Below are 230,686 nucleotides of genomic sequence, written 5' to 3'. Positions count from 1 at the left end.
GATAAAGCACATTTAGAGCAGGAAGCGGCGCATTGTAGCTGACCTGCTCATGTGTGCCTTTCAGGTTGTTGTTCTGGTAAGACTCGATGTGCTCGAAGCGCATACCCGGCGTAATCGTCCAGTTGCCGATATCAATACGATCATCAATATACCAGGCGTGGGCCTCGGTGCCGGAACGGGTATCGCGATCGTACGGGCTGGCGGTGTCGGGCAGCACGCCGCTGGCGGTCGCGGTGTAATAACGCATCTCGTGGGTCGATTCGTTCACATAGCGGTAGCCAACGCCGATTTCATGAGCGGAGGGGCCGATCATAAAGCTCTGGCTATAGCGCGGTTCGATGCCGCGGACCCAATATTCGCGCGGCGAAAGGGTAATGTGCGAACCCTGTTGCAGGTAACCGCTACGCAGGGTATGGGTATAGAACCCCTGGATGTTAAATTTATGCTGGGCATCGGGCTGATATTGATAGCCGAGACTGGCAAGCTGGCGGCGCCCCCAGAAGCGATCGTAAGGCCGCGTGGACTGCCAGCGATCGGCATTGTAGTCGGCGCGGGAGAGACCGCCTGGCATATCGGCTTCGCCATCGTAGTATTGCAGCAGGCTGTTAAAGGTATGCACCTGATTGGGCGCATATTTGCTTTTCAGCATCACATCGTCAATACGCGTCGCGCTGTGTTCGCGCCAGTCGCTGCCACGGGTGCCTGAGTAGAGCAGGGCGGAGCCGAAGCCGTTATCCGCCGTGCCGCCAATCAGCAGGTTATGGGTTTCTTTCGGATTGTTTTGCGACGAGGTGGGGCTGAGTTGCCCCTCGACGCCGCCCGCAATACCAAAATCCTGCGGAATGGCGCGGGTAACGAAGTTCACCACGCCGCCGACGCTTTGCGGCCCGTAGCGCACCGCGCCGCCGCCGCGAACCACATCAATGGCATCCATATTGCCGAGGGACACCGGCGCCAGCGAAAGCTGCGGCTGGCCGTAGGGAGCAAAGGGAACCGGGATGCCGTCCATTAGCACCGTGGAGCGGCTGGCAAGGCGCGGGTTGAGTCCGCGAATACCGAAGTTCATGGCCAGATCGTGACTGCCGGTACCGTTATTTTCCGGGGCGTTAACGCCGGGAATACGGTTCAGGACCTCACGCATGGTTGTCGCGCCGGTTTTGGCGAAATCATCCCGACGAATAACATCGCGGGCGCCGGCGTGTTCAAAAACATCATTTTCACGCGCGTCGCCGAGCCAGTCACCCACCACGGTTAAGGTGGATTCTGCGCTGACAGGCGCGGGCTCAAGGGTCCAGACATTATTGCCCAAAGACTTGAGCTGCAGTCCGCTGCCGTTGAGCAGCGTGCGTAAGCCCTCTTCGGTTTCATAGCTGCCATGCAGGCCAGCGCTATGTTTGCCGCGTGTCAGACCGGCGTCGGCAGAGAGGGTAATACCGCTGCGGGCGGCATATTGGTTGAGTACGTTGTCTAAATCTCCGGCTGCAATATCAAACTGCGTGGCGGCAAAGGCCGACGCGGCAGTCAGCCCCACTAACGGCAGCAGGCTTAAACGGATTGCCATCACCAGAGGCATCGGTTTGCGTAAAACGCGTAAAGGTGTCATGACTTCTCCATGATCGTTTTTGGTTGTCTTCAATGAATAAGTCGAACGAGTGAGGGAAAAAGGACAACAGCGAATGAGAATTTTTTGTGTTTTTTTTCTCAGGCAGGCGTAAGCGTGACCCAGTAGCGGGTGATAAAGTGCAATTTTATCGGCATTGTTTGCGCGATAACCTTAAGAATTGCGTCGGGATCACTCAACGGGAAGGTACCGCTCAGGCGCAATCCGGCTACGGCGGGATCGCAACGCAGTACGCCGGAGCGGTAGCGGGAGACGGTGGCGATAACGTCGCTCAGCGGCGTATCACGAAAGGTCAGAATGCCCTGGATCCAGCTCCCTTCACCGTCCTTAAGCTTTGTCAGGGGGGCAAAGCGATCGCGGGTAAACCACAGGCTTTCACCGGCATTGACGCGTTGGGTGCGGCCAGAAGGTAACATCGCTTCAACGGCATGTTGCAGCACCATCAGTTGGGTTGCGTCGACAAACTGGCGCACCGTAAATTCGGTGCCGAGCGCCGTCAGTATCCCTTCACGTGTCTGTACCCGAAATGGCCGTCGCTGGCTATCGCTGGCGGTTTTGATAGCGATTTCGCCATAGCGCAGGTGGACCAGACGCTGGTGAGCGTCAAACCGGACATCCGCCGCGCTTTCGCTATTCAGCGTAAGCAGCGTTCCGTCGGCGAGCCGCTGCTGGTGAGGCAGACCTTTCGCCGTACGGTAATCGGCGCGTAGCCCTTCCGCCAGTTCAGAATCCCATAGCCGCCATCCGCCACCGGCAGCCAGTAACAGTAGCAACCCTTTCAGCACATGGCGGCGGGCGAGGCGGCTATCGTGAAGCGCCCGGCTGGCCAGGCCACCCGGCAATTGTCCCATTTGCTGACGCAGGTTTTCCACCTGTTGCCAGGCCCACTGATGATCGTTGTTTTGCTCATACCACTGCTGCCAGCGCGCTTCCTGCTGCGGACTCACGCAACCATCGCTCAGGACGGCGTACCAGTGAGAAGCGGAGCGCAATGCCTGGCGGCGGGAATCGGTCAGCGTCCGGTTCACAGGCCATTCTCCAGACGAAACAGCAGACAGTGTTCGGTGGCTTTAGCCATATATTTTTTAACCGAACTGACGGAGACCGACAGGCGTCTGGCTATTTCAGCGTAAGTCAGCCCTTCAAGCTGCGAGAGCAAAAAGGCTTCCCGCGCTTTGGCGTTCAGCCCGTCCAGCATGGCGTCAATCTGCTGTAAAAGCTCAAGCTGGCTTTGCCGCAGTTCAGGCGACGGGGCCAGCGCCTCCGGTAACTCAGAGAGCATCTCCAGCCATGTGCGCTCCAGCGCATGGCGGCGGTACAGGTCGATCATCACCCGTTTTGCGATGGTGCAAAGGAAGGACTTTGGATCGCGAATCGTGGTCAGCGAGTCGCTCCCCATGATCCGCACAAAGGTATCCTGCGCCACATCATCGGCGTCAAACGCGGATTGTAGCTTATGGGTAAGCCAGTTTTTCAGCCAACTGTGATTGTCGCTATACAGCGAAGCAAGCGTTAGCGGTGACGTCGTGGCGGAAGGCTGGGACATGGCCGGGTTCAGAACAATTCATCAATAGGTGTATGTTAATATGAGAATGTTTCTCATTTCAATTAAAACAGGCGCGCACTTAACACGATGTAGCGCGCTCTGTATGCTAAGTAATTGTTAAATATTGAATAGATTTTTGGTCAATACGCGACATTATATGCCTGTGTGGCGCCATACCAATAAAATTTATTCACGGCATTCCCCCGGCAATCATAATGTTGTATTTATAATGCATCTTATAAAGTCAGAAAGGGGATGCTGATGAACACAAGCGAACAAGCTGGACATACGTTTTTGGCCAGACTGGGGAAAACCCGTTTACGCCCTGGGGGAATAGAGGCAACAGAGTGGTTGTTTCAGCAGGCGGGCTTTACCGCGGAGAGTAAAGTCCTGGAGGTGGCCTGTAATATGGGCACCACCGCGATTGAGCTGGCGCAACGTTTTCGTTGCAGCGTCTACGCGATTGATATGGATAAAGAGGCGCTGGCGAAAGCCCGACAAAATATCGTCCGTGAGGGCGTGGATAATCGGGTTGTGGTGCTGGAGGCCAATGCTAATCGTTTGCCCTTTCCCGACGGTACGTTTGATGTGGTGATTAATGAGGCGATGCTTACCATGTACGCCGATAAAGCGAAGGAGAAGCTGGCGGCGGAATATTTCCGCGTGCTGAAACCCGGCGGTCGTTTATTGACTCATGATATTATGTATTCTCAGGATGCGCTCGATGACGAAACGCGTCTTCAGCTTCAGGGGGTCGTGAAATCTCACGTCAGCCCGTTAAGCGCCGCGGGCTGGCAGGCGATTTTCCAGCGGGCAGGCTTTGCTTCCGTGCGTTTTCATCATGGACCGATGTCGCTGATGTCGCCGCTGGGGTTAATTAAAGATGAAGGATATAAACAGGCGCTCAGGATTGCCTGCAATGGTTTGTTGAAACGAGAGAATCGTCCGAGATTTTTGTCTATGATGCGTTTTTTCCGGCGCCAGAAAAAACGCCTGAACTTTATTTCCTGCTGTTCGGTTAAAGGGCCGTAGATAAAAATCTGCAATAATGGTTGCGCTATGAATCGCTGCGCTGAAAATTAACTATCAGCAGCGATAAAATAAGTGGATTCTTATTTCAGACGTTATCTCGATAATTACATTGTTTAATGTGGCTGACGGCAGGGCGCGATAAATGAATAGCGTATTCAGGCCTACTGCGGATCCGCGCCTCGTTGCGTTTTATTTCGCGGCGCTAAGGTTTTGGTTAATGCGAACCGCCGCGGGGCAGGCGATCGCAGCGCCTGCCGTGGCGTCAGCCACCGGGGGTTTACGGCGACGGCGCATCGAAATTGAGGGCGTTACAGTAGAATGAATCATTAGCGTGATAATCATTTTTGAGGCTATTTTTTATTACTTATTTATTTGTATTTTACATTTTGTTACAACTGTGCGGGTATTGTGTTTTTTTATGCTGTCGCGGTTTTTTACTTGCCGGAATGAATTTATCAGGATTATTATTGTCTCAACTGTTACACGTACCGCCTAATGACAGATGAAGGGACTCGTTTTTTCCTTAAGCGTTACCTCATGTTCAGATGTTTACAGGAAAAAACATGTCTTGCGCTTTTAACAAAAGTTTACTCCACCCGCGTAACTGGGGGACCTGGTTTGGCCTGTCCATACTCTGGCTTATCGTTCAGTTACCTTATCCCATTTTGCACATTATCGGCAGCAGCGCCGGTCGGGCGTCACGACGTTTTCTCCGACGCCGGGAGCATATCGCCAGACGAAATCTCGAACTCTGCTTTCCGGATATGTCGTCGGCCGCCCGTGAGAAACTCATTGAACAGAACTTTATGTCGCTGGGAATGGGGCTTATTGAAACGGGAATGGCCTGGTTCTGGAGCGATGAGCGGGTCAGGAAATGGTTTGATGTTGAAGGCATGGCTAACCTTAATAATGCCCTGAACGCCGGAAAAGGCGTGATGGTGGTTGGCATACACTTTATGTCTCTTGAACTCGGTGGGCGTACGATGGGAATTTGTCGCCCTATGATGGCAACTTACCGTCCGCATAATAGCCCGCTGATGGAGTGGGTGCAGACGCGTGGTCGTTTACGTTCCAATAAAGCGATGATTGATCGCCGCAATTTGTCCGGCCTGGTACATGCGTTGAAATCTGGCGAAGCGGTGTGGTTCGCACCTGACCAGGACTACGGTCCGAAGGGAAGCGTTTTTGCGCCGTTCTTTTCGGTACAACAGGCGGCAACCACTAACGGCACCTATGTGCTGTCCCGCTTATCCGGCGCGAAAATGCTTACCATCAGTATGGTGCGCAAGGCGGATCGTAAAGGTTACAGTCTGCATATCAGCGACGTGATGAGTGATTATCCTGGCGAAGATAAGCAGGATGCGGCCAGCTATATCAATAAGGTTATTGAGAAAGAGATTCTGCGCGCGCCAGAGCAGTATTTGTGGGTTCACCGCCGCTTTAAGACCCGTCCGCTGGGGGAAGCTTCGCTCTATTAAGCGATCCGCACTTACAGCGCTTTCAAAATGATCCCTGTTGCGTTAACGTGCGCGGGATCATTTGTTGTTGTAAGCGAAGGAGTGCGTTGTGTTCGCTGAGTTTGGTGTGTTGAATTACCTGACCTATCTGGTTGGGGCTATCTTTATCATTCTTGTCCCCGGCCCAAATACCCTTTTTGTTCTGAAGACCGGCATCGCTCACGGCGTTAAAAAGGGCTATCTGGCCGCGGCAGGTGTGTTCTTTGGTGATGCGGTGCTGATGTTTCTGGCTTTTGCCGGTGTCGCGACGCTTATCAAAACCACTCCGGTGCTGTTCAATATTGTTCGTTATCTGGGGGCGATTTATCTGCTGTGGATGGGCGGTAAAATGCTCTATGCGGTGCTAACCCAGCGCGAGGGTCATTCGGCTTCTGGGTCGGAACCGGGGAGCGCTATCCTGAAACGTTCTCTGACGCTCAGCCTGACGAATCCGAAAGCCATTCTGTTTTATGTTTCATTTTTCGTTCAGTTTATTGACGTTAATGCCAGAACGCCTGGCCTGGCGTTCTTTATTCTGGCGCTGACGCTGGAAGTTATTAGCTTCTTCTATATGAGTTTTCTGATTCTTTCCGGCTCTTTTGTCACCCGCTACGTGAAAACGAAAAAGAAACTGGCGAAAATTGGCAACAGCCTGATTGGCCTTATTTTTGTTGGTTTCGCCGCCCGTCTGGCGACGCTCCAGTCGTAATCATCGTGCCGGTATGCGCGTGGCCGACCGTTCTTTGTTTGTAACAAACGCCTTCAGTTTTGATTGCATTGGTGTTACATATACAGCTGATTATCGCGCATAAAAGAAGGGAACCGGATGATTCTGCAGAAACTGACTCACAATAAAAACAGCAAGAAGTTCTTCTTGTCGATCGCCACGGTGTTTATTATCGCGCTGTTTGTCGTTGGTCGTGCGACCTTTGGTGGGGTGGTAAGTGAGTATAATATGCCGTACTCAGAGTGGACGACGTCAATGTTCTTCCTGCAGGGGGCGATGGTTATGGTCTACAGCCTCGTGTTCACGCTTTTATTCTCTATTCCGCTGGGATTTCTGTTTTTAGGTTCAGATCGTCAGGATTAAGCTCAGGCAACAAGGCGAACAGACGTTCGCCTTGTTATGTTTTCGCGTTATCTCCATCCTCTGTCATCACAATGATAGTGGGGCGGCGGCGGCCCGCGATGATAGCCTGGGTCGATAATACATCCCGATAACAGCGTGCAAAGCGCGAGAATCAGCGGCAACACAATCGGTTTTTTCATTCCTCACTTCTCCCGTTAAATCCGTCCGCCGGGGCCAGCCGGCGGAGTCGGCTGATGAAGTGACTATATTCTTTTAACCTATTGAGTAGATAAGATAATTCTGCAATATCCCGCCGATGAGGAAGCGATTATTCCTGGATTTACCACCAGCCAAATTGCGTGCCCGCGACGGCCACAATGGCGACGATGAGCATTATAAGGGTGCTTTTTTTCATTATGCTCCGCCCGGCGCTGCATAACCTCCAATAAAGAACCAGCCCAGAAAAATAACCGCGACGATAAAAATCACGACCGGAAATAGAATACCCAGTTTCATTATGGTGTCCCTGTAGATGCAAGTGAGGCGTCATATCATAGCGGATTTCGCGTTCAATTAGTCCAGGCAAGATGAAAAATTCGCTGACGATAAGACCGTTATTGTGCTAAAGCGTGCGGCGGGCGTGATGCGATTCGGGAATACGCCACAACCTTAAAGGGGAAGATCACGCCGTTAATGAAGCCGCTGGCAAGTCAGCGCAGCTTACTGACGGGACAATTTTTAAATCAATTATCTTATTTGGTGGGTTTAACCCTAAAAAAACCCCGCCGGGGGAGGCGGGGAAAAAACTCATTGATTATGGAATGATCTGTTCTCTGGTCAGTTCGAGAACAGGAGCTACTCTACGAGGTAAAAGTGTGGCTAAAATGGAGAAATCGTGAAGATTCAGGGCGAAAGGCCGTATCGAACAATGACAATGAAGGAGCCGAAATGAAGTGGATGATAGTGATGTTTCCTCTGGTACTTGCGGGATGTGCGCAACCTCAACCGACTCAGCCCGCTCATCCGCCAGGGATGGCTAATCCGGCTTCGGTGTATTGCGGGCAACAGGGGGGCGTTCTGGTCCCGGTTCAAAGCCCGCAGGGCGTACGTAGTGACTGCAAACTTCCCGGCGGCGAAACCATAGACGAATGGGCGCTCTGGCGTCGCGATCACCCGAAGAAGTCATAATTTTTATTTAAGCGCGGTCAGCCAGTCTGCCAGCACCCGGGCATGGTTTTGCCGGGTATTTTTCGCTGCATAGAGCAGCGTCAGCGGCTGCTGGCGGGCCAGTGCGACGAGGCGCAGGCCTTCATCGCGCTGGTCATCAAGCTCCTTGCGGTAGCATTGACTAAAGTGGGCGAAATCAATCGTCTCGCTGTGAAATGCCTTACGTAAGTCAGCGGACGGTGCGAGGGCTTTGCACCATTCATCATAATGCAGCGCCGCCTTTTTTATCCCGCGCGGCCACAGGCGGTCGACCAGAACGCGATAGCCGTCGCGCTCTTCCGCGGGATCATAAACGCGTTTACATTGAATCATTGTGATCCTCCCTTCGTACCCGTCAGACACGTCATTGTGTATTCGTGAAGCCGGGAAGCGGCGCCTGAATCTGTTCGCTAACGCTGTCATTGTAGAGCAGATAGTGTCTGTACGTCATACCATAACGCCTGTGAGATGACATTGTACGTCTTCAGCCGTTTTAGGAAATAAGGATTGTGTTCGGCCGCCGGGATCGTTAATCTGAGGTTCCTTGTGTTGTCTGATAATCGCTGTAACATAAGGAACCTGCTATGAACTCTCTCTTGCGTATCGCCCTGGTTGGTGATTACAACCCCGATGCCCTCGCTCACAAAGCGATTCCCCTGGCAATTGACGATGCCGCCGCCGTGCTGGATCTACCGTTGCGCTATGACTGGCTGGCAACCCGTGAGATAAACTCCGCCGATATGCTTGCCCACTATGATGCTATCTGGGCGGTTCCCGGCAGTCCTTATAAAAATACCGAAGGCGCGTTTATCGCCATTCGTCACGCGCGTGAAAACGGTGTGCCGTTCCTCGGTACCTGTGGCGGATTTCAGCATGCGATTATTGAATACGCGCGCAATGTCCTGGGCTGGCGGGATGCCGCGCATGCGGAGACCGATACCGAAGGACGAATGGTGATTGCACCGCTAAGTTGCTCACTGGTGGAAAAGTCGGACACAATTGAACTGCGCGCCAGTACGCTTATCGCCAGAGCCTATGGTCGTGACAGTATTGAAGAGGGATATCACTGTAGTTACGGGATTGCCGATGCGTTTGCCCGGGAGCTGGAGCAGGGCGATCTGCGGGTGACCGGCTGGGATGATGAAGGCGAGATCCGGGCGGTGGAACTGGTGACACATCCGTTCTTCGTCGCCACGCTATTCCAGCATGAACGCAATGCACTGGAAGGGCGGCCCGCACCATTGGTACAGGCGTTCTTACGCGCGGCAAATCAATGAGCACGCGCCCGGCAGTGAAGATAGCCGGGCGTGGGCAGTGTCAGCCGTGAATTTCTCGATTGCGTCCGGCCAGGGCGCCAGACACGGCCATCACGACGGACATCATCGCCACGGCGATCAGCGGAATATGCCAGTCGCCGTTGGCATCATGTATTTTCCCCATTATCGGCGGACCACAAGCGGCCAGCAGATAACCAACGGTTTGCGCCATTCCTGACAGCGCCGCCGCCTGGTGTGCTGAGCTGGCGCGCAGGCCGATAAAGGTCAGCCCCAGAATCATGGTCGCACCGGAACCAAAGCCGAAGATAATCGCCCACACGGCCGCCTGGGCGGGGAAAAACCACAGAGCAAGCGAGCTGGCTGTGCACATCAGGGCCGTCAGAACGGCAATGCCGCGCTGATCTTGCAAACGATGAAGCAGTAACGGGATGACCAGTCCTGGTGCGGCGGTGGCCAACTGGAGCAATCCGTGTAGCGAACCCGCCTGCGTTTCACTGTAGCCGATGCTTTGCAGAATGGCGGGGAGCCAGCCGATGATGATGTAATAGACCAGCGAATTAATCCCGAGAAAAAGCGTTACCTGCCAGGCCAGCGCCGAGCGCCAGATACCGCGACTGTGCATCGCGCCTGACCCCGTCAGAGTCGCGGGAACCTGGCGACGTGATTGCGGCAGCCAGACAAACAGCGCCAGTAAGGGGAAAACCATTAACATCAACAACGCGCCATGCCAGCCCATTCCGGTAAGCGCCAGTGGCACCACCATTGCCGACCCCAGCGCCGCCGCAGCGCCCATGGTCAGGGAGTATGCGCCGGTCATTCTGGCAATGTGCCGGGCGAAGTCTCGTTTGATCAGTCCCGGAAGCAGGACGTTGCCAAGGGCAATGCCGCACCCGATTATCGCGGTGCCGAAAAACAGTAGCGCAACGGAGGGCAGGGAGCGCAATCCGATCCCGAGGCAAATCAGAATCATTGCCAACAACAGGCTGCGCTCCATACCGAAACGGCGTGCAATGCCCGCAGCCAACGGGGAAACCAGACCAAAGGCCAGCAACGGCAGGGTGGTCAGTAAACCGGTTTGCGCCGTAGTCAGGCCATATTCACCGCGAATGGCATCCAGTAATGGCGCGGCGCCGGTAAATGCCACGCGTAAAGTCGTCGCAATAAGCAGTATGCCGACAATGAATAAAAAAGGGGGGCGTTCGGCAGCAGGTGAAACAAAATTCATGGCTATCTCAGACAAGGAAACGGGGCTTAACAATAGCGTGTTTGCCACCTGTTTGAATCAAGCTAAAATGACAGATTATCGCTAAAATCGGACAATTTTATGATCGGACTCGGTCTTGATGGCTACGATCCGGATAGCGATCGTGATGCGGCGCTGGCTTTTCGCATCCAGGTCGTTGCCGACGAGCAGTACATTCCACGCCATCATCATCGCAAAGGGCAACTGATTCTTGCGCTACGCGGGGCGCTAACCTGCGAGGTGGAGAATGCGATGTGGATGGTTCCGCCGCAGTATGCGGTATGGGTGCCGGGTCAGGTGCCACACAGTAACCGCGCGACACCGCAGGCGCAGATCTGTTTTTTGTTTATTGAACCTGATGCCGCGCCGATGCCGCGGCGCTGCTGCACGTTAAAGATTTCACCGCTGGTTCGTGAGCTTATCCTCGCGATGGCCCAACGTGGCAGGGCCGGGGCGGATAAGCCGGAGACAGCGAGGCTGGTGCAGGTACTGTTCGACGAACTACCGCAGCAGCCGCAGGAGCATCTTCAGCTACCGGTATCCGGGCACCCTAAAATTCATCAAATGGCGGAAATGATAGCCGCCGAGCCGGCACGCTGGAAAACGCTGACGCAATGGGCGGAGGCATTCGCCATGAGTGAGCGTAATCTGGCGCGGCTGGTGGTGCGTGAGACGGGGCTGAATTTTCGCCGCTGGCGGCATCAGCTACAGTTAATCCTCTCTTTGCAGATGCTGATCCGCGGTCTGTCGGTGCAACAGACGGCCCAGAACCTGGGCTATGACTCCACGACCGCTTTTATCACGATGTTTAAAAAGGGGCTGGGACAGACGCCAGGACGCTATCTTGCCAGTCTGACTACGCCTTACCAATAAACAGGGAGACGATCCCCGCGGCGATTAGCGGCCCGACCGGGACCCCGCGGAAGAGGGCGACGCCGAGCACGGTGCCGATCAGCAATCCGGCAACCAACTGCGGCTGTGAGCCCATCAGGGCGACGCCTCGACCGCCCAGCCAGGATACAAATACGCCCACGGCAATCGCCAGTAGCGATTTCCAGTTAACGAATGAATGGAGCAGCGTTGAGGGCAGCAGCGTCCCGCTGGCGATAGGGGCCATCACGCCAATGGTGAGGATAATAATACCGATGGTCAGCCCCTGCTTTTCTATCCATGGAAAGAACGCGTTCAGCGGTGTAACGCGAATGATAATTAAAACCAGGATTGAAATAGCGACGGTGGTGTTATGGCTAATAAAGCCGAGCGCTGCGAGGCCCAGCAGAATGAGCAGGGTAGTATCGAACATGTGCAGAGGTCCTTGCCAAAATATCAAAAGAGAAGCCTGTTTACTTTACGCATAATCGCGTGAGTAAACAGGCTTTTTTACCGTATGTTCGCTATTTCTGGGCCCGTGCCTTGTGTTTCCCCGAGGCGGAGCTTGCGGGTATTAACGTCGGGAGAGTCACCTTGACCTCAGGCCACTGTTTCCGGGCCGAAAAGGTTTCAGTCCTGGCGGCGAAATACGGCCAGTTCCGGACGCGCAATCCGTAAATAGTCGTCAGTATCAAGAATAATCGACGTATCGAGTCTGCCCGCGTTAAAGGCGATTTCTGGGAAACGCTCAAACAGCAGCGGGTCGGCAACCAGCCGCAACGCCGGGTGGAAACTAAAGGGGGGGATCGCGCCAAATTCACAGGCGGTCAGCGTTTCCACCTCTGCCGGGCTGGCCAGCGAGGCTTTGCTGCCGCCAATATATTCGGCCAGACGGGCTAAATCCGCCTGCCGATCGGCGGCGAGGATAGCCAGTACGTGCTGGTTCACACCGTGACCTTTAACTTTGCATACCAGCGCTTTCGCCCCCTGGCCCAGAGCGGTACCGCGGATCGCCGACACGGCCTCGCATTTGCCGACAGCATCATGCTTCATGAGCCGGTAGCGCGCATGGTGTACGTCAAGCAGATTGAGCAACTGCTGGTGGGGGTTCTGTCTTACCGATCCGTTCATATCGACCTTTATCTTGTACATAAAGCTGTGAGTGTAATCCTCTCCGCAACGGATGAAAACCGGCGATGGCGTGTCGCATCCGGAAGCTGATTCATTAATTCTGGTGGTGCGTGGAGAATCAGGATTGAGAACGGAAATAATGCATATTGCGGAACAAAATGGTTAAACGTTTATAACCGCGTTGGTAAGGGCAAGTGATGGGCCAACGCACATGAACGCGATATATGCAATCAAGAAGTATATATTCCAGGCATATTTTCCCCCTGTGCAGAAGGGGGATTGCCTTTATATCTTCCACATTAACTCCACATTTAATGCGTTTTTTCTTCAATAAGATATGCTGGAATAAAAAAACATATTACTATCCTGCCAGTATCAAACGCTCAACGATTTTACTTATCGCGAGAACTTTTTTTGTTTTTATTAGTCATTAGGATGGCTAATATCGATGCTATTGATGTGGTTACGAGGTTATGATGACGGAGAAGGTAGCGGTGCAGGTATCCCCCAGAAAGTTCCAAAAAATAAGGGAGTTGAACAGACGCCGTAACTATTTTACCAAGAGAGTCCGTAGCGCGGTTCGGATTCATCTCGCGAAGGCGTTCTGGGATAGCCGCACGCGGCATGAGGTTGATTTATCGTCAGCGAAAACCGTGTTGCTGATGCGTAATGAAGGCGCTTTAGGCGATGTGGTCGTCGATTCCGCGCTGGTTAAATGCCTGCATGAAGCGGGAATGACCGTTGACTTTCTGTTGACGAAGTCGAACAGTCAGGTGATGCGGCATAACCCGCGAATTCGCCATATTTACGAAGCTGACAATGTCAGCTCAGCGGATTTTTTGCGTAAATTCACCCATAACGTGCCTAAGTCCATTATTAATGAGCTTGCGAATAATAAGTACGATATAGTTATTGACCCGTCATTGTTTGATATCCCGGTACACAGGATGTTGCTGTTACGGCAGATAAATGCTAAATCGGTACTGGGGTTTAATAAATGGCCATCAATTAATCACTATTCAAAGTCTTTTGATTTTGATTGCGAAAAATTGCACGTCAGTAAGACATTTGATCTTATCGCCGACTATCTGAAGCTGGATAAAAAACATCTCGCGTCTTATGATCTGCATATTCCACAGGATGTGTATCAGGAAGTGGGCGACTACATGGCGGGCCGGGAAGGGCGCAAGGTGGTGATTAATATTTTTGCCGGCAATCAGGATCGCAGTATGTCGCAGGAGCAACTGGCAACGCTTATCGCCAGACTGCGTACAGACTATCCTGATGTCAATATTATCTTGCTCGATCACCGTAATGAAATTCGCATTCCCTTAGCGGAAAAAGTGAGCGTTAATCCGTTTAAAACGCTACACCATTGCATGGCGTTAATTGCGCAAGCGGATTTGGTTATTTCGCCGGATACGTCGGTGGTACATATGGCGGCGGCATGGAAAAAACCGTTAGTCGCAGTCTATAAAGATGTGCTTTTAAATAATCGGCTGTGGGCGCCAGGATACGATAACGCGCGACAAATTATTGTTAAATGCGGCAAAGTGCATCAGATGGACAACCTGCCGGATCTCATTATGTCAGCGATTGATCCTGATCTGCTGCAATAGGCGCGGCTGGATAAAGTCAGCGTAAAAAACAGCCAGCGAAGCAGGATGCTGGCTGTTTTGCGAAGGTTAACTGTCTGCTTTCGATGCCTGCCTGTGAAACAGTTCGCGGAACACCGGGTAGATATCTTCCGGGTCGCGAATATGCTGCATGGCAAAATTATCAAATGTTGCCTGCAGGTGTTCGTACTCGCGCCACAGCGTCTGATGCGCCCGACGGGTGATCTCGATATAGCTGTAGTAACGCACGATTGGCAGGATTTTCTTCGCCAGCAGTTCGTGGCACAACGGCGAGTCGTCCGCCCAGTTATCACCATCCGATGCCTGTGCGGCGTAGATATTCCACTGCGCAGGGTCGTAGCGCTCTTTGACCACTTCATCCATTAATTTCAGGGCGCTGGAGACAATCGTGCCGCCGGTTTCCTGGGAATAAAAGAATTCGTGCTCATCAACCTCCTTGGCCTGGGTATGGTGGCGAATATAGACCACTTCAACGTTTTTATAAGTCCGGCTGAGGAACAGATAGAGCAGGATGTAAAACCGTTTGGCCATATCCTTCGTTGCCTGGTCCATAGAGCCGGAAACGTCCATCAGGCAAAACATCACCGCCTGGCTTGAGGGTTCTGGCCGCTTTTCATAGTTCCGGTAACGCAGATCGAACGTATCAATAAACGGTACGCGCTCGATTTTTGCCCGTAACTCTGCGATTTCTCTACGTAGCCGTTCCTCTTCCAGCAGTTGTGCGGGTTCGCTTTTGCTGATGATATCCAGTTCGTTTTCCAGCGTATGCAGTTCACGACGTTTACTGGCCGTCATGGCGGTACGTCGCGCCAGCGAGTTTTGCAGCGAGCGAACGATGCTGATATTGGCCGGCACGCCATTGGCGGTGTAGCCTGCGCGATGGGTTTTAAACTCCGTCAACTGCCGCTGCTGGTTTTTCTTCAGATTTGGCAGCGCAAGATCTTCAAACAGCAGATCAAGGTATTCGTCTTTCGAAATCTGAAAGACAAATTCATCTTGCCCTTCGCCATCGGCGCTGGCTTGTCCCTGGCCGCCGCCACCTCCGCCACCGCCACCCTGTGGCCGTTCAATTCGGTCATTCTGGACAAAGTGATCGTTGCCGGGGTGTACGCGGTTGCGAAGTCCGCCGCGACCCTGATGAAACATCGGTTCGTTAATATCGTCCGTTGGAATGGAGACGGACTCTCCGCTCTGAATATCGGTCACCGAGCGTTTATTGATGGCCTCGGAGATCGACTGTTTTATCTGCGCTTTGTAACGGCGCAAAAAACGCTGCCGGTTGACGGCGCTTTTGTTTTTCCCGTTCAGGCGTCGGTCTATGAACCAGGTCATATGCCCTCCTGTACTGCATTTGCCAACGATACCCGTCCTGTTTTATTGAGGGGTTATACCGTCATACTTCACGTTGCCTGCGCGTTGGCCTTCACTCGGCCCCTTCCTGAGCCTTGCCCCGCGGGGCCAGCGTAAGCGCCGTTCAACACGGTTAGCCGTGTTGTCCTGTAACGTGAAAGAGTCAGGGTATATGCCCTTACATGTCCGGGCTTCAGCGCACTTTATCCCACAACCCGAGTTAACGAGTTCTTCGCCGCTGTTATTAACCCGACAGAGATTGCCTGCCGGGCTTATTATCAGGATGATTTACGTACCCGCAGATACCATTCGCATAGCAGACGAACCTGCTTACGCGTATAGCCTTTCTCCATCATGCGATCGACAAAGTCATCGTGTTTCTTCTGTTCATCGGTTGACGTTTTGGTGTTGAAGGAAATCACCGGCAACAGTTCTTCGGTATTGGAGAACATTTTTTTCTCAATCACCGTGCGCAGTTTTTCGTAGCTGGTCCAGTTTGGATTGCGCCCGCTGTTGTGCGCCCGGGCACGCAAAACGAAGTTGACGATTTCGTTACGGAAGTCTTTCGGGTTACTGATCCCGGCGGGCTTCTCGACTTTCTCCAGCTCCGCGTTCAGCGATTCGCGGTCAAACAACTGACCGGTATCCGGATCGCGGTACTCCTGATCCTGAATCCAGAAGTCGGCGTAGGTGACATAGCGATCGAAAATGTTTTGTCCATATTCCGAGTAGGATTCGAGGTAAGCGGTCTGGATCTCTTTACCGATAAACTCGGCATATTTCGGGATCAGATAGCCTTTCAGGAATTCCAGATAGCGCTCTGCCTGCTCCTGGGGGAACTGCTCGCGCTCAATTTGCTGTTCCAGAACGTAGAACAGATGTACCGGGTTAGCGGCGACTTCCGTGTGGTCAAAGTTGAATACCCGCGAGAGAATTTTAAACGCGAAGCGCGTAGACAGGCCGTTCATGCCTTCATCGACGCCGGCATAATCACGATACTCCTGATAGGATTTCGCTTTCGGGTCGGTATCTTTCAGGCTTTCGCCGTCATAAACGCGCATTTTCGAGTAAATGCTTGAGTTTTCCGGCTCTTTCAGGCGCGACAGAATGGAGAAGCGCGCCAGCGTTTCCAGCGTCCCCGGCGCGCAGGGCGCATGGCTCAGCTCGCTGCTATTGAGCAGTTTTTCATAGATGCGGATCTCTTCCGAAATGCGCAGGCAATAAGGAACTTTGACAATATAAACGCGGTCGAGGAAAGCCTCATTGTTTTTGTTGTTACGGAAAGTCACCCACTCTGATTCGTTGGAGTGGGCAAGGATGATGCCGTTAAACGGCAGGGCGGATATCCCTTCGGTACCGTTATAGTTACCCTCCTGAGTCGCGGTCAGCAGGGGGTGCAGCACCTTGATGGGCGCCTTAAACATCTCCACAAACTCCATCAGCCCCTGGTTGGCGCGGCACAGGGCGCCGGAATAGCCGTAAGCATCCGGGTCATTCTGCGCGTAATGCTCCAGTTTACGGATATCCACTTTACCCACCAGCGCGGAGATGTCCTGGTTGTTCTCGTCCCCGGGTTCGGTTTTAGCGATGGCTATCTGCGCCAGAATCGATGGCCACACTTTTACCACGCGGAACTTTGTAATGTCGCCGCCGAACTCATGCAGGCGCTTGGCGGCCCAGGGCGACATAATGGTCCCCAGATAGCGGTTTGGAATGCCGTACTCTTTCTCAAGGATCTGCGCATCTTCGCGCGGGTTAAACAGGCATAACGGATGATCGTTGACCGGACTGCGTTCTCCGTTAGCGCTAAGCACGTAAATCGGAACACACTGCATCAGGGACTTCAGGCGTTCGGCCAGCGATGATTTACCGCCGCCCACAGGCCCCAGCAAATACAGAATCTGTTTCTTCTCTTCTAACCCTTGAGCGGCGTGTTTTAAGTAGGAAACAATCTGCTCAATGGCATCTTCCATACCGTAAAACTCTTCAAACGCCGGATAGCGTGCAACGACCCGGTTTGAAAAGAGACGGGATAGCCTGGGTTCCAGGGCCGTATCGACCATGACCGGCTCACCGATAGCCATCAGCAATCTTTCTGCTGCGTTAGCATAAGCACTGCGATCTTGCCGACAAATGGTAAGAAACTCCTGCAGTGTGAACTCTTCGTCCTTGGCAGCTTCATAGCGCTGGCGATAGTGATCGAATATATTCATGGCATGCCGTCCTTTCGTTTTTAGCACAGGTTGAGAGCCGTTCATATGAATAGTGGGAGCCCCCGGAAGAGGTAAGCCGCACAACGCTCACTGATTCTCCAGCAACCCTTATGCCAGGTTGGCGAAGTCGGTGAATAACGTGCCCCGGATTTACTTCTTCTAAATTAAAGCTTAGATGCATTTGGAAAACTTGCATGGCATGGCGAATCAATTTCAATGACATATCAATAACTCATCCGGAATAACGTCCTGTTGTCGCCCGGGTCAGACTCGGGGCGTCATTGCACTGTCATTGGATTGTCAGCCAGCGGTCATCTGGTGGTGAGAAATTGGTGAGTTCAATGTAATGACAGGTAAAGAATTTGAGACATGTTGTTTACAACGTTAAACTGCGTGCGCAGATAAGTTGACAACAGGAATATGGATCGTGACTAAAATCAAACTTCTGGCATTGGGTGCATTGATGGCAACGTCAGCATCTGCTGTTCACGCCGAGGGAAAGCTCAGTCTGGGAGCGGGTGTGGGGATCGTTGAACGCCCTTATAAACAGTATGATACTGATGTCTACCCGGTGCCGGTTATTAATTATGAGAGTGATAATGTTTGGTTTCGGGGTTTAGGTGGTGGTTACTACCTGTGGAATGATACTAACGATAAGCTTTCGGTGACCGCGTACTGGTCGCCAATGTACTTTAAGCCGGGTGACAGCGACAGTCAGCAAATGCGTCGTCTGGATAAGCGAAAATCCACGATGATGGCCGGGCTTGCCTATATTCACAATACGCAGTACGGTTTCTTGCGTACCTCGTTGGCTGGCGATACGCTGGATAACAGCAACGGCATTGTGTGGGATCTGGCCTGGCTGTATCGCTATAGCAACGGGAATCTGACGCTTACGCCGGGCGTTGGCGTTCAATGGAATAGCGATAACCAGAATGAGTACTACTACGGTGTTTCGCGCCATGAGTCCACTCGTAGCGGTATGCGCAGCTACGATCCTGACAGCAGCTGGAATCCGTATCTGGAGCTGTCGGCAAACTATCGTTTCCTCGGCGACTGGAGCGTATACGGCGTCGCGCGTTATACCCGCCTGTCTGACGAAATCACCGATAGTCCGATGGTGGATAAATCCTGGAGCGGCCTGATTTCTACCGGAATCACTTACTCTTTCTGATTGTGCTTTATAACAGGGCAATTCATGCATCAAAACAGGGCGAAACGCCCTGTTTTGCATTATGGTTGTGCAATGAAATTGCGGGAGGTATGTATGGCAGAAAGGGCAATACGTTTTGGCGAGCATCCGACAGTTCCCGTCATTGGACAGGGAACCTGGTATATGGGGGAAAACCGGGCGCGGCGTGCGCAGGAGGTGGCTGCACTACGCGCGGGCATCGACCTCGGGTTAACGGTTATCGATACCGCCGAAATGTACGCAGATGGTGGCGCGGAAGAGGTGGTTGGAGAGGCGATTCACGGGCAGCGCGATCGCGTGGTGCTGGTGTCAAAGGTTTATCCGTGGAATGCCGGGGGGCGCAAGCTGGTCAGCGCCTGTGAAGCCAGTCTGCGTCGCCTGAATACCGACTACCTTGATCTCTATTTACTGCACTGGCGCGGTGATTATTCTCTGCAGGAAACGGTGGAGGGAATGGAGGCCCTGGTTGCTCAGGGGAAAATTCGCCGTTGGGGCGTGTCGAATCTTGATTACGATGATATGCAGCAGTTGTGGCAGGTGGCTGGCGGTGAGCAGTGCGCGACGAATCAGGTGCTCTACCACCTGGCCTCTCGCGGTATCGAGTATGACCTGCTGCCGTGGTGCCAGCAGCAACGGTTGCCGGTGATGGCGTATTGTCCGCTGGCCCAGGCCGGTCGGCTGCGCAATGGGCTTTTAAATCATACTGTTGTGAAAAGTATTGCGCAGCAGAGAGGGCTGACGGCGGCGCAGGTGCTGCTGGCGTGGGTGATTAGCCATCGGGGCGTGCTGGCGATTCCAAAGGCGGCAAGTATTGAGCATGTAACGGAAAATGCCGCTGCGCTGGAGATCGTGTTGTCCGCTGAGGAACGGGCGAGCCTGGATCGCGCTTATCCGGCGCCAGGAAGAAAAACGCCGCTGGATATTGTGTAAAGACGGTGCCGGACGGGCGTAATGTCGTTCAGTTGAGTCAATCCCAGGGCGGGCTTTGCCCGGAAATCAGAGGGAATTGTGTTTTTTGGGGATTTGGGTCAGAAGCCGTTCCGATCCCCCTGAGTCGTGCGGGGATTGATTATACCCGCCGTGTGAACCGGCCTGCGGACGCACACCTTTGAAGCCAGCGCAAGCGCTGTTCAGAACGGTGACGCGTTTTGAACAGCAACTCGAATTATTCAGAACACAGACAACGGTTATCAGCCCGCAGAGTTCGCCGTATTTAGTATTTCACCACGCGAATAGTTTGCGCCAGCCGCGATGGATTCTCCTCGCTGGCCTTCTGCGGCACGGTCACGCAGCTGGTTTCGACGCAAACGAAGGTCTTGTAACCCTCGTCCGGCATATCGCCCATGCTTTGTGAAAGCGCAGGCCCCGGGTTCCATCCCACCACGTTGCTGTAATGATGATGAATAACGTTGATATTGCGACGTAGCGCATCGTCATGGATCACGCTGCAGGATTCAGCATTCAGATAAATCCGGTCAGTACGGTCAGGATAGGTTTGTACGCCGTCGCTTAATACCCCTTCTTCTGAGTTGTTAACTTTGTCAATGTAACGGTCGCCCAGACCGCTCACTTTCACTGCCGCAATATCGCCGACGTTGAAATAAGAGTGCAGGGCGGAAGTGGTTTCAAATTCGCCGTGCGCTTCCAGCTCAATCTCGCAGCTCTGGCCCAGTTTAAAACGCGCATACAGCGTGAAATCATGGGGCCAGTATTTCCGGGTTTCATCGCTGCTGTGCAGAGCAAACGTCAGCATCACGCCGTGTTCATCTTCATCGTGGCCTTTAAGCGTCCACGGCAGGATACGCGCAAAGCCATGGGACGGCTGCCGGGCAGGGCCAAACCATGGCCAGCAAACAGGAATACCGCCGCGCAGGGCAACGCCATGTTTAAACGGCGTGTTGTCGCTGAGCCACAGCACGTCTTCTTCTCCGGCAGGTTTCCACGAGAGCAGATGAGCCCCCTGATAAGCAACAGATGCCTTGACCTGCGGATGGTCAATAACGATCAGCTCCAGGTCGTCAAGCTGGCGACGAGAGAGAACGGGGGTAAGCTGTTCGATAACCGGGAGAGCAAAAATTTTATTAATCATTACACAATCCTTTTTATCTTAAATCATGCGGGAACTGGACAAAACGCGTAACCGTTTTGCGCAGCGCTTAGCTGGCCCTGAGGGCAAAGTCACAGGTGAATCCTGCGGCGAGTGAAGGGCAAATTTCGTCAGTACCCGATTTGTCCAACCGTGGATTGCCTGCGATCAGGAAGCTGGATGTCCCTGATTACGCCCGATGAGCTTACATTAGTCAGTGATCCGGATGAGTGAACGCAGGCGATATTATACCTGCTACCTGAAGCATGACGGATAGCTCTTCAGATCAAAAAAAAGAGCGACCGAAGTCGCTCTTACAGATTACTTTCTCATCTCAGCTTATTTGGAGATGTGGGCAATCAGATCCAGAACCTTGTTGGAGTAACCGGTTTCGTTATCGTACCAGGAAACCAGCTTAACGAAGTTGTCGTTCAGCGCGATGCCTGCTTTAGCATCGAACACGGAAGTGCAAACTTCACCGTTGAAATCGGTGGAAACAACGTCGTCTTCAGTGTAGCCCAGAACGCCTTTCATCGGGCCTTCGGAGGCAGCTTTGATCGCTTTCTTGATGTCTTCGTAAGAAGCCGCTTTTTCCAGGCGAACGGTCAGGTCAACAACGGATACGTTCGGAGTCGGAACGCGGAACGCCATACCGGTCAGTTTGCCGTTCAGTTCCGGCAGGACTTTACCTACCGCTTTAGCTGCGCCGGTAGAGGACGGGATGATGTTCTGAGCCGCGCCACGGCCGCCACGCCAGTCTTTGTGAGACGGGCCGTCAACGGTTTTCTGAGTTGCGGTGGTCGCGTGAACGGTTGTCATCAGGCCTTCGATGATGCCGAAGTTGTCGTTGATGACTTTTGCCAGCGGCGCCAGGCAGTTGGTGGTGCAGGAGGCGTTGGAAACGATGTCCTGGCCTGCGTATTTGTCGAAGTTAGCACCGCGAACAAACATCGGCGTATTGTCTTTGGACGGGCCAGTCAGAACGACTTTTTTCGCGCCAGCAGTGATGTGCTTACGCGCGGTTTCGTCAGTCAGGAAGATACCGGTTGCTTCAGCAACGACGTCAACACCAACTTCGTCCCACTTCAGGTTAGCCGGATCACGTTCAGCGGTAACACGGATTTTTTTACCGTTAACGATCAGATGACCGTCTTTCACTTCAACGGTACCGTCGAAACGGCCGTGAGTGGAGTCATACTTCAGCATGTAAGCCATGTAGTCAGCGTCTAACAGATCGTTGATTGCAACGATCTCAATGTCAGAACGTTTCTGAGCAGCACGGAAAACAATGCGACCGATACGGCCAAAACCGTTGATACCTACTTTGATAGTCATATATTCCACCAGCTATTTGTTAGTGAATAAAAGGTTGCCTGTAAAATTACAAAAACCTTACGCAGCGTCAAGCGGAATCGTGTCAATCATTGCGACAAATCAATACTAAGCCGGCCTCTGCGCGATTGATTTGCCTCACTTTCCCTTTGAGCTCGATTCCATATGGGGGCAGCGCGCGGAATTTTAAAGGGCGATTAAGATAAAGTTGTGATGTGCGTCACAATTATCTGCCTGCCTTATGGCATTGCCTAAGTTTAGAACAAAAGTCTACATTTCATTGTTAATATTTTGTTAGAATCGGCGTAAAGAAGGTGTTCTTACATAGCGAAAAGCAAGAGCGAGAAGCAAGCCAATGTCGAATAAACCCACCGCGGATGCGCTTAAAAAAAACCTGACCGAGATGCAGTTTTACGTGACGCAGAATCACGGTACTGAACCGCCGTTCACCGGGCGGCTCCTCCACAACAAACGAGATGGCGTCTACCATTGTCTGGTGTGCGATGCCGCGCTGTTTCACTCCCAGAGTAAGTATGATTCGGGCTGTGGCTGGCCGAGCTTTTATGAGCCGGTAAGTGAGGATGCGATCCGCTACCTGAATGATGACTCTCACGGTATGCAACGCACGGAAATTCGCTGCGGAAACTGCGATGCGCATCTTGGTCATGTTTTCCCGGATGGCCCACAGCCCACCGGTGAACGTTTTTGTGTTAATTCCGCTTCCCTGAGCTTCACTAACGATGAAAATGGTGAGCAAATCAAGGGTTGAAAAAACGATTCAGCTAATTATTCCAATCTTAAGGCGCGACAAATGGATATCGAACAAATTATCAGCAGTATGACGCCGGAAGTTTATCAGCGCCTGGCGACGGCGGTGGAACTGGGAAAATGGCCCGATGGGGTGGCGTTAACCCCGGAGCAGAAAGAAAACAGCCTGCAACTGGTGATGTTGTGGCAGGCCCGGCATAACGTTGATGCGCAACATATGACCATTGATACGAACGGGCAGATGGTGATGAAAAGCAAACAGCAATTAAAAGTTGAGTTTGGCATCACGCCGGAGCCTATTGCGCGGTTTAAATCCTGAATCTCGACGGATCCGGTAGTGGCCTGGCTAAAGCGTCATTTGCCCGCGCTGTGTTGTTGTGAAAGTCGTCAGAAGGAAATCCGACCTGACCGCGCAGCGGCAGGTTTTCAGCGCAATGCCGGGCATGGGGGCGAACGAAAAGGGCGCCACTTTCGTCAAAACCACGTTAAAAAAGTGATTCACGCTGGCGAAAAAACCGATGGCTCGCTTAACTGACCCGCACTATGCGGTCGCCAGCCATCGGCGTTTATAAGCAGGGCGATTACTCCCGCGAGACTACCCCGGCTTTTTCCAGCATCGCGTGTAACAGTACGTTTGCGCCAGCCGCAACCTGTTCCGGTGATGAGTACTCCGTCTCATTGTGGCTGATGCCATCTTTGCAGGGAATGAAAATCATACCGGTCGGCGCGAGCATGCTCATATACACGGCATCATGTCCTGCACCGGAGACGATATCCATCGCAGAGTAACCTAATTTTTGCGCAGCCCGCCGTACGGCTTCTTTGCAATCCGGGTGAAAAGGGGCGGCAGGATAGTGTGAGACCTGTTTAAGTTCCACATTCAGTCCGCTCTTCTGGGCGATTTCGGCAATGTACGCTTTTAACGCCGCGTCCATGTTATCAACGTCGGCATCGGTCATGTTGCGAAAATCAATGGAGAATTTCACGCTGCCGGGCACCACGTTGCGGCTGTTTGGATGCACCTGCACCATACCGACGGTTCCCCGTCCATGCGGAGAAAATTGCCCGGCAATATTGATGACTTCCTGCATAATATGGGTGGCGACCTGCAAAGCATCTTTACGCAGCGCCATCGGCGTGGGGCCCGCATGGGACTCCATCCCGGTGACGATGCAGTCATACCAGCGAATACCCAGTACGGCCTGTACCACGCCAATGGCGATATCCTGATCTTCAAGAATAGGGCCTTGTTCAATATGCGCTTCAAAGTAGGCGCCTATCGGGTGGGTGCCGGGGACCACCTCGCCCGCATAGCCAATATTGGACAGTTCATCTTTTACCGATTTACCTTCGGTGTCGGTTGCCGCATAGGCCATCTCCAGCGGAAAGATGCCGGCGAAAACCCCGGACCCCATCATAACCGGCACAAAACGCGATCCTTCTTCGTTGGTCCAGAAGACCATCTCAATCGGCGCTTCCGTTTCAATATTGCGATCGTTAAGGGTACGGATAACTTCCAGCGCCGAGAGTACGCCGAAATTGCCATCGAATTTTCCTCCGGTTGGCTGGGTGTCGATATGGCTACCCGCGACAATCGGCGGCAGGGTGTTGTTCTGGCCAGGTCGGCGCATAAAGACGTTGCCGATTTGATCTATTTCGACCGACAGCCCGGCCGCTTTACCCCAGCCGACGACTAAATCACGCCCCTGGCGATCAAGGTCAGTCAGCGTTAAACGGCAGACCCCGCCTTTGGGCGTGGCGCCAATGTGTGCGAGATCCATTAATGACTGCCACAAACGTTCGCCATCAATCCTCAGGTCACTGATATCAATGCGGTTCGTGTCTGGTGAAATGACTTCACTGTTCATGATTGTTTCCTCAATGTCAGGTGATTAACGGGCGACGGCCTGCGGGGCGTGCTGGCGCTCCCATGCCGCTGCGGCGCTGAAATCCGGGCCGAATGCCGGACGTTTGATATAGCGACCCGCCCCTTCACGGGCGCGCAGTTCGCCATCGGCCCATACCAGATGGCCCTGGCTAATGGTAAAAACAGGGATGCCGGTGACCGTCCGGCCTTCGAAAATATTGAAGTCATTGCGCGAATGATGTGTGCTGGCGGAAAGCGTTTTGCTGCCAGCCGGGTCCCAGAGGACCAGATCGGCATCCGCGCCTTGTGCAACACAGCCTTTGCGCGGGTAGATATTGAAGAGACGGGCGGTATTCGTTGAGGTAATTGCCACGAATTCGCCTGGCGTCAGGCGTCCGCTATTAACCCCGGCATCCCAGATGACGGCCATGCGCTCTTCCACACCGCCGCATCCGTTCGGAATTTTGCCGAAATTATCCCTGCCCGCCGCTTTCTGGCTGGCGCAGAAGGTGCAGTGGTCGGTCGCCGTCGTGTGAAGCTGACCGGATTGCAGGCCGTGCCACAGCGCCGCCTGATGGGATTTTTCGCGAAACGGCGGGCTCATAACGTGGGCGGCGGCGAAGCCAAAGTCCGGATGGCGATAGACGCTATCGTCAATCACCAGATGTCCCGCCAGCACTTCGCCATAGACGCGCTGCCCGTTGGCGCGGGCGCGGGCAATGGCTGCGGCAGATTCGCGACATGAGACGTGTACCACATAAATCGGCACTCCCATAATACTGGCCACCGTGATGGCGCGGTTAGCGGCTTCCCCTTCGACTTCCGGCGGACGAGAGAGCGGGTGAGCTTCCGGGCCAGTGATACCCTGCTTAAGCATCTCTTGTTGCAGGAGGTATACCATCTCGCCATTTTCCGCGTGTACCGTCGGCATGGCGCCTAGTTCGAGGCAACGACGAAAGCTGTTCATCAGCGTTTCATCATCGCACATAATGGCGTTTTTGTAGGCCATAAAGTGCTTGAAACTATTGACGCCTTCCTGTTGTACCAGCGTTCCCATATCCTGGCGCACGCTTTCGTCCCACCAGGTGATGGCGACGTGGAAGCTGTAATCCGTTGCCGCTTTTTCCGCCCAGCCCCGCCACTGCTGATAGGCCTCCATAAGCGGCTGCTGTGGGTTAGGGATGACGAAATCGAGGAGGGTGGTTGTACCGCCCGCCAGCGCGGCCGCAGTGCCGCTGTAGAAGTCATCGACGGTGGTGGTACCCATAAACGGGAAGTTCATGTGGGTATGCGGGTCGATGCCGCCAGGCATCACGTACAATCCGCCAGCGTCGAGGGTTTCGGTGTCAACGGGAATATCCCACTGAGATGCATCGCCGACGGCCGCGATGATGCCATCGACACAGAGCACGTCGGCGCGGCGCTGATGGTCCGCGTTGATGACAGTACCGCCTTTAATCAACAGGTTACGCATTCGTTTTCTCCTGTAGTGCTTTGTTTGATGGGTTATGGTCTTTTCCCCTCAGCCTGACTCGCTCCCCGGCGAGGCGGCGCTTACCAGCGCGGTTCTGTTTTTCACCCTCTCCCTTGAGGGCGCCGGGGCAGGGTGAGGGGGAACCGACCGCGCCGCCGCCCATTACGCCGGGGTGGTCAGCGGGTTATTGGGGTGCGTGGTCCAGTTGGCGTAAACATCGGTCACCACTTTTCCAGTCCGTTTATCTTTTTCGCCAGGCTGCAGGCTGCGCAGTGAAATGCAGTTCTCAACCGGGCAAATTGAGGCGCAAAGGTTGCAGCCGACGCAATCCTCCTCACGCACTTCAAAATGCCGGGTTTCCCCGGTGATGGCGGTAATCGCCTGATGCGACGTGTCCTCACAAACCAGGTGGCAGCGCCCGCACTTGATACACGACGCCTGGTCGATGACCGCTTTATTCACATGATTGAGATTGAGATAGCGCCAGTCAGTGACGCTCGGCAGCGCCATGCCGCGGAAGTCCTCAAGGGTCCGGAACCCTTTTTGATCCATATAGTTTTCCAGGCCGCTTATCATGTCGCGCACGATCTGGAAACCATGCACCATCGCCGCGGTACACACCTGCACCGTCCCGCACCCCAGAGCGATGAATTCCGCCGCATCGCGCCAGGTCGCAATACCGCCAATGCCGGAAATCGGTAAACCGCGGGTTTGCGGATCGCGGCCAATTTCCGAGACCATATTCAGCGCTATGGGCTTCACTGCCGGACCGCAGTAGCCGCCATGCGAGCCCTGATTACCGGTGTGCGGTAACATCAACATCTGCTCAAGATCGACGGCGATGATCGAATTAATGGTGTTGATCAGCGAAACAGCGTCAGCGCCACCCGCCTTCGCGGCCCGGGCCGGATAGCGAATATCGGTGATGTTCGGCGTCAGTTTGACGATCGTCGGCAGGCGGCAATATTGCTTGCACCAGCGGGTGACCATCTCGATATATTCCGGCACCTGGCCCACTGCGGCGCCCATTCCTCGCTCACTCATGCCGTGTGGGCAGCCAAAGTTAAGTTCGATACCGTCTGCGCCCGTGGCTTCAACCTGCGGTAAAATGGTTTTCCACGCTTCCTCTTCGCAGGGCACCATGATCGATACCACGACAGCCCGGTCCGGCCATCGCTGTTTGATACGGGTAATTTCCTCAAGATTGATGGCCAGAGAACGGTCGGTGATCAATTCAATGTTATTCAGACCAATAACGCGGCGGTCGCCGCCAGCAAGAGTGACGTAGCGCGGCCCGCTAACGTTAACCACATGGGGATCTAAGCCGAGCGTTTTCCATACCACGCCGCCCCATCCGGCCTGAAAAGCGCGTTCCACGTTGTACTCTTTATCGGTAGGCGGCGCAGACGCCAGCCAGAATGGATTGGGGCTTTGAATGCCGAGAAAATCACTGTGCAGACTAGCCATGGGCATGCTCCTGAAAAGAGATGGCGTTAGCGGCGTCGTTGATGGCGAGGGCCAGAGAGATAGAGCGGGCAGCGAGTTTGCCCTGGCGCACGGCGTCGACCGTCAGGTCAAGACCGCCGGCACAGCAGTCGCCGCCGGCCCAGACGCCGGCCAGCGAGGTGCGGCCATTCTCATCGGTGGCGATGCGTCCCTGTTTTAACTGCACGGCTTGCCCGACCGGGGAACATTCGAAAGTCTGACCGATGGCTTTAAGCACCATGTCGGCTTCCAGCGTGAAGGTCTCGCCGCTGGTCGCGGTCCCCTGAACATCCTCGCGCGTTACGCTGAACGTCACGCCCGTAAGCTGATGGTTGCGCTGTTCGAACCGCAACGGGGTGGCCCACAGACGCACCGTTACGCCGTTCAGTTGCGCCCACTGCCGCTCTTTTTCCGATGCTTTCATTTGCGCTTCGCCGCGGCGGTAAACAAGGGTAACGTCCTGCGCGCCGAGTTTTTTTGCCTGTACGGCGGCGTCAACGGCGGTCATACCGCCGCCAATGACCACCACTTTACGGCCGACAGGGATTTGCCTCAGATCTGTGCACTGGCGTAAATCGGCGATAAAATCCACCGCTTCAAAAATACCGTCAGGTTCTGTGCCAGTGTTTTCCAGTTGATTCACGCTCGCCAGCCCAAGGCCGAGGAATACCGCGTCATGGCTGGCCTGCAGTTGGGCGAGGCTGATCTCTTTCCCCAGGGTTTTTCCGGCGTGCAGCGTAATTCCGCCCACGGAGAGCAACCAGGCCACTTCCCGCGCGGCGAAACCATCGGTGACTTTATAGCGGGCCAGACCATATTCGTTGAGACCGCCGGCTTTACTGCGGGCATCGAAGAGATCCACGCTGTGACCCGCAACCGCCAGCTGGTGAGCGACGGTCAGCCCCGCCGGACCCGCGCCAACCACGGCAATCCGTTTCCCTGTTTCAGGCCCACGGATGAATAGCGGCTGACCGGGATGTGCAAAGAAATCATCCGTGGCATAGCGCTGGAGCAGTCCGATATTGAGCGGGCGACCGTCTCGCGCGTGACGCACGCAGGCGTGTTCGCATAATGTTTCTGTCGGACAGACGCGGCTACAGATCCCGCCTAACACATTGGCTCGCAGAATGACCTCCGCCGCGCCGCGATTGTTGTTCTGGGCGATACGTTGAATAAAGCTCGGTACATCGATATCGGCCGGGCAGGCCCGGGAGCAGGGGGCATCAAAGCAGTAGTAACAGCGTTCCGCTTCAATCACCGCCTGCGAGGCGGTTAACGGGGGCGCGCAGTCCGCAAACTCACGCGCATACGCGTCGGGCGCCAGCCGGGCGGCCTGGCGTCCGGGGGCATCGATACCTGAACAGTCGCTCATCATGCTTCTCCTGAATGATTAGCAGGGTTATCTCTCCCTGCGTTTAAAATCTTGACCAGATGGTTAAGTTTTCACGTAATAACCATGCTAATTACGTGCCATTTCCAGCAGGTTCGCCGCAGAGCGTGTAAATTAAGGAAGGTAGGGCGTTGTGAATAATGCAGCATGCCTTTTTGTGGTATTTTTTGGTGCAATTTGCACCATATTTGCCGCTGTTTGCTGCATATTGCGGCAGAAGTCGTCAATCATTCCAGGCCGCAGATGCGGCAAACGCAGCGCAATACATGTTCTGTTGTTCGCGACTGCGCTGCCGCACTGCGCGAATCTTCCCCCAGTACGGCGGCAATCTGAATATCAAAATCCGCGTAGGTTTGGGTTATCGCCCAGACGGTAAAAAAGAAATGGGTGGTATCCAGTTGCCGCAGCTTACCCTGTGAAATCCAGCCATCAAGAATGCGCGCCTTCTCCTCCACCAGTCGCCTGAGCTGCGTCTTTAATAGCGGATGAACAGCCTGCGCGCCCTGAAGGATTTCGTTGGCAAACAGGCGGGAGGCTTCAGGGCGAGAAAAACTAAAGCCAATCTTTTTACGGACATACTCTTCCAGCGCCGTTTTGGGATCCGCATGCGCCGAGATCGCTTCCAGCGGCGCCAGCCAGTCGTGCAGAATGCACTCCAGTACGCGCAGATAGAGGTTTTTTTTGTGACCAAAATAGTAATGAAGATTGGCCTTTGGCAGGTCGGCTGCGTCGGCGATCTGTTGCATGGTGGCGCCGCGAAATCCGTAACAGGCAAAGACGCGTTCGGCGGCAGCCATTATGATGGCTTCGTTATCCTGGCGAATACGCCCTTTTTCCAGCGATACCTCAATGCCGCCCAGCAGACTTTCATTCATCATTGGCTCCGGTGAAATCCGCCGTCCCTGGCGGGAGGACTATTTCAGCTTTGCCGCGGCATCCCAGACGATATGGGTCATCGCACTGTCACCCGGGTCTTTTTTAATCACCGGGGTATCGCCGCCGCTATGTAGCAGGACATCAATCGTATGGCGATAAGCCGCCGGATCGAGATAGCCAATTTGCGGCGTGTTGGCATTAGTGATCAGTTTTGCCACGTTTTCCATCTGGCGAGTTTGCACCGCTTCGGTAGACGCGCCGGAAGCATCTTCCGCTACCACGATTTTCGCTGCCTCTTGCGGATGCTTCACCGCATAATCCCAGCCTTTAAACGATGCCTTGAGGAACTTCGCCATTCTGGCGACGAACGCCGGGTCTTTCAGGCTCGGAGCCAGCACGTACAGCCCGTCTTCCAGCGTGGATACGCCCTGATCCTCGTACGGGAAGGTGATCAAATCCGATTCTTTCAGGCCCGCATCGATCAACTGCCAGTATTCGTTATAGTTCATGGTGGAGATACAGGCTGCCTGATCCTGTAACAGTGGGTCAACGTTAAAGCCTTGTTTGAGAATAGTAATATCGGTGCCGGGTTTCAGTCCCAGCTTGTTCATCCAGTTGAAGAAGGGGTACTCGTTGCCGCCGTACCAGACACCCAGGGTTTTGCCTTTGAAATCGGCGGGGGTTTTAATCCCGCTCGATTTTTTACAGGTCAGCATCATGCCGGAACGATTGAAGATCTGGGCAATATTGACCAGCGGAACGCCCGCTTCACGTGAGGCCAGCGCATCAGGCAGCCAGTTAACGATCACATCTGCGGATTTCCCGGCAATCACCTGGACCGGAGAAATATCCGTTCCGCCGGGTTTGATCGTAACATCCAGCCCTTCGTCTTTATAAAACCCTTTTTCCTGCGCCACGTAGTAGCCAGCAAATTGTGCCTGTGGCACCCATTTCAACTGCAGCGTCACTTTCTCTGCTGCGTATGCTGAAAAAGTCAATGCCGCAGACATTGCCGCCAGCAACAACCCCCGGCGAAAAGCGGAACGTTTCATCATGGGATAACTCCTCGGGTTAGTGTGTGCATCATCATGTTTTTATGTTGTTTTACTTTTCCGCCGCCATCCCGCGAATCGAGGGATGCCAGAAATTTATGCGTCTGTCGAGGCGCACCAGCACGGTGTAAATCAGCGAACCGGCCAGTGACGACACCACAATCGCCGACCACACCACCGGCATATGCATTCGCGCCGATTCTGTGGAGATGCGAAAGCCCAGCCCGGCGGTGGGGGAGCCAAAATATTCGGCGACAATGGCGGTGATCAGCGCCAGGGTGGCGTTCACTTTCAGGGCGTTAAAAATAAACGGCATTGCGGCGGGAAGGCGCAGCATGCGCAACTGCTGATGAGGCGTGGCAGCGTAACAGTACATCAATTCCTGCTCCAGCTTGTCGCTCGCTTTCAGTCCGGCCAGCGTGCTGACCAGCGCCGGGAAAAAGGTCACCAGAATCACCACCGCGGCTTTTGACGGCCAGTCGAAACCAAACCACATCACGGCGATAGGGGCGACGCCCACCAGCGGCACCGTGCTGGTCAGACTGGCGACCGGGAGCAGCCCGCGCTGCAGGAAGGGAAGCCTGTCGATAAGCAGCGCCACGCCAATGCCTGCGCCGCAGCCCAGCAGATAACCCGCCAGCACCGATTTGAGAACGGTCTGCACCAGATCGCCCGCCAGCAGCGAAGCGCTGTCGATTAACGCGGTGAGGATATCAAGCGGGGCGGGCAGGATAACCTGGGGAACGGCAAATCCGCTGACCAGAATCTGCCAGAACCACAGCAACCAGACGCCGAGTAACGCGGCGACGGCTGCAGGTGGAACCGGCGCGCTGGCCAGACGTTGTACGCTCACCGCGGCGAGCAGCGCCAGGGCCAGAGTGAGCATGCCATTAAACGGTAATACCGCCAGCCAGAGCGCGCTGACAACGAGCGCGACCGCAAAGAGCAGGTTGCGCAAACTTTTTGTTGAGCAGGCCAACAGCGCACAGGCAATGAGCAGCAGCGCATTGAGGCGGAGTGCAGAAAACGTATGGTCAGCGGCGCTTAACTGAATAAGCGCCAGGATAGCGACGATAAACGCGCTTACTAACAGTAGCGAGCCAGGAATCGCGTGCTTTTTCATTACGCCCCCTTACGCTGGCGCATCACCAGCCGTTCAGTCAGCGTGACCATCCCGGTCAATGTCAGGCCCAGCAGTGACGCCATCACCAGCGCAGACCAAATCTGAATGGTATTGCCGTAATAGGAGCCGGTCAGCAGTCTCGCCCCCAGCCCGGCCTGTGCGCCAGTCGGTAACTCCGCCACCATTGTGCCGACCAGACCGCTGGCGATGGCGACGCGAAACGCAGGGAAAAGATAGGGTAGCGAGGAGGGAAGACGAACCACCCAGAAAATATCGGCGCGTCGTGCGGCGTAGGTATGCACCAGTTCCATTTCCATTTTCTGCGGCGAACGCAGTCCCTGCACCATGGAGATGGTGACCGGAAAAAAGCACAGGTACATGGCGATGGTCGCTTTTGGCAACATGCCGGTGATCCCCAGACTGCCGAGGATAATCAATACGATGGGGGCGATAGCCAGGACCGGAATGGTTTGCGACGCGACGATCCACGGCATCAGCGCCTTATCCAGTGTGGGCGAGTGCACTATACCGATGGCCAGCAGAACACCCAATACCACCCCCATTGCGAAACCGGTCAGCGCCGCGCTGGCGGTGACCCATGTGTGCAGTAACAAATTTCTCGGCGAGTCGATCGGCCACTGCGTCAGGCTGTTCCAGATATCGACAAGCAACTGATGCGGCGCTGGCAGCAGCGGGCGGGTGGCGTTCAGGGCGGCGACGATCAAATCACGGCTGGTCCATGCGCCGCGCGGGGTCAATACCCGGTCGATCACGCCCGGTGCGTTCAGCGCGAAGGCCAGTACATACCAGAGGAACAGTGCCACCAGGAGTACGCTGCCGACGGGCAGAGCATAGAGATGCAGGCGTTGGCTAATGCTCATGATGTCCCTCCACCAGCGCCTTGCGAACATCGGCGGCAAGCTGCAAAAATGCCGGCGTATCACGAATGGCAAGGGAACGTTCTGCAGGCAGCGGCGACTCAATTACCTTCACAATTCGCCCTGGACGTGGCGACATCACCACGATTTTGGTAGAGAGGTATACCGCCTCGGAAATGGAGTGCGTCACGAAGACCATTGTGCGTTGTTCGTTAAACCACAACTGCTGTAATTGCTGGTTGAGGTTGTCGCGGGTCAGTTCATCCAGCGCACCAAAGGGCTCGTCCATCATCAGGATTTTAGGTTCAAAACCCAGCGCTCTGGCGATGGAGACACGCTGCTGCATGCCGCCGGAAAGCTGCCACGGGTATTTTTTCTCAAACCCTTTCAGCCCGACACGCGCCAGTTGTTCACGGGCGATGTCGTCGCAGCGCTCCGGCGGCATACCCTGGATTTGTAGCGGCAGTTTGACGTTTGCCAGTACGGTACGCCATGGCAACAGCACCGGAGCCTGAAAAACATACCCGTATGCGCCCCCCTGCCGGGCTTCTGAAGGCGACATATCATTAACCAGCACTTCACCGGAGGTGATGGGTTCCAGGTCGGCAATGGCGCGCAATAAGGTTGTTTTACCGCAACCGGAAGGGCCGATAAACGAAACAAACTCCCCCTGGCGAATGGTCAGATTAATATCTTTCAGCGCATGCACTGGCTGATCGGCCGCCGGGTAAATCACGTTGGCCTGGTTTACCCTGATGGCAGGGCGTGCGGTGGCGGTTATCGGTTTCAACGGCACGACCGCAGATTCCTCTGCGTAGATCAACTGGCTCATTCCCGGTCTCCCCCTTTTTTTGACTAACTGGTTAAGTTTGTATCCCCATGCCATTTTTGTGCCAGTCATGAAATGGCGCTATTTGTGGCGCATTCGCCGCATAATAAGGTTTTTTGATGACCAGTTTGGTGCAAATGTCGACGCGTTTGCGTGTTTGTGGGGCAATGAAGGAAAGGGGGGATGGTGCCGGGCAAAAAAACATGGCAGTGCAGAGGTTATACTCCCGCTGTACAAAGGCGGAAGGACAGTCTGAACCGGTTGACGTGGCAGATGGGCGCATCCCCTACGTATGGACATAATATGCTCAGTGAGGCGATCCGGGCAGGTTAAAGGGCGCGGGATTGTTATCTGCAAGAGGAAGCGTTATCCGGCCCGCGAAACGCCAGTCAGGACGTAACATGTGCGTAATGGAGAGGCCGGATAAGCTGCTGGCGTTAAGGCTCAGCGTTGTGTTTCTTGCCAGTCTGCCAGGGTATACAGCGTTGCGCCAGCCGCAGCCATTGCCATAAACGCCTGGGCGCTGTCCTGCGGATGAATATTTACGCCGCGGCAACCGTCGGTAATGACGTTGACGCGATAGCCCAGCGACAGCGCATCCAGCACGCTAAACTTGACACAATAGTCGGTGGCGAGGCCCAGCACCGTCAGCTCGGTTATTCCGCGTTCACGTAACCACGCATCAAGCTCTGTTTTTTGCCGCCGACCGTTATCGAAAAACGCGCTGTAGCTATCGATGGCCGGATTTTCGCCCTTACGGAACACCGCGGTAATATCCTGCTGTTTAAGCAGCGGATGCAGCGCCGCGCCTGCGCTATTTTGCACACAGTGATCTGGCCAGAAGGTTTGCGCCAGACCGTCAAGCTCGCCCTGGGTATAGGGCTCCGCCTGATGCTGGCTGGCGAAGCTACCGTGATTTGCCGGATGCCAGTCCTGGCTGGCGACGACGATCTCGCCGCGCGCCAGACTCCAGTCGATAAGCTGATTGGCGATCTCCACCGTACTGTCGCCCTGCGGAACGGCCAGCGCGCCACCGGCGCAAAAATCGTTTTGTAAGTCAATCAATAACAGTGCACGCTGTGTCATCTATTCCTCCTTAGAGTCTATCCCACCAGGCGTTATTGGCGCAGCCAGTTTGAACACGGCCAGCGCGGAAGAACCGGAGCGTACACGTAGTACGTGAGGATTCTGAGCACTGCCCAGATTCAAAATGACAAGCAAAATAGCCCTAATGGGATAGGCTCTTACTCATCGGGTGTCAGTTCGCCACGCAGGTTTTCCTGCATCGCGTGGCGGATTGCCGCAACGTCCAGATCCTGGCTCAGCAAATAGTGTAGCTTGGTTAGCGTCGCTTCGACGGTCATATCGAAACCGCTAATCACTCCGGCCTGAGCCAGCGCGTTTCCGGTGGCGTAGCCGCCCATATTGACCTTTCCGGACATGCACTGGGTTAAATTAATCACCACAATACCCCGCTGGCTGGCTTCGGTCAGCACCTGAATAAAATCGCCATTCTGCGGCGCGTTGCCGACGCCATAAGAGCGCAGGATCAGCGCTTTAACTGGCTGGAGCAGGAAGTTACGCACCACATCGGCTGAGATACCGGGGTAAATCGTCACCACGCCGATCGGCTGCGGTATGATAGGGTGAACCACCAGCTCGCCATTACCATGGGGCGCGGGAGGCGTGGAGAGGCGGCGAATATGAATTCCGGCTTCCAGCAGCGGCGTCAGGTTCGGTGAGGCAAAGGCGTTAAACCCGTCGGCGTGGGCTTTCGTGGTGCGGTTGCCGCGATAAAGGCGATTGTTGAAGAAGAGCGAGACTTCGTTAATCGGATAGTTGGCTGCGATGTACAGCGCGTTGAGCAGGTTGATTTGCCCGTCGGAGCGCAGTTCGGCCAGCGGTATTTGTGACCCTGTCACAATGACCGGTTTCCCCAGATTCTCCAGCATAAAGGAGAGCGCCGAGGCGGTAAACGCCATGGTATCCGTACCGTGCAGGATCACGAAACCGTCATACTGGTCGTAATGGTCGCGAATATCGTCGGCAATATGCTGCCAGTCCTGCGGCGTCATGTCGGAAGAGTCCATCAATGGCGCGTATTCATGGATGGTGAAGTCAGGCATCTCCGGGCGGTGGAATTCGGGCATTAAAGCCAACTGGCGTTGTAAATGGCCGGAAACAGGGATGTAACCGTGTTCAGAACGCTGCATACCAATGGTGCCGCCGGTATAGGCAACGTAAATAGATTTCTTCTGCATAGCATCACTTAGATTATATATGGACCGGCGAAGTATATACCGGCGACGCGGCAAGTGGCATAGGCGCTGGCGGGTTTCCGTCATTTCAGTCTGTCAGAAGACAGGCCGCCCCGTGGACAGGGGCGGCGGAAGGATTAATGAATATTGGCGCAGGTTAAGCAGAAAGCGTAGCGGTTCTGCGGATCGTTGAACGCCGCCAGCTTGTCGCTCTCGGTTTTCACCGCGTTAGCCGCAGCGGCGACCGGGGCGGGTAAATAGGCCTGAATCGCCGCCGGCAGCGCTGCACGGACTGAACCGGTCAGACTATCCACTACCATTGAGAACAAGCTGGGCTCTTCCTGGTAAAAATCGAGATGCCACTGTTTCAGCTTCGCCAGCTCCGCGGCTTTTGCTACCGCGTCGTCAAAGTCGCCGAGGCTGTCGACCAGGCCGTTAGCTTTCGCGTCTTCTCCGGTCCAGACATGACCCTGGGCGATTTGGTCGATTTTCTCCGGCGTGCTCTTGCGCGAGGTCGCCACCAGGGTAATAAAGCGCTTATAGCCGTTTTCGATACTCAACTGCATCAGTTGCTGCACTTCCGGCGGCAGCGCTTTGGTGGTAGAGACATCAGCCAGCGGCGAGGTTGAGACGCCGTCGGTATGCACGCCAATTGCGCCCAGCGTATTTTCAACGGTATTGATTACCCCAAAAATGCCGATGGAGCCGGTGAGGGTGCTCGGGTTTGCCACGATATAGTTCGCCGGGGTTGAGATCCAGTAGCCGCCGGAGGCCGCCATGCCACCCATTGATACGACGACCGGTTTACCCGCTGCTTTCGCCGCCGCCAGCTCTTCGCGAATCACTTCAGAGGCGCTGACGCTACCGCCCGGACTGTTGACTCGCAGCACGATGGCTTTCACTTTCGGATCCAGACGCGCATCGCGGATCTGCGCCGCAGTGGTATCGCCGCCGACATTGCCCGGCGTTTCTTCCCCGTCCATAATCGCGCCGTTGGCAAAGATAACCGCAATCGTCGCGCCCTGATCGGCAGGGGTTTTCAGCGCATAGTCGTAATAGCTGATTGCGCTATAGTCGTTGTCCGCCTTGCTCCAGCCAAACTGCTTCGTCAGCGCTTTGTCCACCTCAGCGGCGGTGCCAAGCTCATCAACCAGCTTGTTATCCAGCGCGTATTTCGCCGTGTCGCCATCGACTTTACGCAGGCCGTCAATCACGCCCTGTGCGCCAGGAAACAGCTGTTGGGCGGTAATCTGCCGGTTAGCGGCGATGGTGTTGAGGTAATTCTGCCACAGCTCGCCAATCCAGCGGCTATCCGCCTCACGGGCGGCGGGCGACATATCGTCGCGGATAAACGGCTCAACCGCCGACTTATAGGTGCCGACGCGGAAGACATGGGTTGAGACTTCGAGTTTATCCAGCAGCGATTTGTAGTACAGGCCGTTGGTGGCGAAACCATGCAGGTCCACTTCACCCTGCGGCGAGAGCCAGATCTTATTGGCGAAGCTGGCCAGATAGTACTGCGCCTGGCTGTAGCTGTTACCGATAGCGTACACCGGCTTACCGCTATCGCGGAATTCGCGCAGCGCCTTACCGATATACTGCATTGATGGCTGATCGCCACCGGCAAAATTTTTCAGATCCAGCACGATACCGGTGATATTCCGGTCATCTTTTGCCTGGCGTATCGTTTGCACGATATCGAACAGCGAATTTTCCTGCAGACGATCGGAACTGGCGCCAAAAAGCTGGCGGCCAATCACGCCAAGCTTGCTGCTGGCGGAGGGCTTATCGACGACGACGCCGGTGATATCCATCAGCAGCGCGCCGCGGGTGGTGTGCTCTGTCGTGGTACCGCTGAACTGAGACCAGATACCGATGCAAACCAGTACCAGCAGCAGGAAAACCACGTTCAGTGCGAGCTGGCGAATGAAATTGAGTACCCGCCATGTCCATTTAATCATTCCGGCGAGTAGTCGCCAAAGAGTGCGCATGTATTCTCCCTTACCATTATTAAAAATGAGCGAGCCGCCGGGGCAGCCGCGTCTGGCTATCCTAAAGAGAGTGCCGACGGTTGTCAGCAGGAATCACCTGTTGGGCTGTAACAAAATCCTTGCGCATGTTAATTTTATGAAAAATGACATGACAGGAGTTATACAGGTGGATGCTCTCGAACTATTGCTTAATCGCCGCAGCGCGTCACGTCTGACTGAGCCCGCCCCGGCAGGCGAACAGCTGGAAAATATTCTACGCGCAGGCCTGCGTGCGCCGGACCACGGGACGTTGCAGCCGTGGCGTTTCTTTATTATTGCCGATGAAGGTCGCGAACGCTTCAGCCAGTTGCTGGAAAAGGGCGCCATCGCGGCGGGGGCAGATGAAAAAGCGATTGAAAAGGCCCGTAGCGCGCCGTTTCGCGCACCGTTGATTATTACCGTGGTGGCCCGCTGCGAAGATCATCCGAAGGTGCCGAAATGGGAACAGGAGATGTCGGCAGGCTGCGCGGTGATGGCCATGCAAATGGCGGCAGTGGCGCAGGGTTTTAATGGGATCTGGCGTAGCGGGGCGTTGACCGAGAGCCCGGTGGTGCGCGAAGGGTTTGCCTGCCGGGAGCAGGATAAAATTGTCGGATTTCTCTATCTGGGGACGCCGATGTTGAAAGCCTCAACCAAAATAGCGTTGCCGGATACCGCGCCGTTCGTCACGCGCTTCTGACGGCGCTTGCCTTTTGTCGGGAAACGGTTGACGCCAGGCCCGGCCACGTGCTGCGTGCGCCGCGAGGGGCGCACGGACAGGTGCGCAGCGCCGCCTCATGGATCCCGCGACGACGAAACCCTGTTCACCAGGTACTTCTGCCGTTTTGCAAAGTCGTTTTTTGTCTGCTTAATGAGCAACCATACGCGATTTAGGACAGTGATACTTATCACCCCGACGTTTGAGCGCTACCATAGCGGGATTGCAATGACAGGAGATGTCCATGAGCGAGCAAACCATTCGTTTAACGCAATACAGCCACGGAGCCGGTTGCGGGTGTAAAATTTCGCCAAAAGTGCTGGAAACGATCCTCAAAAGCGACCAGACGAAGTTTATCGATCCGAATTTACTGGTGGGTAATGAGACCAGCGACGATGCGGCCGTTTATGATCTCGGCAACGGTACGTCCATTATCAGCACCACCGACTTTTTTATGCCGATCGTTGATAATCCGTTCGACTTTGGACGCATAGCCGCCACCAACGCCATCAGCGATATTTTCGCCATGGGCGGTAAACCGATTATGGCGATTGCTATCCTCGGCTGGCCGATCAATACCCTGTCGCCGGAGATCGCCCGCGAGGTGGTTGACGGCGGGCGTTTTGCCTGTCAGCAGGCGGGAATTGCCCTGGCTGGCGGCCACTCAATTGACGCCCCCGAACCGATCTTCGGTCTCGCGGTGACCGGCGTCGTGTCAACCGATCGCATCAAGAAAAACAGTACCGCTCAGGCGGGGTGTAAACTCTATCTCACTAAACCGCTGGGTATTGGCGTGCTGACCACTGCGGAGAAGAAGTCGCTGCTCAAGCCTGAGCATCAGGGGCTGGCGACGGCAACCATGTGCCAGATGAATCTTGTCGGTTCGGCGTTTGCCAGCATCGATGGCGTAAAAGCGATGACCGACGTGACCGGTTTCGGGTTACTCGGCCACCTGAGCGAAGTGTGCCGTGGCGCAGGCGTTCAGGCGCAACTCTCCTATGCGGATATCCCGAAGCTGCCCGGTGTGGAAGCGTACATTGCAGCGGGCGCGGTACCGGGAGGGACCGGACGTAACTTTGCCAGCTACGGTCATCTTATGGGCGAGATGCCGCCAGCGTGGCGCGATCTGCTGTGCGATCCGCAAACCTCTGGCGGTCTGCTGCTGGCAGTGACGCCGGAGGCGGAGGCGGAGGTGCAAGCGGCGGCGGCCGAGTTTGGTATCACGCTTGCCGCCATTGGCGAACTGCTCACCGCGCGCGGTGGACGCCCCATGATTGAGATCCGTTGATTTCATGCGGCTGTTTATTGCAGAAAAGCCAAGTCTTGCGCGCGCCATTGCCGATGTGCTGCCAAAACCGCACCGCAAAGGCGACGGCTACATTGAGTGCGGCAACGGACAGGTGGTCACCTGGTGTATCGGCCACCTGCTGGAGCAGGCACAGCCTGATGTCTATGACGGGCGCTATGCGCGCTGGAACCTGCTCGACTTGCCCATTGTGCCGGACAAGTGGCAGCTTCAGCCCCGGCCGTCGGTAACCAAACAGCTTAACGTGATTAAGCGCCTTCTTGGCGAGGCTGAGGAGGTGATCCACGCGGGCGACCCGGACCGGGAAGGTCAGTTACTGGTGGATGAAGTGCTGGATTATCTGCAATTATCGCCGGAAAAGCGCCAGCAGGTGCAGCGCTGCCTGATTAATGACCTTAACCCGCAGGCGGTGGAGCGCGCGATTAACCGCCTGCGCGCCAACAGTGAATTTATTCCGTTATGCGTCTCGGCGCTGGCCCGCGCCCGCGCCGACTGGTTGTACGGGATCAATATGACCCGCGCCTATACCATCCTCGGACGTAACGCCGGTTATCAGGGCGTGTTATCGGTCGGACGCGTGCAGACGCCGGTGCTTGGCCTGGTGGTTCGTCGGGACGAAGAGATTGAAAACTTCGTCGCGAAAGATTTCTTCGATGTGAAGGCGCATATCGTTACCCCGAAGGATGAGCGTTTTGTGGCGACCTGGGTGCCCAGTGAGGCCTGCGAACCGTATCAGGATGAAGAAGGGCGACTGCTTCATCGTGCACTTGCTGAACATGTCGTTAAGCGGATTGAGGGCCAACCGGCGACGGTGACCGCCTATAACGACAAGCGCGACTCGGAGCCCGCGCCGCTGCCGTTCTCCCTTTCAGCGCTGCAGATTGAAGCGGCGAAGCGCTTTGGTTTTAGCGCGCAGAGCGTGCTGGATATCTGTCAGAAGCTGTATGAAACCCACAAGCTGATTACCTATCCGCGTTCGGATAGCCGCTATCTGCCGGAGGAGCATTTTGCCGGGCGTCATGCGGTGCTGAACGCCATTGGCGTCCACGCGGCGGATTTGCTGCCGCAGCCGGTGGTGGATCCGGAGATCCGCAACCGTTGCTGGGACGATAAAAAGGTTGATGCGCACCACGCGATAATTCCTACTGCGCGTAGCACGCAGGTGAAACTCAATGACAATGAGGAAAAAGTCTACGGCCTGATTGCCCGTCAGTATCTGATGCAGTTCTGTCCGGATGCGGTATTCCGCAAATGTCAGATCGATCTCGATATCGCCAACGGCAAGTTTGTCGCCAAAGCCCGTTTTCTGGCGGAAGCTGGCTGGCGAACGCTGCTGGGCAATAAAGAGCGTGATGAGGAAAACGACGGTATGCCGCTGCCGGTGGTGGCAAAAGATGACGAACTGTTGTGCGAAAAGGGCGAAGTGGTGGAGCGCCAGACTCAGCCGCCGCGTCATTTTACCGATGCAACCCTGCTGTCGGCGATGACCGGTATTGCCCGCTTCGTGCAGGATAAAGATCTGAAGAAGATCCTGCGCGCGACGGATGGCCTCGGAACGGAGGCAACCCGCGCCGGGATTATCGAGCTGCTGTTTAAACGTGGTTTCCTGACCAAGAAAGGGCGCTATATCCACTCTACCGACGCGGGGAAAGCGCTGTTCCATTCGCTGCCTGAAATGGCGACCCGCCCGGATATGACCGCCCACTGGGAATCGGTTCTGACGCAAATTAGCGAAAAGCAGTGTCGCTATCAGGATTTTATGCAGCCGCTGGTGGGCACGTTGTTCCAGCTTATCGATCAGGCGCGTAGCACGCCGGTACGCCGCTTCCGTGGTATTGTCGCGCCGGGAGAGGGTAAGAAAGGTTTTAGTAAGCGTAAAGGTCGATCTGCAGCGAAAGGTGAGAAACCGGCATCTGACGCTGTGGCAGAAGGCCCGCAATAAAAACCCCCGGGGAAACCGGGCAATGCCGTTCACTTAAGCAAATCATCGGTGTTGTCTTTTGTTTTATTTGCCAGCGGCAATCGCATTATCGGTGGTTATGGCGAACATGGCGCGTTTTTCGTTTTCGCCCATTCAGATTCCGTGGTCTGTTCCGTTCACGATAAATTCACGGATATTCGTTATATCCACAGCGTGTGAACGGGCAGGGGGACGTTTCGCCCGTCCCCCTGCACCCCCGGCATTGCGCTGAAAACCTGCCGCTGCGCGGTCCGCTCCACTCCGGCTTCATCTGGCGGACCGGGCGGGACTCGACGTCCTGTCTCGACCCGCCCTCTGGCCGCCGTCCTGGCGGCCTGTCCTGGATGCGCGCCTGCGTTCTCGCCAGGTTTCCTTGATGCGCCCAACCCCCATGCGGTGAGTCCGTTATTCGTCAGTGGCTTTTCAGTGGCTGAAAATCATAAAAAAAGTTATATCCTTTATATTTCAGCCCGTATCAGCTCAGTAAGCGAATCAGCAGAATTAGATTTTCGTTTAAACCACCGATTGACAGAACCGCTCAACCAGTTATAAACACAACTGACGGCCCTTAACGGACCAGCATTATGGGATACCGGGCATCGCGCTGATCACCCGCAGCCGAAGCCATCCGCTTCTGACGACTCTCAGCGTTAAATCACACCCTGCGCCAGCATCGCGTCCGCGACTTTGACGAAACCGGCGATATTTGCCCCGCGCACGTAGTTGGTCTGCTTCGCGTCGCCGCCGTACTCCACGCAGGCATGGTGGATATCCAGCATGATGTGATGCAGACGGGCATCCACTTTCTCCGCTTTCCAGCCCATGCGCGCGGCGTTCTGCGCCATTTCCAGACCAGAGGTCGCCACGCCGCCGGCGTTAGCCGCTTTACCCGGCGCAAATAGCACGCCTGCGTCGAGGAACAGGTCAGTGGCGGCAATGGTGGTCGGCATATTGGCGCCTTCGGCCACCGCTTTCACGCCGTTAGCGATTAACTGACGCGCGGCGTCAACATCCAGTTCGTTCTGTGTGGCGCAGGGCAAGGCAATATCCGCCGGTACGGACCACGGCTGCTTGCCTTCAAGATAGGTCAGGCCAAACTCGCGGGCATAGTCGGACACGCGACCATCGCGGCTGGCTTTGATTTCACACAGGCGAGCCAGTTTTTCAGTGGTAAAGCCCGCTTCATCCACCACGGTGCCGCTGGAGTCAGAAGCGGTGATCACGCGCGCGCCCAACGCCATCGCTTTTTCAATCGCATACTGAGCAACGTTACCGGAACCGGAAACCGATACACGCATTCCCTCAAAGCCCATGCCGTGGCGCTTGAGCATCGCTTCGGTGAAGTATACCAGGCCGTAACCGGTTGCTTCCGGGCGAATCAGACTGCCGCCGAAGGAGAGACCTTTCCCGGTGAACACGCAGGCGCTGTTGTTGGAGAGTTTACGCATCATTCCGGCCATAAAGCCGACTTCACGCCCGCCCACGCCGATATCGCCGGCAGGTACGTCAGTATCCGGGCCGAGGTGACGATAGAGTTCGGTCATCAGCGCCTGGCAGAAGCGCATCACTTCGCCGTCGCTCTTACCTTTAGGATCGAAGTCGCTACCGCCTTTACCGCCGCCCATCGGCAGGGTGGTCAGGGCGTTTTTGAAGGTTTGTTCAAAACCAAGGAATTTGAGTATCGACAAATTGACTGAAGGGTGGAAACGCATGCCGCCTTTATACGGGCCGATAGCGGAGTTGAACTGTACGCGCCATGCGCGGTTAACCTGAACCTGGTTACGGTCATCAACCCAAACGACGCGAAACTGGATAGCCCGCTCCGGCTCAACCAGACGCTCCAGCAAATTCAGCTGACGATAGCGTGGGTTTTCCTCAATGAAAGGCCACAGGGTGGTCATCACCTCGCGAACGGCCTGAGCAAATTCAGTTTGATGGGGATCGCGCTGTTGAACGCGGGCGAGAAAGTTTTCCAGAGTGCACATCTGATCCATTGATATAAGTTCCTCTTATGGTTGTGATCGCATCTATACCCGTCATACTTCAAGTTGCATGTGCGTTGGCTTTCCTCGTTCACCCCAGTCACGTACTGGAGTACGCTCCCGGGGATTCACTGCGTCGCCGCCTTCCTGCAACTCGAATAATTTAGGGTATATACATGTCATCCCTGTGCCCGCTTTATGATTAACGGCAAAGATGCGCGGCCTGTGTGTGAGCCTCGCCCTTGCCGCTATCGTGCAGGCAGAATGATTAGCTGTATATACTCGTCATACTTCGAGTTGCATGTGTGTTGGCTGCGATCGTTCACCCCAGTCACATAGCTATCTATGCTCCTGGGGATTTACTCTCTTGCCGCCTTCATGCAACTCGAATTATTTAGAGTATATTTATTATTATTCGGCCCTTGAAAAGGCCGATTTTTCGACTATACCACTGGAAATCGTTAGTTGAGCAAGGAAAAATTGTTCAGAAAGGAATTTTTATGATTGCGTATTGGTCATAATTAAAAACGATGACTGGCCCGGCATAAATCATCGGGTAACAATGCAGGACGCCGGGCGATAAAGGCTTCCAGCAGGGGAATGTCCGCTGGGGCGAGATTGAAGGTTAACGCGTCCTGCGGCGAGCACCAGCATAGCTGGCTGTGGTAGCGAGCAGTGGGGGCCGGGCTAAAATGCGGAACCCACCAGGCATGAAGGTGAATCAGGCGCGCGGACACTTCACGCTGATGGCTGGCGATATAACGCGCTGGATGAGCGTGGATCCCCAGCTCCTCCTGAAGCTCGCGGGTCAGCGCCTGCGCCTGGGTCTCGCCGGGTTCAACTTTTCCACCGGCAAATTCCCACATTCCCGGTTGATCGGCGTGCGGGGGCCGCTGCGCCAGCAAAATTTGCCCGTTATGTTCGATAATGGCGGCTACAACATCAATGGTTTTGAGCATGTGAGTCATCGTACTGTACGTAATAGGGGCTTATTATCGCCATCCTTATATCTTCCCTTCCAGACAATCTTAAATCCGCCCGAAAACCATTGATCAATGCCGCCGCCTTACTGACAGCAATAATTTACGCTTTGAAGGTCGCCCATACCGGCGCATGGTCGGAGGGTTTTTCCATCCCGCGGATTTCGTAGTCGATACCGGTTTCGATACAGCGCTGCGCCAGCGGGGTGCTGGCCAGCAACAGGTCGATACGCAGACCGCGGTTGTCGTCAAATCCTTTCGAACGATAGTCAAACCACGAAAAATGCGCGTTGTCTTGCGGGTTGGCGTGGCGGTATGTATCCACCAGACCCCAGCCCAGCAGACGATCCATCCATTCACGCTCTTCCGGCAGGAATGAACACTTACCGGTGCGCAGCCAGCGTTTACGGTTCTCTTCACCGATGCCGATATCGAGATCGGTTGGGCTGATGTTCATATCGCCCATGATCAGCACCGGATTGTCTTTATTCAGTTCGTTATCGAGATAGTGTTGCAAATTCTGATAAAACGCCGCCTTAGCCGGGAATTTGGTTGCGTGATCGCGGCTCTCTCCCTGGGGGAAGTAGCCGTTAATCACCGTAACATTGCCAAACGGGGAAGGGACTTCCGCCATGATAATCCGGCGCTGGGCGTCTTCACCATCGTTCGGGAAGCCGCGACGCACGGAGACGGGCGTTTCTTTGGTCAGCAGCGCGACGCCGTAATGGCCTTTTTGCCCGTGATAAAAAACGTTGTAACCAAGTTTCGCCACTTCTTCGAGCGGAAACATATCGTCGTGAACTTTGGTTTCCTGCAGGCCGATGACGGCGGGCTGGTGTTTATCGATGATGGCGGCCAGCTGATGAGGGCGGGCACGCAGGCCGTTGATATTAAAAGAGACAAATTTCATAGTCGCTGCCACTGTGCAAGGTGAATAGTGCAGGGATGGTAGCAGAAATTCGCCGCCCTGGCTTCGTTAAGGCAGTTTATTCTGCCAATTGCAGCCATTGGCGAGCTGGCCAACTGCGCACCATTATGCAGCGCGATGCGCCAAAAAAGGGCGAATATTGCCGGTAAATTTCGTCTCTGATCACAATTGCAGAATTATATCTTACATATGAATAATCTTTCTTTTTTTTCCACTATTAAATGTGTATTTTGTGTTTTTATTCACTTTTTATGCATTTCAGGTGAATAAGAGGTGCTTGTAAGTTATTGATATTTCGTTGTCGACTTCACTTTATGCATTTTCTCCTCTGGCTGGCATGAACCGTGCAATCTACATTTACAGCGTAATAAACATAAAATTTAACATTATTTAAACTTTTTATTTACCGGAGAGGTCGATATGTGTCAGTCAATTACGCGTAGCCATTTTGATGAATGGATGATGCCCGTTTACGCGCCAGCGGCTTTTATTCCGGTACGCGGCGAAGGGTCACGCCTGTGGGATCAGCAGGGGAAAGAGTATATCGATTTTGCCGGCGGTATTGCGGTTAACGCCCTCGGTCATGCGCATCCGCAGTTGATTAACGCATTGAGCGAACAGGCGGGGAAATTCTGGCACACCGGCAACGGTTATACTAATGAGCCGGTACTGCGTCTGGCGAAACGGCTGATTGATGCCACCTTTGCCGACCGGGTTTTCTTCTGTAATTCCGGGGCAGAAGCCAATGAAGCGGCGCTAAAACTGGCGCGCAAATACGCCCACGACCATTTTGGCAGCCAGAAAAGCGGTATCGTGGCATTCAAAAATGCTTTTCACGGGCGCACGCTGTTCACCGTTTCCGCTGGCGGCCAGCCTGCCTATTCGCAGGATTTTGCGCCGCTGCCGCCGCAAATCCAGCATGCCATCTACAACGACCTCGATTCGGCAAAGGCGCTGATTAACGACGATACCTGCGCGGTAATCGTTGAGCCGATGCAGGGTGAAGGCGGAGTAGTGCCCGCGGATGCGGATTTTCTGCGTGGTTTACGCGAACTGTGCGATGCGCACAATGCGCTGTTGATATTCGATGAGGTGCAGACCGGTGTCGGGCGCACCGGCGAGCTGTACGCCTATATGCACTACGGCGTCACGCCTGACGTGCTCTCTACGGCTAAAGCGCTGGGCGGCGGCTTCCCGATTGGCGCGTTGCTGGCAACGGCGCGCTGCGCCAGCGTAATGACCGTCGGCACTCACGGTACCACTTATGGCGGTAACCCGTTGGCCTGCGCGGTGGCGGGGGAAGTGCTCTCCATCGTTAATACTCCGGCGGTGCTCAACGGCGTTAAGCTGCGTCATCAGTGGTTCAGCGAACGGCTGAATGCCATTAACGCCCGCTACGGCTTGTTTAAAGCGATCCGTGGACTCGGGTTGTTGATTGGCTGCGAGCTGAAAGACGAATATGCCGGAAAGGCGAAAGCCATCAGTCATCAGGCGGCGGAAGAGGGGCTGATGATCCTGATTGCCGGTGCCAGCGTGGTGCGCTTTGCGCCAGCGTTGATCGTCAGTGAAGAAGAGATTAATCGCGGGCTGGATCGCTTTGATCGGGCCTGTGAGCACTTTCTCGCGAGGGTCTTATCATGATGGTGATCCGTCCTGTAGAAAAAGAGGATCTGCCGGGGTTGATGGCCCTGGCTGGCGAGACTGGCGGTGGCCTGACGTCACTGCCCGCTGATGAAGCCGCGTTGGCGGCGCGGATTGAGCGCGCGCAGCTAACCTGGCGCGATGCACTGCCGAAAAGCGAGCAGGGCTATGTGTTCGTCCTTGAAGATTGCGCCAGCGGCGAGATCGCGGGGATCTGCGCTATTGAGGTGGCAGTGGGCCTCAATGACCCCTGGTACAACTATCGTGTCGGCACCCAGGTTCATGCCTCGAAAGCGCTGAATGTGTACAACGCCATGCCGACGCTGTTTCTCAGTAACGATCATACCGGCAGCAGCGAACTGTGTACCTTATTCCTCGCCCCGAAATGGCGTAAGGCGGGTAACGGCTACCTGCTGTCGAAATCGCGTTTTCTGTTTATGGCCGCTTTTCGCCAACGCTTTAATGAAAAAGTGGTGGCGGAGATGCGTGGGGTGATCGATGAGCATGGCTATTCGCCATTCTGGGAAAGCCTCGGTAAGCGCTTTTTTGCGATGGAGTTCACCCGCGCCGACTATCTGTGCGGTACCGGACAAAAAGCGTTTATTGCCGCGCTGATGCCGAAACATCCGCTGTATATCGATTTTTTATCCGCCGAGGCGCAGGCGGCGATCGGCGAGGTGCATCCGCAAACGGCCCCGGCGCGCGCGGTGCTGGAGAAAGAGGGATTCCGCTATCTGAATTACGTCGATATCTTCGACGGCGGGCCGACGCTGGAGTGCGAGATTGACCGGGTGCGGGCTATCCGTGAAAGTCGGCTGGTTACCGTTGCACAAGGACAACCTGCCCCCGGCGAGTGGCCGCTTTGCCTGGCCGCTAATGAACAGTACCAGCAGTTCCGCGCCATTCTGGTTCATGCTGACCCCGACAGCCATCGTGTCGCGCTGAACCCGCGTGAACAGGACGCCCTGAAATGCCGCGCTGGTGACCAAATCCGTCTGGTTCGCCTGTGCGCTGAGGAGAAAACATCATGAGTTTATGGATTAACGGTCAATGGCAACGCGGTCACGGCCCGGTGCGCAGTAAAAGTAACCCGGTGAGCCAGGCATTACTTTGGCAGGGTAATGACGCCGATGCTGAGCAGGTTGCGCTGGCGGTCAACGCCGCACGTCAGGCGTTTCCTGCGTGGGCGCGCCAGCCATTTGTCGCCCGTAAGGCTATCGCGGAAAAGTTTGCCGCGCTGCTGGAGGCGAACAAAACGCAATTGACGGCGATTATCGCTCAGGAAACGGCTAAGCCGCGCTGGGAGGCGGAAACGGAAATTACCGCGATGATTAACAAAATCGCGATTTCGGTGAATGCTTATCATCGCCGCACGGGGGAAGCGCAGACCGCAATGGCAGAGGGGGCGGCGACGCTGCGCCATCGGCCGCACGGCGTGCTGGCGGTATTCGGCCCCTATAATTTCCCCGGACATCTGCCTAACGGGCATATCGTACCGGCGCTGCTGGCGGGGAATACCGTGGTGTTTAAACCCAGCGAACTGACCCCGCAGAGCGGCGAGGCGGTGGTGAAACTATGGACTGAAGCGGGTTTGCCGCCAGGTGTGCTTAATTTGCTCCAGGGAGGGCGGGAAACGGGCGAAGCCCTGAGCAGCCAGGCGGATATCGACGGGCTACTGTTTACTGGTAGTTCCGCCACCGGCTTTCAACTGCACCGGCAACTGGCCGGACAGCCGGAAAAAATTCTCGCCCTTGAGATGGGCGGCAATAATCCGTTGATTGTTGATGAGCCGCAGGACATTGATGCCGCTGTGTACCTGACGATTCAGTCGGCGTTTATTACCGCCGGGCAGCGCTGCACCTGTGCGCGCCGGCTGCTGGTGAAACGCGGTGAAGCGGGGGACGCCTTTTTACAGCGGTTGGTGACGGTGTCACAAAAAATAATCCCCGGCACGTGGGATGCGGAACCTCAGCCTTTTATGGGGGGATTAATTTCGCCGCAGGCGGCGCAAAAGGTGCATCAGGCGTGGCTGGATCATGTGGCAAACGGCGGCAGGACGCTGCTGGAACCGCGTCTGTTGCAGGCCGGAACCTCGCTACTGACGCCGGGTATTATCGAGATGAGCGAGGCGACGCTGACGGCGGATGAAGAGGTTTTCGGTCCACTGCTCTGCGTCTGGCGCTATGACTCATTCGATGACGCTATTGCCCTGGCCAACGACACCCGATTCGGGCTTTCCTGCGGGCTGATCTCTGCCGACCGCGCCAGATTTGACCGTCTGCTGCTGGAGGCGCGGGCCGGTATCGTTAACTGGAATAAACCGCTGACCGGCGCCGCCAGCACCGCGCCGTTTGGCGGCACCGGGGCGTCTGGTAACCATCGTCCGGGAGCGTGGTATGCCGCCGATTATTGCGCCTGGCCGATGGCCAGCCTGGAGTCGCCAACGCTGTCGTTACCGACAACGCTGAGTCCGGGGCTGGATTTCCGGCAGGAGGTATCGCGATGAAAGCCTGGGAAGTGAATTTTGACGGGCTGCCGGGCCCGACTCACCACTATGCGGGATTATCCTTTGGCAACGAAGCTTCGACTAAGCATCGCTATCGGATGTCGAATCCCCAACTGGCGGCAAAGCAGGGGCTGAAGAAGATGAAAGCCCTGGCGGATGCGGGCTATCCGCAGGCGCTGATCCCACCGCAGGAGCGGCCAAATATCCCGTTATTACGCCAGATTGGCTTTCGCGGCAGCGATGCGCAGGTGCTGGAAAAAGCGGCGCGTCAGGCGCCGGATCTGCTTTCGGCGGCGAGCTCAGCATCATCAATGTGGGTGGCAAACGCCGCTACGGTTTCGCCCTCTGCCGATACGCTGGATGGCCGGGTGCATCTGACCGTCGCCAGTCTGCATGATAAATTCCATCGCGCCAGCGAAGCGCCGACCACGGAAGCGCTGCTGCGGGCGATTTTTCCCGATGAGCAGCAGTTCGCCGTACACGGGGCGTTGCCTCAGGTGGCGCTGTTCGGCGATGAAGGGGCGGCAAATCATAACCGTCTCGGCGGCGAGTATGGTGCGCCGGGCGTGCAGCTATTTGTTTATGGTCGCCAGCAGGGAGGCGAGGACAACCCGCGGCGTTATCCGGCGCGGCAAACGCTGGAAGCCAGCCAGGCTGTCGCCCGTCTGAACCAGGTTAATCCCCGGCAACTGATTTTCGCCCGACAAAACCCGGCGGTGATCGATAAAGGCGTCTTTCATAACGACGTGATCGCGGTAAGCAATCAGCAGGTGTTGTTCTGCCATGAACAGGCGTTTGTTGACCAACCGCAACTTCTGCAACAGCTGGCCCGGCAGGTTGACGGATTTACGCCGATCGTCGTGCCCGCAAGCCAGGTCTCCGTTGAAGACGCGGTGGCGACCTATCTGTTTAACAGCCAGTTGTTAAGTAAGCCGCAGGGCGGGATGCGGCTTATTCTGCCGCTGGAGGCACAAGAGCACCCCGGCGTCTGGCGTTATCTGAATCGGCTGGTTGATGGCGATAATCCAGTTGATGAGTTACAGGTGTTCGATCTGCGTGAAAGCATGGCTAATGGCGGCGGACCAGCGTGTTTGCGCTTGCGGGTCGTCTTGAATGAAAGGGAGCTACGGGCGGTGAATCCGGCGGTTATGATCAACGATGCGCTGTTTGCGACGCTTAATGCCTGGGTGGAGCGCTATTATCGCGATCGCCTGACTCAGGCCGATCTGGCCGATCCCCAACTGCTGAGCGAAGGACGCGAAGCGCTCGACCGCTTAACGCAAATTTTGCGTCTGGGGTCAGTCTATCCGTTCCAGCAATAAGGAGGCGTTGTGGAAGACTTTCTGGCATTAACTCTGGCGGGGCGTCTGCCTCACCATTTTCATGGTCAAACCGCGCGCTTTCGCTGGCAGTGGATTGACTGGGGTATTTTACAGCTCATCCCCCATGAACCGTGTGAAGGTTCGCTGGTTTTGTCATCCGGGCTTCATGGTAATGAAACCGCACCGGTTGAAATCACTGATTTACTGCTGCGCCAGCTGTGCGGCGGGGAGTCGCCGCTGCGCTGGCGGCTGTTGGTGGTGCTGGGTAATCCGCCTGCGCTGAGAGCCAACCAGCGCTATATGCATAGCGATATCAACCGCATGTTCGGCGAGCGCTGGCGGTCATTTAGCCCCAGCGATGAAACCGCCCGTGCCCGGCAACTGGAGCATGTGCTGACCCGCTTTTATCAGGCAGGTTCCGGTGAACGCTGGCACCTTGATTTACATACTGCGATTCGTGGTTCTCTGCATACCCGCTTTGGCGTCCTTCCGGCGCGGGAAAAACCATGGGATGAGTTTTTTTTGCGCTGGCTGGGGGACGCGGGGCTGGAAGCGCTGGTATTTCACCAGCGACCGGGGGGAACGTTTACGCATTTCAGCAGTGAACGTTTCGGCGCGTACTCCTGTACCCTGGAACTGGGAAAGGCGCTACCGTTTGGCGACAACGAACTGAGTCAGTTTAGCGCCACGCAGCATGCGCTACTACGTCTGCTGGCTGGCGATAGGGGGGCGGGAGAGGGGAATATGCCACTGCGCTACCGGGTGGTGCAGCAGATCACCCGCAGCAGCGACAAGTTTAAGTTATATATGTCGGCGCAAACCCTGAATTTCACGCCATTCAGAGCAGGGACGTTGCTTGCTGAAGATGGCGATACACGTTACGTGGCGGCAAAAGCGCAGGAGTATGTACTGTTTCCCAACCCCGGCGTCGCCTGCGGACAGCGCGCTGGGCTGATGCTGGAACGCTGCTGAATATGCTGTCGTCCGGGCGGGCGACAGCATTTATTTTGTGGTTTGTTTTTATCTCGTAATGTTATTTTTTGTTCTTCTGTTGATTGATTACAGATTATTCCTGGTTTAATTCTTTTTTTTCAATCCTTGCTGTTTTATAATTCACTTGATTTATATATAAAACAGGCTGTTAGTTATTTTTCTTGCGTTTATCTCCTTGTTTTCCATATTTCCTCCACAATTGATGAGAAAATGTTTTTTACACTTTCATTGTTTTACGCTTGTTCTGACTAATTGACGATAAATACCGTAAAGTTTATCTCGTCAACACGGCAACGCGCCGTAAGAATAACGCAAAGTAAGGATTTAACGATGAAGAAGATTACTGCACTGTTTGTTGCCTCTACTCTGGCTCTGGGCGCGGCTAACCTGGCGCATGCGGCAGATGCCTCCGCCGCACCAGCAGACGGCAAGCCGATGCTGCATCATAAACGCGGACCTGGCGCCCCACACGAAATGATGTTCAAAGGTCTGAACCTGACCGATGCGCAGAAAGCGCAAATCCGCGATATTATGAAGAGCCAGCGTGAGCAGATGAAGCGTCCTTTGCTGGATGAACGCCGCGCAATGCACGATCTCATCGCCAGCGATACCTTCGACAAGGCAAAGGCGGAAGCGCAGATTGAGAAGATGGAAGCCCAGCACAAAGAGATGGCGCTGGCCCGTCTGGAAACCCAGAACAAGATTTACAACATTCTGACGCCGGAACAGAAAAAACAGTTCAATGCCAATTTTGAGAAGCATCTGACAGAACGTAAAGCGCCGGAAGGTAAAATGCCTGCACCAGCTGAATAATTCAGCGCGCTGATTTAAGACCGCCGGTCTTGCCCAATTATGCCAACAGGCGTTGGGCAGGATCGGCGGTTTTTCTTTATCTGAGAACGGGGCCTGAACTGAGGGCGTTTCGCTTGCCCGGCAGGTTTTAACAGCCACGCCGGGACGTTTAGCCTTCACGACGCGAAAGGAGACGACTAACAATCCGCTATTTCTCACAGCGAATGGAGCGGATACTGGCCGCTTAACAGCGGCTTACACAGTATTTTATAACCGTCATGATCAAATTTTGCCGACAGGCGCGTCAGCGCCGGCGCGTGCGAAAGAGAATCTACGGCGCCCAGCCACAGCCAGTTATGAATAATGTGGTATTGGGTCATATCGTCACTCTTCTCTTCCAGCGCGATCGCCCCGGCCCACGGCCAGCATACCAGCCGCATCTTTTCCATATTTGCCAGCAGCCGCTGATGATGATCCTCGGGACGCTCTTTACCGCAACAGGCGCCGGCACAGCGGCCCAGCGCCGAGCGAAAACAGGCGCGACCGCGGCTTAGCGGCTCCAGCCCCATTAACCCATAGCAAAGGCGATGCTCGTCAGCGATTTTTTGCAATGCCTGCAGCGCCGCGCGTCGGTTGGCAAAGAGACCATAGAGATTACTTTCATGCGAGAAATCAAGCTCGCGGGCATAAACGACCTGCGGGCGTGCGTCAGTAAGGCGTAATGCGCACAATTGTCTGTTTTGCCGTAAACGTTTATTGAAAAGCGGCTGCTGCGTTTTAATCAACTGCGCTTCTAATAATAGCGCGCCGAGTTCACCCGCTGTACGTTGCCAGGTAATTCGCCGGGCCTGGCGCAGCATCGCCGCTTCGTCGGGGGTTCGCAGGTGCGACAGTACCCGGCTACGGATATTGACGCTTTTGCCGATATAGAGAGGCAGGCTATTGCTTTCGCCGTGGAACAGATAAACGCCGGGCTGCTTTGGCAATGCGTCGAGCCACGGACGCAGGTGTTCAGGGTATGTATAAATTGCCGCCGCTTCAAACTCAAGACGCGGCGCGGATTGCCTTCTTGCCACTCTTACTCCTGATGCTGTTTATCTGTACAGTATAGCAGGCGAGTAAAGAGGCGGGAAGTTCAAAACTCACCCCGATCAAAATCGGGGTGAAAAGAGGGGGAATTATTTTTTCCAGAAATCGTCGAAAACGGTAATCGGTGGCCGACGTTTATGTTCGGTTTTCAGATACCAGCTTTCGATGGTCTTAGCGATTTTTTCATCCAGCGTTTTGCCTTCCAGATAGTCGTCAATATTTTCATAGGTTACCCCCAGCGCGACTTCGTCCGGCAGGGAGGGGCGGTCATCTTCAAGATCGGCGGTCGGCAATTTTTTATACAGATGCTCCGGGCAACCGAAATGAGCCAGCAGCTGTTTGCCCTGACGTTTGTTGAGGCGGAAGATGGGGTTAATATCCGTACCGCCATCGCCGTATTTGGTGAAGAATCCGGTCACCGCTTCCGCTGCGTGGTCAGTTCCCACGACGACGCCCTGGGTCATGCCGGCAATGCTGTATTGCGCCTTCATGCGTTCGCGGGCTTTCTCGTTGCCGCGAACAAAGTCGCTAAGCTCGATTCCCGCCTCGCGCAGCGCCTGTTCGCTGGCGAGCACGGCCCCTTTAATATTGACCGTTAAAACGCGATCCGGCTGAATAAACGCGATGGCATCCTGGCAGTCCTGCTCATCCGCCTGTACGCCGTATGGCAGACGAACGGCGATAAACTGCAGGCTGCTGTCGCCGCTTTCCGCGCGCAGTTCGCTGATGGCCTGTTGACACAATTTACCGGTTAGCGTTGAGTCCTGGCCGCCGCTGAGGCCGAGCACCAGTGATTTAATAAAAGGATACCGCTGTAGATAAGATTTGAGAAAGTCTACGCTGCGGCGTATCTCGCTTTCGACATCGATCTGGGGTTTTACGCCCAGCGCCTGAATAATCTCTTGTTGTAGCGTCATCGCGCCCTCCCGGAAGTGAATCAGTTTGGCAATCAGCAAAGGTTTAAGCTACCTCTTTGACGGTAAAACAACAAGGATCACCGTTTTGAGTGGTGTAAAAGCAGGCGATCTCAATGGCATAGATTATTTTATTGGAAAGCTCTTAATTTTTGCTCATTTCTACCTTCGGCTTGAAAAATAACGACATTTATTCCAGGCTTATTAACACGCCAAAAAAAGAGGATGGAATATGAACAAGCATTTCGCAGGATTTCTCGGCGCAGCAGCAGTATTAACCATGCTGGCAGGGTGTACGGCCTATGACCGCACCAAAGATCAGTTCACGCAGCCGGTCGTTAAAGATGTTAAAAAGGGGATGACCCGCGCGCAGGTGATGCAGATCGCCGGTAAACCTTCATCAGAAGTCACCATGATTCATGCGCGTGGGACCTGCCAGACCTACATTCTGGGTCAACGTGATGGTAAAATTGAAACCTACTTTGTTGCCCTGGATGATACCGGCCATGTAATGAATTCCGGCTACCAGACCTGTGCTGAGTATGATACTGACCCAGCCACCAGCAAGTAAGATCTCGCCATACTGCTGATTTCCCCTAAGCCTGGCCTTTGTCCAGGCTTTTTTCATGCATGATGTTGCTTATTTAATTGCGCGAATTATTTGAGGGAAATGTGAAGGTAGTCATAACGTAAGGTCAATGAGAGACAATTCTGTTCAAGGAGGAATTATCCGCGCGAAGAACGATACTATATACTCACTGCATCAACAATATTAATTCGCAGCAATATTTCTTACCGCCTCTCCGGCATAAAAATGCTGAAGAGAGCAGGTTACAGCAATTGAGGAAGCGTTGATGGAAAAGAAACATATCTACCTGTTCTGTTCAGCCGGTATGTCTACGTCACTACTGGTATCTAAAATGCGAGCGCAGGCCGAGAAATATGCGGTGCCGGTTATTATCGAAGCATTTCCGGAAACCTTAGCCGGAGAAAAGGGACCCGAAGCCGATGTTGTTCTGTTAGGCCCGCAGATCGCCTATATGCTGCCGGATATCCAGCGTTTACTGCCAAATAAACCTGTGGCTGTTATTGATTCTATTTTATACGGTAAAGTCGATGGTTTAGGCGTTTTGAAAGAAGCCGTTGCGGCCATTAAGAAAGCGGCTGCGCAATAATTTTATTTTAAAACTCGATTTTTCCGGGTAATGCTGATAACCACACAAGGGAGGACAAATATACTGTTATCCGGAATGAAGAGAGTTTATTTTTCCGTCAAAGAGTAATTTTATCGGCCATCGCCGCAATAAATATATTGCGGCCTTAAAGGGTATTTATTATGAGTAAAGTGATTGATTCGCTTGAAAAGGTACTCCTTCCGTTTGCTGTTAAAATAGGAAGGCAGCCACACGTCAATGCAATTAAAAATGGTTTTATTAAGTTAATGCCATTGACGCTGGCCGGGGCCATGTTTGTTTTAATTAATAACGTATTTCTGAGTTTTGGTGAAGGTTCTTTCTTTTATTCAATGGGCATTCGTCTGGATGCTTCCACCATTGAAACGCTAAACGGTTTTAAAGCAATCGGTGGTAACGTTTATAACGGCACGCTCGGCATTATGTCGCTGATGGCGCCTTTCTTTATTGGTTCTGCGTTGGCGGAAGAGCGCAAAGTCGACCCGATGGCGGCAGGATTATTGGCTATCGCGGCATTTATGACCGTGACCCCTTATAGCGTTGGCGAGGCTTACGCTGTCGGCGCGAACTGGTTAGGCGGCGCCAATATCATTTCAGGTATTGTTATCGGCCTGGTGGTGGCGGAGATGTTCACTTTTATTGTTCATCGTAATTGGGTGATCACCCTGCCGTCCAGCGTACCGGCTTCGGTTTCCCGATCATTTTCCGCAGTCATTCCGGCGTTTATTATTCTGTCTATTATGGGAATTATCTCCTGGGCGCTGACGCACTGGGGCACTAACTTCCATCAGATAATTATGGATACCATCTCCACGCCGCTGGCCGCAATGGGCGCAGTTGTCGGCTGGGCGTACGTGATTTTCACCTCCCTGCTGTGGTTCTTTGGCGTACATGGTTCGCTGGCGCTGTCGGCACTGGACAGCGGAATTATGACGCCATGGGCGCTGGAAAACATCGCAATCTACCAGCAGTATGGTTCGGTTGACGCGGCGCTGGCTGCGGGTAAAACCTTCCATATGTGGGCCAAACCGATGCTGGACTCCTATATTTTCCTCGGCGGTACCGGCGCGACGCTGGGCCTGATTATCGCCATCTTTATCGCTTCACGGCGTGAGGATCATCGTCAGGTTGCGAAGCTGGCGCTGCCGTCGGGTATCTTCCAGATTAACGAACCTATTCTGTTTGGTCTGCCGATTATTATGAACCCGGTGATGTTCATTCCATTCATTCTGATTCAGCCCCTGCTGGCGGCTATCACCATGACGGCTTATACCCTGGGCGTTATCCCGCCGATTACCAACATCGCGCCGTGGACCATGCCAACCGGTTTGGGCGCGTTCTTTAACACGAACGGCAGCGTCGCCGCTCTGCTGCTGGCCCTGTTTAACCTTGCCATATCAACCCTGGTCTACCTGCCGTTTGTGGTGATTTCCAACAAAGCGCAGGGCGTGATTGAGCAGGAAGAGAGCGAAGAAGATATCGCTAACGCACTGAAATTCTGACATTACACGGTACGGGAAATCCCCGTACCGTCTGAGAGATGAGGGAGTCATTATGTTTGATCTGGATAACATTGCAGAGGAAGAGCGCCCGGCCAACGACCTCGAAGAGGTGGTGATGGGATTGATCATTAACTCCGGGCAGGCGCGTAGCCTGGCTTATGCCGCGCTGAAGGAAGCAAAGCAGGGGAAGTTCGCGTCGGCCAAAGCGATGATGGAGCAGTCGCGAATGGCGTTGAGCGAAGCGCACCTTGTGCAGACACAATTAATCGAGAGTGATGAAGGTGAAGGCAAAATGAAAGTGAGTCTGGTGCTGGTTCATGCGCAAGATCATCTGATGACTTCCATGCTGGCTCGCGAGCTGGTCGCTGAATTGATTGAGCTGCATGAGAAGGTACAATAGGTCATCGACACGATGAGGCAGCCAAAAATGATGACCACAGAAATCAGTACCGCCCGGGAGCAACAACTCTTTAACGGCAAAAATTTTCACGTGGTCATCTATAACAAGACGGAGAGCGTCAGCGGGCTTCACCAGCATGATTATTATGAATATACCATTGTGTTGACCGGGCGCTATTATCAGGTCATTAATGGTAAGCGGGTGCTGCTGGAGCGCGGGGATTTTGTCTTTATTCCAATGGGGTCGCATCACCAGAGTTTTTATGAATTTGGTGCGACGCGCATTCTCAACGTAGGCATCAGTAAACGTTTCTTTGAGAAACACTACCTGCCTTTACTGCCGTTTGGTCTGGTTGCCTCCCAGGTCTATACCGTTAAAAGTACGTTTCTTAGTTATATTGAGTCGGTTATTGCATCACTGAATTTTCGCGAAACCGAGTTTGATGAATTTATTGAACTGGTATCGTTTTATACTCTCAATCGTTTACGGCATTATCGCGAGGAGCCAGAGGAGGATTTTATTCCACAATGGTTGAAAAATACCGTTGAAGGTATGCACGATAAAGTTATGTTTGCTGAATGTGCGCTGGAAAATATGGTGAAGTCCTCCGGGAAAACGCAGGAATATTTAACCCGGGCAACTCAGCGTTATTATGCGAAAACGCCAATGCAGATAATTAACGATATCCGTATCAACTTTGCCAAGAAACAGTTAGAGATAACGAATTACTCAGTGACCGATATTGCCTATGAGTCGGGGTACAGCAGTCCCAGTCTGTTTATTAAAACGTTTAAGAAACTGACTTCATTTACCCCCAGTAGCTATCGGAAGCATCTTACAAGTATTAATTAACCAGGCGCGAAATATTCGCGTAAGCAAAATATCCAGCTTAACTATCCGCATTTACGCGGGGAGTGGGTAACGTATAGCCAAAATCATTCGGGGTGCAGGACAAAACGGTTAACCGTCCTGAACGTTGCTGGCGGCTGCCCGTCAGGGAGCGTCATTCGCGGCCGACACATCTGCATTTTGAAATATGGCGGCTATATATGCGTAGTCCACAAGGGAGAAAAATATGAGCCAGAAATTAAAGGTCGTGACGATTGGCGGCGGCAGCAGCTATACCCCGGAATTACTGGAAGGGTTCCTGAAGCGTTATCATGAACTGCCGGTGAGCGAGCTGTGGCTGGTGGATGTCGCGGAAGGGCAGGAAAAGCTCGATATTATCCATGCGATGTGTCAGCGGATGGTTGAAAAAGCCGGTGTGCCGATGCAGGTCTACAAAACTCTCGACCGTCGCAAGGCGCTGGAAGGGGCTGATTTCGTTACCACCCAATTGCGCGTCGGTCAGTTGAAGGCGCGTGAGAAGGACGAACGAATTCCGCTGAGTCACGGTTATTTAGGTCAGGAAACCAATGGTGCGGGGGGGCTGTTTAAAGGTTTGCGCACCATTCCTGTGATATTTGATATTGTGAAAGATGTTCAGGAAATTTGCCCGAAGGCCTGGATTATCAACTTCACTAACCCGGCAGGGATGGTGACTGAAGCCGTCTGTCGCCACACCGATTTTAAGCGCTTTATCGGCGTGTGTAATATCCCTGTTGGTATGAAGATGTTTATCACCGATGTGCTGAAACTGAACCCGAGTGATGTGCTTAACATCGATCTGTTTGGCCTGAATCACCTGGTCTTTGTCCGCGATGTGCTGGTTAACGGCGTCTCGCGCTTTGACGAACTGCTGGACGGCGTGGCGTCCGGTCGTCTGACCGCTAATTCGGTGAAAAATATCTTTGACCTGCCGTTTAGCGAAGGGTTGATACGCGCGTTGCGCCTGATTCCATGCTCCTACCTGCTTTACTACTTCAAGCCAAAAGAGATGCTGGCAATTGAAATGGGGGAATACTACAAAGGCGGCGCCCGCGCTCAGGTGGTGCAGAAAGTTGAGAAACAGCTGTTCGAACTGTACAAAAATCCGGCTCTGAAGGTGAAGCCGAAAGAGCTTGAGCAACGCGGCGGGGCCTATTACTCCGACGCAGCCTGTGAAGTCATCAACGCTATCTACAATGATAAACAGACTGAGCATTACGTGAATGTGCCGCACCACGGTCACATCGACAACGTTCCGGCAGAGTGGGCGGTAGAGATGAGCTGCACGCTTGGCCGCGATGGCGCAAAACCGACGCCGCGCATCACCCATTTCGATGAGAAAGTGCTGGGGTTGATTTATACCATCAAGAGTTTTGAGGTGGCGGCCAGCGAAGCTGCAATCAGCGGTAAGCTGGATGATGTTTTGCTGGCGCTTAACCTGAATCCGCTGATCCACTCCGATCGCGATGCCGAAAAACTGGCGCGGGAGATGATCCTCGCACATGAGAAATGGCTGCCAAACTTTGCGACGACTATCGAAACACTGAAACAGTAACGGGAGCTGCATATGGCGCGCGTGTTGATCGTGAATGCCGACGACTTTGGTCTCAGCAAGGGGCAAAATTACGGTATTATCGAAGCTTGCAAAAATGGTCTGGTTACGTCTACAACGGCACTGGTCAACGGTGAAGCGATCGGCCATGCCGTGCAGCTTCGCCGCGGTGCACCGGAGCTGGCGGTCGGGATGCATTTTGTGCTGACGCTGGGGGAGCCGCTGTCGGCCATGCCGGGTTTAACGCGTGAAGGGCGTCTCGGCAAGTGGATATGGGAGATGGCGGAAGCGGGTAATCTGCCGCTGGATGAAATCGCGTATGAGCTGGAGTGTCAGTTTGCTCGGTTTGTCGAGCTGTTTGGCTGCGAGCCGACGCATATCGACAGCCATCATCATGTGCATATGATGGCGCAGATTTACCCCATTGTGGCGGCGTTTGCCGCCCGCAAGGGGATTGCGTTGCGTATTGACCGACAGCAAGTGGCGCCTTCAGCGCTGGCGCATGATAGGGTGCGCAGCAGCGATGGTTTTTCCCGCGACTTTTACGGTGAGGCGGTTTCCGAAGCCCTATTTTTGCAAACGCTGGATGCCTCTATTCAGCGTGATGAAAAATCTCTGGAAGTAATGTGTCATCCGGCATTTATTGATAACACGATTATGCGCAGCGCCTATTGTTATCCGCGTCTGAGCGAACTGGATGTGCTGACGTCCGAATCGTTAAAGTATGCCATAGCCGGGCGTGGATATCGGCTCGGGACGTATTGCGACCTGTAGTGGTTGTCGGTGACAGCCGGCCCGGCGGCGGCGCTGCCGGGTCTTTTATACAGAGACTGTGGCAATTTTGTCCTTTTTACTGATATCCGGGTGGCAGTGATCGGCTTTTTATAGGGTTTACATCTGTACGGCGAGTATGCAAAGGGGCGACGAACGGAGGCTTTTTCGGCTATGATAGTGGTTTCTGTCCCCGCTTTGTTTAGTGAACCTATTTGTGATGAAACCTCTTCGCCAACAAAACCGCCAGATTATCAGCTACGTGCCCCGAGTAGAGCCTGCACCGCCGGAACACGCCATCAAGATTGAGGGATATCGCGATGTCTGGTTATTGCGGGGGAAGTATGTCGCTTTTGTGCTAATGGGCGAACATTTTCGTCGTTCACCCACCTTTAATGTGCCGGAAGCGGCGCAACGCTGGGCGACGCAAATGCGGCAGGAAGGTGAAATAGGCGCCTGAGGAGGCGGCGCCGTAAGAATAAAAGACGATTGAGAGTCCCCCGTAATACCGTTCGGTTAAGCGGTTCACAGTGTTTCTCGCTCTTTCGTTGGGGGCGGGTGAGACGCCCCCACACGGTTCGCAGGCCGTGGAGATGGCCAATATCCTCGTATGGGCCGTGAACAGAATAATCCACGGAGCAAAATCAGGCGAAAACAAAAACGCGCCATCTTCGCCAGCACCACCGATTCACTGATATCCTCTGACCCGTAATCATCCCTTCTTAAGCCCCGAACGGCGCTGAACTGAGGATATCAGCGCTGTTTGCGCTCTCAATCCTCATCAGGCCTGCCATTAGCGGTGTACCAGTTCAGCATCTTCTTCGCTATCGAGAATTGTTCTGTCTGTTTGACGTAGCCACTGGCTGGTCAGCGTGCCCGCCGTCATTGAACCGCTCACGTTTAGCGCGGTACGGCCCATATCGATCAGCGGCTCAACCGAGATTAACAGCGCCACCAGCGTCACTGGCAGACCCATCGCCGGCAGGACAATCAGCGCAGCAAAGGTTGCGCCGCCGCCCACGCCCGCGACGCCAGCGGAACTCACGGTAACGATGCCCACCAGGGTAGCAATCCACAGCGGATCGAGCGGATTAATACCCACAGTCGGCGCGACCATTACGGCCAGCATCGCCGGGTAGAGACCCGCACAGCCGTTCTGACCGATAGTGGCGCCGAACGATGCTGAGAAGCTGGCAATAGATTCCGGCACGCCCAGACGGCGGGTTTGCGTTTCAACGTTCAGCGGAATAGATGCCGCGCTGGAGCGGCTGGTAAAGGCGAAGGTGAGCACCGGCCAGACTTTTCGGAAGTATTTCAGCGGGCTCACGCCGTTGACCGCCAGCAGCAGCCCGTGTACCACGAACATGATGCCCAGGCCAATGTAGGAGGCGATAACAAAGCTGCCGAGTTTGATGATGTCCTGCAAGTTGGATCCCGCCACCACTTTGGTCATCAGCGCCAGCACGCCGTAGGGTGTTAACTGCATAACCAGGCGCACCAGCTTCATAACCCAGCTTTGCAGCGTGTCGATCGCAGTGAGTACGCGCTGGCCTTTTGCCACATCATCTTTCAACAGTTTCAGCGCGGCCACGCCGAGAAACGCCGCGAAAATAACCACGCTGATAATCGATGTCGGGTTTGCGCCGGTGAGGTCAGCAAACGGGTTTTTGGGGATAAAAGAGAGGATCAGTTGCGGGACGCTCAGGTCCGCGACTTTACCGGCATAGTTATTCTGAATGGCATTGAGACGGGCAGTTTCCGCGCCGCCCTGAACCAGCCCTTCGGCGGTCAGACCAAACATATTGGTCACCAGCACTCCGACCAGCGCGGCAATCAGGGTTGTGAATAGCAGCGTACCAATGCTCAGGAAGCTGATTTTACCAAGCTGTGAAGCATTATGCAGGCGGGCGACCGCGCTCAGAATTGAGGCGAACACCAGTGGCATAACAATCATTTGCAGCAGTTTCACATAACCGTTGCCGACGATATTGAACCACTGGAGAGAGTCCTGCAGCACCGGATGCCCGGAACCATAGATAATCTGCAGCGCCAGACCGAAAATAACGCCGATAACCAGACCAAGCAGCACTTTTTTAGCAAGACTCCACTGCTTATGCCGGGTTTGCGCCAGCGCCAGCAGTAAAACCGCGAACACAACAACATTCGCTATTAATGGAAAATTCATTCCTGTTCTCCTGATATCCTTTGTGACCGTAGGTCAATGTCGTATTCCTGTGACGGCAAGGGTAGCAGAAGGCGTCTTTCCTTACTTATATCCAAATGGAATTGATTATAACCGTTTTGTTTTTTTGCTGGTTTATTGCCTGGACGGGGGACCAATCAGACGATGAAACGTCATTTGCAGGGCGTTAATCATCTCCGACGACCAGCGTACTGCGCTGTTTTCGGCGACGTTTTGCGGCAGCCATACGGCGTAAACGAATAGCGCGATGCAGAGCACGCGTTCCAGTTGATTCCCCTTGCGCGGCGCAAGCACCGGTAAACGAAAACGCCAGCGACAGGGCCAGAGCAGTGGAACACCCGCCGGGGTCAGCATATCGGCGAGGATATGGCTGAGATAACCCAGTACCAGCCCCTGCAGCGCGTCTGCCGGAATGATCCAGCTCTCTGGCACTTTCAGTGAGAAAAGCGCGACCGCGGCAAATACCGCCAGCAGACTGTGGGTGAAACCACGATGGCCGAAGGCGCGCGCCACGGGCTTTGATATCCAGCTTAATCGCTGCCCAAGAAAAGATTTGGGGTGGTCGATATCGGGCAGCAGGCAGGTCAGCACGGCGGAAGGGATAATATGCCACCAGTCACCCTGGGCCAGCACGGGGGTTAATTCCGCATTTTTCGCAAATACCGCACAGGCGATAGAAAAAAGGAGGTGGCCTTCCGCCGTCATGATAAAAACCCTAAACTGTCAATTTATACAGTATAGGGTTTTTATACAGTGCGGGGAAGAGGTGACGGTGTAACTCTTTGTCACAAAACCGTCAACGTGCCAGCCATCCACCGTCTACCGCGAGGGTAAATCCGTTGATGTAATCGGAGGCGGAGGACGCAAGAAAGACCACCGGTCCTTGCAGATCGTCCGGAATTCCCCAGCGTCCGGCCGGGATGCGGTCAAGAATCTCTTTGCTGCGTTCAGCATCGTCCCGTAACTGCTGCGTATTGTTGGTGGTCATATATCCTGGCGCAATGGCGTTAACATTGATGTGATATTTTGCCCATTCATTGGCCAGCAGGCGGGTAATCCCCAGCACGCCACTTTTTGATGCGGTATATGAAGGCACGCGAATACCGCCCTGGAAAGAGAGCATCGAAGCAATATTGACAATTTTTCCACCATCACCCTGGCGAATAAACTGTTTCGCGACGGCCTGTGAAAGAAAAAATACCGATTTCAGGTTCAGATTGAGGACATCGTCCCAGTCCTTTTCGCTAAAGGAGATCGCATCGGCGCGGCGAATCGTGCCAGCGTTGTTGACCAGAATATCCACCCGTCCCATCGCCGCAACGGCCTGGTTTACGATGGCGTCGATGTCATCCTGACGGCTCAGATCGGCCTGAATGGGAGTAAACCGCCGGCCTAGCGCCAGAACCTTTTCCGCCGTTTCATGCGGAATGCGCCGATTAACGCCGACGATATCGCATCCGGCCTGCGCCAGACCCAGCGTCATCCCCTGGCCTAACCCGGTATCACAACCCGTAACGATAGCGACCTTATTCGTAAGGTCGAAGGCGTTCAGTACCATATGCACCTCTGTATGCTGATTTCATGCGTCAAATAGCGCCTGTGAAATCAGCATAGAGGGCAAAAGAGAAAAAAACAATTAAAATGAAACATTGTTTTAATTAAAAAGGTATAGCGGGCCGTTGATATATCCTGTACCGCAACTTCAGCCCAGCAGGTCGCGCACCGTGAGGGATTCCAGCGTCGCGAGCTTCACGTCAGACAACACAAAGCGTGGATCGCGGCTGTTTTCTGCCTCAGGAACGACGATTGAGCGCATACGCGCCGCCTTGCTGGCAATCATGCCATTTACCGAGTCTTCCAGCGCCACACAGTTCAGCGGACTGACCCCGAGTTTCGCCGCGCAGTCGAGATAAACTTGCGGGTGCGGTTTGCTGAAGGGCAGCATTTCGGCCGAGGCGAGGACGTCAAACTGGTCTCTTAGTTCAAACATGGTGAGGACTTTTTCCAGCATCCGCAGCGGTGAAGCCGAAGCCAGACCGATTTTGAGCCCCTGGGCTTTACACAGCGCGACGGCTTCTCGCACGCCGGGCAGGAGCGGGCGCGCATCTTCAACCAACTGGATGGCGCGGTTGATAATTCGCGCAGTGACCTCCGCGCGATCCGGACCTTGCCACGGCTGCTGTGCAAACCACAGGTCGACAACTAAATCGATTCGCAGCCCCAGCGTATCAGGCATTTCGCCGCGGCGGCGAGTATCTACGCCAAGGCTGGCTATCACCTCCAGTTCCGCCTTATCCCATAGCGGCTCAGAATCAATCAATAATCCATCCATATCAAAAATCGCGGCGTGAATCTGGCGCCTTGCTGACATAAGTCCCTCTCCGGTAGCGTAATCAGGTAACGAATCGCTCCTCATGGTATATCATACCGCGCATGATTGGGCGAAATTCGCCGATGAGGGTAGACTGAAAATGGATAAGGCGTCTTAACAAGGGGAACCCATGACGTATCAACAAGCTGGACGCATTGCAGTACTTAAACGCATTTTGGGATGGGTAGTGTTTATCCCGGCGGCGATCTCGACGCTGATTTCCGTGCTGAAGTTTATGTATGAGCATAGCGAGAAAAAACCAGGGATTGACGCGGTAATGATGGACTTTGCGCATGTAATGATTGAGATGGTTCGCTTTAACACGCCATTCCTTAATTTGTTCTGGTATAACTCGCCGTTGCCGGATTTTAAACACGGTATCAATATCGGTTTCTGGGTGATCTATATTTTGCTGTTCGTCGGCATGGCGTTACAGGCTTCTGGCGCGCGGATGGGGCGTCAGGCGAAGTTTCTGCGCGAAGGGGTTGAGGATCAGTTGATTCTGGAACAGGCCAAAGGGCCGGAAGGGCTGACGCGTGAGCAGATTGCTGAACGCATTGTGGTGCCACGCCATACGATTCTGGTGCAGTATTTCCCGCTGTACGTATTGCCGGTGATCGGTATTGTACTGGGATACTTTTTCTTCTCTTTGCTCGGTTTTCTGTAATCAACGGGCCCGGTCACGCCGGGCTGGCTGATTTACTGGGCTGGTAGCGCACGCGGTTTGCCCTGACTGTCGACCGCAACATAGATAAACAGCGCTTCGGTTGCTTTATAACGCTGGCCGATCGGCTCGGACGACACTTTTTTTACCCATACTTCAATATTGATTGTTACCGAGGTGTTGCCTCGTTTTATACAATTAGCGTAGCAGCACACCACGTCGCCCACGGCCACCGGGCGCAAAAAGGTCATGCCGTCGACGCGTACCGTGACTACGCGGCCATGGGCAATTTCTTTCGCCATAATCGCCCCGCCAATATCCATTTGCGACATCAGCCAGCCGCCAAAAATATCGCCGTTGGCGTTAGTATCAGCTGGCATGGCCAGGGTGCGTAAAACCATTTCGCCCTTCGGCGCGAGATCTGTTGTCGCCATTCTATACTCTGTACCCGTCAAAGATGATCAGGCGCGATGCTACTACGAAAATGGCGTGGAGAGAATAGGGGAATATGCCTGTCAGGGCGGGGCAAGAACAGATACCCGTTTCCGGACGCAGTACTCATTCAGCCTGGAGGATCCCGGCGTGCAGGAATAGACATGCCGACACGACTGACCGCAGGGCGTTGCAGAGAAAAAACCGTCCACAGTCGGACTGCCTGGCAAAACAGCGTTTATGCGGCGGGGCTTTGTACCTGCGGGAAACGGCACGCGGGATACGTGCCGGGGAATCGCGCTTTAGTGGTTGTCGTCCTGAGGCATATGGCGATAGATGTAAACGCCGCTCAGCAGCGTGAATATCAGCGTCAGAGCCGTCAGGCCGAAGACCTTGAAGTTGACCCAGATATTTTGCGGCAGCCAGAAAGCGATATAGATATTCGCCAGCCCGCAGAGAATAAAAAACAGCGCCCATGCCAGATTCAGACGCGACCACACCTGCTGCGGTAGGGTCAGTTCTTTACCCAGCATGCGCTGGATCAGCGGTTTTTTCATTACCCATTCACTGAACAGCAGCGCGCTGGCGAACAGGACGTAGATAACCGTTACTTTCCATTTGATAAACTCATCGTTGTGGAAAAAAATGGTTAGCCCGCCAAATATCGCAACCAGCACAAAGGTAATCAGCGCCATCTTCTCGACTTTGCGATAGCGTACCCAGCTATAAATCAGCACGATGGCGGTGGCGATAATCAGCGCGCTCGTCGCGGCGTAAATATCGTACAGCTTGTAGAATGCGAAGAAGACTACCAGCGGTAAAAAATCCAGAAACTGCTTCATACATCAATTCCGTCGTTCAGAATGGCGCGGGGAGATACCTCGCGCCAGATTAAGTTAGTTACGAATAAGCATATACAAGCGGAATAAATAGATCAGCAACAATGCGGAGATCAGATTGCTGATGGTATTTATCACCACCGCGCCAACATTTGGCGTCAATACCGCGAAGCTGGAGGCAAACAGCAACAGCAGGGTTTTCGCCAGCAGCCAGCCGATTATCGCGGGTGCCAGCAGGCGCATATTGGCCCAGGCCAGGCGCATACTGCTACGCATGGCGCTAAAAATACCGACTTTATCCTGCACCAGCATGACAGGGGCGAAAGAGAGCACAATAGCCAGCAGTATGCCTGGCACCAGCACCAGCATCATCCCCATCTGCACCACAAATGTTGTCAGCAGAATCAGTAACAGCAGCTTTGGCAACATCGGCGCGGAGGCGCCAATTGCGCGAAGGGCGCTGACGCGCTGACCTGCGGAAATCATTTGAATCATCAACAGAACGCCGCCCGCGAGAATGGCGTTACCCACCAGACCGGAAAACGTAGAGGCAGCGGAAGCCCGTAGTAAGATCTGCTGCTGCTCCGGCGTCATGTTCTGGACCAGCTCGAACAGCCCGCCGCTGCCTGCCAGGCTGTCGCCTTCGCTCAAAATTGATAATTGCTCTTCACTGGGTGAAAAGGCATGACCAAGCACTACCGTAATGAACGCGCATAGCAACGCAATCAGCAAGATAGTGACGAACTGATTGCGGAAAAAATTTCCAGTGTCACGGTAGACGGACTTTGCCGTGATAGACATGCATTCTCCTTGAGTATTGCCGATGTTAACTAGCGGGCGATTGTACCGCAAATCGCTGTTGGGTATCACTCTCTGCTCTGGCGCGCTGAGTATATCTTTGTAAATTGCTGCCGGGAGTGATGATTTATCCCATTACGACTGCAAAGGGAAATTTGATGTGGCTTATTGAACGTTGATTCCACTCATAATAGTGAAAATTAATCTGGATCAATAAATGTTAAATTTAGCGATTTAATGTGATCTATGTTGGATCAAACATACTTCATTATGGGTATATACTTGCGCTGAATAACCATAATGAGGAAGTGGATAATGAAAAAATTAGCAGCGGCGTTTGTTATTCTGGGTAGTCTCTCTGCCAGTAGCGTTTCGGCTCATGAGGCGGGTGAGTTTTTTGTCCGCGCGGGGACCGCGACGGTAAGGCCGACAGAGGGTGCTGGCGGTACGTTGGGGAGTCTGGGGGGCTTTAATGTTAGCAATAACACGCAACTGGGCCTGACATTCACCTATATGGCAACGGATAATATCGGTGTTGAACTCCTGGCGGCGACGCCATTCCGTCATAAGGTCGGGACGGCGGCAACCGGTAACATTGCCACCGTTCACCATTTGCCGCCGACATTAATGGCCCAGTGGTACTTTGGCGATTCCAGCAGCAAGCTGCGTCCGTATGTTGGCGTGGGGATTAACTACACCACTTTCTTTGATGAAAGTGTCAACGACAACGGGAAAAACGCGGGGATATCGGACCTGAGCCTGAAAGATTCCTGGGGCGCGGCGGGACAAGTGGGGATGGATTACCTGATTAACCGTGACTGGTTGATTAACATGTCGGTCTGGTACATGGATATCGATACCACCGCGAACTATAAACTGGCTGGCGCTCAGCAGCACGACAGTGTCCGTCTGGATCCGTGGGTGTTTATGTTCTCTGCAGGCTACCGTTTCTAACGTCGTCTGCAAAACCGGTCATTGCATGGCCGGTTGCTGTAAGCCATAAAAAAAAGCCCGCACAAGTGCGGGCAAAAATACTGGAAGCAATGTGAGCAATGTCGTACCGAATACCTGAGTTGTTTACTCAACTATTCGGTAGTGAGAAAGATAATATTTCTCATTTGAGATATCAACCCCAACTTTTGTGCGGAAGCGATTTTTTTCAATCGGCGTTAAAAACGTCGCTGTTCGGGCTGCCCTCTGGCGGTCTGGTCGCTGTCATAGCTCCAGGGAAGTGTGGAAAGAGGGGCAGGGTAAAACATCGGTTCTGAAAGCCTGTAACCTCCTTCGCTAACGGCCCATCAACCAAACTGAGCGATGCATATGGTAGCAGTGCAGAACTGGGTTGATAGGGAACATTCCCGCTAAACCTCGCGATAACAATTCTGCCCGCGGGTTACGGTACACCCTGCCAACATGCGCTTTATATGAACGTTGCTGAAAAAGCTCGCATATAAATAAGGATTTTTTTCAGCGGTTCCTTCAGTGTGAGTGCTGTTTGCCCTGCGACTTAAATTAGTTGAGGCATATTACTATGCACAGAAATATTTAGTGGATTTATTAAAAGCGCCCATTTTAGGGAAAAATAGCGGCAATTTATGATTTACACAGGAATAAAGATATTTTTAATTTATGATATGAGTCCTGAAGAAACGGTCAGACGATTTTTTTGCGCGAACATTTAGATAGAAAAGTTGTGCAATTCATTTTGATTGTGATAAGAAATAGCAAATACATACCCTAAATTATTCGAGTTGCAGGAAGGCGGCGAGGCAGTGAATCCCCGGGAGCGTACTCCAGTACGAGACTGGGGTGAACGAGGAAAGCCAACGCACATGCAACTTGAAGTATGACGGGTATAACCAGATATTGACAAGGAATTGCTATGCATCGGTTTGGTAAAGGACACCAGGTTAAGGTTATATTCGGGGCAATAGCTATTGCCATCGTATTCTTTGTTACCGGATGTGGGATAATTGGTGATTCGGTCAATCATCTCCGCGCCGTTCAGTCTGAGCCCGGGGTTTTGTACCAACCGCAATTTTATGCCCGTGCAACGCCAGACGAGGTCAGAGCCGCTATTGCCGGGCACGCGTTGGAAAATGAGCGCTATAAAAAAAAATTCGTATCCACGCCAGATGCCTCCGTGATGGGCGGCATTGTGAAGCCACTGCGTATTTTCTGGCCGGAGTCAGAAGTTGTTGAGTCGCAAGCTTTGTTTCCCTTACAGGTGGCGGCTAAGAATACGCCATATCCTGAAGTTATCACTATCATGCTTGATGCAGGGGCATCCCCTGATCAGATTTATTTACCTGTTTATATAAGTAACAACATACTGAAAGATGAAATCGTTAACGTTCTTCTTCAACGAACTACTGCCGCTGCGCGTTGCGAGGCTTTACGCACTTATATCAGGGCAGGGAATGTGACGCGGATGGATTACTGTCTGGATTTGCCGGAGAGCACTTCTGTGCCTTTGTGCAGTGCGGATAATCTGCTTCGCCTGGCGTTGGCAGTCAAACAACCTGCTATCGCAGCGCGTTTAATGGAACGGGGTTTTGTGCTTCCCAGGGAGTCGGATTCGCTATCTTCCCCTGAACCATTAGCGCAGAAATTATTGTAAAAGCAAGGCATGGACCACCCCATATGGATCCTCAGTTTTCTTCAGTATATGCCCCTCTGCTTCGGGCGGCAGGTGCGCTGGCTGTTGAGTGATTCGTCTGAGCCATGAGGCTTGCTCTTATGGGTTGCCGATTTGCCGCGTTTAATACGACTAACCGTTCTGGCCTGCAATTCATAGGATTGAAGCTCATTATTTTTATTTAAATCAATGCGCGCGTTGAAAATAAGCGTATGAAAAATATTTTTTATCCATAACCAATCTGGAGAGGAACCATGGCAACTATAGGTTATGCGATCGCGACTTTATTATGGTTTGTTGGTGTATCTTTTGTGTTATGCATTCTATTTGCATATCTGATAGCCAGACATAGCAAGTCACACTTACAGGTATTTTACTTCACCGTGAATTATCTGGTGATTTATTGGTTCATTTCAATAGAGTTAAATATCAGCTATCTCTATCTGGAACTGTTCGATCTTCTTCCTTCACTGCTGATGTTACCAGTAGCGCACGCCATTTATTATCTTCGCACCCGAAAAAAACGACTTAATTTGATGGTTAAATAAGACGGGGCATTGTGCGGAAAAAAGAAGGGTGAATTATGCTGATTCTGCTCAGTATGCCGGTTGCCGCCATGACAACATCCAGCCCATATTCCGTCATAATGGGTGAATAATAGTGCGTGGAGAGTAGGCTGGAAATTTACAACAAAACTAGCCGCCCGGCGGGGCCGGACGGCTGGCGCGTTTATGCCGCCTTAGTGGCGGCTTTCAGGCTCTGCACAAAGGCTTTCAGTTCAGTCAGCATCGCCTGAGGATCGTTAACGTTGCGCTCGATGATTTTGACGATGGCGGAGCCGGAAATCGCCCCGGCGGCACCGGCATCAATCGCGGCCGCGACCTGTTCCGGCGCGGAGATGCCAAAGCCCTGTAGCGGCGGTGCGGCGTTGTACTCGGCCAGTTTCTCAATCAAATGGTGCAGCGGCAGCGCGGCGCGCTTTTCCGCGCCGGTCACTCCGGCACGGGACAACAGATAGGTGTAACCGCGACCATAGGAGGCAATCTGGCGCAGCAGGTCATCATCGGCATTGGGAGGACAGATAAAAATTGGCGCGATGTTATGACGTAGCGCAGCCTGGCGGAACGGCGCGGATTCTTCAACAGGCACATCGGCGACCAGTACGGAATCAACGCCCGCGCGTTCGCATGCGGCGTAGAATTCATCAATGCCCGGGCTGAACACCAGGTTGGCGTACATGAGCAGACCAATGGGGATCGTCGGATGCTTCTGTCGGATGGCGGTGATCATTTCAAAACATTGCGCGGGCGTTACGCCGGCAGCAAACGCGCGCAGGTTGGCGCCCTGAATCGTCGGACCATCCGCCAGCGGGTCGGAGAAAGGGATGCCCAGTTCCAGCGCATCAGCCCCCGCCTCAATCAGCGTATCGATAATCTTCAGCGACTGTTCAGGGGTTGGATCGCCAAGGGTGACAAAGGGAACAAACGCGCCTTCCTGGCGGGCTTTCAGTTGTGCAAACAGCGTTTCGTAACGTTCCATCAGATTTCCCCTCGCGCTTTCAGAATATCGTGTACGGTGAAGATGTCTTTATCGCCGCGGCCAGAAAGGTTAACCACCAGCAACTGCTCTTTTTCCGGGTTTTCGCGCATCATTTTCAGCGCATGCGCCAGGGCGTGAGAAGACTCCAGCGCCGGGATAATTCCTTCATGGCGGGAAAGCTCTTTAAAGGCATCCAGCGCTTCATCATCGGTAATCGATACGTAATCGGCCCGGCCGATGCTGTTGAGATAGGCGTGCTGTGGCCCGACAGACGGGAAATCCAGCCCGGCGGAGATGGAGTAGGATTCCTCGATCTGCCCGTCATCGGTCTGCATCATCGGCGATTTCATGCCGAAGTAGATACCTGTGCGCCCATGTTTCAGCGGCGCGCCGTGCTCGCCGGTTTCAATCCCGTGACCGGCTGGCTCTACGCCAATCAGGCCAACTTTCGTCTCGTCAATAAAGTCGGCAAACATGCCGATAGCGTTAGAACCGCCGCCGACGCAGGCGATAACCGCGTCTGGCAGGCGACCTTCCTGGTCAAGGATTTGCGTTTTGGTCTCTTCGCCAATCATGCGCTGGAATTCACGCACGATGGTCGGGAACGGGTGCGGACCGGCGGCGGTGCCAAGCATATAGTGGGCTTTTTCGTAGCTACCGGACCAGTCGCGCAGGGCCTCGTTACAGGCATCTTTCAGCGTTGACGAGCCGCTATGCACCGGAATCACTTCTGCGCCCATCAGACGCATACGAAAGACGTTCGGCGACTGGCGTTCGATATCTTTGGCGCCCATGTAGATGCGGCATTTCAGGCCGAGCAGGGCGCTGGCGAGAGCCGAGGCGACGCCGTGCTGGCCGGCGCCGGTTTCGGCGATAATTTCCGTTTTGCCCATCCTTTTCGCCAACAACGCCTGGCCGAGAACCTGGTTGGTTTTATGCGCGCCGCCGTGCAGCAGATCTTCACGCTTCAGGTACAGCGTGGTGCGCGTACCTTCGGTGAGATTACGGCATTTGGTCAGCGCTGTCGGGCGACCGGCGTAGTTCTTCAACAGGCCGGTAAATTCTGCCTGGAAGGCCGGGTCTTTTTGCGCGCTGACAAATGCCTCTTCCAGCTGGCGCAGGGCAGGCATCAGGATCTGCGGGACGTACATCCCGCCGAATTCGCCAAAATAGGGGTTCAGTAAAGTACTCATTATTGCTCCTTAATATGCGCGCAGCGTTTGAAACACCGAGGCCAGTTTGCTGGCATCTTTTATACCCGGCTGCGACTCCACGCCTGAATTAAAATCGAGTCCGGCACAGCCGCTTTTGGCCGCTTCCACACAGTTATCGGCGCCGAGGCCGCCTGCCAGCAGAACGTTACGCAGATCCTGCCCGTGCAGCAGAGACCAGTCGAAACGCTGCCCGCTACCGCCCTGGCCATTATCGAAAAGGTATTTGTCGACATGGTTCAGATTACGTTGCGGTAATGTTTCGCCAACGCTGAGGGCTTTCCAGATTTGCACTTTGCCGGGCAGTTCGGCGCGCAGGGCGTCGATATAGGCCTGGTCTTCGCTGCCGTGCAGCTGTACGGCGGCTAAGTTGAGGTTTTCCGCGCGGGCGACCACCTCTGGCACCGGCGTATTGCGGAACACGCCGACATAGTGCAGCGGGGCGCTGTCAATCACCGCTTTCGCTTGGGCCTCATTCACCACGCGCGGTGACGACGGGACGAAAATAAGCCCGCCGTAGACCGCCCCGGATTCAAAGGCAATCTGGGCATCCTGCGGACGGGTCAGGCCGCAGACCTTATTTTCACCAAGCAGTACGCGTTTTACGGCGGCGTTCAGATCATCGTGCGCCATCAGCGCCGAACCAATCAGGAAACCATTGGCGAAGTGGCTCAGTTCGCGTACTTCGGCATAGGTATGGATGCCGGATTCACTGATCACGGTGACGTCATGACCAAGCTTAGGCGCCAGCGTGCGGGTACGATTAAGGTCAATGGACATATCGCGCAGATTGCGGTTATTGATACCCACCACTTTCGCTTTCAGGGCAATGGCGCGTTCCAGTTCTTCTTCATTGCTGACCTCGGTCAAAACTCCCATATTGAGGCTGTGCGCGACGGCGGACAGCTGGCGATACTGTTCATCATCCAGTACCGAGAGCATCAGCAGACAGGCATCGGCCTGATAGTAGCGCGCCAGGTAAATCTGGTAAGGATCGATAGTGAAATCCTTACACAGAATCGGCTGCGGTGCGACTTTGCTGACGACAGGCAAAAAGTCGAAGCTGCCCTGGAAATATTTTTCATCACACAGCACCGAAATAGCCGAGGCGTAGTGCTTGTAGATCCCGGCGATAGTCGCCGGGTCAAAATCTTCGCGAATCAGGCCTTTTGATGGCGAGGCCTTTTTGCACTCAAGAATAAATGCGGTGCGGGTACCGGCAAGGGCGTCGTAAAAACTACGCTGCGTGGGTACCACCTCATTCTGAAAACTGGCTAATGGTTGTTGCTGTTTACGGGCTTCTACCCAAATCGCTTTGTCGGCAACGATTTTCGCTAACACGGTCTGCATTATTTACCCTCTTGCCGCTAATGCGGTTACTCTGTCATAGGCCGCTCCGCTGTGCAGCACATCAATAACTTGCTGCGCGTTGGCCTTCAGATCCTCATGGCCATATAAACGCATCAACATGGCGACATTGGCGGCAACAGCGGCTTCGTGAGCGGCTTCACCTTTACCTTGTAGCAAGCGCGTAAGAATGTCACGGTTTTCTTCCGGCGTGCCGCCTGCCAGTTGCTCCTGATGGTAAGGCGTCAGACCAAAGTCGGCTGCAGTCAACTGATAGCTTTTGATTTCGCCATTGTGCAGTTCAGCGACCACCGTCGGCGCATGCAGCGACACTTCGTCCATTCCTCCGCTATGCACCACCGCAGCACGCTGGTAGCCCAGTACACGCAGGGTTTCGGCAATGGGGAGCACCAGTTCCGGGCTGTAGACGCCAATCAGCGCCAGCGGCGGGTGAGCCGGGTTGATCAGCGGCCCGAGCACATTAAACAGGGTGCGGGTTTTAAGCTGCTGGCGGACCGGCATGGCGTGGCGGAACCCGGTGTGATACTTCGGCGCGAACAGGAAACAAACGCCCAGTTCATCCAGCGCCTGGCGAGATTTATCGGCGTTCATATCCAGATTGATACCGAATGCCGCCAGCAGGTCGGAAGAGCCTGACTTACTGGAGACGCTACGATTGCCGTGCTTTGCCACTTTCAGGCCGCAGGCGGCGGCAACAAAGGCGCTGGCGGTGGAAATATTGATGCTGTTGCTGCCGTCGCCACCGGTACCAACAATATCGGCAAACAGATAATCCGGGCGCGGGAAGGGGGCGGCGTTTTCCAGCAGGGCGGTGGCGGCCCCGGCAATTTCCTGCGGTTGTTCGCCGCGCACTTTCATACTCACCAGCGCGGCGGCCAGTTGTTCGGGTTTCACTTCGCCGCGTACGACGGCTGAAAATAGCAGGTGGCTTTCCTGCTGGCTCAGGGGTTCAGCCTGATACAGTTTTTCCAGAATCGGTTGCAGGGTATTGGTCTGCTCCAGCTTCTGCAGCGCCCAGGCCAGGGTTTGTTCCAGCAAACGCGCGCCCTGGGTGGTCAGAATCGACTCAGGATGGAACTGGAAACCACAAACGCGATCCGTATCGTGACGCACCGCCATGACCATGCCGTCAAAGTGGGCGTTGATGGTCAACCCTGCCGGGATGTTACTGCCGACCAGCGAGTGGTAGCGGGCGACCGGCAAGGGATTGCTGAGACCGGCAAACATCGCCTGGCCGTCATGTTCGATGCTTGAAGCCTTACCGTGGAGAATCTCACCGGCCTGGCCGACGTAACCGCCGTAGGCTTCCACAATCGCCTGGTGCCCAAGGCAGATGCCGATAATCGGCAGTTTGCCGCGCAGCCGGGTCAGCAGCTCCGGCATACAGCCCGCTTCGCTCGGTGTGCCTGGGCCCGGAGAGAGCATCAGTACCGGGTTTTTCATGGTGCCGATGCGCTCAATCAACGCTTGCGCCGGCACAGAGTTACGGTAAATCACCACGTTATGGCCGTTCGCCCGTAGCTGATCTGCCAGGTTATAGGTAAAAGAATCGATATTATCGAGCAGCAGAATGTCGGCCATTAGAAAGTCTCCTTCGCGTGATGGGCCTGGGCGATAGCGCGCAGCACCGCGCGAGCTTTATTACGGGTTTCATCCGCTTCTGACTGAGGAACGGAATCGAGAACAATGCCGGCACCGGCCTGTACCGTGGCAATGCCCTCCTGCACGTAGGCAGAACGGATCACGATGCAGGTATCAAGGTCGCCGTGAGCGGTAAAGTAGCCCACCGCGCCGCCGTAGCTACCGCGCCGCTTGCCTTCAGCGGCGGCGATAAGCTGCATCGCGCGAACTTTCGGTGCGCCGCTGAGGGTGCCCATGTTCATACAGGCGCGATAAGCGTGCAGAACGTCGAGATCGTTGCGCAGTTCGCCGACCACGCGGGAGACGAGGTGCATAACAAACGAATAGCGGTCAACTTTGGTTAAGTCGGCAACATAGCGACTGCCCGGCGTACAGATGCGCGCGAGGTCGTTACGCGCCAGGTCAACCAGCATCAGATGCTCGGAAAGTTCTTTATGGTCGGTACGCATCTCCAGCTCAATACGACTGTCGAGATCGCGATCCAGCGAACCGTCCGGGCGACGACCGCGCGGGCGGGTGCCGGCAATCGGGTAGATCTCAATCTGGCGGCTGGCGGCATCGTACTTCAGGGAGCTTTCCGGCGAGGCGCCGAACAGCGTGAAGTCATTGTCCTGCATAAAGAACATATACGGGCTAGGGTTACTCTTTTTCAGCACATCATAAGCGGCCAGCGGCGACGGGCAGGGCAGCGAGAAGCGACGTGATGGCACGACCTGGAAAATCTCGCCTGCACGGATGGCGCGTTGCATTTTACGCACCACGGCACCGTACTCTTCGTCACTCTGATCGCAGTCGCAGCGCATCTCGCTGACCGTGGTGACCGGCAGCGGCGCTGGCGGTTCATTTAACTGCTGACGAAGCTGGGCGATACGCTGTAACAGGCGCTGTTTTTCACTTTCCAGCGGCGTGAACAGGCTGGCCTGGATGTGGGTGTTTTTGGTCTGGTGGTCGATAATCAGCAGCGTTTCCGCCAGATAGAAGCAGTAATCGGGGCAGGCGGTATCACTTTTCAGCGGCGGCAGGTCTTCAAAACCGGCGACAAGGTCATAGGCGAACAGGCCGCCGAAGAACATCGCTTCACGCGCGTCCTGCGGTACGGTAATCAGATCCTGTAACAGGCGGAAAGCATCGAACACCGACAGCGAGCATAAGCGGGCGTCTTCATCTAACAGCGTACTGACCGGCGGGAAGGTCAATACCCGGCTAGTAGGCTGACGCTGATTATTGATACCGGCGGGAAGCGCGCTATCCAGCAGATCTAACAGCGCTGTGCCATTGGCGGAAAGCGCCTGAATGGTGACAGTGTCACCTAGTGCGGTAATGCGCAGCGCGCTATCAACCAGCAGCAGGCTTTTTAAATCATCTTTACTGTCGATGTCAGCGGATTCCAGCAGCAGCGTGGCCGGTCGTGCGCCGCATAACTGATGGAATAACGCCGTCGGATTTTCCCGATAGATGGCGTCGCTGGTGAGAAGCTCGAGTGCCGGTTTTGATGTTTGCATTATTGTTCTCGCCTGTTCGGTAGAAAAATTTGTCCAATAAAAAGCCCGCTCATTGGCGGGCCGGGTATCTGTATGCTGAGTGCAAAACGCGATTACGCTGCCCGATAACAGGACGCGCGCCACCAGCCGTGCAGAGTGATAAATAGCGTTTTCATTGCGGATACCCCTTCATGTGAACTTTCGTACTAGTTAACTAGTCCGAGGGATTAAAGTCAACCCCCGTTTGCAGATTTTCTCTGTGAGTCGGTATGATGATGCACTTATTCATATCCTTAATAACTTAAGTTGCCGTGCCGCAGTCAATCTGCCTGTGACTTAAAGTATGACGGGTACCGGTTTATGTCCAGCAGGAGTCATCTTGAGCAACACCCATTACGCAGTGATTTACGACCTGCATAGCCACACGATTGCCTCTGACGGACGACTGACACCAGAAGAACTTGTTCATCGCGCACATCAGATGCGTGTCCGTACGCTGGCGATTACCGATCACGATACCGTAGCGGCGATCCCCGCCGCGCAGGCGGAGATCGCGCGCGCCTCCCTGCCGTTGACGCTGGTCACCGGGGTGGAAATTTCTACTCTGTGGGAAAATCACGAAATTCATATTGTCGGCCTGAATATTGATATTGCCCATCCGGCGATGACCGCGCTGCTTGATGAACAGAAAGCGCGTCGTCAGAATCGCGCGCAACGGATTGCTGAGCGGCTGGAGAAAGCGCGGATCCCCGGCGCGTGGGAAGGTGCGCTGAAGCTGGCCGATGGTGGTGCGGTGACGCGCGGCCATTTTGCCCGTTTTCTGGTGGAGGCCGGCTATGCTAAGTGTATGGCTGACGTGTTTAAGAAATATCTTGCACGCGGGAAAACCGGTTACGTCCCTCCTCAGTGGTGTACAATAAAACAAGCAATTGATGTCATTCATCATTCCGGCGGTAAAGCGGTTATTGCTCATCCGGGTCGCTATGACCTCTCCGCCAAATGGTTGAAGCGACTGCTGGCCCACTTTAGTGAACTGGGGGGCGACGCAATGGAGGTCGCGCAGTGTCAACAGGCACCGCATGAGCGCGCCCGGCTTGCTGCATATGCCGTACAGTTTGGTCTTCTTGCATCGCAAGGGTCTGATTTTCATCAACCCTGTCCGTGGATCGAACTGGGACGTAAACTTTGGCTACCCGCTGGTGTAGAAGGAATCTGGCGTAGTTGGGAAGTGGCCACAGAACAACATTGAGAGGGAAGTATGAGCCAGTTTTTTTATATCCATCCGGAAAACCCGCAGGTGCGGCTGATTAACCAGGCGGTGGAAATTGTGCGTAAAGGTGGGGTTATCGTCTATCCGACCGACTCCGGCTATGCATTAGGCTGCAAAATTGAAGATAAAGGCGCGATGGAGCGGATTTGTCGTATTCGTGATCTACCTGATGGTCACAACTTTACCCTGATGTGCCGCGATTTATCCGAGCTATCGACCTATTCATTCGTCGATAACGTGGCCTTTCGGCTGATTAAAAATAATACGCCGGGCAACTATACCTTTATCCTCAAGGGGACCAAAGAGGTGCCGCGCCGGTTGTTGCAGGATAAGCGTAAAACCATTGGTATGCGCGTACCGTCTAATCCGATAGCTCAGGCGTTGCTGGAAACGCTCGGCGAGCCAATGCTTTCCACCTCGCTGATGCTGCCCGGCAGCGATTTTACTGAGTCCGATCCGGAAGAGATCAAAGATCGTCTTGAGAAGCAGGTGGATCTGATTATTCATGGCGGTTATCTGGGGCAGCAGCCGACGACGGTTATTGATCTGACCGACGACGTGCCAGTTGTGCTGCGTGAAGGCGTTGGTGACGTGAAGCCATTTCTGTGAGCACTGGCCTGTTTTCGCACAGGAATGGTGATGAACGGTGATTTTTTTTTGGTTTGCGCAGTGTTGTTGTGGCTGTTCAGCATTGCGTTGGCATGGGGCTTGCTGATAGTCATGGTATCCCCGGAGGGCGAGCGGGAGAAAATTTTCGGTTGGCCAGAAATTATTTTCTTCTTAAAAGGTGTTGACGCATTGTTATGCAATAAAACGTGAAATGAGTCAATTCCCTCTCTCTTCTGAAGAGAGGGAAAAACATGCTGGCGTTTTATTTCCTGGGTATCCTTATGCAGCCTGAATTGCGTGGTAACAGGGCCTGATAAATAATAAAAATGAACCTCTGGCAGGGAGATATCGCGATGCGCCGAGAGTCTGTTGAAATATTGTTATGAATGTATTGATAAGGTTTCAATAGTACATTCACTTCGTTGCTTTTTGTAACTAAAAAAAGCGCAAGTTAATTATTATCACGTATTTTCTGAGCCAGTACATGTGTCTTCAGTGCACGGGATAACGAGATGTTGGGTCATATTGAGCAGTGATTCAATTTCAGAAAGCTTGTTTCTTAATCTTACAGGAGAGGGCATGCTTTTTAATGAAAGGATGCAAATATTACCTTGCGAGACAACCATCGTAATCTCGGAAATCTTAATTATCATTTCATCATTATTACATGTTTTTATTTTTGCATAACAAACGTCACGAAGTTTAAGTGGTTCAATATTTTTCATTCTCAAGACTCATTTATGAATGAGACCGGGCATGTGAACTTATCCCAGGCCTTTGTTTTAATTGAATAATGAATGCAAAGGGTGAAAAACGAAACGCAAACTAAGAATAATCCTAAAAATTATAAATGGCAATACGATCTTACCCCTAATGATAAAAACTACGTAGGGGTCCACCGATGCCGTGGCCAATGATCTCTATGGTGCGACTATTCGTGCTGATACCGTTTCCGTAGACAGAAAATCTGCTGGCCATCGGTTCATCGTGAACAACGGGTTCTGTTGGCAAGCGCTGACATGACGGAACGCACAGAAGCATTCATCTTAAAGTTCGTGTATGATGTCGGCCCACGCCAGCAGGCACGTCTCAGTCGTTAGCGATAACGGTTCAGAGAACGGAAAAATATTTACAGAACAGGTGGCCAGGAAAGAGTTATTCCTGGCGTCCTGTTTTTCTATGTATACCACGACGCCTGGGAAGGCGACACCTTAAGGAAGCTCAATGAGCGAGAAACTACAAAAAGTGCTGGCCCGGGCCGGCCACGGCTCCCGCCGTGAAATTGAAGCCAAAATCGACGCTGGCCGCGTCAGCGTCGATGGCAAAATCGCCACCCTCGGCGATCGCGTTGAAATTGTTCCCGGTTTAAAAATTCGCATTGACGGTCACCTGGTTTCGGTGAAGGAGTCTGCGGAACAGATTTGTCGTGTGCTGGCTTATTACAAGCCCGAAGGTGAACTCTGTACCCGTAATGACCCGGAAGGGCGCCCGACGGTGTTCGATCGTTTGCCAAAGCTGCGCGGTGCGCGCTGGATTGCCGTTGGTCGTCTCGACGTCAATACCTGCGGCCTGCTGTTGTTCACGACGGACGGTGAACTGGCGAACCGCCTGATGCATCCGAGCCGCGAAGTTGAACGTGAATATGCGGTGCGCGTCTTTGGTCAGATTGATGAGGACAAACTTCGTCAGTTGTCCCGCGGCGTGCAGCTGGAAGACGGACCGGCGGCGTTTAAAACCATTAAATTCACCGGCGGTGAAGGGATTAACCAGTGGTACAACGTGACGCTGACCGAAGGCCGTAACCGTGAAGTTCGCCGCCTGTGGGAAGCCGTTGGCGTGCAGGTGAGCCGCCTGATCCGCGTGCGCTATGGCGATATTCCGTTGCCAAAAGGCCTGCCGCGCGGGGGCTATACCGAGCTGGATCTGGCGCAAACGAACTATCTGCGTGAACTGGTGGCGTTAACGCCGGAAACCGCCTCAAAAGTGGCTGTCGAAAAAGATCGTCGCCGTATGAAAGCGAACCAGATCCGCCGCGCAGTTAAGCGTCACAGTAAAGTAAGCAATAATACTCGTCGATCCAGCAGTCGTAATAGCAGTAACGGTTAATTATTTCAGTTCCGGCGGTTCGCCGGAACGCATCCTGTAATATAAACGCCTGTTTGAGTATGTCACTCTCAATGGGCAACGCGCAGTCCGCTGGTGAATGTGCCTCATGATAAATGAAGGATTGCGCCGTCTCCCGCCCCGCTTTTTTGTTAGCGCGATATGTTCACTTTCTCTTTTCTTGCGTGAGGCTCAAACCCTCCTGGACTGGCCCCATAGATCACCAGACACTTCACCTCTCTTAACATAATCAGGCCCTGAGCGACGTCGACGGCGTACGCCACACGAAAGAATTGCCATTATTCAGCAGACGACGGAGACCGGGCATGACATGTGTCTCATGTTGCTCAGACGCAGGGTATCAATGCAACCGGATCTTCAAATGGCGCGGCCAGTATAAAGGCGACTCTCTAATACGCGACATGAGGAGAATCGCGTTATCAGGCTGCATTAATTTTGTGCAATTTGTGAAGTCTCAGCGTAGTTTGCACCAAAATAGAGCAATATAATGAAGCCTTATTTTTATCCTCCCCCTTCATTTTACGATAATTCAATTGATTACAGATTGGCATTGATTTTGCTAAACCATTTAATGAATCCGTTTAATGAAACCATTGTACCATTTTATGGGACTTGCTGATGTCGATTTTAGAAACCACGGCCAACATCCTGAAACTGATGGTGGATCTGCAAAGCGGGATCCGGATCAGCGATGTGATTACGCATCTGAAGATGCCAAAAAGTACCGCTTCGCGGGTGATGAGTCAGCTTGAGTCTTATGGATATCTGGAAAAGGACCCTGTGCAGGGAACATTTCTGCCGGGGCCGCTGATTATGTCAGCCTCGCATCTGGTCAGTCGTCAAATGTCCCTGAGCGATCATGTCGATACCGCCCTGCGCAGTCTGTGTGAACGTACTGGCTACACCGGCTATATCTCAATGCTCGATAATCAAGAAATTCTGGTGCTACGGGTGATCCACGGTCGTCAGGCGCTGCCTGTCGTAACCTGGCCGGGTTCCCGCTCGCCTGCCTGGGGGACATCGACCGGACGCGCGTTGCTGTCGCGCTTCTCCGATATCCAACTGCATGACTTTTTTGCCAGCCCACAGGTGGTGTCGCAACTCAGCGGATCAAACCAGGATCTTAGTCTGCTGGTGGCTGCTGTCGCCCGCGCCCGTGATGCCGGGTATGCAACAGCGGTCAACGAATCCGTTGCCGATACAGCCTCTGTCAGCTGCGCGGTAGGCGACCCGGCCACACACGAAGCCGTGGCGTTCTGCCTGTCGTTTCCTCAGCATCTTGCCAGCCCTGAAGAGTTGCAACGCATCGCAACGTTACTGAAAGAAACGGCCATAACCATTGCCAGAAAAACGGGCGATACGCTGGTCGCCCATTCACTTTGATTTTTCTTTTGCCAATGCCAGGAGAACACCGTGAGTCAGATCGACCATTTAAAAACACCTGCAGATAAGAGCGAGTCGCATCCCCGCGCTTTAGCGCCGTCGACCCTGCTGCTACTGCTGTTGCTCAGCATCTTTGGCGCGGTAATCGGCGTGCAGTTGCTCACCACACTTGGGGTGACACCCAACACCTCGATTATTGGCGCGATGGTGGCAATGATTATTGCCCGCATCCCGCTTCAGTGTTTTGCCCGTTTTCGCTCTATCCATATTCAGAACCTTGCGCAGAGCGCCACCTCCGCCGCGACCTTTGGCGCGGCAAACTCGCTGCTGCTGCCTATTTCCATTCCCTGGCTATTTGGTCATGAAGAGATGGTGATGCCGATGTTCTTCGGCGTGGCGCTGGCGATGCTACTGGATGCCTGGCTGCTGTACCGCTTGTTCAACACGCGTATCTTTCCGGCTGAAGGGGCATGGCCGCCGGGGATTGCTGCTGCAGAATCCATCAAAGCGGGCGATCGAGGCGGCAAGCAGGCTGTGTTGTTGAGTACTGGTATCGTGATTGGCGCCATTGGCTCGTGGTTTAAATTCCCGATGGCGGCGCTTGGCACCGCGTTTATCGGCAATATCTGGGCGTTGGGTATGCTGGGCCTGGGCTTTCTGCTACGTGGCTATTCCGATCCGCTGTTTGGGATTGATATCAACAAACTCTATATCCCTCATGGGGTGATGGTAGGGGCGGGTCTGGTGGCGCTGTTCCAGATTGTCAAATTGATCCGTCAGAGTAATACCAGTAAAGCGCAGAGCAAGAGCAGTAGCGACCTGCTGGATCATGCGCAGAACGAGCAGATCGGTAAAACCATCCGCCTGGGCGCTTTCGGATTTATCGCCATTTCGGTGCTTATTGCGCTGGGTAGCGGCCTGTACGCGCACCTCACGCTGCCGTGGCTGATCGCTTTTATGCTTTACGCCGCATTTGCTGCCTTCCTGCATGAAATGATTGTGGGTCTTGCTGCCATGCACTCCGGCTGGTTCCCGGCTTTCGCCGTGGCGCTAATCACGCTGATTATCGGCATTTTGATTGGTTTTCCACCGGAAGCGCTGGCGATGCTGTGCGGCTTCTCCGCTGCAACCGGGCCGGCGTTTGCCGACATGGGATACGACCTGAAGGCAGGCTGGATCCTGCGCGGTAAAGGTCAGCACACCCGCTTTGAACTGGAAGGCCGTCGCCAGCAGTTGATTGCCGCGATTCTGGCCTTTGTGGTGGCGATGCCGGTCGTGCTGTTTATCTTCCGCGACTACTTCTCTCAGGGGCTGGTGCCGCCGGTAGCGAAAGTGTACGTCGCAGCCATTAAGGCGGGCGTATCGCTGGATATCGCCAAATCAATGCTGATCTGGGCCATCCCTGGCGCGATCATTCAGTTGATTGGCGGACCCGGTCGCCAGATGGGCGTCCTGCTGGCGACCGGGCTGTTAATCAATAATCCGCTGGCGGGTTGGGCGGTGATCATCGGTATCTCCATTCGCGCTATTGTACTGCGGGTAGGCGGCGAACCGGTTCGTCAAAAAATCGAGGTGCTGGCGGCGGGGCTTATCGCCGGTGATGCACTGTTCAGTTTCTTTAACTCAGTCCTGCCGGGCGGCAAAAAGTAATCACGTAATACAAAGGAAAATAGTATGAGCTTAAAACAGACCATTCAGGTTTTTGAATTACTCGACAGCGCGTATGCCAGCGGCGAAAAGGTGAAGAAACTGCTGGCGGAATACCCTGGCATCGACGTCAGCTTGAAAGCGGTCAGCGGTCCGAAAGGCAGTACTGATTTCGTAAACATCGTTATCCCGGGCACCGAGGGGAAACGTAGCGGCGGCAGTGCGCCGACACTGGGAATCGTAGGGCGTCTCGGCGGTATTGGCGCACGTCCGGGCCGTATCGGCCTGGTTTCGGATGCTGATGGCGCGGTGGCGGCGATTGCCAGTGCGCTCAAGTTGGCTGAGATGCAGCGTCAGGGCGATAGCCTGCCAGGCGATGTGATTGTGAGCACCCATATCTGCCCTGATGCGCCGACACGTCCACACGAACCGGTCGATTTTATGGATTCTCCGGTGGAAACCGAAGATATGAACGAACAGGAAGTTTCCGACGAGATGGATGCGGTGCTCTCTATCGATACTACTAAAGGCAACCGCGTCATCAATCACAAAGGCTTCGCCATTTCTCCGACGGTGAAATCGGGCTATGTTTTGCGCGTCTCAGACGATCTATTGCGGGTGATGGAGATGACCACCGGGCAGTTACCGGTCACGTTCCCGATCACCACTCAGGATATTACGCCGTACGGTAACGGTGTATACCACATCAACAGTATTTTACAGCCATCCATTGCCACCACTGCACCGGTGGTTGGCGTCGCGATCACGGCCGTCAGCACCGTGCCGGGCTGCGGTACTGGCGCAAGCCATGAAACGGATATCGCACTGGTCTGCAAATATGCAGTAGAAGTGGCGAAAGAGTTTACCCGCGGCACCTGCCACTTCTTTGATAAAGCGGAGTATCAGCGCCTGCTGGATCTGTACGGTTCACTGGCGCACCTGCAAAAACGTCAGCCGGGAGTGTGACATGGCAATACGCAAAATCGGTACGCTGACCATCGGTCAGGCGCCGCGTAGGGATATCACGCCGATCCTCGACGCCGCACTGCCTGCTCATGTGGCGTGCCTGCATGCCGGGGTGCTTGACGGGCTGGACGACGCAGCGATTGCTGCGCGCTTCGCACCGCAACCGGGTGATGCGTTGCTTACCTCACGCCTGCTGGACGGTCGTGCAGTGGTAATGGGGAAACCGGCAGTGGGTGAAGCGCTGCAGCAGAAGATTGACGATCTGGAGGCGCAAGGCTGCGAACTTATCGCTCTCCTCTGTACCGGCGAATTTCACGGGCTGCACAGCAAAAAAGCATGGCTGATGGAACCAGACCAGATTCTGCCTCCGACGCTCAATGCGCTGGTGGGCGAGCGCCGTGCCGGTATTCTGGTGCCGCTGGCGTCTCAAGTCGCCAGTGAACGGGAAAAGTGGCGGGGTGCGCAACGGCCCCCGGTTTTTGCCGTTGCCTCACCTTATACCGCTAGCGAAGAGGAATTGTCCACCGCCGCCCGTTCGCTGGAAGCGCAGGGCGCGGAGGTGATCCTCACTGATTGCATGGGGTTCACCGAGTGGCATCAGGAGATTTGCGCCCGTCACGTGGCGCTGCCGGTGGTGTTGTCGAATAAACTGCTGGCCGATCTGCTGAGTAACCTACTGTATGGAGAATGAAATGAATGCATCCCAAATCATGAATTTAGTGCTGTTGAGTAATTCGGTGCTGCCGGGAACGGGCTATCTGGAATACGCACTTCCTGTGCTGAAAGCGCAACTGGGCGGGCGTCGTAAGGTGGTGTTTATCCCCTTCGCGGGGGTCACTCAGAGCTGGGATGCTTATACCGATAAAGTGCGACTGGCGCTGGCGGAGCTGTCTCTGGAGATCACCGGGATTCATACCGTGGACGATCCGAAGGCGGCCCTTGCTGCGGCGGATATCGTGATGGTGGGCGGGGGAAATACCTTTAATCTACTGAAAAAATGCCGTGAATACGGGCTGATCGATCCTGTACGTCAGGCCGTCAATACGGGGGCGTTGTACGTAGGCTGGAGCGCCGGTGCGAATCTGGCCTGCCCGACGATTCGCACCACCAACGATATGCCAATCACCGATCCGGGCGGCTTCGATGCGCTCAATCTGGTGCCACTGCAAATCAATCCGCACTTTACCAACGCACTGCCCGCTGGTCACCAGGGGGAAACCCGCGAGCAGCGCATACGCGAGCTGTTGGTGGTTGATCCACACCTGGAAGTGATTGGCCTGCCGGAAGGAAACTGGATCTCCGTGCAGAACGGCAGTGCGCAACTGGGGGGCAGCAACCCGGCGTTGCTGTTTAAAGCCAATGAGCCAGCAGTTGTACTGGTTCCCGGTCATCGCTTTTACTGACGGAGGTTGCTGATGTTAGGCATTATTCGGGTACTGACCCATGACGATCGGCATTTTGTTGAGGAACATGGTCGCCTGATTCAGCAAGAGTACGGTATTGCGAGTATCAGTCGCTGTATTGCGGATCAACGACGCGGTATTTTCGATGCCGATAGCGAAGCGCTGGCGATACCGAAAATTGTTGCGTCAGGCCAGACATTACAGGCGCAAGGCTGTACCGCGCTGTTTTTGAGCTGTGCGGCCGATCCGGGTCTCGCACAGTTGCGTGCCGCGGTGAGTGTCCCTGTTATAAGTGCTGGCAGCGCCTCCGCCAGCATTGCGGCGATGCTGAAGCGTCCGGTGGCGGTGATGGGAATTGGTGTTGGGGCACCTGCGCCATTTCGTGCCCTGCTGGGGGAAAAGGTGCGCTATGCCAGGCCAGAAGGCGTGACCAATACGACGGACTTGCTGACGCCTGAGGGGCGTGCCAGTGCGCTGGCCTGCGCCGATATGTTGTACAAGGAGGGCGCGGAGGTCATCGCGTTTTCCTGCACGGGGTTTTCAACCATCGGGCTGGCTGACGCGATTCGTAGCAAACTGGGTAAAATTGCTATCGATGCGGTCAGCGCATCCGGGTTATTTGTCAGCCAACTGGCATAATGGATGCAGGCCAGGGATAGGGCGACTTCCATCACGTCAGACAGATATATGAAGATCTTCTTCAGGCGATCGACACTTCGGAAGGTGCACTTAGTAGTCGATCCCTATCTGCGCCTTAATTCCGGCGTCAAAAGCATGCTTAACCGGGCGTAACTCGCTGACGGTGTCCGCCAGTTCGATAATCTCACGATGGCAACCGCGACCGGTAATAATTACCGTTTGATGCGCCGGGCGATTGCGCAATGCGGTCATCACCTCGTCCAGCGGGAGATAGTCATACGCGACCATGTAGGTCAGTTCGTCGAGCAAAACGAGATCCAGACTTTCATCGGCCAGCATTCTGCGACCATGCTCCCAGACGGCGAGGCAGGCTGCGGTGTCGCTTGCGCGATCCTGGGTATTCCAGGTAAACCCGGTGGCCATTACCTGGAATTCGACGCCGTGCGGTTCGAGCAAATTGCGTTCGCCGTTCGGCCAGATGCCTTTAATAAACTGCACGACGCCGGCCTTTTTACCGTGCCCGACGGCGCGGGTCACTGTGCCAAACGCCGCGGTGGTTTTGCCTTTACCGTTGCCGGTAAAGACAATGATAATGCCGCGCTCTTCCTGGGCCGCCGCCACGCGGGCGTCAACCTTATCTTTTAACCGCTGCTGGCGTTCGCGGTAGCGTTCATCACTCATCGTGCGATTCCTGGTTTGCGCCCCGGCTGGGCATCAAAAGTCATTCCCGTCTTGCGACGGCTGTCGTCGCCCATCAGCCACAGATAAACAGGCATGATATCGGCGGGCGTTTTCAATTTTTGCGGATCTTCCGTTGGGAAAGCATTGGCACGCATTTTAGTACGGGTACCGCCAGGATTAATACAGTTAACCCGCAGATGGCGGCTTTGGTACTCTTCGGCCAGCACCTGCATCATGCCTTCGGTGGCAAATTTAGATGCTGCGTAGGCCCCCCAGTTGGCTCGTCCCTGGCGGCCAACGCTGGAAGAGGTAAAAACCAGCGAACCTGATTCAGATTTAAGTAATAAAGGAAGCAGCGCCTGAGTGAGCATAAAGGTGGCGTTAACGTTCACCTGCATAACTTCTTGCCATACTTCGGGTTTTTGTTGGTCCATGGGGCAAACATCGCCGAGCATACCGGCGTTGTGCAGCACGCCGTCAAGGCGCGGGTAGTGGATGGCTATCTTCTGCGCCAGTTGCTGGCACGCCTGTGGCGTGCAGGTTAACAGGTCCAGAACAAACCACTGGGCAGGGATCCCGCCCGCCTGCTGAATCTCGTGGGCGACGCCGCGCAACTTCTCTTCATTACGACCGACCAGGATGACGCTGGCGCTATAGCGGGAATAGGTCAGCGCGGCTTCACGGCCAATGCCGTCGCTGGCGCCGGTAACAAGGATGATGCGGTCCTGTAACAGGTGACGTTGCGGTTGATAATGCACGGCGACTCCTCTCAAGCGATCGGCTGACGATCGCGCTTGCTATTAGGTCTCTCACTTTTGCGCTTTATGCCCTAAAGCGCTCGCTATTGCAATCGGCGAAACGGAAACACGTCAGAGAATTAATATCTTGCAACGATTTTATCGTCGCTGAAAAAACAGGATTGCGCCTCACGCGTAACACAAAGCACAAAGACTTATCGCGGACGGCTGATGTACACTGTGCGTCAACGTCAGTGGTTTACACAAGGTGAAAACGTGGAGTTACTTGCTCAATACGGCCTGTTTTTGGCAAAAATCGCGACGATTGTCGTCGCAATTGCGGTTATCGTCGCCATTATTGTTAACCTGACTCAGCGCAAGAAGCAGCGCGGGGAGCTCCGGGTGACCAATCTTAGCGAGCAGTATAAGGATATGAAGGAAGATCTGGCGGTTTCGTTGCTTGATGGCCCGCAGCAGAAGCGGTGGCATAAAGTGCAAAAGAAAAAGCACAAGCAGGAAGCAAAGGCCGCAAAGGCCCGGGCAAAGCTGGGTACCGCGGAGCCAGACGCGAAATCGCGGGTTTGGGTGCTGGATTTTAAAGGCAGCATGGATGCCCATGAAGTCAGCAGCCTGCGGGAAGAGATCACCGCTGTTCTGGCGGCGGTAAAAGCGCGTGACCAGGTCGTGATTCGCCTCGAAAGTCCCGGCGGCGTGGTCCACGGTTATGGCCTTGCCGCTTCGCAACTGCAACGCTTGCGTGACAAACAGATCCCGTTGACGGTAGCGGTAGATAAGGTGGCGGCCAGCGGAGGTTATATGATGGCCTGCGTGGCGAACCGAATTGTCGCCGCGCCGTTTGCGATTCTTGGCTCGATTGGTGTTGTGGCGCAGATCCCGAACATTAATCGCTTCCTGAAGAACAAAGATATTGATATTGAGCTGCATACCGCCGGTCAATACAAGCGCACCCTGACGATGCTGGGTGAAAATACGGAAGAAGGGCGGCAGAAATTCCGTGAAGATCTGAATGATACCCATCGGTTATTTAAAGACTTTGTTCATCAAATGCGGCCAACGCTGGATATTGAGCAGGTGGCCACTGGAGAACACTGGTACGGCGTTCAGGCGCTGGAAAAGGGCCTTGTGGACGCGGTGGAAACCAGTGATGAACTGCTGCTGGGGCTGATGGAAAAACATGAGGTTATCAGCGTGCGCTACCAACAGCGTAAGAAAATGCTCGATCGTTTTACCGGCAGCGCGGCGGAAAGCGCCGACAAGCTACTGCTGCGCTGGTGGCAGCGTGGGCAAAAGCCGCTGATGTAACCCCGCTCATGTAAACAAAAACAAAGAAGACGCGAGGCTAAAACCTCGCGTTGCCATATCTGGCCGGTAAGCCATTTTTAATCCGCCAGGTGATACTTATCGGACAACTGGTGCGCAAGGTATTTGAACATATTAAATACCGCCGTACTTTTCGCCGTGGGCAGCCCCTGTTCATCAAGATAGAACTCGCCGCTGAATACCAGTACGCCGTTACGCTGAACGACATCGGTGGCCTCGATCCCGGCTAACGTATCTTCATGTTCGCGAATAAGCGTGTTGGCTTTTTCCAGCAACGTCTGGCGATCGATTGGTTGGGTTGTACCTTGCATAAATACCTCCTGTGATTCTTACCGGTTAGTCTACGCCGCGCGGCGGCGCGGGGCAAATATTCCACTGTGCTTACAAGGGTATTCGCAGGCGCTTAATAAACATCAGTTTAGTGGCGGGATTTGCTTTTGCATGCTAATAAAGTTGCGTAACGAATTTTATCAGGTACAGTGTGACGCTTTCAGCGATCTGGTAACAGATTTGCTTGACATTCGGCCAAAAATTATTCGTGCTATGTCGCCAGGCCAGAAAAAGCCAGCTAACTCAGCTAACTGGTTTTATGGATGTGAAACCGGTGCAAAGGGTTGATATCCATCGATAACGACGCAACATTGGTTGTGACGTGTTTCCCGTGGATGGTGAATCAATGTGCGATGTATTCTGGATGAATCAAATTAGGTAAAGGTGAATATGGGTAAAGCTCTCGTTATCGTTGAGTCCCCGGCAAAAGCCAAAACGATCAATAAGTATCTGGGTAGTGACTACGTGGTTAAATCCAGCGTCGGTCATATCCGCGATTTGCCGACCAGTGGCTCAGCTTCCAAAAAGAGCGCCGACTCTACCTCCACCAAAGGGGCTAAAAAGCCTAAGAAGGATGAACGTGGCGCTCTGGTTAATCGTATGGGCGTGGACCCGTGGCATGACTGGAATGCGCACTATGAAATACTTCCGGGTAAAGAAAAGGTCGTTTCAGAACTCAAACAGTTGGCGGAAAAAGCTGACCACATCTACCTCGCAACCGACCTTGACCGCGAAGGGGAAGCGATTGCATGGCACCTGCGGGAAGTTATCGGTGGTGATGAACAGCGCTATAGCCGCGTGGTGTTCAACGAGATCACCAAAAATGCCATTCGTCAGGCCTTCGAAAAGCCTGGCGAACTGAATATCGACCGGGTTAATGCTCAGCAGGCGCGCCGTTTTATGGATCGCGTGGTGGGCTATATGGTTTCTCCACTGCTGTGGAAAAAAATTGCCCGTGGTTTGTCTGCCGGCCGCGTCCAGTCCGTTGCCGTACGTCTGGTGGTGGAACGCGAGCGCGAAATTAAAGCATTCGTTCCGGAAGAGTTCTGGGAGGTTGACGCCAGTACCACGACGCCGGACGGCGAGGCATTACAACTGCAGGTGACGCATAACGGTGATAAACCGTTCCGCCCGGTTAGCCGTGATGAAACTATGGCGGCGGTCGCGCTGCTTGAAAACGCCAGCTACAGCGTGCTGGAGCGTGAAGATAAGCCGACCAGCAGCAAGCCTGGCGCGCCCTTTATCACCTCGACGCTGCAGCAGGCCGCCAGCACGCGTCTGGGATTCGGCGTGAAGAAAACCATGATGATGGCGCAGCGTCTCTACGAAGCGGGCTATATTACCTATATGCGTACCGATTCGACGAACCTCAGCCAGGACGCGCTGAATATGGTGCGCGACTATATCGATGATAAATTCGGTAAAAAATATCTTCCGGCGAGCGCTAACCAGTACGCCAGCAAAGAAAACTCGCAGGAGGCGCACGAGGCGATCCGTCCTTCCGATGTCAATGTGCTGGCCGAAACGCTGAAAGATATGGAATCTGACGCGCAGAAACTGTATCAGTTGATCTGGCGTCAGTTCGTCGCCTGTCAGATGACGCCTGCGCAGTATGACTCCACCACGCTGACGGTAAAAGCCGGGGATTTCAAACTGAAAGCGCGCGGTCGTACGCTGCGCTTTGACGGCTGGACGAAAGTAATGCCAGCTCTGCGTAAAGGCGATGAAGATCGTACCTTACCTGTGGTAAACAAAGGTGACCGCCTCAGTCTGGTTGAGCTGACGCCCGCGCAGCACTTTACTAAGCCGCCCGCGCGTTTTAGTGAAGCGTCGCTGGTGAAAGAGCTGGAAAAACGTGGGATTGGTCGTCCGTCCACCTATGCCTCGATTATTTCGACTATCCAGGACCGCGGTTATGTACGAGTGGAAAACCGTCGTTTCTATGCGGAAAAAATGGGAGAAATTGTCACCGATCGTCTGGAAGAAAACTTCCGCGATTTGATGAACTACGATTTTACCGCACAAATGGAAGACCGACTCGACCAGGTGGCCAATCATCAGGCTGAATGGAAACAGGTGCTCGACCACTTCTTTGGCGACTTCACTGCGCAACTGGAAACCGCGGAGAAAGATCCGGAAGTGGGGGGCATGCAGCCAAACCCGATGGTACTGACCAGCATCGATTGTCCAACCTGCGGGCGCAAGATGGGGATTCGCACCGCCAGCACCGGGGTGTTCCTCGGCTGTTCAGGGTATGCGTTGTCGCCGAAAGAGCGCTGTAAAACCACCATTAATCTGGTACCGGAAAACGAAGTCCTTAACGTGCTGGAAGGCGATGACGCGGAAACCAATGCGTTACGCGCCAAACGTCGCTGTAAAAAGTGCGGCACTGCGATGGACAGTTACCTTATCGATCCGAAGCGTAAGCTGCATGTCTGCGGCAATAACCCGACCTGTGATGGTTACGAGATTGAAGAGGGCGAATTCCGCATCAAGGGCTATGATGGTCCGATCGTTGAGTGTGAAAAATGTGGTTCAGAAATGCACCTGAAGATGGGGCGTTTTGGTAAGTACATGGCCTGTACTAACGATGAATGTAAAAACACGCGTAAAATCCTGCGTAATGGCGAGGTAGCCCCGCCGAAAGAAGATCCGGTTCCACTGCCGGAACTTCCCTGCGAGAAATCAGACGCCTACTTCGTTCTGCGTGATGGTGCGGCGGGCGTCTTCCTGGCTGCCAGCACTTTCCCTAAATCACGCGAAACCCGTGCGCCGCTGGTGGAAGAACTGTATCGTTTCCGCGATCGTCTGGCGGAGAAACTGCGTTATCTGGCCGATGCGCCGCAGAAAGATCCGCAGGGTAATAAAACGATGGTGCGCTTTAGCCGTAAGACGAAGCAGCAATATGTCGCTTCGGAGAAAGACGGCAAAGCGACCGGCTGGTCCGCTTTCTATATTGACGGGCAATGGACTGAAGCGAAGAAATAACCTTTATCACTGGTAGTGAGGGCCGCATTGCGGCCCTTTTTAATCGTGCGGTATGGCGCTTGCGCATTTTGTTGCGCTTTATCTCCTCTTATAACCAGCTTATTATTTTTCGTTGGTATCTATACACTGTAGATATAAATGATATAGTGGTTATAGTTAACCGTTTCTTTATTATCAAATCGTCTTATACATCACCGTCTTCAGGATGCGTTGTGACGCCATATGGCGAATCGCAGGGATGGCCAGACAAGTGCGCCGGCCAGGAAGTGACCTGAACGTAAAATGTATTAAGCGGGTTCATTTTACGCGCTATTTGGATATCAGCCATGAAACTACAGCAACTCCGCTACATCGTTGAGGTTGTTAACCATAATCTGAATGTTTCCTCTACTGCTGAAGGTTTGTATACCTCACAGCCCGGCATCAGCAAACAGGTCCGCATGCTGGAAGATGAACTGGGCGTTCAGATTTTTGCTCGCAGTGGTAAACACTTGACTCAGGTCACGCCAGCAGGGCAGGAGATCATACGCATCGCGCGTGAAGTCTTGTCGAAGGTGGAGGCGATAAAGTCGGTGGCGGGCGAGCATACCTGGCCTGACAAAGGTTCACTGTATGTTGCAACCACGCATACGCAAGCCCGTTATGCGCTACCGGGCGTCATCAAAGGCTTTATTGAACGCTATCCTCGCGTCTCGTTGCACATGCATCAGGGCTCACCGACACAAATCGCCGAAGCTGTTTCAAAGGGCAATGCTGACTTTGCCATCGCGACTGAAGCGCTCCATCTCTATGATGATTTGGTTATGTTGCCGTGCTATCACTGGAACCGATCGATCGTTGTCACACCAGAGCATCCGCTGGCCTCTCAGGGGTCGGTTTCAATAGAAGAGCTGGCCCAGTATCCGCTGGTGACCTACACTTTTGGGTTTACCGGGCGCTCCGAACTGGATACGGCGTTTAACCGTGCCGGACTCACGCCGCGCATTGTTTTCACCGCGACGGACGCCGACGTGATTAAAACCTACGTCCGACTAGGGCTCGGGGTAGGGGTGATAGCCAGCATGGCGGTGGATCCTGTGTCTGATCCCGATTTGGTTAAGCTTGACGCCCACGGCATTTTTAGCCACAGCACCACAAAGATAGGGTTTCGTCGCAGTACCTTCTTAAGAAGCTATATGTATGATTTTATTCAACGATTTGCGCCGCATTTAACCAGAGATGTGGTCGATACGGCCGTTGCCCTGCGCTCAAATGAAGATATTGAAGCCATGTTCAAAGATATTAAGTTACCGGAAAAATAACCCTGTAAAAAATAATGGCATCCTCCAGGGGATGCCAAATTTAATAATGGCCTGGAAGCGAATAATTTAACCTCGTTTGAATCACAGTTTCGCTAACTCCCCATAACATATTTGCGAATATACCTGTTTCGATCAAAATAATGATGAAAGATATCTGTCGAAAAGTAAATTCACTGGATTAATACAAAATCCATAATTAAGATTTATCTGTACTAAGTTATTTTTAGCAATTGGTGGTGGAAGAATGATTAGTGATATCGATTATATGAAGTTAGCGATGTCACAGGAGCGTGACAAGACCGAGATAGATCCGGTTTTAAGAAGTAAGGCCTGGAGCGCCGTTATCCTTGGGCTTGCGATGTTCTGGAGCATCATTGCTCTGGTTGTCTGCAACATTTGGTTTCTAAACTAGAGCACATTACCTGTTAAAAGATCTGTGTCATTTTTATGACAAAAAAGATTTGCGAATTATTCCCATCTGATAATACAGCGGTAATAAGGCGTATATGATTTTTCTTTTGAAGAGTTTTTCCGTCAATCTACTCTCCTGAACTGATCGCCAGAATAACGGCGATCAGTTTTTTATCGTACTCGCGTACTAATACAATACCTTTGTTAGCACAATTAGCCTCTTTCAAATTCTCTCATTATTTTCACGCATATTATTCAACTTTCCTGGCATCATACTTTTTGCCTCTTTTAGCAATTTGGGGTGTTATCAAAATGTTACGCAAAAGATGTGTTATCTTTAATAATAACCCTGAGGAGCAGCAGGAGATACTATCCCTAAGGTAAAGGAGGAGCTATGTCGTCAACCCTACGCGCAGCCAGCAAGGATTCGTTACAGGTTAAAGGTAAAACCTGGCACTACTACAGCTTACCGCTGGCTGCCAAAGAACTGGGCGATCTGTCGCGTTTGCCCAAATCGCTTAAAGTACTTCTGGAAAACCTTCTGCGCTGGCAGGATGGTGATTCAGTGACCGCCGAAGATATTCACGCCCTTGCCGGATGGTTGAAACAGGCCCATGCCGACCGAGAAATCGCCTACCGTCCGGCGCGAGTACTGATGCAGGATTTTACGGGCGTCCCCGCCGTCGTGGATCTGGCGGCAATGCGTGAAGCGGTAAAACGCCTGGGAGGCGACACCGCCAAAGTGAACCCGCTTTCCCCCGTCGATCTGGTCATTGACCATTCGGTCACCGTAGATCGCTTTGGCGATGATGATGCCTTTGCAGAAAACGTCCGCCTTGAGATGGCGCGGAACCATGAGCGTTATGTCTTTTTACGCTGGGGACAGCAGGCATTCAGTCGCTTTAGCGTCGTGCCGCCGGGGACCGGGATTTGCCACCAGGTTAACCTTGAGTATCTTGGTCGCGCCGTATGGAGCGAACAGCAAGAGGGGGAATGGGTAGCCTTTCCGGACACGCTGGTCGGCACCGATTCGCACACTACCATGATTAACGGCCTTGGTGTGCTGGGCTGGGGCGTCGGCGGTATTGAAGCGGAAGCCGCGATGCTGGGGCAGCCGGTTTCGATGCTGATCCCGGATGTCGTTGGCTTCAAGCTGAGCGGTAAGCTGCGAGAGGGGATTACCGCGACGGACCTGGTGCTTACCGTGACTCAGATGCTGCGCAAACACGGCGTAGTGGGTAAATTTGTTGAATTCTATGGTGATGGCCTCGACTCACTTCCCCTCGCGGATCGCGCGACAATTGCCAATATGTCACCGGAATACGGTGCGACCTGCGGTTTCTTTCCCGTTGATGCTGTGACGCTTGACTATATGCGCCTGACCGGGCGCAGCGAAGAGCAGGTGGCGCTGGTCGAAGCCTATGCGAAAGCGCAGGGAATGTGGCGTCGGCCCGGGGATGAACCCGTCTTTACCAGCACACTGGCGCTGGATATGGCAACCGTAGAAGCCAGTCTGGCTGGTCCGAAACGTCCACAAGATCGGGTTGCCCTCGGGGACGTGCCAAAGGCGTTTGCTGCCAGTACAGAACTGGAGGTTAACCACGCGCAAAAAGATAAACGACCGATCGACTATACGCTGAACGGACAGCAATATTCATTGCCGGATGGGGCGGTGGTTATTGCCGCGATTACCTCCTGTACCAATACGTCAAACCCCAGCGTACTGATGGCCGCCGGTTTGCTGGCCAAAAATGCCGTCGAACTGGGCCTGAAACCGCAGCCGTGGGTAAAAGCGTCGCTGGCGCCGGGGTCGAAAGTGGTTTCCGACTATCTGGCCCACGCGAAACTGACGCCTTATCTTGATGAACTGGGTTTTAATCTGGTGGGCTATGGTTGTACTACCTGTATTGGTAACTCCGGACCGCTACCGGATCCGATTGAGCGCGCCATCAGGCAGGGGGATCTGACTGTCGGCGCGGTCCTTTCGGGTAACCGTAACTTCGAAGGGCGAATTCACCCGCTGGTGAAAACCAACTGGCTGGCTTCGCCGCCGTTGGTGGTGGCCTATGCTCTGGCGGGGAACATGAACCTTGATCTGACTCGTGAGCCGTTGGGACGGGGTAAAGACGGGCAACCGGTGTATCTGAAAGATATCTGGCCGAGTGGCGAGGAGGTCGCCCGCGCGGTGGAGCAAGTGTCGACGCAGATGTTCCGTAAAGAGTATGCGGAGGTGTTTGAAGGCACCGCCGAGTGGAAGGCGATAAAAGTAGAACGGTCGGACACTTACGACTGGCAAGACGATTCAACCTATATTCGCCTGTCACCCTTCTTTGATGAGATGGCGGCTGAACCCAAACCGGTGGAAGATATTCATGGCGCGCGTATTCTGGCGATGCTGGGGGACTCGGTTACCACTGACCATATCTCTCCGGCAGGCAGTATCAAAGCCGAGAGTCCCGCCGGGCGTTATTTGCTAAACCATGGTGTTGAACGTACTGATTTTAACTCCTACGGTTCCCGTCGCGGGAATCACGAGGTGATGATGCGCGGTACGTTCGCCAATATTCGTATTCGTAACGAAATGGTACCAGGTGTGGAGGGCGGGATGACGCGCCATCTTCCGGATAGTGAGCCGATTGCTATTTACGATGCCGCAATGTTGTACAAGGAAGAGGGGACGCCGCTGGCGGTGATCGCCGGGAAAGAGTACGGTTCCGGTTCCAGCCGCGACTGGGCGGCAAAAGGGCCGCGCTTGCTTGGCGTCAGGGTTGTCATCGCTGAGTCTTTCGAACGTATCCATCGCTCTAACCTGATTGGAATGGGAATATTGCCGCTGGAATTCCCGCAAGGCGTTACGCGTAAGACGCTGGGCTTAAGCGGAGAGGAAAGGATTGATATCGGTAACCTGCAGGCTTTACAGCCGGGGACAACAGTGCCGGTAACGCTGACGCGGACGGACGGTAAGCAAGAAATCATTGACTGTCGCTGCCGCATTGATACCGCCACTGAGCTGACGTACTACCAGAACGATGGCATATTGCATTATGTGATTCGCAATATGCTGTAAACCAGATGTTTTAAACAAAAGGGCCAGCAAATGCTGGCCCGTATTCTTAACGGCTTTATTTGCCCAGAAGGTGCCCCATTTTGGCGGCTTTGGTATCCAGATAGTGGGCATTTTTCGGATTGCGGCCCACAATCAGCGGTACGCGTTCCACAATATTGATTCCCGCTTCGCTCAGGATCTCGACCTTCTTCGGGTTGTTGGTTAACAGACGAACCTGATCGACATTGAGCAACTTAAACATATCCGCACACAGCGTGAAGTCACGCTCATCGGCGGCAAAACCCAACTGATGGTTGGCTTCAACCGTGTCATAGCCTTGATCCTGCAGAGCATAAGCGCGGATTTTATTCAGCAGACCAATATTGCGCCCTTCCTGACGGTGATACAGCAGAATACCGCGCCCTTCTTCGGCAATATGCGACAACGCGGCTTCCAGTTGAAACCCGCAATCACAGCGCAGACTAAAAAGAGCATCGCCGGTTAAACATTCAGAATGTACGCGAGCCAGAACCGGGGATTGCCCCGAAATATCGCCGAATACCAGCGCGACGTGATCCTGTCCGGTTGCCAGTTCTTCAAAACCCACCATGAGGAAATCTCCCCATGGCGTTGGCAGTTTGGCTTCTGCCACACGTTTAAGCTGCATGTGATTCTCCAGATTTTATCAGCACCTGACTGTGCTTCTGTTTGCCATCATTTTGCCACAATGGCGTGACGTTCGCCTAATTGCGTGCGCTCAGTTGGGCGCAAAGCGCACAAACGCGCGACTTTCCGTTATGATATTGAGGTCAATGATAAGGAGACGAGATGCTGTTAATTGCCCGACGAACCGCCGCTGCGGCGGTGGTGTTATTAGTTATGCCCGCGGTGGTCTGGGTTTCCGGCTGGACATGGCATCCCGGATTACCGGAAGGGGTGATGAAGCCCCTGTATTGGGTGACTGAAACAGTGACGCAACCCTGGGGCGTTATTACGCATGTTATTTTATGTCTCTGGTTCCTGTGGTGCCTGCGTTTTCGCCTGCGGGCGGCGATTATGCTGTTTCTGATCCTTGCTGCGGCGATTTTAATTGGGCAAGGAATGAAGTCGTGGATCAAAGACCAGGTGCAGGAACCCCGGCCTTTTGTCATCTGGCTGGAACAGACGCGGCAGGTGCCGGTGGATCAATTCTACGCGTTGAAACGCAAAGAACGCGCTAAACTGGTGCATGCGCAACTGGCGCAAGAGCAGAGAATACCGGCATTCCTGCGTAAACACTGGCAAAAAGAGACCGGTTTTGCTTTCCCTTCTGGTCACACGATGTTTGCCGCCAGTTGGGCGCTGCTCGGTGTCGGATTGCTGTGGCCGCGTCGTCGTTGGGCAACCATGGGACTGCTGCTGGTGTGGGCCACGCTGGTGATGGGGAGCCGACTGGCGCTGGGGATGCACTGGCCACAGGATCTGATCGTTGCGACGCTGATTTCCTGGCTGTTGGTGACGCTGGCGACCTGGCTCGCCCAGCGGTTTTGCGGCTCGCTTTTGCCGCCGGGTGAAGAAGCACGGGATATTAAAAAAAGGGTCGCAGCACAGGAATAATGTTGCTATTACCAGTACAAGGCGGCATATCCTGTACTGGTATCATGCTTTTCCATTTCACCGCTGCGGCGAAAATGATACTTTATAGGGCTGAACGCGGTTTTTTTCGCGCAACCCACATAACGGGAAGTCATGTGAAATATTTACTTATTTTCTTACTGGTATTAGCCATCTTCGTCATTTCAGTGACGCTGGGGGCCCAGAATGATCAGCTGGTCACGTTCAACTATTTGCTCGCGCAGGGTGAATTCCGTATTTCGACGCTGCTGGCCGTGCTTTTTGCCGCCGGTTTTGCTATCGGCTGGCTGATTTGCGGCCTTTTTTGGCTGCGCGTTCGCGTCTCGCTGGCGCGCGCAGAGCGTAAGATTAAGCGTCTGGAGCACCAGATCGCGCCTGCCAGCGTTGCGCCTGCTGAAGCGGGTGTTCCTGTGGTAAAGGAATAACCCTTTATGCTGGAGTTGTTGTTTCTGCTTTTGCCTGTTGCCGCTGCTTATGGCTGGTATATGGGGCGCAGAAGTGCACAACAGTCCAAACAGGACGATGCGAGCCGTCTGTCGCGTGACTACGTGACAGGGGTAAACTTCCTGCTGAGCAATCAGCAGGATAAAGCTGTCGATCTCTTCCTCGATATGCTGAAAGAGGATACGGGCACCGTCGAAGCACATCTCACGCTCGGTAATCTGTTCCGCTCGCGCGGCGAGGTTGACCGGGCTATTCGTATTCACCAAAGCCTGATGGAAAGCGCCGCGCTGACGTATGACCAGCGTCTGCTCGCCGTACAACAGCTCGGGCGTGATTATATGGCCGCCGGGCTCTACGACCGGGCGGAGGGCATGTTCAAGCAACTGGTGGATGAAACGGATTTTCGTCTCGGTGCCTTGCAGCAACTGCTGCAAATCTATCAGGCGACCAGCGACTGGCAATCCGCTATTGAGGTAGCCGAGCGTCTGGTAAAGCTGGGGAAAGAGAAACATCGCGGCGAAATCGCGAATTTTTGGTGCGAACTGGCGCTTCAGCAAATGGCGAGCAACGATCTGGATAAGGCGATGGCGTTGCTGAAAAAAGGTGCGGCGGCGGACCGTTCCGCCGCGCGGGTTTCTATCATGATGGGCCGGGTATGGATGGAAAAGGGCGACTACGCGAAAGCGGTAGAGAGCCTGGAGCGTGTTATCGAACAGGATAAAGAGCTGGTTGTTGAAACGCTGGAAATGCTGCAAACCTGTTATCAGCAGTTGGGGAAAGCCAGCGAATGGGAGGCGTTTTTGCGTCGCTGCGCTGAAGAAAATGTCGGGGCGAGCGCCGACCTTATGCTGGCGCAAATTCTCGAACAACGGGAAGGAATCGAGCCCGCGCAAAACTATGTTACCCGTCAACTGGAGCGCCATCCGACGATGCGCGTTTTCCACAAGCTAATTGACTACCATATTAATGAGGCCGAAGAGGGGCGGGCGAAGGAGAGCCTCGGCGTTCTGCGTCATATGGTTGGGGAACAGGTGCGCAGCAAGCCGCGCTACCGCTGCCAGAAATGCGGTTTTACCTCCCATACCCTGTACTGGCACTGCCCGTCGTGCCGCTCATGGTCAACTATTAAACCGATTCGTGGCCTTGACGGGCAGTAGGTTAAAAAAAATCTGCGTTTTAGTTACAACATACTTATTAGTTATGACCGTCGTTACCTCCGCTCCCGGTAATCAAATCGCCAGGCAGGGAGGGAAATGCAGCCTGTTATTTTCGCTTTATCGCAGGTAAAATGCTGGCCGTTTACCTTTCTTGCGCCGCAGTGGCGCTTATCAACAATTAAGGTCCGGTCATGACGTCTACTGCTACATCTTTTTCCCGCGTTGTCACATCTTCGCCCGTCGTCGTTGCTCTCGATTATGATAACCGTGATAAAGCGCTGGCGTTTGTCGACCGTATCGACCCGCGCGACTGTCGTCTGAAGGTTGGCAAAGAGATGTTTACTCTGCTCGGGCCGCAGTTTGTCCGCGACCTGCACCAGCGTGGTTTTGACGTTTTCCTCGATCTCAAGTTTCATGATATCCCGAATACCACGGCGCGTGCGGTCGCTGCGGCGGCGGATCTGGGCGTCTGGATGGTTAACGTTCACGCCTCTGGCGGCGCGCGCATGATGACCGCTGCACGAGAAGCACTACTGCCCTTTGGCAGTGACGCGCCGCTGCTGATTGCGGTAACCGTGTTAACCAGCATGGAAGCCAGCGATCTACAGGCGCTGGGAATCTCCCTTTCTCCGGCAGATTACGCTGCGAAGCTGGCGGCGCTGACCCAACGCTGCGGTCTGGATGGTGTCGTCTGCTCGGCGCAGGAGGCGGTGCGTTTCAAACAAGAACGTGGCCAGGCGTTTAAGCTGGTGACGCCCGGCATTCGTCCTCTGGGCAGCGATGCCGGCGACCAGCGGCGAATTATGACGCCGGAACAGGCGCAGGCGGCTGGCGTCGATTATATGGTGATTGGCCGTCCGGTAACCCAGTCTGCCGATCCGGCTGCCACGCTGCGCAGCATCAACGCATCGCTAAACAAGGGGGCATGATGAGCGATTCCAGTAGCCGTCTGGTGTATTCAACGGATGGTGGCCGTATTGATGAGCCCAAACAGGTACAGACGCGTCCGAAAGGAGACGGTATTGTGCGCATCCAGCGCCAGACCAGCGGCCGCAAGGGTAAAGGCGTATGCCTGATTAGCGGAATTGATGAAAATGATGATGCGCTGGCTAAACTAGCCGCCGAACTGAAAAAGAAATGCGGCTGCGGTGGGTCGGTGAAGGATGGCGTAATAGAGATTCAGGGCGATAAGCGCGATTTGCTGAAATCGTTGCTGGAAGCTAAAGGTATGAAAGTTAAGCTGGCTGGCGGTTAATTAATTATTAAGGCCGCGATATTTATCGTGGCCTTAATTTTTTGCCGGGGGTATCAGCCAGCGGCTGTAAATTAATTTTATAGTGCGTGGTAAATATTATTTACCCACCTGGTGGCCGATAATCCCGCCGACTGCCGCGCCGCCCAGCGTACCCAGGGTGCTGCCGTCCGTTAATACCGCGCCGCCGATAGCGCCGGCACCCGCACCGATTGCGGTGTTGCGGTCGCGTTTAGACCAGTGAGAACAAGCGCTCAGAGACATTGCAACCGTGACGGCCAGCACTACAGCGGTCATTTTTTTGTTCATTGAAGTCATCATTTTTTTCTCCTGAATAATCTATTCATGGATACAACTTCCTTTAAGCATAGCGTGTTACTCCAGCCCAGGGGTTATTCCATGTCACTTTCGTTGCGCAGGTGTTACTTTAATCACGCAGGTGATAGTCACTTCCTGTTATATCGCTAATATTAATTCTACTTTCTATAAATTTTTCAGGCAGGTAAAAACTCTGAATTGAGGCGTCGGAAAAGTCTCAGACGAAACTCAGGCCGGACATTGTCCGGCAAAGCGTCGCGCGTAATAGCAAAAAAGGGGAATCAGGGATGGTCGACGATATCGACGGCTAATCCGCATTCGATTAATTGATTGCGAACGGCATCGCTAAGATTATTATCGGTAATAAGGCGATTAAATCGCCCGACAGGGCCGAGTGGATAGGGGTGAACAACATTGAACTTCGAACTGTCGCTAAGCACAATGGCTTCACAGCCCTTTTCCAGCACCGCATTGACCACGTCGGCTCGCATCATATCCCGTCCGGTAAATCCGGTTTCAGCCTGCCAGCCGTCAATACCGATAAAAGCCTTACTAAAATGGACCTGCTGGATACAGTGCCGTGTCAACGGGCCAACCATACTTTCACTGCGTTTTTGATAAATTCCGCCAAGCAGAATGACTTCCCCGGGAGACGCTTTCAGCAGATGCGCGATATAGCTACTGACGGTAATAATAGTAACATCACCGCGATCGGCAAGCGTACGCGCAAGCAGAGCGTTACCGCTACCGTTCTCGATAAATACCGTCTCACCAGAGGAGACAAGCGTAGCAGCCCATGCGGCCAGTTCACGTTTGATGGCGAAATGGGTCATCATCCGGGTTTCCACATCTTCGCTATCCAGTGGAACCGCGAAGCCGTGGGTACGACGCAGATAGCTCTGCTGTTCTAATAAATTCAGATCCTGGCGGATGGTGACTTCAGAGACACCGGTCATCTTCGCGAGATCGGCCACGCTGATGCGGCCTTTATCGATGACCATTTGCAAAATACTTTGTTGTCTGGCGTTCATAGCAACATCACGGTTAAGGGCTATTTGGGCTAACGAGTGGTCTTATGCGGCCGGTGGTAACGAGGAAATTATTAAATTTCCCACGGCGCTTTAGGCTGACCGGATTTCTCTTCCTGTTCGTCGCTGGAAAGCGCCTGCAGTTCAGCTTTCAGAATTTCCAGGTTATGGATAGCGGAGTGATAATCCCCGGCAACCAGAATATCCAGCACGGTATCGATACGTTGGGCGAGCAGGCGGGTATTCAGTTCTGACATGGCGTTATCCTGATAATAAATGTGAATAAAATCAATGATGCTAAAAATAGAAGAAAAAGAGAAGTGAAAAAAACGTACAACTCACTTATCTGCGCAGCGTTGCAGGCAATACCCAGAAAAACAAGGAAAAGGTAGAAATACGGCTCCACATGCGGGAGCCGTAGAGGGCCGTTTATCAGGCCGCGGGGCGTGCAATCACGCTACGGGTTTCCATGCGAACTTCAGCAATCGTAACGTCGATAACGTCGGTTACCTTATAGACGATTTCGCCTTTAATTTGCACGGTGCCGTTTTCCGGGCTGCAAACCAGTTCATCGCGTACGGCGTGCAGGAATGGCGCCGGAATAAAGGCGACCGCGCCATTATCAACCAGACGCACGCGCATGCCGCCGCGGCTGATATCAACAATTTCAGCGGCAAAACGGGTATCGGTTCCGGCTTTAGGGCTCAGATAGCGGGCGTACAGCCAGTCACCGACATCGCGCTCCGCCATGCGGTTGAGGCGACGGCGTTCCGCCATTTGTACCGTAACGTCATCCTGCGGACGGGCGATGGCTTCCCCTTTGATAATCGCTTTCAGCAAACGGTGATTGATCATATCGCCATACTTACGGATCGGGGAGGTCCAGGTTGCGTAAGCATCAAGGCCCAGGCCAAAGTGCGGACCCGGCTCGGTGCTAATTTCCGCGAATGACTGGAAGCGGCGAATACGGCTGTCGAGGAAACCGGACGGCTGAGCGTCGAGCTCACGACGCAGTTTGCAGAAGCCCTGCAGCGTTAATACTTCCTCTGGATCAACGTGCACATCGTGCGTCTTCAGCAATGCCGCTAATTGCTCGGTGTTTGCTGGATCGAACCCGGTGTGAACGTTATAAATGCCGAAGCCGAGTTTATCGCGCAGGACGCGGGCCGCACAAATGTTGGCGGCAATCATCGACTCTTCCACAATACGATTAGCGATACGGCGCGGTTCGGCGACGATGTCCAGCACTTCGCCTTTTTCTCCCAGCACAAAGCGATAATCCGGGCGATCTTTGAACACCAGCGCGTGGTTCTGGCGCCATTCGCTACGCCGCAGGCAGACATCCTGCAGCAGTTTAATTTGCTGCGCGATGGTTTCACTCTCCGGCTGCCAGCTACCGTGGTTTTCCAGCCAGTCGGAAACCTCATCGTAGGCCAGCTTCGCTTTGGACTCGATGGTGGCGGCGAAGAACTCAATATCGTCTTCGATAGCGCCATCATCAGCCAGAATCATGCGACAGGCCAGAACCGGACGGACTTCGTTGGCGCGCAGGGAGCAGAGATCGTCAGACAGCTCGCGTGGCAGCATCGGAATATTGAAGCCCGGCAGGTAGTTGGTAAAGGCGCGGGTTTTCGCCGTATTGTCCAGCTTGCTGCCTGCCGCGATCCAGGCGGTCGGATCGGCGATAGCGACGGTCAGGTGCAGTTTACCGTCAGCGGTCTGCTCTGCGTACAGGGCATCATCCATATCTTCAGTGCTTGCGCTGTCGATGGTCACGAAAGCCAGCGCGGTTAAATCGCGGCGTTCCAGACCTTCATCAAGCATTTCAGTTGCGACGCCGCCCGGCGCCTCTTTTTCCAGATGATGACGCGCCAGAGTGACCCACCATGGCACGAAATGGTCATCCCCATAGGTGATGTACTGGGTGAGTTCGGCATAGAAACCGCGGTCGCCTTTCAGCGGATGCCTGCGCATTTCGGCTACGGCCCAGTCACCCTCTTTAAAATCATGCTCTATGCCGCGAACGGCCCGGCAGGGAATGGCGTCTTTCAGCAGCGGATGATCAGGAACGATGGAAAGACGATCATCTTTCTTATGAACTTTGCCGACAAAACGCGTCAGAAACGGCTCAACCAGCTCTTCCGGCTCAGCGCTTTCGCGTTCTTTTTCCGTATTGACCACGGCGATAATACGATCGCCATGCATCACTTTTTTCATTTGCGGCGGCGGAATGAAATAGCTTTTTTGGGCGTCGACTTCGAGAAAGCCGAACCCTTTTTCCGTCCCCTTAACGACGCCTTCAACACGCGGCGTCTGGGAATGCAGTTGCTGTTTAAGCTGCGCTAGCAGCGGGTTGTCCTGAAACATAATGTCGTATTTTCGTGGCTAAAAGAGCGGCTGACATTTTTACGCGAATATGCCTGCCGCAGCAAGCGATGTTTCAGCATTTTACGTCTGAGGAGGGACGTTGCCGAGGGCGATTTTCAGACGATTCATCCAGCCGCACAGTCCACACCAGACGAGAAGATCGATAGCGGCGGTGCGGGAAAGCCCCTGTTCGATCAGGAGCGTTAACCGATCGGTACTGAAGCGGTCGGGTGCACGGGTTAAAAGCCGGGCGGAGTGTAAAATTTGATACTCAATGGGGTGGTTTTTCCCCCACCGATGAATGTCAGGCTCATTACCACGTAAAGCCGCCGTCAGAGGGGCTAAATCCGGATATCGTGCGGCCCAGGCGTTAAAACAGCTAATGCTGCCATTAATGCGCGCGGATACCAGCGCCGCCTGCGCGGCGAACGGTTGCGCTTCGCTAAGATGAGCCAGAAGCTGTTCCAGTACATCAAGTGGCGGGCCCTGGATTGCCAGTAGCGGCGCCAGGTCGGACAGGCCCGGATGATTCTGCCATTTTGCTAATAACGACAGATACTCATCATTTTCGTAGCCTAAACCATAATCGTCGATCCCTGGTTCCCAGTCTACGTCGCCAGAGATAAAGCTTTCTTCCGGCGCATCTTCCTGCTGCGACATGCCGGGGAGCCAGCGTACCGGATAACCCTGAGCCGCCTGCAATGCGGCGATAGCGCGGGCCTGAAAGCCGACAAAGCCGATAATCTGATTGATAAGAATGATGTCGTCACGGCTCAGCCCGACTTCATCTAACTGACGACGAGCCTGCGCGTTAATCACCCAGGGAGAACTGGCGAGCTGGCGGGCATATTGCGTCATCTGCGCCAGGCGGCGGTTGCTCTCGCGGGAAGAGTCCGGGCCGGGAAGCGGCGCCAGGCGGGCGGCGTAATGATTACACAGACGCTGCACACCATAAACCTGGGCGGCGGTCAGCGCGGTACTCAGCCGGTCGTAGGCATTAAATGTAGGCAGACGATCGTCGTTAACTGATGCCGGGAAGAGGGCATCGGCCAGTTGACGGGCAGGCGTGAGCCAGCGTGCATGCGCCTGTCGCAGATCGTCGGGCAGCACCAGGTCGAGCAGAAAACGATCTTCGACATCAGCGGCTTCAGGGACGAGCGGCAATACATCCACCGGGCAGATCGTAGCCTGAGTCTCATGATACCAGTGGTTTTTGCCGTAAATGCGGCGTTGCTCCATGGGCGTTCCTTGTTCGGTATGTGGCAAACCGCCGTTTCGCGGTCATGCTATGCTGAACTATCCTGGCGTAACCCCGATACGGGAGAAAATATTGATACGTGCTAATAAATAGCAGATTGGAATAACGGAAGGAGAAAGCGTGATTGAGAAGGGGGGCAGGAACCCTCCTCACGATCGTGAGGAGGGCAAGGAACTTATTTCAGTTCCAGTTCGTTCATCGCGGCGATGCTGAAACCACCGTCAACGTGAACGACTTCACCGGAGATACCGGCAGACAGATCGGAGCAGAGGAATGCCGCGCTGTTACCCACGTCTTCGGTGGTGACGGTGCGGCGGATCGGGGTGACCGCTTCGCAGTGCGCCAGCATTTTGCGGAAATCTTTAATACCGGACGCCGCCAGAGTACGGATAGGACCGGCGGAGATGGCGTTAACGCGCACGCCTTCCGGACCCATTGCGTTAGCCATATAACGGACGTTCGCTTCGAGAGAGGCTTTCGCCAGACCCATCACGTTGTAGTTAGGAATTGCGCGCTCTGCGCCCAGATAGGAGAGCGTCAGCAGGGCGGAACCGGGGTTCAGCATACCGCGGCAGGCTTTGGCCATCGCGACAAAGCTGTAGGCGCTGATGTCATGGGCAATTTTAAAACCGTCACGAGTGACGGCGTTGACGTAGTCGCCGTCCAGTTGATCAGCCGGAGCAAAACCGATGGAGTGTACGAAACCATCAAATTTCGGCCATACTTTGCTCAGTTCAGTGAACAGAGACTCAATGCTGGCATCTTCAGCCACATCGCACGGCAGTACGATATTTGAGCCCAGCGCGGTAGCGAATTCTTCCACCCGGCCTTTCAGTTTTTCGTTCTGATAGGTGAACGCCAGTTCAGCCCCTTCACGGTGCATGGCTTGCGCGATACCGTAGGCGATGGACAGTTTACTGGCAACGCCAGTGATCAGAATGCGCTTACCGGAAAGAAAACCCATAGCTTTTAATCCTTATCGTTATTGCTTATTGTTACTTTAACAACTCTTTGGTTGGCGTTGTTATTTCAGAATAGCTCAAATTTAGCCGGGAATTATATCCCACTGACGACCCCTTGTGTCACGATATTTTTCTGTCAATCCTCACGGCATCGCGGGCAACGGCTATGCCGTCTCCCCGTCACCAGTGTCTGATGTCGCAGGTTTCTGGCGGCGCGGATGTCGATGGCGGTAAAAATCTCCGCTTTACTTGCCGTCTTTGCGCCAGGCATCGGCAGTCAGCGCCTCGCCGAAATGTCCGGCGATAAGGCGTTTCGTCAGATCGTGTAGTGGGGAAGCCAGCACATCGGCAGTGCTGCCGCGCTCGACGACTTCCCCCTGGTGCATCACCAGCACCTGATCGCTGATGTGTTTCATCATGCCCAGATGCTGGGTAACGTAAATGTAGGCGATCCCTTGTTTCTCCTGCAATTCCAGCATCAGGTTAATCAACTGCGAACGCATCGACATATCCAGCGACGCCAGCGCCTCGTCGCAGACAATCACTTTCGGGCGCAGGATCAGCGCTCTCGCCAGGCCGAGACGCTGTTTTTGTCCCGGCGCCAGCATATGCGGATAGTAGCTGACATGGTCCGGCAGCAGGCCGACCATACGTAGCGTATCGATAATCTGCTTCTGTCGCGCCTCGGGTTCAAGGGACGTATTCAGGCGTAACGGGAAATCAAGGATCTGTGAAATCCGCTGCCGGGGATTAAACGAGGTCGACGGATCCTGGAAGATCATGCGGATTTTCTGACTGCGGAAAGAGTAATCGCCGAATTCCAGCAGATGATCATCAATCAACAGTTCGCCAGTGCTGGGTTCAACCATTCCGGCGAGCATTTTCGCCAGGGTTGATTTCCCGGAACCGTTTTCACCAATAATCGCCAGCGTCTGGCGCTCGCGCAGCGTAAAGCTCAACGGCTTGACCGCTTCCACCGTTTGCCGGTGAAACCAGCCGGTACGATAGCGAAAGGTCTTACTCAGATTGCGGACTTCAAGCAATGTTTCGACCATTTCACTCTTTCTCCATGTTCAGCGGGAAATGACAGGCGTAGAGGTGGTTGCGGGCGCCAACCAGCCGGGGCGTCTCGATGCATTCACGCTGGGCATAGGGGCAGCGCGGGCCGAGACGGCAGCCGATAGGCAACTGTTCGAGCAGCGGTATAGCCCCGGGCAGTGTGTTGAGGCGGCTTTTATGCGGCATGGCGCTGCCGAAATCGGGGATCGCCCGAATCAGCGCCTGGGTATACGGGTGATGGGGGATGGTCACCAGCTCTTCGCTCGGCGCGCTCTCCACCGTCTGCCCGCAGTACATGACGTTAATTTTATCCGCCCATTTACTGAGCATCTGCATATCGTGACTGATCAGCAAAATAGTGGTGTTGTTATTTTGGTTGAGCCGGGTCAGCAGGCGAATGATTTGCGCCTGGGTTGTGGCTTCCATGGCGTTGGTGGGTTCATCGGCGATCAGCAGTCGCGGCTGGTTGGCCAGCGCGATGGCGATCATCACCTTCTGGCACTCTCCGTCCGTCAGTTCATAAGGAAAGCTGCGCATCACGTCTTTATGATCTTTGATCCCTACGCGGTGTAAGAGCTCGATAGCGCGCCGTTTGCGCCAGCCCAGACGTTGCCACCAGCGTCCTTTAAACGTCCAGCCAGGGATGTTCTGCATCAGTTGCTGGCCGATACGTTCAGAAGGATCGAGGCAGGACTGCGGCTCCTGAAAAATCATCGACACGTTGTGGCCGACCAGCTTACGCCGCTCGCGACCGGAGAGGCGCAGCAGGTCGATGTCGTCGAAGCGCATACGGTCGGCGGTGACCCGCCAGTTATCTTTGGTCACGCCGCAAATGGCTTTGGCGATTAAGCTCTTACCGGAGCCGGATTCGCCAACCAGGCCGCGAATTTCCCCCTCCGCAAGGGTCAGACTGACGCGATCGACGGCTTTAACCCAGCCTTCGTTGGTCTTGAATTCAATGGTTAAATTACGGATGTCGAGTAATGGCATTATTCCACCCCGGCGATGATTGCGCGGCGGATCCCGTCGCCCAGCAGATTAACCAGCAGGACGCTTATCATGATTGCCGAACCCGGCAGCATCACCGTCCACGGCGCGACGTAAATCAGCTCCAGCGCGTCACCGAGCATCGCTCCCCACTCCGGGGAGGGGAGCTGGGCGCCGAGGTCGAGGAACCCCAGCGCGGCGATATCCAGTATCGCCATTGACAGGGCGCGGGTGATCTCCGTGACCAGGCCGGAGGCGATATTCGGCAGCACTGCAAACCATAAGATATTCAGCGTTGACGCCCCGTCGAGGCGGGCAGCGATCACGTACTCTTTTTCCAGCTCGTCGTGTACCATGCTGTAAACCGAGCGCACCATGCGCGGCAACAGTGCCAGCCAGACGGCGAACATCGCGTGGCTCAGGTGTGGCCCGGCGAAGGCGACGACGATAATCGCCAGCAGCAGGGACGGTAGCGACAGCAGGGTATCAAGAATATGGTTCATCACGGCCGAACGTAGCCCGTGCGTGGAACCGGCAAACACACCAAGCGCCAACCCCAGCAAGGTTGCGCCGAGCGTCACCACAAATGCGCCGCCGACCGTTGGCTCCGCGCCGCTCAGCAGGCGGCTGAGGACATCGCGGCCAAGATCGTCAGTGCCGAGGAAGAACGACACTTCGCCGTACCGCGACCAGGATGGCGGCAGCAGTTGATAGCCAAGAAACTGCTGGTCGATGCCATAGGGGGCGAACCATCCGCCGAAAACGCACAGCAACACCAGCGCCGCGCAGCCGTACAGGCCGATCATGGCGGTCGTATCGCCGTAAAATTTTCGCCATACGGTGCGCAGCGCACTCGGCGGGCGCTTCTCCAGATAAACGCTATCGAAGGGCATACCACTCCTTATGTTTCAGTGGGTTAGCCATAGCTCCCAGAATATCTGATATCACATTCACAATAATCACCAGCGAGCCGATGACCATCACACCCGCCGAAATCGCGGCGTAGTCCTGTTGACGAATGGCGTTAATGAGCCAGCGTCCCAGCCCCGGCCAGCTAAAGACCATTTCGGTAATCATCGCCAGCGTCAGCATGGTTGAAAACTGCAGCCCCAGCCGGGGGATCACCGGTGGCAGGGCGTTATGCAGCACGTGACGGTGCAAAATCGCTCGCCGTGATATGCCGCGGGTGGCGGCGGCCTTCACGTAGTTGGTGTCGTACACCTCACTGGTGCTGATACGCATCAGACGGATCACTTCCGTCGTCGGCGCGACCGCGAGGGTGAGCACCGGCAGCACCATATGGCGCACGGCGCTGACGATCATTTCATGGCGCCAGGGCGAATGGGAAAGCCAGGCGTCGATCAGTGCAAAACCGGTGACTGATTTAACTTCATACAGCAGGTCGAAGCGCCCTGAGACAGGAAACCAGCCTAGCGTGAGGGAGAAGAAGAGGGTCAGCAGCAGCGCCAGCCAGAATACCGGAATGGAGAAGCCCAGCAGCGCCAGGGCGCTGATCAGGGTATCCGGCCATTTATTGCGCATAATGCCCGCCAGCATGCCGACGGGAATACCGATGATCAGGGCAAAGCCGAAAGCAAGGATACAGAGCTCCATGGTCGCCGGGAACACTTCCTTAAGCTGCCTGGCGATGGGTTCCCCATTGATGCTGGAGACGCCGAAATCCCATCGCAGTATGCCTTCAAACCAGAACAGCCAGGCGTTCCATAGCGAGGCGCCCTGCAGCGGCGCGTGAGGGGTAAAGTAGCTCAGGCTGAAACCAACAAAGGTCAGCAGAAAGAGGGTAATCAGCAGCAGAAGCAGGCGGCGCAGGGTAAAAATAATCATGGTTTTTTCACCTCATTCTCTTTTTCCCGCGAGACACCGGCAAAAGAGGCGTTGCCGAACGGACTCAGCACAAGGCCTTTCATATCATAACGATAGGCCTGCAAACGCAGAGAAGAGGCTAAAGGCAGTACCGGCAGCTCCTTCGCCAGGATGTGCTGCGCCTCTTTATAAGCCTCAATGCGCGAGGCCAGTTGCTGCGACGTCAGCGCTTTTTGCAGCACCTCGTCAAATTCACGATTACACCAGTGAGCGTAGTTGGTTTGCGAGGCAATCGCCGCGCAGCTCAGCAACGGACGGAAAAAACTATCCGGATCGTTACTGTCAGTCGCCCAGCCGGAAAGCGTTAAATCGTGGTTCATATCCATCAATCTGGCCTCCTGGAAACGGCCTTCAACCGGCACAATGATCACCTTCACGCCAATTTGCGCCATATCCGCCTGGATCAGCTCCGCGGTTTTCAGCGGACTGGGGTTCCAGGCCTGTGAACTGGTCGGCACCCACAGTTTAAGCGTCAAATTTTCCAGTCCCAACGCGTTGAGGCGGGCGCGGGCCTCCGCTGGATTATATTCGGTGATCTTCGCCTCATTATCGTAAGCCCAGGAGGCGCGGGGCAATATTGACGCTGCCGTTTCCGCCGTTCCGTAGTAGATCGACTGCATCAGCCGCTGATTATTGATGGCCAGCGCCAGCGCGTGACGAACTTCCGGGTTATCCAGCGGCGGCTTAGCAGTATTAAATGCCAGCCAGGCGATATTCATCCCCGGGCGCAGCGTCAGGCGCAGACGCGGATCGTCACGCAATATAGAGAGCTGGCTGGCGGCGGGCCAGGCCAGTACGTCGCATTCGCCGGTGAGCAGTTTGGATAAACGCCCGGTGCCACCGGAGCCGAGATCGACGACCACCTGCGGCATCAGCGGTTTACCACGCCAGTAGCCCGGATGTCGCTGCAGGCGGATATACTGACCGCTACGATACTCTTCTAGCTGGAACGGACCGGTGCCGACCGGTTGACGATCAATCAGTTCCTGGCGATCGTCCTTCGCCAGCTTTGCGGCATATTCTGCGGACATCACCGAGGCATAGTGGGTCGCCAGATGCCATAAGAACGACGCGTCCGGGTGCTTGAGGCGGAACTCAACGGTCAGATTATCCAGCTTGCGCACGCTTTCCACGCTGTCGGCGAACTGTAAGCTATCAAAATAGGGGAAACTGCTGCCGTTGACGTTATGCCATGGATGGTCGCGGTTAAAAATGCGGCCAAAGGTAAAAATGACGTCATCGGCATTAAAACTACGGGTCGGTTTGAACCACGCGGTGGTCTGGAATGGTACGTTGGGGCGCAGGTGGAAGCGGTAGGTTGCGCCGTTATCCAGGACTTCCCAGCTTTCTGCCAGCTCAGGGACCAGCCGGTAGGTATAGGGGTCGACATCGAGCAGTCGGTCGTAGAGCTGGGCGGCCAGGGTGTCGACAATCAGCCCGCTGCTGACCTTTTGCGGGTTGAAGGTGTTGACCTGGCCGCTCACGCAATACACAAAGCCGCTATCGCGAATATCGGCGTGAGCAGGCTGTGTGGGCGCGGCAAAAGCATGCCCACACAGCAGAGATGCTGCTGCCAGGAGAGAAGACAATGTCAGGCGCATAGTTTCGTTTTGATTATAGAGCAAGACTCTATCTTATTAATATTAAATAACATTTACCACCACCTTAATGGCTTATGAAGAGAAAATAAGCGATGGCTGCATGGGTGATGTGGCAGACTGATTCAAATTCATACTGATTCTGACTTCGAGTATACCTCTTAAATCGCCGTGCGTTTGGCATCCCACCATGCGGAGAAATGCGCAACGTTGTCATCAGACATGCGAGGGCTTCATTAAAGAGGATGTTTATTGATGTATATGCAGCACGGTCTGCGGGTGCTATTCGTATTAAGCATGGCGCTTATCTCACGGATAAGCGCTCCGATATTTGCCACATGGTAACTTTTTCCTGGCGCTTTCTCCAGTTAGGCGTGTTGGTTGAACTGGGGGAAAGGCGGAATGAGGAATTAAAGCGAATGCAATCCCGCCCGCGTACGGCTCAAATCTGATGCTTTTTCAGCAATGCCCGCAGCTGATGGTAGGTCAGACCGAGTAACTCTGCCGCCTGCTTTTGATTGTATTTCGCCTGCGCCAGGCTCATCTCAAGCAGGCTTTTTTCTTGCTCCTGCTGAAAAGCGCGCAAATTGAGCGGCAGCGTTGGTCCGGGCGTCTTGTCTGCCGCAGAGTCCGGCGCAGAATGCTGCTGGCGGAAAGGGTTAATAATAATATTATCCAGCTCGCTGTCGCTGCTACCGTGGCGGTAAACCGAACGCTCAACGACGTTTTTCAGTTCCCGGATATTCCCCGGCCAGCGGTAGTTTTGCAGCGTCTCGACGGCGCGTTCGCTGAAGCCGGGAAACAGCGGCAACCCGAGTTCGCGGCACATCTGGATGGCAAACTGAGTGGCGAGCAGCATGATATCGCTTTGACGCTCGCGCAGCGGCGGCAGTTGCACCACATCAAATGCCAGTCTGTCGAGGAGGTCGGCGCGAAACAGACCTTCTTCCACCATGTGCGGCAGGTCGGCGTTGGTCGCGCAAATCAGGCGGACGTTCACCTGCAGCGGCTGGCTGCCGCCGACGCGCTCCAGTTCGCCATACTCGATCACCCGCAGGAGTTTTTCCTGCACCAGCATTGGCGCAGTCGCCAGCTCATCAAGAAACAGCGTGCCGCCATCGGCGCGCTCGAAACGGCCGGGGTGACGTTTACTGGCCCCGGTAAACGCCCCGGCCTCGTGGCCGAACAGTTCGGAATCCAGCAGGTTTTCATTGAGCGCCGCGCAGTTCAGCGAGATAAACGGCCCCTGCCAGCGGGAGGAGAGGAAATGCAGGCGGCTGGCGATCAGCTCTTTGCCGGTGCCGCGCTCGCCGATCACCAGCACCGGTTTATCCAGCGGGGCCAGCCTTGAAACCTGTTCCAGCACTTCAAGAAAGCTGTTGGCCTCGCCGAGCAGGTTATCCTTGTAATCCGCCATGATGAATTTCGCCATTTTGTAGTGTGATTCACCAGGTTACTTTAGCAATGCATTGGATGGATAACAACTACATCTTTTAAAATCAACAAGATAAAAAATGGCACGGTATTTGTATTAGTCATCGCACAGGCCGATGCCTGACACCAGAACTATGAGGATTGAAATTATGGGTATTTTTTCTCGTTTTGCCGACATCGTGAACGCCAACATCAACTCCCTGCTGGAGAAGGCAGAAGATCCGCAGAAGCTGGTTCGCCTGATGATTCAGGAGATGGAAGACACGCTGGTTGAAGTCCGTTCGACTTCTGCGCGGGCGCTGGCGGAAAAGAAACAGCTGAGCCGTCGTATTGAACAGGCCGTCTCCCAGCAGGCGGAGTGGCAGGAGAAAGCCGAGCTGGCGCTGCGTAAAGAGAAAGAGGATCTGGCCCGGGCGGCGCTGATCGAAAAGCAGAAGCTGACCGAGATTATCGCCAGCCTGGAAAATGAAGCGCAGCTGGTTGATGAAACCCTGGCGCGGATGAAAAAAGAGATTGGCGAGCTGGAAAACAAACTCAGCGAAACCCGTGCCCGTCAGCAGGCGCTGATGCTGCGTCATCAGGCCGCAAGCTCGTCCCGCGATGTTCGCCGTCAACTGGACAGCGGCAAGATTGACGAAGCGATGGCGCGTTTTGAGTCATTTGAGCGTCGTATCGATCATATGGAAGCCGAAGCGGAGAGCCAGCGATTTGGTAAGCAGAAATCCCTGGATCAGCAGTTCGCCGACCTGAAAGCGGACGATGAAATCAGCGAGCAACTGGCGGCGCTGAAAGCCAAAATGAAGCAAAATAACCAGTAATCGTATTCGGGCGGCACCGAGATGTGCCGTCGCCATCTGCAAGGAGTTCACATGAGCATGCTTTTTCTCGCCATCCCTTTGACGTTGTTTGTGCTGTTTGTTTTGCCGGTCTGGCTCTGGCTGCATTACAACAACCGTACCGCCAGCGGCAGCTTATCGCAGAACGAACAGCAGCGCCTGCTGCAACTGACCGATGACGCGAAGCGTATGCGCGAGCGTATTCAGGCGCTGGAGGCGATTCTTGATGCTGAGCACCCGAACTGGAGAGAAAAATAATGGGCGGACTGGATTTGAGTAAAAAACTGTGGCGCGTTCCGCAGCATGGCATGGTGAAAGGGGTTTGCGCCGGTATCGCGCAGTACCTTGACGTGCCGGTAAAACTGGTGCGTCTGATTACCGTACTGGCAATGATTTTTGGTCTGTTCCTGTTTGTGGTGGTGGCCTACATCATTCTCTCGTTTGCGCTGGATCCGATGCCGGAAAGCGAACTGAATGGTGACAAAACACCGAGTAGCGGCGAACTGTTAGCGGCGGTGGATAAAGATCTGGCGGACGGCGAACGGCGTTTGCGTGAAATGGAGCGCTATATCACTTCCGACACCTTTTCACTGCGCAGCCGTTTTCGCCAGTTGTAACCGTAACGGAGATTAACAATGAATGTGAAATGGCAGCAGGCGGGGCAAAAAGTGCAACCCGGCCTGAAAATCGCGGGTAAGCTGATTTTGCTGACCGCGCTGCGCTATGGCCCGGCAGGCGTCGCTGGCTGGGCGGTAAAATCCGTTGCCCGTCGACCGTTGAAAATGCTGCTGATGCTGGTTCTGGAACCGTTGCTTAGCCGGGCGGCTCAGCGGTTTTCCAAACGTCGCGGATGGCATATGTTATGAATACGTCACAGCCTGAATAGCAGGATGATAAAATGCTACGCAAGTTGCTACACTTAAGCCGTTAACGCGGGGGCCTCAGTCAAAGAGAGATGTCGAAAAGCATCAGCATGCATCCTCAGCCCTCCGTTATGGGGGGATGTCATTCATTGATTAACAATATACCCTCATATTATTTCCCCCCGGTCTTCAGGCACAACAGGATGGCGATGAAGCGACTCAAAAATGAACTCAATGCGCTGGTTAATCGTGGGGTTGATCGGCATCTTCGTCTGGCCGTCACCGGCCTTAGCCGCAGCGGTAAGACCGCCTTTATTACCGCGCTGGTCAATCAGTTGCTGAATATTCACGGCGGAGCGCGTTTACCGCTGCTTAGCGCCGCCAGAGAAGAGCGGTTGCTGGGCGTCAAGCGCGTGCCGCAGCGGGACTTCGGCATTCCGCGCTTCACATATGATGAAGGGTTGGCGCAGCTATATGGTCAACCACCGACCTGGCCGACGCCTACCCGCGGCGTTAGCGAAATTCGCCTGGCGCTACGCTACCGCTCTAACGACTCGTTATTACGTCACTTTAAGGATACGTCAACCCTGTATCTGGAGATTGTTGATTATCCCGGCGAATGGCTGCTGGATCTGCCGATGCTGGCTCAGGACTATCTTACCTGGTCACGGCAGATGACCGGACTGTTGCAGGGGCAGAGAGCGGAATGGTCGGCGCGCTGGCGGCAGCTTTGTGAAGGGCTGGACCCGCTGGCGCCCGCGGATGAAACCCGGCTGGCGGAGATCGCCGCGGCATGGACCGACTATCTGCATGCCTGCAAGCGTGAAGGGCTGCACTTTATTCAGCCGGGGCGTTTTGTGCTGCCTGGTGAAATGGCTGGCGCGCCGGCGCTGCAGTTCTTCCCCTGGCCGGATGTTGATGCCGGCGGTGAAGCTAAGCTTGCCCAGGCGGACAAACATACCAATGCCGGAATGCTGCGCGAGCGGTTTAAATACTACTGCGAGAAAGTGGTCAAGGGTTTCTACAAAGAGCATTTCCTGCGCTTTGACCGGCAAATTGTGCTGGTGGACTGCCTGCAACCGCTTAACAGCGGGCCACAGGCGTTTAACGATATGCGTCTGGCGCTGACGCAACTGATGCAAAGTTTTCACTATGGGCAACGCACGCTGTTTCGCCGCCTGTTCTCGCCGGTGATCGACAAGCTGCTGTTTGCCGCCACCAAAGCGGATCACGTTACCGTCGATCAGCACAGTAATCTGGTATCGCTGCTGCAACAGCTGATTCAGGACGCCTGGCAAAACGCGGCGTTTGAAGGGATCAGCATGGATTGCCTGGGGCTGGCGTCGATCCAGGCGACGCAGAGCGGGCTTATTGAGGTGAATGGCGAAAAGATCCCCGCGCTGCGGGGCCACAGGCTGAGCGACGGTCAGCCGTTAACCGTCTATCCAGGCGAAGTGCCTGCGCGCCTGCCGGGGCAGGCATTCTGGGAACAGCAGGGTTTTCAGTTTGAGAACTTTCGCCCGCAGGTCATGGACGTTGATAAACCGCTGCCGCATATTCGACTCGACGCGGCGCTGGAATTTTTACTTGGAGATAAACTGCGATGACCGAACCGTTAAAACCGCGTATCGATTTCGACGGCCCGCTGGAGGAGGAAAAGGCGCAAATCCTGAAGTCCGCTCGCGCCTTTGCCGGGGATGAGGCTGAGAAGTTCGCCCCTGCGCGGGTTGATTCGCTGGAAGAAGAAGAGGGCGCGGCGGAAGCGGTGGTGGAGTCGGTACTGCGGCCTAAGCGCAGCCTGTGGCGAAAAATGGTCAGCGCCGGGCTGGCGATCTTCGGCGTCAGCGTAGTGGCGCAGGGCATACAGTGGACGATGAACGCCTGGCAAACCGAGGACTGGATTGCGCTCGGCGGCTGTGCCGCCGGGGCGTTGATTATCGGCGCTGGCGTGGGTTCAGTGGCGACCGAATGGCGGCGTCTGTGGCGGTTACGTCAGCGGGCTTACGAGCGCGATGAGGCGCGGGATTTGATGCACAGCCACGTGGTTGGTAAAGGGCGGGGATTTTGCGAGAAGCTGGCGCAGCAGGCAGGCCTGGATCAATCGCATCCGGCGCTGCAGCGCTGGTATGCGGCGATCCACGAAACGCAAAACGATCGTGAGGTGGTCAGCCTGTATGCGCAGATCGTGCAGCCGGTACTCGATGCTCAGGCACGGCGTGAAATCAGCCGCTCGGCGGCGGAATCAACGCTGATGATTGCCGTCAGCCCGCTGGCGCTGGTGGATATGGCGTTTATCGCCTGGCGTAATTTACGCCTGATCAACCGTATCGCCACTCTGTACGGTATTGAGCTGGGCTATTACAGCCGTCTGCGCCTGTTCCGTCTGGTGCTGCTGAATATCGCGTTTGCCGGGGCCAGCGAACTGGTGCGGGAAGTGGGGATGGACTGGATGTCGCAGGATCTGGCGGCAAGGCTGTCAGCGCGTGCGGCGCAAGGCATTGGCGCCGGGCTACTGACCGCGCGGCTGGGGATTAAAGCGATGGAACTCTGTCGTCCGCTGCCGTGGATCGCTGACGATAAACCGCGTCTGGGGGATTTTCGTCGCGAGCTGATCAGTCAACTGAAAGAGACATTACAGAAGAACAAAAACAGTCCGGAGAAATAACGGTTTTCCGCACGTCCCCGACCAGCGACGCGTCACCGGGGAGCGATCCTGACGTTACGTCACTTCTGAGCGTATAACTTTACGGCATAAACGTTATTTTTCCACCATGCTGTCAATAATTGTTGACAGCCATCTTCCCGTCAGCAGATAACTGTCCTATTATTCATCCGTCATTGGCCTTTGTAGGGTGAAAACGCTTATGCGTCTTGAAGTCTTTTGTGAAGACCGTCTTGGTCTGACCCGTGAATTACTCGATTTGCTGGTGCTGCGCGGCATTGATCTGCGCGGCATTGATATTGACCCCGTAGGCCGGATTTATCTCAATTTCGCCGAGCTGGAGTTTACTCACTTCAGCCGCCTGATGGCGGAGATCCGCCATATTGCGGGTGTAACAGACGTACGTACCGTTCCGTGGATGCCGTCTGAGCGTGAACACCTGGCGCTCAGCGCGCTGCTGGTAGCGATGCCGGAACCGGTGTTATCCCTGAACACCAAAGGGAAAGTCGAGCTGGCTAACCCGGCCAGTTGCCAGCTATTTGGCCTGAGCCAGGAGAAACTGCATAACTACCCTGTCGCGCAGCTCATTACCGAGTTTAATCTGCAGCGCTGGCTGGAAAACACGCCCCAGGAATCCCACGCCGAACATGTGGTGGTCAACGGCCAGAACTTCCTGCTGGAAATCACGCCGGTCTATCTGGATGGCGAACAGGGCGAACGGGTACTGACTGGCGCGGTTGTGATGTTGCGTTCGACGGTTCGTATGGGGCGTCAACTGCAAACGATGACCATACAGGATACCAGCGCTTTTAGTCAGATCCTCGCCGTTAGCCCGAAAATGCGCCACGTTGTCGAACAGGCCCGCAAGCTGGCGATGCTGAGCGCGCCGCTGCTGATCGTGGGCGATACCGGCACCGGTAAAGATTTGCTGGCCCACGCCTGCCATCTGGCCAGCCCGCGAGCGGATAAACCCTATCTGGCGCTGAACTGCGGCTCTATCCCGGAAGATGTGGTGGAAAGCGAACTGTTTGGCGACGCGATTCAGGGGAAAAAGGGCTTTTTTGAGCAGGCTAACGGCGGCTCGGTGCTGTTGGATGAAATTGGCGAAATGTCGCCGCGAATGCAAACCAAATTGCTGCGTTTCCTCAACGATGGGACTTTCCGTCGGGTGGGGGAAGATCATGAAGTTCATGTCGATGTGCGGGTAATTTGCGCCACTCAAAAGAACCTGGTGGAACTGGTGCAAAAGGGCGCGTTTCGCGAGGATCTCTATTATCGCCTGAATGTTTTGACACTGTATCTGCCGCCGCTGCGCGATTGTCCGCAGGATATTATGCCGCTGACCGAACTTTTCGTGGCGCGCTTTGCCGATGAGCAGGGGATCCCGCGGCCGAAGCTTTCTGCTGATTTGAATAGTATGCTGACCCGTTACAGTTGGCCGGGAAACGTGCGCCAGTTGAAGAATGCGGTCTATCGTGCGCTGACGCAGCTGGATGGTTTTGAACTGCGTCCTCAGGATATCCTGCTGCCGGATCACGAAGTGTCTTCATTGGCTGTCGGTGAAGAGGCGATGGAAGGCTCGCTGGACGATATTACCCGCCGTTTTGAGCGTTCGGTGCTCACGCAGCTTTATCGCAGCTATCCCAGTACGCGGAAACTGGCCAGGCGCCTTGGCGTCTCACATACCGCAATCGCCAATAAACTGCGCGAATATGGCCTGAGCCAGAAGAAAGGCGACGAATAACGCCTGCAACCGGTGTAATGCTTGTCAGTTAAGGGCTCTCAGTTGCGTTTATGGCTGGCTGAGTGGTTCTGTCAATCGGTGGTTTAAACGAAAATCTGATTCGGTTGATTCACTAACTGAGCTGATACTACGGGCTGAAATATAAAGGATATAACTTTTTTATGATTTTCAGCCTCTGAAAAGCCCCTGACGAATAACGGACTTACCGCATGGGGGGGCGCATCAAGGAAACCTGGCGGGAACGCAGGCGTACATCCAGGACTGGCCGCCAGATGAAGCCGGAGTGGAGCGGACCGCGGAGCGGCAGGTTTTCAGCGCCATGCCGGGGGTGCAGGGGGACGGGCGAAACGTCCCCCTGCCCGTTCACACGCTGTGGATATAACGAATATCCGCGAATTTATCGTGAACGGAACGGACCACGGAATCTGAATGGGTGAAAACGGCGTCATGCTTGCCAGAACTACCGATAATGCGATTGCCACAGGCAAATAAAACAAAAGACAACACCGATGATTTGCCTAAGTGAACGGCATTACTGCAACCGGTGGCCTGTTCAGCCGGTTTTATTGTCGGGTGGCGGAACACGCCTTACCCGACAATAAAAAACAATATCAATATGTTATGCATTCCGCGTAGGCTTATGTAAGCGAAGCGCCGCTGAGCAATTCTAAAAGAACGGTCTTTGTCAGCAATCTGATGTATAGACTCAATTAGCCTGAAATAGTGAAATCGCAATGATGAAATGATATTTAAATCAGTATGTTAATTAGTATTGCGTTATTCGTTTTGCAATTTATTGGGTATATACTCGGATCTTCACCTTTTTTCTCAGGGAGTACGCATGTGGATTCCGCGTAGTCGTTTTTTTCAATGGTTGGAACTCCTGGCGTTATCTGGCGCGATCTCGTTTGTGCTGTTCTGGTTTCATCTTCCCGCCGCGCTGCTGCTGGGGCCGATGATTGCCGGGATTAGCCTGAGTCTTCGCGGCGCAAAGATTCTTGTTCCTCGTCCTTTTTTTATTGCCGCTCAGGCGATTATTGGTTGCATGATCGCCCGCAGCCTGACGGCCTCCATTTTCGGCGTCCTGCTGGCAAACTGGGCGCTGGTGCTGCTGATCCTCTTTTCTACACTCGCTATCAGCGCGCTGGCGGGATGGCTGCTGGTGCGTTACAGCGCGTTACCTGGCGCAACCGGCGCCTGGGGCAGTTCACCGGGCGGCGCCTCGGCGATGGTAATCATGGCCCAGGAGTATGGCGCCGATGTGAGGCTGGTGGCGTTGATGCAGTATCTGCGGGTACTGTTTGTCGCCGGTGCCGCGGCGCTGGTGGTGCGTGTCGCCCTCGGTGGTGACGCGCAGATGATGACGCAGGAGATTATCTGGTTTCCACCGATAAGCTGGCAACTGCCGCTCACGCTGTTGCTGACTGCGGCGGCAGGGTGGCTGGGTTTGCGGCTGCGGTTTCCGTCCGGCGCGATGCTGTTCCCGATGCTGATCGGCGCGCTGGTGCAGGGAGAAGGCTGGTTGCAGCTCGAACTGCCGGAGTGGCTGCTGGCGCTGGCTTATTGCGCCATAGGCTGGAGCGTTGGTCTAAAGTTTAATAAACAGATTTTTCTGCTGGCGCTCAAAACGCTGCCGCAGATCCTGGCATCAATTATCGGCCTGATCTTGCTGTGCGGGCTGATGGCTTTTGGGCTAACGCAGGTTATGCCGCTGGATTTCATGACCGCCTGGCTGGCGACCAGTCCTGGCGGGCTGGACACGGTGGCGATTATTGCCGCCGGCACACGGGCGGATATATCGTTTATTATGGCAATGCAGACTTTACGGCTGTTTACGATTTTGCTGACCGGCCCGGCGATCGCGCGTTTTATCTCCCGCCATGCGGCGCGGAAATAAAAAAGCCCCCGCTCAACGAGGGCTTACGTGGCCTGCCAGCAATATCACGCTTTCAGCGCGGCCAGGGCTGCGTCGTAGTCTGGCTCTTCGGTGATTTCGTTTACCAGTTGGCTATAAACAACCTGATCATTTTCATCGATCACCACGACGGCACGCGCGGCCAGGCCGGACAGCGGGCCGGCGGAGATGGCGACGCCGTAGTCGGTCAGGAACTGGGCGCCACGTAGCGTGGACAGCGTCACAACGTTGTTGAGGTTTTCCGCGCCGCAGAAGCGGGACTGGGCGAACGGCAGGTCGGCGGAAATGCACAGCACCACGGTGTTGTTCAGTTCAGACGCCAGTTGGTTAAATTTACGTACCGATGTCGCGCAAACGCCAGTATCGATACTTGGGAAAATATTCAGCACTTTACGTTTGCCGGCGAACTGGCTGAGCGCGACGTCGGAGAGATCTTTGGCGACCAGCGTAAACGGCTGCGCTTTCGCGCCCGCCTGCGGAATGGTGCCCTGAACAGAAACGGGGTTACCCTGGAAATGCACGGTTTGTGACATGGTTATCTTCCTGTTTACATATAGTTAACGTCGCGGCTAGTGTATGACATCATTCATCAGCACGGCAAATCCTTTTAATTTTAGCTGCGAGGTTCAGGGAATGCGAAATTTGCGAGTGTACGAAGAATCCTGGCCGTTACATACCCCTTTTGTGATTTCCCGCGGCAGCCGCAGCGAGGCAAAAGTGGTGGTGGTGGAAATCGAAGAAAACGGCGTGAAGGGGGTTGGAGAATGCACGCCTTACCCGCGTTACGGCGAGAGTATCGCGTCGGTGATGGCGCAGATTGTCGCAATTGGAGAACAGCTTGAACGTGGTGCTTCCCGTGAGCAGATTCAGCATTTACTGCCGCCAGGCGCGGCCCGCAATGCCGTGGATTGTGCGCTGTGGGACTGGCAGGCGCGTAGCGCGGGTAAAAGTATTGCGCAACTGTTGGATGTGACGCTGCCCGACCGGGTGGTCACAGCGCAAACGGTGGTGATCGGCACGCCAGAACAGATGGCGGCCAGCGCCGCCGCGCTGTGGCAAAAAGGGGCCACCTTGCTGAAAGTGAAGCTTGATGACCATTTGATCAGTGAGCGGATGATCGCCATTCGCGAGGCGGTGCCGGAAGCGACGCTGATTGTCGATGCCAACGAGGCCTGGCATAGCGATGGTCTGGCTGAGCGCTGTCAACTGCTGGCGGATATTGGCGTCGCAATGCTGGAACAGCCGCTTCCGGCGGAGGCGGATGCAGCGCTGGAGAATTTTATCCATCCGTTGCCCATTTGCGCCGATGAGAGTTGTCATACCCGCGAGAGCCTGGCAGGATTGCGCGGCCGCTACGAGATGGTGAATATCAAACTCGATAAGACCGGGGGGCTAACGGAAGCGCTGCTGCTGGCGGAGGAGGCGGAACGTCAGGGGTTTGCGCGGATGCTGGGCTGCATGTTGTGCACGTCACGGGCCATAAACGCGGCGCTACCGCTGGCGCCGCTGGCCCGTTTTGCCGATCTGGATGGCCCGACCTGGCTGGCGGTGGACGTTGAACCGGCGCTGCGTTTCAGCCCCGGAGTGCTTCATCTTTGATCGTGCCAGCGGAGCAGTTCCGTCATTGCCTGAAGGTATTTATCCGTTGCCTCGTCAGAAGATATCGGGGGGAACTCGGCGGTAATGCAGGGCAGACCGATATCCGCGCACCAACTGCCAAAGGAGCCGGGGGTTTCATAGCCGACGCTGCCCACCAGCGGGAGACTAAATGCGTCGGCCAGCCAGCGCCCCAGTATGCTATAGCCGGGATCTTCAATGCAGGTCAGCGGGTCATGAAATGAAACCACCCAGGCGGGATGGATCTGATGGATCAGCTGGCACAGCGCATGGACTTCTGGTTCTGAAGCGGGTTTTTCGCCGGTGGACAGTACCACATCGCGTTGCTCCGCCGCGCTGTTCCAGCGATAGACCGTTTCGCCTTCCTTCCAGTTCGCCGCGGGAAAATTTCGGTTCAGGTCGATACCGCGCGCGTTGGCGCGCAGCCCCAACTGGCAACCGTCAGGGTTTACCGCCAGCACAACGTGATGACGGCGCAGTTCCGGTTTTAATGTGCGTAACGCGCAGGAGAGGGTGACGATCGATGAATTTTCGTCGCCGTGGGTACCGGCAAGAATCAAACCGCTGCGGCTATCGGCCTGCGGCGCAGGGAACCATAGCAGCGGCGCGCCGAGGTGAGACTGACCATAGCGTTGCGTGCCGGGCGGAAAATCACCGCGCTGGGGACGCGGGCGAGAAGTGGGCATAGGGCATCCTGTTATCCGGTTATTTTTCAGTAGTGTTGTGTAAAACCGTCCTGGAATCAAATGGTTTCCGGTGATAACGAAATGCATATATATGTCAATTTTCTTTCACAAGCCGTTTGCAATTTCAGGTGATAAAACAAATAATTATCCCACTGCCAGCTCAGCTTTTTTATTTTAAAGGGGATCTTATGAAGTATCCTGTCACCTTGACATGTGGTGCGTTGTGGTTAGCCAGCGTCTCTTCTCTCGCCTGGGCGGCAGATGTCCCTCCCGGCACCGTATTAGCGGAAAAACAGGTGCTGGTGCGGCACATTAAAGACGAGCCCGCCACCTTAGATCCCGCCAAAGCCGTCGGTCTGCCAGAAATTCAGGTGATCCGCGATCTTTTTGAAGGATTAGTCAATCAGGATGCGCGCGGCAACCTTATCCCTGGCGTGGCGACGCGCTGGCAGAGCAATGATAACCGTGTCTGGACCTTTACCCTGCGCGATAACGCCCGCTGGTCCGACGGGACGCCGGTGACGGCGGAAGATTTTGTCTATAGCTGGCGACGTCTGGTGGACCCTAAAACGACCTCACCGTTTGCGTGGTTTGCTGCGCTGGCCGGTATTATCAATGCGCAAAATATTATTGACGGTAAGGCCGCGCCAGAGAGTCTCGGCGTCACGGCCGTGGATGCGCGGACTTTGCGCGTTCAGCTGGACAAACCGCTGCCCTGGTTCAGCAAGCTGACGGCCAGTTTTGCTTTTTACCCGGTGCAGAAAGCCAACGTGGAGAGCGGCGACAACTGGACGCGTCCGGGAAATCTGATTGGTAACGGCGCGTATGTATTAAAAGATCGCGTAGTCAATGAAAAGCTGGTGGTGGTTCCCAATAGGCACTACTGGGATAACGGCAAGACGGTGATTCAGCAGGTCACTTTTGTGCCGATCAATCAGGAGTCGGCGGCTACCAAACGCTATCTGGCTGGCGATATTGATATTACCGAATCGTTCCCGAAAAACCTGTATCACAAATTGCTGAAGGATATCCCGGGCCAGGTCTATACCCCGCCGCAACTGGGCACCTATTATTACGCGTTTAATACCCGGAAGGGGCCAACCGCCGATGAACGTGTGCGGCTGGCGCTGAGTATGACCATTGACCGTCGTTTGATGGCGGAGAAAATTCTGGGTACCGGTGAGAAACCGGCATGGCGCTTTACGCCGGATGTTACAGCGGGCTTTACGCCGCAGCCGATGCAATTTGAGAGCATGAGTCAGGCGGAGCTGAACGCTCAGGCGAAAGCGCTGCTGCAGGCGGCGGGATATGGTCCGAACCGTCCGCTGAAGCTGACGCTGTTGTATAACACTTCGGAAAACCACCAGAAAATCGCTATCGCGGTGGCGTCAATGTGGAAGAAAAATCTGGGCGTCGAAGTGGCGTTGCAAAATCAGGAGTGGAAAACCTATATTGACAGCCGTAATACCGGCAACTTCGATGTGATTCGTGCATCGTGGGTAGGGGACTATAACGAGCCGTCCACTTTCCTGTCGCTGCTGACCTCGACGCACAGCGGCAATATTTCTCGTTTCAACGATCCGGCCTATGACAAAATCCTTGCCCAGGCGGCGCAGGAAACCTCGGAAAAAGCGCGTAATGATGCGTACAATGCGGCGGAAAAAATCATTATGGCGAAAGCACCTATCGCGCCAATTTATCAGTACACCAACGGGCGCCTGATTAAACCGTGGCTGAAAGGGTATCCGATAACCAACCCGGAAGATGTGGCTTATAGCCGCACGATGTATATTGTGCGGCACTGACAATTGACTAGCTCAATCTAACCTTTGATAACCATAGCCGGAGCACTTAAAAGCGCGATTTATCGCGCTTTTATCTCTATTTACCCATCGTTTTGCAGATAAAATCCTCACCATTCCCGCCGAAAAACGGTCTTTGTAGAATAGCCGTTGCGGGAGTTGGCTCCCGATTTGGGCTAATTTTTATCGTAGCCCGGACGGTGAGAGCTGCCTCAACGCTGATTTTCTTCAGCAATCGCTCGAACTGGCTGAGATCGCCAGGGATTTTGAGATTTTTGGCCGGTTCGTTAGCCCAAGCCTGCAACTGTTTTTCGTTCATAAAGCAACCTGCTTTTGATGTTGGATTGAACATATCAAAATCAGGCAATTATACAAATTGATGTACAGGCTCTTCATTGCTGAATGTCGGGTGTTTATATTTTAATTCATCCTTGATAAAACTCAATTACCAATTACCAATTACCAGTTACCAATTATCGTCCCGGTAATCAAAAGAGATAAAGTAGTTGAATTGACTCATGTCGATTCCATTTTCAAACTATGGTTGTAATATCGCTGTCCATGACTTTTCAACATCAAAATAGCCATTATTAATATTATCCTATAAAGGCAACCTCAGACTTTCATTTCTCTCAAAGCTATTTTAAATATTGCGTTTTGGGTCGGGGCCTTTTACCTGTTTACCCGTTTTCGTCATTCACAAATCTCTATCTTCATTTCAAACCGTAGATGCGGTCTTCCATGACACAGGTCCCGTAGGGCGCTGGGTTTACCCGCCCGGTAGCTGGATTTTCCCCTATATATCCAGACGTGTTTTCTCTCTTATGGCTGCGATAACTTTCTGCATATATATTCCCGTGGTGAGTGATATCCCAGCGCGCTGAGCGTCAGATGATGCTGACGTGCGCAGGCGTTAAGGGCGAGGCTGGTTTCGCGGTCAAGTGACAGGGCTAATCGGCGGCTTTGGCAGCGATGTTCCGTTGAAAAAAGACGCGGAGCAGGGGGAAGCGTCGGTAATTGCGCCTGCCACCAGAGACGGTCGCGCGTTCTGAGCGTCTGCAACTGCGGATCGTGAAGACGCTGGTCCAGATAGTGAAACCATGCCACCTCATGTCGCGGAATAATATCGTCGGGCGGCGAGGCATAAAAACGCGCCAGATCCTCCATAACGATGCGAAATGACCCGGCATCAGCGGCGATCATGTCCAGATCGATATGCAGCCGGCTTTTCCCTTCCGGCAGCAATGAGAGGCTGATTTCACACGGCACGCCCCGGTCGCGCAGCAGTTGCTGGTTCTCCATGCGCTGACGTTTCTCCGCCAGCCGGGTCTGGATGTCTTCGCCGGTGCAGTGGCGGTAATCATCAAGACCCGTCGGAGGATGCTCCGCCACTACGTACTGCTGCCCCTCATCGCTGATGCGCAATCGCAGCATGGGGTGGCGGGCATACAGCGCGTTTATGGCCTGCCGGAAGCGCGCGCTGTCATGAATAAATCCGTCAAATTCGGCGTATAAGTGAGCGGCAACGCCGCCCAGCGCCTGGGGCGATTGCCTGCCGACCCAGGAAGCCGCCTGCATTGGAGTTAATGATTTCATTGGATATCTTTCCTGATTAAGCCAACGGAAACGCCCTGAATATATCGCACAGAAATACGAATGAAAATGATAATTATTATTCTTAATATTGATGTTTATTCAAAAGAAAGGCTATGATGTGATGGTTTACGATGGGTTAATTGCTGACCAAAGGGCTGAACGCGCCGATCGGAAGAGTGGCAGAGGGAGCAGGCAAAAAATGAACGTTTGTAGGGAAAAACAACGTCATTGGTTTAAGAGCGTCATGTGGGCGCTCGGGCTGGTCATGTTTGCGCGGCAATGCGCTGCGCAGGGATGGCCGAGAACGTTTCATAATGCCGATGACACGGTCACGTCGATTCCTCAGCAGCCCAAACGCATATTATCGACCGCCGTCAGCGTCACCGGAACCCTGCTGGCGATTGATGCGCCGGTTGTCGCCAGCGCCACAGCGGTGAACGGTCAGTTCTTCGGCCAGTGGCAGGATGTCGCAAAAGCCAAAAAGGTCGCGAAGGTGTGGCCGGCGGGCAGCGTCGATCTGGAACAGGCGTGGGCCGCAGCGCCGGATTTAATTGTGGTATCAATCAATGGCGCGGATTCCGCGCGGGCCCAACTGGCGGATTTACAGGCCATTGCGCCGGTTATCGTGGTCAACTACGGCAATCAGACCTGGCAGGATCTGTCGCGCCAGTTGGGCGACGCGCTGGGGCTGGAACAACAGGCCGCCGTGCGTATAGCCGGTTTTGATGCGCTGATCGCCAGCACCAGAACGCGGATCCGCCTGCCGGAAGGGCAAGCCAATATTATCAATTTCAATGGGCCGGGCACTGTCAATCCCGTGGCGACACCGGAAAGCGTTCACGCGCGGCTGTTGCAATCGCTGGGATTCACCCTTGAAGCGCCCGATCCCGCATGGCAAAGTCATCTCACCCGCTCGGGCGATTTTATCTGGGTTGAATATGAAAACCTGACACAGCTGAAAGCCGAAACAACCTTTTTGCTGAGCGCCAGCGATGTGCGCATAGACGAATTTATCAACGATCCTCTGTTACAGCGTTTGCCTTCTTCCCGTGCCCGTCAGGTCTACAGCCTGGGGCCTCACGCTTTTCGCGTCGATTTCTACAGCGCCAGCGAAATGGTTAAGGCGATCGCCGAGCGTTTTGCCGTTGAAACGCCGCCCGCAGCGGCCACGCCGGAGGCGCGCTGAGATGTTTGCGCAGCGTCCGGGACGTGGGATGCGAAGTGCAGGGCTGGGCGGTGGTTTTCTTATTCTGCTAATGCTGGGTTTCTCCAGCCTCTGGTTTGGTTCGCGGACGATCCCGCCTGCGGTGATCTGGCAGGCGTTGACGCAGTTCGATCCGCAAAACGGCGCGCATCTGCTGGTCTGGCATTTACGCCTGCCGCGCACGCTGCTGGCGATGGTGGTTGGCGCGGCGCTTGGCGGAGCCGGGGTGATAATGCAGACGCTGACCCGCAATCCACTGGCGGACCCAGGTCTGTTAGGCGTTAACGCGGGCGCCACGCTGGCGATTGTGCTGTCGATTGCCTTTTTAAATGTCACCAGCGTCAGCAGTTATATGGTATTCGGTGTGGCTGGCGCCGGGGTTATCAGTATTCTGGTATTTATGATGGGCGGCCTGAACCATGCCAATCCGATTCGTATCGTGCTGGCCGGCGCGGCGCTGACTATCGTTCTGCTGAGTCTGACGCAACTGGTTATTCTGAACAGCGACGCCGATGCCTTCGACAGGTTTCGTCACTGGGTGACGGGCGCGTTGCAGGGACGGGGGTATGACGTGCTGCTGCCGGTCTCGGTACTTGCATGTGTCGGCATTATTCTGGCGCTGGCGGGAGGGCGAATGCTGGACGTGGCGGCACTGGGGCTGGACACTGGACGCGCGCTTGGCATTAATCCTCATGTGCTCGCTGGGATCTCTGCCGCGATCATCGTCATTCTGGCGGGTGCGGCCACGGCAGCGGCCGGACCGATCGGCTTTGTCGGCTTCACCGCGCCCCATTTTGCACGGGCTTTTGTCGGCTCGGGACACCGTCTGCTGCTGCCGTGGGCGATGATGTTCTCTGCAATACTGGTACTCAGCGCGGATATTCTCGGGCGGATGATTGGTCATCCCGGCGAGATTGGCGTCGGCATTATGGCTGCGTTAATCGGCGGACCGTTCTTCGTGCTGCTGGTTAAACGCTGGCAGGGGGGGCGCGTATGAGTCAGAGGGCCGGATGGGTGTGTGCCGCCCTGACGCTGTTGCTTGGGGTGACGGGCCTGTATGCCTTGCTGGTCGGGCGTTTTATGCTTCCCGTGGAGTCGGCCTTCCAGGCGCTGTGGGGAGAAGGCGATCCGACGGCGCAGCATATTGTCAGGATGATCCGTTTGCCCCGCGTCCTGACCGCCATTCTGGTTGGCTTTGCGTTAGGCGTTTCCGGCGCGCTCTTTCAGTCGGTATCGAAAAATGTGCTGGGTTCCCCGGATGTGATCGGTTTTACCACCGGCGCAGCGACAGGGGCGATTATCCAGATCATTTTGTTTGACGGAAACCCGGTCGCCATTGTGCTTTCTGCCATGGCCGGCGGGTTCGCCACCGCGCTGCTGGTCTATTATCTGGCGCGCCATTATGGCGTGGTGAAGGGCCAGCGACTGGTGCTGATGGGGATCGGCGTCGGAGCGGTACTCAGCGCGCTTAATGCGCTGCTGCTGGTGAAAGGCGATATCGACAATGCCGTGACCGCCACGCTCTGGCTGGCCGGTACCACGCAGGGACGCAACTGGTATCACGTGGCGCCGGTGGCGTTAAGCCTTCTGGTGCTGCTTCCGGCCATTGTTCTGCACGCCAGAGCGATAAATATCATGGCGATGGGCGATGATATTGCCAGCCAGCTTGGGGTGCGCGTTGAGCGGACGCGAAGAATGGCAATGTTCTGCGCCGTCACGCTGGCCGCGGTGGCCACCAGTGCGACAGGGCCAATCGCGTTTATTGCCCTGATTGCGCCGCAGCTGGCGTTACGCTTAACCAGAACGCCGGGATTACCGGTTTTCAGCGCCGGGCTGGCTGGCAGTTGCCTGCTTCTGGGTGCCGATATGCTTACGCAAATTCAGCCGCTGGCATTAACCCTTCCCGTTGGCCTAATGACCGGGATTATCGGCGGCGTTTATTTACTTATTCTGCTGTTGCGAATGCCTTCCTTTTAGGAGGAATTTTTTCAGGCGGGTTCGGTGCGTCTGATGAGAAAATAAGTCACTCATAATAAGGCCGTCAGGCTGCCAATATAAAGCAATGTGTTCTTTGTCGCTCAATCTAACAATAAACAAATTTAGTACGCATTTTGGGAAAGGAGAAAACAATGAGCGAACTAAAGAGTGATAAAGCACAACAGATATTTTTAAAATACCAGCGCCGCAGTACGGCGCTGAAATACCCTGTTCCTTACGCAATATTTGGCTTATATGTATTTGCAGCCGGAGACGTCATGGCCGCAGAAGAAATATCTCGGCGTGACGATAATTCTCAATCGGATACGATTGTGGTCACCGGAGAGAAAGTGGCCCGGACGCTCTACGATACCAGCGGCAGCGTCGAGGTATTTGATGACGCACGTATTAATGCGATGCCGGGCGCGTCACAAGTCTCGGATCTCTTAAAAATGACCGCCAACGTTGTCGATACCGGTATCGGCAACGATCTGCCGACGATTCGCGGTATCGACGGCTCAGGCCCGGCAAACGGGGCGAATGCTTTCCTGAATGGCACCCGGCCGCGGTTGAATCTTTCGCTGGACGGGCGTTCCCTGACCTACAACGAGCTGGCGTTTGGGCCGCAATCCTTGTGGGATATGGAGCGGGTTGAGGTCTGGCGCGGACCGCAAAGCTATATCCAGGGGCGCAACGCGATTGCAGGCGCCGTGGTGATGACCAGTAAAGATCCGACCTTCGACTGGGAATCCTCAGTGAAGGCGGGCGGCGGGAATCAAAGCTCTACCGTGGCTTCCGCGATGTTATCCGGGCCGATTATTGAAGATCAACTGGCGTTTCGTCTCAGCGCCGATAGGCAGCGGCGCGACAGCTTCGTCAATTTAATCTCCTACGATCCGGTGGGCGATCCGCGGGAAATTGAAGCCACCAATCTGCGCGGCAAGTTATTATTCAACCCGGCCGGGCTTCGCGAACTCACCACTAAACTGACCGTTAACCACTTTGACAGTCGGGCGCCGCAGAATGAGACGCTGAGTCCGAAAAATCATGTCAGCGCTCGTTTCGACCCACGGCGCCCGGTGTTTGAGACCACCTCGACCAGCGGTATCTGGGATCTGGCCTGGGAAGCCTCGGAAAGCCTCAGTCTGGAGAACAAGCTGATCTACACCGATTTTGACAACCACCGTCGCACCGTAGAAAGCTTGCCGTGGGCCAATATTGACGGGAAAGAGTTTCAGACCGAGCCGCTGGCTCGCTTTGGCGTCAAAGGCGATACCCTGCGCGGACTGGTGGGTGCGCGTTATTTCCACGCCTCGCAGGATGAGTTTGTGAACCTGTTTGGCGGCAGCAAGTTCAAGGATAAAACGGAAACCTACTCGGCGTTTGGTGAACTGACCTGGGCCGTGACCTCAGAGGTGGATATCACCGCCGCAAGCCGCGTCGAGCGCGAGCATCGTCAGCGCAAAGGCGGTGCGACCCGGAAGGTGGATTTTGATGAAACCTGGGACGTTTTCCTGCCGAAACTTGATATTGCCTGGAAACCGTTACCGCAACAGACGTTAGGCATGAAGGTGTCGCGAGGATATAACGCCGGCGGGGCGGGAATGACCTTTGTCGCGCCGTTAATTAACTATACCTACGATCCTGAATATGTCTGGAGCTATGAATTATACAGCCGTCACGGGATCAGTGACTGGAATCTGGAATTAACCAGCAACCTGTTTTACAACGATTATAAAGATATGCAGTTACCGTATTATCTTAATTCCAACAGCAGTTCGATGGTGATCAGAAATGCGGATAAAGTCGAAACGTACGGCGCGGAACTGGGCGCTATCTGGAAACCAACGCTGGATTTTGAACTGAACAGTTCCGTTGGGGTTTTAAAAACCAGGATTAAAAAATTCTCCAGCAGCGGAATAGACGGACATGAATTACCGCGAGCACCGTCATTAACGGCAAACCTCGGCGCGAAATATATGCTGATGCCCGGACTGGAATTGAGCGGAGACGTTCGCTTTACCGATACCTATTATTCCCAGTATGACAACGATACCCGGGGCGAAATTCCCTCGTCATGGATAGCGAATATGCAGGTGGCTTATACCTTCACCCATGGCCGCGTCAGCGTCTTTGCGCAAAACCTGTTTGATTCTGACAAGCGAATTATGGTGATCGACAACGATGTTTCGACGGCGGTGTTGCAGCGCCCACGTCTTGTCGGCGTTGCCGTGCAACTGGATTTCTGAGGCGAAAAGCGTGGGGGAGGTTCGGCTCCCCCAAATATCAACACGATCTGGCGAGGTGGGCAGTTCGCCTGAGAGGGGCTTATGAGTACGATTTTTTATCAGTCCGGCACGCAGCGTACGGAAAAGGCCAGCGAGGCTGAAGAACAGATCTGGTTTGAGCATCAACAGCAGCAGCATGGTGAAAGCCAGCATTGCTTTGCCTGGACGCTCGATAGCCGCGTCGATACCGGGCGTTTAGTGAATGCGCTCTTCAGCTGTTTACGGTTATGGCCGACTCGGTGGGCGGCCCGGACGTAACGATGGCATCCCTGCGCGAGAAGATGGACATCGCCCAACAGGAAGGACAACAACATTTATGAACCCAATGGACCACATTCAGCTTAGCGATATTCAACGTATCTATCCTGCGACGACGGTGGTTGAGCTGGTCTTCAGCGACGCGCAACAGGCGTTGTTTGTCAGCGCGCCGGACTGGGAAGATGAAACGCAGTCGCGGGTGCTGCGCATTAATCCGCAGACGCTCAGCGTGGAAGCGGAGATCGCATTGCCGGTAAAAGGATTCGGCGTGGCGCTGGACGATAAGCGCGGTTTGCTTTATCTCACGCAGGGTTTTAATGGCTCGGTGGCGGTGGTGGATATCTGCAAGAACCGGCTTATCGCCACCATCCCGCTGATGGAAGAGGTCGTTTTTGAGCAACGTTACCAGCAGGAGGGCATTTCCGGCGCGCGGCTGGCGTTTTTGATGCGCGAACTGGCGCGCTTTGGCGTCAGTGAGGGCTATCCCTGGAAGCTTCGCGAACTGGTGTTTGATCCGGTCACGGAGCGGCTATTTCTGCCGGGACTGGGGCTCGGGATCGACAGCGTTTTATTTGTTATCGATACCCGCGAGCGCAGGCTGGAAAAAGTGCTGCCGGGCTTTCGCTATAACGTCGTAGGCATCACGCTGGATCGCCAGGGGAGAAGAGTGTTTGTGTCGAATATGCAGGGACAGCTTTTCGTTGTCGATCCGGACACGCTGAGCATCGTTCATTGCCATGAGGTGGCGGCCGATCAGTTACTGAATATGGTTTATGACCGCCGTCAGAACAGACTGTTTGGTGTGGATCAGGGAATCGATCGCCGAGACTGGCGGAACAACCATCTTGAACGGGACTACATTTCGCGCAGTCAGGGGCATGAAGTTTTTGTGCTCAATGCGGATACGGCTGAAATTATCGCCCGGATGGCGACGGATGAAATACCTATCGGTCTGGTATGGGATGATGAGCAAGAACGACTTTATGTTGCGAACCGGAGAGGGATACGCGTCGATAAGGGGGAAGGAACGCTTACTGTCTTTAATACTCGCAATTATACGAGAGTGCAGACACTACAAATTTCCCCTCATCCTAATAGTCTGGCGTTCGACACGGAGAAAAAATATCTATTTCTCACCGTGAAGAATGACGAAACGTTAATTCGGGATAAGCAACCAGAATGTGTAGCTCGCCTTCGTTTGATTAAAAAGACGGTAGAATAACTTTACAGACTGCTATCTGCCTATCACTACAATATGACGTTGCGCTGACTTCATATCATGGATTTAAGCAGGGCAGTCAATGCCAGTGACGGTAAAAATAACGGTAAGTTAATGTGATATTATAAATATCTATACTCTAAATAATTCGAGTTGCAGGAAGGCGGCAAGAGAGCAAATCCCCAGGAACATAGATAGCTATGTGACTGGGGTGAGTGACAAATCTGTCTGGAACAGATTTGAACGCCGCTTGCGGCGGCCCGTAAGGGCGAGGCCCAGGGATGGGCCGAGTAACCCGCAGCCAACACACATGCAACTTGAAGTATGACGAGTATATAATTATCACATCGTTATGGTGTCATTCTATAGTTCGGTACGAGAGCCCCCGCCAGGCGCGTGGTTTTTCATGATGCCGCCTGGCCTGCTTTTTTTGTAACATCTGAAAACTAAATGAGATACACTTGCATTAACGAAATCATTATCCGGTAACATTTTGCTCGGGCGCACTCATTTTCTCTCCATTGCAGCGTGGTTGGCTCTGTTTTCAGTAGCCATGTTGTTTGTTGCGCCTGTGATTTCCAAAGCGTTAGTACACCGTAATGTCTGTCAGCAAACGCTCGTTGCCGGGATGCGCGGCGTGCCTGAGGTAGAGCGCGGCATGGCAATGAATATGCCAGAAATGCATCACGGCGTGGTCCCGTCAGCGACCTGCGATAAAAGCGCCGCAATGGATCATCTCATGAGTTCGGGTCAGGTGATGTCTCCGATGGAAGAGATTGCCTGTGGATATTGTCTGCTCCTGATTCATTTGCCTTTTGTCGCGTTTTTACTGACCGTACTGCTCTGGCTGATGTTGTTTTGCCCACGCCGGGCTCCCGTTTTACAAATCGTTTTTACGCCGGTCTTTCGCGCCTGGGCGCCACAATGCGCGCGTGCGCCGCCTTCTGTTTTTCTGTCTGCGATGTAATAAATCACAAAAATTTGCGTCTCTGTCTGCCTGTTTCAGCGCTGGCAGGATGAGTTACGCCCGAAAAACAGTAAGGCAAAAAATGAAATCATATAATTTTGCGCACACGACGCTCGCTTCACTGGTACTGCTGACATTTATGACAAGCAGTGCATCTGCCGATGAACAACACAATCACTCGACGGTGCAGGATGATGCTGTCATGGTTGTGACCGCCCCCGTTTCCTCACCTCTTGAAATCGTCACCTCTCCCAAAACCCCGCGTCAGCCAGTACCGGCGAGCGATGGTTCCGATTATCTGAAAACCATTCCCGGTTTTTCCCAGATTCGTAATGGCGGCACCAATGGCGATCCCGTATTTCGCGGTATGTTTGGCTCTCGTCTGCGTATCCTGACGAATAATGGCGAAATGTTGGGGGCATGTCCGGCCAGAATGGATGCGCCCAGTTCATATATTTCTCCGGAAAGTTTTGATCTTCTGACACTGATTAAAGGGCCGGAAACGGTGCTTTGGGGGCCGGGTAACTCAGCGGGAACGATTCGCTTTGACCGGGAGCCGCCCCGTTTTGATAAACCGGGTATTCAGGGAACGGCCAGTTTGCTTACCGGCTCGAATAATCGCTGGGATGAAAATGCGGATATCAGCGTTGGCAGCGAGGAGGGGTACCTGAGGCTTATGGGGAATAAGTCCCGTTCAAACGACTACAAGGACGGTAATGGCGATCGTGTTCCGTCAAAATGGGATAAATGGAATGCTGATATAGCGCTCGGCTGGACGCCTGACAAAGATACCTTGCTGGAGCTGACGGCAGGAAAAGGCGACGGAGAAGCTCGCTATGCTGGACGCAGTATGGACGGTTCCCGGTTCAAAAGAGAAAGTCTTGGGATGCGTTTTGAAAAATCCAACATTGGTGACGTTTTTGATAAGTTCGAAGCCAATGTTTACTATAACTATGCCGATCATGTTATGGATAATTACTCCCTGCGTTCGCCAGGCAACAGTATGTCCGGGGGCATGGGCGGCATGGCGAACTCCATGGGCTCTTCAATGAATTCCGGCGCGTCAATGAGCATGCCGATGGCGATGGAGCTGGATCGACGTACCGTGGGTGGCCGCATGATGGGAACCTGGCTATGGTCTGATTTTGAGCTGCGGAGCGGCGCAGATTCTCAATTTAATACCCATCGTCGTAAATCTGATGAGGTCTGGTCCAAAGATGCGCGTTTTCATGATTACGGTGTGTTCGGTGAACTGACCTGGAACGCGACCGCACAAAGCAAAGTAGTCAGCGGTGCTCGCCTGGACAGGGTGATTGTCGACAACTTTACCGATGAGGGCGCATCTGAGCGTACAGATACTCTGCCCGCAGGATTTGTTCGCCTGGAGCATAATCTTGCAGACTTACCCATTATGTTTTACGCCGGTCTTGGATATACCGAACGTTTTCCCGATTACTGGGAGCTATTCTCGCCAACCTATGGGCCGGATGGCTCCACCGACGTTTTTGACAAGGTGAAAACAGAAAAAACAACGCAGATTGATATTGGCGCACAATACAAAGGTCAGCGTGTTAATAGCTGGATTTCCGCCTATGTCGGACGGGTTAACGATTTCATTCTCTTCCGTTACGATCGCAATAACGCGCGAGTCAGTCAGGTTGATAATGTCAACGCCACTATCATGGGGGGCGAGGCGGGTTTCAGTTATCAGCTTACCGATACATGGAAAACCGATGCCAGCCTCGCTTATTCATGGGCGCAAAATACCGATGATCACCAACCCCTGCCGCAAATTCCGCCACTGGAAGCACGCTTTGGCCTGACGTGGGAGAAAGGCGACTGGAGTAGTACCGGTCTGTTAAGGCTGGTCAGCAGTCAGCATCGCGTTGCGATCAATGAAGGGAACGTCGTTGGAAAGGATTTTGACAGCAGTCCCGGTTTTGCCGTCTTTTCCGCTAACGCCGCCTATCGTGTGAATAAATACGTTAAGGTCAGCGCCGGTGTCGATAACCTGTTTGATAAGACCTACAGTGAACATCTGAACCTGGCGGGTAACAGCAGTTTTGGTTATTCCGCAAATACTTCCGTTAATGAGCCGGGCAGAACATTCTGGGGCAAAATTAACGTGACATTCTAAGGCTTTCCCGGTTTGGTTGCGCCTCTGATGTAAGACTTCTCAGGGGAATTCCGGCGTCCTGGGGGGCGAGCAAAACGCCTCCCAGGACGTTCACATGCAATGAATATGAAGAATATCCTCGTACTTACAGCGAACGGAACAGGCCACGGAATCAAATGGGCGAAAACGAAAAATCGCCATGTTCGCCAGAACCGCCGGTTCTGCGTCCTCAGAAAAGATCAATTCGCGTATTAATCCCCACGGTACGGCCCATATTGACCTGCGCGACCGCGCTGCTGCCGTTCATGTAGCCATAGGTACGGTAACGACGATCGAACAGATTATCGACATAGACGGAAATATTCATCCGCTCAGTCGCCTGCCAGCCGAGGCTACCGTCCAGTGTTGCGTAAGTGCCTTGCCGCAACTGGTTGGCGCCATCGAAATAATGCGGCCCGACGAGATTGATTGCCAGTCGCGGCAGCAGTGCGCCATAGCGGGTATCAATTAAGCCGCTCACACGGCTTCCCGCACCATAACGGGGGACAAACGGCACCCGCTTGCCGCGATACAACTCACTGTCATTGGTGAACTCGGAACGGATCGCGTTGCCATTAATATCCCATGACCAGCCTGGCGCAAACCGCCATTTCACTTCCAGCTCCACGCCGGTGGCGTCGGCTTTACCCGCATTGCTTAATGTCTGCATCCCGACCGGGCCAGAGTAGAGCTGCATGTCTTTGGTACGGGTATAAAACGTCGCGGCCTGTAGCGTGACATCCGCGGTTTCGTAGCGGGTGCCAAGCTCATAGTTGATGGACTTTTCCGCGACAAAAGGTCTGGCGGCAAGGCCTGGCGTCGGCACAATATTGTATCCTGAAGGTTTATATCCCTGGGCGACGCGGGTATAGACCCGCCAGTCGTCGGTCAGCATATAGCCGGCGGATAGCTGCCCGAGTAGCCGATCGTCGTCGCTTTTTCCGCTATCGCCAAACGGGCTACCGGCCATGTTGCCGTGGTATTGCGTACTGGCCTTATCGTGTGAGAAGCGCACGCCGCCGCCGATATCAAAACGATCGGTTACATGCCAGGTCAGGTCACTGTATGCGGCCAGCGTTTCAGCGGTGGTATAACCGGTACTGCTTAAATAAGGTCCTGTCGGCATATCATAGGCGGAATTTAACTTCTCGCGGGTATTCTGCCGATAGAGCCCAAATACCATATCAACGGTACGCGCATCGCCCAGGGTTGCGGCGCGTAACTCCTGCACATCCTGATTCCAGCGCTGAGGGATATGAACAATTAGCGAACCGGAAGGGAAGGTGCGCGAATAGTGCTGCTGCTGCCAGGCGCCGATCAGGTTGAAAACCCAGTCATCGGTAGTGTATTTGCCACTCAGGGTCTGGCTGTCAGTGCAGCGCCGCATATACGGATCCGGTGAACCATCGCTGATCAATAACTTACGACTTTTAATATCACTCCATGCCACATAAGCATCCTGGGTGGCGCGAGTACATTCGCGTGAGGCGGAAAAGCCCATTTCCCAGGGCCGATTGTCCGGGGCGAGACGCAGTTTCACATTTCCTGCGCTGGCGCGGGTGCCGCCTAAATCATCGCTTCCCGTCGCGGGGTTAATCATGTCGCCGTCATCAACCTGGCGTAACAGGATGACGCTGCCGTACAGCAGGCCATCCTGAAGGGGGCCGCTGAGATTGAACTTACCCCGATAGCTATCCCGGCTGCTGACGCCGCCTTCAATATAGCCGCGCGGGGTGCTGTCCGGCTGCCGGGTGACGATATTGATGATCCCGCCCTGTGCGCTTTTGCCATATAAGGTTCCCTGCGGGCCGCGCAGTAGCTCCACGCGTTGCACATCGGCAAGCGTCTGGAGAGTGTTGGTGGCAAGCTGGGGAACGCCATCGACATACAGGGTGACCGCCGGGTTATAGAAGTCCTCTGCCGACGAAACGCCGCGTAGCGAGATGGCCGAAAAAAGCATGTTACCGCTATTTTCAATATTCAGACCAGGCAGGACTTTGGGGAGTTTGCCGCTGGCAGTGACGCCTGCATCGCTTAATTCCGGCGCGCTGACCACGGTAGAGGAGACATTGTTGGCGGATGCCGAGCGGGAAGATTGTTTACTGGCGGTGACCACCAGCGTGCTTTCGACTTGCTGTGAAGTCTGGGCATTAGCCATGGCGGGGAGCAATAATCCCCCCAAGGCCAGAGGATAAAGCCGTGTCATTTTCATTGCTGTGAGTCCCTGTAAGACGGCGAAACGCCAAAAATACCGACAATGGTGAATTGAAAATGATAACTATTTCTAATTGAGCGACTACCCGAAACAGGATTATTTATGCCCGTTTCGGGTCAGGGGGCGGGAATAACGACAGTTGCCCGGATGTGGAAATCATATGAGGCATGACCTTGTTAGATCATGCGTTTAAAGGCCGAAGGGGTTACGCCAAACTGTTTCTGAAAAGCGGCAGAGAAATGGCTGGCGTTGGCATAGCCCAGATCGGCCGCCACCGTCATGACGGTGGTATTGCCGTTGGCCAGGCGTCTTCTGGCTTCCTGCATGCGTTCAGCCTGAAACAGGCCATAGACGCTGTTGTTGAACAGAACGTGGAAGCCTCGCTTAATTTTGAGAACGCTCAGACCGGACTCTCTGGCCAGCTCCGCGACGCCCGGCGCTTGCGTCAGATCGGCCAGCAGTAGATCCTTCGCCCGCAGCAGTTTCTGGCGTTCCATCGGGTTGAAGTGGCAGGAGAGGCAACTGGCGTCTTCGCGATGTTCATCCAGCACCAGACTGAGCATGACCAGACTTTGCCCCTGCAACCATAGCGTCGACGGCTTTTGTTCATGGCTGAAGCCGCCGTGCATGCGCATCAGCGCGTGACGCAAGGCCTGAGCCGTTAAGTGGGTTTCAGCATTACAACGCTGCTGCTGGCAACAGCAGCGGGAGTCGATCTTATTTTTAATAACCGGACTCATATCCGGCACCCACAGCGCGAGGGTTTCAGGGCTAAAGGAGAGGGTAATGCTCTCGAATCGGCCACAATAGGAGGCGCTGCCGCGGCAGTCTGGCGTATGGGTAATGTAATGGCGATTGCGCGCAAGCTCCCAGTCGGTATGGCGCCTGAGTCCCTGAATCGCAAAGCGCGATGTGCCTTCCAGGATGCACGAGAAGTTAATCCTGCCCAGATCGTCGTGTAGCTGCAACGTCTCAGGCTGCGCAAAATGGCCCCTCCAGAGCAAAATATCCATACCTTCCTGCAACGAACAGCGCAGCAGTTCACACTGAGCAGGAATATTGCCATCGTTTGCAGGTTTCCCGACCACCAACTGGTGAATAGAGATTTCAGATTGCGTTTGCGGCGACTCCGTCATGACCTGGTTATCTCCCTGTGGCTTAGACCAATGCGGGTATAAATAGAACCGAATGGGGTAGATGAGTTATTGATAATGGTTATTATTCACATTAATTCTCAGAACGCCACCCTGAATTGTCGTTTTTGGCGTCCGTAAAAATTCATCAGGAAATTCAGTTACTCCCATGTCATCTCAATCATCCAATACTGAATCGCTGTCGCGATTTCCTCTCTGGCAGGTGATTACACCGGTTCGCAGGAAGGTTATTTTAGCTATGGCGCTGGCGGGGCTGGCGGCATTAACCAGCCTGGGGGCGCTCCTTTTTCTGGCGTGGAGCCTGCGTGACATTCGCGCGACGCCTGACGCTATTCCGGCCTGGCCGCTGGGCGGCGTGATCGGCTGCGTGGTCTTAACTTTTGTTCTGCGCTTACAGGCGTTCAACACCTCTCATTACGCGGCTTTTCATCTGGAGAACATTCTGCGCAGCAGATTAGCCCGTAAAGCATTGCAGCTTCCGCCTGGCGTGTTACAGCAAATGGGCAGCGGGTCAGTGGCGAAAGTGATGCTGGATGACGTGAAGTCACTGCATATTTTTGTGGCCGACAGCACGCCGCTCTATGCCCGCGCGATCATCATGCCGCTGGCGACAATCGTTATCTTGTTCTGGCTGGACTGGCGGCTGGCAATCGCGACGCTGGGGGTACTGGCGTTTGGCTCGGTTGTTCTCGTGCTTGCCCGCCAGCGTTCGGAAGATATGGCTCAGCGTTATCATAAGGCGCGCGAGCAGGTCAGTGCGGCGGTTATTGAGTTCGTGCAGGCCATGCCCGTGGTGAGAACGTTTGATAGCGGCAGCACCAGTTTTTTGCGCTATCAACGCGCCCTTGAAGAGTGGGTCGATGTGCTCAAAACCTGGTATCGCAAAGCCGGTTTTTCAGCGCGTTTTTCCTTCTCGATTCTGAATCCTCTCCCGACCCTGTTTGTCCTGATCTGGTCGGGATACGGCCTGTTGCACTATGGCAGTCTCGATTTTATCGCGTGGGTGGCCGTTTTACTGCTGGGCAGCGGAATGGCCGAAGCCGTAATGCCAATGATGATGCTCAATAACCTGGTCGCGCAAACGCGTTTAAGCATTCAGCGTATTTATCAGGTTCTCGCGATGCCGGAGTTATCGCTGCCGCTGTCTGACCAGCAGCCGCAAGAGGCGAGCATTACCTTTGAGCAGGTGAGCTTTCATTATCCGCAAGCGCGTACTGGCGCCGCGTTGCAGGAGGTGAGCTTTCATGTGCCTGCCGGGCAAATTGTGGCGCTGGTCGGGCCAAGCGGCGCCGGAAAAAGCACCGTGGCGCGCTTGCTGCTGCGCTACGCCGACCCGGACAAAGGCCATATCCGTATTGGCGGCGTGGATCTGCGCGATATGCAGACGGACACCCTGATGAAGCAACTCTCGTTTGTGTTTCAGGACAACTTCCTTTTTGCCGACACGATAGCCAATAACATTCGTCTGGGCGCGCCGGATACGCCGCTGGAGGCGGTAATAGCGGCGGCCAGAGTGGCGCAGGCTCATGATTTTATTAGCGCGCTGCCAGAAGGTTACAACACGCGAGTCGGGGAACGCGGGGTATTTCTCTCCGGCGGCCAGCGGCAGCGCATCACTATCGCCAGGGCGATTTTGCAGGATCGCCCCATCCTGGTGCTCGATGAGGCGACGGCGTTTGCTGACCCGGAAAACGAAGCGGCGCTTATCAAGGCGCTCGCGGCGGCCATGCGCGGCCGGACGGTCATCATGGTCGCGCATCGTCTCTCAATGGTGACTCAGGCCGATGTGATATTGCTGTTTTCCGACGGACAGCTCAGGGAAATGGGGAACCATACGCAACTGTTGGCGCAGGGCGGCCTGTATCAACGGCTCTGGCAACACTATCAGCAGGCGCAGCATTGGGTGCCGGGTGGAACACAGGAAGAGGTGGTGGAAAATGAAAGACAATAATCCTGCGGATAACCTGGCCTGGCGCGTCATCTGGCGCCAGCTTATCTCCAGCGTTGGCAGTCAGGCCAGGATGCTGCGGCGCAGTATGCTGGCGCTGTTGCTGGCGGCATTCATGCAGGGGATCGCCTTTGCCTGTCTTTATCCGATCATTGATGCGCTGTTACGGGGAGACGCGCCGCAACTTCTCAACTGGGCTGTGGCCTTCAGCGTTGCCACGATTGTGACGCTGGCGCTACGCTGGTATGGCCTGGGCTTTGAATACCGTGGTCATCTGGCGCAGGCCACCCATGAGTTGCGCCTGCGACTTGGCGAGCAGTTACGCCGCGTGCCGCTGGAGAAGCTCCAGCGTGGCAGGGCGGGCGAAATGAACGCCTTGCTGCTGGGCAGCGTGGATGAAAACCTTAATTATGTTATTGCGATAGCCAATATTTTGCTGCTCACCATTGTCACGCCGCTGACGGCGTCGCTGGCGACATTGTGGATAGACTGGCGGCTGGGGCTGGTGATGTTGCTGATCTTCCCTCTGCTGGTGCCGTTTTATTACTGGCGCCGCCCGGCGATGCGGCGACAAATGCAGACGCTGGGGGAAGCGCACCAGCGGCTGAGCGGCGATATCGTTGAATTTGCTCAGGGGATGATGGTATTGCGCACCTGCGGCAGCGATGCCGATAAAAGCCGGGCGCTGCTGGCGCATTTCAATGCGCTGGAAAACTTACAGACCCGCACTCACCGCCAGGGCGCTGGCGCGACGATGCTGATCGCCAGCGTCGTGGAGTTGGGCCTACAGGTGGTGGTGTTATCCGGGATCGTCTGGGTGGTGACGGGCACTCTGAACCTCGCCTTTTTGATTGCCGCCGTCGCGATGATTATGCGCTTCGCAGAACCGATGGCGATGTTTATCAGCTACACCTCGGTTGTGGAACTGATCGCCAGCGCCCTGCAACGGATTGAGCAGTTTATGGCGATAGCACCGCTTCCCGTCGCAGAGCAAAGCGAGATGCCGGAACGTTACGATATCCGCTTTGACAACGTCAGCTATCGCTACGAAGAAGGCGACGGCCACGCGCTTAATCATGTTTCTTTGACGTTCCCTGCAGCCAGTATGAGCGCGCTGGTGGGTGCCTCCGGCGCAGGCAAAACCACGGTCACTAAACTGTTAATGCGTTATGCCGATCCGCAGCAAGGGCAGATTTCTATTGGCGGCGTCGATATTCGCCGCCTGACGCCGGAACAGCTCAATAGCCTGATTTCTGTTGTTTTCCAGGATGTCTGGCTGTTTGATGACACGCTGCTGGCGAATATCCGTATCGCGCGCCCACAGGCGACGCGGCAGGAGGTGGAAGAGGCCGCCCGCGCGGCGCAGTGCCTTGAGTTTATTTCCCGTCTTCCGCAAGGCTGGCTGACGCCAATGGGAGAGATGGGCGGCCAGCTATCGGGCGGCGAGCGCCAGCGGATTTCCATTGCCAGAGCGTTATTGAAAAACGCGCCGGTCGTCATTCTCGATGAACCGACCGCCGCGCTGGATATTGAAAGCGAGCTGGCGGTGCAAAAAGCGATCGATAACCTGGTTCACAACCGGACGGTGATTATCATCGCCCACCGTTTATCCACCATCGCCGGGGCCGGAAACATTCTGGTGATGGAAGAGGGACAGGTGGTTGAGCAGGGTACCCATGCGCAATTGCTCTCTCATCATGGACGTTATCAGGCGCTGTGGCAGGCGCAAATGGCCGCGCGCGTGTGGCGCGACGAAGAGGTTTCCGCGTCTGGAGAGTGGGTGCATGAGTGATGTTCAGTCGAATGTGAAACCGCTGACGTTGACGACCGGGCGGGTGATTTTTGCTATTGCCGGCGTCTATGTGACGCAGAGCCTGGTATCGGCGTTGTCTATGCAGTCCTTACCCGCGCTGGTGCGCGCTGCTGGCGGATCGCTGGCGCTTGCCGGTGCGACAACCCTGTTTATGCTGCCTTGGGCGCTGAAGTTTATTTGGGCGCCGTGGATCGAACGCTGGCGGCTTCCGCCCGGTAGCCAGGAACGCCGTTCCCGCATGTTAATCCTGCGTGGTCAGGTCGCGCTAGCGGCGATCCTGATAATTGCCGCAGCGATTGGCTGGTTTGGGCGAGAAGGGGGATTTCCTGATACGCAAATCGTCGCGTTATTTGTTCTGTTTATGGTGGCAGGCACGGTCGCCTCCACCATTGATATCGCCAGCGACGGCTTTTGCGTCGATCAACTGACCCGCGCGGGTTACGGCTGGGGAAACAGCGTGCAGGTCGGCGGCAGCTATCTGGGAATGATGTGCGGCGGCGGGGTGTTCCTGATGCTGTCGGCAGCATCCGGCTGGCCTGTCGCCATGCTGATGATGGCGATGCTGATTATGGCGCTGTCATTCCCGCTGTGGCGCATTACGGAGCCGACGCGAACAGCGACTATCCCGCATGTTCCGGCGTTAGGTTATGCGCTAAGGAGGAAACAGGCGCGCCTGGGCTTACTGCTGGTATTGATGCTGAATTCAGGCATGCGGTTTGTGCTGCCTCTTCTGGCGCCGCTGTTATTGGATCATGGGTTAAGCATGTCCGCGTTGGGCGCGCTGTTCAGCGGCGGCAATATTGCAGCGGGCATAGCAGGAACGCTGGCCGGCGGATTGCTGATGAAATACACCTCACCCGGCAGAGCGCTGTTGACGGCTTATGGCGTCCAGGGGATCGCGCTGCTGGCGGTGGTGATGACGCTCATGATGGCGCCGGGTCATCTGCTGCTGCCGATTCTCCAGTGTCTGGTCATTGTCCAGTCCATTTCGCTGGCCTGCGCGCTGGTCTGTCTTTACGCCACGCTGATGTCGCTTTCATCGCCTTTGCAGGCCGGTGTCGACTTCACCCTCTTTCAATGTACTGACGCGGCAATCGCCATTCTGGCAGGCGTTATCGGTGGCGTTGTTGCTCAACATTTTGGCTATGCGGCCTGCTTCCTGTTTGCCGGGGCATTCACGTTGCTGGCGGCGTGGGTGGCTTATATCCGGCTGCATTCGGCAAAAGAACTGATGACAAGCGCAATGGATTGATCCGGGAATATCACGCCTGTTTGACGACGAAGGTGTGATATCTGCGCATATCAATGCTGTTGATATGCAGAAACAAAAGACCAGGTACGGTTATCTGTCAATGTCGCAGGAAATCAAGTGATTTTCATCAATAAAATAGAGAGCAAAAGTCACGCTAGTTCCATAAAACTGTGATCCTGATCAACATCGATAATCATCAATGCATTAAATATTACATACGGAAAATAAATGTAATGTATTGGTGGTGAATTTTATGGCGATTAAAGATTTTTTTGTACAAACAAAACCCGGTCGGCGTCGTTATGGCGTAGCGCTATTTGTCGGGGTGATTGCAGGGATTATGTCGGCGTTTGTGAAATGGGGGGCAGAAGTTCCTTTGCCGCCGCGTACTTTCTCCGGCGGCAGGGATGAATTTAATCCCCCTTATCTTTTCCTGCGCGACTACCTGGGAATAGACCCCACCCATACGGTGTATACTTTTTCCGAGCACATTATCAATCCGGTGATGGTCACGCATATTATATTCTCTCTGGTATTTGCCGTCGGCTATTGCGTTGTTGCCGAAGTTTTCCCGAAGGTTAAATTATGGCAGGGGGTATGGGCAGGTATTGTCGCCACTATCGCCGTTCACTGGATCTCTTTTCCGTTACTGGGCCTGACGCCTTCATTATTGAATATTCCGGCGGATGAGTATATTTCGGAACTGGTGGGACATATCTTTTGGTTCTGGGCAATTGAGATGATTCGTCGCGATCTTCGCAACCGCATCACTCACGAGCCTGACGCTGAAGTGCCCCTGGACGCGCCGTTCAGATAAGCCGTCATGAAAGAACCCGTGATTTCGCGGGTTCTTTAGGGCAGCAGTCTGACTACGCCAGAGATTGAGGCATCGTATTCATCGCAAAGTTGAGAATCTTTTCGCCGTCAAATGAAGCATAAGGCAAACTTTCAATAACAGCGATTTCTTGCCCGGATTTCAACGCGTTAATAAACTCTTCAATCTTATACTGAATATGCGGAGCGACCAGAACACCATCATAGGCAGGCGCGACGCTAAAGAAGTTTTCAACACCAACGGCGCTGATTAAGAGGTCTAATGCCTGGTTATCGGCGATTTTTTGCATTTTTCTGGCAATAATTCCTGCTGTTGCGCCGAACAAGCAACATATTAATAATTTTTTCACGATTTAACCCTCGGTGAGATACCGAGGCTACATTATTCCTCTACCGTTAACGAAAATGCGCGACATGTCAATTTTACAGGTTAATTTCTTGCGTCCATTTTATTCTGACCGTCGCCATCACAGAAGCTAAAAAACGCAAACGTGCGTGATGCTGTGAATGGTTGGGGATGATTCGCCGATTACTTTTTTTTACGTGAAATAACGAAGCGATCGCCAACGCGCGTGAGCTTCGCCCCATTGACACAGTATTCGACGGCAAACTTAAAAAACGTATCCGAATCAAGTTCGAAATCCAGTTCGATTTTTATGGCCTCGCCGGACTGCAGAAGCTGCTTTGCCTGTTCCAGATTGTTGGCTTTTACTGTTTCCATCTCTTCACCTCGTTTTTGCTTTTGCACTGATGGCCTCCGAACCCTATCTTACAACGTTTGTATTACAGCCGTGCGACAGCGAGTTCTTATTGGCTTTTCCGCCGTAGGCAATCTCCGTTATTGCTATGGGTTCTTCGCGGTATGCCGGGCGGGCACCCACAGGTTGTGATCACAGAGCGGACTAACGGATTCTATCCTCCTCTCAATGAGCGGAAATTTCCAGCGTACAATGGTCGACCATCGGTAAGTGCCGGGAGCACGAACCTTCTGTCTGGAGCCATTGGGCCGCCAGCGGCGCTCACGACAGACTAAATTCCCCACAACTTCAATGCCTTCACGCCAGGGGGCGACAGGTGGGTTGATAAATTCCTGGTAAATATCGATACTGTATAAAAACACAGTGTCATTGCAAGTGAGTTTATTATGATGTTCTACAAACCGGTTGAATTGCGCCAGGTCATGTCGATTCCGCTGTTTAGCGACCTTGTTCAGTGTGGATTTCCCAGTCCGGCGCAGGATTACATTGAGAAGGGGATTGACCTCAACGAGCTGTGTGTCCGTCATCCTGCGGCAACCTATTTTGTCATGGCGACAGGCATGTCGATGGTTGACGCCGGTATTTATGAAGGCTCGCTGCTGGTGGTAGATCGCAGTCTGAAAGCGAAGCATGGCGATATCATCATTGCTTCACTGGCCGGTGAATATACGGTTAAGCGTTTGTGCACTCATCCCATCATGCAACTGCTGCCGATGAATCCCGATTTTCCGCCGATTGTGCTACACAATGACGGCGAAGATCTGGAGATTTTTGGTGTTGTCACTTTCAGTATCAACAGGTTTCGTTAATGTTTGCCCTGGTGGATGTCAATTCATTCTATGCCAGCTGCGAGATGGTTTTTCGCCCGGATTTACGCGGGCGTCCGGTGGTGGTGTTAAGCAACAATGACGGCTGCGTGATCGCCAGAAATGATGAGGCTAAATTGCTGGAGATCCCGATGGGCGCGCCATATTTCAAGGTGAAATCGCAGTTTGAACGCCATCAGGTGGCGGTATTCAGCAGCAATTATGCGCTGTACGGTGATATGTCCCAACGGGTGATGACGCTGCTTGAAGAGCTGGCTCCTGCGGTTTATCAATATTCCATTGATGAAGCCTTTGTGAATCTTAGCGGAATGCACCGTTCTGAGGAGCTTGAAGCATTCGGTCGCCATGTGCGAAGTACATTGCTCCAGTGCACCGGCCTGACGGTGGGCGTGGGGATCGGGCCGACGAAGACGCTGGCCAAACTGGCCAATTATGCGGCAAAAAGATGGTCAACATTCTCGGGTGTTGTCGATCTCTCTTTGCCGGTCAGGCAGCGGAAACTGCTGGCGCGGGTTGACGTCGGTGACATCTGGGGCGTTGGCCGCCGCACCGCGAAAAAACTCAATGCGATGGGGATTAACACCGCGCTTGAGCTTGCCGGAACGCCAACTGCACTGATCAGAAAGCATTTCAGCGTCGTGCTGGAGCGTACTGTACGAGAACTGTGCGGCGAACCCTGCCTTGCACTGGAAGAATTTATCCCGAGTAAACAGCAAATTATCTGCTCGCGTTCATTTAGTCATAAGGTGACTGAATACGAACTGATGCGGGAAGCCATATGCAGCCACGCGGCGCGCGCCGCCGAGAAGCTGCGCGCCGAGCATCAATATTGTCGCTATGTTTCCGCCTTTGTGAAAACCAGTCCGTTTGCGGGTAATGAAGCCTGCTACGGCCAAAACGCCGGTACCCACATCCCGATCCCGACCCGGGATAGTCGGGATATTATCAAGGCGGCGATAAAATGCCTGGATACAATCTGGCGGGAGGGATACCGGTATCAAAAGTGCGGGGTGATGCTGGGGGACTTCTTTAGCCAGGGCGTGGCGCAGTTCGGATTGTTTGATGACTATCAACCACATGCTAATAGTGAAGCACTTATGACGGTGCTGGATTCCGTCAATCAACGAGAGAAAGGTCAGCTTTGGTTTGCCGGGCAAGGAATCGCGCGTCGCTGGGAGATGAAGCGGCACAGGCTGTCGCCAGCCTACACCACCCGGTTGAGTGATTTGTTGCGGGTGAAGCTGTAAAGCGTTGCTATCTACGATTCATGCTATCGTCGAAGCGCTGATCACGCTCGTCGGGTTGTTACCCGCAGGGCCGCAGTGATTCGGTTTCCTGTGGACGTTAGCCCGCCAATAGGTTTTTTCCCCATTCTCTATGCTTTTTCATCAGTGAATTCAGTGGCATGTCGCGACTAACTCTTGCGTAACCGTTGTGTAGGGCTAGACTACGGAAATCAGCATAAGTTAACGGAGGTTCAGTGGACGCAATTAAGGGCTCGCAACTCCAGGTGCCGGATGCCATTTTTGCCTGGGTGCTGGACGGGCAGGGCGGCGTGAAGCCGCTGGCGGACAGCGACATTATTGATAAGGAACATCCTTGCTGGCTGCATCTTAACTATACCCATGTTGACAGCGCGCAATGGCTGGCGTCGACGTCGCTGCTGCCCAATAATGTGCGCGGTGCGCTGGCCGGAGAAAGCACGCGCCCCCGCGTGACGCGGATTGGCGATGGGGCACTAATTACGCTGCGCTGTATCAACGGCAGCACTGATGAGCGCCCGGACCAACTGGTGGCGATGCGCCTGTATATGGACGAGCGTTTAATCGTCACAACCCGGCAGCGTAAAGTTCTGGCGCTGGACGATGTACTTGGTGACTTGCGTGAGGGGAATGGTCCGGTAGACGGCGGTAGATGGCTGGTGGAAGTCTGTGATGCGCTGACCGATCACGCCAGCGAGTTTATTGAGCAACTTCATGACCGGATTATCGATCTGGAAGATGATTTACTGGACCAGCAGATACCGCCCCGCGGCTTTCTGGCGCTGTTGCGCAAGCAGCTTATCGTTATGCGCCGCTATATGGCGCCGCAGCGTGATGTTTATGCCCGTCTGGCCAGTGAACGTTTGCCGTGGATGACAGACGACCATCGGCGGCGGATGCAGGATATTGCCGAGCGTCTGGGGCGTGGGCTGGATGAAATTGATAGCTGTATTTCCCGCACGGCGGTGATGAGCGATGAGATCGCGCAAATTATGCAAGAATCGCTATCACGCAGAACGTATACGATGTCGCTGATGGCAATGGTCTTTCTGCCGAGCACTTTTTTAACCGGACTGTTTGGCGTTAACCTCGGCGGGATCCCGGGTAACAGCTGGCATATGGGGTTCCTGGTTTTCTGCGTAATGTTAGTTGTTCTCATTGGGGGTGTTACATGGTGGTTGCATCGTAGTAAATGGTTGTAAAGAATCGCCTTTTATCATAATGATGATGCTGAAAACCCGGTAATGTTTGAGCGAAATCAATAAACTCTCCCCCTGTTCAGGGCAATATCCTTAACGCAGGTGAATGCAACGTCAAGCGATGGGCGTTGCGCTCCATATTGTCTTACTTCCTTTTTTGAATTACTGCATAGCACAATTGATTCGTACGACGCCGACTTTATTAAGTCGGCTTTTTTTTGCGCCCTCTTTGTCAGCTTCTACGCTTAATGGGTGTACCCGCCCATCACCGGAGTCAATATGTGCTATCAGTCGCTAAACTCAATACCTGTCCCCCCTGAACCGAATGAGCCGATTCCTGTACCAGATCCCCGGCCGCGCCCGCATCCGCTACCGGATCCGCCGCCTGACGATGAACCGATTAAGTTGTCGCATCGGCGGCGGAGATCTGCGAGGATACGCGCCTGCGAATTGTCCGCCCTTTAATGTAATGCGAGAAATTATTGTGACCGCTTTTTCAACTCTGAATGTTTTGCCCGCCGCCCAGCTAGCTAACCTGAATGAACTGGGATATCTGTCGATGACCCCGGTCCAGGCGGCGGCCTTACCGGCTATCCTCGCGGGTAAAGATGTGCGCGTGCAGGCGAAAACCGGCAGCGGTAAAACGGCGGCATTTGGCCTCGGATTACTCCAGCACGTTGACCCATCGTTGTTTCGAACCCAGGCGCTGGTGCTGTGTCCGACCCGTGAACTGGCGGATCAGGTGGCCGGAGAACTTCGTCGTCTGGCGCGCTTCCTGGCAAACATTAAAATTTTGACGTTGTGCGGCGGTCAGCCTTTTGGCGCTCAGCGCGATTCGCTCCAGCATGCGCCGCATATTATTGTCGCTACGCCGGGGCGCTTACTCGATCACCTGCAAAAGGGCACCGTATCGCTGGATGCCTTACAAACGCTGGTGATGGATGAAGCGGACCGGATGCTGGATATGGGATTTAGCGACGCCATTGATGAAGTGATCCGTTTTGCGCCGGTTTCACGTCAGACGCTGTTGTTTTCCGCGACCTGGCCGGAGGCTATCGCGGCTATTAGCGGCCGGGTGCAGAACAACCCGCAATCCATTGAAATTGATGCCGTTGATGCGCTGCCGGCTATCGAACAGCAGTTCTTCGAAACCACGCAATACGGTAAAATCGCGCTGCTGCAAAAGTTACTGAGTCAGCATCAGCCCACCTCGAGCGTGGTGTTCTGTAACACCAAAAAAGATTGTCAGGCCGTCTGCGACGCGCTGAATGCTGCCGGGCAGAGTGCGTTATCGCTGCATGGCGATCTTGAACAACGCGATCGCGATCAGACGCTGGTGCGTTTCGCCAACGGCAGTTCGCGGGTGCTGGTGGCGACAGACGTCGCCGCTCGCGGGCTGGATATCAAGTCGCTGGAGCTGGTGGTGAACTATGAGCTGGCCTGGGACCCGGAAGTTCACGTACACCGCATTGGCCGTACCGCTCGCGCCGGCGAAAGCGGGCTGGCTATCAGCCTTTGCGCGCCGGAAGAGGCGCAGCGGGCGAATATTCTTGCGGAAATGTTGCAGCTGAAGCTGAACTGGATAAACGGCCCGACGAGCAGCAACATTGTGCCGCTGCAGGCAGAGATGGCTACGCTGTGTATTGATGGCGGTAAGAGGGCCAAAATGCGCGCGGGCGATGTGCTGGGCGCGTTAACCGGCGATATCGGCCTTGATGGCGCAGACATCGGTAAGATCAACGTCCATCCGGCGCATGTCTATGTCGCCGTGCGTCAGCCGGTGGCGCATAAGGCGTTTAAGCTGCTGCAAAACGGGAAAATTAAAGGTAAAGCCTGCCGGGTTCGCTTACTGAAATAAGCGAAGAAAGCGCGTCTCAGGTGACGATCTGAGACGCGGGGCGGTTATTTCACTTCGACAACGTTCAGGCGTAGTTCATTCAGTTGCGCTTCATCTTCATCCGGCTGCCAGCCTGCAGGCTGCAGCGGGATCTCTTCGCGATCGAACGCCAGGTCGCCGCCGTTGACTACTGCGGATCCGTGGTGAATACCTTTAAAGTCGAACAGATTGACGTCGCTCAGATGCGACGGCACCACGTTCTGCATTGCGCTGAACATGGTTTCGATGCGGCCCGGATAGCGTTTATCCCAGTCGCGCAGCATATCGGCAATCACCTGACGCTGGAGGTTAGGCTGTGAGCCGCACAGGTTGCATGGAATGATTGGGAACGCTTTGGCCTGAGAGAAACGCTCAATATCTTTTTCGCGGCAGTAGGCCAGCGGACGAATAACGATATGTTTACCATCGTCGCTCATTAGCTTCGGCGGCATACCTTTCATCTTCCCGCCGTAGAACATATTCAGAAACAGGGTCTGCAGAATGTCGTCGCGGTGATGTCCCAGGGCGATTTTCGTCGCTCCCAGTTCCGTTGCCGTGCGATAAAGAATGCCGCGACGCAGACGAGAACAGAGTGAACAGGTGGTTTTACCTTCCGGGATTTTTTCTTTAACAATGCCGTAGGTGTTCTCTTCAACAATCTTATATTCAACGCCCAGTTGCTCAAGATATGCTGGCAGGATATGCGCCGGGAAGCCCGGCTGCTTTTGATCGAGGTTGACCGCTACCAGCGAAAAAGAGACCGGCGCGCTTTTTTGCAAACTGCGCAAAATCTCCAGCATGGTGTAGCTGTCTTTACCGCCGGAGAGGCAAACCATAATGCGGTCGCCTTCTTCAATCATATTAAAATCGGCGATCGCTTCGCCTACATTGCGGCGCAGGCGCTTCTGCAACTTATCGATATTGTATTTCTCTTTCTTTGTAAAGTTATGATTTTCTTGCATTATTAACATTCTCAAAATCGAAAAAGGGCATATAGGGGGCAAAATGTGTTAGAGCCCAGGCCGGGAATTCAGCATAGAAACCTGGTCGCCGTTCATCTTTTCTATCCATGTACTATAAACGTCGTACACCATTTGCGCGTTTTCATGCCCCATCTGATTGTCTATAAAAGACGGGTTTGCGCCAGCCGTCAGGAGCCAGCAGGCAAAAGTATGCCGCGTATGGTACGGATTCCTGCGGTGAATGCCAGCGCGTTTTGCGGCGTCTTCCCCTCTATTGCCGATATGCGATGAGATTTTGCCTTTTTCCGTTCCGCGACCGGGGAGCGGCGCGATAACGGATACAGGTTACAGACATGATTGGTACAGAGATAAAACGGTTTACAACTATTTCCCGATAAACGCTTATGCGATCAATATTCGGCAGGGGGCGTCGCAGATGTGACGGAGACATCTACATGTCATCACTCATCACGCGGTGTTTTATACACGTCAGTATGACGCCATCAAACCACATACATTTATTTCTGACGTTATTGGGTGACGGACTCTTTAAAAAGATGTTGGTAATAAAAACCAATAAGATCAGTATGATTGGGATCGTTATGAGGATTTTCATTATCTGACGGCCCAGTGAGTAAGAATATTCCACTAAACTACACCGGAAATGTGATTCAGAACACATTAATTTAGCGTCCCGCCCGACAGCCGTATGCAAGAGCTGCCGGGCAGGCTGGTGCCATTCGGGCAGAACAGACACCATGAATGATTGTATTGGTGGCTTGGTTGATAAACCAGACGTTCGTGGTTTTCCGGTCATCTTTCAGAGTTGTCCTGATAAACGCCCTGGTGATTTGTTTATCGATTGAGTGACACGCTGAGTTGCTCTGTGCCATGACATGAATAGCATGGACAGCGCCACCATCGACATTACCGGCAGGTCTGCCATAGGCAACCCGGTGCGCTCGTCTGGTCAATTCGTTGAGGATGAGCGCTTCGCTACCCGCCAGCCCCACGAAATTCTGCGTGTTATAAATCAGCGCAGGAGAAAATGATTGCGCTGATTCCGTATAAATAACCAGTATTGGTGTGGGCGAATCAGGAACGCATCGATAAACCTGCTCTTTAGTTATTAAACGGGATTAAGTGCATTTTTTCCTGCAGCAGCGGCATCAGCCATTCGATAAATAATCGCAGCGGGCGCGAAAGATGCCTTCTGTGTGAGTACAGAATATTAACCGGCAGCGGGCGCGGCAGAAAATCCGGCATCACCGTGTGCAATGTACCGGCGGTCAGCATTTCGTGTACGTCGTACTCGGGGATCTGGATCAGCCCCATGCCAGCCACGCAGGCCGCGATGTACGCTTCGGCATTATTTACCGTCAACAGCGAATCAACCTCGGTGCTGAGTATCTCACCATCGCACTCCCACTCCCAACGTTCCCGGCGACCTGTTGTGGGAGAAGAATACCCAACCGCAATATGCCTGGTCAGTTCCTGCGGAGATAACGGCATACCGTAACGGGTGATATAGGCCGGTGACGCCACGTTGATTATGCTGAGATATCCAACCCTCCTGGCCACCATACCCGAATCATTTAGCACACCGACACGTACGGCGCAGTCCGTGCCCTCTTCGGCGAGATTGACGCTACGGTCTGTCACGCCTGGCTCTACCTGAATGGCCGGGTAGCGGGAAAAAAATCGGGCAGCGCGGGAATAATGATACCTCTCCCGACCCGACCGGGAACATCAACTCGAATTTTCCCCGTAACCTGAGCACGGGTTCGCCTGAACAGGTTCTCTGCCTCCTCGACGTCCTGAACGACAACCTGACAGCGTGTATAAAATGTTTCCCCGTCAGAGGCCAGCGACACCTGACGAGTGGTCCGGTGAAACAGGCGGGCATCAAGCCGGGCTTCCAGTTCGCGGATGGCGGCAGAGACGGTCGATGCTGGTCGGTTCATGGTTACAGGCCATTTACCCGGTTTTTTGACGCAGCGATCGGTTCCGTTAATCGATGATTTTGGCAAAAATAGCGTATTTCTTGTTTTCGCCCGTTTGATTCAGTGGCCGGTGCGGTTCACCGTCATTATGAAGAGACATGCTCTCTCTTGGCTGCGAATGGCATGGGCCGTTTCCCGCGCGCCCCATGCCTCCAGGCATTGCGCTGAAACTTTCTGCTGCGAGATCCGATTCACTCCAGTCTTGATCTGCGGGCGGAACTCGCCCCCGTGGGCAGCGCAAACCCGGTTTGAGATTTCACCAGACTTACCCGAAAAAGTAACACGTTGGCTTGATAGTCGCTGACAACTTCCAGCGTTCTCGTCAGGGCGTATTTTGATAGTGCCATAAAGACTGCTCCTGACTCAGTTGGATGTGCAACTTTTAGGGGGCAGTCCTGTGGGCTAAAGGCGATCAGCGCACAACCAGCACTGAGCATTCGGCGTGGCGTACCACGGCGGCGGCATTAGAACCGAGCAGATAGGTCGTAATATCCGGACGATGCGAAGAGATAATGACCAGGTCTGCCGGAAGTGATTTCGCCAGCGCGAGGATTTTATCTTTCGGCGAGCCCTCTGAAACGTGAAAGTGAACGCGATCTTCAGGGATATTAAACTTTGACACGATCTCTTTCAGCCGCGCTTCCGACTCGGCTCTCAGATCATCCATCGCCGGTAGCTCTGCGGTATAGGCCATTCCCAGCGAAGCGTAATAGGGAAGGGAGGGAATGACGGTCAGGAAATGGACCTCGGCATCATCGATTCTGGCTTCAGACTCAACGTGCTTGATAACGCGGTCAGTTAATTCTGTATCGGAAACATCGATGGGCACAAGAATCATTCTGTTCATAAAACCTCCTGTTAATGTAACCACTAAAAGTGTAGGCCATCCAGGCAATTATTGTACATTGAGCATACTCACACTTTTGCCATCAGGCGCGGCGGCGCTCGATATATTTACCTTTAATCACGCCATCGTAAAAACGACCCTTAGAAACAACCTGCAGAAAATCGAGGTAAATACGCGGTGGCACGCCGATATACTGTAGCGTTTTGTTATCGCGAAAACGGATTTCAAGCGTGCCTGATGCGTCGTCATAAGCGATGGAGGTGATTCGGGATGATTTTACGGGATGATGGTGCATGGCAGGCGTCCTCTACGGCTACGTCAGTTCCTGGAAGCAATATATCATTCATCGGACGATTATTTTAAGGTAACAGATATATTGTTTTGAATATGGTGCTTAAGGGCATGAAAAATAAGTCTCCTCCGGCATACACGGAGGAGACCCAGAACCTGATTCATCAGGGGGATTTCACTTGCTGCCTTAGCCCATCAAACACCTTGCGCTTTGAACGGGCCGGGCGCTTATTATGGACAGCGAAACATCCGCGTATTAACTTTCAGCCGCTGATTTTTCCGCCTTACCGGCCAGTTGGGCGAGGAAGTCATAGCGTTTTTGCAGATCCAGCGTCGCATCTTTCCACAGTTGCTCGGCCACTTCCGGCTGCTGGGCGTTCAGACGACGGAAACGCTGCTCATGCAGTAGCGTCTCAGCCAGCGCATCTGACGGCGGACGGGAATCCAGCGCCAGCGGGAGCTTACCTTCATCGGCACGACGTGGGTCGAAGCGGTACAGCGGCCAGAATCCGGTAGCGGTTAACTGACGCATCTGATCGTGGCTCAGGGCCAGGTCGTAACCATGCTCTTCGCAAGGACTGTAGGCGATAATCAGCGATGGTCCCGGATAAGCTTCCGCTTCCTGAATCGCTTTCACCGTCTGATTCAGCTGCGCGCCCAGCGAAATTTGTGCCACGTAAACGTGACCGTACATCATCATGCTGACGCCCAGATCTTTGCGCGCTTTGCGCTTGCCGTGTTCGCCAAACTTAGTCACCGCGCCCAGCGGCGTGGCTTTTGACGCCTGGCCGCCGGTGTTGGAGTAGCACTGGGTATCGAGCACCAGGATATTGACGTTTTCGTTGAGGCTCAGCACATGGTCGAGACCGCCAAAGCCAATATCATAGGCCCAGCCGTCGCCGCCAATCAGCCAGATGGATTTTTCCACCAGCGCGTCGGCGTCGGTTAACAGCTCCTTCGCACCTTCTTCATTTGCCAGTACCTTGCGCAACTCAGCCACCTGCTCGCGGCGCATTTCAGGCGTTGCTTCGGCATGCAATGCGTCATTCAACTCAGCCGGAAGTTTATCGGTGAACTGCGACAGCAGACGCATGACGCGCTGACGGTGTTGATCGATGGTGAGACGGAAACCAAGGCCGAATTCGGCGTTATCCTCGAACAACGAGTTTGCCCATGCCGGGCCACGGCCATTGGCATCGGTGGCGTATGGCGTGGAGGGCAGGTTGCCGCCGTAAATCGATGAACAGCCTGTGGCGTTGGCAATCAGCATCCGGTCGCCATAAAGCTGAGTCAGCAGCTTGATATACGGCGTTTCGCCACAGCCGGAACAGGCCCCTGAATATTCAAAGAGCGGAGTGATCAGCTGCGAGGTGCGGATATCGATACGTTCCAGCTTGCTGCGATCCATTTCCGGCAGATGGAGGAAGTAGTCATAATTCACTTTCTCTTCTTCAACGTGTTCAAGGCGCGACATCATATTAATGGCCTTGATTTCCGGGTTTTGCCTGTCTTTCGCCGGGCAAACTTCAACGCACAGGTTACAGCCGGTGCAATCTTCCGGCGCGACCTGCAAAACGTATTTTTGCCCGCGCATATCGCGGGATTTGACATCCAGTGAGTGCAGGCTGGTCGGCGCATGTTCCATTGCCTCCGGCGAGACCACTTTCGCGCGAATTGCCGAATGCGGGCAGGCGGCGACGCAGTGGTTGCACTGGGTGCAAAGTTCTTCCTTCCAGATCGGGATCGCTTCGGCGATATTGCGTTTTTCCCAACGCGTGGTCCCCATCGGCCAGGTGCCGTCCGGCGGCAGCGCGGAAACCGGCAGCGTATCGCCAAGCCCCGCCAGCATTGCCGCGGTCACGGTTTTGACGAAATCCGGCGCCGCGTCGGACACCACCGGCGGACGGTCTGGGCTGCTGGCATTGATCGGCTGGAGCGGCACTTCCGCCAGAGACTCGCGGGCCAGCGCCAGCGCCTGCCAGTTACGCTCCACCAGTTCCTGACCTTTATTGCTGTAACTTTTGGCAATCGCCCCCTGCAGCGCCGCGAGGGCGCTATCACCCGGCAAAATTTGCGTCAGATGGAAGAATGCCATTTGCATGACGGTGTTGATGCGCGCGCCAAGACTGCAGTCGCGGGCGATCTTCGCCGCATTGACGATATAGAACCGCGCTTTTTTCTGGTTCAGTATCGCCTGCACGTCCCGCGGCAGACGCGACCAGACTTCATCGGTGCCGTAAGGCGTGTTGAGCAGGAAAATACCGCCTGGCTTCAGTCGTTCGACCATCTGATATTTGTCGATAAACTGCAACTGATGACAGCCGACGAAATCAGCCTGGGAAATCAGATAAGAAGAGCGAATGGGTTTTTCGCTGACGCGCAGGTGTGAAACCGTCAGCCCGCCGGCCTTTTTTGAATCATAGACGAAATAGCCCTGTGAGAACCACGGTGTCGAGTTGCCGATAATCTTGATATTGTTTTTGGTCGCCGAGACGCTACCATCGCTGCCAAGACCGTAGAACAGGGCTTCCAGCTTCGCTTCTGATGGCAGGGTATTTTCCAGCAACGGCAGGGAAAGGTTGGTAACGTCGTCGTAGATACCGACGGTAAAGCGCGGTTTGGGTTTAGCGGCGCTCAGTTCGTTGAAAATCGCCAGCACGCACGCCGGACCGAACTCTTTTGAAGAGAGACCGTAGCGGCCACCAATAGTGCGCGGCAGGGTTTCGCGTTCGCCGCGGTTGAAGGCTTCCGCCAGCGCGGTCATCACGTCGAGATAGAGCGGTTCGGCCTGAGCGCCAGGTTCCTTGGTGCGGTCCAGCACCGCCACCGCGCGGGCGGTTTCCGGCAGGGCCTGCAGCAGATGGGCCGCGGAGAAGGGGCGATAGAGGCGAACTTTCAGCACGCCGACTTTTTCCCCGCGGTGCAGCAGTTCATCCACCACTTCCTCGCAGGTGCCGATCGCGGAGCCCATAATCACGATAACGCGTTCCGCCTGCGGATGACCGTAAAACTCAAAGGGTTTGTACTGGCGTCCGGTGGCGGCGGCAAAATCGTCCATTGCGGTTTCGACACACTCATAGACCGCGTTGTACCACGGATTCGTCGCTTCGCGGGACTGGAAATAGGTATCCGGGTTGGCCGAGGTGCCGCGGATCACCGGATGTTCCGGGTTCAGGGCGCGCTGGCGATGTTCATCGATCTTATCCTGCGGCAGCAGGCTACGAATGGTATCGTCTGCCAGCGGAGCGATTTTGTTGATTTCGTGCGAGGTGCGGAAGCCATCAAAGAAATGAATGAATGGCACCCGGCTTTGCAGCGTGGCGATATGCGAAATCAGCGCAAAATCCTGCGCTTCCTGCACGCTGCTGGCGCAGAGCATCGCGCAGCCGGTCTGACGTACGGCCATCACGTCGGAGTGATCGCCGAAGATAGAGAGCGCGTGGGTGGCTACGGTTCGGGCAGCGACGTGCAGCACAAACGGCATCAACTGGCCCGCCAGTTTGTACAGCGTCGGGATCATCAGCAATAACCCCTGGGATGACGTAAAGGAAGTCGACAGGGCGCCGGTTTGCAGCGCGCCGTGAACCGCGCCGATTGCTCCGGCTTCGGACTGCATTTCGACGACGCGGGGGACATCGCCCCAGACATTTTTCAGCCCATCGCCAGCCCAGGCGTCCGCCTGTTCCGCCATCGTCGAACTGGGCGTAATCGGGTAGATGGCGATAACTTCACTGGTGCGAAACGCAACTGACGCGACCGCGCCATTACCGTCGATAGTGATCATAAGAAGACACCCTTACATTGCGCAAAATAAAGAAGCGACCCGGCAAAACGCCGCAAGTCCTGTAATTATATAAGGGTTATTTTAGCAAACTGACCCGCTAACCATTTTCGCATTTGTGTCCTTCATCTGCGCTCCATCAATGATGAGATCAATTTTTGCCCGGTTAGTGGCGAAATCAGCTAACCAGAGGGTGTCAGATGCTTCAATCTATTCATCGGGAAACGGGATAAACGCGATCGGTCGTGGAAATATATCAGGGCGTCGTGACTCTTTCCCTTCGCCGCTGGCCGGGGGGCGCGAATAAGGCAAACCTAAACCTTCGCCACAGTTCGTCAGATCAATTCTGCGCAAAAAAATTGCCAGAAAATGTTAATGAGGCGCATAAATACCCGATTCGCCTCTCGACGCGGCGCGCTGAGCTGCCTATTATTCTTGGGTTTGTTCATTTTCAGATGTCTCTGAGGGGGGAAGATGCGAGCAGCGTTTTTAGTGGGATGTGCCGCGTTATTACTGTCGGCCTGTAGCAGCGAGCCTGTACAGCAGGCGACGGCGGCGCACGTGTCGCCAGGGATGCGTGCCGCGATGAGCAGCACTGGTCAGGCAAACTGCGCGATGATCGGGGGGGCAGTATCGGTGGCCCGCCAGCTTGATGGTTCGCTTATTGGCATGTGCGCATTGCCTAATGGCAAGCGTTGCAGCGAACAAGCGCTGGCAGGCGGCAACTGCGGAAGCTATTAATTCACCAGGTCGGCGAGTTTATACACCAGCGTCTGGTCAGCGGTCGCCAGCGTCAGCTGCGTTTCCGTCAGGTCGACCTGTGCGCCTTCGCGCAGCATTTTGCTCAGCGTCGCATCCAGCGTATTCAACTGCGGGTCCGTGCAGAGCATGCGGGTCATCGCCAGCTCTTCCACCTTCAGCTCGCCGTCAGAGACTTTACCCGTGCCGCTAAAGCGGTTGCACATATTGCCTGAAACGTACATTTTGCCTGTTATTGGCATCTTTTCGCCAAAGCTCAGCTCCAGAGGCTTATCGGCGGCTTTCAGCGGTTGACCGTTGATGCTGGTCAGCACAAAACGATGGTGCTGAAGCTGTTCTGCGTGGGTTGACACTTTATTGTTATAAACGCAGCCCGACAGTAACACTCCCGTCGCCAGCAGTGCAGCAAACTTGTTCATTTATTCTCCAGAAATATTTATAGCATCAATAAGATAAAGGGATTGTAACTGTACTGCAGACCATTTCTGTGGGGAATATCTGAATGTGCCCCCTGTGAAGCGGGAGCACAAAAAGAAAAGGAAAATTAAACCAGCGCGTTAGGGCAGGTTTCACCGGCCTCCACCTGGCGCAGGTTATCAAGCGTCGTTTGTGAAATACTGATCAACGCCTCAGCAGTCAGGAACGCCTGGTGGCCGGTAAACAGCACGTTGTGGCAGGCGGAGAGGCGGCGGAACACATCGTCCTGAATCACGTCGTTGGACTTATCTTCAAAGAACAGATCGCGTTCGTTCTCATACACATCCATTCCCAGTGCGCCAATTTTCTGGTGCTTCAGGGCATCAATCGCCGCCTGCGAATCGATCAGCGCGCCACGGCTGGTGTTGATGATCATCACCCCGTCTTTCATTCGCTCGAAGGCGGCTTTATTCAGCAGATGATAGTTTTCATCGGTCAGCGGGCAGTGCAGGGAGATAACATCGGACGCTTTGTAGAGCGTGTCAAGATCGACGTACTCGACCCCCAAATCCAGCGCCGCGGCGCTTGGGTACGGGTCAAAAGCCAGCAGCCGCATGCCAAAACCTTTAAGAATACGCAGCGTGGCAACGCCGATTTTACCGGTACCGATAACGCCCGCGGTTTTACCGTGCATGGTGAAACCGGTTAACCCTTCAAGGGAGAAGTTGGCGTCGCGGGTACGCTGGTAGGCGCGGTGGATGCGGCGATTCAGCGACATCATCATGCCGATGGCGTGTTCCGCGACCGCTTCTGGTGAATAGGCCGGTACACGTACCACGCGGAAGCCGAGTTCTTTAGCGGCATCAAGATCGACGTTGTTGAAGCCAGCGCAACGCAGCGCAATGAACTTCACGCCGTGCGCCTTCAGTTCTTCAAGTACCGGGCGGCTACCGTCATCGTTAACGAAGATGCACACTGCTTCGCAGCCGTTGGCGGTCTTAGCGGTCTTTTCGGTTAGCAGGAAGTCAAAAAAATCGAGTTCAAAGCCGTATGCTTCATTAACCTGCTGCAGGTATTTCTTATCGTATTGCTTCGTACTGTATACCGCAATTTTCATAAGACTTTTCTCCAGTGATAATACCGTCACGGTAGCATGATTAAAACACACGTACAAATATTAAAAATAAGTTTAATCATCCGCTTATAGTGATAATTCTAGAGCATAACGAGGGGTTAAGAAATCGCGTTAAAAGACAAGATGTTCAGTAAAAGCCGAGGCTCAATGCTCCCGGCGCCAGCAGGATTAGCGGCCAGAGCAATCCGGAACTGACGTTAGCGATCTGAAAGTGTCGCAGTGGCGTTCCGCTGGCGCCGGTCACCAGCGGGACAGTTGCCCGCAGCGGGGAGAGAAAACGGCTAAAAAAAACCGCCCAGGCACCGTGGCGACATAGAAAGAACTGCGCGCGCGCGAGACGTCCGGCGCTGAGCCAGCGGATACGATACACATGGTGCCGATAGCGGCGCCCCAGCAACCATGAGAGCCAGAATCCACCGATTGCGCCGAGGCTGGCGCTAAGCCACATTAATACGAAATGCCCTACGCTGGCGGAGGCCAGCGTGCCGAGCAACAGCAGACCGGAGGTGCCAGGAATCAGCAGCGAAATGGCGGCACAGGATTTGCTCAAGGTCAGCAGGAAAACCATCAGTAAGACCAGTGAATAATGATCCTGAGCGTACGCCATCAGTGAAATAATCAACGCCACAGCACAATCCGTTTATGACCGCAGGATTAACGAGTGTCGCAGGAGAACACTAAACCCCGGCTCAATAAGCTGCTGGAGAATCATATGGGGGAGACTACGCTTAAATGGGATGGAAACTTTAACTCACAGGTCGAACGTGCCACAATGACGGCCTCTCGGCTTTTACTTATTTCTAATCAGGATATTAGCTGCCCATGAAGGGTAAATATAAAGCCGCCATCGCGCTGTTACTCGCACTTGTATTGCTGCCACTGGCTTTGCTGTTGACGCTCACCCATTGGGTGCCCACCCTGGCGGGCATCTGGTTGCCCGCGGGAACCCGGATCGCTTTTGACGAAAGCCCGCGCCTGACGCGCTCCTCGCTGCGTATTCCTGATTTGCGTTATCTGGTTGGCGACTGCGAAATTGCTCACGTTGCTAATGCCGAACTTTCCCGTCCCAGCCGCTGGCGTTTACATATCGCTGAACTGGATATTAATAGCGCTTGTCTGAATAAACTGCCGGAAAGCGAAGTGACGTCCGACGCGCCGAAAACCCTCGCCGAATGGCAATCGATGCTGCCCTACAGCTGGCTGACGATTGAAAATTTGCGCTTGTCGCCGTGGGAGAAATGGCAGGGGCGGCTGGTGATGTCGCTCACACCACATCAACAGGATATCGGTTATAGCGGAAAAGCGCTTTCTCTCCAGGCGCGACTGCGCGGTCAGACACTCACCGTCAGCGATTTCTCCGCGCGGCTGGTGGACGATCGGGCGCCGGTAAAGCTGGTGGGTGAGTTCCATATGCCGCTGATACCGAACGGTTTTCCGGTCGATGGCCAGTTATTCAGTACGTTCGCGTTTCCGCAAAACCCTGGTCTGGTGGATGCCGAACTGATGTGGCAGGCGAATCGTGGGCAGTTGCTGGTGACGCGGCGCGGTGAGGTGGAGCCCATGCTCGACCTGCCGTGGGAAATTACCCCGGATCGTATCGCTATCAGCGATGGGCGCTGGCATACCGACTATGCGGGTAACACTCTGAGCGGGCGTGTCGCGTTTTCTGTTGGCAACTGGCAGCAGGGAACCGGGCAGATGCAGGTGAGCGGGCGGCTTAACGTGCTCACGCAGGGGAAAGCGGGTAAAGGCAATGTGGTGCTCAATATTGGCCCCGGTAAACTCAGTATGGACGGTAGCGACATGCCGCTACAGATAACCGGGGACGCTAAATTCGGCGATCTGATTTTTTATGCCAGGCTGCCCGCGCATCTGAGCGGCCCGCTGACGGCGCCAGAGCTTGCTTTCCACCCTGGCGCGCTGCTGCGCTCACGGGGAAGCGTCATTGATTCGCTCAATATTGATGAAATCCGCTGGCCGCTGGCGGGCGTCAACGTTACCCGCGAGGGCGTGGATGGCCGTTTGCAGGCCATCCTGCGCGCCCATGAACAGAAAATGGGCGGCTTTACGCTGCATCTTGACGGTCAGGCGGACAATTTTATGCTCGATCGTGGCCGCTGGCAGTGGCGTTACTGGGGGGAAGGGTATTTTACGCCAATGCAGGCGCGCTGGGATGTCAAAGGGGCAGGTCAATGGGCCGACAGCGCTATCGTACTCAATAGTCTGTCGACCGGCTTCGATAAGCTACAATATGGCACCATGCTGGTGAGTTCCCCGCGTCTGACGCTGGATGAGCCGATTCAGTGGCTGCGTGATGCGCGGCATCCAAAACTGACTGGCGTGCTATCGCTGGATGCCGGAAAAACCACCTTCAGCGGCGGCAGCGAGCTACCGCCCTCGACGCTTAAATTTCAAATCAATGGTCGCGATCCCACCGGGTTTCAGTTTCGCGGTTCTCTGCAGGCGCAAAACATTGGTCCCGTGCGCGTCGCCGGACGCTGGGACGGCGAACGCCTGCGCGGCGAGGCGTGGTGGCCGAGACAGTCATTAACCGTCTTCCAGCCGCTGGTGCCGCCGGAGTGGAAAATGAACCTGCGGGAAGGCACCCTTTATGCTCAGGTGGCGTTTTCCGCCGCCGCCGATCAGGGGTTTGAAGCAGGTGGCCACGGGGTGCTCAAAGGCGGTAGCGCCTGGATGCCGGATAGCCAGATTAATGGCGTCGATTTTGTGCTGCCGTTCCGCTTTAGCGACGGTACCTGGCAACTTGGCACCCGCCGTCCGGTATCGTTGCGTATTGGCGATATCATCAACCAGTTTACCGCCCGCAATCTGACCGCGGACCTTCAGGGCGCCTATCCCTGGCGCGAGGACGCTCCCCTGCAATTAAGCAATGTCAGCGTTGATATTCTCGGCGGCAAGCTGACGATGCAGCAATTGCGGATGCCGCAGCACGATCCGGCGCTGCTGCGTCTGCAAAATATCTCCAGCAGCGAGTTAATCAGCGCGCTTAAAGTGAAGCAGCTCGCCATCTCCGGGCCGTTTAACGGTGCGCTGCCGCTGTGGCTGGATAATGATAAATGGATTATTAAAGATGGCTGGTTCCATAATCCCGGCCCGATGACCATCCGCCTGGATAAAGACACCGCCGATGCGCTGGTGGCTGACAATGTCTCCGCCGGCGCGGCGATTAACTGGCTGCGTTATATGGAAGTGGCCAACTCGTGGACGCGCATTAATCTTGATAATCTCGGTATGTTGACGCTGAAGGCGACGATTAGCGGCACCAGCCGCGCAGAGGGCAAAAGCAATACGGTGCGCTTAAACTATTCCCATGAAGAGAATATGTTTGACCTGTGGCGCAGCCTGCGTTTTGGCGACAATCTGCAGGCGTGGCTTGAACAGAACGCCAGGCTGCCCGTACCGCGCTGTCAGGACAGTCACACCTGTAAGGAACACCAGTAATGATCAAACTACTCACCGCTTTTCTGGCAATCATGCTGCTGGCGGGCTGTACGCCGCGCATTGAAATCGCGGCATCAAAGGAGCCAATCACCATTAACATGAATGTTAAAATTGAGCATGAAATTCATATTAAGGTGGATAAGGACGTTGAGAATTTGCTCAAATCGCGGAGCGATCTATTCTGAGGCGATGATGAGAACAGGACTGATAATCGCAATACTGGCGTGTGCGCTGTTCAGCACTCAGGCGCTGGCGCTGACCCTGAGCGAAGCGCGGCAACAGGGGCGGGTGGGTGAAACATTCGACGGCTATCTTGCGCCGCTGCGTCAGGATCAAGAAACCCTGGCGCTGGTTAAGCAGATCAACGCCGCCCGCCGCGACAGCTATCAGCAACTGGCGGATGACAACAGTCTGTCGGTGGATCAGGTAGCGAAAATGGCCGGGCAGAAGCTGGTCGCCAGGGCGCAGCCAGGGGAATATGTGCAGGGCATCAACGGCAAATGGCTGCGGAAAGAGTGATCTTGTGGTGAAAGTCTGAGGTTCTTTGCTCATTGGCTGATGTGTTTCAGTCAAATCATGTCGCCTCTCTTGGTTCTTCATCATTTTGGGTACTCAGGTAAACGACGAACCCGCATAAAAACCGCAGTTACTGGCTTAACTGCGGGTATTGCCTGATGCTAATCCAGCAATGACGGATCGGCGTCGATCATTATCTGCTTCATCTCCTCGAAGTGCTGGCGGGAGAAATCCGCAATGCCTTCCCAGTCACGGGCGGTCTTCTCCGCCACCGCGTCAGACAATATCTTCAGCGGCTGTCCCGTTGACCATGCGGTCACCAGAATCTGACAGGCGCGCTCCAGCGTCCAGATATCGTCGAAAGCTTCGCCAATAGATGACGCGGTGACCAGCACGCCGTGATTGCCCATCAGCAGGCGGCGCTTATCGGCCAGCAGCGCGGCCAGTCGCGCCCCTTCCGCCGTGGTATCGGCCATGCCGCCATATAAGGTATCGACGGCGATACGGTTGAAATAGCGCGCCGTATTCTGATCGATCGGCGGGATATGCGGCGTCGCCAGGCATGCGATGCTGGTGGTATAAACCGGATGCAGATGCAACACTACCCGTACTTCCGGCAGCCGCTGATGGATTTGCCCGTGAATCGCCCACGCGGTGGCGTCGACATCCGCACGTTGGGCGCAGGTTTCATCATCGGCATCCAGCAGCAGCAGATCGCTGGCGCGGATGCGTGAAAAATGCTTCCACTTTGGGTTCAGCAGGAACTTTTTACCGTCCGCCGACACCGCCGCGCTAAAGTGGTTGGCTACCGCCTCGTGCATCCCGAGGTGAGCGATAATGCGAAAGGTCGCCGCCAGGTCGATACGCATCTGTTCTTCATGAGACCAGGCCATATGATTACTCCGCTGTTGGCATCAGAGTTTTCAGATCCTCTGCCGTCGGCGCCTGGAAGTTATATTTCTTCAGCAGCGCGGCGTATTCCGGCGTAGCGCTGAATTTTTTCAGCCCTTCCTCCAGCGCCGTTTTCACTTCACTATTGCCTTTTTTCACGCCAAAGCCATTAAGCACCGGATAAATCAGCGTCTTAGAGGAGATAACCACCCGATCGCCGAGTTTATCAATGACGCCGCGCGCCACCGCCGCATCGGTAATTTGCGCTTCCACCGCTCGCGACAGCAGCGCCTGGGTCGTTTGCGGATCGGTGGTATATTCGCTGAGCGCAATCGGCTTCAGGCCCTTTTTCACGCAATAATCCGCCGACAGCTTTTGTAACTGCGCCAGCCATGAGGTGGCGCCCATTGAACCAATTTTGTGGCCGCAAAATTCTTCCGGCGTTTTCGGCTGATAGGCGCTGCCTTTCAGGGCGAGGATCGCTTCGCCGCTCTTCAGATAGGGCACCATGTCGATAACTTTCAGACGCGCGGCGGTGATATACATCGACGAGTTGGTGATATCGAAACGTCCGCCTTGTAATCCCGGAATTAAATTCGGAAAACGGGTATCAATATTCACCGCCTCGCGACCCATGGTTTTCGCCAGCCCGGCCAGAAATTCGATATCGAACCCGGCAGGCTTGTTATTTTCCATATATTCATACGGGAAAAAGGTCATATCTGAACCGGCGGTGATTTTCCCCGGCTGCTGGAAGGCCAGCGCGCTAAAAGACGTCAGGGCGCCGGCGGCGCACAGGAACAGGGCGGCAGGACGCAAAGCATTAAAACGTTTCATACAACCTCCAAAGAGTGGGCAAATTACATGCTGGCGCGATCGATACCGGCCTGCTGGACGAAAAAGGATGCGCCGCGTGGTTTTTGCGGCAGGCGTAAATGATTAACGGTACTGCGCACCAGGCCGCTCTCTGTACCCGCAACCAACAGTCCGGTATGAATGCTGGGCAACGGATTTTCGCCATACGGCAGAGCATCTTCTGCCGCATAAACGCTGATAAACAGCGTACGCGGCAGGTCGGTTGCATTGGGACTGGAGGCGTGGAGCAGGCGGGTGTGCATAAAACACACCGAGCCCGATGGACCGAAACAGGCCTGAGGCTGCTGACAGTGGGCCGCTTCAACCGTCTCGTCCACGGAGCCGGTAAAACGATCATTTTGCCAGTGGGACCACAGCGGCCCGTGATGACTACCGGGCACCACATTGAGCGGACCGTTTTCCGGCGTCACGTCGCTGACCATCAGCAGGGCGGTGATGATGTCGTCGTTGCTGTGCGGGGTAAACAGGAAATCCTGATGCCATTTCACCTGCGTGGCGGTGTGCGGCAGCTTGGAGTTAATCTTGCTGTGGTGGAACCGGGTGCCGCTGCCGCCGATAAGCTGACCGGCAATCGCCGCCATTTTTGATTCCAGAGCGGCGTGGCGGTAGGCGGCAGAAATCTCTGTGGGCGAACTGACCCGACGCAGAGAGGGATGATCTGCCGCATGGTCGCTTTCAATATCGAAACGCGGGCGACCGTCCAGGGTCTCGCCCCAGGCTTCGCTATGTTGCCGACTCTCTTCGACCCAGGCGTCGAAATCGGCCTGTAACAGCGCGATGTCTTCCGCGGAAAACACATCTTCGACAACCAGAAAACCTTGCTGATGAAACTGTTCGATTTGCCACTGGGCGATCATTATTTTCTCCTTTCGGTAACAGAGGCGTTAAGCCAAAGAGACATCTTTCAGGAAAGCATCCACGCGCGGATGCTGACCGTCGCGCAATGCCTGGGGCGTGTCGTCGCAGACCACGCGTCCTTTTTCCATAAATACAATCCGGTCGGAAACTTTGAAGGCGAAATTCATCTCATGGGTGACGATAACCATGGTGATGCCTTCATGGGCGAGCGATTCGATAACCTGCAGAACCTCGTTAACTTTTTCCGGGTCCAGCGCCGAAGTGGGTTCATCAAACAGCATAATTTGCGGACGCATCATTAAGGCGCGGGCAATTGCTACCCGCTGCTGCTGGCCGCCGGAAAGCTGATGCGGATACTTCCACGCATGCTCCAGCATACCGACTTTATGCAGCAGCTCGCAGGCGTGCTGTTTGAGCTCCGCTTCGCTGGCCAGATGGTGATAGCGAGGCGCCAGCAACAGGTTGCCGAACACCGTCAGATGCGGGAACAGGTTGAAGCTCTGGAATACCATACCGATGTTCTGGCGATGTTCGGCGTTCTCCATAAAGCGCGGTTTCTGCTGCCCGTGGCGATCCAGATGAATAAACGGTTGACCGTTAATGTTGATCTCACCGTTATCTATCTGCTCAAGGCCATTCAGCAGGCGAATTAACGTTGTTTTTCCGGAACCGGAAGGGCCGATAACGGAGACCACTTCGCCCGCCTGAATTTGCAGACTGACCGCGCCCAGCACTTCGACATTGTTATAGGCTTTGTGCAGCCTGGAGGCCTGTAGCGCCGGTGCCTGTGGGACGCTAACGCTGCGCGCCATTGCCGGACGTCGGGCCGTCGCCAGTTGCAGCATTTCCGCATCCACCGGGCGCGTGGTTTTACGCTGGGTAACATCAAGCCAGCTTTCCAGGCGCTTAAGCAGGAAATCGAAGACGGTAACGATCAGGATGTAGTAAAACGCCACCGCCGCCATGGTCTCCATCACCAGGAAGTTCTGCGAATAGAGACGCTGGCCGACCATTAAGATCTCCGTCAGGGAGATAACCGATACCAGCGAACTGAGCTTGACGATGGCGATATACTCATTAGCCAGAGCAGGCAGCGCGACGCGCAGCGCCTGCGGGATCACCACTCGCCACTGGATGCCGGCATAGCGCAGTCCGAGCGCCCGGGCGGCTTCGCTCTGTCCCTTTGGAATTGACAGCAGTCCGCCGCGATGAATTTCCGCAATATAGGCGGCTTCGCTCAGCACCATCGCCAGCAGCCCGGCCCAGAACGGGTCGTTCAGCACCGGGGCGAATGACGGCAACGCCTGCGGCATGTTGTAGACAAAAATCAACAGCACCAGTAGCGGCATGCTGCGGAACAGCCAGATATAGAGGCGGGCAGGGGCATTAAGCAGCTTGCGCGGAGATTGTTTAGCCAGCGCCAGAATAAATCCCAGCACAATACTGAAAGCCCAGGTCAGCAAACTTAATTTGATGACGGTCCAGGTGGCCTGCCAAAAGTCGACATCGCTGAGCAGGCTAAACATATAGTTCCAGTTAAACGTCATGGGCTATTTCACTCGCCATAATTAACGGAAATTACGACGCTCCCGCTACGCGAATAATGTGCTAAAAGGGGGCAGCGCCGAAGGTCATCTTGCAATAACACTATGCTGGCAGTTTTCTCCTGTAGGCAATTAGTAAATTTTTGGCCTTTAAGTTTAAAAAAACTATACAGCGATATTAACCGCAGGGAATTTAACGCAATTAATACGAAACACCACTAAAACAACTTAAAAACAATTGCTGTTATTTTTAAACATAATTAACGATGGAATGGTGATTTGCGCAATATTGGGGCGTGGCGTGAACAAATAAGGTGCATCGTGGCTTGTGGTGGTGCAAGTGGGCACATTTCATCTGAGGAACAACAGGCGAATAAATAGCGTTAGTGACTGTTCATGCATTTTTTAACGCGAAAATTGCATGGCACGATGCTTGCAGGTTGCTTATCGAAAAACTAAGCCCTTTGGGGCTAAGGCCATATTTTATCAATGGTGAGGCTATGAACCGATTTACGCTCAAACAGCTTAAATATTTCGTTACCGTGGTGGAAACGGAGAGTATCGCCGAGGCTTCTCGTCAGCTGCATATTGCCCAGCCGTCGATCTCAATTGCGATCAAAAACCTTGAAAGCACCTTCGATCAACAGCTATTTATCCGCCACCATGCGCAGGGGGTCTCGCTGACCTCAAGCGGCCGGCGCTTCTACGATAAAGCGAAAGAACTGCTGCGGTTGTCCTATGAGTTTGAACAGAATTCGCGAGCGGATAAGGATCTGGTCTCCGGGACGATTGCCGTCGGCTGTTTCGAATCCGTCGCACCGCTGTATATGCCGAAACTGGTGGCGGGGTTTAAAAAAATGTATCCCGGAATCAACCTGCAACTGTACGATGGCGAACAGCATGAGCTGATGCACGGTTTGCATCGGGGCCGGTTCGATCTGGCGCTGGTTTATGATCTGGAATTAGGCCACTCTATTCACAAAGAACTGCTTAATGCCCCGCATAAGCCCTATGCTTTGCTACCCGCGTCTCATCCGCTGGCGCAGAAAAAAAGCGTCACGTTACAGGAATTAAGCCGGGAACCGATGATTTTGCTCGATGCGGTACCCAGCAAAAACTATTTTGTCTCCATATTTAAAGAGAAAGGTTATCACCCGGAAGTCGCCTATAGTTCACCGTCAATTGAAATGGTGCGTTGCATGGTCGGTCAGGGATTGGGCTTTTCGGTACTGGTCACCCGTCCGCTGTGTGATATGACTTATGATGGCGAAAGACTGGTGCAAGTGGATATTGCGGATGATATGCCGGCGTCAACATTAATTATGGCGCATCTTGCGAATAATGAACCCACGCGCCCGACGCAGCTATTTATGGATTATTGTCGCAGCATTGAATTAACGCCGCATCAGTCCTGATAATTGAGTGTATCTGAGTCTGACGTTATTTTTTGTTGTCTTATTTAGCCTCATAAATTTCTATTCAGACGATCGTTTTATAATATTTTACCATTTCATCACACTTACTTAACCTGAGTTCTGTCAATTCCGACGCCTTAGTCGGACAACCGTGCTTGAAGGACACACACATGACAGAGCAGATTACAGAAATCGATACCCTGGTGGTGGGGGCGGGACAGGCAGGCGTCGCCATGAGCGAGCATCTGACGCATCACGGTATTCCCCATTTGGTGCTGGAAAAAAAACGCATCGCTGAGGCCTGGCGCAGCGGCCGCTGGGATTCGCTGGTCGCTAATGGCCCGGCCTGGCACGATCGATTTCCTGGCATGACGTTTCCCGGCTGTGACGCCGACAGCTTTGTCGCCAAAGAGCAGATCGCCGACTATTTTGTTGCTTACGCCAACACGTTTAACGCCCCGATCCAGACCGGCGTCGAAGTCTTTAGCGCAGAACGCTTAAATGGACGTCCGGGCTTTCGTGTGGAAACCTCGCAGGGAACAATCGAAGCGCAGCGTATTGTCGCCGCCACCGGACCGTTCCAGCGCCCGGTGATCCCGGCTATCGCTCCGCAGGATAGCGCGGTACATCAAATTCATTCCGCACACTATTTCAACCCGCAGCAGATCCCGGAAGGCGGTGTGCTGGTGGTCGGCGCGGGCTCTTCCGGGGTACAAATCGCCGATGAACTCCGGCGGGCGGGGCGCGACGTGTGGCTCTCCGTCGGCGCGCATGACCGGCCGCCGCGGCGCTACCGTCAGCGCGATTTTTGCTGGTGGCTGGGGGTATTAGGGCTGTGGGATGCGGCGGCGAATCAGCCCGGCAAGGAGCATGTGACGATTGCGGTCAGCGGCGCACATGGCGGCAATACCGTTGACTTTCGCCAACTGGCGCACCAGGGAATTACGCTGGTCGGGCAAACACAGAGCTTTAAGGATGGCAAAGCCGTCTTCCGCGACGATCTGGCGGACAACATTCGCCAGGGCGACGCCTCCTATCTGGCGCTGCTTGACGCCGCGGATGACTATATTGCCCGCAACGGATTGTCGTTGCCGGAAGAGCCGGAAGCGCGGTTCTTCCTGCCCGATCCCGATTGCCTGACCCGGCCGCTATCCGAACTCGACCTGGCAAAAGCGGGTATCAGCTGCATCATCTGGGCAACCGGCTACACCACCGATTATCGCTGGCTGAAAGTGAACGCCTTTAATGAGCAACAGCGTCCGCAGCACCATCGCGGCGTCTCCAGCGAACCCGGCGTCTATTTCCTCGGGCTGCCGTGGCTTTCCCGTCGTGGTTCAACCTTTATCTGGGGCGTCTGGCACGATGCGAAATATATCGCCGACCAAATCGCTATTCAGCGCCAGTATCAACATTACCAACCTTCGTCTAACGCCTGATTTGAGGAGGCAAAATATGCCAACACATACCCGTATCCGGATGTTCAACACCAAAGAGACTTACCCGAATCAGACACTCAACAACGATCTGTGCCAGGCGGTACGCGCAGGAAATACCGTCTATGTTCGCGGTCAGGTGGGCACCGATTTTGCCGGTAATCTGGTCGGACTCGGCGACCCTCGCGCCCAGGCGGAACAGGCGATGAAAAACGTCAAACAGTTGCTGGAAGAGGCCGGAAGCGATCTGACGCATATCGTTAAAACCACCACCTACCTGATTGATCCGCGCTATCGCGAGCCGGTGTATCAGGAAGTGGGCAAATGGCTTAAAGGCGTGTTTCCGATATCGACCGGCGTGGTGGTATCAGCCCTCGCCCAGCCGCAGTGGCTGATGGAGATCGATGTTACGGCGGTGATCCCCGATGACTGGAATGAAAAGGAGGCATAATGACGATTTCTATCTCTGCGCTGTGCCCGGAATCAGGACAACTGGGTATTGCGATTAGCTCATCCAGCATTGCCGTCGGCGCCCGCTGCCCGTGGCTGCAGGCGGGCGTGGGCGCGGTATCCAGCCAGAACATCACGCTGCCCGCGCTTGGCCCGCAGATCCTCGCCGGGATGGAAGCGGGGCGCTCTTCTGAACAGGCGCTGAAGCAAGCGTTAGGCGACGATCGGTTCAGCGACTATCGCCAGGTTACGGTGATCGACGCCAGCGGCGAAAGCGCCGTTTTCAGCGGCGAGCATACGCTGGGAACATGGCAGGTCGCGCAGGGCGAGAACTGCGTGGCGGCGGGCAATATGCTGGCGAATCCGCAGGTCGTTCGTGCCATGACGACAGCATTTGAAAGCGCAACGGGCGAACTGGCCAGCCGGTTGATTGCCGCTTTGCAGGCGGGAATTGATGCGGGGGGCGAAGCCGGGCCGGAACACTCCGCAGCGCTGAAGATTGTGGAAGATTACGCCTGGCCGGTTGTGGATTTACGCGTGGACTGGGCTGAAGAGAATCCGGTGGCGGAACTGGCGGCGCTGTGGGTGGCGTATGAACCGCAAATGGAAGCTTATATTACCCGCGCTCTGGACCCACGCGAAGCGCCATCTTATGGCGTACCGGGCGATGAGTAGTCGCCTGCGTGAGATCCTCGGACGCTTGCTGGCGTTTGATACCACCAGCCGCGAATCGAATCTGGCGCTGATTACTTTCATCGCCGATTTTTTGCGCGAGCGCGGCGTGACGTCTCAGCTGTTTTATGATGACGAAGGGCGCAAGGCGAATCTGTATGCCTGCATCGGCCCGTCTGGCCCCGGCGGCGTGATGCTTTCTGGTCATACTGACGTGGTGCCGGTGGACGGCCAGGCATGGACGGTGCCGCCGTTTGCGCTCACCGAGCGTGACGGGCGTTACTATGGCCGGGGCAGTGCTGATATGAAAGGGTTTATCGCCTGCGTACTGGCGTCACTGGACGCATTTCTCGCCGCGCCGCTGCGAATGCCGCTGCACCTGGCGTTTTCCTATGATGAAGAAGTGGGTTGTCTGGGCGTGCGCAGTCTGGTGGATTTTTTACGCGCGTCGACGGAAAAACCGGCGCTGTGCATTATCGGCGAGCCGACAGACATGCGCCCGGTCTATGGGCACAAAGGCAAGCTTGCCATGCGCTGCTGCGTGGAAGGCCATGCCTGTCACTCGGCTTACGCGCCGGAAGGGGTCAATGCGATTAGCTATGCGGCGAAGTTGATTACCCGGCTGGATGCGCTGGGTGAAAGTCTGGCACAGCAGCAGGATAGCCGCTTTTCGCCGCCATCAGGCACGCTGCAGGTGGGAACCATCCACGGCGGCTCCGCGCTGAATATCGTTCCGCACTCCTGCTGGTTCGATTTTGAAATTCGTTATTTACCCGGTACGCATCCGCAGAGGGTGACCGACGCGTTGCACGCTTATGCCAGCGAACAGCTACTTCCCGCGATGCGTAAGGTGGCCCTGAACAGCGATATTCGTTTCCAGCCGCTGAGCCACTATCCGGGACTGCTGAGCGATCCGCAGTCAGACTTTGCCCGCTGGCTGGCGCAATGGTGCGGTAACGACGCTTTCACGACGGTGGCCTACGGTACCGAAGGCGGCCTGTTTGATGAGGCGGGCGTCGCGACGCTCATTTGCGGGCCGGGCAGTATGGAACAGGGCCACAAGGCGGACGAGTATCTCAGTATCGCACAGGCTGAAAGCTGCATGGCTATGCTGAAAAACCTGTGCGCGTGGATGCGTGCCGACCCTCACGATTCTCTCACCTGATTTATCAACACAGGATGGCGACTATGCAAAACCAGCACTCTGCGTGTATTGATCAACAGACTATCGACCTCTGGCAATCGGATGGCGTGGTGTTACTGAAAGGCGTATTTACGCCGTGGGTCGAGAGCCTGTCGAACGGCGTCGCCGAACTGATGGCGAACCCCAGCGAATATGGTCATGCGCGAACGGTAATCCCGAAGGACGGTTCGGCGCCGTTTTTTCAGGACTATTGCAACTGGGCGCGGATCCCTGAGTTTACTGATTTTGTGTTTCACTCTCCGGCGGCGGAAATCGCCGCGGCGCTGATGCGTTCCCGGACGGCGAGGTTTTTCCACGAACACACGCTGGTTAAACAACCCGGCGGCAGCACGGTGACGCCATGGCACCACGATCAGCCCTATTACTGCGTGGAGGGGCGGCAGAACGTGAGTTTCTGGATCCCGCTCGATCCGGTGGCGGAGGAGATTTCGCTGCGCTGCATTCGCGGTTCGCATCTGTGGGATGAGGCGTTCAGCCCGACGCGGTTTAACGGTTCAAAGCTCTATTCCCACACGCGCTTTAAAGAACTGCCGGATATCGATGCCCATCAGGAAGATTACGATATCGTCAGTTGGGCGCTGGAGCCAGGCGATGCGGTGGCGTTTCATTTCCGCACGCTGCACGGTGCAAACGGCAATTCAACCGCTCGTTCGCGACGGGTCTTTTCCGCGCGCTGGGTAGGGGACGACGCCACTTTTGCCGACCGCGGCGGGGTGACATCGCCGCCCTTTCCGGGGCTGACTTTACGCGACGGCGAGCCGCTGATCGCCGATGAATTTCCGCAGGTCTGGCCGCGGTAGTGGCGACAAGTCTGGCGGGTGGCGCGACATCTGCCCAGTAGGCCCGGTAAGGCGTTAGCCGTCACCGGGCAAAACAGACAATCCGGAATGCAAAAAATATTCTGGCGGTACTGTGCGCCCGCATTGAAGAGTGCTGGCATCTTACGAAGCAGAATGCAATGTATGAAACATTTATCAGCCTGTTCCGCCTGCTACTGCCGCTGCTTCGCGATGGCGACCCAACAGAACTTACGTCCGAACGCTGTTTTCAAATCCGGTTGCGGGAGGTTATGACAGAAAAATTGTCAGCCCGGCGTCGCTGTGGCATTCGTCGTTGAGCTCAGCGATGGCTTCCATACCGTTCGACGCTGCAACTGTTCATACTGTCAAATGCGGGGAACGGTTGCGGTCTCTGCGTCGGCTTCAGCGATTAGTGCCCGGCCAGTTCGTGAAAGAACGCTGGGTTGTCCTGAATAACCGCTAGCACTTTTGCCGCCAGACCTGTCGGATTGCGTCGCCTGGACTCCCAGCTTTTAATGGTATCCACGCTGGTTCCCAGCGCTTTCGCCATTTCAGCCTGGGAAATGTTAAGCTGCGCTCTGATGGCCTTTACATCAGCGACCTCATAGCGAGCGACCCGGGCAGGTGTTTTATTTCCGTTTTTGATATCGACGGCCTCTTCAAGAGACGCTTTAAGCTCGTCAAAATAACCCATTTTAAACCTCATTTTTTAGTCGCCTGGTCAACTTTTTGAGTTCGGCTTTTTCAACTGCGGTCAGGCTATCCTTGGTGCTTTTCGGGTAGGCCAGAACCAGATAGATAATCTCGCGGGTTGCCCGGAAATAAATCACCCGTATGCCGCCGCGTTTTCCCTGTAAACCTGTCGCCATTCTCATTTTTCGTAGCCCACCAGTATTCTGGATGATATCGCCAGTATCCGGGGCGCCGATGAGCGTTCTCTGTAGTGCCCGCAGCTCATCATCGGTGGCAAGCTGTTTTATCTGGCGGGTAAATAGTGACGTTTCGATAAATTCAATGGCATGGCACACGAGAACTCTCCTTGCTAAGGTACCATGTACACCAGTATGTGTACATGGTACCTGTCCATGGTTTTTCAACAACGGTAAATTTTGCCATCCGTGACCGGCATGTGTGCGGGTTTGGGGAGTGCCGCTATGGTATAAGTTGCAATTTTATCGTGTGGGAGCGAGTGTTGATTTTACGAGGTGACACGTAAAGGCGTGATGAACTGGGGGAGGTAACTCCCACCGGGCGGTGGGAGTGAAAATCTTATGCTGCAACCACGCTATCGATAGCCGCTTTCGCATCAGACTGGGCTTTAGCCGCCACTTCCGGGCCGTAGGCGATGCCTTCCGCAAATACGAAGTTCACGTCGGTGATACCGATAAAGCCGAGGAAGGTGGACAGATACGGCGTGACCAGATCGGTTGGGGTATCTTTATGGATACCGCCGCGGCTGGTGACCACCACCGCGCGTTTGCCTTTCACCAGACCTTCCGGGCCGGCTTCAGTGTAGCGGAAGGTCACGCCAGCGCGCGCCACCAGGTCGAAATAGTTTTTCAACTGAGTCGGGATGTTGAAGTTGTACATCGGCGCGGCGATAACAATCACATCGTTCGCCTGCAGTTCAGCGATCAGTTCGTCAGAAAGTGCCAGCGCTTCCTGCTGACGCGGAGTCAGCGGCGCATCGCTCGGACGCAGAGCACCCACCAGTTCACCATCCAGTACCGGAATCGGGTTTGCAGCCAGGTCACGTACGGTGATCACGTCCTGCGCATGCTTTTCACGCCATTGTTCAACAAAATAGTCAGACAACTGACCAGACTGAGAGTACCCTGCCAGAATACTGGATTTCAGAACTAATACTTTGCTCATGGGTGTTTCCTTTTTAATGTGATAGACGGGCCGATGCCCTGGTGCTTGTTGACACTGTATTCACAATCATGCCACAGAGAAAGCGCAATAAATCGAACTCACTATTCAATATTTTTGAATAAGGCACAAAATGCGCGGATATGGTACGCTGGCGCACTATTTTAAAAGAGATTTTTTCCGGCGGCATACTGCCCGATAACGCTATGACCGAACAACAAAAATTCACCTTCTTACAGATCCAGAAGCAGCTTGATGGCCTGATGTTGCGCGATAAGTCACGCTTTGCTCGTCGCCTGCATGGGGTGAAGAAGGTTAAAAATCCTGAAGCCCAACAGGCGATTCTTCAGGAGATGGCGCAAGAAATTAACCATGCGGCAGGGAGAGTCCTGCTGCGCGAAGCCGCCCGGCCGGATATCACCTATCCGCAAAACCTGCCGGTCAGCCAGAAAAAACAAGAAATTCTCGAAGCCGTACGCAACCACCAGGTGGTGATTGTGGCGGGGGAGACCGGTTCGGGTAAAACCACGCAGTTGCCGAAAATTTGTATGGAGCTGGGGCGCGGTATTAAAGGGCTGATCGGCCATACGCAGCCGCGTCGTCTGGCGGCGCGAACCGTTGCCAACCGTATTGCCGAAGAGTTGCAAACGGAACCGGGCGGCTGCATCGGTTATAAAGTCCGTTTCAGCGATCGCGTCAGCGACAACACGATGGTCAAGCTGATGACGGACGGTATCCTGCTGGCGGAAATCCAGCAGGACAGGCTGCTGATGCAGTACGACACCATCATCATTGATGAAGCGCATGAGCGCAGCCTGAATATCGACTTTCTGCTTGGCTACCTGAAAGAGCTGTTGCCGCGTCGCCCGGATCTGAAAATCATCATCACCTCCGCGACCATCGACCCGGAGCGCTTCTCGCGTCATTTTAACCATGCGCCGATCATTGAAGTTTCCGGCAGAACGTACCCGGTTGAAGTGCGCTATCGTCCGATTGTCGAAGAAGCGGACGATACCGAGCGCGATCAGCTTCAGGCGATTTTTGACGCGGTGGATGAACTGGGGCGTGAAAGTCCCGGCGATATCCTGATCTTCATGAGCGGCGAGCGTGAAATCCGCGATACCGCCGATGCGCTCAATAAACTCAATTTGCGCCATACGGAAGTGCTGCCGCTGTATGCACGCCTCTCTAACAGCGAGCAGAACCGCGTGTTCCAGTCGCACAGCGGACGTCGCATCGTGCTGGCGACTAACGTGGCGGAAACCTCGCTGACCGTACCGGGCATTAAGTACGTTATCGATCCCGGCACTGCGCGCATCAGTCGCTACAGCTACCGTACCAAAGTGCAGCGGCTGCCGATTGAACCGGTTTCACAGGCTTCCGCTAACCAGCGTAAAGGCCGCTGTGGACGTGTGTCGGAAGGGATCTGCATCCGCCTGTATTCGGAAGATGACTTCCTGTCGCGCCCGGAATTTACCGACCCGGAGATTCTGCGTACCAACCTGGCTTCGGTTATTTTGCAAATGACGGCGCTGGGGCTGGGCGATATCGCCGCATTCCCGTTTGTTGAAGCGCCGGATAAACGCAACATTCAGGACGGCGTGCGTCTGCTGGAAGAGCTTGGGGCGATTACGACCGATGAGCAGCAAACGGCTTATAAACTGACGCCTTCAGGACGCCAGTTGTCGCAGCTGCCGGTAGACCCGCGTCTGGCGCGGATGGTGCTGGAAGCGCAGAAACACGGCTGCGTGCGTGAGGCGATGATCATCACCTCCGCGCTGTCTATTCAGGACCCGCGTGAGCGCCCGATGGATAAACAGCAGGCGTCCGATGAGAAACACCGTCGTTTCCATGATAAAGAGTCTGACTTCCTCGCCTTTGTGAATCTGTGGAATTACCTCGGCGAGCAGCAGAAAGCGCTGTCGTCAAACCAGTTCCGCCGCCTGTGCCGCACTGATTACCTGAACTATCTGCGCGTGCGCGAATGGCAGGATATCTACACCCAATTGCGCCAGGTGGTGAAAGAGCTGGGTATTCCGGTAAACAGCGAACCGGCGCAATACCGTGAAGTGCATATCGCGCTGCTGACCGGGCTGCTGTCGCATATCGGGATGAAAGATGCCGACAAGCAGGAGTATACCGGCGCGCGTAACGCCCGTTTCTCCATCTTCCCGGGTTCCGGTTTGTTCAAGAAGCCGCCGAAGTGGGCGATGGTTGCAGAACTGGTGGAAACCAGCCGCCTGTGGGGGCGCATTGCGGCGCGCATCGATCCCGAGTGGGTGGAACCGGTTGCCCAGCACCTGATTAAGCGTTCTTACAGCGAGCCGCACTGGGAACGGGCGCAGGGCGCGGTGATGGCGACGGAGAAAGTGACCGTGTACGGTCTGCCGATAGTGGCCGCGCGTAAGGTGAATTACAGCCAGATCGACCCGGCGCTGTGTCGCGAGTTGTTTATTCGTCATGCGCTGGTAGAGGGCGACTGGCAGACGCGCCACGCCTTCTTCCGCGACAACCTGAAGCTGCGTGCGGAAGTGGAAGAACTGGAGCATAAATCGCGCCGTCGCGACATTCTGGTCGATGATGAGACGCTGTTTGAATTCTACGACCAGCGCATCAGTCATGACGTGATCTCCGCGCGCCACTTCGACAACTGGTGGAAAAAAGTCAGCCGTGAAACGCCGGATCTGCTCAACTTTGAAAAGAGTATGCTCATCAAAGAGGGCGCGGAAAAAATCAGCAAGCTGGATTACCCGAACTTCTGGCACCAGGGAAATCTTAAGCTGCGGCTGAGCTATCAGTTTGAACCGGGCGCCGACGCCGACGGCGTCACCGTCCATATCCCGCTTCCGTTGTTAAACCAGGTGGAAGAGTCCGGGTTTGAATGGCAAATTCTAGGTCTGCGCCGTGAGCTGGTGATTGCGCTGATTAAATCGCTGCCGAAACCGGTACGACGGAACTTTGTTCCGGCGCCAAACTATGCTGAAGCGTTTTTGGGTCGCGTAACGCCGCTGGAGCTACCGTTGCTGGATGCGCTGGAGCGCGAATTGCGGCGGATGACCGGCGTGACGGTAGATCGCGAAGACTGGCACTGGGATCAGGTGCCCGATCATCTGAAGATCACTTTCCGCGTGGTGGATGACAAAAACAAGAAGTTGCAGGAAGGGCGTTCTCTGCACGATCTGAAGGATACGCTGAAAGGGAAAGTCCAGGAGACGCTCTCGGCGGTGGCTGATGACGGCATCGAGCAGAGTGGGCTGCACATCTGGAGTTTCGGTCAGTTGCCGGAAAGCTATGAGCAGAAACGCGGCAATTACAAAGTGAAGGCGTGGCCAGCGCTGGTAGATGAGCGTGATAGCGTCGCCATCAGGCTGTTCGACAATCCGCTGGAGCAGCAACAGGCAATGTGGTGCGGTTTACGCCGCTTGCTGCTGCTGAATATTCCGTCGCCGATTAAGTATCTGCACGAAAAGCTGCCGAACAAAGCCAAGCTCGGTCTGTACTTCAACCCGTATGGCAAAGTGCTGGAGTTGATTGACGACTGCATCTCCTGCGGCGTGGACAAGCTGATCGACGTCAATGGCGGCCCGGTATGGACGGAAGAGGCTTTTGCCGCGCTGCATGAGAAGGTGCGCGCCGAGCTGAACGACACCGTTGTCGATATCGCGAAGCAGGTCGAGCAGATCCTGACCGCCGTGTTCACGATCAACAAACGTCTGAAAGGACGCGTGGATATGACGATGGCGCTGGGGCTGTCTGATATCAAAGCGCAAATGGGCGGGCTGGTGTATCGCGGTTTTGTCACCGGCAACGGCTTTAAGCGCCTCGGCGATACGCTGCGCTATTTGCAGGCGATTGAAAAACGGCTGGAGAAACTGGCGGTCGATCCGCACCGTGACAGGGCGCAGATGCTGAAAATTGAAAGCGTGCAGCAGGCCTGGCAGCAGTGGATTAACAAGCTGCCGCCAGCCCGCCGTGATGACGACGACGTCAAAGAAATCCGCTGGATGATTGAGGAGCTGCGCGTCAGCTACTTTGCACAACAGCTCGGCACGCCGTACCCGATTTCTGACAAGCGCGTGTTGCAGGCGATGGATCAGATTACGGCGTAAGCTGCGGTTTCCCCCGGTGGCGCAGTCAATCGTGCTTACCGGGGGAGCGCGTACTGAATGGTGGTCCGCTATCTGGCGGAAATGCGGCATAATATTTAATGCGGTTTTGTCATCAGCTTCATCATGGGAATGTTATCCAGGATAAATGCCGCGATCTTTACGCGCCATCAGGATCCGTTCGCAGGCCACAATATAGGCGGCGGTACGTAAAGAGCACGCTTTTTCAACCGCTTTTTCGTACACGTGAACGATAGCGTCGGTCATGATGCGGTCCATTTTGGCGTTGATCTCCTCTTCGCTCCAGAAGAAGCTGGCCATATCCTGCACCCATTCGAAGTAGCTGACGGTCACGCCACCGGCATTACAGATTACGTCCGGCACCACCACGATGCCGCGCTCAGCCAGTACGTCATCGGCTTCCGGATAGGTCGGGCCGTTGGCGCCTTCGAGCACCAGTTTACAGCTAATGATTTCCGCCCGTTCACGCGTGATCTGGCCTTCCAGCGCCGCCGGGATCAGAATATCCATTGGCATGGTCCAGAACGCTTCTTTCGCAATTTCACGTGCCCCCGGGAAACCGGCAATTTGCTTGTTCTCAGCCTGCCAGGCGGTCAACGCGGTCATATCAATGCCACCCTCGTTAAACAGTGTCGCCGTATGGTCCTGAATGACGACGATGCGTGCGCCGACGTCAGCAAACAGACGAGCGGCTTCACTACCGACGTTACCAAAACCTTGCAGCGCCACTTTCGCGCCTTCAATTTCGATACCGCTGCGGCGCGCGACTTCACGTCCGGTGACGAATACGCCGCGACCGGTGGCTTTTTCCCGGCCGAGGGAGCCACCGAGATGGATAGGTTTACCCGTCACCACGCCAGTGATGGTGGTACCGTGATTCATGGAGTAAGTATCCATCATCCAGGCCATTACTTTGCCGTTGGTGCCGACATCTGGCGCCGGGATATCTTTTTGCGGGCCGATGATGATGCCGATCTCGCTGGTATAGCGGCGGGTAAGACGTTCCAGTTCACCTTCTGATAATGAGAACGGATCGACGCGGATACCGCCTTTCGCACCACCATAAGGAATATTGACAGCCGCGCACTTGATGGTCATCCAGGCGGAAAGCGCCATCACCTCATTCAGATCCACATCCGGATGGTAGCGAATCCCCCCTTTACCCGGCCCACGCGATAGATTGTGCTGGACGCGATAACCTTCGAAATGACGGATGGTTCCGTCATCCATTTGTACTGGTATATCAACAATTAGCGCACGTTTAGGGTGGCGCAGCGTTTCAATCCAGTATGCGAGATCGCCCAGGTAGGGCGCGACGCGATCGATTTGGCGCAGGTAGGTGGTCCAGGGCGATGTACTACTTTCAGAAGCGTAAGATAATTTTTCCATAAGAGTCCTGTTTTACTGTGGTAATTATATTGTTGTTCGCGGAAAGAGATAGACATAAACTCTGTAAAAGGAAGGTTATCACCAATTTAATAGAATGGAATTTGACGAAAATGCAGAATATACCGCCGTTACGTGAGAGCGAGGTTGTTTATGCATAACAAATCATAAGAGCAGTATTTTTGCGGATGAATATGCATTTTGCGGCCTTAAAACCGATACAGAGATGATTTTCACCTATTTATCAGAATATTGAGCTCCTTCAAAAAGTGAATAAAATGCTATCTGTGTGTATTGACTATGTTGCAAAAGGAGAGGTGAACGTATTCTTCGTCGATTTGCCGTTTATGATCTCAAATGTCTTCGGCGGTTTATGATGATATTCGCTCACTGAAGCGTGAAATGAAGGAAACAGGAGAAGGAATGTCAGAATATTTTCCAGCCTTGTCTGAGGCGACATTAATGGCGGCAAACCAGCTTGGGGCGTGGCTGGCGCAGGATGATTTGCCTCAGGAGGCGCAAATAGAAGTGGTTGTGCTGGCAGGCAATGCGGTGATCCCGACCATTGATTTTGCCTGCCAACTGGCAGCACGTAGCGCTGTTCCACTGTTGATCAGCGGAGGAATCGGCCACTCCACCGCTTTTTTATATAACGCAGTGTTAAATGACCCGCGCTACTGTCAGTTACCGGTATCAGGTCGCGCTGAGGCGTGTATTCTTGCCGATATCGCTCATCGCTTCTGGCATATTCCGCTGGAGCGAATTGTGGTGGAAGACCAGTCCACCCACTGCGGAGAGAACGCGCGCTTTACCCGATATATGCTGGAGCAGAGGGGCGTAGCTCATGGTACGGGCGTTGTCATTCAGGATCCGACAATGCAGCGCAGGACGATGGCGACGTTTGCCCGCGTCTGGCAAGGAGAGGAGGCCGCGCCACGGTGGTACAGCGCGCCGGGCTGTTCACCGATATTGTGCAATGGTGAAAGTGGATTAACTTTCAGCGGTGAGAATAAGGGGCTGTGGCCGGTTGGTCGCTATCTGTCGCTGATTCTTGGCGAGCTACCGCGTTTGACGGATGATCCGCAGGGTTATGGTCCGCTGGGTAAGGGGTTTATCGTCCATGTTGATATTCCTCCGCATATTGTTCAGGCGTGGCAGACGCTGCGCGACGACAGTCTGTTATCCGATGCGCTGAGTGCGCGCCAATTGGGTTAAACGGCGAAAGGATTTTTTCTGAACGGTGCTAATGCGGTTCAGGCGTTATCTGTTTCCCGGCAATCTGAACAAGAAACAGTCGTGGAGAGAAAAAGGCGCACACTATTCGAGGATACGCCTTGTCTTTCCTCAAACGCGACCATGTGAACGCATTCCATCATCCAGCCGCATTTGCTATTTGCCCGTTTCCACCAGGACCCTCGCAAACGGGCACTGCGTGTTATTCAATAACGTGCTTTTCAGCCTCTGGTTTGCTTGTTTTTATGAAATGTCTCACAAAAGCAAGTCGTCGAACTGTCTCTTTGCCTGTCAGGCGATAGTTTTTAACATTAAATTCACTTGCTAAAAACAATAATGCCACAGGAGCAGATCATGACAGCACCCGTTCAACACCCTATGTACATTGATGGTCAGTTTGAACCTGGCCGCGCTGATGCATGGATTGATGTCATCAATCCGGCGACCGAAGCGTTGCTTTCGCGGATCCCCGATGGCAGCGCGGAAGATGCGCAACGCGCGATTCTGGCCGCTGAGCGAGCACAGCCCGCCTGGGAAGCTCTGCCTGCCATTGAGCGAGCGGGATGGTTACGCAAAATCGCTGCCGGTATTCGTGAACGGGCTGATGAGATCGCTGCGCTGATTGTTGCCGAGGGCGGGAAAATTCAGCAACTGGCGGCGGTTGAAGTCTCATTTACTGCCGATTATCTCGACTATATGGCCGAATGGGCGCGGCGCTATGAAGGGGAGATCATCCAGAGCGATCGTCCGGGCGAAAATATTTTGCTTTTCAAACGCGCACTGGGCGTGACGACAGGGATTCTGCCGTGGAACTTCCCGTTTTTCCTGATTGCCCGCAAACTGGCTCCCGCACTGATTACCGGCAATACCATCGTGATTAAACCGAGCGAGTTCACGCCGAATAACGCTATCGCCTTCGCGCAAATCGTGCATGACATCGGCTTGCCGAAAGGGGTGTTTAACCTGGTGCTGGGCCGCGGTGAGACGGTTGGACAGGAACTGGCGGGGAACCCGAAAGTCGCGATGGTGAGCATGACCGGTAGCGTAGCTGCTGGCGAGAAAATTATGGCGGCAGCGGCGAAAAATATCACCAAAGTGTGCCTGGAGCTCGGCGGAAAAGCGCCCGCGATTGTGATGGATGACGCGGATATTGAACTGGCGGTAAAAGCGGTGGTGGATTCACGGGTTATCAATAGCGGGCAGGTATGTAACTGCGTCGAGCGCGTCTATGTGCAAAAAGGCGTTTACGATCGTTTTGTTAACCGGTTGGGTGAGGCATTAAAAGAGGTACAGTTCGGCGATCCGGCTTTACGAGACGATATCGCCATGGGGCCGTTGATTAACGCTGCTGCGCTGGATCGCGTTGAGCAGAAGGTCGCGAAGGCGGTCGCTCAGGGGGCGCGGGTGGTGCTTGGCGGCAAGGCCGTGGCAGGTAAGGGCTATTTTTATCCGCCGACGCTGCTGCTGGATGTGCGCCAGGAGATGGATATTGTTCATGAAGAGACGTTTGGGCCGGTATTGCCGGTGATCGCGTTTGACACGCTCGAAGAGGCGCTGGCGATGGCGAACGACAGCGACTATGGCCTGACATCGTCAATCTATACCCGCGATCTGAATGTCGCCATGAAGGCGATAAAAGGGCTGAAGTTTGGCGAAACTTATATTAACCGCGAGAACTTTGAAGCGATGCAGGGCTTCCACGCCGGTTGGCGCAAATCAGGGATTGGCGGCGCTGACGGGCGGCACGGTCTGAATGAGTATCTGCAAACCCAGGTGGTCTATTTGCAGGCGTAATTGCGTGGACAATAGCGGATAGCTGGCGCTATCCGCTGTGATGTTATTTCGCGAACTTATCCAGTACGCGAATCAACTGAGTGACAAAGCCATACTCGTTATCATACCAGGCGACTGTCTTCACAAGCTGGAGGTCGCCGACTTCTGCAACCTCCAGTTGGGTGGCGTCATAAATTGACCCGAAATGGCAGCCAATAACATCCGACGAGACGATCTCTTCTTCGGTATAGCCGAACGATTCATTGTTGGTCGCCGCATTTTTCATCGCCTGATTGACCTCTTCGGCCGTGACCTTTTTCTCCAGCACCGATACCAGCTCGGTGACTGAGCCTGTTTTGGTCGGTACGCGCTGGGCATGGCCTTTCAGCTTGCCGCTAAGCTCCGGGATGACCAGGCCGATTGCCTTCGCCGCGCCAGTGGTATGCGGAATGATATTTTCCGCCGCCGCGCGCGAGGCGCGCAAATCTTTTCCGCGCGGGCCATCAACCAGCGACTGGGTACCGGTATAGGCGTGGATGGTGGTCATGGTTCCCACTTTAATACCGAAAGCGTCGTTGAGCACCTTTGCCATCGGGGCCAGGCAGTTGGTGGTGCAGGAGGCGACGGAAATAATCGTATCGTCTGCGGCCAGTGTGTCATCGTTAACGTTATACACGATAGTTTTCATATTGCCTGCTGGCGCGGAAATCAACACTTTTTTCGCCCCGGCGGTCAGGTGCGCCTGTGCTTTCTCTGCTGACGTATAGAAGCCGGTACATTCGACGATAACGTCGGCGCCCACCGATTTCCACGGTATATGCTGAGCCTCTTTTTCGGCATAAACGGTAATTTTTTTGCCATTAACAATCAGAGCATCTTCAGTAAAATCAATGCTCCATGGGAAAGGGCCGTAGTTAGAATCATGCTTTAACAGATAGGCCAGCACTTTCGGCGAGGTGAGGTCGTTAATGGCCACGACCTCTAATGAACTATTGACCTCCAGTAACCGACGCAGCACCAAACGTCCAATACGACCAAATCCATTAATCCCAAGTTTGCTCATGAAGAATCTCCCGGTAAGTTGAATCGACAGGTTAAAACTTCTCCAGGCTTAGTCCAGGCATCGGCATTGAGCAACCCGCACGGTACCACTCGCCATTAATCATTCGGAACAAATGAACCGAAAAGCTAATGGATACAATCCGCTGTGAGGGAATAATTTTTTTGTTGCGGTGTTATACCTTGAGGCGATCCCGAAGAGGTGTCGAAAGGTGTAAGGCGCCATTTTTTTAGCCTGCGTAAGCTGTAGTTAGTCGGATAGTTGTCGCCAGTTCAGCAGAATGAAAATAAAAACGCCCCCTGGTGCATTAGCAGCAGGGGGCGCTTACGGGTGGGGATTATCGTCGTTCATCAGTCGTCCCATTTGTGGCTTAGATAGGCGGCCAGAAATCCAAAGAACAGAATGGTTCCCAGAAGGGCCATAAAGACATGCATATTTCCCGGCATCATTAACCTCCATTAGTTTTGCTATGCGCTACGGTATCCTTATTGAACAGACTTACGGTTGTTGGTGAGATTATAATCAGGTCAATCTAAACAAACGGTTAACCCGTTGTCGGATTTTGCCATTCGTCGCCAGCGGGTAGCTTGCGTTTATTCTCTGCTATCACGCTTTTCCGATACTGCAACGGGCTGAGGGAAAATTGTTGACGAAAGTGATGGCGCAGGGTGCTGGCGCTGGCAAATCCACATAACTCAGCAATCTGTTCAATACTCAGGCGGCTGGAGGACAGATGTTGTGCGGCGCGCTGCAGGCGCTCATCAAGCAGCCAGCGGGCAGGGGTTTTACCGGTGGCGTCTGCGAAACGGCGCAATAAGGTGCGCGGACTCATACCGGCTCTTTCCGCCAGTGAGGCCACGGTGTGGCTGACGGCAAGATTCTGGTGGAGAAAATCGAATAATTGCCCCAGCCGCAGGCTCTCCCGGGCTCTGGCCACCGGTCGCACAACCTGCTGAGCCTGAGCCCCATCACGATGGGGGGAAACCACCAGGCGTCGGGCGACGATATTGGCCGCTTCGGCGCCAAAATCTTCCCGTACCAGATGTAAACACAAATCGATTCCCGCGGCGCTTCCCGCAGAAGTCATCACGCCATCAGCGCCGACGTATAATACATCGTCAATCACATCAATCAGTGGAAATCGCCTGTGCAACTGATCGGTATAGCGCCAGTGGGTTGTTGCCTGACGTCCGTTGAGCAACCCGGCTGCAGCCAGTACGAAAACTCCGGAGCATATAGAAATGATGCGGCAGCCCCGCGCCTGGGCGGCGACTAAGGCTTCACAAAGCGCGGGAGGAACAGGGGAGTCAATCCCGCGCCAGCCGGGCACCACGATGGTATCCGCTTCGCTTAATAGCGCCATATCGCCATCGGCCATCAGACGAATGCCGCCGGTAGCCCGCAGTTCACCGTCATCGACGGCAGCCACAGCAAAGCGATACCAGCGTTCGCCCATTTCCGGGCGAGGCAGACCGAAAATCTCTACCGCAACGCCAAATTCAAAGGTACACAGGCCATCATAGGCAAGGGCAATCACCCGATGACGTGACAACGTCACTGATTGAGTTGTCATGATTTCAGCGTTTTTAGTCATGGTTGCTGGCAGATGTGTCGCAGGCGGAGGATTAACTTATTGGTATCACAGACAAGGAGAAGATGCCATGAGTGTTGTAACCGCTTTTGCCCCCGCCAGTGCCAGTGATGCCGTCGCGTGGTTTCGTCGCCGATTAAGCTTTGAGACGGACTGCGCTGATGTTTATAGCGCGATGCGCGACGGTGAAACCGACTTCGTCCTGCTGCATGTGGTTGGCAGCGAGGAGAGCTTTTCCCGTCGTCATCTCCCTGATGCGCTGCATTTACCGCACCGAGAGATAGATGAAGCCAGAATGGCCCAATGGCCTGCGGAGACGTTGTTTGTCGTCTATTGTGCCGGGCCACACTGCAATGGGGCGGATATTGCGGCCTTGAAACTGGCGCGGTTGGGAAGACGGGTAAAAATCATGCTCGGTGGCTTAACCGGCTGGGACGATGAGGGGTTGCCTTTCGCAAAATGAATTTATTTCATGTCACATGAAATATTCTCGTTTGCCGATGAACCGTTGGCATGACACTATCTGGACATATAGCCATCCAGAAGTCCAAAATTCAAAAATGAACTATCACGGTGGGTAACTAATCTTCCCCGCCGCTAAGGAGACACCATGCAACGCCATCAGCCCCCATTCCGCGCCGATATCGTCGGCAGCTTTTTACGCCCGGATGCCATTAAACAGGCGCGTCAGCAGCTGGCCGCGGGTGCCATTGATGCTCAGCAGTTGCGGCAGATAGAAAATGAGGCGATTCGTCATCTGGTGCAGCAACAGTGTGAGTGTGGCCTGCATGTGGTCACTGATGGTGAGTTCCGCCGTGCGTGGTGGCACTTTGATTTCTTTGACGGTTTACAGGGCGTCGAGCGCTACGATGCAGAAAAGGGTATCCAGTTTAATGGCGTGCAGACCAAAGCACACGGTATCCGGGTGACGGGTAAACTGGGCTTTGGCGATCATCCGATGCTGGAGGATTTCCGCTATCTGAAAAGCATCAGCGGCAGCGCGCAGCCGAAAATGACCATTCCCAGCCCGAGCGTGCTGCACTTCCGTGGCGGACGTAAAGATATCGATGCGACGGTTTACCCGGATCTCGCCGAATATTTTGCTGACCTGGCCACAACCTGGCGTGATGCGATCCGCGCCTTTTACGATGCTGGCTGCCGTTATCTGCAGCTTGACGACACCGTCTGGGCCTATCTGTGCTCAGATGAACAGCGTCGACAGGTTCGCGAGCGCGGCGAAGACCCGGATGAACTGGCGAAGATTTACGCTGAGGTCCTGAATAAAGCGCTGGAAGGGAAACCGGAGGATCTGACCATCGGTCTGCACGTATGCCGCGGTAACTTCCGTTCGACCTGGATTTCCGAAGGGGGTTACGAGCCGGTAGCGGAAGTGCTGTTCGGTAGCGTCAATATCGATGCCTTCTTCCTTGAATACGATAACGATCGTTCCGGCGACTTTGCCCCGTTGCGCTTTATTCGTCCGGGTCATCAGCAGGTCGTACTGGGATTGATCACCACCAAAAATGGGGAGCTGGAAAATCCGCAAGGCGTAAAAGCCCGCCTGCAGGAAGCCGCGCAGTATGTTCCGCTGGAACAGATCTGCCTCAGCCCGCAGTGCGGTTTTGCCTCCACTGAAGAGGGGAATTCACTGACCGAAGCGCAACAGTGGGATAAAGTTCGTCTGGTTACCGGTATCGCCGCTCAGGTCTGGTAATTCCCTCATAGGGCAGTGTTGCACCATCTTAGGGCAACACTGCTCCTCGCATTTCATCTCTCTTATCCTCCACCGCGTTTTCAGGCTAACTGGCAACCTGGCACCGTTCTTGCCTTATCACTTCTGCTTGGTTGTTAATTCATTTTTTGTCTTTGAACGATTAAGGAGTGATAGAGATGCAGCGTCGCACATTATTAAAAGCTTTTGTTCTCTCCACCTCAGTTATCAGCATGGGCTTGTCATTTCAGGCTTATGCCGCCGATACCATTAAAGTCGGGATTATGCATTCGCTCTCCGGAACGATGGCGATTTCGGAAACCCCGCTGAAAGATGTCGCCCTGATGGCTATCGACGACATCAACGCCAAAGGCGGCGTGCTGGGTAAAAAACTGGAACCGGTGGTGGTGGACCCGGCATCAAACTGGCCTCTGTTTGCGGAAAAAGCGCGGCAGTTGCTGACCCAGGATAAGGTTGCAGTGGTCTTTGGCTGCTGGACCTCCGTATCGCGTAAATCGGTTCTACCGGTATTCGAAGAGCTGAATGGACTGCTGTTCTACCCGGTACAGTACGAAGGCGAAGAGATGTCGCCAAACGTCTTCTACACCGGCGCCGCGCCAAACCAACAGGCGATCCCGGCGGTGGAATATCTGCTGAGTGAAGATGGCGGCGGGGCGAAACGTTTCTTCCTGCTCGGCACCGACTATGTCTACCCGCGCACCACGAATAAGATTCTCCGCGCCTTCCTGCACGCCAAAGGGATTCAGGATAAAGATATCGAAGAGGTCTATACCCCGTTTGGCTATAGCGACTACCAGACTATCGTTGCCAACATTAAAAAGTTTGCCGCAGGCGGTAAAACGGCGGTGGTCTCAACGATTAACGGTGATTCTAACGTCCCGTTCTATAAAGAGCTGGCCAATCAGGGGCTGAAAGCGACCGATGTGCCGGTGGTGGCATTTTCCGTCGGCGAGGAAGAGCTGCGCGGTATTGATACCAAACCACTGGTAGGTAACCTTGCGGCCTGGAACTACTTCGAATCCCTTGATAACCCCACCAACAAACAATTTGTCGCCGATTACCGCGCCTACGCTAAAGCACATAATCTGCCAAATGCCGATACGGTCGTGACCAATGACCCAATGGAAGCCACCTGGGTTGGTGTGCATATGTGGGCGCAGGCGGTCACCAAAGCCGGCACGACCGATGTGGACAAGGTTCGCGAAGCGATGGCCGGGCAGACCTTTAAAGCGCCGTCGGGCTTCACCCTGACCATGGATGCCACCAATCACCATCTGCACAAGCCGGTCATGATTGGTGAAATCGAGAGCAACGGCCAGTTCAACGTGGTCTGGCAGACCGACGAGCCCGTTCGCGCCCAGCCCTGGAGCCCGTGGATTCCCGGGAACGATAAAAAACCGGATCACCCGGTAAAAAGCACCAGCAACTAAGCATTAAACCCCGGCGCAGCCCGGGGGGAATCATTCTCTGTGGCCCGGGCTTTGCGGGCCACTCTGGAAAGGAGAACGATCATGAACGTGTTACGTCTCATGAGTTTTGCGCTGCTGATAATATTGATACCGTGGCGAGCGCAGGCAGCGGACGCCGATGATTTTGTTGCGGCTAACCGTAGCCAGCAGGCTCGACTGCTTGAGCAGTGGGCCACCGCGCCGCAGGCGCAGCGATTACCGCTGTTGCGGGCGCTTAAAAGTGAAACATTAAAAGCTGATGGCAGCGGCCACGCGTTTAGCCAGCAGGGGGATAACCTGCTGGCGCTGGGCGCATCGGCGACCCCTGACGGGGCGACAAAACCGGTACGCCTGACTAACCGGCTAAGGAATCTGGTGGCCGGCGCGCTGGCGACCCATTTACTTGTTAGTGACAACGTCACGGAAAGAGCGGCAGCGGCGAAAACCCTTCAGCGAGAGGCAACCCCAGAGATGGCGGGACTGCTGCAACAGCGCCTGGCGGTAGAAAGCGATAGCGCGGTGAAGGCGCAACTGGAAATTGCCCTCGCGCGTCTGCAACTTGCCAGTCCGCAATCCGCGCAGCGGCTGGCGGCGATTGAACTGCTTGGCCACTCCGGCGACCCGGAAACTCAGGCGCTGCTCATGCCCTACAGCGATGCTCAACATGAACCTGACCCGGCGATTCGCGCGGCGGCGCAGGCGAGCCTGAGTAAAATTCAGCACCGTCTGCTGCTGGGTGACCTGCTCGGCCAGGCCTTTATGGGGCTGTCGCTGGGTTCCGTCTTGCTGCTTGCCGCGCTCGGTCTGGCGATCACTTACGGCCTGCTGGGGGTGATCAATATGGCCCACGGCGAGATGCTGATGATTGGCGCCTATAGTTGCTGGCTGGTGCAGCAGGCGCTGGCGCAACTGGCGCCGCAGTGGCTGGCCTTTTATCCACTGATTGCGCTGCCGGTGGCGTTCCTGGTCACCGGCGGGGTTGGTATGGTGCTGGAGCGCAGCGTGATTCGCCATCTCTACGGACGCCCGCTGGAGACCCTGCTCGCCACCTGGGGCATTAGCCTGATGCTGATCCAACTGGTGCGTATGCTGTTTGGCGCGCAGAACGTTGAAGTGGCCAACCCGGCATGGCTTTCCGGTGGCATTCAGGTTTTACCTAACCTGATTTTGCCGTGGAACCGGCTGGCGGTACTCGCTTTCGTGCTGCTGGTGCTGCTGTTTACCTGGCTGACGCTGAACAAAACCCGGCTGGGGATGAACGTGCGGGCGGTGACGCAAAACCGCGCGATGGCGGCCTGCTGCGGTGTGCCGACCGGGCGGGTGGATATGCTCGCATTTGGTCTCGGTTCGGGGATCGCCGGACTCGGCGGCGTGGCGCTCTCGCAGCTCGGCAACGTCGGGCCGGAACTGGGCCAGGGCTACATTATCGACTCCTTCCTCGTGGTGGTGCTGGGCGGCGTCGGGCAACTGGCCGGTAGCGTGGCGGCAGCGTTTGGCCTCGGGATTTTTAATAAAATTCTTGAACCGCAGATGGGGGCCGTGCTGGGGAAAATCCTGATCCTGGTGCTGATTATCCTGTTTATTCAGAAGCGCCCACAAGGACTGTTTGCTCTCAAAGGGAGGGTTATTGACTGATGAGCCAACCGATTACGTTAACCCTGGTGCGCAAAGCGCCGCGCCCGTTGCAATGGCTCGCGGCTCTGATCCTGCTGGCGTTGCTGAGTATGCCGTTTCTGGCGCTACTGCCGGTGACGCATCCGCTGGCGGTCTCTACCTGGCTGCTGACGCTGACCGGCAAAATTCTCTGCTATGCCATTGTCGCCGTGGCGCTGGATTTGGTCTGGGGCTATGCCGGGATGCTTTCGCTTGGTCATGGGATCTTTTTTGCCCTCGGCGGCTATGCCATGGGCATGTACCTGATGCGTCAGGCCGCGGGCGACGGATTACCGGCTTTTATGTCGTTTCTGTCGTGGAGCGAACTGCCGTGGTTCTGGTGGGGCACGCAGCACTTCGCCTGGGCGATGCTGCTGGTGGTGCTGGTTCCTGGGCTGCTGGCGCTGGTTTTCGGCTGGTTTGCCTTCCGCTCAAAAATTAAAGGCGTCTATTTTTCTATTATGACCCAGGCGCTGACCTATGCCGGGATGCTGCTGTTTTTCCGCAACGAAACCGGTTTTGGCGGCAACAATGGTTTTACCGGTTTTACCACGCTGCTCGGTTTCTCCGTGACCGCCACCAGCACCCGGGCGGCGCTGTTTATGGCGACCGTTCTGCTGCTGTTGCTCACGTTATGGATTGGTTATGTGCTGGCGCAAAGCAAATTTGGCCGGATACTGACGGCGGTGCGCGATGCGGAAAACCGTCTGATGTTCTGCGGCTACGATCCGCGTGGATTTAAGCTGCTGGTGTGGACGCTTTCAGCTGTGTTATGCGGCCTGGCGGGGGCGCTGTACGTGCCGCAGGTCGGGATCATCAATCCCAGCGAAATGTCGCCCACCAATTCGATCGAAGCGGCGATTTGGGTGGCGCTGGGCGGGCGCGGGACCTTAATCGGCCCGGTGCTGGGCGCGGGGCTGGTCAATGGCGCGAAGAGCTATTTTACCGTGGCGATGCCGGAATACTGGCAGCTTTTTCTTGGCCTGATTTTTATTATCGTCACGCTGTTTTTACCACGCGGGGTTATCGGCCTGCTGCGTAAAGGAGATCGGTAATGCAAACGGATGAAGCCATCTTTACCCGTCAGCAGCCGACGGATCGCTTTCGCGAACAGACTGACCCGGTGCTGCAACTGGAGGCGATTAACGTCAACTTTGACGGTTTTCAGGCATTAACTGACCTGTCGCTCCAGATTGGCGTGGGTGAACTGCGCTGCGTAATTGGCCCGAATGGCGCGGGCAAAACCACCCTGATGGATGTGATCACCGGCAAAACCCGGCCGCAGAGCGGCAGGGCGCTGTACGATCAATCGGTGGACTTAACCACCCTCGATCCCATCGCCATCGCTCGCCAGGGCATCGGGCGCAAGTTCCAGAAGCCGACGGTGTTTGAGGCGCTGACGGTGGCGGAAAACCTTGAACTGGCGATGAAGGGCGATAAGTCGGTATGGGCCAGTCTGCGGGCGCGACTGAACAGCGAACAGGCGGACCGAATCAGCGAGACGCTGCGTCTGCTACGTCTGGACGTCGAACGCTATCGACCGGCAGGGATGCTGTCGCACGGGCAAAAACAGTTTCTGGAGATCGGTATGCTGTTGGTACAGGAGCCGCATTTGCTGCTGCTGGATGAACCCGCAGCCGGGATGACCGATGCCGAAACGGAGTATACCGCCGAACTGTTCCGCACCCTTGCCGGGCAGCATTCGCTGATGGTGGTTGAGCACGACATGGGATTTGTTGAAACTATCGCCGACCGGGTGACGGTGCTCCACCAGGGACAGGTGCTGGCGGAAGGGTCGCTACGAGAAGTGCAGGATAACGAACAGGTGATTGAAGTTTATCTCGGACGCTAAGGAGCGAGGATGCTACAGGTTAATCAGCTACATCAATATTATGGTGGCAGCCATATTCTGCGGGGGGTGGATTTTGCTGCCCGTCAGGGCGAGATCACCTGCCTGCTTGGGCGCAACGGGGTGGGGAAAACCACTTTACTGAAGTGCCTGATGGGGCTAATACCTGCGCGTAGCGGCGAAGTGTTGTGGCAGGAGAAAAATATTACCCACCGCAAACCGCATCAGCGCGTACAGTCCGGGATTGCCTATGTTCCCCAGGGGCGCGAGATTTTTCCTCGTCTGACGGTGGAAGAGAACCTGCTGATGGGGTTATCCCGCTTTCCCGCCCGCGATGCGCGTCAGGTGCCGGAAGAGATTTATCAACTGTTTCCGGTATTGAAAACCATGAAGCAGCGGCGCGGAGGCGACCTTTCCGGCGGTCAGCAGCAGCAACTGGCTATCGGTCGCGCGCTGGCCAGCCGCCCACAGTTGTTGATTCTTGATGAACCGACGGAAGGGATCCAACCCTCGGTGATTAAAGAGATTGGCGAAGTTATCCGCCAGTTGGCGAATCGCGGCGATATGGCGATTTTGCTGGTTGAGCAGTTCTATGATTTTGCCGCCGGGCTGGCGGACCGTTACCTGGTGATGTCCCGGGGCACGATTATCCGGCAGGGCAGCGGCAGCGAGATGGACGCCGACGGCGTACGCGGAATGGTCACCATCTAGCTTCTTTCGCGCAGAAAGCCCGGATTGCGCCTGACGCGTTATCCGGGCGATTAAACTTATACTGCGCGCTTTTAAACCGGGCATGGCGCATGCGCCATGCCCGGGGGAGATACCGCCGCGTGACTCAGCGGATTACTTTCGCAACAGCTGCTGCAACCGCGCCTGACGCCAGTTTTTGATCCATTCGTTAAACACAAACAAGCGTAGCCCCTTCATCGCCAGCAGTGTCCCCCAGATAATCGCCACCCAGGCAGACCACTCGCTCCCCGAATCCGTGAGCCTGTTGAGCACCGCCAACAGTGCGCAGACCACCACTGCCACCATCAGCGAACGATAAAAATGGCTCTCTTGCTCAATACGCGCTTTAGCGTCTTCAATACGTAAATCCAGCGTCTCTTCGTGGCCAACTGGCGAATCGCCGCTAATCTCGGCAACATTCACTTCAAACACTGCGGCAAGTGCGCTGAGCGTCTCCAGCGCGGGACGATCGCCGTTCTCAATTCGCTGGATGGTCCGCACGCTGACGCCAGCTAACTCGGCAAGCTGCTCCTGTGACCAGGCGCGCTGCAGACGGAGTTGTTTAACTTGATTACTGCTGTTCATTGTTTCTATCTCCAGGGGAAAACCTGAGACGGAGTGTTATCGTCCGGGCGGATGAGCGCCACGATCGGAACCCGACAGCAGCACGACAGCAACCTGACAGCCGCACGGCGTCTGGGCTCAGGCGCTGGCGGCCGTCTCGTCGCGCCACGGTCGTACGTTCATTCCGCGGAAAATCATCAGCCGTGCGGCAACCATAGACAGCATTAATATCACAAACAGCGACCAGTGCGGTAGATGGGTCAAAATAGCGCCGGTCAGCGTCGGGTTAAACGCCGCGCCAAGCCAGCCCAGCGACTGGGCGGAAAAGTAGCTGGCTTTCATTCCCGCCGGGGCGATGTTATCGATTAGCATATATTCACCGGGTGCGTAGATAACTTCCCCTAAGGTAAAAATTGCGGCGGAGATGCCCCACAATAGGAGGTTATTGTTGGAGATCATAAAACCGCTCAGTCCGAGAACAAAACAGACCGTACCCAACGTCATCAGCCGACAAATATTGTGGGGAGAGAGACGACGACCGACGCTGTACTGTAACCCCACCACAACCGCGGCGTTAACCGGCAGCACCACGGCGACCACTTTTTCGGCAAAATCGCTATCGGCAACGACCAGCAAATACTGGGAAATACAGGAAGCGAAAGCGCCGCCGACAAACGACGCCAGCAGAGCGGAGAGGGTAAACCACAGTAAGGCTCGGTCATGCAGAAGCACCGAAGGCGACCAGTGGGCGCCATTATCCTGCGTCACCATGGCCTTTGCGCGTCGTACAAATAGCTGAATAAACACCAGCGGCAGCGCCGCACAGCCGGCCGCCAGCCAGAAAGGCAGGTTAATGCTGCGCATCACTAACAGGGTGCCGATCGGCGGACCGATCGTCCAGCCGATATTGATAAAGGTATAGTTAAGAGAGAAAATTCGCGCTTTTTTTTCCGGCGACAAGACATCCGCGAACCAGGCTTTTAGCACCGTAGCGAACACAGAGTAGGCACAGTTAATCAACGCGAAGAAAAATACCACCAGCGCGACGCTGTCGACCAGTGGGATGGCGATAAAACCGCCAATAAACGCCAGCACGGCGAGGGTCATATAGCGCTTTTTGTCGAACTTATCGGCCAGAATGCCAAAACCCATACTGAATAGTACGCCGACGATCAGGGCGACTGACAGCGCATTACCGATCTTATCCACTTCCAGTTGGTACTGACGGGTGAGGTAGATAGTCATAAACGGTAATGTTGCGCCACGACCAATAGTTAACAGCAACGACGAAGCCAGTAGCGCTGCGGTTGAGCGCCTGAGTGTCAGTATCATTTTCCCTTGCCTGATATGATGTTATTTTTGTAATACAGATCACAAATAGCATGGTGGTCTGGACTTGTATAGTGCCGGACAGCATTGATATGGGCACAAATGCCCTACCTGAAATAATGATCTATGCGTCAGGCGAATTATTCGCTACTTTGATTTTGTTCACAAAAATTCCAATAACAACTGAGGCAGGGTATGACGCGTAAAGACGGGCTGTTGGCATTACTGGTTGTGGTGGTATGGGGGCTGAATTTTGTGGTGATTAAGCTGGGTCTGCATAATATGCCGCCGCTGATGCTTGCCGGGCTGCGTTTTTTGCTGGTGGCCTTTCCGGCGTTACTGTTTGTTGCCAGACCAAAAATTCCGTTGCGCCTGTTGCTGGGCTATGGTCTGACGATAAGCTTCGGCCAGTTTGCGTTTCTGTTTTGCGCGATTAGCCTGGGCATGCCTGCCGGGCTGGCATCGCTGGTGTTGCAGGCTCAGGCCTTCTTCACCATTATTCTTGGGGCGTTTGTCTTCGGCGAGCGTCTGCAGGGTAAACAACTGGCGGGGATCGCACTGGCGATTTTTGGCGTGCTGGTGCTGGTGGAAGCCAGCCTCGGCGGCCAGCATGTGCCGCTGGTGGGCTTTATGCTGACCCTGGCGGCGGCGCTAAGCTGGGCCTGCGGTAATATTTTTAACAAGAAAATCATGTCGCATGCGAGCAGGCCGCCGGTGATGTCGCTGGTGGTGTGGAGCGCGCTGATCCCGGTGCTGCCGTTTATGCTGGCGTCGTGGCTCCTTGATGGCTGGCAGGTGATGGTGACCAGTTTACGCCATATCGATCTGTTGACGATCCTGTCGTTGCTCTATCTGGCGTTTATCGCCACCCTCGTCGGCTACGGAATCTGGGGGGCGCTGCTTGGCCGCTATGAGACATGGCGAATTGCGCCGCTGTCGCTGTTGGTCCCGGTTGTCGGGATGGCCAGCGCCGCGTTACTGCTCGGCGAGACGCTAAACGGCGTGCAACTGCTGGGCGCGGTGCTGATCATGGCCGGACTGTATATTAACGTGTTTGGTCTGCGGATCGTGCGTCCGGGACTGGCACGGGGATAAAACGTCTATCCCATTTTACCGCGCAATGCGAACGATTGAGGCGACTGGATCCTGTGATTCAGTCGCCGATTAAAAGATGGCTGGCGTCGACAGTACCAATACAAGTACTGAATGGGTATTGTTCATTTCTTTTGTGCTTTCATCGGGCTGCAACAGCTAGCAGAGATCTCTCCGGGAAGCATCGTATCGCTGATATTCAGCCTTACATATAAATGAACAAGTCAGCATAAATACTGTCAGCATAACCAGAATAACCAGTGTTGTTGTGGAACCGGCGAGAACAAGTAAATAGCCAGCCAGCAGACTGCCCAGACCCGCGCTAAGCTTAACAAATGTTCCGCTGATTGCTGATATTCTGGCGGCAAGCGCAACCGGCATTTCCTGAATGGTGAAAACGTTATAGCCCACATTCCACAGGCCGCCGAGTACAGCCTTGAAGACAAAAAGTGAGAATACCCAGAATGGGCTGGCTGAGATAATAAAACCAACGAATACGATGACCCGTAGGATATTTATGACAAGCACCAGCGTTCTGAAAGTCAGCATATTCATTATCTTTCCTTTCGATAAACGCCGAGGAGACGATTTTGACGAAAATGACCGGGCAGTAAAATGCAAAAACGCACCAGCTTATCTGTACGGGATTGAGGCCGAGACTTAATGCCAGTAACGGTAAGGCGATATGGTAAATTTCGATGCCGAGGAGAGAAAAAGCAGAACTCACCACAAAAATATTAAAGTTTCGCTTTATTGCAAATTCGTCCATAAAAGCGTTTTCCTTTTTCACTGGTCAACAAAGAGCAACGACGCCTGCCCCCTCAGCCCTTCATCATCGACAGAATAAAATGACTCGCCACATGCTGGTTTACCGTCAAATATCGCCTGTGTAACCTGGTGACTATATTAAGCCATGTGCTATCCGGACTGAAATTATGTCGTGGATGTTGTGACTAACGTTGCGGAATGAGCCCGTTATGCGAAGACGCGACGTTGACAGGAAAGCGGGGGAATGCGTGTGCGGAACACTGCGGTAATCTGCGATGAGCAAAAAAAGCCCCGGGGGCGGGGCGAAAGGGATTTTAGTGGCTTTGTTGGTTGTAATACGCGACGCCCAGTTCATCTGATTTATCACTGCCTGAGGCCATGTGATTAAAATCAAACGGCGAATGATGTTCTTCCGATGGCATCATCATCGCATCGCGTTTGGTGTGATGAACCGGCGTGGTGGTTTGCTCCGCATACCCCTCGCCGGAGACCAGCGCCACGAGTAGCGTGGCGACGGCAACGAACAGTTTCATGAGTTCCTCAATACGTTTTTCCCGGCGATTAACAGCAGTTATTCAGTGGGTGCAGATAGCGCGACTCGCCCGGCACGTCGGTAACGCGATACTGATGCGGCGGGACATCGAAATAGTTTTTGAACGTTCGGGTTAACGTTTGTTGTGATTCAAAACCATAGCGCTCCGCCAGATATAAAATCGGCTCATCGCTTTGCTTGAGCTTTTGCGCAATCTCGGTCAGTTTGCGGCTGCGGATATACTGCCCCAGCGAGTGGCCGGTTTCTTTCTTAAACATTCTTTGCAGGTGCCATTTGGAGTAACCCGAACGCTCTGAAACTTTTTCCAGCGACAGGGGGGATTCCAGGTTATCCTCGATCCACGACAAAATACTTTGGATAGTGATGGCGTCGTTATTGCGTCTGGACATCATCTTACCTCTTCTTTATTACGGCAGGATTTTTTTAAGCAAATACTCAAGGGTGACCACTTCATCCGCCGACAGATGTTTTGTGAGTTCCTGGTGCAATTTCTGACCAACAGTCTGATGACACTGCTCACAAAGGGCCGCGCCATCAGGTGTTAACTGTACCAGTACACCGCGTTTGTCAGTGGGGTTGGGTAACCGTGCGATCCAGCCTTTACAGGCCAGACGATCGAGCATGCGCGTCATTGCGCCGGGGTCAACAGAAAGCACGGTTTTCAGCGCAACGGGGGTAATGCATACTTCACAACGAATGGAGCAGAGCACCCGAAACTGGGTGGCAGTAATATCCATCGGGGAGAGGTAGTCGTTGAGCAGGCGATCTTTTTTCTGATTAACCATCTGAATCAAGTGACCAAGGGGGATCATGTCGTTAAACAGGTCTCTCGAACTTTTCATGATGGTTGCCCAGGCAATGATTTAGTTGCGATGGATATTATTGCTCATGCAAATATAAGTCAACTTAATGAATTGGCGGATGCCACAATTTGCTAAAACGAATAGTTGTGATGTAGGTCACTCTACTTCGCGCTGTTGGCGGTGGATTTTTCTGAATCAAGGTGCTTATCCGCACCTGGAAACACAAGACATACTTTTTATAACGTAATGTTTACAGGGTGTTAATTCACTATGATGGATCTCTTAAAAGCGATAGGCCTGGGCCTGGTGGTGATTTTACCGCTGGCAAACCCGCTCACTACCGTAGCGCTGTTCCTCGGCCTCGCGGGGAATATGAACAATGCCGAGCGTCATCGTCAGTCGCTGATGGCCTCAGTGTATGTGTTCGCCATCCTGATGGTTGCATGGTATGCCGGGCAACTGGTGATGAATACGTTCGGCATATCGATTCCCGGGCTGCGTATTGCCGGGGGACTGATCGTCGCGTTTATTGGTTTTCACATGCTGTTTCCGCAGCAGAAAGCGCATCATTCGATGGAAGCGAAGCTGAAATCCGAAGAGCTGCAGGATGAACCGACAGCCAATATCGCCTTCGTCCCACTGGCGATGCCAAGTACGGCAGGGCCGGGAACAATCGCGATGATCATCAGTACCGCGTCAACGGTAAAGCACAGCGCTGAATTCCCTGAGTGGGTGTTTCTGGTGGCGCCGCCGGTGACTTTCGCATTAATCGGCATCATTCTGTGGGCCTGTTTGCGTAGTTCCGGGGCGATTATGCGCCTGGTCGGCAAGGGGGGAATAGAAGCAATTTCCCGCCTGATGGGCTTCCTGTTGGTGTGTATGGGGGTGCAGTTCATTATTAACGGCGTGCTGGAGATCATTACCAAGTATCACGCCTGATGGTGCAGGCATCGGGATAAAAAAGCCTGCCGATCGGCAAATGCTTGTCAGTTAAGGGCTGTCAGTTGCATTTATGGCTGGCTGAGCGGTTCTGTCAATCGGTGGTTTAAACGAAAATCTGATTCGGTTGATTCACTAACTGAGCTGATACGGGCTGAAATATAAAGGATATAACTTTTTTTATGACTTTCAGCCTCTGAAAAGCCCCTGACGAATAACGGACTCACCGCATGGGGGTTGGGCGCATCAAGGAAACCTGGCGGGAACGCAGGCGCGCATCCAGGACTGGCCGCCAGGACGGCGGCCAGAGGGCGGGTCGAGACAGGGACGTCGAGTCCCGCCCGGTCCGCCAGATGAAGCCGGAGTGGAGCGGACCGCGGAGCGGCAGGTTTTCAGCGCCATGCCGGGGGTGCAGGGGGACGGGCGAAACGTCCCCCTGCCCGTTCACACGCTGTGGATATAACGACTATCCGCGAATTTATCGTGAACGGAACAGACCACGGAATCTGAATAGGCGAAAACGAAAAACGCGTCATGCTCGCCAGAACCACCGATAATGCGATTGCCACAGGCAAATAAAACAAAAGACAACACCGATGATTTGCTTAAGTGAACGGCATTGGCCGATCGGCAGGCTTTTTTCATCACCGAAGTCAGGAGTGGTGTGGTTGCTGGTCTTCCAGTGAGGTTGGCCAGCGGCGGAAAATCATTACCGCCCACACCAGCGCGATCAGAGCCGGGATTGCGCCAACATAACCAATAGAAGCCATCGACAAATGGGTACTGACCTGACTGCCCACCAGCGCGCCCGCGCCGATACCGATATTAAAGATCCCCGAGAACAGCGACATCGCCACATCGGTGGCATCCGGCGCTAAGGCCAGCACTTTCACCTGCATTCCGAGACCAATGATCATAATGGCCATCCCCCAAAAGACGCTGAGCAGCATCAGATGGTTGGCGTTGTGCGATGCGGGCAGCAGCAGCAGCAGGCAGGCCAGCAGCAGGCCAATCGCGGCGTTAATCAAGCCGGAAGCATGGCGGTTGCCGAGTTTACCAAACAGGATGCTACCGACAATGCCAGCGCCACCCAGAGTCAGCAACAGCACGGTGGCGAAATTATTGCTCAAACCGGCGACAGTTTGCACGAATGGCTCAATATAGCTGTAGGCGGTATAGTGCGCCGTGACCACAATGACCGTCAGCAAATAGATACTGAGCAACGCCGGACGGCGGAAAAGGACTGGCAGGCTTTTCAGTGACCCCGAGTGTTCGCTCGGTAGTGTTGGCAGCAGCCTGATCAAACACGCCAGCGTGACCATCGCACCCAGACCAATGACCAGGAAGGTTGTGCGCCAGCCAAAATATTGTCCAACAATGCGGCCAATTGGAATGCCGAAGACCATTGCCAGAGCGGTACCGGTGGCAATCAGGCTCAACGCCTGGGCGCGTTTGCCGTAGGGCGCCATGCGAATAGCCAGCGCAGAGGTGATTGACCAGAACACCGCATGAGCGAAAGCGATACCAATCCGGCTAACGATCAGGACGTTAAAGTTCCACGCCAGGAATGACAATATGTGGCTGGCAATAAACAAGACAAACAGTATCACCAGCAGTCGGCGTCGTTCCATCTTGCTGGTTAACAGCATAAAGGGCAGAGACATCAGGGCGACGACCCAGGCGTAGATGGTGAGCATAATCCCGACCTGCGCGGTTTCCATACCAAAGCTGTCGGCAATATCTGACAGCAGGCCGACTGGCGCAAATTCGGTGGTATTAAAGATAAACGCCGCTATCGCAAGCGTGACTACGCGAAGCCACGCAACTTTGCGTGAAACCGTCTTTGTCATCATAAATTCAGGAGTGGTCACGAAGAGGAAAGATGAGCCACGATCTTAAAACGATTGCTGATAAAAATACAATCATTTCGTGATCTATATCTCATTTTTGCTTTGGCTTGATGACGGTGGCTAACAGATTAATTTTTCTATAGAACGTGTGCATTTTACGTGTTTATGTCATGTTATCGATAAGCAAAAAAAATGAAAGGGCAGAATCATGCAGGAAATTAATTTTTATCTGGTTGACGCATTCAGCAATGTTAACTTTGGCGGTAATGCCGCAGCGGTTTGCCCACTCACTGAATGGCTACCGGATGCAACGCTGCTAAAAATGGCGCAGCAGCATAATCAGTCGGAAACCGCGTTTTTCGTCCGTACGGATGAAGGATATGAGCTGCGCTGGTTTACGACCCAGTATGAGATAAATCTCTGCGGCCATGCGACGCTTGCCGCCTCGCACGTGATTTTTGAATATCTTAATCACCCGTCATCGACGATTGTGTTCAGTACTCGTTTTGTTGGCGAGCTGCGCGTAACGCGCACTGGCGACTGGCTGACGCTGGATTTTCCGGCCTGGGCCTCAACGGTTGTCGAGCAGCCGCCTGCGGATCTGTTGACCGGTCTGGGGCTGAATGAGGCACAGGAGGTTCGCGTAGCGCGCGATTACCTGGTGATTTTAGGCGATCGCCAGCAGGTGGAAGCCGTGCGCCCGGATATGCAGCGGCTTCAGCATCTGGGTAAAATGGTCTGTATTAGCGCAGCCGATGCTGAATATGATTTCGTTAGCCGCTTCTTCTGCCCGGGAGAGTCGGTCGCTGAAGATCCGGTAACCGGCTCAACGCACAGTATGCTAATTCCGTACTGGGGTGAAAAACTCGGCAAAACGGAAATGCTGGCCCGTCAGGTTTCGGCCCGCGGCGGCGATCTGCGTTGCCAGTGGCGCGGCGAACGGGTCTTAATCGGCGGGCAGGCGACGACCTATTTAATCGGCAAGATTACGCTGCGTTAAGGAGAGTTGGTGATAAAAATTCCTGTATATCTGGTTGCGGCATTTAGCGATCGGCCTTTTGCCGGGAATCCGGCGGCGGTGTGTTTGCTCAGGGAGTGGCTGCCGGATGAACTGCTGTTAAAAATGGCTCAGCAGCATAAGCAGTCGGAAACTGCGTTTGTGGTGTCAGAGAATGGTGGTTTTTCGCTGCGCTGGTTTACCACGCGTAATGAGGTCAATCTCTGCGGCCATGCGACGCTTGCCAGCGCACATGTGATTTTCCATCATCTTGCTTTCCCCGACGCGGCAATTCACTTTTCAACCGCCTCCGGTCTGCTGACAGTGACTCTCGAAGGTGACTGGCTGACGCTTAATTTTCCGGCAGGAGAGACCGTGGAGTGCGAGCCTCCCGCTGCGATGCTTTACGCACTGGGTGTTAATGGCTATCTGCATGCCCGTAAAGGACGCGCCTGGCTTATTGAACTCGCGTCGCGTGAACAGGTTGAAGCCTTACGGCCGAATATTGCGGCGATGCTCCCCGGCGAGCATAAAGTGACAGTCACCGCAGTCGGTGACGGCGATTATGACTTTGTTAGCCGCTTTTTCTCGCCGGGCGAAGCTGTGTGGGAAGATCCGGTGACCGGTTCGGCGCACACCATGCTGATTCCATACTGGGGAGCAAAGCTGGATAAAAGCCAGATGCTGGCGCGTCAGATTTCGGCTCGCGGCGGCGATCTGCGCTGCCAGTGGCAGGGGGATCGGGTCCTGATCGGCGGTCAGGCAACGACCTATTTAATCGGTACGATTACGCTGCGCTAAATAACGTTATTCCGATGAGGGAAATAATAAGTGACCGGCAATAAATCTGCCGGTCACTTGCCTGTAGGTGGTTAACAGGTAAGAATTAGCTGTGAATGTTACGAAAAGCCAGAGTCATGCAACTATACTCTAAATAATTCGAGTTGCATGAAGGCGGCAAGAGAGTAAATCCCCAGGAGCATAGATAGCTATGTGACTGGGGTGAACGATCGCAGCCAACACACATGCAACTCGAAGTATGACGAGTATACATATATTTGATAATTACATCGGGAATATCACGATAGCGCCGACGCATAGTGCCAGAATACGAATAAGATACATCGGAATGGTGAAAAGCCAGAATTCTGACATTTTGTATTTCCCCATTCCCATAATCATCGCCGGCATACCGTCAATTGGCATATAACCACCGTTCCAGCCAGAGATTACCACAGCAATAGCGGCAGCAGTTGGATTCAGACCGAGGCTGGTACAGGTGGCGATTGCTATGGGGGCAAAGATAAATACCGATCCTATGGTTGAACCTGTAAAAGTGGCACAGGTGCTGGTAATCAAAGCTAATACGATGATAAATAAGAAAGGAGAAACGTTTGCCCCCAGAACCCCGGCGACGGCATCGCCAATCATGGCCGTTACTCCGGTGCCTGCTAGCGCGTCAGCAACGCCGATAACGCCCGCCGTCATGATAATAACCGGAGCCCCCATATGATCGCGGACTTCTTTAAAATCAAGCACGCCAATACTGAGTATAAAGGCACCAGCCAAGCCTGGAACGACATAAGCAATATCGCCCAATTTATTCATTAGCATCATACCGAGCACGCTAATGCAAAATGCTCCGACTGTGCACTTTTCCTTCCATGCAGGAAGTTCATTTATTTTCTCGCATATCTCTGCATCATTTCCTTCAGTGATTTCTGCAATGGGGTGGTCGGGTAAAAAACGATACGCAATCAGGCTCCACGCCAAATATGCCAGTGACATGACCAGATTCACCATGGCGAATTTCAGCATGGAAATTTCCTGGCTAATGCCTGATGCTTGCAGCACAGATATGGTGACACCGAAGAGCAGTGCGACGTTAATGGGTATTAGAGGATGGTTGGTTGCAAACCCTAATGGCATGACTAATTTGGCCGTGGGCAATTTTTTGCTGTAGGGCAGTGACGCAATAAGAGATAGAATTAAGACATAGTAGCCTGTTGCTCCTGTTCCGGCCAGGCTTGCTCCAAGCATCACGATCACCAACAGTAGTATATAGCTCTTATAACCGCCACGATTGAGATGAACCATCATTGCGGTTTTAATGCCTCCAATAAGGCGAGTCTTCTGTAGTCCAGCCATGACTACCATAAAACCCGCCAGCATAATAACCGTTGAATTGACGAATCCGGCAAATGCCTGAGGTACTGTAGATACACCGCTCACAACCAGTAAGAGGCAGGCGAGCAGCGGCGGCGCGCCAAACGCAAGTTTATCCGTCATGATCAACACGATCATCAGGATTAAGATCCCTAAAGCCAATATCATATCAGTTGTCATTTATTATTCTCCTCTACGCTTCCAACATGTCGCGTGGAACCTTAAAAACCGCTTTGCGCACTACCTTTGGCGCGTCAACAGCGCAGAGCGCCTGGTGAGGTTCTCCGGGCAAAAAGATTGCAAAATCGCCGGGATGCAGAGTGATGGCCACTGCATGCTGGCAATCGCGCGCGATAAACAGATCCGGCTTGCGTTCTTCATCGTCATTCTGTCCGACATTGCACATTCCCGCGTTAATCACTTCGCTGCCTGACAGCATCACCTGGATGTCAGCCCACTGATGGTGATATTCGGTATGACGCTGCGCGGCCGGTTGGGTGTGCGCCTCGCCGATATTGCAAAACCAGCGACAGTTTTCCGGCTGCCAGCGTCCGTCTTCCCTGGCGCTTAATGCCTGCAGCGTCGAACCCGGATGAGACAGAATGTTGCGCAGTGTGAGGGGAAGTCCTGCCAGCGACAGGGCATCAAGATTTCCAACGATCATTGAGTGGACTCCTTCACCCATTCAGGTGAGATGTGCACGTATTTGATTGCCTGACGGAACCAGGTGTACGCAATATGCAGCGTTCCGTCTGCGCCCTGTTTGATGCTTGGATAGGAAAATTCGCGGTTGCGTTTATCCAGCGAATTATTGGTCATGCAATAACCGTCACCTTCATCGAGATTACGTTGCCACGGCCAGCTTTTACCGCCATCCGCAGAGATAGCCACAGTCATTGGCGCACGAGGAGCGCCCCAGAAGGCAGTGCGACCGCTGGTGATTTCTGGCTCTTCTCGGCGGGTATCGCTGTCGTCAATTTCATCGTAAAGCGAGGTGCGACGTTCCAGTGCACCAACGGCACTCATAGGGTTAAACACCAGCGCCAGTTCACCGCTGGCAAGGGTAGTCACTTGGATGGACGAGTTGTTGTTAGGCAGTTCGGTGGGTTTCGGCACGGACCAACTTTCACCATTGTCTGCCGACTGGCTGTAGTAGATGTTATCGGCCCAGCGGCTACGGAATAAGGCTACCAACGTGCCGTTGGGCTGCGTGGTAATATTCATATGCACGCAGCCCAGACTTTGTGGAACCTCGACGTCGCGCCAGGTTTTACCTTGGTCGGAGGAAATTTTGACGGCGCTGATATCATCGTTGCCAACCCATTTTTCGCCAGGTCGCGTACGGCAGTAGAAGACCGGCAGTAGCCAGTTGCCATTCTCAAGTACCGTAATCGGCTGGCGAATAAAGGTACCGGGTTTATCTAACAGGGTAGCAATCTCGCCCCACGTCTGGCCCAGGTCGGTCGACTGACGATAGCGAACTATAGCAGTGTCCTGGTTACCGGAGATCTGCGTGGTCCACAGCAGCCACAACACGTTATCCGGGGCCAGAAACAGCACCGGGTTTTGCTCGGAGCGACTGGCGTCGTGGGACAATTTGACCGCATCGCTCCACTGGTGGCTTGCGAGGGGTAAGCGCGAACCCCAGACCGAGATATCGGCCACACCTTCCTGGGTGCCGCCGAACCACACGCACATCAGCGAGCCGTCCGGCAACGGCAGCAGGTTAGCCGCGTGGTTTTGCGGGCAGGATGACGGCAGCATCGCAGTTTCCACACGCTCATCTTGCTCATGCTGAGAAATGATTCCGTCCCGAATTCCGGTTACAGACATATTCATACTCCATTATTTCAGTAGGGTTCTTATTTATTTGGCTGTAATGAATCGTAAGTTTCTTCTTGCTGTGAAGCCTTAATGATTTTTTTATTACGAACGATGTTGAGGGTTTCTACAGTCAGGGAGAAGAAAATAGCAAAATAGAGATAGCCTTTTGCGATATGAAGTCCTAGACTGTCGGAAATCAGTAATATCCCCACCAATAATAAAAACGTTAATGCTAGCATTTTCATTGTCGGCATATTATTAACAAAGTCGCCGATGGTTTTAGCTGCGAACATCATAATACCAACGGCAATAATGACGGCGGTTATCATAATAAAGATATGCTGTGACAAACCTACAGCAGTGATAACTGAATCAAGGCTGAAGACAATATCCAGTAACATGATCTGGATGACGGCACCTGCCAGCGAGAGCTGGTGCTGGCTGCTGATGTGTGAATCTTCTTTATATGTCAGTTCTCCACGTATCTCTTGTAATGACTTGTAAATAAGGAAACAGCCACCTGCAAATAAAATGATAGTGCGGACCGAAACAACAAAATGCGCAATTGTAAACAACGGCACCGTAATGTGCGCAAGCCAGGCCACCGACACCAGTAATAATATGCGCATTATCATCGCGCCACTTAAGCCCAACTTACGGGCTATATTTTGTTGGTGCGCCGGAAGTTTTGACACTACCAACGACAGAAAAATGATATTATCAACCCCGAGAATAATCTCCAGAAAAGTGAGCGTTATCAGCGTCAACCATATTTCAGGGTCAAGTACCCATATAAACATTGCAAACATCCCTTACGCTACGCTAGACGTTATATGCATAACTTTAAATATTGTCGGTGCTGTTTTTTATATAAAACAGCACTGGAGGTCAGAATAATTATTCCCACTAGATTCAGGAAACATAGTTGGTAATAATCTGTTTGATTTTATCACATTGCTCTTGTGTGAAGCTTACCGCATAGCGGCTGTCGCCAACCTCGTGGCCCATTAGCTGTAATGCCTTTTTGACCGCGGCTGGCGAGAACGCCACTTTATAAAGATCGGTACGTAGTCCGGTCACACTCTCCTGGGCCCTGCGAGAGCCTTCAATATTACCGGCCTTAAACTGTGACCAGATGGCGTTGATCTCGTTTGGTGCGACATTAGCCAACCCGGAAATGCAGGCGCTGCAGCCATCGACAAACCCCTGATGGATCAGTGAATCAGGGCCATTCAGCACGTTAAAATCGGCAATATCCTGTACCGCATCGAGGAACCCCTTCAGGCTTTCATAACTGCCTGCGCTGTCTTTGATGCCGATAATATTCGGATGTTTTGCCAGCGCCCGCGCGGTTTGCGGTTCGATTGTATTGCCCGTTCGCGCCGGGATGTTGTACAGAAACATCGGAACGCTCAGCGCGTCGGCGATGGCGGTATAGTGGCTGATAAGCTCCTCCTGTTTAAGCGGCACGAACCACGGGGTGATCACCGATACTGCGTCAACCCCCAGTTTTTCAATTTGCTTACCCAGACGAATGGTTTCGCGGGTGGATACTTCGCCAATGTGCGCGACCACCGGTGCTTTTCCGGCGGCTTCTTCCACGCAGGCTTTGGCGACGGCGACTTTTTCCGCCTCATTGAGTACAAAGAACTCGCCGTTGGTACCGCCGCAGAAAATACCGTTGCCCGCCGCCATCTGCCGCCGGACCTGCTGTTTCAGCGCCGGGATGTTCACTGCGCCATCGACGGAAAAAGGTGTGACAATGGCGGTCAAAACGCCGGTAATTGAATTGCTCATTCTGGTTTATCTCCCTGGTTTTATAGCTGTGGAAACAGCGTGCGATAAATCGCCTGGACCTGGTCCTGGTTGACGCTGCATGGTGCGTTATTCATTAACCGTTTAACGTTAAGCGCTGCTTCGCTGAGTTCGCCGATGCTCTGCTGCGGGACGCCCAGGGTGGCGAGGTTGTCGGGCAGCTGTAGTTTTTTCACCAGCGCTGCAAGCCAGGCTACCAACGCGTGTGATTTTTCTTCAGCGCTGAGAGTCAGGTCGGCATCGGGAAGCAGTTCCCAGACCTGGGCGAATTTTTCCACCGCATGCGGACGCACCACTTTCATACAGGGTGCCAGCAGGATGGCGTTCGCCACGCCATGGGGCAGATGATACTTGCCGCCCAGAGGATAGGAGAGAGCGTGGACCAGGTGGGTGCCCGCATGGTTAATCGCCACCCCGCCATAATAAGAGGCCCACAGCATCTCCAGTTTAGCCGTCAGATTCTGCGGATCGGTCACCGAAAGCTCGATATTGCGTACCAGCTTGTGCAGGCCAATCAACGCGGCGTTATCGCTAATCGGATTAGCGACCGTTGAGGTAAAGCATTCAAGCAGATGGCATAGCGCATCAATGCCGGTAGAAGATGCGATATGCGCGGGCATGCTGGTGGTTAACTCCGGCAGCAGGGCGACATAGTCCGGCAACAGTACCGGAGAGATAATCCCCACTTTGGTGTTCTGTTCCGGGATCGCCAGGATCGCGTTTGGTGTGGCTTCGGAACCGGTTCCCGCCGTCGCCGGGATCAATAATGATGCCACTTTCTGCTGCGGTTTTTCTCCCTCCAGCAGCGCGGTCAGCCCCGGCGAGCTGGGATGCAGCAGGACGGAGAGCAGCTTGGTCACATCCAGAACGCTGCCGCCACCGATCCCCACCACCATTTCCGGCTGGTCTGCGGTGACGAGACTATAGATCTGCGCCATATCATGCTGGCTCGGTTCGGCGGGAACCGCATCAATCATCTGTACCTGACGGCCTTCATCTTCCAGAAGCGCGCGAATCCGCCGCGTGGCGTCGAGTTTGCCAACATTGGTATCGGTGATCAGCAAAATCCGTTGTTTGCCTGCCAGCAGCGGGCGCAGGGCGGTAAACGCGCCCGCGCCGCTAATCAGAGTGCTGTTAATGGTTGCCACGTCTCTCTCCTGTCATTTGAATGATTGAATTTAATCATTCATGCTCGTATCACTCGCTTAGTGGAGAGAAGTTATAATTTATACAGCGAGTGAATAAATTGAACTTGCTCACATTTAATCAATTGTGATTGAATATAATCATTATCAGCTTCCAACAGCGAGATAAGGGATAACGATGGGCAGTGGCGATAATAAGGTGCTGGTGCTGGCTGATGACTTCACTGGCGCTAATGACGCAGGCGTTAGCCTGGCGGAGAGCGGAATGCGGGTTGAGGTGGCGTTCACTGCGGATTATCAAGGTGAGGCGCAGGCATTAATCCTCAATAGCGACAGTCGCGCGTTGACGGGTGAAGAGGCGGCGCGGCGTGTCACGCATTTACTACAGGCGGTCTGGCCACGTTTTCAGCCGCGGTGGATGGTGAAAAAAATCGACTCCACGCTGCGGGGGAATCCTGGTGCGGAGCTGGACGCCGCGATGCGGGCGATGAATTGCCGGGTGGCGGTTCTGGCGCCTGCTTTCCCGGCTGCCGGGCGGGTCACGCGCGGCGGTCAGTGCTTTGTGCATGGTTTACCGGTTGATGAAACGGAGTTCGCCAGCGACCCGAAAACACCGGTGCGTAGTGCGGATATTGCCACCGTCGTGGCGCAGCAGAGCGACTGTCGTTGTTTGCACGTGTCGCTGGATAAGCTGGCGACAGAACTGGCCTGTCCGGCCAGCATACCGCGCGTGCTGATTGTTGATGCGGAAGTGAATCACCAACTGGATGCGGTTATCGCCGCGGTAATGGATACGGAGTATCACGTGCTGTTGGTGGGCTCGGCGGGTTTATGTGACGCGCTGGCGCGCAAGCTGAGCACCGTGCAGCATGGGCCGTTGCTGGCGGTTGTTGGTTCGATGAGTGAAATCGCTCAGCAGCAGGTTGCCAGTCTGAGTACCCATCCGCGGGTAACGCGGATCGATATTGATGTCGCCAGGGCTTTCGACGGCGATGCAACAACGGATGCCCGGCAAATTGCCGCGGTATTGAACGGAAATAATCATTGTGTGCTCACTACGCGGCCCGATAGCGCGGCGCGAAAGGGGATTGATGGTCTGTGCCATCAGTACGGCGTGGATCGTGCTGCGCTTGGGGAACGTATTTGCTGGTATCTGGCGCGGGTCAGCCAACTAGCTATCGCGCAGAGTCAGCCAGGCGCGCTCTATTTATCCGGCGGCGATGTAGCCATCGCTGTGGCCCAGGCGCTGGGCGCAAGCGGATTTCATATTACGGGTCGTGTGGCGCAGTGTGTGCCGTATGGCAATTTTCTGGGGAGTCGCTGGCAACGGCCGGTAATGACCAAGGCAGGCGGATTCGGCACGGCAACCACATTGCTGGAGGTCGTGAATTTTATTGAGGAGAAAATGAGTGACTAACATCATTGCGGTAACGATGGGTGACCCGGCTGGCATTGGTCCGGAAATTATTATTAAATCTCTGGCAACGGGGAAACTGAGCGGCGCGCCGGTGGTCGTGGTGGGCTGTGCGCAGACGCTGCGGCGGGTTATGGCGAAAGGAATTACTCCGCGTGCTGAGCTTCGCGTCATTGATAATCCCGGACAGGCGCAGTTTACGCCTGGCACCATTAATGTGATTGATGAGGCACTGACCGATCCGGAAGGATTGCGCGCCGGGGCGGTGCAGGCGCAGGCTGGCGATTTGGCTTACCGTTGCATCAAGCATGCCACGGCGCTGGCGCTGGCCGGTGACGTTTCGGCGATTGCCACCGCACCGCTAAACAAAGAGGCGCTGCATCTGGCCGGGCATCACTTCCCGGGGCATACTGAAATGCTGGCGCATCTGACGCAAACCAAAGATTTCGCGATGGTGCTGTATACGGATAAGCTAAAAGTTATCCATATATCCACACACGTTGCGTTGCGTCACTTCCTTGATAACCTGAATCAGACGCGCGTGGAGACGGTTATTGCTATCGCCGATAGCTTTCTGCGCCGTGTCGGCTTCAGCAATCCGCGTATTGCCGTCGCTGGCGTTAATCCTCACGCCGGCGAAAATGGCCTGTTTGGCGATGAAGAGATCCGTATCGTTGGTCCGGCGGTCGCAGCGATGAAAGCCAAAGGGCTCAACGTTACCGGCCCCTGTCCGCCGGATACGGTATTTATGCAGTGCCATGAAGGGATGTTTGATATGGTGGTGGCGATGTATCACGATCAGGGCCATATTCCGCTAAAATTACTCGGATTTTATGATGGGGTGAATATCACGGCCGGACTGCCGTTTATCCGGACTTCCGCAGACCACGGGACGGCGTTTGATATTGCCTGGACAGGCAAAGCCAAGTCTGACAGCATGACGACCTCTATTGAGCTCGCCATGCAAATAGCACAGGAATAATATGAAGGGATATAACCGGTTAGAGCAGATTATGGATTTTCTGAAGAGCCATAATCTGGTGACAGTCGACCAACTGGTCACGGTGACCAGCGCGTCGCCAGCAACCATTCGCCGCGATCTGATTAAACTCGATGAGGAAGGGGTGATCAGCCGCACACATGGCGGCGTGACGCTTAACCGGTTTATACCTTCCCAGCCGACGACGCAGGAGAAATCTCAGCGCAGTCGGCAGGAGAAACACGCCATCGCCAGCCTGGCGGCGACATTAGTCAACCCCGGAGACGCGATTGTGTTGGATGCCGGCACGACGATGATCGAACTGGCGCGGCAAATTACCCATCTGCCGTTGAGGGTTATCACCAGCGATCTGCATATTGCGCTGTTTCTCTCGGAATTCAGGCAAATTGAAGTCACCATTATTGGCGGGCGCATTGATGATAGCAGCCAATCCTGCATCGGCGATCACGGTCGTCGGCTGTTGCAAAATATCTGGCCCGATCTGGCATTTGTAAGCTGTAACGGCTGGGATCTGGAGAAGGGCGTGACCTCGCCAACGGAAGAAAAGGCGGCACTGAAGCGCGATTTAATCGCTAATGCCCGGCGGCGGATATTGCTGGCGGACAGCTCTAAATACGGGGCCTGGTCGCTGTTTAACATTACGCACCTGGACTCACTAACCGACATTATCACCGATAATCATCTGCCGGAAGAGACGCGCGACGCCCTGGCGCATATTCATCCCCGGCTGCTCATTGCCGATTAGCCGGGAAGACGATTTACGGCAGACGGGCGATATTGGCCTTAATAACATCAATTGAGTGGCGGAATTTCTCCGCTTCATCATCGGCTAACTGCAGCTCAATAATCTGCTGCACGCCGCTTTGTGTCAGTACCGCCGGGACGCCTGCCGCCGCGCCGCTCACGCCATATTCCCCTTCGAGAATGCACGATACGGCCAGCGCACGATGGCTACCGGTGAAAATATTACGACAAATCTCGGCGATGGTGCCGGCGACGCCATACTCGGTACAGCCTTTTCCTGAGTAAATCTCAAACCCCAGTTTGCGCACCTTTTCGGCAATTAACTCCCGGTCGAGGATTTTGCCGGTATGTTTTTGATAGACGTCGCCAATGGCGGAGCCGTAAACCGCCGAATGCGACCAGACCGGAAACTGGGTGTCGCCATGTTCGCCGAGAATAAAAGCATCGATACTTTGCGCGCCGATATTCAGCGCCTGCGCCAGTATCCGCCGTAAACGCGTGGTGTCGAGCCAGACGCCGGTGCCCAGCACCTGACTGCGCGGCAGACCTGAAAGCTGCCACACCTGCCAGGTGATAATGTCGCAGGGGTTGGTGGCGATCAAAAAGATGCCGTTGAAGCCATTCGCCATCATCTGCGGAACGAGGCTTTGGACAATTTTTGCCGTGTTAGTCAGCTCGTCCAGACGGGTTTGCCCTGGCTTCAGCGCGCCACCGGAAACGGTGATCACCGCGATATCGACATCCGCGCAGTCGCTGGCTTCCCGCGTGGAAATGGTCATCATCCCCGGCATATAGGCCGCCGCATCGCTCAGATCCTGTGCATGGGCGTCGGCGCGGGCTTTGTTCAGATCAACGAGGATCAGCTCCTCGCAAATATTTTGATTTAACAAAGCGTAGGCTGCGGAAGCGCCTACGTTGCCGACCCCGATAATCATCACTTTGCGCGCTTTGGTATTCATCGCATTCTCCTGATAACAGATGTCGTGTCGCAAAATTACTGCGTCTCAAGGTGATGGCGCAAGCGAGGAGGGGATCTATAAGTTAATGCTATGGCAGTGAAGTGTATGCCCTGCGCTACAGTGCGCTGAAAAAAGGAGCGTATTTATGTACACCATCGCCGCGATCCCGCCAGACCATCCGGATCTGAATGCCTTAATTGCCCAACTGGATGCTTACCAGCAGGCGCTTTACCCGGCCGAAAGCAATCATTTGATCGACCTTAGCGCCCTGCCGCCGGCGTCTGTGATTGCACTGCTGATCCGTGATACCGCGTTACGACCGGTCGGCTGTGGGGCGATTGTGCTCGGTGAAGAGGGATTTGGCGAGATGAAACGCGTATTTATCGATCCAAATCATCGCGGTCAGCAACTGGGAGAAAAACTGCTGGCGGCCCTGGAGAAAGAAGCGCTACGTCGGGAATGCCATACCGTGCGTCTGGAAACCGGTATTCATCAGCATGCCGCCATCACCTTATATACCCGCAATGGCTACCAGACTCGTTGCGCCTTTGCGCCGTATCAGCCCGATCCGCTGAGCGTCTTTATGGAGAAACTGCTGCTTGCCGATCTTCGTTCAGCAGCGCTATAAACGCGTCAAGCTGGCGGGTTTTTGCCCCGCGCCGCCATATTAGCCAGGTGGTCAGCCAGCGCCACTCTTCGGCCAGCGGCCAGGCGGAAACCTGCTGGTGGCCAGGCATACTCTCCAGCATACTGCGCGGGATCAGCGCCAGTCCTGCGCCTGCAATCACGCAGGCCAGCATTCCGTGATAAGACTCCATCTCATGGATCCGTCCCGGCGTCGCACGGTCAGCATGAAACCAGTTTTCAAAATGGCGGCGGTAGGAGCAGTTGGCGCGAAACGCGTAGACACTGGCGCCGTTAACCTCGCTGGCCCGTGAGATGGGCGAGTGACCAAAGGGGGCGACGATCATCATCTCTTCCGGGAATACCGGGAGCCCTTCCAGCCCCGGATGGACCAGCGGTCCGTCAACAAAGGCCGCGCTGAGTTTCCCTTCCAGCACCCCGTCGATCATCGCCCCGGAAGGGCCGGTTGAAAGGGCCAGATGAATCTTTGGGTAGCGCTGGTTATAGTGCGCCAGGGTGGGAGAGATCCGCACCGCGGCGGTGCTTTCCAGCGATCCGAGTGAAAATAACCCCTGTGGTTCATCGCCGGCAACGACCATGCGAGCTTCCTCAACCAGGGCCAGGATCTGCTGGCTATAGCGTAAAAAGCTGTGGCCGGCGGGCGACAGACGCAGGCGTTGGTTTTCACGAATGAACAATTCGACGCCGAGGTCCGCCTCCAGTTGACGAATGCGCGTGGTCAGGTTCGAGGGCACGCGGTGTACCTTCTGTGCGGCCTGGGTGATGCTGCCAGTGCTGGCGACGGCGTTAAACATCTCGAGCTGGCTCAGGTCCATAGTATTCTTCTTTAGTGAATGGGTTGCTTAATATTATTCAATTTTAATGAATAGAAGGGTAAGCCAGAATAAGGTGACTTCGCAATCAACACAGAGAGAAAAACGATGAATTTATCTGCGACTCATGCGGTTTCCGTGAGCCCGGCCACCGGAGAGACGGTGTCATCTCTGCCCTGGGCGACTGAACAACAGGTCGATTCCGCTATTGTCCTTGCGGAACAGGCTTATCGCCAGTGGCGTAACGTCAGCCTGGCAGAGCGGGCGGCGGCATTGCGTAAAGTCGGCAGCGTGATGCGCGCCCGTAGCGAGGCGCTGGCGCAGATGATTAGCCGCGAAATGGGTAAACCGATAGCCCAGGCGCGTGGTGAAGTTGCTAAATCGGCTAACCTTTGCGACTGGTATGCTGAACACGGCCCGGCGATGCTGAATACCGAAGCGACCCTCGTGGAAGAGAATAAAGCCGTCATAGAGTACCGCCCGATGGGCGCTATCCTCGCCGTCATGCCGTGGAACTTCCCGGTGTGGCAAGTGCTGCGCGGCGCGGTGCCGATTCTGCTGGCGGGCAACAGCTATCTGCTGAAGCATGCGCCGAACGTGCTGGGCAGCGCGGAGATGATCGGCGAAATTTTCACTGCGGCGGGCGTGCCGGATGGCGTGTTTGGCTGGGTGAATGCCACTAACGAGGGTGTTTCGCAAATAATTAACGATTCACGTATTGCGGCGGTCACCGTGACCGGCAGCGTGCGGGCCGGGAAGGCCATCGGCGCTCAGGCCGGCGCGGCATTGAAAAAATGCGTATTAGAACTGGGCGGTTCCGATCCGTTTATCGTGCTTAACGATGCCGACCTTGATGAGGCCGTGACGGCAGCGGTGATTGGTCGCTACCAGAATACCGGGCAGGTCTGTGCCGCCGCGAAACGTTTTATTGTCGAAGCAGGGATTGCCGATGCCTTTACGCAGAAATTTGTTGCCGCCGTTGCCGCGCTAAAAATGGGCGATCCGCGCGATGAGCAAAACTATCTCGGGCCGATGGCGCGTTTTGATCTGCGCGACGAGCTGCATGAGCAGGTGCTGGCGACCCTAAGCGAAGGGGCGACCCTGCTGCTTGGCGGGGAGAAAATCGAAGGCGCGGGCAACTATTACGCCCCGACGGTGCTTGGCAGCGTCACCGCGGAGATGACCGGTTTTCGCCAGGAGCTCTTTGGCCCGGTGGCGACCATCACCGAAGCCCGTGACGCAGACCATGCGCTGGCGCTGGCAAACGACAGCGAGTTTGGTCTGTCGGCAACAGTCTACACCACCAGCGAAGAGCAGGCGCAGCGTTTCGCCAGGGATCTGGAATGTGGTGGCGTGTTTATCAATGGCTACTGCGCCAGCGATGCCCGTGTGGCGTTTGGCGGCGTGAAGAAAAGCGGATTTGGTCGCGAGCTATCCCACTTCGGCCTCCATGAATTCTGCAATGTGCAGACCGTCTGGAAAGATCGCAGCTAAGCCCTGACTGTTCCTCCGGTTGCGCAGTGGCGTGCCGCGCAATCGGGGAATTGCATCAGTTTTCTGCTTGCGCACGTTATTCCGTTTATCCCTGACAGGAAAGCAAATAAGAAACAGGCTGTTTCTCGGTGCGTTGTGCGCCTATAATTAGCGCCCGAATTTTGTTGTTGGCAAGGAGCCTCGCGTGGCGATGGTAATAAATAACGCAATGCTCGATGCCATTTTGGCTGAAGTCAGGCCGCTGATTGGGCGCGGTAAAGTCGCGGATTACATTCCGGCACTGTCACGCGTCAGCGGCGATAAGCTCGGTGTCGCTATCTGCACGGTGGACGGGCAGCATTACAGCGCGGGTGACGCGCATGAGCGTTTCTCCATTCAATCTATCTCGAAGGTCCTGAGCCTTGTGGTGGCGATGAATCACTATCAGGAGGATGAGATCTGGCGGCGAGTCGGCAAAGATCCTTCCGGTCAACCCTTTAATTCCCTTTTGCAGCTGGAAATTGAACAGGGCAAACCGCGCAATCCCTTTATTAACGCCGGGGCGCTGGTCGTCTGCGATATGCTGCAGAGTCGCCTTAGCGCGCCGCGTCAGCGAATGCTGGAAATCGTCCGTCGTCTGAGTGGCGTGGGCGATATCGCTTATGATCCGGTGGTTGCCCGTTCTGAATTTGAACACTCGGCGCGTAATGCTGCGATTGCGTGGTTGATGAAATCCTTCGGCAACTTTGATAATGATGTCGCCACGGTGCTGCAAAACTATTTCCACTATTGTTCGCTGGAAATGAGCTGTGCCGAACTGGCGCGTACCTTCCTGTTTCTGGCTGACGGCGGCATTGCGGCACACCTTGAAACGCCGGTTATCGCGCCGATTCAGTCGCGGCAGGTCAATGCGCTGATGATGACCAGCGGCATGTACCAGAATGCCGGTGAATTTGCGTGGCGCGTTGGTTTACCCGCGAAATCCGGCGTCGGCGGCGGGATTGTGGCTATCGTGCCGCAAGAGATGGTGATTGCGGTCTGGAGTCCGGCGCTTGATGACGCCGGGAACTCGTTGGCCGGGATCGCGTTACTGGAAAAGCTTACCCGGAGACTGGGAAGGTCGGTATTCTGATGGCGTCAATCGAAAATCTGTTTACCCGTTTACAACGTTCGTCTTTTCGCGCTCGCTTTCGGCTCGGCGCTAAGGAACGGCAATATTGCCTGGCTAAGGGGCCCGACGTTATTGATCAGCATGCAGCTGATTTTATCGCCAGACGGCTGGCGCCGGCGGTAATTCCTAACGACGGTAAGCAGACGCCAATGCGCGGCCATCCGGTATTTATCGCGCAACATGCGACGGCGACCTGTTGTCGCGGTTGTCTGGAAAAGTGGCACGCTATCCCGCGCGGTCGGGCGCTCAGCGAAGGCGAGCAGCGTTATGTCGTGCAGGTGATTCATCACTGGCTGGTGATCCAGATGAATACTGACGCATAATTCATCCGGCGCCGGTGGATGCCGGATAATTATTCTCATGATACAATAAATCGCTAACTGATTATTAACACAATAAGTGTCTGAAACAATTAGACGGATCATCATGAATGTCTTCACTGTCAATTCGGTCATTCTCGCTGTTTCGTGAGGATCATCGCCTGCGCGACGCGCTGGTGTTGTTCACGTTAACAGTACTTCTGCACTTACTTGGCGGAATGCTGCGCCTTGTACAGGAACTGTCATTCTTCTGGCCGCTCAATGCCGTGATGGCAGGGATTTTTGCGCGTTATGTCTGGCTAAATCGCAGTTATTTTTACGCCGTCTGTTTTGCCGCCATGCTTATCTGTGACGGTTTAACCTCTCGTTGGGGAATGGGATTCGCCTCTGTCCTGATTAATTTCTCCAATATTGTCTTTATTGTCACGCTGGCGCAGCTCATCTTATGGGATAAGCGGCGGACAGATTCGATGCCGGGGCCGATTAACGCGCTGAGTTTATTTTGCTACTGCCTGTTCGCCGCGCTGCTCTGTGCCGCCATCGGGGCGCTGGGGTCGGTGGATGTTGAACGCGCCACCTTCATTCCCCAACTGGCGGACTGGTTTAGCGAACAATTCTCGACCGCTGTGCTAATCCTGCCGTTTATTTTGACCCTCACGCTGCCTTCTGCGTCAGGCGCTTTTCGTCTGCGTCAATTGTTGCCGGTGATTGCGCTGGTGTTGTCGATCGGGCTCGGCGTTGCTGTGGGCGGGGCCGGAAGCATTACTTTCCCTTTACCCGCGCTGATCTGGTGTGCGATTCGCTATCCCTTACCGCTGACCTGCCTGTTAACCTTTATAACCGGGATTGGTGAAATTCTGCTGGTCGCTAATTCGCTTATCCATTTCTCTGCCGATGCCCGGATGCAGCCGTGGCAACTGTTTTCGACGCGTCTGGGGATCGCGGCCATGTTAATTAGCCCGGTTATTGTCGCCTCCAGCGTCGAAGCGATTAATAACCTGGTTAAACAGCTGGCGTTGCGCGCTGATTTTGATTTTCAGACAAGGGTCTATTCCCGCTCGGGGTTATGTGAGGCGCTGAAACATCAGCCTCTGCCATCTGACAGGTTATTAACGATCATGGTGCTGGATATTGATGGCTTCAAGCAGATCAATGAACAATGGGGATATGAGTGCGGAGACTGCGTGCTGGCTCAGTTTGCCCAACAGGTGCGGTTGCTGGTGGGGGAAAAGGGGATGGTGGCGCGTATTGGCGGGGAAGAGTTTGTCGTCGCAGCGCAGACCTCATCAGCGCAAGAGGGGCAAATGCTGGCGGAGACCATTCGCCAGGGCATTGCGTCGCATTCCTTTATCTGGGGGCAAAACAAAATCCAGTTAACGCTCAGTATTGGGCTGGAGAGTCAGAATCCGGGAACCTTAAGGGTGAGCGAACTGTTCAATCAGCTACTAAGGGAAGCCGACGATAATATGATTCAGGCAAAAAAATCCGGCTGCAATCGTATTTACACCGAAAAACTGGCGGAAAGTTCGCCATAAGAAAAGCCGATGATACTGGTGCTTGTGTTAAATATGGATTAAAAACATAGTGATGTGGTCAATTTCGGGGAGTGACCTATGACCACATCTTTCTCTCTACGCACGCTGTCGCGTGACGATATTCTTGAATTCCTTCCTCAGCTTACGGATGTCCTCGTCAGTTGCGTTAACGGCGGCGCGTCGGTGAGCTTTATGCTTCCTTTCGCCCCGGAAACCGCAACGGCATTCTGGCTAAAAATAGCGCAGAGCGTGGCTAACGGTGAACGCATTGTCATCGCGGCGGTAGATGCTCGGCAGCAACTCGTTGGTACGGTACAACTGGTTATCGACCAGGCGGAAAACCAGCCGCACCGTGCCGATGTTGCTAAACTTCTGGTTCACCAAAATGCACGTCGCCAGGGGCTGGCAAATGCGTTGATGATCAGACTGGAAGAAATAGCCCGGGAATACGGAAAGAGCGTGCTGGTGCTGGATACGGCCACCGGTAGCGGGGCGGAAAGCTTTTACGTTCAGTGCGGCTGGGAAAAAGCTGGCGAAATACCGCGCTATGCGTTGATGCCGGATGGAGAGCTGAGCGCGACATCGCTGTTCTATAAATTCCTCTGATCGCGCTGATATTGCATACAGCTTTGATCAAAACAGGGTTTCATTGATATAAAAACCTGATAACTTATTAGACCAATTTATCAGGTTGTATGACTACTCTGTGAGGAAACTGATTGTGAAAACATTAAACCGCCGTGATTTTCCGGGCGCGCAGTACCCTGAACGCATCATTCAGTTTGGTGAAGGCAACTTTTTGCGGGCGTTTATTGACTGGCAGATCGATCTGTTAAACGAACATACCGATCTGGGTTCCGGGGTCGTTATCGTGCGTCCGATTGACAGCGCATTCCCACCGTCGCTCAGCACCCAGGATGGCCTTTACACCACCATCATTCGCGGTCTGAATGAGAAGGGCGAAGCGGTCAGCGACGCGCGTCTGATTCGTTCGGTAAACCGGGAAATCAGCGCCTATGCGGATTACGATGAACTGTTGCGTCTGGCGCATAACCCGGATATGCGGTTTGTGTTTTCCAATACCACTGAAGCCGGGATTGCCTACCATGCCGGCGACCATGTTGATGATACGCCGCCGGTGAGCTATCCGGCGAAGCTCACCCGCCTGCTGTTTGAGCGCTATAGCCATTTCTCAGGCGCGGCGGATAAAGGCTGGGTCATCATCCCTTGCGAACTGATTGATTATAACGGTGAAGCCCTGCGCGAACTGGTACTGCGCTATGCGCAGGAGTGGGGGCTGCCGGACGCGTTTGTGACCTGGCTGGATGACGCCAACGCGTTTTGCTCAACGCTGGTGGACCGCATCGTGACCGGTTATCCGCGCGATGAAGCCGCGCAGATCGAACAGCAGTTGGGCTATAAGGATGCCTTCCTCGATACGGCAGAGCATTTCTATCTGTTCGTGATCCAGGGGCCGAAATGGCTGGCTGCAGAGCTTCGCCTTGATAAATTGCCGCTTAATGTGCTGATTGTTGATGATATTAAGCCCTATAAAGAACGTAAAGTGGCGATTCTCAACGGGGCACATACCGCGCTGGTTCCGGTAGCCTTCCTGGCGGGGCTGGATACCGTTGGCGAAGCGATGAATGACGCGGAAATCTGCTCTTTTGTTGAGCAAGCGATTTACCAGGACATTATCCCGGTTCTCGATCTGCCGCGCGATGAGCTGGAATCGTTTGCCAGGGCGGTTACCGGGCGTTTCCGTAACCCGTACATCAAACACCAGCTGCTCTCGATCGCCCTTAACGGGATGACTAAATATCGTACCCGTATTCTGCCGCAGTTGCTGGCCGGGCAGAAGAAGACGGGCAAGCTCCCGGCGCGGCTGACCTTTGCACTGGCGGCGCTGATCGCGTTTTATCGCGGCGAGCGTGATGGCGAGAGTTATCCGGTGCAAGACGACGCCGAGTGGGTAGCACGCTATCAGGCGCTATGGGCTGACCATCGTGACGCGCAGATCAGTACCAGAAAACTGGTACACACGGTGCTGGCTGTGGAATCCCACTGGCAGCAGGATCTGACAAAAGTCCCTGGGCTGGTTGAGCAGGTGACGCGGGATCTGGATACCATTCTGCGCGATGGCATGCGTGCGGCTGTTAAACCGTTGTGTTGATTACAGATTAGCTTTCCCGGGGTTAAATGCCACTCGCAGAGTATCCCGCAGGCGCAATATAGCCCGTCATCTGTGTGTTCAGTTTCGCTCTGGTGTCATCGAGGGAGTGGGCTGGGCTCACTCTCATCCGTTGGCCGCCGTTCTGGTGGCCAGTTGGCGGTTGTGATGCGGATCAGAACGGACAACGATTTTCTTTGAAAGGCATAACTGAACGGACGGTGCCCCGACATCGTTGGGTTTTCATTTTTCATTAGTTACAACATACTATTAATTTACCCCCATAGCGCAAATTTTAAGACCGTGCCAACCCCGTCTGGCAGCAAAACGGGAAATTAAGCGAAAAGATGAATTGTGTGCCGATGCTTGAAGAAATGATCCGACAGGAAAATAATGGATTATCCGTATGAGGAGACAGATCGATGGCCATTGAGGTTCGTGAAGTGGGTCAGCAGGACAAAGCACAGTGGTTGCTGCTTTGGGAAGGCTATACTGGGTTTTATGGTAACCCACAGCGAGAAGAGGTCACGGAGTATACCTGGCAGCGTATGCTTGATCCCGGTTCATCGGTTTTAGGTCGTGTGGCGGTAGTGGATAACCGGGTGGTGGGGTTTGCGGTATGTGTGCTGCATGAAGGAACATGGGTGACAACGCCCATTTGCTATCTGGAAGATCTGTTTGTTGACCCGCAGGTGCGCGGCCGCGGTATCGCCAGAACATTGATGCAGGCGCTGCATAAGGAAGGAAAAGAGAAAGGGTGGTCGCGACTCTACTGGCATACCCGAACCGATAACCCGGCCCGGCATCTGTATGATGAATTTACGCCAGCGGATGACTATGTTCGTTATCGTGTGACGCTCTGAAAGTCGGAAATTAAGAAGTTATTAAGATTTTCCCTGTAAAACAGGGGAAACGACTCAGGAGAAACAAAATGGAAAAACGCATAGAGGCGGTTGTCAATTTAATTATGTTTCTTTCATTGCTGGCTACGGCGTGGGATCTCTCCCTGGTGCATCATCTTTCCTGGTAAGCCGGACGATACGGCACCGCCGGTGCCGTGATTTTATCCTTCTGCTGCCGACGACCGACAGGCGACGATAAACAGGCGAGGAAACAGCAGTAATACTTTTCCGTTACACTGTAACTTATAGTGCTGCTTAAGCAGTTCCAGATAACGCTTAAGAAATCTCTCCCGTTGCTGATCATCCAGCGGTTGTAAAAATGGCCGAAGGCCTGTCGACTGTAGCCAGTCAATAATAGCCTGATGCGAATCGAGGGGATGATAGTAAGTTGTACGCCAGATATCCACCTCGCAGCCGCATGCGGTCAGAATATCGTAATACGCCTGTACACCGGGTAACGGAAGGCGACCCCCTTGCGGAAAATCCAACTCTTCCGCTACCTGCCGCATCAGGGTATGTGAGGGTTCCTGCCAGTTATCAGGCATTTGTACCGCCAGCACACCGTTTTTCGCAAGATTATTCACCAGATGAGGAAGGAGCCGCTGGTGATCCGTCAGCCACTGCAATGAAGCATTAGCGTAAATCACGTCAGCCGGGCGTGCAGGATGAAAGGTGGTGATATCCGCATTGATAAACTGGCAGTCGGGTAGCGTTTGCGCGGCCTCTTGCAGCATCGCCGGTGAATTATCGACGCCGACAATCGTCGCTTCTGGCCAGGCATCGCGTAACAGTGCGGTGCTGTTGCCCGGCCCGCAGCCCAAATCTACCGCCAGTCTGACGGGATGATGGGC

General features: G+C 54.4%; 218 protein-coding genes, 4 pseudogenes and 1 other annotated feature (2 of these 223 cut by a window edge). Of the genes and pseudogenes, 116 read left to right on the top strand and 106 right to left on the bottom strand.

Features of this window, described 5'->3' with window-relative positions; genetic code table 11:
• From fecA to fecI, 3 genes are all read right to left on the bottom strand, one after another.
• A protein-coding gene (gene fecA, locus FN037_RS09570) for a TonB-dependent Fe(3+) dicitrate receptor FecA (protein WP_142502097.1) crosses the window boundary here: on the bottom strand, positions 1–1,603 show its 5' portion. It extends 728 nt beyond the left edge of the window; the window shows 1,603 of its 2,331 coding nt (coding positions 1–1,603); its start codon is at positions 1,601–1,603; the stop codon falls past the left edge of the window.
• Between the two features lie 98 nt (positions 1,604–1,701).
• Complete coding sequence (gene fecR / locus FN037_RS09565) at positions 1,702–2,649, bottom strand: ferric citrate uptake sigma factor regulator FecR (protein ID WP_142502096.1); 948 nt, start codon at positions 2,647–2,649, stop codon at positions 1,702–1,704.
• Positions 2,646–3,167: a ferric citrate uptake sigma factor FecI gene (gene fecI / locus FN037_RS09560; RefSeq protein ID WP_142502095.1), complete on the bottom strand. Its 522-nt coding sequence runs from the start codon at positions 3,165–3,167 to the stop codon at positions 2,646–2,648. Before fecI ends, fecR begins: the two co-directional genes overlap by 4 nt.
• 261 nt (positions 3,168–3,428) lie before the next feature.
• Here fecI and FN037_RS09555 point away from each other — a divergent pair, with 261 nt between their 5' ends.
• From FN037_RS09555 to FN037_RS09540, 4 genes are all read left to right on the top strand, one after another.
• Entirely contained in the window at positions 3,429–4,199 is a 771-nt protein-coding gene (locus FN037_RS09555; protein ID WP_142502094.1) for a class I SAM-dependent methyltransferase, read from the top strand.
• A gap of 563 nt (positions 4,200–4,762) precedes the next feature.
• Positions 4,763–5,677 (top strand): kdo(2)-lipid IV(A) palmitoleoyltransferase, encoded by a 915-nt coding sequence (gene lpxP, locus FN037_RS09550; RefSeq protein ID WP_142502093.1) that lies wholly within the window; start codon positions 4,763–4,765, stop codon positions 5,675–5,677.
• Positions 5,678–5,765: 88 nt separating this feature from the next.
• Positions 5,766–6,404: a leucine efflux protein LeuE gene (gene leuE / locus FN037_RS09545; protein WP_138361249.1), complete on the top strand. Its 639-nt coding sequence runs from the start codon at positions 5,766–5,768 to the stop codon at positions 6,402–6,404.
• A gap of 117 nt (positions 6,405–6,521) precedes the next feature.
• Complete coding sequence (locus FN037_RS09540) at positions 6,522–6,785, top strand: DUF2534 family protein (RefSeq protein WP_138361250.1); 264 nt, start codon at positions 6,522–6,524, stop codon at positions 6,783–6,785.
• Between the two features lie 47 nt (positions 6,786–6,832).
• Here FN037_RS09540 and FN037_RS24590 read toward each other — a convergent pair whose 3' ends face one another.
• The 3 genes from FN037_RS24590 to FN037_RS09530 form a co-directional block, all read right to left on the bottom strand.
• Entirely contained in the window at positions 6,833–6,964 is a 132-nt protein-coding gene (locus FN037_RS24590; RefSeq protein ID WP_241675628.1) for a hypothetical protein, read from the bottom strand.
• A gap of 140 nt (positions 6,965–7,104) precedes the next feature.
• Positions 7,105–7,179, bottom strand: coding sequence for a protein YoaJ (yoaJ, locus tag FN037_RS24755; protein WP_138361311.1), 75 nt, complete (start codon positions 7,177–7,179; stop codon positions 7,105–7,107).
• Positions 7,179–7,280, bottom strand: coding sequence for a YoaK family small membrane protein (locus FN037_RS09530; protein ID WP_138361251.1), 102 nt, complete (start codon positions 7,278–7,280; stop codon positions 7,179–7,181). Before FN037_RS09530 ends, yoaJ begins: the two co-directional genes overlap by 1 nt.
• 432 nt (positions 7,281–7,712) lie before the next feature.
• Between FN037_RS09530 and FN037_RS09525 the strand changes: the two genes are divergently transcribed.
• Positions 7,713–7,952 carry a DUF333 domain-containing protein gene (locus FN037_RS09525; protein WP_138361252.1) on the top strand — a complete coding sequence of 80 codons (240 nt, stop codon included), beginning with the start codon at positions 7,713–7,715 and terminating at the stop codon, positions 7,950–7,952.
• Between the two features lie 3 nt (positions 7,953–7,955).
• Here FN037_RS09525 and FN037_RS09520 read toward each other — a convergent pair whose 3' ends face one another.
• Positions 7,956–8,303 carry a DUF488 domain-containing protein gene (locus FN037_RS09520; protein WP_138361253.1) on the bottom strand — a complete coding sequence of 116 codons (348 nt, stop codon included), beginning with the start codon at positions 8,301–8,303 and terminating at the stop codon, positions 7,956–7,958.
• Positions 8,304–8,554: 251 nt separating this feature from the next.
• Between FN037_RS09520 and FN037_RS09515 the strand changes: the two genes are divergently transcribed.
• Complete coding sequence (locus FN037_RS09515; RefSeq protein WP_142502092.1) at positions 8,555–9,247, top strand: CTP synthase; 693 nt, start codon at positions 8,555–8,557, stop codon at positions 9,245–9,247.
• A gap of 40 nt (positions 9,248–9,287) precedes the next feature.
• Here FN037_RS09515 and FN037_RS09510 read toward each other — a convergent pair whose 3' ends face one another.
• The gene (locus FN037_RS09510; protein ID WP_142502091.1) at positions 9,288–10,472 is read right to left on the bottom strand and encodes a CynX/NimT family MFS transporter; all 1,185 of its coding nucleotides are present in this window, start codon (positions 10,470–10,472) and stop codon (positions 9,288–9,290) included.
• Positions 10,473–10,571: 99 nt separating this feature from the next.
• On the opposite strand from FN037_RS09510, the gene FN037_RS09505 reads away from it, so the two are divergent.
• Entirely contained in the window at positions 10,572–11,363 is a 792-nt protein-coding gene (locus FN037_RS09505) for an AraC family transcriptional regulator (RefSeq protein WP_142502090.1), read from the top strand.
• On the opposite strand, the gene FN037_RS09500 is transcribed toward FN037_RS09505, so the two are convergent.
• Together FN037_RS09500 and FN037_RS09495 are read right to left on the bottom strand one after the other, a co-directional pair.
• On the bottom strand, positions 11,347–11,793 hold the full coding sequence (locus FN037_RS09500) for a DUF441 domain-containing protein (protein WP_142502089.1): 447 nt from the start codon (positions 11,791–11,793) through the stop codon (positions 11,347–11,349). The genes FN037_RS09505 and FN037_RS09500 overlap by 17 nt on opposite strands.
• Positions 11,794–11,990: 197 nt before the next feature.
• A complete protein-coding gene (locus FN037_RS09495) occupies positions 11,991–12,491 on the bottom strand; it encodes a YbaK/prolyl-tRNA synthetase associated domain-containing protein (RefSeq protein WP_138361258.1) in 501 nt (166 codons plus the stop codon).
• 476 nt (positions 12,492–12,967) lie between these two features.
• On the opposite strand from FN037_RS09495, the gene FN037_RS09490 reads away from it, so the two are divergent.
• Positions 12,968–14,110, top strand: coding sequence for a glycosyltransferase family 9 protein (locus tag FN037_RS09490; RefSeq protein WP_138361312.1), 1,143 nt, complete (start codon positions 12,968–12,970; stop codon positions 14,108–14,110).
• Between the two features lie 66 nt (positions 14,111–14,176).
• On the opposite strand, the gene FN037_RS09485 is transcribed toward FN037_RS09490, so the two are convergent.
• On the bottom strand, positions 14,177–15,460 hold the full coding sequence (locus FN037_RS09485) for a YeaH/YhbH family protein (RefSeq protein WP_138361259.1): 1,284 nt from the start codon (positions 15,458–15,460) through the stop codon (positions 14,177–14,179).
• Positions 15,461–15,756: 296 nt separating this feature from the next.
• Complete coding sequence (yeaG, locus tag FN037_RS09480; RefSeq protein ID WP_138361260.1) at positions 15,757–17,691, bottom strand: protein kinase YeaG; 1,935 nt, start codon at positions 17,689–17,691, stop codon at positions 15,757–15,759.
• Positions 17,692–18,118: 427 nt separating this feature from the next.
• On the opposite strand from yeaG, the gene FN037_RS09475 reads away from it, so the two are divergent.
• Positions 18,119–18,865, top strand: coding sequence for a MipA/OmpV family protein (locus FN037_RS09475; protein ID WP_138361261.1), 747 nt, complete (start codon positions 18,119–18,121; stop codon positions 18,863–18,865).
• A 93-nt stretch (positions 18,866–18,958) separates the two neighbouring features.
• Positions 18,959–19,813, top strand: coding sequence for an aldo/keto reductase (locus tag FN037_RS09470; protein ID WP_138361262.1), 855 nt, complete (start codon positions 18,959–18,961; stop codon positions 19,811–19,813).
• A 283-nt stretch (positions 19,814–20,096) separates the two neighbouring features.
• Here the strand turns inward: FN037_RS09470 and FN037_RS09465 are convergent, their stop codons facing one another.
• Both FN037_RS09465 and gapA read right to left on the bottom strand, forming a co-directional pair.
• The gene (locus tag FN037_RS09465) at positions 20,097–20,972 is read right to left on the bottom strand and encodes a D-hexose-6-phosphate mutarotase (RefSeq protein WP_138361263.1); all 876 of its coding nucleotides are present in this window, start codon (positions 20,970–20,972) and stop codon (positions 20,097–20,099) included.
• A gap of 336 nt (positions 20,973–21,308) precedes the next feature.
• A complete protein-coding gene (gene gapA, locus FN037_RS09460) occupies positions 21,309–22,304 on the bottom strand; it encodes a glyceraldehyde-3-phosphate dehydrogenase (protein ID WP_138361264.1) in 996 nt (331 codons plus the stop codon).
• A 352-nt stretch (positions 22,305–22,656) separates the two neighbouring features.
• On the opposite strand from gapA, the gene msrB reads away from it, so the two are divergent.
• Positions 22,657–23,070, top strand: coding sequence for a peptide-methionine (R)-S-oxide reductase MsrB (msrB, locus tag FN037_RS09455; protein ID WP_138361265.1), 414 nt, complete (start codon positions 22,657–22,659; stop codon positions 23,068–23,070).
• A gap of 42 nt (positions 23,071–23,112) precedes the next feature.
• Positions 23,113–23,388: a YeaC family protein gene (locus FN037_RS09450; protein WP_138361266.1), complete on the top strand. Its 276-nt coding sequence runs from the start codon at positions 23,113–23,115 to the stop codon at positions 23,386–23,388.
• A gap of 262 nt (positions 23,389–23,650) precedes the next feature.
• On the opposite strand, the gene FN037_RS09445 is transcribed toward FN037_RS09450, so the two are convergent.
• The 12 genes from FN037_RS09445 to sppA all read right to left on the bottom strand — a co-directional run bounded on the left by FN037_RS09445 (position 23,651) and on the right by sppA (position 38,292).
• The gene (locus tag FN037_RS09445; protein WP_138361267.1) at positions 23,651–24,937 is read right to left on the bottom strand and encodes a Zn-dependent hydrolase; all 1,287 of its coding nucleotides are present in this window, start codon (positions 24,935–24,937) and stop codon (positions 23,651–23,653) included.
• A 24-nt stretch (positions 24,938–24,961) separates the two neighbouring features.
• Complete coding sequence (gene hydA / locus FN037_RS09440) at positions 24,962–26,410, bottom strand: dihydropyrimidinase (protein ID WP_138361268.1); 1,449 nt, start codon at positions 26,408–26,410, stop codon at positions 24,962–24,964.
• Positions 26,411–26,572: 162 nt separating this feature from the next.
• Positions 26,573–27,877 carry an NAD-dependent dihydropyrimidine dehydrogenase subunit PreA gene (gene preA / locus FN037_RS09435; protein ID WP_142502088.1) on the bottom strand — a complete coding sequence of 435 codons (1,305 nt, stop codon included), beginning with the start codon at positions 27,875–27,877 and terminating at the stop codon, positions 26,573–26,575.
• Entirely contained in the window at positions 27,870–29,270 is a 1,401-nt protein-coding gene (locus FN037_RS09430; protein ID WP_142502087.1) for an NAD(P)-dependent oxidoreductase, read from the bottom strand. Before FN037_RS09430 ends, preA begins: the two co-directional genes overlap by 8 nt.
• 242 nt (positions 29,271–29,512) lie before the next feature.
• A complete protein-coding gene (locus FN037_RS09425; RefSeq protein ID WP_260607831.1) occupies positions 29,513–30,163 on the bottom strand; it encodes a TetR/AcrR family transcriptional regulator in 651 nt (216 codons plus the stop codon).
• Between the two features lie 36 nt (positions 30,164–30,199).
• Complete coding sequence (locus FN037_RS09420; RefSeq protein ID WP_138361271.1) at positions 30,200–31,216, bottom strand: ABC transporter substrate-binding protein; 1,017 nt, start codon at positions 31,214–31,216, stop codon at positions 30,200–30,202.
• Positions 31,217–31,265: 49 nt separating this feature from the next.
• Positions 31,266–32,336: an ABC transporter permease gene (locus tag FN037_RS09415; RefSeq protein WP_142502086.1), complete on the bottom strand. Its 1,071-nt coding sequence runs from the start codon at positions 32,334–32,336 to the stop codon at positions 31,266–31,268.
• Entirely contained in the window at positions 32,336–33,217 is an 882-nt protein-coding gene (locus tag FN037_RS09410) for an ABC transporter permease (RefSeq protein ID WP_142502085.1), read from the bottom strand. Before FN037_RS09410 ends, FN037_RS09415 begins: the two co-directional genes overlap by 1 nt.
• Positions 33,207–34,046 carry an ABC transporter ATP-binding protein gene (locus FN037_RS09405; protein WP_138361274.1) on the bottom strand — a complete coding sequence of 280 codons (840 nt, stop codon included), beginning with the start codon at positions 34,044–34,046 and terminating at the stop codon, positions 33,207–33,209. The genes FN037_RS09410 and FN037_RS09405 overlap by 11 nt, the downstream gene beginning before the upstream one ends.
• 441 nt (positions 34,047–34,487) lie before the next feature.
• Positions 34,488–35,129 (bottom strand): bifunctional nicotinamidase/pyrazinamidase, encoded by a 642-nt coding sequence (gene pncA / locus FN037_RS09400; RefSeq protein WP_142502084.1) that lies wholly within the window; start codon positions 35,127–35,129, stop codon positions 34,488–34,490.
• 158 nt (positions 35,130–35,287) lie between these two features.
• Positions 35,288–36,304: an asparaginase gene (ansA, locus tag FN037_RS09395; protein WP_142502083.1), complete on the bottom strand. Its 1,017-nt coding sequence runs from the start codon at positions 36,302–36,304 to the stop codon at positions 35,288–35,290.
• Positions 36,305–36,438: 134 nt separating this feature from the next.
• On the bottom strand, positions 36,439–38,292 hold the full coding sequence (sppA, locus tag FN037_RS09390) for a signal peptide peptidase SppA (protein WP_138361277.1): 1,854 nt from the start codon (positions 38,290–38,292) through the stop codon (positions 36,439–36,441).
• Between the two features lie 166 nt (positions 38,293–38,458).
• On the opposite strand from sppA, the gene FN037_RS09385 reads away from it, so the two are divergent.
• From FN037_RS09385 to FN037_RS09375, 3 genes are all read left to right on the top strand, one after another.
• Positions 38,459–39,010: an NAD(P)H nitroreductase gene (locus FN037_RS09385; RefSeq protein WP_138361314.1), complete on the top strand. Its 552-nt coding sequence runs from the start codon at positions 38,459–38,461 to the stop codon at positions 39,008–39,010.
• A 262-nt stretch (positions 39,011–39,272) separates the two neighbouring features.
• Entirely contained in the window at positions 39,273–40,316 is a 1,044-nt protein-coding gene (gene selD / locus FN037_RS09380; protein ID WP_142502082.1) for a selenide, water dikinase SelD, read from the top strand.
• A gap of 4 nt (positions 40,317–40,320) precedes the next feature.
• The gene (locus FN037_RS09375; RefSeq protein WP_142502081.1) at positions 40,321–42,276 is read left to right on the top strand and encodes a DNA topoisomerase III; all 1,956 of its coding nucleotides are present in this window, start codon (positions 40,321–40,323) and stop codon (positions 42,274–42,276) included.
• A gap of 668 nt (positions 42,277–42,944) precedes the next feature.
• On the opposite strand, the gene gdhA is transcribed toward FN037_RS09375, so the two are convergent.
• The 3 genes from gdhA to xthA all read right to left on the bottom strand — a co-directional run bounded on the left by gdhA (position 42,945) and on the right by xthA (position 46,166).
• Positions 42,945–44,288, bottom strand: a complete 1,344-nt coding sequence (gdhA, locus tag FN037_RS09370; protein WP_138361280.1) for an NADP-specific glutamate dehydrogenase — start codon at positions 44,286–44,288, stop codon at positions 42,945–42,947.
• Between the two features lie 509 nt (positions 44,289–44,797).
• The gene (locus FN037_RS09365) at positions 44,798–45,235 is read right to left on the bottom strand and encodes a pyrimidine (deoxy)nucleoside triphosphate diphosphatase (RefSeq protein ID WP_138361281.1); all 438 of its coding nucleotides are present in this window, start codon (positions 45,233–45,235) and stop codon (positions 44,798–44,800) included.
• A gap of 124 nt (positions 45,236–45,359) precedes the next feature.
• A complete protein-coding gene (gene xthA, locus FN037_RS09360; RefSeq protein ID WP_138361282.1) occupies positions 45,360–46,166 on the bottom strand; it encodes an exodeoxyribonuclease III in 807 nt (268 codons plus the stop codon).
• A gap of 438 nt (positions 46,167–46,604) precedes the next feature.
• Here xthA and FN037_RS09355 point away from each other — a divergent pair, with 438 nt between their 5' ends.
• From FN037_RS09355 to spy, 6 genes are all read left to right on the top strand, one after another.
• Entirely contained in the window at positions 46,605–47,825 is a 1,221-nt protein-coding gene (locus FN037_RS09355; RefSeq protein WP_138361283.1) for an aspartate aminotransferase family protein, read from the top strand.
• Entirely contained in the window at positions 47,822–48,856 is a 1,035-nt protein-coding gene (gene astA, locus FN037_RS09350) for an arginine N-succinyltransferase (protein WP_142502080.1), read from the top strand. Before FN037_RS09355 ends, astA begins: the two co-directional genes overlap by 4 nt.
• Positions 48,853–50,331: a succinylglutamate-semialdehyde dehydrogenase gene (gene astD, locus FN037_RS09345; RefSeq protein ID WP_142502079.1), complete on the top strand. Its 1,479-nt coding sequence runs from the start codon at positions 48,853–48,855 to the stop codon at positions 50,329–50,331. Before astA ends, astD begins: the two co-directional genes overlap by 4 nt.
• Positions 50,328–51,653, top strand: a complete 1,326-nt coding sequence (gene astB, locus FN037_RS09340) for an N-succinylarginine dihydrolase (RefSeq protein WP_142502078.1) — start codon at positions 50,328–50,330, stop codon at positions 51,651–51,653. Before astD ends, astB begins: the two co-directional genes overlap by 4 nt.
• 9 nt (positions 51,654–51,662) lie before the next feature.
• Positions 51,663–52,625 carry a succinylglutamate desuccinylase gene (astE, locus tag FN037_RS09335; protein WP_142502077.1) on the top strand — a complete coding sequence of 321 codons (963 nt, stop codon included), beginning with the start codon at positions 51,663–51,665 and terminating at the stop codon, positions 52,623–52,625.
• 351 nt (positions 52,626–52,976) lie between these two features.
• On the top strand, positions 52,977–53,459 hold the full coding sequence (spy, locus tag FN037_RS09330) for an ATP-independent periplasmic protein-refolding chaperone Spy (protein WP_138361288.1): 483 nt from the start codon (positions 52,977–52,979) through the stop codon (positions 53,457–53,459).
• Between the two features lie 194 nt (positions 53,460–53,653).
• Here spy and cho read toward each other — a convergent pair whose 3' ends face one another.
• Positions 53,654–54,514 carry an excinuclease Cho gene (gene cho / locus FN037_RS09325; RefSeq protein ID WP_142502076.1) on the bottom strand — a complete coding sequence of 287 codons (861 nt, stop codon included), beginning with the start codon at positions 54,512–54,514 and terminating at the stop codon, positions 53,654–53,656.
• Between the two features lie 102 nt (positions 54,515–54,616).
• Complete coding sequence (gene nadE, locus FN037_RS09320) at positions 54,617–55,444, bottom strand: ammonia-dependent NAD(+) synthetase (protein WP_138361290.1); 828 nt, start codon at positions 55,442–55,444, stop codon at positions 54,617–54,619.
• 229 nt (positions 55,445–55,673) lie between these two features.
• On the opposite strand from nadE, the gene osmE reads away from it, so the two are divergent.
• From osmE to cedA, 8 genes are all read left to right on the top strand, one after another.
• On the top strand, positions 55,674–56,012 hold the full coding sequence (osmE, locus tag FN037_RS09315; protein WP_138361291.1) for an osmotically-inducible lipoprotein OsmE: 339 nt from the start codon (positions 55,674–55,676) through the stop codon (positions 56,010–56,012).
• A gap of 283 nt (positions 56,013–56,295) precedes the next feature.
• Entirely contained in the window at positions 56,296–56,616 is a 321-nt protein-coding gene (locus FN037_RS09310; protein WP_138361292.1) for a PTS sugar transporter subunit IIB, read from the top strand.
• 161 nt (positions 56,617–56,777) lie between these two features.
• Positions 56,778–58,136: a PTS N,N'-diacetylchitobiose transporter subunit IIC gene (gene chbC / locus FN037_RS09305; RefSeq protein ID WP_138361293.1), complete on the top strand. Its 1,359-nt coding sequence runs from the start codon at positions 56,778–56,780 to the stop codon at positions 58,134–58,136.
• Positions 58,137–58,188: 52 nt separating this feature from the next.
• Positions 58,189–58,536 carry a PTS N,N'-diacetylchitobiose transporter subunit IIA gene (gene chbA, locus FN037_RS09300; protein ID WP_138361294.1) on the top strand — a complete coding sequence of 116 codons (348 nt, stop codon included), beginning with the start codon at positions 58,189–58,191 and terminating at the stop codon, positions 58,534–58,536.
• A 12-nt stretch (positions 58,537–58,548) separates the two neighbouring features.
• The gene (gene chbR, locus FN037_RS09295; RefSeq protein WP_260607830.1) at positions 58,549–59,388 is read left to right on the top strand and encodes a transcriptional regulator ChbR; all 840 of its coding nucleotides are present in this window, start codon (positions 58,549–58,551) and stop codon (positions 59,386–59,388) included.
• Positions 59,389–59,611: 223 nt separating this feature from the next.
• Positions 59,612–60,958, top strand: coding sequence for a 6-phospho-beta-glucosidase (locus tag FN037_RS09290; RefSeq protein ID WP_142502074.1), 1,347 nt, complete (start codon positions 59,612–59,614; stop codon positions 60,956–60,958).
• Positions 60,959–60,970: 12 nt separating this feature from the next.
• Positions 60,971–61,729: a chitin disaccharide deacetylase gene (gene chbG / locus FN037_RS09285; protein ID WP_138361297.1), complete on the top strand. Its 759-nt coding sequence runs from the start codon at positions 60,971–60,973 to the stop codon at positions 61,727–61,729.
• 202 nt (positions 61,730–61,931) lie between these two features.
• Positions 61,932–62,186: a cell division activator CedA gene (gene cedA / locus FN037_RS09280; RefSeq protein ID WP_138361298.1), complete on the top strand. Its 255-nt coding sequence runs from the start codon at positions 61,932–61,934 to the stop codon at positions 62,184–62,186.
• 333 nt (positions 62,187–62,519) lie between these two features.
• On the opposite strand, the gene FN037_RS09275 is transcribed toward cedA, so the two are convergent.
• From FN037_RS09275 to hxpB, 4 genes are all read right to left on the bottom strand, one after another.
• A complete protein-coding gene (locus tag FN037_RS09275; RefSeq protein ID WP_138361299.1) occupies positions 62,520–63,911 on the bottom strand; it encodes an L-cystine transporter in 1,392 nt (463 codons plus the stop codon).
• Between the two features lie 132 nt (positions 63,912–64,043).
• Positions 64,044–64,634: a metal-dependent hydrolase gene (locus FN037_RS09270; RefSeq protein ID WP_142502073.1), complete on the bottom strand. Its 591-nt coding sequence runs from the start codon at positions 64,632–64,634 to the stop codon at positions 64,044–64,046.
• 91 nt (positions 64,635–64,725) lie between these two features.
• Positions 64,726–65,487, bottom strand: a complete 762-nt coding sequence (kduD, locus tag FN037_RS09265; RefSeq protein ID WP_142502072.1) for a 2-dehydro-3-deoxy-D-gluconate 5-dehydrogenase KduD — start codon at positions 65,485–65,487, stop codon at positions 64,726–64,728.
• A 144-nt stretch (positions 65,488–65,631) separates the two neighbouring features.
• Positions 65,632–66,300: a hexitol phosphatase HxpB gene (hxpB, locus tag FN037_RS09260; protein WP_142502071.1), complete on the bottom strand. Its 669-nt coding sequence runs from the start codon at positions 66,298–66,300 to the stop codon at positions 65,632–65,634.
• Between the two features lie 130 nt (positions 66,301–66,430).
• Between hxpB and FN037_RS09255 the strand changes: the two genes are divergently transcribed.
• Positions 66,431–66,967, top strand: a complete 537-nt coding sequence (locus FN037_RS09255; protein ID WP_138361303.1) for a YniB family protein — start codon at positions 66,431–66,433, stop codon at positions 66,965–66,967.
• A 32-nt stretch (positions 66,968–66,999) separates the two neighbouring features.
• On the opposite strand, the gene yciA is transcribed toward FN037_RS09255, so the two are convergent.
• The 3 genes from yciA to FN037_RS09240 all read right to left on the bottom strand — a co-directional run bounded on the left by yciA (position 67,000) and on the right by FN037_RS09240 (position 69,036).
• A complete protein-coding gene (gene yciA, locus FN037_RS09250; RefSeq protein WP_138361304.1) occupies positions 67,000–67,398 on the bottom strand; it encodes an acyl-CoA thioester hydrolase YciA in 399 nt (132 codons plus the stop codon).
• Positions 67,399–67,698: 300 nt separating this feature from the next.
• On the bottom strand, positions 67,699–68,238 hold the full coding sequence (locus FN037_RS09245) for a septation protein A (protein WP_138361305.1): 540 nt from the start codon (positions 68,236–68,238) through the stop codon (positions 67,699–67,701).
• 54 nt (positions 68,239–68,292) lie between these two features.
• Positions 68,293–69,036 (bottom strand): YciC family protein, encoded by a 744-nt coding sequence (locus FN037_RS09240; RefSeq protein ID WP_138361306.1) that lies wholly within the window; start codon positions 69,034–69,036, stop codon positions 68,293–68,295.
• A 312-nt stretch (positions 69,037–69,348) separates the two neighbouring features.
• Between FN037_RS09240 and ompW the strand changes: the two genes are divergently transcribed.
• Positions 69,349–69,987, top strand: coding sequence for an outer membrane protein OmpW (gene ompW / locus FN037_RS09235; protein ID WP_138361307.1), 639 nt, complete (start codon positions 69,349–69,351; stop codon positions 69,985–69,987).
• A 928-nt stretch (positions 69,988–70,915) separates the two neighbouring features.
• Entirely contained in the window at positions 70,916–71,653 is a 738-nt protein-coding gene (locus FN037_RS09230) for a hypothetical protein (RefSeq protein WP_142502070.1), read from the top strand.
• Positions 71,654–72,400: 747 nt separating this feature from the next.
• Here FN037_RS09230 and trpA read toward each other — a convergent pair.
• Genes trpA through FN037_RS09205 form a run of 5 tightly spaced genes read right to left on the bottom strand, consistent with a single transcriptional unit; the run spans position 72,401 to position 78,932 of the window.
• Positions 72,401–73,210 carry a tryptophan synthase subunit alpha gene (gene trpA, locus FN037_RS09225; protein ID WP_138362654.1) on the bottom strand — a complete coding sequence of 270 codons (810 nt, stop codon included), beginning with the start codon at positions 73,208–73,210 and terminating at the stop codon, positions 72,401–72,403.
• A complete protein-coding gene (gene trpB / locus FN037_RS09220) occupies positions 73,210–74,403 on the bottom strand; it encodes a tryptophan synthase subunit beta (RefSeq protein ID WP_138362655.1) in 1,194 nt (397 codons plus the stop codon). The genes trpA and trpB overlap by 1 nt, the downstream gene beginning before the upstream one ends.
• A gap of 9 nt (positions 74,404–74,412) precedes the next feature.
• Positions 74,413–75,771 (bottom strand): bifunctional indole-3-glycerol-phosphate synthase TrpC/phosphoribosylanthranilate isomerase TrpF, encoded by a 1,359-nt coding sequence (gene trpCF / locus FN037_RS09215; RefSeq protein WP_138362656.1) that lies wholly within the window; start codon positions 75,769–75,771, stop codon positions 74,413–74,415.
• Between the two features lie 3 nt (positions 75,772–75,774).
• Entirely contained in the window at positions 75,775–77,370 is a 1,596-nt protein-coding gene (gene trpD / locus FN037_RS09210) for a bifunctional anthranilate synthase glutamate amidotransferase component TrpG/anthranilate phosphoribosyltransferase TrpD (protein ID WP_138362657.1), read from the bottom strand.
• Positions 77,370–78,932: an anthranilate synthase component 1 gene (locus FN037_RS09205; RefSeq protein WP_142502069.1), complete on the bottom strand. Its 1,563-nt coding sequence runs from the start codon at positions 78,930–78,932 to the stop codon at positions 77,370–77,372. Before FN037_RS09205 ends, trpD begins: the two co-directional genes overlap by 1 nt.
• A gap of 35 nt (positions 78,933–78,967) precedes the next feature.
• Positions 78,968–79,063: a sequence feature (Trp leader region), on the bottom strand.
• A 227-nt stretch (positions 79,064–79,290) separates the two neighbouring features.
• Between FN037_RS09205 and rnm the strand changes: the two genes are divergently transcribed.
• The 10 genes from rnm (at position 79,291) to FN037_RS09155 (ending at position 88,952) form a co-directional block, all read left to right on the top strand.
• On the top strand, positions 79,291–80,160 hold the full coding sequence (rnm, locus tag FN037_RS09200; RefSeq protein WP_142502068.1) for an RNase RNM: 870 nt from the start codon (positions 79,291–79,293) through the stop codon (positions 80,158–80,160).
• A 9-nt stretch (positions 80,161–80,169) separates the two neighbouring features.
• Positions 80,170–80,790, top strand: a complete 621-nt coding sequence (locus FN037_RS09195) for an L-threonylcarbamoyladenylate synthase (protein WP_138362660.1) — start codon at positions 80,170–80,172, stop codon at positions 80,788–80,790.
• Positions 80,791–80,820: 30 nt separating this feature from the next.
• Positions 80,821–81,000, top strand: a complete 180-nt coding sequence (locus FN037_RS09190; protein ID WP_142502067.1) for a hypothetical protein — start codon at positions 80,821–80,823, stop codon at positions 80,998–81,000.
• A gap of 1,014 nt (positions 81,001–82,014) precedes the next feature.
• Positions 82,015–82,896, top strand: coding sequence for a 23S rRNA pseudouridine(2605) synthase RluB (rluB, locus tag FN037_RS09185; RefSeq protein ID WP_138362661.1), 882 nt, complete (start codon positions 82,015–82,017; stop codon positions 82,894–82,896).
• Positions 82,897–83,532: 636 nt separating this feature from the next.
• Positions 83,533–84,297 carry an IclR family transcriptional regulator gene (locus FN037_RS09180; RefSeq protein ID WP_142502066.1) on the top strand — a complete coding sequence of 255 codons (765 nt, stop codon included), beginning with the start codon at positions 83,533–83,535 and terminating at the stop codon, positions 84,295–84,297.
• A gap of 105 nt (positions 84,298–84,402) precedes the next feature.
• Positions 84,403–85,947 carry an OPT/YSL family transporter gene (locus FN037_RS09175; RefSeq protein ID WP_241675662.1) on the top strand — a complete coding sequence of 515 codons (1,545 nt, stop codon included), beginning with the start codon at positions 84,403–84,405 and terminating at the stop codon, positions 85,945–85,947.
• A gap of 24 nt (positions 85,948–85,971) precedes the next feature.
• Positions 85,972–86,910, top strand: coding sequence for a DUF1177 domain-containing protein (locus tag FN037_RS09170; protein ID WP_142502065.1), 939 nt, complete (start codon positions 85,972–85,974; stop codon positions 86,908–86,910).
• A 1-nt stretch (position 86,911) separates the two neighbouring features.
• Positions 86,912–87,601, top strand: coding sequence for an AroM family protein (locus FN037_RS09165; RefSeq protein WP_138362664.1), 690 nt, complete (start codon positions 86,912–86,914; stop codon positions 87,599–87,601).
• 19 nt (positions 87,602–87,620) lie between these two features.
• Complete coding sequence (gene pepE, locus FN037_RS09160; RefSeq protein ID WP_142502422.1) at positions 87,621–88,313, top strand: dipeptidase PepE; 693 nt, start codon at positions 87,621–87,623, stop codon at positions 88,311–88,313.
• A 12-nt stretch (positions 88,314–88,325) separates the two neighbouring features.
• Positions 88,326–88,952: an aspartate/glutamate racemase family protein gene (locus FN037_RS09155; protein ID WP_138362665.1), complete on the top strand. Its 627-nt coding sequence runs from the start codon at positions 88,326–88,328 to the stop codon at positions 88,950–88,952.
• A 90-nt stretch (positions 88,953–89,042) separates the two neighbouring features.
• On the opposite strand, the gene cobO is transcribed toward FN037_RS09155, so the two are convergent.
• Positions 89,043–89,633, bottom strand: coding sequence for a cob(I)yrinic acid a,c-diamide adenosyltransferase (cobO, locus tag FN037_RS09150; RefSeq protein ID WP_138362666.1), 591 nt, complete (start codon positions 89,631–89,633; stop codon positions 89,043–89,045).
• A complete protein-coding gene (locus FN037_RS09145; RefSeq protein ID WP_142502064.1) occupies positions 89,630–90,391 on the bottom strand; it encodes a YciK family oxidoreductase in 762 nt (253 codons plus the stop codon). The genes cobO and FN037_RS09145 overlap by 4 nt, the downstream gene beginning before the upstream one ends.
• A gap of 255 nt (positions 90,392–90,646) precedes the next feature.
• On the opposite strand from FN037_RS09145, the gene sohB reads away from it, so the two are divergent.
• Complete coding sequence (gene sohB, locus FN037_RS09140; protein ID WP_138362668.1) at positions 90,647–91,693, top strand: protease SohB; 1,047 nt, start codon at positions 90,647–90,649, stop codon at positions 91,691–91,693.
• A gap of 77 nt (positions 91,694–91,770) precedes the next feature.
• Here sohB and FN037_RS09135 read toward each other — a convergent pair whose 3' ends face one another.
• Positions 91,771–92,022: a YciN family protein gene (locus FN037_RS09135; RefSeq protein WP_138362669.1), complete on the bottom strand. Its 252-nt coding sequence runs from the start codon at positions 92,020–92,022 to the stop codon at positions 91,771–91,773.
• A gap of 409 nt (positions 92,023–92,431) precedes the next feature.
• Between FN037_RS09135 and topA the strand changes: the two genes are divergently transcribed.
• The 4 genes from topA (at position 92,432) to acnA (ending at position 99,808) form a co-directional block, all read left to right on the top strand.
• Positions 92,432–95,029 carry a type I DNA topoisomerase gene (gene topA, locus FN037_RS09130; RefSeq protein ID WP_142502063.1) on the top strand — a complete coding sequence of 866 codons (2,598 nt, stop codon included), beginning with the start codon at positions 92,432–92,434 and terminating at the stop codon, positions 95,027–95,029.
• Between the two features lie 326 nt (positions 95,030–95,355).
• Positions 95,356–96,330, top strand: coding sequence for an HTH-type transcriptional regulator CysB (cysB, locus tag FN037_RS09125; RefSeq protein ID WP_138362671.1), 975 nt, complete (start codon positions 95,356–95,358; stop codon positions 96,328–96,330).
• Between the two features lie 244 nt (positions 96,331–96,574).
• Entirely contained in the window at positions 96,575–96,742 is a 168-nt protein-coding gene (locus tag FN037_RS09120; protein WP_138362672.1) for a YmiA family putative membrane protein, read from the top strand.
• Between the two features lie 393 nt (positions 96,743–97,135).
• Positions 97,136–99,808 carry an aconitate hydratase AcnA gene (gene acnA, locus FN037_RS09115; protein WP_142502062.1) on the top strand — a complete coding sequence of 891 codons (2,673 nt, stop codon included), beginning with the start codon at positions 97,136–97,138 and terminating at the stop codon, positions 99,806–99,808.
• Between the two features lie 55 nt (positions 99,809–99,863).
• Here the strand turns inward: acnA and ribA are convergent, their stop codons facing one another.
• Entirely contained in the window at positions 99,864–100,454 is a 591-nt protein-coding gene (gene ribA / locus FN037_RS09110; RefSeq protein ID WP_138362674.1) for a GTP cyclohydrolase II, read from the bottom strand.
• A 161-nt stretch (positions 100,455–100,615) separates the two neighbouring features.
• Here ribA and pgpB point away from each other — a divergent pair, with 161 nt between their 5' ends.
• The 5 genes from pgpB (at position 100,616) to yciH (ending at position 104,257) form a co-directional block, all read left to right on the top strand.
• On the top strand, positions 100,616–101,383 hold the full coding sequence (pgpB, locus tag FN037_RS09105) for a phosphatidylglycerophosphatase B (RefSeq protein ID WP_142502061.1): 768 nt from the start codon (positions 100,616–100,618) through the stop codon (positions 101,381–101,383).
• Positions 101,384–101,517: 134 nt separating this feature from the next.
• The gene (locus tag FN037_RS09100; RefSeq protein ID WP_142502060.1) at positions 101,518–101,826 is read left to right on the top strand and encodes a LapA family protein; all 309 of its coding nucleotides are present in this window, start codon (positions 101,518–101,520) and stop codon (positions 101,824–101,826) included.
• A 6-nt stretch (positions 101,827–101,832) separates the two neighbouring features.
• The gene (lapB, locus tag FN037_RS09095) at positions 101,833–103,002 is read left to right on the top strand and encodes a lipopolysaccharide assembly protein LapB (RefSeq protein WP_138362677.1); all 1,170 of its coding nucleotides are present in this window, start codon (positions 101,833–101,835) and stop codon (positions 103,000–103,002) included.
• 191 nt (positions 103,003–103,193) lie between these two features.
• Positions 103,194–103,931 carry an orotidine-5'-phosphate decarboxylase gene (gene pyrF, locus FN037_RS09090; RefSeq protein ID WP_138362678.1) on the top strand — a complete coding sequence of 246 codons (738 nt, stop codon included), beginning with the start codon at positions 103,194–103,196 and terminating at the stop codon, positions 103,929–103,931.
• Positions 103,931–104,257: a stress response translation initiation inhibitor YciH gene (gene yciH / locus FN037_RS09085; RefSeq protein ID WP_142502059.1), complete on the top strand. Its 327-nt coding sequence runs from the start codon at positions 103,931–103,933 to the stop codon at positions 104,255–104,257. The genes pyrF and yciH overlap by 1 nt, the downstream gene beginning before the upstream one ends.
• A gap of 96 nt (positions 104,258–104,353) precedes the next feature.
• On the opposite strand, the gene osmB is transcribed toward yciH, so the two are convergent.
• The 12 genes from osmB to pspF all read right to left on the bottom strand — a co-directional run bounded on the left by osmB (position 104,354) and on the right by pspF (position 117,147).
• Positions 104,354–104,575, bottom strand: a complete 222-nt coding sequence (osmB, locus tag FN037_RS09080; protein WP_138362679.1) for an osmotically-inducible lipoprotein OsmB — start codon at positions 104,573–104,575, stop codon at positions 104,354–104,356.
• A 278-nt stretch (positions 104,576–104,853) separates the two neighbouring features.
• The gene (locus FN037_RS09075; RefSeq protein WP_138362680.1) at positions 104,854–105,603 is read right to left on the bottom strand and encodes a DNA-binding transcriptional regulator YciT; all 750 of its coding nucleotides are present in this window, start codon (positions 105,601–105,603) and stop codon (positions 104,854–104,856) included.
• A gap of 71 nt (positions 105,604–105,674) precedes the next feature.
• Positions 105,675–105,857: a hypothetical protein gene (locus FN037_RS09070; RefSeq protein WP_138362681.1), complete on the bottom strand. Its 183-nt coding sequence runs from the start codon at positions 105,855–105,857 to the stop codon at positions 105,675–105,677.
• Positions 105,858–106,032: 175 nt separating this feature from the next.
• Positions 106,033–107,967 carry an exoribonuclease II gene (locus FN037_RS09065; RefSeq protein ID WP_142502058.1) on the bottom strand — a complete coding sequence of 645 codons (1,935 nt, stop codon included), beginning with the start codon at positions 107,965–107,967 and terminating at the stop codon, positions 106,033–106,035.
• Between the two features lie 81 nt (positions 107,968–108,048).
• Complete coding sequence (locus tag FN037_RS09060; RefSeq protein WP_142502057.1) at positions 108,049–109,206, bottom strand: carboxymuconolactone decarboxylase family protein; 1,158 nt, start codon at positions 109,204–109,206, stop codon at positions 108,049–108,051.
• Between the two features lie 194 nt (positions 109,207–109,400).
• The gene (gene fabI / locus FN037_RS09055; protein ID WP_138362684.1) at positions 109,401–110,189 is read right to left on the bottom strand and encodes an enoyl-ACP reductase FabI; all 789 of its coding nucleotides are present in this window, start codon (positions 110,187–110,189) and stop codon (positions 109,401–109,403) included.
• A 243-nt stretch (positions 110,190–110,432) separates the two neighbouring features.
• Entirely contained in the window at positions 110,433–111,242 is an 810-nt protein-coding gene (sapF, locus tag FN037_RS09050) for a putrescine export ABC transporter ATP-binding protein SapF (protein ID WP_138362685.1), read from the bottom strand.
• A 1-nt stretch (position 111,243) separates the two neighbouring features.
• On the bottom strand, positions 111,244–112,236 hold the full coding sequence (sapD, locus tag FN037_RS09045) for a putrescine export ABC transporter ATP-binding protein SapD (RefSeq protein WP_138362686.1): 993 nt from the start codon (positions 112,234–112,236) through the stop codon (positions 111,244–111,246).
• The gene (gene sapC, locus FN037_RS09040) at positions 112,236–113,126 is read right to left on the bottom strand and encodes a putrescine export ABC transporter permease SapC (protein ID WP_142502056.1); all 891 of its coding nucleotides are present in this window, start codon (positions 113,124–113,126) and stop codon (positions 112,236–112,238) included. Before sapC ends, sapD begins: the two co-directional genes overlap by 1 nt.
• Positions 113,113–114,078 (bottom strand): putrescine export ABC transporter permease SapB, encoded by a 966-nt coding sequence (gene sapB, locus FN037_RS09035; RefSeq protein WP_138362688.1) that lies wholly within the window; start codon positions 114,076–114,078, stop codon positions 113,113–113,115. The genes sapC and sapB overlap by 14 nt, the downstream gene beginning before the upstream one ends.
• Positions 114,075–115,718, bottom strand: a complete 1,644-nt coding sequence (gene sapA, locus FN037_RS09030) for an ABC transporter substrate-binding protein SapA (protein WP_138362689.1) — start codon at positions 115,716–115,718, stop codon at positions 114,075–114,077. The genes sapB and sapA overlap by 4 nt, the downstream gene beginning before the upstream one ends.
• Positions 115,719–116,157: 439 nt before the next feature.
• Positions 116,158–117,147 (bottom strand): phage shock protein operon transcriptional activator, encoded by a 990-nt coding sequence (gene pspF, locus FN037_RS09025; RefSeq protein WP_171034935.1) that lies wholly within the window; start codon positions 117,145–117,147, stop codon positions 116,158–116,160.
• 151 nt (positions 117,148–117,298) lie between these two features.
• On the opposite strand from pspF, the gene pspA reads away from it, so the two are divergent.
• The 8 genes from pspA to FN037_RS08985 all read left to right on the top strand — a co-directional run bounded on the left by pspA (position 117,299) and on the right by FN037_RS08985 (position 125,151).
• Entirely contained in the window at positions 117,299–117,967 is a 669-nt protein-coding gene (gene pspA, locus FN037_RS09020; protein WP_138362690.1) for a phage shock protein PspA, read from the top strand.
• Between the two features lie 51 nt (positions 117,968–118,018).
• Positions 118,019–118,243, top strand: a complete 225-nt coding sequence (gene pspB, locus FN037_RS09015; RefSeq protein ID WP_004101459.1) for an envelope stress response membrane protein PspB — start codon at positions 118,019–118,021, stop codon at positions 118,241–118,243.
• Complete coding sequence (gene pspC, locus FN037_RS09010) at positions 118,243–118,602, top strand: envelope stress response membrane protein PspC (protein ID WP_138362692.1); 360 nt, start codon at positions 118,243–118,245, stop codon at positions 118,600–118,602. The genes pspB and pspC overlap by 1 nt, the downstream gene beginning before the upstream one ends.
• 18 nt (positions 118,603–118,620) lie before the next feature.
• Complete coding sequence (gene pspD, locus FN037_RS09005) at positions 118,621–118,851, top strand: phage shock protein PspD (protein WP_138362693.1); 231 nt, start codon at positions 118,621–118,623, stop codon at positions 118,849–118,851.
• A gap of 206 nt (positions 118,852–119,057) precedes the next feature.
• Positions 119,058–120,455, top strand: a complete 1,398-nt coding sequence (locus FN037_RS09000; RefSeq protein WP_142502055.1) for a YcjX family protein — start codon at positions 119,058–119,060, stop codon at positions 120,453–120,455.
• A complete protein-coding gene (locus FN037_RS08995) occupies positions 120,452–121,513 on the top strand; it encodes a YcjF family protein (RefSeq protein WP_142502054.1) in 1,062 nt (353 codons plus the stop codon). The genes FN037_RS09000 and FN037_RS08995 overlap by 4 nt, the downstream gene beginning before the upstream one ends.
• 199 nt (positions 121,514–121,712) lie before the next feature.
• Positions 121,713–123,254 (top strand): transcriptional regulator TyrR, encoded by a 1,542-nt coding sequence (tyrR, locus tag FN037_RS08990; protein WP_138362696.1) that lies wholly within the window; start codon positions 121,713–121,715, stop codon positions 123,252–123,254.
• A gap of 841 nt (positions 123,255–124,095) precedes the next feature.
• Positions 124,096–125,151 carry an AbrB family transcriptional regulator gene (locus tag FN037_RS08985; protein WP_185929243.1) on the top strand — a complete coding sequence of 352 codons (1,056 nt, stop codon included), beginning with the start codon at positions 124,096–124,098 and terminating at the stop codon, positions 125,149–125,151.
• Between the two features lie 44 nt (positions 125,152–125,195).
• Here FN037_RS08985 and tpx read toward each other — a convergent pair whose 3' ends face one another.
• A complete protein-coding gene (gene tpx / locus FN037_RS08980) occupies positions 125,196–125,702 on the bottom strand; it encodes a thiol peroxidase (protein ID WP_138362697.1) in 507 nt (168 codons plus the stop codon).
• Positions 125,703–125,802: 100 nt separating this feature from the next.
• Here tpx and ycjG point away from each other — a divergent pair, with 100 nt between their 5' ends.
• Positions 125,803–126,768, top strand: coding sequence for an L-Ala-D/L-Glu epimerase (gene ycjG / locus FN037_RS08975; RefSeq protein ID WP_142502053.1), 966 nt, complete (start codon positions 125,803–125,805; stop codon positions 126,766–126,768).
• On the opposite strand, the gene mpaA is transcribed toward ycjG, so the two are convergent.
• Positions 126,759–127,472, bottom strand: coding sequence for a murein tripeptide amidase MpaA (mpaA, locus tag FN037_RS08970; protein WP_138362699.1), 714 nt, complete (start codon positions 127,470–127,472; stop codon positions 126,759–126,761). The two genes, ycjG and mpaA, sit on opposite strands and share 10 nt — an antisense overlap.
• 188 nt (positions 127,473–127,660) lie before the next feature.
• On the opposite strand from mpaA, the gene FN037_RS08965 reads away from it, so the two are divergent.
• Entirely contained in the window at positions 127,661–129,277 is a 1,617-nt protein-coding gene (locus FN037_RS08965; protein ID WP_142502052.1) for an ABC transporter substrate-binding protein, read from the top strand.
• 76 nt (positions 129,278–129,353) lie between these two features.
• On the opposite strand, the gene FN037_RS24380 is transcribed toward FN037_RS08965, so the two are convergent.
• From FN037_RS24380 to FN037_RS08960, 3 genes and pseudogenes are all read right to left on the bottom strand, one after another.
• On the bottom strand, positions 129,354–129,593 hold the full coding sequence (locus FN037_RS24380) for a hypothetical protein (protein WP_185929267.1): 240 nt from the start codon (positions 129,591–129,593) through the stop codon (positions 129,354–129,356).
• Between the two features lie 219 nt (positions 129,594–129,812).
• A pseudogene (locus FN037_RS24705) lies at positions 129,813–129,872 on the bottom strand (colicin E3-like toxin immunity protein); the annotation flags it as partial.
• A 224-nt stretch (positions 129,873–130,096) separates the two neighbouring features.
• The gene (locus tag FN037_RS08960) at positions 130,097–130,870 is read right to left on the bottom strand and encodes a condensation domain-containing protein (protein ID WP_260607829.1); all 774 of its coding nucleotides are present in this window, start codon (positions 130,868–130,870) and stop codon (positions 130,097–130,099) included.
• 199 nt (positions 130,871–131,069) lie between these two features.
• Here FN037_RS08960 and fepB point away from each other — a divergent pair, with 199 nt between their 5' ends.
• The 8 genes from fepB (at position 131,070) to FN037_RS08920 (ending at position 140,920) form a co-directional block, all read left to right on the top strand.
• On the top strand, positions 131,070–132,056 hold the full coding sequence (fepB, locus tag FN037_RS08955) for a Fe2+-enterobactin ABC transporter substrate-binding protein (RefSeq protein WP_142502051.1): 987 nt from the start codon (positions 131,070–131,072) through the stop codon (positions 132,054–132,056).
• 1 nt (position 132,057) lies between these two features.
• Complete coding sequence (locus tag FN037_RS08950) at positions 132,058–133,071, top strand: FecCD family ABC transporter permease (protein ID WP_142502050.1); 1,014 nt, start codon at positions 132,058–132,060, stop codon at positions 133,069–133,071.
• Positions 133,068–134,051 (top strand): FecCD family ABC transporter permease, encoded by a 984-nt coding sequence (locus FN037_RS08945; protein ID WP_142502049.1) that lies wholly within the window; start codon positions 133,068–133,070, stop codon positions 134,049–134,051. Before FN037_RS08950 ends, FN037_RS08945 begins: the two co-directional genes overlap by 4 nt.
• A gap of 152 nt (positions 134,052–134,203) precedes the next feature.
• Positions 134,204–136,300: a TonB-dependent receptor gene (locus tag FN037_RS08940; RefSeq protein ID WP_142502048.1), complete on the top strand. Its 2,097-nt coding sequence runs from the start codon at positions 134,204–134,206 to the stop codon at positions 136,298–136,300.
• Between the two features lie 81 nt (positions 136,301–136,381).
• Positions 136,382–136,597, top strand: a complete 216-nt coding sequence (locus FN037_RS08935) for a hypothetical protein (protein WP_142502047.1) — start codon at positions 136,382–136,384, stop codon at positions 136,595–136,597.
• A 58-nt stretch (positions 136,598–136,655) separates the two neighbouring features.
• Positions 136,656–137,819, top strand: coding sequence for a YncE family protein (locus FN037_RS08930; RefSeq protein ID WP_142502046.1), 1,164 nt, complete (start codon positions 136,656–136,658; stop codon positions 137,817–137,819).
• 490 nt (positions 137,820–138,309) lie between these two features.
• Entirely contained in the window at positions 138,310–138,783 is a 474-nt protein-coding gene (locus FN037_RS08925) for a DUF2946 domain-containing protein (RefSeq protein ID WP_241675660.1), read from the top strand.
• A gap of 139 nt (positions 138,784–138,922) precedes the next feature.
• Complete coding sequence (locus FN037_RS08920; RefSeq protein ID WP_395033867.1) at positions 138,923–140,920, top strand: TonB-dependent copper receptor; 1,998 nt, start codon at positions 138,923–138,925, stop codon at positions 140,918–140,920.
• 208 nt (positions 140,921–141,128) lie between these two features.
• Here the strand turns inward: FN037_RS08920 and FN037_RS08915 are convergent, their stop codons facing one another.
• Both FN037_RS08915 and ybtA read right to left on the bottom strand, forming a co-directional pair.
• Positions 141,129–143,150: a TonB-dependent receptor gene (locus FN037_RS08915; RefSeq protein ID WP_142502045.1), complete on the bottom strand. Its 2,022-nt coding sequence runs from the start codon at positions 143,148–143,150 to the stop codon at positions 141,129–141,131.
• A gap of 179 nt (positions 143,151–143,329) precedes the next feature.
• Complete coding sequence (gene ybtA / locus FN037_RS08910) at positions 143,330–144,289, bottom strand: yersiniabactin transcriptional regulator YbtA (protein WP_142502044.1); 960 nt, start codon at positions 144,287–144,289, stop codon at positions 143,330–143,332.
• Between the two features lie 256 nt (positions 144,290–144,545).
• Here ybtA and ybtP point away from each other — a divergent pair, with 256 nt between their 5' ends.
• From ybtP to FN037_RS08890, 4 genes are all read left to right on the top strand, one after another.
• Positions 144,546–146,258, top strand: a complete 1,713-nt coding sequence (ybtP, locus tag FN037_RS08905) for a yersiniabactin ABC transporter ATP-binding/permease protein YbtP (protein WP_185929262.1) — start codon at positions 144,546–144,548, stop codon at positions 146,256–146,258.
• Positions 146,245–148,047: a yersiniabactin ABC transporter ATP-binding/permease protein YbtQ gene (ybtQ, locus tag FN037_RS08900; RefSeq protein ID WP_142502042.1), complete on the top strand. Its 1,803-nt coding sequence runs from the start codon at positions 146,245–146,247 to the stop codon at positions 148,045–148,047. The genes ybtP and ybtQ overlap by 14 nt, the downstream gene beginning before the upstream one ends.
• A complete protein-coding gene (gene ybtX / locus FN037_RS08895; protein WP_142502041.1) occupies positions 148,040–149,320 on the top strand; it encodes a yersiniabactin-associated zinc MFS transporter YbtX in 1,281 nt (426 codons plus the stop codon). The genes ybtQ and ybtX overlap by 8 nt, the downstream gene beginning before the upstream one ends.
• Positions 149,321–149,573: 253 nt before the next feature.
• The gene (locus FN037_RS08890; protein ID WP_138362712.1) at positions 149,574–150,137 is read left to right on the top strand and encodes a YagU family protein; all 564 of its coding nucleotides are present in this window, start codon (positions 149,574–149,576) and stop codon (positions 150,135–150,137) included.
• A 52-nt stretch (positions 150,138–150,189) separates the two neighbouring features.
• Here FN037_RS08890 and FN037_RS08885 read toward each other — a convergent pair whose 3' ends face one another.
• Entirely contained in the window at positions 150,190–150,504 is a 315-nt protein-coding gene (locus tag FN037_RS08885; RefSeq protein WP_142502040.1) for a PTS sugar transporter subunit IIB, read from the bottom strand.
• 179 nt (positions 150,505–150,683) lie between these two features.
• Entirely contained in the window at positions 150,684–150,875 is a 192-nt protein-coding gene (locus FN037_RS08880) for a hypothetical protein (RefSeq protein WP_142502039.1), read from the bottom strand.
• Positions 150,876–151,298: 423 nt separating this feature from the next.
• On the opposite strand from FN037_RS08880, the gene umuD reads away from it, so the two are divergent.
• The 5 genes from umuD (at position 151,299) to dbpA (ending at position 156,058) form a co-directional block, all read left to right on the top strand.
• Positions 151,299–151,721, top strand: coding sequence for a translesion error-prone DNA polymerase V autoproteolytic subunit (gene umuD / locus FN037_RS08875; protein WP_138362715.1), 423 nt, complete (start codon positions 151,299–151,301; stop codon positions 151,719–151,721).
• Positions 151,721–152,986, top strand: coding sequence for a translesion error-prone DNA polymerase V subunit UmuC (umuC, locus tag FN037_RS08870; protein ID WP_138362716.1), 1,266 nt, complete (start codon positions 151,721–151,723; stop codon positions 152,984–152,986). The genes umuD and umuC overlap by 1 nt, the downstream gene beginning before the upstream one ends.
• A 233-nt stretch (positions 152,987–153,219) precedes the next feature.
• Positions 153,220–154,203: a zinc transporter ZntB gene (gene zntB, locus FN037_RS08865; protein WP_138362717.1), complete on the top strand. Its 984-nt coding sequence runs from the start codon at positions 153,220–153,222 to the stop codon at positions 154,201–154,203.
• A gap of 276 nt (positions 154,204–154,479) precedes the next feature.
• Positions 154,480–154,665 (top strand): hypothetical protein, encoded by a 186-nt coding sequence (locus tag FN037_RS24700; protein ID WP_277753126.1) that lies wholly within the window; start codon positions 154,480–154,482, stop codon positions 154,663–154,665.
• Positions 154,666–154,684: 19 nt separating this feature from the next.
• Positions 154,685–156,058, top strand: coding sequence for an ATP-dependent RNA helicase DbpA (dbpA, locus tag FN037_RS08860; RefSeq protein WP_142502038.1), 1,374 nt, complete (start codon positions 154,685–154,687; stop codon positions 156,056–156,058).
• 44 nt (positions 156,059–156,102) lie between these two features.
• On the opposite strand, the gene ttcA is transcribed toward dbpA, so the two are convergent.
• The 8 genes and pseudogenes from ttcA to nifJ form a co-directional block, all read right to left on the bottom strand.
• On the bottom strand, positions 156,103–157,038 hold the full coding sequence (gene ttcA / locus FN037_RS08855; protein ID WP_138362719.1) for a tRNA 2-thiocytidine(32) synthetase TtcA: 936 nt from the start codon (positions 157,036–157,038) through the stop codon (positions 156,103–156,105).
• A 48-nt stretch (positions 157,039–157,086) separates the two neighbouring features.
• Positions 157,087–157,374 (bottom strand): annotated as a pseudogene (locus FN037_RS08850) (tyrosine-type recombinase/integrase); the annotation flags it as partial.
• 786 nt (positions 157,375–158,160) lie between these two features.
• Positions 158,161–158,700 carry a LysR substrate-binding domain-containing protein gene (locus tag FN037_RS08845; RefSeq protein WP_260607828.1) on the bottom strand — a complete coding sequence of 180 codons (540 nt, stop codon included), beginning with the start codon at positions 158,698–158,700 and terminating at the stop codon, positions 158,161–158,163.
• A gap of 8 nt (positions 158,701–158,708) precedes the next feature.
• Positions 158,709–159,002 carry a LysR family transcriptional regulator gene (locus FN037_RS08840; protein WP_142502036.1) on the bottom strand — a complete coding sequence of 98 codons (294 nt, stop codon included), beginning with the start codon at positions 159,000–159,002 and terminating at the stop codon, positions 158,709–158,711.
• Between the two features lie 230 nt (positions 159,003–159,232).
• Entirely contained in the window at positions 159,233–159,388 is a 156-nt protein-coding gene (locus tag FN037_RS24375) for a hypothetical protein (protein WP_185929242.1), read from the bottom strand.
• Positions 159,389–159,453: 65 nt separating this feature from the next.
• The gene (uspF, locus tag FN037_RS08835) at positions 159,454–159,888 is read right to left on the bottom strand and encodes a universal stress protein UspF (RefSeq protein ID WP_138362721.1); all 435 of its coding nucleotides are present in this window, start codon (positions 159,886–159,888) and stop codon (positions 159,454–159,456) included.
• Positions 159,889–159,970: 82 nt separating this feature from the next.
• On the bottom strand, positions 159,971–160,183 hold the full coding sequence (locus tag FN037_RS08830) for a KTSC domain-containing protein (RefSeq protein ID WP_142502035.1): 213 nt from the start codon (positions 160,181–160,183) through the stop codon (positions 159,971–159,973).
• Between the two features lie 252 nt (positions 160,184–160,435).
• Positions 160,436–163,963, bottom strand: a complete 3,528-nt coding sequence (nifJ, locus tag FN037_RS08825) for a pyruvate:ferredoxin (flavodoxin) oxidoreductase (protein WP_142502034.1) — start codon at positions 163,961–163,963, stop codon at positions 160,436–160,438.
• A gap of 471 nt (positions 163,964–164,434) precedes the next feature.
• Between nifJ and FN037_RS08815 the strand changes: the two genes are divergently transcribed.
• Positions 164,435–164,701, top strand: a complete 267-nt coding sequence (locus FN037_RS08815; RefSeq protein WP_138362724.1) for a DUF333 domain-containing protein — start codon at positions 164,435–164,437, stop codon at positions 164,699–164,701.
• On the opposite strand, the gene hslJ is transcribed toward FN037_RS08815, so the two are convergent.
• The 3 genes from hslJ to FN037_RS08800 all read right to left on the bottom strand — a co-directional run bounded on the left by hslJ (position 164,698) and on the right by FN037_RS08800 (position 166,899).
• Positions 164,698–165,138 carry a heat shock protein HslJ gene (gene hslJ, locus FN037_RS08810; RefSeq protein ID WP_138362725.1) on the bottom strand — a complete coding sequence of 147 codons (441 nt, stop codon included), beginning with the start codon at positions 165,136–165,138 and terminating at the stop codon, positions 164,698–164,700. The two genes, FN037_RS08815 and hslJ, sit on opposite strands and share 4 nt — an antisense overlap.
• 125 nt (positions 165,139–165,263) lie before the next feature.
• Positions 165,264–166,253 carry a 2-hydroxyacid dehydrogenase gene (locus FN037_RS08805; RefSeq protein WP_138362726.1) on the bottom strand — a complete coding sequence of 330 codons (990 nt, stop codon included), beginning with the start codon at positions 166,251–166,253 and terminating at the stop codon, positions 165,264–165,266.
• A 145-nt stretch (positions 166,254–166,398) separates the two neighbouring features.
• Positions 166,399–166,899 carry a DedA family protein gene (locus tag FN037_RS08800; RefSeq protein WP_142502032.1) on the bottom strand — a complete coding sequence of 167 codons (501 nt, stop codon included), beginning with the start codon at positions 166,897–166,899 and terminating at the stop codon, positions 166,399–166,401.
• A 194-nt stretch (positions 166,900–167,093) separates the two neighbouring features.
• Between FN037_RS08800 and FN037_RS08795 the strand changes: the two genes are divergently transcribed.
• From FN037_RS08795 to FN037_RS08785, 3 genes are read left to right on the top strand one after another with little or no spacing between them, the layout of a single operon-like run.
• Positions 167,094–169,733: a YdbH family protein gene (locus tag FN037_RS08795; protein ID WP_142502031.1), complete on the top strand. Its 2,640-nt coding sequence runs from the start codon at positions 167,094–167,096 to the stop codon at positions 169,731–169,733.
• Entirely contained in the window at positions 169,733–169,918 is a 186-nt protein-coding gene (locus tag FN037_RS08790; RefSeq protein WP_138362729.1) for a YnbE family lipoprotein, read from the top strand. The genes FN037_RS08795 and FN037_RS08790 overlap by 1 nt, the downstream gene beginning before the upstream one ends.
• Before the next feature lie 7 nt (positions 169,919–169,925).
• Entirely contained in the window at positions 169,926–170,252 is a 327-nt protein-coding gene (locus FN037_RS08785) for a YdbL family protein (protein ID WP_142502421.1), read from the top strand.
• A 158-nt stretch (positions 170,253–170,410) separates the two neighbouring features.
• On the opposite strand, the gene FN037_RS08780 is transcribed toward FN037_RS08785, so the two are convergent.
• Genes FN037_RS08780 through FN037_RS08765 form a run of 4 tightly spaced genes read right to left on the bottom strand, consistent with a single transcriptional unit; the run spans position 170,411 to position 174,421 of the window.
• Positions 170,411–171,142: a class II aldolase and adducin N-terminal domain-containing protein gene (locus tag FN037_RS08780; protein WP_142502030.1), complete on the bottom strand. Its 732-nt coding sequence runs from the start codon at positions 171,140–171,142 to the stop codon at positions 170,411–170,413.
• A 4-nt stretch (positions 171,143–171,146) separates the two neighbouring features.
• On the bottom strand, positions 171,147–171,977 hold the full coding sequence (locus FN037_RS08775) for a transporter substrate-binding domain-containing protein (RefSeq protein ID WP_138362731.1): 831 nt from the start codon (positions 171,975–171,977) through the stop codon (positions 171,147–171,149).
• A gap of 23 nt (positions 171,978–172,000) precedes the next feature.
• Positions 172,001–172,873 carry a phytanoyl-CoA dioxygenase family protein gene (locus FN037_RS08770; protein ID WP_138362732.1) on the bottom strand — a complete coding sequence of 291 codons (873 nt, stop codon included), beginning with the start codon at positions 172,871–172,873 and terminating at the stop codon, positions 172,001–172,003.
• A gap of 27 nt (positions 172,874–172,900) precedes the next feature.
• Positions 172,901–174,421: an amino acid ABC transporter permease/ATP-binding protein gene (locus FN037_RS08765; protein ID WP_142502029.1), complete on the bottom strand. Its 1,521-nt coding sequence runs from the start codon at positions 174,419–174,421 to the stop codon at positions 172,901–172,903.
• Positions 174,422–174,918: 497 nt separating this feature from the next.
• On the opposite strand from FN037_RS08765, the gene FN037_RS08760 reads away from it, so the two are divergent.
• The 8 genes and pseudogenes from FN037_RS08760 to FN037_RS24580 form a co-directional block, all read left to right on the top strand.
• Positions 174,919–175,833 carry a LysR family transcriptional regulator gene (locus FN037_RS08760; protein ID WP_138362734.1) on the top strand — a complete coding sequence of 305 codons (915 nt, stop codon included), beginning with the start codon at positions 174,919–174,921 and terminating at the stop codon, positions 175,831–175,833.
• Positions 175,834–176,003: 170 nt separating this feature from the next.
• Positions 176,004–177,269, top strand: a complete 1,266-nt coding sequence (locus FN037_RS08755; RefSeq protein ID WP_142502028.1) for an NAD(P)/FAD-dependent oxidoreductase — start codon at positions 176,004–176,006, stop codon at positions 177,267–177,269.
• Between the two features lie 16 nt (positions 177,270–177,285).
• Positions 177,286–177,717, top strand: a complete 432-nt coding sequence (locus FN037_RS08750) for a RidA family protein (RefSeq protein ID WP_138362736.1) — start codon at positions 177,286–177,288, stop codon at positions 177,715–177,717.
• Entirely contained in the window at positions 177,717–178,391 is a 675-nt protein-coding gene (locus FN037_RS08745; protein WP_142502027.1) for a DUF1028 domain-containing protein, read from the top strand. The genes FN037_RS08750 and FN037_RS08745 overlap by 1 nt, the downstream gene beginning before the upstream one ends.
• Complete coding sequence (argE, locus tag FN037_RS08740; protein ID WP_142502026.1) at positions 178,384–179,553, top strand: acetylornithine deacetylase; 1,170 nt, start codon at positions 178,384–178,386, stop codon at positions 179,551–179,553. Before FN037_RS08745 ends, argE begins: the two co-directional genes overlap by 8 nt.
• 23 nt (positions 179,554–179,576) lie before the next feature.
• On the top strand, positions 179,577–180,392 hold the full coding sequence (locus FN037_RS08735; protein WP_138362739.1) for a phytanoyl-CoA dioxygenase family protein: 816 nt from the start codon (positions 179,577–179,579) through the stop codon (positions 180,390–180,392).
• Positions 180,393–180,496: 104 nt separating this feature from the next.
• Positions 180,497–180,652, top strand: a pseudogene (locus FN037_RS24585) (phenylacetic acid degradation operon negative regulatory protein PaaX); the annotation flags it as partial.
• 40 nt (positions 180,653–180,692) lie between these two features.
• Positions 180,693–180,803, top strand: a pseudogene (locus FN037_RS24580) (GFA family protein); the annotation flags it as partial.
• On the opposite strand, the gene nadS reads toward FN037_RS24580, so the two are convergent.
• The 3 genes from nadS to azoR all read right to left on the bottom strand — a co-directional run bounded on the left by nadS (position 180,802) and on the right by azoR (position 182,267).
• A complete protein-coding gene (gene nadS / locus FN037_RS08720) occupies positions 180,802–181,086 on the bottom strand; it encodes a NadS family protein (protein ID WP_138362802.1) in 285 nt (94 codons plus the stop codon). The pseudogene FN037_RS24580 and the gene nadS sit on opposite strands and share 2 nt — an antisense overlap.
• Position 181,087: 1 nt before the next feature.
• The gene (locus tag FN037_RS08715) at positions 181,088–181,420 is read right to left on the bottom strand and encodes a type II toxin-antitoxin system RelE/ParE family toxin (protein WP_142502025.1); all 333 of its coding nucleotides are present in this window, start codon (positions 181,418–181,420) and stop codon (positions 181,088–181,090) included.
• Between the two features lie 241 nt (positions 181,421–181,661).
• Positions 181,662–182,267: an FMN-dependent NADH-azoreductase gene (gene azoR, locus FN037_RS08710; RefSeq protein WP_138362741.1), complete on the bottom strand. Its 606-nt coding sequence runs from the start codon at positions 182,265–182,267 to the stop codon at positions 181,662–181,664.
• Positions 182,268–182,470: 203 nt separating this feature from the next.
• On the opposite strand from azoR, the gene hrpA reads away from it, so the two are divergent.
• A complete protein-coding gene (hrpA, locus tag FN037_RS08705) occupies positions 182,471–186,373 on the top strand; it encodes an ATP-dependent RNA helicase HrpA (protein ID WP_142502419.1) in 3,903 nt (1,300 codons plus the stop codon).
• A gap of 132 nt (positions 186,374–186,505) precedes the next feature.
• On the opposite strand, the gene FN037_RS08700 is transcribed toward hrpA, so the two are convergent.
• Positions 186,506–187,780 carry a Glu/Leu/Phe/Val family dehydrogenase gene (locus tag FN037_RS08700; RefSeq protein WP_142502024.1) on the bottom strand — a complete coding sequence of 425 codons (1,275 nt, stop codon included), beginning with the start codon at positions 187,778–187,780 and terminating at the stop codon, positions 186,506–186,508.
• Between the two features lie 420 nt (positions 187,781–188,200).
• Between FN037_RS08700 and FN037_RS08690 the strand changes: the two genes are divergently transcribed.
• Positions 188,201–188,992 (top strand): YdcF family protein, encoded by a 792-nt coding sequence (locus tag FN037_RS08690; RefSeq protein WP_142502023.1) that lies wholly within the window; start codon positions 188,201–188,203, stop codon positions 188,990–188,992.
• Positions 188,993–189,364: 372 nt separating this feature from the next.
• Positions 189,365–190,804 (top strand): aldehyde dehydrogenase, encoded by a 1,440-nt coding sequence (aldA, locus tag FN037_RS08685; protein ID WP_142502022.1) that lies wholly within the window; start codon positions 189,365–189,367, stop codon positions 190,802–190,804.
• Positions 190,805–190,847: 43 nt separating this feature from the next.
• Here aldA and gap read toward each other — a convergent pair whose 3' ends face one another.
• The 3 genes from gap to ftrA all read right to left on the bottom strand — a co-directional run bounded on the left by gap (position 190,848) and on the right by ftrA (position 193,437).
• Positions 190,848–191,846, bottom strand: a complete 999-nt coding sequence (gap, locus tag FN037_RS08680; RefSeq protein WP_138362745.1) for a type I glyceraldehyde-3-phosphate dehydrogenase — start codon at positions 191,844–191,846, stop codon at positions 190,848–190,850.
• Between the two features lie 347 nt (positions 191,847–192,193).
• Positions 192,194–192,277: a protein MgtS gene (gene mgtS, locus FN037_RS08675; protein ID WP_409513735.1), complete on the bottom strand. Its 84-nt coding sequence runs from the start codon at positions 192,275–192,277 to the stop codon at positions 192,194–192,196.
• Between the two features lie 110 nt (positions 192,278–192,387).
• Positions 192,388–193,437 (bottom strand): transcriptional regulator FtrA, encoded by a 1,050-nt coding sequence (gene ftrA, locus FN037_RS08670; protein ID WP_142502021.1) that lies wholly within the window; start codon positions 193,435–193,437, stop codon positions 192,388–192,390.
• A 67-nt stretch (positions 193,438–193,504) separates the two neighbouring features.
• On the opposite strand from ftrA, the gene FN037_RS08665 reads away from it, so the two are divergent.
• The 7 genes from FN037_RS08665 to urtE all read left to right on the top strand — a co-directional run bounded on the left by FN037_RS08665 (position 193,505) and on the right by urtE (position 200,827).
• Complete coding sequence (locus tag FN037_RS08665; RefSeq protein ID WP_138362753.1) at positions 193,505–193,897, top strand: rhodanese-like domain-containing protein; 393 nt, start codon at positions 193,505–193,507, stop codon at positions 193,895–193,897.
• Between the two features lie 147 nt (positions 193,898–194,044).
• Positions 194,045–195,148 carry a cobalamin-independent methionine synthase II family protein gene (locus tag FN037_RS08660; protein WP_138362754.1) on the top strand — a complete coding sequence of 368 codons (1,104 nt, stop codon included), beginning with the start codon at positions 194,045–194,047 and terminating at the stop codon, positions 195,146–195,148.
• A 176-nt stretch (positions 195,149–195,324) separates the two neighbouring features.
• Positions 195,325–196,596, top strand: a complete 1,272-nt coding sequence (gene urtA / locus FN037_RS08655) for an urea ABC transporter substrate-binding protein (RefSeq protein ID WP_142502020.1) — start codon at positions 195,325–195,327, stop codon at positions 196,594–196,596.
• 81 nt (positions 196,597–196,677) lie between these two features.
• Entirely contained in the window at positions 196,678–198,249 is a 1,572-nt protein-coding gene (gene urtB / locus FN037_RS08650; RefSeq protein WP_142502019.1) for an urea ABC transporter permease subunit UrtB, read from the top strand.
• Positions 198,249–199,322, top strand: coding sequence for an urea ABC transporter permease subunit UrtC (gene urtC / locus FN037_RS08645; protein ID WP_142502018.1), 1,074 nt, complete (start codon positions 198,249–198,251; stop codon positions 199,320–199,322). Before urtB ends, urtC begins: the two co-directional genes overlap by 1 nt.
• Positions 199,322–200,119 carry an urea ABC transporter ATP-binding protein UrtD gene (gene urtD / locus FN037_RS08640; RefSeq protein ID WP_142502017.1) on the top strand — a complete coding sequence of 266 codons (798 nt, stop codon included), beginning with the start codon at positions 199,322–199,324 and terminating at the stop codon, positions 200,117–200,119. The genes urtC and urtD overlap by 1 nt, the downstream gene beginning before the upstream one ends.
• A 9-nt stretch (positions 200,120–200,128) precedes the next feature.
• On the top strand, positions 200,129–200,827 hold the full coding sequence (urtE, locus tag FN037_RS08635; RefSeq protein ID WP_138362759.1) for an urea ABC transporter ATP-binding subunit UrtE: 699 nt from the start codon (positions 200,129–200,131) through the stop codon (positions 200,825–200,827).
• A 132-nt stretch (positions 200,828–200,959) separates the two neighbouring features.
• On the opposite strand, the gene FN037_RS08630 is transcribed toward urtE, so the two are convergent.
• Both FN037_RS08630 and ydeE read right to left on the bottom strand, forming a co-directional pair.
• Positions 200,960–201,430 (bottom strand): helix-turn-helix domain-containing protein, encoded by a 471-nt coding sequence (locus FN037_RS08630; protein WP_142502016.1) that lies wholly within the window; start codon positions 201,428–201,430, stop codon positions 200,960–200,962.
• A gap of 117 nt (positions 201,431–201,547) precedes the next feature.
• On the bottom strand, positions 201,548–202,741 hold the full coding sequence (gene ydeE / locus FN037_RS08625; protein WP_142502015.1) for an efflux MFS transporter YdeE: 1,194 nt from the start codon (positions 202,739–202,741) through the stop codon (positions 201,548–201,550).
• A 192-nt stretch (positions 202,742–202,933) separates the two neighbouring features.
• Between ydeE and eamA the strand changes: the two genes are divergently transcribed.
• A complete protein-coding gene (gene eamA / locus FN037_RS08620) occupies positions 202,934–203,833 on the top strand; it encodes an O-acetylserine/cysteine exporter (protein WP_138362762.1) in 900 nt (299 codons plus the stop codon).
• A gap of 156 nt (positions 203,834–203,989) precedes the next feature.
• On the opposite strand, the gene FN037_RS08615 is transcribed toward eamA, so the two are convergent.
• The 4 genes from FN037_RS08615 to marR all read right to left on the bottom strand — a co-directional run bounded on the left by FN037_RS08615 (position 203,990) and on the right by marR (position 205,993).
• Complete coding sequence (locus FN037_RS08615; RefSeq protein WP_138362763.1) at positions 203,990–204,385, bottom strand: hypothetical protein; 396 nt, start codon at positions 204,383–204,385, stop codon at positions 203,990–203,992.
• Positions 204,386–204,912: 527 nt separating this feature from the next.
• Positions 204,913–205,131 (bottom strand): multiple antibiotic resistance protein MarB, encoded by a 219-nt coding sequence (gene marB, locus FN037_RS08610; protein WP_138362764.1) that lies wholly within the window; start codon positions 205,129–205,131, stop codon positions 204,913–204,915.
• Between the two features lie 28 nt (positions 205,132–205,159).
• A complete protein-coding gene (marA, locus tag FN037_RS08605) occupies positions 205,160–205,540 on the bottom strand; it encodes an MDR efflux pump AcrAB transcriptional activator MarA (protein ID WP_138362806.1) in 381 nt (126 codons plus the stop codon).
• Between the two features lie 18 nt (positions 205,541–205,558).
• A complete protein-coding gene (gene marR / locus FN037_RS08600; RefSeq protein ID WP_138362765.1) occupies positions 205,559–205,993 on the bottom strand; it encodes a multiple antibiotic resistance transcriptional regulator MarR in 435 nt (144 codons plus the stop codon).
• A 231-nt stretch (positions 205,994–206,224) separates the two neighbouring features.
• Between marR and FN037_RS08595 the strand changes: the two genes are divergently transcribed.
• A complete protein-coding gene (locus FN037_RS08595; RefSeq protein ID WP_138362766.1) occupies positions 206,225–206,893 on the top strand; it encodes a MarC family NAAT transporter in 669 nt (222 codons plus the stop codon).
• A 653-nt stretch (positions 206,894–207,546) separates the two neighbouring features.
• On the opposite strand, the gene FN037_RS08590 is transcribed toward FN037_RS08595, so the two are convergent.
• Positions 207,547–208,746 (bottom strand): sugar transporter, encoded by a 1,200-nt coding sequence (locus FN037_RS08590; RefSeq protein WP_142502014.1) that lies wholly within the window; start codon positions 208,744–208,746, stop codon positions 207,547–207,549.
• Between the two features lie 205 nt (positions 208,747–208,951).
• On the opposite strand from FN037_RS08590, the gene FN037_RS08585 reads away from it, so the two are divergent.
• Together FN037_RS08585 and FN037_RS08580 are read left to right on the top strand one after the other, a co-directional pair.
• Entirely contained in the window at positions 208,952–209,743 is a 792-nt protein-coding gene (locus FN037_RS08585; protein ID WP_138362768.1) for a PhzF family phenazine biosynthesis protein, read from the top strand.
• Positions 209,744–209,752: 9 nt separating this feature from the next.
• Positions 209,753–210,541 (top strand): PhzF family phenazine biosynthesis protein, encoded by a 789-nt coding sequence (locus tag FN037_RS08580; protein WP_142502013.1) that lies wholly within the window; start codon positions 209,753–209,755, stop codon positions 210,539–210,541.
• Between the two features lie 264 nt (positions 210,542–210,805).
• Here FN037_RS08580 and FN037_RS08575 read toward each other — a convergent pair whose 3' ends face one another.
• The 6 genes from FN037_RS08575 to FN037_RS08550 form a co-directional block, all read right to left on the bottom strand.
• Complete coding sequence (locus tag FN037_RS08575) at positions 210,806–212,086, bottom strand: SLC13 family permease (protein WP_142502012.1); 1,281 nt, start codon at positions 212,084–212,086, stop codon at positions 210,806–210,808.
• A gap of 13 nt (positions 212,087–212,099) precedes the next feature.
• Positions 212,100–212,570 carry a YhcH/YjgK/YiaL family protein gene (locus tag FN037_RS08570; protein WP_142502011.1) on the bottom strand — a complete coding sequence of 157 codons (471 nt, stop codon included), beginning with the start codon at positions 212,568–212,570 and terminating at the stop codon, positions 212,100–212,102.
• Positions 212,567–213,739: a sialidase family protein gene (locus FN037_RS08565; protein WP_142502010.1), complete on the bottom strand. Its 1,173-nt coding sequence runs from the start codon at positions 213,737–213,739 to the stop codon at positions 212,567–212,569. Before FN037_RS08565 ends, FN037_RS08570 begins: the two co-directional genes overlap by 4 nt.
• A gap of 29 nt (positions 213,740–213,768) precedes the next feature.
• Positions 213,769–214,530, bottom strand: a complete 762-nt coding sequence (locus FN037_RS08560) for a TerC family protein (RefSeq protein WP_142502009.1) — start codon at positions 214,528–214,530, stop codon at positions 213,769–213,771.
• 112 nt (positions 214,531–214,642) lie between these two features.
• Positions 214,643–215,527 carry a dihydrodipicolinate synthase family protein gene (locus FN037_RS08555; RefSeq protein ID WP_142502008.1) on the bottom strand — a complete coding sequence of 295 codons (885 nt, stop codon included), beginning with the start codon at positions 215,525–215,527 and terminating at the stop codon, positions 214,643–214,645.
• A 20-nt stretch (positions 215,528–215,547) separates the two neighbouring features.
• Positions 215,548–216,693: an iron-containing alcohol dehydrogenase gene (locus tag FN037_RS08550; protein WP_138362772.1), complete on the bottom strand. Its 1,146-nt coding sequence runs from the start codon at positions 216,691–216,693 to the stop codon at positions 215,548–215,550.
• 175 nt (positions 216,694–216,868) lie between these two features.
• Between FN037_RS08550 and dtnK the strand changes: the two genes are divergently transcribed.
• From dtnK to FN037_RS08535, 3 genes are read left to right on the top strand one after another with little or no spacing between them, the layout of a single operon-like run.
• A complete protein-coding gene (gene dtnK / locus FN037_RS08545; protein WP_142502007.1) occupies positions 216,869–218,107 on the top strand; it encodes a D-threonate kinase in 1,239 nt (412 codons plus the stop codon).
• Complete coding sequence (locus FN037_RS08540; protein ID WP_142502006.1) at positions 218,100–219,086, top strand: D-threonate 4-phosphate dehydrogenase; 987 nt, start codon at positions 218,100–218,102, stop codon at positions 219,084–219,086. Before dtnK ends, FN037_RS08540 begins: the two co-directional genes overlap by 8 nt.
• 1 nt (position 219,087) lies before the next feature.
• Positions 219,088–219,849: a DeoR/GlpR family DNA-binding transcription regulator gene (locus tag FN037_RS08535; RefSeq protein WP_138362775.1), complete on the top strand. Its 762-nt coding sequence runs from the start codon at positions 219,088–219,090 to the stop codon at positions 219,847–219,849.
• Between the two features lie 13 nt (positions 219,850–219,862).
• Here the strand turns inward: FN037_RS08535 and FN037_RS08530 are convergent, their stop codons facing one another.
• Positions 219,863–220,807, bottom strand: a complete 945-nt coding sequence (locus FN037_RS08530) for an L-lactate dehydrogenase (protein ID WP_138362776.1) — start codon at positions 220,805–220,807, stop codon at positions 219,863–219,865.
• Positions 220,808–220,952: 145 nt separating this feature from the next.
• On the opposite strand from FN037_RS08530, the gene FN037_RS08525 reads away from it, so the two are divergent.
• On the top strand, positions 220,953–221,435 hold the full coding sequence (locus FN037_RS08525; protein WP_142502005.1) for a GNAT family N-acetyltransferase: 483 nt from the start codon (positions 220,953–220,955) through the stop codon (positions 221,433–221,435).
• Here FN037_RS08525 and ptrR read toward each other — a convergent pair.
• Positions 221,389–222,267, bottom strand: a complete 879-nt coding sequence (ptrR, locus tag FN037_RS08520) for a putrescine utilization regulator PtrR (RefSeq protein WP_138362778.1) — start codon at positions 222,265–222,267, stop codon at positions 221,389–221,391. The genes FN037_RS08525 and ptrR overlap by 47 nt on opposite strands.
• Before the next feature lie 105 nt (positions 222,268–222,372).
• Here ptrR and sad point away from each other — a divergent pair, with 105 nt between their 5' ends.
• The 7 genes from sad (at position 222,373) to FN037_RS08485 (ending at position 229,796) form a co-directional block, all read left to right on the top strand.
• Positions 222,373–223,758, top strand: coding sequence for a succinate-semialdehyde dehydrogenase (gene sad, locus FN037_RS08515; RefSeq protein WP_142502004.1), 1,386 nt, complete (start codon positions 222,373–222,375; stop codon positions 223,756–223,758).
• Between the two features lie 190 nt (positions 223,759–223,948).
• Complete coding sequence (glsB, locus tag FN037_RS08510; protein ID WP_374043513.1) at positions 223,949–224,869, top strand: glutaminase B; 921 nt, start codon at positions 223,949–223,951, stop codon at positions 224,867–224,869.
• Positions 224,869–225,231, top strand: a complete 363-nt coding sequence (locus FN037_RS08505) for a DUF4186 domain-containing protein (RefSeq protein WP_138362781.1) — start codon at positions 224,869–224,871, stop codon at positions 225,229–225,231. Before glsB ends, FN037_RS08505 begins: the two co-directional genes overlap by 1 nt.
• 107 nt (positions 225,232–225,338) lie before the next feature.
• Positions 225,339–226,763 (top strand): GGDEF domain-containing protein, encoded by a 1,425-nt coding sequence (locus FN037_RS08500; protein WP_171034939.1) that lies wholly within the window; start codon positions 225,339–225,341, stop codon positions 226,761–226,763.
• A gap of 78 nt (positions 226,764–226,841) precedes the next feature.
• A complete protein-coding gene (locus FN037_RS08495) occupies positions 226,842–227,369 on the top strand; it encodes a GNAT family N-acetyltransferase (RefSeq protein WP_142502003.1) in 528 nt (175 codons plus the stop codon).
• A gap of 115 nt (positions 227,370–227,484) precedes the next feature.
• The gene (locus FN037_RS08490; RefSeq protein ID WP_142502002.1) at positions 227,485–228,936 is read left to right on the top strand and encodes a tagaturonate reductase; all 1,452 of its coding nucleotides are present in this window, start codon (positions 227,485–227,487) and stop codon (positions 228,934–228,936) included.
• Between the two features lie 419 nt (positions 228,937–229,355).
• On the top strand, positions 229,356–229,796 hold the full coding sequence (locus FN037_RS08485; protein ID WP_142502001.1) for a GNAT family N-acetyltransferase: 441 nt from the start codon (positions 229,356–229,358) through the stop codon (positions 229,794–229,796).
• Positions 229,797–229,996: 200 nt separating this feature from the next.
• Here the strand turns inward: FN037_RS08485 and tam are convergent, their stop codons facing one another.
• Positions 229,997–230,686, bottom strand: partial view of a trans-aconitate 2-methyltransferase gene (tam, locus tag FN037_RS08475; RefSeq protein WP_142502000.1) — the 3' portion only. It continues 81 nt past the right edge of the window; the window shows 690 of its 771 coding nt (coding positions 82–771); the start codon falls outside the window, past its right edge — the gene reads right to left on this strand; the stop codon is at positions 229,997–229,999.

Source organism: Klebsiella sp. 2680 (assembly GCF_900198535.1).
Classification (GTDB): domain Bacteria; phylum Pseudomonadota; class Gammaproteobacteria; order Enterobacterales; family Enterobacteriaceae; genus Klebsiella; species Klebsiella indica.
Note: the sequence above shows the minus strand (reverse complement) of the source record. Positions and strands in the feature narration are given on the sequence as shown.

Coding starts and splice junctions, on each gene's coding strand:
- fecI (WP_142502095.1), bottom strand. CDS start 3,167: ATGTCCCAGCCTTCCGCCACGACGTCACCGCTAACGCTTGCTTCGCTG.
- FN037_RS09555 (WP_142502094.1), top strand. CDS start 3,429: ATGAACACAAGCGAACAAGCTGGACATACGTTTTTGGCCAGACTGGGG.
- lpxP (WP_142502093.1), top strand. CDS start 4,763: ATGTCTTGCGCTTTTAACAAAAGTTTACTCCACCCGCGTAACTGGGGG.
- FN037_RS09540 (WP_138361250.1), top strand. CDS start 6,522: ATGATTCTGCAGAAACTGACTCACAATAAAAACAGCAAGAAGTTCTTC.
- FN037_RS24590 (WP_241675628.1), bottom strand. CDS start 6,964: ATGAAAAAACCGATTGTGTTGCCGCTGATTCTCGCGCTTTGCACGCTG.
- FN037_RS09530 (WP_138361251.1), bottom strand. CDS start 7,280: ATGAAACTGGGTATTCTATTTCCGGTCGTGATTTTTATCGTCGCGGTT.
- FN037_RS09525 (WP_138361252.1), top strand. CDS start 7,713: ATGAAGTGGATGATAGTGATGTTTCCTCTGGTACTTGCGGGATGTGCG.
- FN037_RS09520 (WP_138361253.1), bottom strand. CDS start 8,303: ATGATTCAATGTAAACGCGTTTATGATCCCGCGGAAGAGCGCGACGGC.
- FN037_RS09515 (WP_142502092.1), top strand. CDS start 8,555: ATGAACTCTCTCTTGCGTATCGCCCTGGTTGGTGATTACAACCCCGAT.
- FN037_RS09510 (WP_142502091.1), bottom strand. CDS start 10,472: ATGAATTTTGTTTCACCTGCTGCCGAACGCCCCCCTTTTTTATTCATT.
- FN037_RS09505 (WP_142502090.1), top strand. CDS start 10,572: ATGATCGGACTCGGTCTTGATGGCTACGATCCGGATAGCGATCGTGAT.
- FN037_RS09500 (WP_142502089.1), bottom strand. CDS start 11,793: ATGTTCGATACTACCCTGCTCATTCTGCTGGGCCTCGCAGCGCTCGGC.
- FN037_RS09495 (WP_138361258.1), bottom strand. CDS start 12,491: ATGAACGGATCGGTAAGACAGAACCCCCACCAGCAGTTGCTCAATCTG.
- FN037_RS09490 (WP_138361312.1), top strand. CDS start 12,968: ATGACGGAGAAGGTAGCGGTGCAGGTATCCCCCAGAAAGTTCCAAAAA.
- FN037_RS09485 (WP_138361259.1), bottom strand. CDS start 15,460: ATGACCTGGTTCATAGACCGACGCCTGAACGGGAAAAACAAAAGCGCC.
- yeaG (WP_138361260.1), bottom strand. CDS start 17,691: ATGAATATATTCGATCACTATCGCCAGCGCTATGAAGCTGCCAAGGAC.
- FN037_RS09470 (WP_138361262.1), top strand. CDS start 18,959: ATGGCAGAAAGGGCAATACGTTTTGGCGAGCATCCGACAGTTCCCGTC.
- FN037_RS09465 (WP_138361263.1), bottom strand. CDS start 20,972: ATGATTAATAAAATTTTTGCTCTCCCGGTTATCGAACAGCTTACCCCC.
- gapA (WP_138361264.1), bottom strand. CDS start 22,304: ATGACTATCAAAGTAGGTATCAACGGTTTTGGCCGTATCGGTCGCATT.
- msrB (WP_138361265.1), top strand. CDS start 22,657: ATGTCGAATAAACCCACCGCGGATGCGCTTAAAAAAAACCTGACCGAG.
- FN037_RS09450 (WP_138361266.1), top strand. CDS start 23,113: ATGGATATCGAACAAATTATCAGCAGTATGACGCCGGAAGTTTATCAG.
- FN037_RS09445 (WP_138361267.1), bottom strand. CDS start 24,937: ATGAACAGTGAAGTCATTTCACCAGACACGAACCGCATTGATATCAGT.
- hydA (WP_138361268.1), bottom strand. CDS start 26,410: ATGCGTAACCTGTTGATTAAAGGCGGTACTGTCATCAACGCGGACCAT.
- preA (WP_142502088.1), bottom strand. CDS start 27,877: ATGGCTAGTCTGCACAGTGATTTTCTCGGCATTCAAAGCCCCAATCCA.
- FN037_RS09430 (WP_142502087.1), bottom strand. CDS start 29,270: ATGATGAGCGACTGTTCAGGTATCGATGCCCCCGGACGCCAGGCCGCC.
- FN037_RS09425 (WP_260607831.1), bottom strand. CDS start 30,163: ATGATGAATGAAAGTCTGCTGGGCGGCATTGAGGTATCGCTGGAAAAA.
- FN037_RS09420 (WP_138361271.1), bottom strand. CDS start 31,216: ATGATGAAACGTTCCGCTTTTCGCCGGGGGTTGTTGCTGGCGGCAATG.
- FN037_RS09415 (WP_142502086.1), bottom strand. CDS start 32,336: ATGAAAAAGCACGCGATTCCTGGCTCGCTACTGTTAGTAAGCGCGTTT.
- FN037_RS09410 (WP_142502085.1), bottom strand. CDS start 33,217: ATGAGCATTAGCCAACGCCTGCATCTCTATGCTCTGCCCGTCGGCAGC.
- FN037_RS09405 (WP_138361274.1), bottom strand. CDS start 34,046: ATGAGCCAGTTGATCTACGCAGAGGAATCTGCGGTCGTGCCGTTGAAA.
- pncA (WP_142502084.1), bottom strand. CDS start 35,129: ATGACACAGCGTGCACTGTTATTGATTGACTTACAAAACGATTTTTGC.
- ansA (WP_142502083.1), bottom strand. CDS start 36,304: ATGCAGAAGAAATCTATTTACGTTGCCTATACCGGCGGCACCATTGGT.
- sppA (WP_138361277.1), bottom strand. CDS start 38,292: ATGCGCACTCTTTGGCGACTACTCGCCGGAATGATTAAATGGACATGG.
- selD (WP_142502082.1), top strand. CDS start 39,273: ATGAGCGAGCAAACCATTCGTTTAACGCAATACAGCCACGGAGCCGGT.
- FN037_RS09375 (WP_142502081.1), top strand. CDS start 40,321: ATGCGGCTGTTTATTGCAGAAAAGCCAAGTCTTGCGCGCGCCATTGCC.
- gdhA (WP_138361280.1), bottom strand. CDS start 44,288: ATGGATCAGATGTGCACTCTGGAAAACTTTCTCGCCCGCGTTCAACAG.
- FN037_RS09365 (WP_138361281.1), bottom strand. CDS start 45,235: ATGCTCAAAACCATTGATGTTGTAGCCGCCATTATCGAACATAACGGG.
- xthA (WP_138361282.1), bottom strand. CDS start 46,166: ATGAAATTTGTCTCTTTTAATATCAACGGCCTGCGTGCCCGCCCTCAT.
- FN037_RS09355 (WP_138361283.1), top strand. CDS start 46,605: ATGTGTCAGTCAATTACGCGTAGCCATTTTGATGAATGGATGATGCCC.
- astA (WP_142502080.1), top strand. CDS start 47,822: ATGATGGTGATCCGTCCTGTAGAAAAAGAGGATCTGCCGGGGTTGATG.
- astD (WP_142502079.1), top strand. CDS start 48,853: ATGAGTTTATGGATTAACGGTCAATGGCAACGCGGTCACGGCCCGGTG.
- astB (WP_142502078.1), top strand. CDS start 50,328: ATGAAAGCCTGGGAAGTGAATTTTGACGGGCTGCCGGGCCCGACTCAC.
- spy (WP_138361288.1), top strand. CDS start 52,977: ATGAAGAAGATTACTGCACTGTTTGTTGCCTCTACTCTGGCTCTGGGC.
- nadE (WP_138361290.1), bottom strand. CDS start 55,444: ATGACGCTACAACAAGAGATTATTCAGGCGCTGGGCGTAAAACCCCAG.
- osmE (WP_138361291.1), top strand. CDS start 55,674: ATGAACAAGCATTTCGCAGGATTTCTCGGCGCAGCAGCAGTATTAACC.
- FN037_RS09310 (WP_138361292.1), top strand. CDS start 56,296: ATGGAAAAGAAACATATCTACCTGTTCTGTTCAGCCGGTATGTCTACG.
- chbC (WP_138361293.1), top strand. CDS start 56,778: ATGAGTAAAGTGATTGATTCGCTTGAAAAGGTACTCCTTCCGTTTGCT.
- chbA (WP_138361294.1), top strand. CDS start 58,189: ATGTTTGATCTGGATAACATTGCAGAGGAAGAGCGCCCGGCCAACGAC.
- chbR (WP_260607830.1), top strand. CDS start 58,549: ATGAGGCAGCCAAAAATGATGACCACAGAAATCAGTACCGCCCGGGAG.
- FN037_RS09290 (WP_142502074.1), top strand. CDS start 59,612: ATGAGCCAGAAATTAAAGGTCGTGACGATTGGCGGCGGCAGCAGCTAT.
- chbG (WP_138361297.1), top strand. CDS start 60,971: ATGGCGCGCGTGTTGATCGTGAATGCCGACGACTTTGGTCTCAGCAAG.
- FN037_RS09275 (WP_138361299.1), bottom strand. CDS start 63,911: ATGAATTTTCCATTAATAGCGAATGTTGTTGTGTTCGCGGTTTTACTG.
- FN037_RS09270 (WP_142502073.1), bottom strand. CDS start 64,634: ATGACGGCGGAAGGCCACCTCCTTTTTTCTATCGCCTGTGCGGTATTT.
- kduD (WP_142502072.1), bottom strand. CDS start 65,487: ATGGTACTGAACGCCTTCGACCTTACGAATAAGGTCGCTATCGTTACG.
- hxpB (WP_142502071.1), bottom strand. CDS start 66,300: ATGTCAGCAAGGCGCCAGATTCACGCCGCGATTTTTGATATGGATGGA.
- FN037_RS09255 (WP_138361303.1), top strand. CDS start 66,431: ATGACGTATCAACAAGCTGGACGCATTGCAGTACTTAAACGCATTTTG.
- yciA (WP_138361304.1), bottom strand. CDS start 67,398: ATGGCGACAACAGATCTCGCGCCGAAGGGCGAAATGGTTTTACGCACC.
- FN037_RS09245 (WP_138361305.1), bottom strand. CDS start 68,238: ATGAAGCAGTTTCTGGATTTTTTACCGCTGGTAGTCTTCTTCGCATTC.
- FN037_RS09240 (WP_138361306.1), bottom strand. CDS start 69,036: ATGTCTATCACGGCAAAGTCCGTCTACCGTGACACTGGAAATTTTTTC.
- ompW (WP_138361307.1), top strand. CDS start 69,349: ATGAAAAAATTAGCAGCGGCGTTTGTTATTCTGGGTAGTCTCTCTGCC.
- FN037_RS09230 (WP_142502070.1), top strand. CDS start 70,916: ATGCATCGGTTTGGTAAAGGACACCAGGTTAAGGTTATATTCGGGGCA.
- trpA (WP_138362654.1), bottom strand. CDS start 73,210: ATGGAACGTTACGAAACGCTGTTTGCACAACTGAAAGCCCGCCAGGAA.
- trpB (WP_138362655.1), bottom strand. CDS start 74,403: ATGAGTACTTTACTGAACCCCTATTTTGGCGAATTCGGCGGGATGTAC.
- trpCF (WP_138362656.1), bottom strand. CDS start 75,771: ATGCAGACCGTGTTAGCGAAAATCGTTGCCGACAAAGCGATTTGGGTA.
- trpD (WP_138362657.1), bottom strand. CDS start 77,370: ATGGCCGACATTCTGCTGCTCGATAATATCGATTCTTTTACCTATAAC.
- FN037_RS09205 (WP_142502069.1), bottom strand. CDS start 78,932: ATGCAAACATCAAAACCGGCACTCGAGCTTCTCACCAGCGACGCCATC.
- FN037_RS09195 (WP_138362660.1), top strand. CDS start 80,170: ATGAGCCAGTTTTTTTATATCCATCCGGAAAACCCGCAGGTGCGGCTG.
- FN037_RS09190 (WP_142502067.1), top strand. CDS start 80,821: ATGAACGGTGATTTTTTTTTGGTTTGCGCAGTGTTGTTGTGGCTGTTC.
- rluB (WP_138362661.1), top strand. CDS start 82,015: ATGAGCGAGAAACTACAAAAAGTGCTGGCCCGGGCCGGCCACGGCTCC.
- FN037_RS09180 (WP_142502066.1), top strand. CDS start 83,533: ATGTCGATTTTAGAAACCACGGCCAACATCCTGAAACTGATGGTGGAT.
- FN037_RS09170 (WP_142502065.1), top strand. CDS start 85,972: ATGAGCTTAAAACAGACCATTCAGGTTTTTGAATTACTCGACAGCGCG.
- FN037_RS09165 (WP_138362664.1), top strand. CDS start 86,912: ATGGCAATACGCAAAATCGGTACGCTGACCATCGGTCAGGCGCCGCGT.
- pepE (WP_142502422.1), top strand. CDS start 87,621: ATGAATTTAGTGCTGTTGAGTAATTCGGTGCTGCCGGGAACGGGCTAT.
- FN037_RS09155 (WP_138362665.1), top strand. CDS start 88,326: ATGTTAGGCATTATTCGGGTACTGACCCATGACGATCGGCATTTTGTT.
- cobO (WP_138362666.1), bottom strand. CDS start 89,633: ATGAGTGATGAACGCTACCGCGAACGCCAGCAGCGGTTAAAAGATAAG.
- FN037_RS09135 (WP_138362669.1), bottom strand. CDS start 92,022: ATGCAAGGTACAACCCAACCAATCGATCGCCAGACGTTGCTGGAAAAA.
- topA (WP_142502063.1), top strand. CDS start 92,432: ATGGGTAAAGCTCTCGTTATCGTTGAGTCCCCGGCAAAAGCCAAAACG.
- cysB (WP_138362671.1), top strand. CDS start 95,356: ATGAAACTACAGCAACTCCGCTACATCGTTGAGGTTGTTAACCATAAT.
- FN037_RS09120 (WP_138362672.1), top strand. CDS start 96,575: ATGATTAGTGATATCGATTATATGAAGTTAGCGATGTCACAGGAGCGT.
- acnA (WP_142502062.1), top strand. CDS start 97,136: ATGTCGTCAACCCTACGCGCAGCCAGCAAGGATTCGTTACAGGTTAAA.
- ribA (WP_138362674.1), bottom strand. CDS start 100,454: ATGCAGCTTAAACGTGTGGCAGAAGCCAAACTGCCAACGCCATGGGGA.
- pgpB (WP_142502061.1), top strand. CDS start 100,616: ATGCTGTTAATTGCCCGACGAACCGCCGCTGCGGCGGTGGTGTTATTA.
- lapB (WP_138362677.1), top strand. CDS start 101,833: ATGCTGGAGTTGTTGTTTCTGCTTTTGCCTGTTGCCGCTGCTTATGGC.
- pyrF (WP_138362678.1), top strand. CDS start 103,194: ATGACGTCTACTGCTACATCTTTTTCCCGCGTTGTCACATCTTCGCCC.
- yciH (WP_142502059.1), top strand. CDS start 103,931: ATGAGCGATTCCAGTAGCCGTCTGGTGTATTCAACGGATGGTGGCCGT.
- osmB (WP_138362679.1), bottom strand. CDS start 104,575: ATGATGACTTCAATGAACAAAAAAATGACCGCTGTAGTGCTGGCCGTC.
- FN037_RS09075 (WP_138362680.1), bottom strand. CDS start 105,603: ATGAACGCCAGACAACAAAGTATTTTGCAAATGGTCATCGATAAAGGC.
- FN037_RS09070 (WP_138362681.1), bottom strand. CDS start 105,857: ATGTCAGAACTGAATACCCGCCTGCTCGCCCAACGTATCGATACCGTG.
- FN037_RS09065 (WP_142502058.1), bottom strand. CDS start 107,967: ATGTTTCAGGACAACCCGCTGCTAGCGCAGCTTAAACAGCAACTGCAT.
- FN037_RS09060 (WP_142502057.1), bottom strand. CDS start 109,206: ATGGAGCAACGCCGCATTTACGGCAAAAACCACTGGTATCATGAGACT.
- fabI (WP_138362684.1), bottom strand. CDS start 110,189: ATGGGTTTTCTTTCCGGTAAGCGCATTCTGATCACTGGCGTTGCCAGT.
- sapF (WP_138362685.1), bottom strand. CDS start 111,242: ATGGTCGAAACATTGCTTGAAGTCCGCAATCTGAGTAAGACCTTTCGC.
- sapD (WP_138362686.1), bottom strand. CDS start 112,236: ATGCCATTACTCGACATCCGTAATTTAACCATTGAATTCAAGACCAAC.
- sapC (WP_142502056.1), bottom strand. CDS start 113,126: ATGCCCTTCGATAGCGTTTATCTGGAGAAGCGCCCGCCGAGTGCGCTG.
- sapB (WP_138362688.1), bottom strand. CDS start 114,078: ATGATTATTTTTACCCTGCGCCGCCTGCTTCTGCTGCTGATTACCCTC.
- sapA (WP_138362689.1), bottom strand. CDS start 115,718: ATGCGCCTGACATTGTCTTCTCTCCTGGCAGCAGCATCTCTGCTGTGT.
- pspF (WP_171034935.1), bottom strand. CDS start 117,147: ATGGCGAAATTCATCATGGCGGATTACAAGGATAACCTGCTCGGCGAG.
- pspA (WP_138362690.1), top strand. CDS start 117,299: ATGGGTATTTTTTCTCGTTTTGCCGACATCGTGAACGCCAACATCAAC.
- pspB (WP_004101459.1), top strand. CDS start 118,019: ATGAGCATGCTTTTTCTCGCCATCCCTTTGACGTTGTTTGTGCTGTTT.
- pspC (WP_138362692.1), top strand. CDS start 118,243: ATGGGCGGACTGGATTTGAGTAAAAAACTGTGGCGCGTTCCGCAGCAT.
- pspD (WP_138362693.1), top strand. CDS start 118,621: ATGAATGTGAAATGGCAGCAGGCGGGGCAAAAAGTGCAACCCGGCCTG.
- FN037_RS09000 (WP_142502055.1), top strand. CDS start 119,058: ATGAAGCGACTCAAAAATGAACTCAATGCGCTGGTTAATCGTGGGGTT.
- FN037_RS08995 (WP_142502054.1), top strand. CDS start 120,452: ATGACCGAACCGTTAAAACCGCGTATCGATTTCGACGGCCCGCTGGAG.
- tyrR (WP_138362696.1), top strand. CDS start 121,713: ATGCGTCTTGAAGTCTTTTGTGAAGACCGTCTTGGTCTGACCCGTGAA.
- FN037_RS08985 (WP_185929243.1), top strand. CDS start 124,096: ATGTGGATTCCGCGTAGTCGTTTTTTTCAATGGTTGGAACTCCTGGCG.
- tpx (WP_138362697.1), bottom strand. CDS start 125,702: ATGTCACAAACCGTGCATTTCCAGGGTAACCCCGTTTCTGTTCAGGGC.
- ycjG (WP_142502053.1), top strand. CDS start 125,803: ATGCGAAATTTGCGAGTGTACGAAGAATCCTGGCCGTTACATACCCCT.
- mpaA (WP_138362699.1), bottom strand. CDS start 127,472: ATGCCCACTTCTCGCCCGCGTCCCCAGCGCGGTGATTTTCCGCCCGGC.
- FN037_RS08965 (WP_142502052.1), top strand. CDS start 127,661: ATGAAGTATCCTGTCACCTTGACATGTGGTGCGTTGTGGTTAGCCAGC.
- FN037_RS24380 (WP_185929267.1), bottom strand. CDS start 129,593: ATGAACGAAAAACAGTTGCAGGCTTGGGCTAACGAACCGGCCAAAAAT.
- FN037_RS08960 (WP_260607829.1), bottom strand. CDS start 130,870: ATGAAATCATTAACTCCAATGCAGGCGGCTTCCTGGGTCGGCAGGCAA.
- fepB (WP_142502051.1), top strand. CDS start 131,070: ATGAACGTTTGTAGGGAAAAACAACGTCATTGGTTTAAGAGCGTCATG.
- FN037_RS08950 (WP_142502050.1), top strand. CDS start 132,058: ATGTTTGCGCAGCGTCCGGGACGTGGGATGCGAAGTGCAGGGCTGGGC.
- FN037_RS08945 (WP_142502049.1), top strand. CDS start 133,068: ATGAGTCAGAGGGCCGGATGGGTGTGTGCCGCCCTGACGCTGTTGCTT.
- FN037_RS08940 (WP_142502048.1), top strand. CDS start 134,204: ATGAGCGAACTAAAGAGTGATAAAGCACAACAGATATTTTTAAAATAC.
- FN037_RS08935 (WP_142502047.1), top strand. CDS start 136,382: ATGAGTACGATTTTTTATCAGTCCGGCACGCAGCGTACGGAAAAGGCC.
- FN037_RS08930 (WP_142502046.1), top strand. CDS start 136,656: ATGAACCCAATGGACCACATTCAGCTTAGCGATATTCAACGTATCTAT.
- FN037_RS08920 (WP_395033867.1), top strand. CDS start 138,923: ATGACAAGCAGTGCATCTGCCGATGAACAACACAATCACTCGACGGTG.
- FN037_RS08915 (WP_142502045.1), bottom strand. CDS start 143,150: ATGAAAATGACACGGCTTTATCCTCTGGCCTTGGGGGGATTATTGCTC.
- ybtA (WP_142502044.1), bottom strand. CDS start 144,289: ATGACGGAGTCGCCGCAAACGCAATCTGAAATCTCTATTCACCAGTTG.
- ybtP (WP_185929262.1), top strand. CDS start 144,546: ATGGCGCTGGCGGGGCTGGCGGCATTAACCAGCCTGGGGGCGCTCCTT.
- ybtQ (WP_142502042.1), top strand. CDS start 146,245: ATGAAAGACAATAATCCTGCGGATAACCTGGCCTGGCGCGTCATCTGG.
- ybtX (WP_142502041.1), top strand. CDS start 148,040: ATGAGTGATGTTCAGTCGAATGTGAAACCGCTGACGTTGACGACCGGG.
- FN037_RS08890 (WP_138362712.1), top strand. CDS start 149,574: ATGGCGATTAAAGATTTTTTTGTACAAACAAAACCCGGTCGGCGTCGT.
- FN037_RS08880 (WP_142502039.1), bottom strand. CDS start 150,875: ATGGAAACAGTAAAAGCCAACAATCTGGAACAGGCAAAGCAGCTTCTG.
- umuD (WP_138362715.1), top strand. CDS start 151,299: ATGATGTTCTACAAACCGGTTGAATTGCGCCAGGTCATGTCGATTCCG.
- umuC (WP_138362716.1), top strand. CDS start 151,721: ATGTTTGCCCTGGTGGATGTCAATTCATTCTATGCCAGCTGCGAGATG.
- FN037_RS24700 (WP_277753126.1), top strand. CDS start 154,480: ATGTGCTATCAGTCGCTAAACTCAATACCTGTCCCCCCTGAACCGAAT.
- ttcA (WP_138362719.1), bottom strand. CDS start 157,038: ATGCAAGAAAATCATAACTTTACAAAGAAAGAGAAATACAATATCGAT.
- FN037_RS08840 (WP_142502036.1), bottom strand. CDS start 159,002: ATGAACCGACCAGCATCGACCGTCTCTGCCGCCATCCGCGAACTGGAA.
- FN037_RS24375 (WP_185929242.1), bottom strand. CDS start 159,388: ATGGCACTATCAAAATACGCCCTGACGAGAACGCTGGAAGTTGTCAGC.
- uspF (WP_138362721.1), bottom strand. CDS start 159,888: ATGAACAGAATGATTCTTGTGCCCATCGATGTTTCCGATACAGAATTA.
- FN037_RS08830 (WP_142502035.1), bottom strand. CDS start 160,183: ATGCACCATCATCCCGTAAAATCATCCCGAATCACCTCCATCGCTTAT.
- nifJ (WP_142502034.1), bottom strand. CDS start 163,963: ATGATCACTATCGACGGTAATGGCGCGGTCGCGTCAGTTGCGTTTCGC.
- FN037_RS08815 (WP_138362724.1), top strand. CDS start 164,435: ATGCGAGCAGCGTTTTTAGTGGGATGTGCCGCGTTATTACTGTCGGCC.
- hslJ (WP_138362725.1), bottom strand. CDS start 165,138: ATGAACAAGTTTGCTGCACTGCTGGCGACGGGAGTGTTACTGTCGGGC.
- FN037_RS08805 (WP_138362726.1), bottom strand. CDS start 166,253: ATGAAAATTGCGGTATACAGTACGAAGCAATACGATAAGAAATACCTG.
- FN037_RS08795 (WP_142502031.1), top strand. CDS start 167,094: ATGAAGGGTAAATATAAAGCCGCCATCGCGCTGTTACTCGCACTTGTA.
- FN037_RS08790 (WP_138362729.1), top strand. CDS start 169,733: ATGATCAAACTACTCACCGCTTTTCTGGCAATCATGCTGCTGGCGGGC.
- FN037_RS08785 (WP_142502421.1), top strand. CDS start 169,926: ATGAGAACAGGACTGATAATCGCAATACTGGCGTGTGCGCTGTTCAGC.
- FN037_RS08780 (WP_142502030.1), bottom strand. CDS start 171,142: ATGGCCTGGTCTCATGAAGAACAGATGCGTATCGACCTGGCGGCGACC.
- FN037_RS08775 (WP_138362731.1), bottom strand. CDS start 171,977: ATGAAACGTTTTAATGCTTTGCGTCCTGCCGCCCTGTTCCTGTGCGCC.
- FN037_RS08770 (WP_138362732.1), bottom strand. CDS start 172,873: ATGATCGCCCAGTGGCAAATCGAACAGTTTCATCAGCAAGGTTTTCTG.
- FN037_RS08765 (WP_142502029.1), bottom strand. CDS start 174,421: ATGACGTTTAACTGGAACTATATGTTTAGCCTGCTCAGCGATGTCGAC.
- FN037_RS08760 (WP_138362734.1), top strand. CDS start 174,919: ATGAACCGATTTACGCTCAAACAGCTTAAATATTTCGTTACCGTGGTG.
- FN037_RS08755 (WP_142502028.1), top strand. CDS start 176,004: ATGACAGAGCAGATTACAGAAATCGATACCCTGGTGGTGGGGGCGGGA.
- FN037_RS08750 (WP_138362736.1), top strand. CDS start 177,286: ATGCCAACACATACCCGTATCCGGATGTTCAACACCAAAGAGACTTAC.
- FN037_RS08745 (WP_142502027.1), top strand. CDS start 177,717: ATGACGATTTCTATCTCTGCGCTGTGCCCGGAATCAGGACAACTGGGT.
- argE (WP_142502026.1), top strand. CDS start 178,384: ATGAGTAGTCGCCTGCGTGAGATCCTCGGACGCTTGCTGGCGTTTGAT.
- FN037_RS08735 (WP_138362739.1), top strand. CDS start 179,577: ATGCAAAACCAGCACTCTGCGTGTATTGATCAACAGACTATCGACCTC.
- nadS (WP_138362802.1), bottom strand. CDS start 181,086: ATGGGTTATTTTGACGAGCTTAAAGCGTCTCTTGAAGAGGCCGTCGAT.
- azoR (WP_138362741.1), bottom strand. CDS start 182,267: ATGAGCAAAGTATTAGTTCTGAAATCCAGTATTCTGGCAGGGTACTCT.
- hrpA (WP_142502419.1), top strand. CDS start 182,471: ATGACCGAACAACAAAAATTCACCTTCTTACAGATCCAGAAGCAGCTT.
- FN037_RS08700 (WP_142502024.1), bottom strand. CDS start 187,780: ATGGAAAAATTATCTTACGCTTCTGAAAGTAGTACATCGCCCTGGACC.
- FN037_RS08690 (WP_142502023.1), top strand. CDS start 188,201: ATGTCAGAATATTTTCCAGCCTTGTCTGAGGCGACATTAATGGCGGCA.
- aldA (WP_142502022.1), top strand. CDS start 189,365: ATGACAGCACCCGTTCAACACCCTATGTACATTGATGGTCAGTTTGAA.
- gap (WP_138362745.1), bottom strand. CDS start 191,846: ATGAGCAAACTTGGGATTAATGGATTTGGTCGTATTGGACGTTTGGTG.
- mgtS (WP_409513735.1), bottom strand. CDS start 192,277: ATGCATGTCTTTATGGCCCTTCTGGGAACCATTCTGTTCTTTGGATTT.
- ftrA (WP_142502021.1), bottom strand. CDS start 193,437: ATGACTAAAAACGCTGAAATCATGACAACTCAATCAGTGACGTTGTCA.
- FN037_RS08665 (WP_138362753.1), top strand. CDS start 193,505: ATGAGTGTTGTAACCGCTTTTGCCCCCGCCAGTGCCAGTGATGCCGTC.
- FN037_RS08660 (WP_138362754.1), top strand. CDS start 194,045: ATGCAACGCCATCAGCCCCCATTCCGCGCCGATATCGTCGGCAGCTTT.
- urtA (WP_142502020.1), top strand. CDS start 195,325: ATGCAGCGTCGCACATTATTAAAAGCTTTTGTTCTCTCCACCTCAGTT.
- urtB (WP_142502019.1), top strand. CDS start 196,678: ATGAACGTGTTACGTCTCATGAGTTTTGCGCTGCTGATAATATTGATA.
- urtC (WP_142502018.1), top strand. CDS start 198,249: ATGAGCCAACCGATTACGTTAACCCTGGTGCGCAAAGCGCCGCGCCCG.
- urtD (WP_142502017.1), top strand. CDS start 199,322: ATGCAAACGGATGAAGCCATCTTTACCCGTCAGCAGCCGACGGATCGC.
- urtE (WP_138362759.1), top strand. CDS start 200,129: ATGCTACAGGTTAATCAGCTACATCAATATTATGGTGGCAGCCATATT.
- FN037_RS08630 (WP_142502016.1), bottom strand. CDS start 201,430: ATGAACAGCAGTAATCAAGTTAAACAACTCCGTCTGCAGCGCGCCTGG.
- ydeE (WP_142502015.1), bottom strand. CDS start 202,741: ATGATACTGACACTCAGGCGCTCAACCGCAGCGCTACTGGCTTCGTCG.
- eamA (WP_138362762.1), top strand. CDS start 202,934: ATGACGCGTAAAGACGGGCTGTTGGCATTACTGGTTGTGGTGGTATGG.
- FN037_RS08615 (WP_138362763.1), bottom strand. CDS start 204,385: ATGAATATGCTGACTTTCAGAACGCTGGTGCTTGTCATAAATATCCTA.
- marB (WP_138362764.1), bottom strand. CDS start 205,131: ATGAAACTGTTCGTTGCCGTCGCCACGCTACTCGTGGCGCTGGTCTCC.
- marA (WP_138362806.1), bottom strand. CDS start 205,540: ATGTCCAGACGCAATAACGACGCCATCACTATCCAAAGTATTTTGTCG.
- marR (WP_138362765.1), bottom strand. CDS start 205,993: ATGAAAAGTTCGAGAGACCTGTTTAACGACATGATCCCCCTTGGTCAC.
- FN037_RS08595 (WP_138362766.1), top strand. CDS start 206,225: ATGATGGATCTCTTAAAAGCGATAGGCCTGGGCCTGGTGGTGATTTTA.
- FN037_RS08590 (WP_142502014.1), bottom strand. CDS start 208,746: ATGATGACAAAGACGGTTTCACGCAAAGTTGCGTGGCTTCGCGTAGTC.
- FN037_RS08585 (WP_138362768.1), top strand. CDS start 208,952: ATGCAGGAAATTAATTTTTATCTGGTTGACGCATTCAGCAATGTTAAC.
- FN037_RS08575 (WP_142502012.1), bottom strand. CDS start 212,086: ATGACAACTGATATGATATTGGCTTTAGGGATCTTAATCCTGATGATC.
- FN037_RS08570 (WP_142502011.1), bottom strand. CDS start 212,570: ATGATCGTTGGAAATCTTGATGCCCTGTCGCTGGCAGGACTTCCCCTC.
- FN037_RS08565 (WP_142502010.1), bottom strand. CDS start 213,739: ATGTCTGTAACCGGAATTCGGGACGGAATCATTTCTCAGCATGAGCAA.
- FN037_RS08560 (WP_142502009.1), bottom strand. CDS start 214,530: ATGTTTATATGGGTACTTGACCCTGAAATATGGTTGACGCTGATAACG.
- FN037_RS08555 (WP_142502008.1), bottom strand. CDS start 215,527: ATGAGCAATTCAATTACCGGCGTTTTGACCGCCATTGTCACACCTTTT.
- dtnK (WP_142502007.1), top strand. CDS start 216,869: ATGGGCAGTGGCGATAATAAGGTGCTGGTGCTGGCTGATGACTTCACT.
- FN037_RS08535 (WP_138362775.1), top strand. CDS start 219,088: ATGAAGGGATATAACCGGTTAGAGCAGATTATGGATTTTCTGAAGAGC.
- FN037_RS08530 (WP_138362776.1), bottom strand. CDS start 220,807: ATGAATACCAAAGCGCGCAAAGTGATGATTATCGGGGTCGGCAACGTA.
- FN037_RS08525 (WP_142502005.1), top strand. CDS start 220,953: ATGTACACCATCGCCGCGATCCCGCCAGACCATCCGGATCTGAATGCC.
- ptrR (WP_138362778.1), bottom strand. CDS start 222,267: ATGGACCTGAGCCAGCTCGAGATGTTTAACGCCGTCGCCAGCACTGGC.
- sad (WP_142502004.1), top strand. CDS start 222,373: ATGAATTTATCTGCGACTCATGCGGTTTCCGTGAGCCCGGCCACCGGA.
- glsB (WP_374043513.1), top strand. CDS start 223,949: ATGGTAATAAATAACGCAATGCTCGATGCCATTTTGGCTGAAGTCAGG.
- FN037_RS08505 (WP_138362781.1), top strand. CDS start 224,869: ATGGCGTCAATCGAAAATCTGTTTACCCGTTTACAACGTTCGTCTTTT.
- FN037_RS08500 (WP_171034939.1), top strand. CDS start 225,339: ATGTCTTCACTGTCAATTCGGTCATTCTCGCTGTTTCGTGAGGATCAT.
- FN037_RS08495 (WP_142502003.1), top strand. CDS start 226,842: ATGACCACATCTTTCTCTCTACGCACGCTGTCGCGTGACGATATTCTT.
- FN037_RS08485 (WP_142502001.1), top strand. CDS start 229,356: ATGGCCATTGAGGTTCGTGAAGTGGGTCAGCAGGACAAAGCACAGTGG.